Below are 228,838 nucleotides of genomic sequence, written 5' to 3' on the forward strand. Positions count from 1 at the left end.
GCCAGTTGATGGCGCAGGCGGCCGCCAGTTGATGGCGCAGGCGGCCTGGGCGCGCGAACTCGATCCGGATCGCCTGAGCTTCATGCACGCCGTGCGCGTGATCAAGCGCAAGATGCCGCAAGCTGCGGCCGTTTCCCCCTGAGCGTTTGCCTGCCTGGCGCGAGGCCCTGCTGGCCGAGATCGCGCGCGGGCGCTGCGTGAGCAGTCGTGGGCGCCTGAACCCGCGCGGCGTCAAGCGCAAGATGAGCAACTTCAATGTTCGGCATCGCGGCGCAGCGCTCCATTTGCGGCATCAGCCAGTGCCGGTGCTTCGTATCTGAACAGTATTTCCATTAAGCGTCAACCCCTTGCGCCAGCGCGTGAGCCGCCGTTCCACCACGGCCAGCACATAGTTGAGCGTCAGGCCCAGCAACGCCAGCAGCAGGATGCCCGCGTACATCGTCGGAATCTGGAAGACTTCCTGCGAGTTCAGCGTCAGGAAGCCCAGCCCCGAATGCGCGCCGATCATCTCGGCCGCCACCAGCGCCGTGATGCAATAGGTGCCCGCCAGCCGTACGCCAGTAAAGATCGACGGCGAAGCCGCCGGCAGCACTACCTTGCGGAACACGAACAGGCGGTTGGCGCCCATCGAGCGGGCCGAATCGATCAGCAGCCGGTCCACCTGCTTGACCCCGCTGATCGTGCTCAGCAGCACCGGCCAGAACGACGCCCAGAAGATGATGGCCACCTTGGACGTCTCGCCAATGCCCAGGAACAGGATGAACACCGGGAACAACGCAAAGGCCGAGGTCTGGCGGAACAATTGCAGAATGGGATCGACAATGGCCTCGAAGCGGCTGAACCACCCCATCAGCAGGCCCAGCACCACGCCCAGCCCGATGGCGGACAGCAGCCCGTACAGCGACCGCTGCAGGCTCGCGAACAGGTGCTTGAACAGCGCGCCGCTGCTGACCAGATCCCAGATCGTGACGATGATCTGGGATGGCGGGCTCAGGTAGGCATCGCTGACGATATGCAGGCGTGGCACCAGTTCCCAGATCAGCAGGAAGGCAACGATGCCCAGCAGGCCAAGCGCCCGGTCGCCCAGCCGGGAAAGCGAAGCGGCGCGGCTCATGATGCCGCCTTTGCCACGGGCGGCGCCACGGTCCCAACGGCCTTCTGCCCGGTCTCCACGGCCTGCCCGACAGGCGCGCGCTCGCCCTGCAGGCGTTCGCCGGGGTTGGCCGTGGCGCCCAGCGGGCGCGGCACGGCGGCCGGGTTGGCCATCTGCACTTCGTCCTTGAGGATGTCCCACGCCTGCTGGCGCAGCCGGACGAACGCCTCGGAATTGCGCACCTCGGCGGCGCGCGGGCGCGGCAATGGCACGTCGATGATCTGCTTGATGGTGCCCGGGCGCCGGGTCATCACGGCAATCCGGTCGGACAGGAAGATGGCCTCGTCCAGGCTGTGCGTGATGAACACGATGGTCTTGCGCCGCTGCTCCCAGATGCGCAGCAGTTCGCCCTGCAGGATTTCGCGGGTCTGCGCGTCGAGCGCGGCAAACGGTTCGTCCATCAGCAGCACTTCGGGCTGATAGGCCAGCGACCGGGCAATGGCCACCCGCTGCTTCATGCCCCCCGAGATCTCGTGCGGATAACGCTGGCCAAAGCCGGTCAGCCCCACCAGTTCCAGGTATTCCTCGGCAATCACGCGGCGCTTCGCCTTCGGCACGCCGCGAATCTCCAGGCCGACCTCGATGTTCTGCAGCACGGTGCGCCACGGGAACAGCGCATAGCCCTGGAACACCACGCCTTGCGCGGGGTGAATGCCGCGCAGCGGCTGGCCGTCGATGGCGATGTCGCCGCCCGTGCGTTCGGTCAGCCCGGCCAGGATGCTCAGAAAGGTGGACTTGCCGCACCCTGACGGCCCCAGGATGGAAATAAACTCGCCCTCGCGGATATCGAGGTCGAAGTCGCGCAGCACGGCCACGTTGTCGGCGCGGCCCGCTTCATTGCGCACGGCATAGTCCATCTTGACACCGCGCGCCACGATCTTGTGGCTCATGGGGTCGGTCCTATGCCTTGGCGAACGGGTTGAAATCGTTCGTGTAGATGTCGCGGGCGGCCACCTTGCCCCGGCTCAGCTTGCCCTCGGCCTCCAGCACGTCGATGTAGTACTGGATCGGCGGCTCGGTGACCACGAGGTTGTCCACGTAGGCGTAACGGTCAACGAATTCCAGCTGCAGGTTGATGCGCTTGGACACCAGCTTGCGCGCCTCTTCCGGGTTGGCGTTGACCCAGTTGGCGGCCTTGGCCAGCGCGGTCACCACGTCCCGCACGTTTTCCGGGTGCTCGCGCAGGAACTTGCCATGCACGCTGTACGGCTGCATGCCGCCCAGGCCGCCATCGAGGTCGAAATCGCTCCACAGCCGCGTGAGCTTGTCGGCATGGTCGGCGCGGCCCGAGAACGGCGCGTGGATGATGGCCAGGTCGGTATTGCCGGTGACCAGCGTCTGCTCGGCCTGGTCGTCCGGAATCACCACGAAGTTGATCCTGTTGACGTCCACACCCTTCTGGCGCAGGAAGGTCTTGGTCACGAACTCGGCGCAGGCGCCGAAGCTGTTGATCCCGATGGTCTTGCCTTCCAGGTCCTTCGGCGCGCGGATACCCGAGTCCTTGCGCACGAAGTACTTCATGTGCGGGGCGTCCTGCAGCGTCTTGTTGCCCGCCGCCACGATCTTGAGGTCGGCCCCGGCCGCCACGGCCGAGATCACCAGCGGCACCATGCGCGAGCCGAAATCGATCTCGCCGGTGCCGGTCAGCGGAATGATCTGCGGCGCGGCCACCTTGCCGATGTAGTTCGGCCGCGTATTGGTCCCCTCGAAGTAGCCCAGCTGGTCGGCCAGGTAGACCAGGTCGAAGGTGGGGTTGTCCGGATACTTGAAGCTGACCTTGTCGCCGGCCTTGCCGATGACGGCCGGTGCGGCCGGCGCGGCGGTGCTGGCCGCCGAATCGCCCTTCGAGCACGCGGCCAGCAGCGGACCCATGCTGCCGGCCAGTGCCAGCGATGCCAGTTGCTTGAGCGCGCCACGGCGGCCGGGCGCGCGAGAGAAAAGTTCGGAGGCCATATTGTTGTGTGATGAGTGCAGTTCCCTTCGCAGTATTGCGAAGCGGCGCGCTCACGCACAACGAAGACTTTTGTCTATCGATATCGGTTAAATCGGCTAGCCGATTGCTGGGTAGAACCGTCGGTGATGTGGCATGGTTATCGGCTGGCGAGCTGTTCGACCGCGCGCTTCATCGTGGCGCGATTCGTCCCCACGGTGTCGCGCAGCGTGTCGATGGCATGGCGGTCCTGTGCCAGCGTGGCGAGCTGGGCGTCGACCTGATCACGTACAAGGGTTGGCGCGGGGCCACCGGCGGCCATGCGCGCGGCCACGCCTTGCACGGGGTCCAGGCAGCGCGCCACGGATGCGGCATCCAGTGCCAGCGCACGGCCGGTGTGATGCGCGGCCGCCCGGTTGACCATGTCGCTGTCGATTTCGCAGGCCGGGATGTGCCGGTCCAGCGCCTCGCGTACCACCGCGCCCACCACGTGATGGGCTTCGCGGAACGACATGCCGGCGTCGCGCACCAGCATGTCGGCCAGGTCGGTGGCCGAAGAGAAGTCGCGCCGGGCGCGGGCCAGCATGCTGGCGCGCTGTGGCGTGGCGTTTTCCAGCACCAGCCGGAGCAGGCTGGCGCAGCGCAGCGCCTCGTCCGTGGCTTCCCAGAAGCCGCGCATGCTTTCGCGGTTGCCGTCGCCGCTGTGCGTGAAATGGCTGCCCTTCAGCGCGGCCAGCGACGCGGTCAGCAGGCCGATCATGTGCCCGCCCTTGCCCTTCAGGTATTCCAGCACGACCGGGTTCTTCTTCTGCGGCATGATGCTGGACGTGCCGGCCACGCTGTCCGGAAAGTCGATCAGGCCGAACTCCGGCGTCGCCCAGATGTACAGGTCCTGCGCCACGCGGCCCCAGGTGACGGTGGCAATCGTGATGGCGGAAAGGATCTCCCAGGCAAAGTCGCGCGAGGCTACCGCGTCGAGCGAATTGGGGACGTAAGTGGAAAAGCCCAGCCAACGCGCCGTGGCGGCCCGATCGATCGGGAATGCCGTGCCTGCCAGCGCGCCCGCGCCCAGCGGGCAGGCGTCCAGGCCTTCCAGCGCATGGCGCAACCGGCCGATGTCGCGACCCATCGCCTGTGCCACGCCGCACAGGTAGTAGCCATAGGTGATCGGCTGCGCGGCCTGCAGGTGCGTATAGCCCGGCATCACCGCATCGGCGTGGGCGGCGGCTTGCTGCAGCACCACGGCGCGCGTATCGGCCAGCGTGGTCAGAAGCGCCAGCATGGTATCGCGGGCGCGCAGCCTGTCGTGCGTGGCGAGGATGTCGTTGCGGCTGCGCGCCACATGCAGACGGCCGCCGGCATCGGCGCCAGCCACGGCCATCAGGCGAGTCTCGTAGTTGAAATAGGCGTCTTCGCGCTCGGGGTCCAGCGGCACGGCGGCCGGGCCTTCCGCCTCGATCTGGCGCAGCGCCCGCGCCAGCGTGCCGGCCACGTCGGCCGGAATCAGACCGGCGTCATGCAGCATCAGCAGGTGCGCCTGGTTGATGTCGGTGAGATAGCGGAAGCCAGGGCCGAATTCACGATGCAGCCGCGGCAGGTAGATGTGCTCGCAGACTTCGGGGGCGGTGGCTTGCGTCAGGCGGCGGCTGACCTTCGATTCCATGCAACTTTCTCCTCGTTGTTGGAGGCCAGTATGGGAATCGGCTCGTCATATCGTCAAATCAGACGTTTTATCATCGCCATGCGGATTTGATATACCATCGGCGCACCTTCGCAGCCTGTCGCACCCACGCCTGTCACATGAATTTCAAGCAGATCGAAGCCTTTCGTGCCGTGATGTTGTCCGGCTCGATGACCGCTGCGGCCACGCAGTTGCATACGTCGCAGCCCAATATCAGCCGGGTGATCGCCCAACTGGAAAAGGCTTGTGGCTTCCGGCTCTTCACGCGGATTGCCGGGCGCCTGACGCCCACCGTGGAGGCCGATGCGATGTTCCGCGACGTCGAGCGCGCCTTTGTCGGCCTGGACAGCCTGCAGGCGTCCGCGCGCTCGATCCGCGAGGCGGGCGTCGGCACGCTGCGCGTGGGCACGGTGCCGTCGATCGCCATGACGGTGATGCCCCCGGCGATCGCCCGCTTCCGCAGCCGGTATCCCGACGTGCCGATCGCCGTGCACACGAGCGATTCGCCGACCGTGGCCAAATGGACGGCGGCGCGCTTCTGCGACGTGGGCCTGGTGTCTTACCTGGTGGAAATGGCGGGTATCCAAAGCGATCCGCTGCACCGCGAGGCCGGCGTCTGCATCGTGCCGGCCGCGCACAGTCTGGCGAAAAAACGACGTGTGCGTGCCGACGATCTGGCAGGCGAGCCGTTCATCTCGCTGACGCGCGGCGACGGCACCCGCGCCATCGTCGATGCCGCGTTTATCCCGGATCGGCGCGTGCTCACGCTGGAAACACCGTACGCCGCCACCATCTGCACGATGGTGGAAATGGGCCTTGGGGTCAGCGTGGTCAACCCGCTGGTGGTGCGCACGCTGCGGTTCCCGGGCCTGAAGGCGCTGCCATTCGAACCGGCCATCGAGTTCGAGAGCTTCGTGCTGATCAACCCCCAGCACCCCGTGCCCGCGCTGGCACAGGCGCTCCTGGGGTGTGTACGCGAGGTGATGCGGGGGTAAGGCTCAAGGTCCGGGGGGACGCACCTCAACCGCGCTCCTTCTCCACCGCCCGGTCCAGCATCGCCTGCCCGATCACGGTATTGCCCTGGGTCATCAGCGCCTCGCCGGGGCCGCGGATATCGCGTGCGTCCTTGTGCTGACCCAGCTTCAGCTTGCCCTGCAGGCGGGTAATCTCGATTTCGATGCCGACGATGGACTTGAGCAGCGTGTCGATGAAATCGGCGGGCGCGTCGGACATCTTCCAGGGCCGCGGCTGGCTGGCCTCGTGGTGGCGCGTGAGCCGGGCCACCACGCCGCGCACGTATCGTTCGTCGTCATGCACGGTAATGCGCCCATGGGCGTGCACCACCTGGTAGTTCCAGGTTGGCACCTGCTTGTGGGCTTCGTGCTTGCTGGGGTACCAGTTCGGCGAGATATAGGCGTCGCCGGCGCGGAACACCACCAGCACTTCGTCGCCGTTGGCGACGTCCTGCCAGACCGGATTGGCGCGGGCCACGTGCGCCTTGAGCATGCCCGATTCGCCCTGGTCCGGGTCGATTTCGAACGGGATATGGTTGGCATCCATGCCGCTGCGCCCGTGGGTGAACAGCGTGCCGAACGGGTTGGCGCCGATCAGCGCGTGCATGGCCTGCTGGTCGGCCAGTTCGAAATGGGCGGGGACGTACATGACTGCTCCGGCGTGGTGTTTTGGGGGACGTTGAAGCCGTATTCTGGCCACAAACTGGAGTAGAGTGTAGGGCCAGTTTGTGCCGATTTCATCGGACCACTTTCCGCTCCCACTCCCTCGCCCTTCTGCCCGTCATGCCCAGAACCGCACAGGTGCCCGAGATTCCGTTCATTGGCGTGCTAGACCGCGCTGCGGGGCCGCTTGGCCGCCAGTTGGTGCAGGCGCTGCGCGACGCCGTCGCGCATGGCGACCTCAAGCCTGGCGAATCGCTGCCGTCCACGCGCGCGCTGGCCGAGGCGCTGAAGGTGTCGCGCGGCACCGTGGTCGAGGCGTTCGAGCAACTGGTTGCCGAGGGCGTGTTCACCGCACAGCACGGCGCCGGCACGCGTGTGGCCGCGCTGGCGCCTGCGCCGCTGACGCGGCGGCGGGCGCGCGAGGGCATCGTGCTGCCCCCTGCCGCACAGAAGTTTGCTGCCATCGCCAGGGAATTCACCGCCCTGCCGCAGGTGCCATTCGCGGTGTCGGTGCCGGCCGGCGCCGCCGCGCCGAATGAAGACTGGCGCCGGCTTGGCAACCGTTTGCGCGCCGGTGGTAGCGCCGCGCCGGCCGGCTATGGCGAACCCCAGGGCGCGCTGCCATTGCGCGAGGCGATTGCCGATTACCTGCGCCGCTCGCGCTCGGTGCATTGCGACGCCAGCCAGGTCGTGATCACCACCGGGACGCAGCAGGGGCTGTTCCTGTCTTGCCAGGTACTGCTCGATCCCGCCGATGCCGTATGGGCCGAGAATCCGGCTTATCGTGGTATCACCGCCATTCTGGAAAGCATCGGGCCGCGCGAGCGCATCGTGCGCGTGCCGGTGGACGCCGAAGGCATCGACGTCGAAGCCGGCATCGCACTGGCTCCGCAGGCGCGCGCCGCGTTTGTCACGCCGTCGCACCAGTATCCGCTGGGCATGCCGCTGGGCATGGCGCGCCGCAAGGCCCTGCTGGCCTGGGCCAACCGGCAGCAGGCGTGGGTCGTGGAGGACGATTACGACAGCGAACTGCGCTACGCCGGCCACCCGTTTCCGTCGCTGCAGGGTCTGGCGCCGGAGCGCGTGGTCTATCTGGGCACGTTCAGCAAGATCCTCTATCCGTCGCTGCGGCTGGGGTATGCGGTGGTGCCCGAGCCGCTGGTCGACGCCTATATCGGCGCACGGGTGTTGATGGACCGGCATCCGCCCACGGCAGACCAGCATGTGCTGGCTGCCTTTATCGCCGAAGGCCATCTCGACCGCCATATCCGCCGCGTACGCGGCGTGCATGCCGAGCGGCGAGCATTCGTGATCCGGACCTTCGAACGGGAGATTCCCGCCGATCTGGCATGGCTTCAGCCGTCTGACCAGGGCATGCACCTTGTGCTGTGGCTGGCGCCTGGCATCAATGACCGGGAGGTGGTCCGGCGCGCCGCCGAGGCCGGCGTAGCGGTACGCGCGGTGTCGCCTACGTACGCCGCCGACAAGCCCCCTGCGGGGCTGATACTGGGCTTTGGTGGATTCGGCGATCTGGAAATCGAGCAAGCGGCGCGGCGGCTGGCGGGGGTGATTGGCAGCGCGGCCATCCGTGCTGAACCACGCTAATCAAGTCGTTCCCCGCTCCACAATCCTGAACCCCAGATCGACCACCGGCTCTGCCACCGTTTCGCCCCGGCAGCGTGCCAGCAGCAGGCCGGCGGCCAGCGTGCCGATGCCGGCGCCATCGATCTGAACCGTGGTCAGCCGCGGGGCCATGTCCGCCGCGAAGTCGGCGTCGCCGAAGCCGCAGACCGCAAGATCGTCGGGGATGCGCAGGCCACGCGCCCGGGCCTCTTCGACGACGCCCTGGGCCAGTTGGTCAGAGCTGCAGAAGATCGCCTCGATGGCCGGGTCCTGTGCCAGCAGGCTGCGCAGGGCCTGGCGTCCCAGGCCCAGGCTGCTGGGCGCGGGCACGCGCGCGGTCGGCACATCGTGGCCCAACGTCGAAATAAAACCCTCGCGGCGCACGGCTGCGCGCTGGTCGTCGCCTGTAGCGATGCCGAAGCGTCGCCAACCCTTGGCCAGAAAGTAGCCGGCCACGGCGCTGCCGACCTTCAGGTGCGAGAACCCCACAGCCATGTCCACCGGCCGGTCGCTCAGATCCCAGGTTTCCACGACCGGAATGCCGGAGCGGCGCAGGCGGTCACGCGATGCCTGCGCGTGGACCAGCCCCGTCACCACGATGCCGTCGGGCCGGCGACTGATCATGGTGCCCAGCAGCGCTTCTTCGCGCCCATGGTCATAGCCGGTCTGCCCCAGGATCAACTGATAGCCGGCCGCATCCAGCGCGTCGGTCAGCGCCTTGACGGTGGGGAGGAACTGCGCGACCGCGATATTCGGCACCAGCGCCGCCACGGTCAGACTGCGACGAGATTTCAGGCCGCCAGCCAGCAGGTTCGGGATATAGCCGGTGTGCTCGACGGCCTGCTGCACACGGGCAATCGTCTTGGCGGAGACCAGCCCCGGATTGCTGAGCGCCCGCGATGCCGTGATCAGGGAAACCCCCGCCTCCCGCGCCACATCGTGCAGCGTGACGGACTTGCCGCCGGATAAATCGGACATGCCTGCTCGGATCAAGAGTTGGAAGTGCGGGTAAACGACGACGCCAGCTGCCGCCTCAATGGTTGACCGCCGCAAATGACAACGTTAGCATTCTTCTCACCCCGCTGTCTTGTGCAATATCCAGGTGAGGCGTGAAGACGAATTTTCGTCGCATATAGCAAGCAGTACCTTGTTGCGTAGATGGGCGTAATCTCATCGCGGGGCCAGCATTATAGCAACGCACATGGGCCGTATCCGGCCATTTTTTGACAACGATGTCATACGATGTCCGAAGACTCGGACGCTCGCTCAGGAAGCACCGCCTTATGACCGCCTCGCCCGCCTCTGACGTGATTACCGCCATCCGCCTGTCGTCCTGCTACCTGCCCCTGGCCACGCCGATCAGCGACGCCAAGGTGCTGACCGGCCGGCAGAAGCCGATGACTGAAGTCGCCATCCTGTTTGCCGAAATCCGCACCGCCAGCGGCCATGAAGGCCTGGGCTTCAGCTATGCCAAGCGCGCCGGCGGCCCCGGCCAGTTTGCGCATGCCCGGGAGATCGCCCCCACCTTGATTGGCGAGGATCCGAGCGACATCGCCAAGCTGTGGGACAAGCTCTGCTGGGCCGGCGCGTCGGTCGGCCGCAGTGGCCTGTCCACGCAGGCCATCGGCGCGTTCGACGTGGCGCTGTGGGATCTCAAGGCCAAACGTGCCGGGCTGTCGCTCGCCAAGCTGCTGGGCGCGCATCGCGATTCCGTCCGCTGCTACAACACGTCGGGCGGCTTCCTGCATACGCCGCTGGACCAACTGCTGGTCAACGCGGCCGCGTCGGTGGAGCGCGGCATCGGCGGCATCAAGCTCAAGGTCGGCCAGCCGGACGGCAAGATCGACATCCAGCGCGTGTCGGCCGTGCGCGAAGAACTGGGCGATGCCGTGCCCATCATGGTGGACGCCAACCAGCAATGGGACCGCCCCACCGCGCAGCGGATGTGCCGCACCTTCGAATCGTTCAATCTGGTGTGGATCGAGGAACCGCTCGACGCCTACGACCACGAAGGCCATGCCGCGCTGGCGCAGCAGTTCGACACGCCCATCGCCACCGGCGAGATGCTGACCAGCGCCGCCGAGCACTGGGACCTGATCCGTCACCGCGCCGCCGACTACCTGATGCCCGATGCCCCGCGTGTGGGCGGCATCACGCCGTTCCTGAAGGTCTGCGCGCTGGCCGAGCATGCCGGGCTGATGATCGCGCCCCACTTCGCGATGGAATTGCACGTGCATCTGGCCGCCGCGTATCCGCGCGAGCCGTGGGTCGAGCATTTCGACTGGCTCGAACCGCTGTTCAAAGAGCGGCTCGACATCGCGAACGGCCGCATCGTCGTCCCGACGCGCCCGGGCCTGGGGCTCACCGTCAGCGAACAGGCGCGGGCCTGGACGCGCGAGCACGCCGAATTCGGCGCCAGCTGATCCACGGTCCGCTGCCCGCGGTCGTCAGACACCATCACCACAAACATCCGTAAAACGGAAACACAAGGAGACAACGATGATGAAGAAAGCACTGGTAACGCTCCTGCTTGGGGTCACCATGGCGGCGGCCCACGCCGCCTGGCCAGAAAAGCCGGTGACGATGATCGTGCCGTTCCCGCCCGGCGGATCGACCGACAACATCGCGCGCATTCTGAGCGCCAAGTTCCAGCAGACGTTTGGCGGCAGCTTCGTGGTGGACAACCGCCCCGGCGCGGCCGGCATGATCGGCGCGGCGGCCGCCAGGCGCGCACCGGCCGACGGCTACACGCTGTTCGTGTCGTCGCTGGGCCCGTTCGTGATCGGACCGCATCTGACGAAGAACCCCGGCTATGACCCGACCAAGGACTTCGACTACATCAGCGTGGCCGTGCAGGCGCCCAACGTGCTGGCGGTGCCCGCCACTTCGCCGTACAAGTCGCTGCAGGACGTCATCCAATACGAAAAGGCCAACCCGAACAAGATGACCTTCGCGTCGGCGGGCAATGGCACCAGCGACCACCTGACCGCCGAACTGTTCTGGCAGCAGACCAACACCACGGGTCTGCACGTGCCGTACAAGGGCGGCGCGCCGGCGCTGAACGACCTGCTCGGCAGCCAGGTGGATGCCACGTTCATGAACATCAACACCGCCGTGCCGCACCTGAAGGCCGGCAAGCTGCGCGCGCTGGCCATCACCAGCAGCAAGCGGTCGCCGATCCTGCCCGACGTGCCGACCATGGAAGAGCTCGGCTACAAGGGTGTGACCGTGTATTCGTGGCAGGCCATTGCCGCGCCCAAGGGGCTGCCGGCCGATATCAAGGCCAAGCTCCACAGCGCGGTGGTCGCGGCGATGAACGATCCGGCCAACAAGCCAAAGCTGCTGGAACTGGGCTTCGAAGTCGTGGCCAATACGCCCGAGCAGTTCACGGCGTTCCAGGCGTCGGAATTCGCGCGCTGGAAGAAGGTGATCCAGGCCGGCAACATCACGGCCGACTAAGCCGCCCGCAGTGCCGCCGGGCCCGATTGCGGGCGATGTGCGGGCGCGGTAAATGGCATCGCCAGGGGGCGCCATCATGGCGCCCTTTATCATTTCCCGTGACAAGACGTTTCCCTACGGCGCGCCGGAGGCCCGCCCCAGCAGCCTGCGCAGCTGGGCGGCGGTGTCCTCGGCGGCCGACAACGGCAGCAGCGGCACGCCGATGGCCTTGTGCCAGTCCATCAGCGCGGCGCTGTGGCCATCGGCAAAGCTGCGCACGTTGCGCCGCAGCGCCTCATGGCCAAAACCCAGTTCCACCTGCAACTCGCCGTCGCTGACCACCAGTTGCCCCGACGCGGGCAGCTCCAGCAGGAACGGGTCGTAGACCAGCACGGACAGCACGTCGTTGCGCCCGCGCAGCGCCAGCATCAGGTGCCGCGTCTGGTCGTCGCCGCCATCGAAATCACTGATTACCAGGACGAGGTGGTCGTGGTGCGCCAGCCGCAGTGCCCGCTCCAGCGCGCCATTCAGCTGGGTGGCACCGCGCTGCGCCCGGGCATCGGCGCGCAGCCGCTGGTTGTGCCGGGCCAGGTCGCCCAGCAGATGCAGCACGCCGTGGCGGCTGCGCTGCGGCGCCATGCTGGTCTGGTCGGCGTCCCCGAATATCACGCCGCCCACGCGGTCGCCATCGGCCAGCACCCGCCACGCGGCCAGGGCCGCCGCCTCGGCCGCCGTCACCGATTTCATGGCTCGCCGGCTGCCAAAGAACATGTTCATGCGCTGATCCACCACCAGCAGCACCGGCCGCTCCTTTTCCTCGGCATACAGGCGCACGTGCGGCTTGCCGGTCCGCGCCGTGACGCGCCAGTCCATCGTCCGCACATCGTCGCCGGGCAGGTAAAGGCGCAGTTCCTCGAAGGCCAGGCCCCGGCCATGCACGCGCGACCCGTGCCGCCCCGACAGCAGGCTGTGCACGGGCTGCCGCGTGCGGAAATGGAAGTCCCGCACGCTGGCTTCCAGGGCGGCCAGCGCGGCAAGGTCCACGCTGACGCCGGGCACGGCCCGCGAGGCCGACGGCGTGGCGCGGGTGCTGGCCTGGGCGCGGGCGCGCGCGGCGATGTCGCGGGTCATGGCACGTGGCGCGGCGTGTGATGGCGCTGCGGCGTGGTCACGCCACCGCCACGCGTTCGAGCAGCCGGTCGATCACGGCGTCGGCGCCCACGGCCGCGGCGTGGGCTTCGTACGACAGGATCAGCCGATGGCGGAACACGTCGTGAACCACATCCTGCACGTCGTCGGGCGTCACGTGGTCACGGCCGCGCAGCCACGCGATGGCGCGGGCCACCTTGTCGAGCCCGATCGATCCTCTCGGGCTCACCCCGACCTGGATCCACCGTTTCAGGTCGTCGTCGAATCGCCCCGCATCCCGCGTGGCCTGTACCAGCGTCACGATGTAGCGTTCCACCGGCTCGCTGACCGTCACGCCGTGAATGGCCTGGCGGGCGGCAAAGATGGCCTCGGGGGACAGGCGCTGTTCGCCTGCCTGCCGCCCCTGCGGATTTGCCGTGCCGCCGTCGTCCTCTTCGGCGCGGGCCAGCCGGATGATCTCGGCCTCGGCATCGGCCTGCGGGTAGCCGACGCTCACGTGCATCAGAAAGCGGTCCATCTGCGCCTCGGGCAGCGGATACGTGCCTTCCTGCTCGATCGGGTTCTGGGTGGCCATGACAAGGAACAGCGGTTCGAGCCGGTGCGTCTTGCCGCCGACGGTCACCTGCCGTTCCTCCATGGCCTCCAGCAGGGCCGCCTGCACCTTGGCGGGCGAGCGGTTCACTTCATCGGCCAGCACCAGGTTGGCAAACAGCGGCCCCGGCTGAAAGCGGAACTCGCCCTTGCCGCCGTCGGTGACGTAGATGTCCGAGCCGGTGATATCGGCGGGTAGCAGGTCGGGTGTGAACTGCACGCGCGACAGCCGGGCGTCCAGATGCCGGGCCAGGCTCTTGATCGCCCGCGTCTTGGCCAGCCCCGGCAGCCCTTCCACAAGCAGGTGGCCATTGGCCAGCAGGCCCAGCAGCAGCCGCTCGATCATGCGTGCCTGGCCAACGATCGACTCGCCCATGCGTGCCTGAAGCTGCAGGATGTCGTCGCGCGCACTCATCGTGTCTCCTGATGATCCGGGCGTCCGCCGGTGAACCAGTTGTAGTAGGGGTTGTCGGGGTCCGCGCGCATCACCGTGCCGATATCGCGCATCCACTGCGCGCGGTCGCCGCGATAGGCATCGAGCCCGGCCGCGTAGAACGTATGCAGGGTGGCGCGCTCGCGGCGGATGTCCTGGTGCAGCGCGTCGCTGGCGCCCTGGAGCGGCGGATCGGCGCTCAGGTCGAGCAGTTCGCGCAGCACCGGCGGAAAGTCCTGCCGCCGCACCCACCCGGCGTATTCGATGCGCGGCCGGTCGTCGGTCACGGCTGGCGCATCGCCCGCAAACCAGTCCAGCCCCGCCCGATCGGTGACATAGGTGGCCAGAAGCGCCGCCGGCGATGCCACCCCCACCGCACGCAGCGCCGCCGACACCTGGGGCTGGCCAAAGCGTGATGCGATGGTGGCCGCATCCAGCGTCATCGGCTGCAGCGATCCCACCAGCAGCATTTCGTGCAGTTCGGTGGTCCACAGCGTGGCATGCGGAAAGACGTCGAGGAAGCTGCGCACCAGCGACCGGGTGTCGTCGCGATTCTGCGTCGGCAGCGGCAGCCACTGGGCCACGATGCCGCCTGTCTGCAGCCGCGCGGCGGCCAACTGGTAGAACTCGCGCGAATACAGGTTGACCACGCCGCTGGCCGACGGGGGCGGCGGCTCCAGCGTGATCAAGTCGTAGCGTTGCGTGCTCTGCAGCAGTTCGCGGCGGCCGTCGCGCAGGCGGATATCGACCTGCGGGCTGCGGCTGACGTCGAAGTTGCCCTGGAACCGGGGCACCGCGCGCACCACGGCGGGCAGCAGTTCCGCCACCACGCGCCGCTCAAGCCCTGGGTACTGCAGCGTGGCACCAGCCGTGATGCCGGTGCCCAGGCCGATCACCAGCGATGCCCGCGGCGTGCCGTTGTGGACGATCAGCGGCAGCAATGCCTGCAGGCGCATGTAGCGCAGCGACGTCATCGTGTCGCCCGAATTCGAGACGCCCTGGATGTAGAGCCGATGAAACCGCTGCGCGGCCCGGCCCTGCTCCACCACGGCCACGGTGGCGCCGCGGCTTTCTTCGTAAAACACCAGATCGCCCCCGCGCGTCCGGGCCAGCAGTGCGGCAAGCCGGTCGGCGGGCGTGGCCACGGCAACGATCAATGTGACGACGGCCAGCAGCGGGATGGCAAAGCGCGCGCGGCGTCCGGTGCCGTCGCCGAACGCCACCGCCAGAACGGCCACCAGCCCGCTGGCGCAGGCGAGCACGCCGAGCGTATGCATCACGCCCAGCGTGGGCACCAGCCACACGCCCGCCAGCACCGACCCCGCAATGCCGCCGAGTGTATTCAGCGCCAGTACGGCACCCACGCCCGACCCGGTGCGCGAAGGATCGACCGACAGGCGGACCACGTACGGGAAGGCGGCCCCCAGCAGCAGTGTCGGCACGAACACGATGCAAAGCGCCGCCACGGCAAAGCTGGCACACGTGGCCACCAGCAGGTTGCCAGTAGCGCCCAGCACGCGTTGCGACACCACCTGCTGTGCGGCGGGCAGCCATTCGCCCAGCCACGCGAATTCAACCAGCGCCACCAGCCCGGCGCCCACGACCAGCAGCGCGAACATGCCCCACGGGTCTTTCGCGCGGTCCACGCGGCGCGCCACGACAAGGCTGCCGATCATCAGGCCGGCCAGGTACGTTGCCAGCATCACGGCAAAGGCAAAGGCGCGCGTGCTCAGGAACTGGACGATGGCCTGCGACCAGACCACTTCGTAGCCCAGCGCAATCGCGCCGGCCAGCGCGTACAGCGTCAACGCCAGCACGCGCTGGCCCGATGCGCGTGGGGCGTTCGCCGGCGCGGCCGGTACATTGACAGGATCGGTCAAGGAACGGCCGAACCACCAGGCGCCCAGCGCGGCCAGCCCGTTGAGCGCGGCCGCCGCCAAGGCGCTGCCGGTGATGCCCAGCAGCGGAATCAGGACAAAGGCAGCCAGCAGCGTGCCGGCGATGGCGCCAGCGGTATTGGCCGCATAGAGCCGCCCGCCATTGGCACCCAGTGCCACACCGTCGCCGCGCAACGCGCGCATCAGCGCCGGCAATGTGCCACCCATGGCGATGGCGGGCAGCCCGACCAGTGCCAGCGGCAACACCCATGCGGCGGCCCCTGCCCGCACTTCGAGCCACGCGAATGGCGCGGCGGAACGGGCCAGCGCAAGCGTTGCCGCGACGCCGAGCACGGCGATGGCCAGTTCCAGCCACAGGTAGAGACGCCAGGCCGATGCCGTACGGTCCGCCAGCCGGCCCACGGCCCAGCCGCCCAGCGCCAGCCCGCCGAAGAATGCGCTCACGCCGATGGTGACCGCATGCACGTCCACGCCCACCACCAGCGACAGCTGCTTGATCCACAGCACCTGATAGACAAGACCGGCCACGCCGGACAGACTCAGCAACGCTGCGGCCTGCCGCAGTCCGGCACTGCCGCCGCGCGCCTGTGCTTGCGCCTGCGCTGCTGCGGAGCCGGAGGCCGACGGCCGGCGTGAGACGCGTTGACGCTTCACGCCGGGCTCCAGTTTGCGATGGGCTGCCGTCACTTCTTCTGCTGCGGTTGCTGGACCTTGGCCATCTGGTCGGCCACCTGGCGCTTGATCTTCTCGCTGGCCTGGTCGATCGTGAAGCTCGCCGGCAACTGGCTTGGCGGGTAATCGACGAAGGTCTGCAGGAAGTTGATCGCCCGGCGGTTACCCTCGATGAACAGGTATGGGTTCTGCGTTTCCAGGTCGAAGTACCGGTTGGTCGGCCCCGTGTCGGCGCGTTCGTACGGGTCCATGCGCAGGTTGAAGTACTTGGGCGCGCGCAGGCACGTGAACGGCTCCTTCCACACCATGAACGATCCGTTCTGCCGCTGCTCGCAGAACACGATCTTCCATGCGGTGGGCTGCGTCGCGCCCTGGGTCAGCACGTCATAGCGCATGGCCACCAGTTCGGCATCGTCATTGAAGTAGTAGAACTCGTTACGCGCGCTCTTGTCGGTCTGGCCCGTGAGCATCGGCAGCTGGTTGTAGCCGTCCAGGTGCACCTTGGCGCTCTTGCCGCCCAGGCTTGTGCCCTTCAGCAGGCGGTCCTTGACGTCGCCGTCGCCCGCCGCGGCCAGCAGCGTCGGGAACCAGTCGAGGCCGGACATCAGGCCGACCTGCCCGGCCATCGCACCATGGCCGGCACACGGAATGCGCCTTCCCAGTTCGAGTCCTTCTCGCTGCGGAACGGCGTATTGGCCGCATCGGGCCATGTGAAGAAGTTGGGACCGTTGTCGGTGGTAAAGACGACGAGCGTGTCGTTGGTGATGCCCGTGTCATCCAGCACCTTGAGCAGCTTGCCGACGTTCTGGTCCATTTCCCACATGCCGTCCGCGTACTCATGGCCGGCGCCGAGGCCGGCCTTGCCCTGGTATTCGGGTCGCACGTGCGTGAACAGGTGCATGCGCGTGAAGTTCATCCAGACGAAGAACGGCTGCTTGGCCTGCGCCTGCTTCTGGATGTAGTTGACGGCGGCCCCGGTGGTTTCGTCGTCGATCGTTTCCATGCGCTTGCGGTTCAGCGGGCCGGTGTCCTCGATCTTGCCGTCAGCCGTGCTGTGCAGCACGCCGCGCGGGTTGTAGAACTTGAGGAAGTCGGGATTGTCCTTCGGCCAGTAGGGGCGCTCGGGTTCTTCCTCGGCGTTCAGGTGGTACAGGTTGCCGAAGAATTCGTCGAAGCCATGCTTGGTGGGCAGGAAGCGGTCCTGGTCGCCCAGGTGGTTCTTGCCGAACTGCGCCGTGGCATAGCCCAGCGGCTTGAGCGCCTGCGCGATCGTGATGTCGCGGTCCTGCAGGCCCACTGGCGCGCCCGGCAGGCCCACTTTCGACAGGCCCGTGCGGAATACCGACTGCCCCGTGATGAACGTCGAGCGTCCTGCCGTGCAGCTGTTTTCGGCGTAGTAGTCGGTCATCATCATGCCCTCGCGGGCAATGCGGTCGATGTTCGGCGTCTTGTAGCCCACCACTCCATGGCTGAACGCGCTGACGTTGCCCAGCCCGACGTCATCGCCAAAGATCACCAGGATGTTTGGCTTGCCGCCGCGGCTGCCCTGCGCCACCGTGCCGCTGGCCGGCGCTGCCGCCACGGGTGACGCGCCGTTGGCGGCCGGGGCCGAGGCCACCGGCGCGGTTGGCGTGGTGGCCACGGGCGGTGGCGCGGCCGGTACCTGGGCGGCCGGGGCCGACGCAGCGCCAGGCGCCGCCTTGTTCTCGTCGGCCTTCTTGCAGCCGGCCACGGCCAGGATGGCGACAATCGCCGCGCTGGTGGCCAGCCTTGTCAGGCGCGTACCCGCTTCTGGTCTCATCGAAAGCTCCCACTAGTCTGGTATCAAGGCTGGGATGCCGGATAAATGCGTGCCCAGTCCTGCTTCATGCTGATCACCGTCCAGCCGCGCGTGACGGCTTCGTCCAGCGCCTTGTCGAGCTTGCCGATCCCCGACTTGCGGTCATAGGCGAACTCGCGCTCGGCGTCGTCGTGGTGCACCAGCACGGCCAGACGCTGGCCGCTGCCGGCCATCGTGTACTGCAGCATCTGCAGATCGCCGTCGGAATTGCCCACGGCCAGGATGGGCCGCCGGCCAATCTGCCGATAGATGCCCACGGGCTTGCCGGCGCCGTCATTGATGAATTCGAGCTTGGGGCCGCGTACCAGCGTGGGCTGGCCATTGCGCAGCTCGTACGTCACCGTCTGCGTGGACCCCACCACCTGCTCGGGCGGAATGCCGTACACGCGTTCGGACCACGGCCGCATGAACTCGATGGTCCCGCCCGACACGATGAACGTCTTGAAGCCATTGGCCCGCAGGTAGTTCAGCAGCTCGATCTGTGGCTGGAACACCAGGTCCGTATAGGGCCGGTTGAATTTCGGGTGGCGCGCGGTGTCGAGCCACGCGCGGATCGTGCGGTCGTACTCGTCCACCGTCATGCCGCTGTTGGCCTGGGCGATCAGCGGCAGCAGGCGCTTTTCTTCACGCATCAGCCCGGCCATGTCGTTGGCCATCAGCGCCTTGAAGGCAGGATTGCTATTCCATTCGGGATGCTGGGGCGCGGCGGCGCGAATCTGGTCGAGCAGGAAGAAGAACTGGAAGTACAGCGGCTGCTCGCTCCACAGCGTGCCATCGTTATCGAAGACGGCAATGCGTTCGGCAGGCGGTACGTACTGCGGCGTGCCCGGCCGGGTGACTGTCTCCACGAAACGGACGATGGTCTGGCGCGCCGCGCCATCCCGCCACGACGGCAATGCCGCCGCGCCTGCCGGGCCCGCCACATTGGCCGCGCCCGCCGGCTGCGCGCCAGCGGCGGTGTCGGTGGCGGGTGCCGACGCGCACCCCCCAAGGGCCGCCGCCAGCACGGCCAGGGCCGCGAACGTCGTCACGCCGGACGCCGCGCGGCGAACAAGCCGGTAGCTTCCTGCCAGGGCGAATGGCATCGTTGCGTTCCTCCTCGATTGTGCAGACGGGATGCGGCCTACGGCCGTGCCGCCAGTGCGGGCTGTCGGCGCGCTTCGGCCCAGGTGCGATCATCCATCACGAGCCGGAAGCCCAGGTGCGACATGCTCGTGTACGGATCTGTGCCCCGCCGTGCGCTGGGCCGGTAGCTCAGGCAGAAGTCCTCGTTGCACAGGAACGACCCGCCACGTGTGACGCGCTTGGGCGCGGACACCGGCACGCCGGGTTCGGTCGGGTCCCACGAATCGGAGGGCCCCGCCGGGTTCTGCAGCACGGCCGTCGTCAAGCGGGCTTCGCGCCGGAACTGGTCGGCCCGATACCAGTCGGCCACCCATTGCCAGGCGTTGCCGGTCATGTCGTAGAGGCCGTAGCCATTGGCCGGAAAGGTGCCCACCGGGCTCGTGCCTGCCGCGCCGCCCGCCTTGGCGCTGACCACCGGAAATGGCTGCACCTGCTGGCCTTGCCAGACGTTGGCCATCTGGCGGCCATCGGGGGCGAACTGGTCGCCCCACGCATACGTGGACTGTTCCAGACCGCCGCGCGCCGCAAACTCCCATTCGGCTTCGGTGGGCAGACGCTTGCCCACCCAGCGCGCGTAGGCCTGCACGTCCTCGTACGAGACCTGCACCACCGGGTGGTTGTCCTTGCCCTCGATATGGCTGCCGGGGCCGTTCGGGTGCTTCCAGTCGGCGCCGGGCACGAAACGCCACCAGCGCCAGTATTCGCGCAGCGGCACCGGGCTGTTGGTGCCGACGAAGACCATGGCGCCGGGAACCATCGCGCTGTCGGGCGGGCGCGGCGTGCCGGGCGGCAGCTGCACCTTCATCGTTTCCCAGTCCGGCGCGCGTTCGGCGGTGGTCACGTAGCCCGTCGCCTCGACAAATTTGCGGAACTCGGCATTGGTGACGTGGTGCTGGTCCATCCAGAAGCCGTTGACGTGGACCTTGTGCGCCGGCCGTTCATTGGCCTGCGCCATCTTGTGATCGCTGCCCATCTGGAAGTCGCCGCCGGGTACATGGACCATGCCGCGCGGACCGTTCACCCCATCGCCCGCGCGGATGACCGGCGCATCGGCGCGCCCATCCTTCGCGTGATACCACCACGTGCCGCCCGCACCGGCCACGACCATGCCCAGCGCAAGCGCCGCCAGCCACATGCGTTGGCGCCACACCGGGGTGGCGGTGGCAATGACCATGGCCTGCTGCTTCCGTCCCATCGACACTCCTTGCACGATACGACTCGATCACCTGATCCAGCCATCCCAGTATGGGCGGGGTCCCTGCCAGAGCGGAATGCAAACTTTTGGAATGTTGATGTGAATGATTTCTTGATTACGGGTTGAGCGGAGGTAGCGGCGGCGCCTTGCTGCGGTGCGTCTTGCCCGCGCGCGGGGCCGGTCCGCGGGGACGCCAGCCTCTGCGCCAGCGCCACGCCGCGTAGCCGGCCGTCAGCGCCACGCCGGCCAGCAGGGTCGCCATCCGCCAGTCGAGCCAGCCGGGCAGGCGCATCGGCGCACCACCCGTGGGCGCCAGGCCCAGCCCCGGCGCCGCACGGGCGACGTCGATGGTCACAGCCGGCGCGGACGATTGCGCGCGCTTGCCGGTGGCCGGGTCGTACCACGCCACGGAGACGGCCGGCAGCGTGTAATGGCCGCTGCCTTCGAACACATAGGTCACCGTTTCCACGCGCCGGCCGCCCGTGGTGCCTGCCGGCTCGTCCCCACCGGCCGCCACGCCGTCCTGCAATTGCGGATCGGCGCGGAACTGCCGCACGCCGCGTGGCGCTGCCAGTTGCGGCGGCTCGATCATCATCGCGGGCGTGCCGGGCGCGAAGATCGTAATGGTGCGGACCAATGCATCGCCAGCCCGCAAATGGGCGTCCTTGCCGCTGATGGCCTGGTCGAAGGTTTGACCGATATGGATGGGCGACGCCGGCAGCAGCGGCGCCGGGCCTGACGCCTGCACAGCGCTGGCCTGGCTTGCGTTCCGCTGCCCGCCGGCATGGATCGTGGTGGGGGGCAGGGTCACGGTGGCGTCTTGCGGCTTGCCATCGTCGCCGGACCATCTGAAATGAATCTCGGGCGTCGGCAGCGTGAAATCGCCGGCGGTCTGCGGCGTGAACACGTAGGTCTTGCGGATACCCGCATAGCTGGCGCCCTCGATGGTTTCGGTGGCGTTCACGCCGCGCTCGTCGGGCATCGTGACCACCGCACCGGGCACCTGCAGCGCCGGAAATGCCGGCGCCGACAGGAAGAAGTTCGGCGCCAGGATCGTGACCTCGATCTGGACCGACTGCCCGGCCACCACGGGCTGCTGGCCCAGCACCCGCACACGCACCGTCGGCCCGGCGGCGTGGGCCACGCCGGACAGTATCAGGAGCATGACGGCAAGCCAGCGCATCGTCATGGGCGCGCCTCTGGCGCCTGCGACTGCAGCGCGAACTTGCGCGCCAGGAGCATGGTGGGCGAGGTCTGGATCGCGCGCATCCACATGTCGGCGTTCTGTTGCACCAGCCCCTGCTGCATCTTGTCGCCACCCGGTGGCGGCGCGGGCTTGCTGGGGTCCAGCTCGATCTTGTCGGGCTTCAGGTCGGGCGGCTCCTCGTCGCCCTTGTCGTGCTTCTCGGCCTGCTTCTGGCGCTCGATGGCCTGCTGCATCAGCGCCAGGTTGCGCTGCGCGGGTGCCCAGCCGGGACGCTGCTGCAGTACCAGCCGGTAACGGGCGGCCGCCTCAGGGTACTTGTTCTGTCGCGCCAGCGCGTTGCCCAGGTTGTACTGGGCGTCCGTGGTGCCGATCTGCGCGAAGGCCCGTGCCGCTTCATCGAACTTCCCCGCGCGGTAGTACGCCACGCCGCGCCACATCGGGTCATCGAACAGCGTGGCCGCCACCGCGTAATCGCCACGTGCGAAGGCGCGCCGCGCTTGCTGGTCGTGCGTGAGCCAGAGATCGACAAAATGCCAGCCGCGTGCCGGCGGGCTGGGCTGGGCTCGCACGTCCGCCTGTGGTGCGGCCAGCAGCACGGCCAGCGCCAGCGAGGCCATCCAGCGGATGGTCCAGCCCTTGCGGAACCAGAGCAGCGCCAGCACGGCGATCGGTATCGTCAGCGGCCAGCCGGCATCGTGCCAGCGCAGCGTGTCCTGCGCACTGCCCTGCTCCACATGCGACTGGACGTGGCGCTGCACCCACGCCACGTCATCGTCACTGTCGGTGGTCAGCGTCGCCACCGGCACGCCGGTGTCGCGCAGCCGGTGCAGCGCCGCCGCGTCGAGCCCCGGGGCGGCGCCATCCCCGGCCTTCAGCGGACCGCCCGCCGCCGTGCCGATGGCCAGCACCACGATCTGCGTGCGCTTGTCGCGCGGCTGCAGGGCGGCCGTTGCCGCAGGCTCCACGCCATCGGTCAGCAGCAGGATCGTGCCGGGCACCGGCTCCTTCGACAATGCCGCGCCGATGGTCTGGACCGCCCGGGCCGTATCCTTGCCTGGCACGGGCATGATGGCCGTCTGCAGCGCATCGACAAAGGTCTGCAGCAGCGCCGCGTCGTCGGTCAGCGGCAGCACCAGATGGGTGGAGCCGGCGTAGGCATAGAGCGCCGTGCGCCCGCCGTCGCGATGGGCCAGCAGCGCCTTGATCTTGAGCTTGGCGCGTTCCAGACGCGTCGGCGTCACGTCGATAGCATCCATGCCGGGCGTCAGGTCCACGGCAATGGCCAGCGGCGCCTTGTCCGACAGGAACGGCGGCCGCTCGCGTTCCCACGCGGGGCCGGCCAGCGCAATCGCGCCCAGCGCCAGGGCCAGCGCGGTCATATGCACCGGGCGCACCGGTCGATGGTGGCCCTCGCGCACCACCAGCGCATCGAGCAGATGCGGCGCGATGGTGCCGCGCCAGCGGCGGCGCACATCGCCCTGCCGGCGCACGGCCCAGGGCAGCCACACCGCGGCAATCAGCACCAGCAGCCATGCGGGCCGCAGGAAATGGAACTGCGCCAGCGCGTGGAGCCCGTCGCTCATGCTGAGGGCTCCTTGCGTGCGGCGGGCAATGGCGCGCGTGCCAGGCCGTACGCGTAGACCGCCATGGCGACCTGATACGCCAGGACCAGCAGTACGGCGGCGCCCAGCGGCCACATGAACAGTTCGCGGCGCGGACGCCAGCTCAGCGTCTTTTCCTTGTGCGGCGTCACGCGGTCCAGCGTGGCATAGATCGACGCCAGCGCGGTCTGGTCCGCGCCGAAGAAATAGCGCCCGCCCGTGGTGCTGGCAATGCGCTGCAGCGTTTGCAGATCCACCTTCTGCTCGCCCGTGGCGGCAGGGTCGCCAATGCCGACGGTATGCACCACGACGCCGCGCGTGCGGGCGATATCGGCGGCTTGTGCCGGCGGCATGCGGCTGGCGGTGTCATTGCCGTCGGTCAGCAGGATCAGCACCTTTTCGGCGGCGTGGCTGTTGTCGAACATCTTGATGCCCAGCCCGATGGCATCGCCCAGCGACGTACTGGCGCCGGCCATGCCGGGGACCATGTTGTCGATCAGCGTGCGCACCAGCGCATGGTCGAGCGTGAACGGGGCCAGCGGATAAGGGGCATCGCCAAACACGATCAGCCCGATGCGGTCCCCGGGCCTGTGGGCCACGAAATTGCTGACCACCTGCCGCACGGCCTGCACGCGCGCTTCGACCACGCCGGCCGGGTCCTTGAAATCGGGGGTGTCCATCGACTGGGACAGGTCCAGCGCCAGCAGCAGGTCGCGCACGGGCTCGCTCTTGTGGACCGGCGGCTCCAGGAAGTGCGGCCGCGCAAGGGCCGTCACCACCAGGGTCCAGGCCAATGGCGCCAGCAGATGCTGCACCAGGTTGCGTCGTGGCACGTGGGCGCCAGCGGCGGGCTGCAATCCGGCCGCGCTGGCTACCTCGCCAAAGAACGGCAGCCGCACCGAGGCGCTGGTCTCGCGGTACGGCGGCACCCGCCACCACACCAGCAGCGGCAGCGGCAGCAGCGCGAACAGCCATGGATAGGCAAACGCGATCATGCGGGCGGCGCCCGGTGTTCCGCGATCCACCGGCGGCAGGCGGCGGCGGTGTCGCGGGTCTGTTGCGCCGGCCAGCGTCCGAGTGCGGCGCGGTCCAGGTATTCGGTCTCGATCAGCATGGCAAGCGGCGGTACGGCATCTGCGGCCTTGCCGGCGTGGGCCAGCAGGAAATCGCGCCAGGATGTGCCGGAAAGCGCCGCCACGGTCTCGCGCGGCCACACGGCCAGCGCGGTACGCTTGAGCAGTTCGGCCAGCGACAGCAGCGCCTGCGCGCGGTCCGGGCCATTAGCGTCGAGCCCGGCTTGCAGGCGTCCCAGCTCCTTGAGCGCGGCGCGCCGATAGCGGTTGGCGCGCCAGTGCCGCCAAGTCCGCCAGCCCAGCCACAGCAACGCGCACAGCACGCAGATGCCGACCAAGAGCCAGCCCACCGTCTGGGGCCACCAGGCTGGCGGGGGCGGCGTGACGATATCGGCCAGATCGTTCACCGTGTGAGTCCTCCCGTGACAGGTCGGAACATCCCGGGCCGGGCCGGACCGACTGCATGCGGGCAGGTTACGCCGCGACCGGCGGAAACCGAATTCAGAGTTTTTGGCGCCGATGTTTAGCGATTTCGGTAACCGGCCCCGCCGCGGCGCGCGCTACAGGCCTGCGCTACAGCCCGTCTGGCAGCAGGTCCCGCACCGCATCCCGCATCACACGCGCCAGCAGTTGCTGGCGTTCGCGCGGCATGCGGGCCAGCGTGGTGGCTACGCTGATGCCGGCCACCGGTTCGCCATCGCGATCCGCGACGGCCAGGCCCACCGCCAGCGCGCCGCGCGTGGCGTGGTTGCCGATCACCGAATAGCCGCGCTCGCGGGTAGCGCGGATCAGGATGCGCATGCGGTCCGGCGTCATGCCGCCGTACTGCACCAGGGCATGGGCATTGGTGGCGATCACGTCGTCCACGGCGCCGTCGGGCAACGCCGACAGCAGCGCCAGGCCGGCTGCGCCCACACCCAGCGGCTGTCGCGTGCCCACCTGGATCACCAGCACCTGCACCGGGTGCGTCCCGACATGGCGCGCGATACAGCGCGACAGCGCTCCGTCGCGCACGATGGCGAATGCTGCGTCGCCGCAGGCCTGGCTGACGCGGGCCAGCACTGGATTGAGGCGCTCGGCCAGGTCGGCCGACTCGCCGCGCTGTGGCAGCGCCTCCAGCCTCGGGCCTTTGACATACCGGAAGCGCCCGCGCTGCACCACATAGCCGCATTCGATCAGCGTGGCCAGCAGGCGATAGACCGTGGGCCGCTCCAGCCCGGCGGCGCGGCATAGATCCACCACGCGCAGCCCGTCCTTGCCCCCGGCAAGGATGGCATCGAGCAGCATCAGGCCGCGTCGCAACGCCCGTGCGCCCTCTTCGGCAGCCGGAGCGGGAACGTCCGTCTGGCGGACGTTTTGATTCGCAGTACGAGCACGCATGGGAAAGAATTCGCTGGCCGGGAAGCAGTCCGCAGTATGCCGCAGAAGCATCGGGACAGCGGGTGCCGGCCACGATATCCAGAAACAGGAGACAGCCATCATGACCATCCGCAGCCGGGCGCGCAGGCGCCTTCTTCGCCGAATCGCGCTTATTCCCGCTGTAATTCCCACTCTCGTTGCCGCGGCACTGGCGTGCGGTGCCACGCCGGCTCTGGCCGCCGACGCCGCCTTTCCGAGCCGCCCCGTCCGGCTGGTGGTCGGGTACGCCGCCGGTGGCGCCACCGACGTGCTGGCCAGGCTGGTGGCGCAGAAGATGGGCGAGGCACTGGGCCAGCCGATGGTGGTGGAAAACCGCGCCGGCGCCAACAGCAACGTGGGCGCCGAGGTGGTGGCCAAGGCCGTGCCGGACGGCTACACGCTGTACGTCTACACCATCGCCAACACCATCAACGCCACGCTCTACGACAAGCTCAATTACGACCCGGCCAAGGATTTCGAGATGGTCGGCATGATCGCCCGCATTCCCAACGTACTGGTGGTCAATCCGGGCGTGCCCGTCAAGACCGTGGCCGACTACGTGAAGCTGGCCAAGACATCGCCCAACGGGGTGACGTTTGCGTCATCGGGCAGCGGATCGTCGATCCACCTGTCCGGCGAGATCTTCCGCACGCGCAGCGGCGCCAACATGCTGCACGTGCCCTACAAGGGCAGCGCCCCGGCCGTGACCGACCTCATGGGCGGCCAGGTGCAGTCGATGTTCGACAACACCCCGTCGGCCCTGCCGCATGTGAAGTCCGGCAAGTTGCGCGCCATCGCGGTGACCAGCGCGCAACGCATGCCGCTCCTGCCCGACGTGCCGACGGTGGCCGAATCCGGCTATCCGGGCTTCGACGTGCAGTCGTGGTTCGCCATCTCCGCTCCGGCCGGCACGCCGCGCCCCGTTGTGGACCGCCTCAACGCCGCGCTGAACAAGGCGCTTGGCAATGCCGACGTGCGCGAGCGCATGCGCGACCTGGCGGCCACGCCCGAACCCGGCACGCCCGAACAATGCCGCACCTTCGCGATGTCCGAGATCAAGCGCTGGCACGACGTGGTGCGGCAATCGGGCGTGCGCCTCAACTAAGGAGTCCGACAGCACCATGTTTCCGATCGACCTGTTCTGGCGCGCCGCCGACCGCTGGCCCGACAATATCGCCATCGATGCCCCCGACGGCCCGCTGCGCTACCGCGAGCTGGCGGCGCAGGTGGCCGCGCTGGCCGCCCACTTCATCAAGCTCGACCCCGCCCCCCAGACTTGCGTAGGCATTTGCGCCGGCAACTCGGCCCGGCACATCGTGGCACTGCTGGCCGTGCTGGCCAGCGGCAAGATCTGGGTGCCGCTCAATCCCAAGAGCACGCAGCCGGAACTGCGGCGCATCATCGATGCCACCGAGCCGGGCATCATCGTGCTCGATGCCGCCTGCGAAGCCTTGCTCGACGGCGCGCCGGGCGTGCGGATCCATACCGACCACGCGCCGGACGGGGGCCGGACGCTGGCTTCGGCCATCGTGCAGCACGCCGACGCCGGGCGCCCGGTGCTGGATCTGGACCGTGATGCCACCCAGGCCATCAAGTTCACCGGGGGTACCACTGGCGCGCCCAAGGGGGTCATGCAGCCGTATCGCGCGTGGCTGGCCAATATCGTCAACCAGATCCACGCGTGGGGATTCACCGAGTCGGACCGCTACGTGATGGCCGCGCCGATCACCCATGGCACGTCCACCTACGTGATGCCGATCCTGGCCCAGGGCGGCTGCCACGTGATCATGGAAGGCAGCGGCGCCGAAGCGGTACGCGCCACCTTCCGCGACCGGCGCGGCACGGTCTGCTTCATGCCGCCCACCCTGATCTACATGCTGATGGCGCTGCCCGGCACCACCCGCGCCGACTATCCATGGCTGCGCCGGCTGATCTACGGCGGCGCGCCGATGCCCCCCGAAAAAATCCGCCAGGCGCGCGACTTCTTCGGCCCCGTGGTGGCCACCACCTACGGCCAGACCGAGGCACCGCAGTTGCTGACCGTGATCGGCCCCGACGATTTCAACGACGAGCGCAACCTGGCCTCCGTGGGCCGCGCCACCTGGTTCAGCGACGTGGCGATCATGTCGCCCGACGGCCGCCTGCTGCCCGCCGGCGAAGTGGGCGAAGTGGTGGCGCGTGGCGACCTGGTCATGACCGGCTACTGGAAGCGTCCGGACCTGACCGCCGCCACCATCATCGACGGCTGGCTGCATACCGGCGACCGCGGCCTGATCGATGCGCGCGGCTTCCTGTACCTGAAGGACCGCCTGCGCGACGTGGTCATCACCGGCGGCTTCAACGTCTATCCGATCGACGTGGAGAACGCCCTGGGGCAGCATCCCGCCGTGCATGAATGCGCCGTGTTCGGCGTGCCTGACGACAAATGGGGAGAGGCTGTCCACGCCGCCGTGCAATTGCGGGAGGGCTGCCAGGCCGCCGCTGCCGACCTGATCGCGTTCGTGCGCGAGCGGCTCGGCCCCGTGCAGACGCCCAAGCAGATTCATTTCCACGCCAGCCTGCCGCGCTCGACGGTGGGCAAGGTACTGAAGAACACCGTGCGCGACCACGCCGTGGCCGCGCTGCCATCCGGAGACCACGCATGAGCCAACAAGACAAGCCGGTGACCCGCCTCTGCAGCCACACGCTGACCAGCCTTCACTATGGCGACGCCAATCTCGTGGACGACCTGCTCGGCAAGACCACGTTCACCGAGGTCATGCTGATGCAGATCCTGGGCCGCACGCCCCGGCCGGTGGACATCCGCATTGCCGACATGGTGCTGGTCGTGCTGATGGAGCATGGCCTGACGCCCAGCGCAATTGCCACGCGCCTGATCTACATGAGCGCCCCCGAGAACCTGCAGGGCGCGGTGTCGGCCGGGCTCCTGGCGGTGGGCAGTTCGTTCGTCGGCACCATGGAAAACTGCTCGGTGTTGCTGGACCGCATCCTGGCCGCGCAGGACCCTGACGCCGAGGCGCTAGCCATTGCCCGCGACTGCAAGGCGCGCAAGGCGCCCGTGCCCGGCTTTGGCCACCATCTGCACAAGCCGGTAGACCCGCGTGCCTACAAGCTGCTGGACCTGGGAGAAGCCGAAGCCGATCTGGCAGGGACGCATATCGGCGCGCTGAAGCGACTGTCCGCCGCCGTGGACGAGGTCCATGGCCGCGCGATCACGATCAACGCCACTGGTGCCGTGGCCGCCCTGCTGGGCGAAATCGGCGTGCCAACGGCCGTGATGCGCGGCTTTGCGGTGATTTCGCGCGCGGCCGGTCTGGTGGCCCACATCGTCGAGGAACAGCAGAGCCCATCCGGCCGCTATATCTGGGATGTCGTCGAGGAGGCGATTCCCTACGTGGGCAACGCGCCGCACCGCGACCACGCATAGGCGCGCCACGCGTGTACGTGTGGCGCTCAGTGCAGGTCCGGGTCGGCATAGGCGGCGCTTGTACTGACCGACGCGTGACCCAGCTGGTGTTGCACGGCCTTGCGGCCAATGCCTCGCGCCAGCGCGTGGGCGCCAGCCGTATGCCGCAGCCAGTGCGCGCTGGCCTTGGCAAGGTGCGTGGCGGCCGTGGGGTCATCGTCCGCCAGCGCCTGGCCCGCACGCGTGAAACACCGCTTCCAGATCGCCGCTACCTGTGCCACGGATAGCGGCGTGTCATCGCCTTCGCGCAGCATGCGGCCGATCAGCGGCGTGTCGGCCGGCAACCGCTCGACGTCGCGCCCCAGCCCGCGTGCTTCCATGTGATCGCGCAAGGCATCGACCACCGTCTCGGGCAGGTCGTTCGTGCGAGGCCGATTACCTGGCACGTGCAGCCGCCAGCCGTCGGACTGCGACAGATGCGCCACTGTCAACTGCGCCTGCTCCGATACGCGCAGGCCCGTGGCATGGACCAGCCGCAGCATGAACTGCAGGCGTACCGTGCGCGGATCGTCGGCAGGCAGCCCGCCCACGTACCGCTTCAGGTGCTGCCATTGGGTGCGGCTGAGGCTGCGCCCGGCCTGGATGCGCGGCGCAGCGGCCGCGGCGGGCTGTGCCACCGACGCAAACGGGTTGTCGCGCAGGTGCCCCTGCCGGGTCAGACACGCGCAGAGCGTCTTCAGAATCCGGGTCGCATGGCGGATGCTCGACGGCGATAGCGGACCTTCGAACGGCCGCCAGTCGGGACCATTGCGCGGCGCGCCACGCCGGCCCACCCATTGCGCGGCCGGCTGGGGATCGGCCAGGAATGCCAGGTAGGCTTGGCAGTCGTCAGCGTCCAGTTTGGCCAGAGGCTTGCCCCGCACGAAAACGGCCCAGAGCAGCAGCCGCTCGGCCTGCGCGCGGTAAGCGCGCCAGGTGTGGCTGCCTTCCGGGCCGTAGTCTTCCAGCCAGGCCCGGATGGCCTGCACATCGGCTTGCGCTGGTACGTGGCGCAGCGCTTCCAGCGGGACCAGCGCCGGGGCTTCGGCATGTCGCGGGTCGGCGATACCCGCGCGGTGCGGCGCCATCGCATGCATCCGCAGCCATGCCTCGATCTCGTGCGCGGTGGCTTCGCCAATGCCGCGCACGTGCCGATACCAGCTGCGCGGATCGGCGGCGATGGCTGCCGCCAGCGTCGCCAGCGTGGTCCAACCCGTCTGCGCAAGCCGGCTGGCAATGGCCGGCGTGAACCACCCGGCCACGGCATCGCCCGCCAATGGGCGCACCAGCAACAGTGGCTGCAGCGCATCCAGCGCCCGCAGCAGCTTGCGCTGGCGCGTTTGCCGTGCCGCGGCGCTCTCGGCTGCCGGCGGCACGATCATCGCCAGCCAGGTCTTCTCGGTCAGGATGGTTGCCTCGCCGTCGGCGCGCTGACGCGTGGTCAGCCGCTTCACGCCGCGTGCCAGTTCCGTCTCGATCCAGCCCAGCGTGGTGCGGGCCTGGCGCAGGTCCAGGTCCGGCGTCAGATAGCGCGTGGCCAGCCGGCCCAGGTCGAGACCCTGCAGGTAGCCACGGTAGTAGGCAAAGTGTTGTGGGCCGAGCAGACGCGCCGGGGCGACCGGCGGGCGCTGGCGCCGGCGAATGGCCTGCCCGGCGCTGGGTACGGCGGAAGACAAGGGATGACAGCGGGGACACCGCAAACGGCAAAGGGCGCGATGATACCCGATGGGCGGACCGGCGCCCCGCTCCCCTTGCCGGAGCGGGGCGCAGACCGTCAGTCGGCCTTGACCCCCGCGGGCAGCCGCACGCGCACGCCCAGCCCGCCCAGCGGCGACCTGGCCAGTTCGAACCGGCCGCCGTACAGCGCGCAGACATCGCGCACGATGGCCAGCCCCAGCCCGCTGCCTTCTGCCGACTCGTCGAGCCGCGCGTACGGCTGCACGGCGCGCGTCATGGCGGAGGCCGGCATGCCGGGTCCATCGTCGTCGATGCGGATTTCCAGCTCGGCCGCCTGCGCCACCAGATCGACGCGGATTCTGGTCTGCGCCCACTGCCACGCGTTGTCCAGCAGGTTGCCGAGCATTTCGACCAGATCCTGGCGGTCGCCGGCAAAGCTGGCCTGGCCTTCGATATCGACGGCGATGAGCTTGCCGGCGTGCAGCCGGCTCAGCGCGCGCACCAGTTCGTCGACGGCGGGCCGCACCGCCACCGCCCCGCCGGCCGCCCCACCCGCCCCGGCCGCCCGGGCGCGTGCCAGATGACGGTCCACCTGCTGGCGCATGGCGTCCACCTGCTGCATCACGCGTTGCGATGCGGGCGCGGGCAACGTTGCCGCGTCGTTGGCCAGAATGGCCAGCGGCGTCTTGACCGCATGCGCCAGGTCTGCGGCCTGCCGGCGCGACCGTTCAACGGCTTCGTGATTGCGCCGCAGCAGCAGGTGGATCTCGTCGACCAGCGGCTGTACCTCGGCCGGCCAGGCGCCTTGCAGCGTCGGTTCCTGGCCCGCGTGCAGGCGCGCCACCGCTGCACGCAGCCGCGACAACGGCGCCAGCCCGAAACGGATCTGCGCCCACACCGCACCCAGGATGCCCAGCCCCAGCACGCCCAGCGACAACCACAGCAGATGGCGGAACGACCGCTTGGCCTGCCGCAGTTCGGTGCGGTCCAGTGCGACGGTGATGTCTACCGGGGCATCGGCGCCGGTCAGTTGCAGGCGGCGCGACTTCACCAGCAGCGACTGGCCGCGCGGGCCGCCGCGGATATCGGCATCTCCCTCGCCTACGCGGCGTTCCACGGCAGCGGGGATATCGACATCCCAGAGCGAACGCGAACGCAGCGTCTGGCTGCCCGACGACGCCTGCCAGTAGGCACCGGCATACGGCAGTTCGAAGCGCGGATCGGCGGGCTGGCGCGTCAGTTCCAGCTTGCCGTCGGTGCGCCATTCCAGCGCGGCGGCCAGGCTGGTCAGGTCGCGGTCAAGTTCGGCGATATAGGTGCGGTCGACGTGCCGGCCAAACAGCGTATCGAGCAGCCAGCCGGTGGTGCAGAGCGTGCCGGCGATCCACAGCGTGGCGATACCCAGCAGGCGCCGGGCGATCGAGGCGCGCTTCATGCGGCATCGGCCGGCGGCCGCATGCGGTAGCCCAGGCCCCGCACGGTCTCGATGACGTCAACACCGAGCTTGCGCCGCAGGCGTCCCACGAAGACCTCGATGGTATTGCTGTCGCGGTCGAAATCCTGGGCGTAGATATGCTCGGTCAGCGTGGTCTTGCTGACGATGGCGCCCTGGTGGTGCATCAGGTAGTCGAGCACCTTGAATTCGTGGGAGGTCAACGTGACCGGATTGCCGTTGACGCTGACCTGACCGCTGCCCGGCGCCAGCAGCACGGGGCCGCAGGCCAGCGTGGGCGATGTGCGGCCGGCCGAGCGGCGGATCAGCGCGCGGATGCGGGCCAGCAATTCCTCGGTGCGGAACGGCTTGGTCAGGTAGTCGTCGGCGCCGGCGTCGATGCCCTCCACCTTCTCTACCCAGCTGTCGCGCGCGGTCAGGATCAGCACCGGCACGTCGTTGCCGGCCTGGCGCCAGCGCTTGAGGACGGTCAGGCCGTCTAGCCGGGGCAGGCCCAGGTCGAGCACGACGGTGTCATAGGGATGTTCGGCGCCCAGGTGCTCGGCGTCGATGCCGTCGGCAGCGTGGTCCACGGCATAGCCGGCCTGGGCCAGCGCCTGCGCAAGCTGGGCGGCAAGTGTGCTTTCGTCTTCGACCAGGAGGATGCGCATGGCGGTCAGGGCTTGCGGGCGCGGTCGAGATCATGGCCCTTGGCCTTGAGCAGCCTGGCATCGCGGGCGTCGTACTCGAGCTTGGCCACGGAGCCGGTGGGCAGCAACAGCTTCACTTCGTATTGCCAGATGCCGTCGTCGCGGTCCAGCTTCACGTCGATCACGTCACCGGCGTACTGGCGCGAGACCGTGTCGAGGATGCGCGCAAGCGGCAGGATCTCGCCGGAGCGCAAGGCCGCACGGGCCCGGTCGGCGTCGGTATCGGCCAGCGCGAGGCTGGCACCGCCCGTCGCTGCCAGCACGGCCAGCAGGGTTAGCACGCGGCAGGCACCACGCAGGCGCGCGGCGGTACGGTCGGCGGGCAATCCCGTGACGGCGGTTGGGGGCGGGGGCGAGGCAGTCATTTGCGGCATTCTCGGCCGGGCAAGCTGAACGCCGCCTGAACGGCATGCTCAGGTGCCATTCAGGTGCCACGGCGCATGATGCCCGCCAGATTCCCACAACCCCGGCACCATGTCACGTTCCCGCACCCTCCTGTCCCCGCGTTACCCGACCCTGCGCAGCCTTGGCGCAGGCCTGGCCCAGCTGGCCCCGCTGGCGGTGGCCATGGCGGGCGCCGGCCTGCCCTTCTGGCTCCAGACGCTGGGGCACTAGGTCATCTTCGGGCGCGAAGATGACTTCGTCACCGAAGGAAGAATGTGATGTTTGGGTTATATTTTTGGGCCGAGCGCCCGGGATCAGAACACCAGCGTGGCTGTGCCCATGACGGTGGCCGTGCTGTCGAGCCGGTTCTTGCTGGTCACCGTGGGCACCCAGCGCAGGCTGAATGACAGCGGCGCCTTGCCGCCCAGCTTGGTGTCGTACGTGACGATCGGCCCGATCGTGAAATCATGGCCGCGGAACCCATTGAGGCGGTCGGCCGTGGGGCCGGTATCGCTGCCGAGCTGCTGGACCGTGCCCATGACCAGCCCCGCTCCCCAATTGCCAAATTTCTTCACCCCCATGACGTCCAGCGTGAACAGCGGCGCGTTCTGGTAGTCGGTGGCCGTATTGCGCGTGTAGAACTGGAAGGCCGCCACGGCGTTGAATTCGAGCCCGTATTGCGGCATCAGGTGCGTGAAGGCCACCTGCGGCACGAAGGTCCAGTTGTTCAGGCTGGGATTGGCCAGCGCGTTCTTGTCGTACTGACCCGTGGGCGCCCAGACGTTGAAGCTCAACGCCATGTGGGTGGTCTTGGAAAAGTGGTAGCCGGCGATCAGCGGGCTGAAATACATGTCATAGAGGTTCGACGCGCGATCGGAGGCGCCGCGCGAAAACGTGCCGCCGCCGGGCCCGGTGAATACGGCGCTGGTATGCACAGTCGTCCAGACATACGGCAGCGTAAAGCTCGACGCGAAATTCCAGGCGCCGGGCCCGGTGTCCCAGACCTTCATGATCGTCGCCAGCGTGAACGCGATCTTGGCGTCGATGCCCGCCGTGGTCCGCCCGCCAATCGGCACCTCGCGGCCGCTGCCGATCGAGCCATCCATATATAGCTGCTGCAGGTTGGCGATCCACACCGGCTGGTCAGGAATCACCGCCACGTTCGCCGACACGCTGGTGCCCGCCACCGGCCGGCCGAGCGCGCCTTCGGTGGCATGTCCGGCCAATGGCGCCAGCAGACCCCCCACGGAAAGACACCGACGACGGCCGAACGTGCGCGATTCATGGGGCCTCCTAGCGGGCGATGGGTGCTGCGGTAGCGGAAAAGGTACTGAATCGTCTCAGATTCCCGCCCATCTGGAATTCACTTTTCTAAATGAGTGAATTCAATGTTTTTTGAAACGTGGCATCGCCTTGAAATCCGGTACGCCGGGGTTTCCATTTTGACCGGAGACAACGGACTAACCGGCGGGTGCTGATGGAATCTGGCGCGGGATTTTATTCCCGCGCTTCTTTTTGCCTTCGTTTCCTTCCATCATCATCGAACTGGAGTCCACCATGCTGCAAATCCATGGAGGTTTTCTCGCACGCCGACGTTGGCGCCGGTGGTTTGCGACGGTCGCCTTGTTACTGATATCGAACGCATGGCTGCCGGGTGCGAATGCGCAATATGCATCCCGGCAGCTCAAGCCGTCGGATGTATTCGACACGACAAATAAAGTCATCTTCCGGGACGATTTTCGCGCCGATTTCCGGAAATGGACGCTTTCGATCGATGCCCTGTATGACCCGGCTGTCCGTCCATTGACGTCTGACCGCGTTACCAGGGAGCCGCTGGCTGGCTTGCCTGGCCGCCTGCCCGCGACATTCACGCTGCCCGGCACGCCGGGGGCATTTCGCTCGGAACTGGCGCTTCCCGCCGAGGAAGGGCTGCAGGAGCGCTGGTACGGCGCGCGCATCGCGGTTGACCAGATCGCGGATCAGGCCGGATATATCGTCCTGCAATGGCATGCGGTCATGGGCAAGGACAAGGTGAATAGGAATTTTCCGAACCTGGCCATTCATCAGAAAGGCGACAAATGGGTGGTGGCCCGCGCATGGGGCAGCCCCGCCAATATTCAGCGCTCCACCACCGAGCTGCCGGGCAATGTGGTGCCCGGTACATTGACCAACTGGGTCATACACGCGAAATGGGCAACCGACGCCAGCGGCATCGTCGAGATCTGGAAGGATGGCACGCTTGTGTACCAGCAAAAGGGGCAGAACGCGTACCACCTTTCCATCGCCCGCACGCCCTATCTGAAGACCGGTATCTACCGGCCGGCGCGCAAGGATTCGACCACCAGCGAGCCGCCGATCGTGGTGCGCGTCAGCGATATGCGCATCGGGCGGAGTGACGCGGGCTATGGCGAGGTGTCGCCCGTTGTCAGCGGAACGCTGGACAAATGGCATGGCAACCGGCGTACCGGCAGTCTGCTGTTCCCGATCGATTTTGGCCGGGACGTCGAAAAAAGCACGGTCGGATTTGTCGTTCCCCAACAGGCCGGGGTCACAGGCGGCCCGGCGTCGCTGGTATGGTCGGCGGGCGCTGCGGATCGAGCGATGTTCTCGGTCGCATTGACAAACCGGCTCGATGGCAGCACCCGGACCGTCAATATCCGTGGCTACCGGCACAACGGGTGCACCTATGCGGCGATGCATGTCGCAATGGATTGCCAGCATCGCAAGAACAGCCGGCTCGAACTGTTTTTCGATCGCGAAGATAATCGCGGCCTGCCCGAAGGCCTTTATGAGGGAAATCTGATGGTAGAAGCGATCGGCTGGAAAGATACCGCGTACCGGCGTTCCATCCATGCCAATATCAGGATATTCGTGCCTGGCGTATGGCGCGAACTCCGGCCGGGAACGCCGGTGGCGGTGCGAGGCATGGATCGCCATATCAAGCTTGGCACGATTGGTTTTCTGGTGCCGGCCCAGTCTGGCGCAGTGGGACCCCGAACGCCAATACTGGAAACGGCGCCGCAGGACACAAAATTTAAGCTGACCGTTGCCGATACGGCTACCGGGGCACGTTATCCCGTAGTGGTGCGCGCGCGACGCTTGACCGGCGAATGCGGCAAGGTCCGAATGAACAGCACCTTTGCTTGCGGAGGATATGGCAGGCAAAGCGATCTCGAACTCGAATATCGTCCGGCGGATAATCCGGACCTGCCTGCCGGACGTTACACGGGCAGCGTTTTCGTATTGGCGCAGGGCAGTTACGAAAGCTGGTTCCAGCGGCCCATCGCCATCGGGCTAAATGTGCGGAAGTAAATCCATCGCGGCCCGGCCCGTTGTGTCAACGGGACCGGGCGATTGGCGGATCGCTGGCGACAATCGCTCAGACCGCGCCGCGCGTCTCCACATACAGCGCGTAGACCGAATGGCTGCTGGCCATATACAGGCGATTGCGCTTCGGGCCACCGAAGCACAGGTTCGGGCAACGCTCCGGCAGGTGAATATGGCCGATGGCCTTGCCCTGGGCGTTGAACACACGTACGCCGTCGAGCTTCGACGGATCGGCACCCGGTGCGCCGCTGCTGCCCCAGCCGGCCCAGATATTGCCATCCACGTCCACCTTGAAACCATCGAGCGCGCCCGGGCCATTGGCGTCGATCAGCCTGGTCTTGTTGCCAAGCTGGCCGTCGGCACCCACGTCGTAGGCCCACATCACGCGATACGGCTGGGCGCGCGATTCGATCACGTAGAGCTTCTTCTCGTCTGGCGAAAATGCGAGCCCGTTCGGGCCGTTCAGGTCGGCAATGACTTGCGTCACGCTGTTGTCCTTCGGATCGATCCGATAGACGGCGTGCGGCAGTTCCGGGGCTGCCTTGTCGCCCTCCCAGTCGCCCGCGATGCCAAACGGCGGGTCGGTGAACCACAGCGAGCCGTCGGACTTGCACACGATGTCGTTCGGCGAATTGAAACGCTTGTCCTGGTAACGGTCGGCCAGCACCGTGATCGAGCCATCGTATTCGGTGCGGGTGACGCGCCGCGTCAGGTGTTCGCAGCTGACGAGGCGACCCTGCCTGTCGCGGCAATGGCCATTGGTGAAGTTGGCCGGCGAGCGGAACACGCTCCACTGGTTCGAGGTTTCGTCGAACCGGATGATGCGGTTGTTCGGGATATCTGAGAACAGCAGATAGCGGCCGTCGGCGAAGTAGACCGGGCCTTCCACCCAGCGGAATCCGGTGGCTATCTGCTCCACGGTGGAGCTGAACAGCCGGTACTTGCCGAAACTGGGATCAAGGATCTCGACGGCCGGGTCGGGGTAGCGCTGCGCGGCCTTGAAGTCGAAGGCCTGGGCCAGCGCCTGACCGCTGGCGGCGGCAGCGCCGAGCGCGGCGCCCGCCTTGAGCCAGTGACGACGCCGGGCATCCACGCCGGTCTTTTTCGTATCCATGCTGTCTCCTCATCGGATTGGGAATGGTCCGGACGGACCTTTATAGTTGTCCGACATCCTATGAGAAAAATCACACCACGGCAAGCACTTGTACGATGACATCCATGTCGGATGTGCCTTGCCCACATCGCCATCACGGGAAAGGTTCGGTGCTATGGTCTGGGTGTGCGCGTCCGGGACAGGACGCCTGACATGCCTTCTCAACTCTCCTGAAGCACGCCCGAATCATGGCAAGCGCAATCCTCCTCGAAAACATCCACGCCAGCGGGCAGCAACTACTGGGCCGCCACCATATCGACGTCGCCACCCAGAGCAAGGCGCTGGCTGGCCAGCCGCTGCTGGCCGCCGTACGTGACCACGACCTGCTGGGCATCCGATCGGCCACGCACCTGACCGCCGAGCACTTCGGCAGCAGCGGACGGCTGCTGAGCGTGGGCTGCTTCTGCATCGGTACGTCGCAGGTCGACCTGAACGCGGCTGCCCATGCCGGCATTCCGGTGTTCAACGCGCCGTTCTCGAATACGCGTTCGGTGGCGGAACTGGTGATCGGCCAGACCATCATGCTGATGCGCCGCGTGCCCGAGAAAAGCCGCGCCGCGCACCAGGGCGAGTGGCAGAAGTCGGCAAAGGGATCGTTCGAAATCCGCGGCAAGACCATGGCGGTGATCGGCTACGGTAATATCGGCGCGCAGGTGGGCATCCTGGCCGAAGCGATGGGCATGCGCGTGGTGTTCTACGATATCCGCCCTCGCCTGTCGATTGGCGGGGCGGTACCAATGCATTCGCTGGAAGACGCGCTCGGCGCCGCCGACGTGGTGACGCTGCACGTGCCTGCCACACCCCAGACGCGCAACCTGCTCAATGCCAAGGCGCTGGCTGCGATGCGGCCGGGCAGCATTTTGCTCAATGCTTCGCGCGGTACCGTCGTCGATATCGAGGCACTGGCGAAACTGCTAGACGATGGCCATATCGCCGGGGCCGCCATCGACGTGTTCCCGGAGGAGCCGCGCAGCAATGCCGACAGGTTCGTGACGCCGCTGCAGGGCAAGCCGAACGTGATCCTGACGCCGCACGTGGGTGGCAGCACGGAGGAAGCGCAGGAGAATATCGGCGTGGAAGTGGCCACCAAGCTGGCCAACTACCTGGAAACGGGTGCGACGATTGGCGCGGTGAATTTGCCGCAGATCCAGCCCAATCCGCTCGATTCGCCGGCGCGGGTCCTGAACATTCACTACAACCGTCCCGGCACGCTGTCGCACCTGAACCAGGCGCTGGCCGAAATCGGCGCCAACATCGAGGCCCAGCAATTGCAGACCGAAGGCGACATCGGCTACGTCATTACCGATATCAGCCTGGTGCCGCCGGCCGGCTGGGCCGAAACGCTGATGGCGCACGACGCGTTTATCCGCTCGCGCGTGATCGAAAACCGCTAGGCATCCGCTTTCCCGACCAGAACCCGCATGCAGCTGCCGCATGCGGGCGATGAAATCGGTGGATAAGCCTGGCACCCCCGCCGTTTCCCGATAGCCGCCGCCCGGCGGCATTGTCATACTGCGCGAACAACCTCGCAGACCGGACATGCCCGATCCGGCAGACAATCAGGAGACAACCTCATGCAACGACGTCGTTTCTTCCGCGTCGCGCTGGCCGCTTCCGGCCTGACGCTGGCGGCATTGCTCGGCACCCAGGCGCTGGCTGCCGATGACTTCCCCACCCGTCCGATCCGGCTCATCGTGCCGTACGGCGCCGGCGGCGTGACTGACCAGGTGACACGCGCGCTGGCCGACGCCGCCGGCCGCGAACTGGGACAGTCCATCGTCGTGGAAAACAAGCCCGGTGTCAGCGGCACGCTGGGCGCCACCCAGATGGTGACCACCGATCCCGACGGCTACACGCTCAGCATGGCACCCGTGGTGATCTTCCGCCTGCCGCACGTGCAGAAGATGCGCTACGACCCGCTCAAGGACCTGACCTACGTATCGATGATCGCGGACTACAACTTTGCTGTGGCCGTGAAGAAGGATGCGAAGTGGCAAACCATGCAGGAACTGATCGCCGACGCCAAGGCGAACAAGAAAGGCATCAGCTACGGCACCACCGGCATCTACGGCAGCCAGCACCTGACGATCTCCGAACTGGCGCGCGTGTCGCAATCGAACTGGACGCACGTGCCGTACAAAGGCGACGCGGAGGCCATCACCGCGTTGCTGAGCGGCTCGTCCGATGTGGCCGTGCTGTCGAACACGCTGCTGCCCTACGTGCAGAACGGACAGATGCGCGTGCTCGCCACGCTCTCCGAAAAGCGCGCGGCCGACTTTCCGAACGCCCCGACGCTGAAGGAAATCGGCTACCCGGTGTGGTCGAACTCGCCATTCGGCATCATCGGCCCGGCCAATATGAAACCAGCCGTGGTCAAGCGCCTCGACGACGCCTTCCGCAACGCGCTCAAGGACCCGAAATTCCTGAACGTGACGCGCCAGTACGGCATGGTCACGAACTACATGGGCCCTGAGCAGTACGCGGCCTACGCCCAGAAGGCCTTCAAGAGCGAAGGCGAAATCATCTCGCGCCTGGCCGAGGCGATGAAGAATCAATAGGCGTTTTCCGATGTTGGCTCCGGCGCCTCGCCAGTGATCTGACGACACACCGGAGCCGTGGAATTGCATTGGATGTTTCTTGTCTATCGCAACACCACGAATTCCTGCTTTACCCCCTCCTCTCTTGCGCTGAATTAGACAACAGCGATTCAGCGGTCTCAGAAGTGGGCAATCCATGTAGCGTGCGACGCACTACACCAGTGCATCGATACGCAAACCATGGTTGTCGAAGATCGATTGGTATCCGGCGCCGATCTCGCCGGGCTCGCAACCGGGCGGGCCGCCTACCGCCTCGAAGTCCCCGCCGCCCCCACCGCCATCGCGCTGTCGGTGGTCTCGTTCAAGGCCGTCGAGGCGCTCGGCAAGCCTTACGAGGTCACCGTCCAGCTGACCCATCCGCTGGAACTCGACCGTGCCGACTACCTGAATCGACCGGCCACCTTCGTCATCGACCCCGGCGATGGCAGCGAGCCGCGCCGCTTTGCGGGATGGATTCCGGCGTTCTCGAAGACCCGCCAGACGCGTGACTTCCATGGCTACGAGATGGTCGTGGAGCCGCTGGTGACGCGCCTGCGGCTGACCCCGCGCAGCCGTGTCTATCAGCACAAGACCGCACCGCAAATCATCGAGGCCATCCTGCGCAGCCACGACCTCGAAGGTCATCAGTTCGCTTTCCGGCTACGGCGCGAATATCCCGAGCACAAGTTCCGCCTGCAGTACCAGATGTCCGATTGGGACTACGTGCGCCTGCTGATGGAGCAGGAAGGCATGTACTGCTACTTCGCACCCGGGAAATTTGGCGAAATTGTGGTGTTCGGGGACGACATCGATCACTACATCTATCAGCCGGAACTGCGGGTGCCCTATCGGGAGACGGCCGGGCTGGAGTCGGGCACCGAAGCGGTTTTTGCCATTCGTACCAATACGAGAACCGTCGCCAGATCGGTCCTGGCATCGGACTACAACCCCGCGCACGCCTACGAGCGGCTCAAGGCCGACGCCAACATTGCATACAAGGATCGGACGACTTATGGCGAGCCATATATCCATGGCACCCATCATCTGGATATGGCCGGCGCGAAGTGGGAGGCGCTGCTGCGCCACGAGGCGGCCATCGCCGGGCAGGTTGTCTACCAGGGTGAAAGCAACGTGCTGGCGTTGCGCCCGGCACGCATCCTGCGCATGGACACGACGCTGCCGGATGCGCCCAACGGCCAGGTCATCACCGAAGTCATCCACACGGGCGCCCGCGATCAGGCTTATCGGAATACCTATCAGGCGATTCCGTCGGACCGGCGCTTCCGTCTGCCGGTCGACGACACGAAATGGCCACGCATCGCCGGCACGCTGAGCGGTCGCGTCACCTCACCGGGCCAATACAAATACGCCTACCTGACGCAGGACGGCCATTACACCGTCCGCTTCGACCCACGTCGCAGCTTGTCTACTGCGCTTCCAACAAGCATGAGTCGCCTCCGGGCAGGGTCGGACAGGGCGCGCTTGCACGCTGAACAATTCAGCATACGGCAGATTCTGTGTGACTGCGGCCAATAGTGTGCCGATCGCCGGCTGGCCAAGCCGTTCGCCGGCGCCGTGCAGACTGGCTTCCACTTCCCGCTGCTGGAAGGCACCGAGGTCGCCATCGGCTTCCACGACGGCAACCCGAACCGCCCCTATATCGCCCACGCGCTGCACAACAGCCACAAGCCCGACCTGATCATCGGGCGGGACGGCTGGCAATCGCGCAACGTGATCCGCACGCAGCGCAACAACAAGCTGCGCTTCGAGGATTGGGAAGGGCATGAGGGGATCAAGCTGTCGACCGAGTACGGCGGCAAGACGCAACTGAACCTCGGGTATCTGGTGGATCGCCAGATGAAGGAGCGGGGGCAGGGGTTCGAGTTGCGGACCGACCTCAAGGGTTGCGTCCGCGCGGGTGCGGGGCTTTGGCTGACGGCCGATGTTCAAAAGGCAGCCAACGGGCCTCAGGCCGATCTCTTGCCGGCCTCTAGCCAGATGGAGTTGGCCATTGCCCAGGCGGAAGGCCTGGCCGAGGCCGCACGTCTGGCCGTCGCCGAAGTCGCCGATCTGAAAGCCGAAAATCGCTGGCTCAAGGACAGCGTTGTCGAGTTGCAGCAAGCCGTCGTGGTGCTGTCGGCCCCAGCCGGTATTGCCGCCACCACGCCCGATCGGATTTCCATGGCCGCCGGCAAGGATATCGGCATCAAGACCGCTGCCCTCTTCCATCTTCACGCGCTGCGTAACGTCGTGATCGCGGCGGGCGAAACGATATCGCTGTTTGCGCACAGACTCGGTCTCAGGCTGATTGCGGCGCGAGGAAAGGTCCTGATCCAGGCTCAGGCCGATGCCATGGAACTGGTGGCCGACAAGGACGTTCAGCTCGCGAGCGCCAGCGGCACGCTGACAGCCAACGCGCGCAACGGCGTGGTGCTGAACGGCGGCGGCAGCGCCTACGTCAAGGTGCACGGCGACAACGTCGAGATCGGCGGCAGCGGGCGGCTCATTCTCAAACTTATTGAAATCGACAAGTCCGGGCCGGGGTCGCTGGAGCTTCCGTTGCCAGGCTTCGCCCGCACGGACGCGGCGCAGACAGAGCGGTTCGTGCTGACGGATGAATCCGACGGCGCGCCAATCATCAACAGCCTCTACCGCATTCGCCTGGCCAATGGCGACATCGTCGAAGGCCGTACGAATGCCGCTGGCGAGACCGACATCCTGACACGCGATATCGCCCAGGGCATGCAGCTACTCCATGTCAGTCGAGAACTTTGAAATGACCGAACAATCTTCCGATTCTCGTAAATCCGCCAATACGAAGCCCGACGTTGAAAAGCAGCCCGAGGTGCGGCCCGCCACCTCCACACGCGTTGTGCCGATGAAACGCGACGCATTCGGCAAGCCGTACTGGGAATCCTTTCTGACCCCTGCCAGCTACCAGGTGAGGGCCGAGGCCCGTGTGCCGCCGCATTTGCCGGGGATCATCATTTTTGTGCACGGGGTGAACTCGGAGGGGGAGTGGTATGACAAGGCCGAGCGGGCGTTGTGTGAGGGGTTAAATGAGAGGTTGGGGCTGGAAGAATCGGCGTACAAGTTTTTGCCGAACAAATATCGCGACGGTGAAACGTTTCCTTCCCCGAAGGGGCATATGCGTAGAGTGGACCCCGACAACCCCGGCTACTCCCCCGTCATCCGCTTCTACTGGGGCTACCGAGAACCCGACGAAAGCCCAGGCCGCTTCAAGATTCCACTACGCAATATTGCTGGCGCTGACTTCTGGAAGCGAGAGGAAACCGATCGCGGACCATGGTTCTGGGGCGGCGGTGCTTTTCAGAACGGCACCAACAGCCTCCAGCAAATGTGGAACGGTTTGGGTTTCAAACGCAACCTCATGCGCTTTGTCGACCTGGAGGCGATGAATACGGAGCCAGAGCGGCAGTTGCAGGACGCGCCGCCGCGCGACTACTACCCCCATGCCGCGCAGCGGCTGGCCAACCTGATCGACAAGATCCGTACAAAGCATCCGCACGACACGATTTCGGTGATGTCGCACAGTCAGGGCACGATGATTGCCCTGGCAGCCTTGGCGCTTTGCAAGACACGGGCGCCCGACGCGCTATTTCTGATGAACTCGCCCTACGCGCTCGACGACAAGCTCGCGGATGGCGCGACATGGAGCGATGCCCGCCCTTCCGAGGCTGCGCGCGTTCAGACGTTTCGTAATATCGCCAATCGGATCAAGGCGGAGAGGCGCCTGCTGGACGAGCGGCTGCTGGTACAGCAGCGGGTTGGCAGGGGCCGGAATGGCAAGCGTTGGCGCCCCTTCAGCGAGATCACGCCGGCAGTGAGCGAGCGCGACAACCACGGGCGGGTCTATGTCTATTTCAGCCCGCATGACCGCGTCATGGGCCTGACGACGCTGGAAAGCATCGGATGGCAGGGACTACCCGACGACCTGCTTGCCGAACTGGGCGATACGGTCAAGCAGCGCATGCTGGCTCGCCTGACGCCATGCGGCGACGCGCCCGGCATCAAGCGATTCGGCACCCTGCCGGACATGAAATACGGCAGCCACTGGGACCCCAAAAATACGAAGCCGTTCTGGGATGGAAATCACGGGCCGCTCTTCAACGCCATGAAACTGTGGACGGTGCCCCATCCCGACCAGATGGTCACCGTCAATGCCGAGGCCGTGGCAAATCCGTTGAAGCCTGAAGAAACCGCCGGATTCGACGAATCGGTCACGGACGATAACGTGCGAGCCATGGGGGAAATCGATCCCGACACGGGCCGGTATTTCAAGCCCGAGTTTCCGTATTTTGAGTCGATTTATGAGCCGAGTTACCAAAATCGCGGCCAGGACATTTACAGCGGAGACCGGCCGATTCGAACGCTGGAATCGGCTGAAGAGGCGCGGGACCGGTTCCGCCGGCACAAGCCCGAACCACCCGACCACAGCACGCTGCCCGAACACATGGAGTTCATGCGGCGGATCGTCGCTTACGACCTGCCCATTGGATTTTGTGAAGCCTTCGAAGACCGGGAGTTCTGGATCGGGCTCATGCATGACGCCGACTGGACGCACTTCACTGACCATTATTTCAATTCGGGCGTGTTGCTGAAACCGGAAATGCCCGCGGCCATCGACCGGGATACGGTCAAGGACGCGACGGCGCGTGCTGCAGCCGAGAATCAGACCAGGCAGCCGCGTTGGGATTTGGGAAACTGAAATCAGGAAGCATCATGAAACACGAAAAACGAAAATCCATGCATTTGTGTATCGGTGTGGCAGTCGCATTGCTGACCGGCTGCGCCCAGAAGAACTGGCGCCTGGCGACGCCTCCCCCCGACTACGACGTCCCGCCACAAGCCATCTACTGGTTCGACGACCACCGTTATATCTCGCTGGAAAACTACAAGGATTGCCACCACGGCACGACGTATTACAACGATCCAAGGCAGGGCATTCGCACCCGGCTTGGACGCTACGGCATTGAAAACTACCAAGGGCGCCTGATCAATGCGGACCCAACGGGACAGATTATCGTGATTCCTTCGTCGTACACGCCGGATGGCGTGTGTCCGGACAAAGGCTGCAATATCTCGTTTGTTTACTCTACGGATGGTGGTCGTTCATTCCGCGGCTGGTATTACATGCGAAATACCCGGACGCCTTATAAGGATTCCGCAGACTATATCGTCGCATCGACTTCCGATCGCCTCTATGTCGCCGAAAAATGGGGAGATCGGGACCACTATGTCATCCAATATCCCTTGCGGGCCAACAGCGATTCAACAGACGTACAGTCAACTAGCGTTCGTGAGGAAACTTTTGCTGCCTCGAAGCGCCCCGACTACCTAAAAGGCCTCCGCACACCTTCAGGCCAGGAATACATCTCCTGCGACGACTCGATCCGCCCCACCAACCTTCCGAAAGTCAAATCAAAATGAACCATCCGGTATTACTCGGTGATCCCACCTCGCACGGCGGCTGCGTGAAAACAGCGACCTCGACCTTCAATATTGACGGTCGCCGCGCCGCGTTGGTTGGAGATCTCGTTTCCTGTCCAAAGCACGGCGACAATCCCATCGTCGAGGGCGGGACAGGGTATCGGGAAAACGGCAGAAAGCTGGCGGTACATGGCTGCCGTTCGGAATGCGGCAGCGTGATGATGGCAGCGTCGTCCGGAGCAACGATCGAATGAATTTGCAATGGAACACCCGCAAAGTGGCTGAACGGCCCGAGCCAGACTTTCCACCCATCTGGCTGTTTGTCGTGTTCTTCTTTGCCGTTCAGGGTGTTGGCATCCTGATCGCCATCGCGCAATGGCCCGACGGCAAAGCCATCTCGTGGAGCCCGTTCCTGTTCCAGGCAACATTCCTGCCTTTTCTGTTTTTTGTAGCCGTCTGCGGGGCAGTGGTGTACGCCGGCTATGAAATGCCGTGGAAGGGCGCCGTGCTATGGAACTTGATGTGCCAGTGGCGAAATTACCATTGGCTCTGCTGGACGCGCGATCACGTCGTCCTGGTGGATAGCGTCGTGATGACGCCCGAAGACGAAATCGCGGAGCGGATGCTCGGTCTCGAAGGCCGTCCGCCAGACAACGTCGGCAAGGCCGTCACCTTCGATTTCGACCTAGCACCAGGGGAAGCGCGCATCGAGCATCTTTTAAGGAATCTGCTGGCCTCCCTATTGCCGGCGTTGCAGCGCATGGGGCGTACGGAATCGATACAGATTGTGTTGCAGTCGGAGGACCAGGATGACCTGACGGTATTGCGGCGTGTGTTGGCAGCGTGGAATCTGCCCGGCCACCCTACACTCGTGTGGCAATCGCCGGGGCAGCCCGACCCCATGGATTCGCTTTGGGTAGAACACAAGCCGATGTCCGGCGTCCGGCTGTTCATTGCGTGTCAGCTCGGACGCGCCGGTGCCGAGCCGCCGTATTCCGAAATGGCGGTCGCCATGCTGTTTGCCGACGCGAGCGCGTTGGCCCGCAACCGGCACGGGCTCAGGCCCCAGGCTTGCCTGTATCGGCCGGTCGTGGCGGAGTCCGATGAGGTCGATAGAGGTATCGCCATGCTGCTCGGCTCTGAACCGGTCGCCGCCGGCCGTATCCGGCAATTCTGGCTTACCGGCCTGAACAAGCCGTTGCGGCATGCCGTCACGGTGGCGGTCAAGGACGCGGCGCTACGTGCCGACACGCAGGATATCGACCAGGCGCTCGGCAAGCCAGGACATGCAAACGGGTGGGTGGCGCAATCGCTCGCCGCGAAAATGGTGCGGCATGGACAAGGTGCGCAGCTTGTTGCAATACCGTGCAAATCAGGCGTTGCAGTGAACATCGTGGCAAACCGGCCGGAGAGCCCGGACCGTCCCGGAGAGGACCGCGTAGTACCCTTTTCTCTGATGTGGGCAACCGCCATGATTGCGATGGCAGTGTTTGTCGGGAATCCGGGTGTGGCTGACGGCGATGCCGACCGCACCGCGCTTTTGCCGTGGTGGGCGGCCGCGCTGTTTGCGTTCGCCGGCATGGCGTTGCAAGTCGCGAGCGAGTTGCTTTACTACCGCCTGTTGTCAAGGGAGTTTGACGAAGCTTGCTATCCGGCGAATGGGCTGAGGGGCTGATCGGCTAATGCCTGCGTGCGGCGAGAAGGGGCCACGCAAGGATGTCCCCGGCATCCTGGACACCGGGGCCGGCTTCAGGCAAGCGGCATAGGCCCCCCACCCCTCAAGCCCCATCATAAAAAGCACTACGCGGACGATCGATCCGGGGCACGGTGTTGGCGGCGTGCATGGATGCCTGGACCTTCGGCATTACCACCGGGGCGGGCTGGATGCCCTGTTCGGCTGCGACCTTGGCCTCGGCGGCCTGGATGTCGACGGGGTAGTTGTCGTCATTGCGGCCGGGGTGGTAGCCCGCCTTTTCCACGGCGATCAGGTCGGCCAGGACCGAAGCCCGGGTGACCGGGGCCTGTGCGGCCGGGACGCTCTGGGCGAAAGACATGGCGGGAGCCGCGACGATGGCGGCGGCGATCAGCAGTTTCTTCATCGTGTTCATGATGTGCTCCTTGTCAGCAGGGGTTGTGAACAGGATTCATCATGGACGCCAGCGCCCAATGGGCTTTTTCAGATCGCACGAAGTTGTCGGGTTGTCACGATCGGGCGCGGGCGCGGTGACAATCAACGCCGCATCGCTTTTTGCCGATGTTGGCAACTGCCCTCCTCGATGTGGGCGCCTGGCCCCTGTTGCGCCATCATGTCCTGCGGGTTGCGCAACGGACACGCCTTGAGCGACAGGCAGCCGCAGCCGATGCAGCCGTCGAGCTGGTCGCGCAGCATGGTCAGTGTGCGGATGCGTGCATCGAGGTCCGCGCGCCAGGCGGCGGACAGCCGGCGCCAGTCGGCCACCGTCGGCGCCTTGTTGGCGGGCAGATGTGCGAAGGCGTCGGCGATCGTCGCCAGCGGCAGGCCCATGCGCTGGGCCACGCGGATGACGGCCAGCCGGCGCAGGATGCCGCGCGGATAGCGGCGCTGGTTGCCGGCGCTGCGCGTACTGGCGATCAATCCCTTCGACTCGTAGAAATGCAGCGCCGATACCGCGATGCCGCTGCGCTCGGCCACTTCGCCGACGGTGAGCGGATCGCGTGCGCGCAACCGACGTTCCGTACGAAGGGGAGCCGCGTCGGAGACAAGGTCGGGGGCGACGGTCTTTGGCATGGTGATCCCTATTTTTTTGAGGAATATTCGAAAGCCCTTGCAGGGCGAGATGGTATCGCAACGGCGCTTGACCTCAAGTGCGCTTGAGGTTCGATACTGGCGCGACTCTGACTCAGGACCCTGCCATGCTGCTTGAATCGCCCCGCGCGCCGTACCTGCAATTCGTCAATCCGCCAGACCTCTACGATCCCCGCCTGAACGGCTATTCCCATGTGGCGATCGCCAACCGCCCCGCCCGGATCATCTTCGCGGCCGGCCAGGGCGGCGAGGACATGTGTGGCGGGTTGCGCGCCGATTTCTCCGTGCAGGTCAATCAGGCCCTGGCCAACCTGCGCGTGGCCCTGCAGGCGGGCGGTGCCGATATCCCCGACGTAGCCAAGATCACCGTGCTGATCGTCGACCATTCAATGGAGCGGCTGGCCATCTTCAGCCGCGCCTGGCAGGCGCTGCTGGGCGACTGGCCCGCGCCCGCCTGCACGTTGATTCCTGTGCCGAGGCTGGCGCTGGACGGCATGCTGTTCGAAATCGAGGCGGTGGCCGTGCTGCCGGAATGAGCCGCGCGACGGCGGTCAGCGGTTGTCATACCGTCGTGTGACCGACCGGCATGCCCCTTGCAATGCCACGGGTAACCCCGGCCCATGGCCGGGCCGGATTCATTACTGCCCGGTCGGCATTGCAAAATCATGGAAATTCCACATCCGCTGACGATAATTTCCCCTCACCTTGACGATGCCGTCTTCAGTTGCGGCAGCCTGCTCGCTGCCAGCCGCCAGGCGCTGGTGATTACGGTGTTTGCAGGCCTGCCCCGGCCGGATCTGGCGGCGCCGGCCCGTGACAGTGCGGCCGGTTTTGCATCGGCCCGGCACGCCATGGAAGCCCGGCGCCATGAAGACGCCCGCGCCTTGTCCGCGCTGGGGGCAGACCCGGTCTGGCTCGACTTTCTGGAACAGCAATACGGCCAACGCTACGACGCCGTCAGTATCGCGCTGCGGCTCGGCCGCCTGCTGGCATTGCAACCGGGCGGCACGGTGGTGGCGCCGATGGGGCTACGGCATGCCGATCATATGCTGGTCAACGCCGCATGCATGCTGGTGCGCGAAGCAGCCTTTGTCGACTTGCCGGAGACCGTCCCGCATGCCGAGAACGAGCCGCATGTGCCTGCATTCCGATGGATGTTCTACGAAGAAGCCATTTACCGCCGCATGCCGGGCGCCGTGCAAAGCCGGATGGCCGGCTGGTGGCAGGAGGGCCTGCTCGCCTCTCCCGTCCACATGCCGATCAGTGTCTTCACGGCGCAGAAGGCGCGGGCCGTGCAGGCCTACGCCAGCCAGCTGGCCTTGTTCTCACCCGCCGAACTGGCCGATGTCTGCGCGCCGGAACGCTACTGGTCTCTGGATGCGGCCGACGTGCACCCGTAATGCGCGCCGGTCCGCTTGCCGCATATCGCTAGGGACGCTTGGCCGGCGCCGTCTTTGGCGCGGAAGCGGGATAGTCATAGGTCTGCGCCGAGGACGCCCCCTGATTGAGGGCTGGCCCACTACCGGGCTTGCGATGCCCCTCCTTGGTCAATCCCCACTCTCGTGCCCCGGGCGCCACATCGGACGCGGCGGTGCCGGGTGCGCGGTTGTCGACCTTCGGCGTCTGGGAGGGGTTCTGGGCCCACGCCACGCCGCCCAGTGACAGGCAGGCGGCCACGCACAAGGCGCGGCGGGCACGGGTCGGAATCAGGGGTATATGTCGCATGGTGGCGGCTCCTGTCATCCGTTGACGGGACTACGAGCGGTTATCGACCGGCGGCGCATCCGGCTCGCGGCTGCCGGGGTCCAGCAGATCCTGGCTTCCGATGCCGGCCGGCTGGTCTTCCTGCCGTGTGGTGGCCCGCTGTCCCTCGCGCGCGCCGGGGGTTTCCTCGCTCGATGCACCACGGGTCGCCAGCGGATCGCGCTCTTCCCGCGCATCCCGGGAATCCCGGGCATCGGGCGCGCCCTCGCGGTCCCGGGTTGCGGCGTTGTTCTCCGGCGATTCGTGAGCGCGACGTCTGTCGCGATTCCGGCGGCGGCGGGTTCCTGCATAGGCGAAAGGCATGGGGCATCTCCTTGTTCGAATGCTTGGTGTATGGATGCTTGCAGCTCAAGCCGCCAGCGCGCGGGGCCATCCCCACACGCTGGCGCAGTGCGTCGGCGGTCAGCTTCCCGACCTGCCCGACGTGGAGCCTGAAGTGGTGCCCAACGTCGAACCCGATGTGCTGCCTGATGCGCTGCCCGACGTCGTGCCGGAGCCGGATAACGACGCTGAACCGATGCCAGTGCCGAGGCTGCCCGAGCTGCCTGCCGCACTGGAGGGCGCGGTGCTGCCCTGGCTGCTGGGGCTGCTCATGCCTTGCGACATGCGCGACCCGCCGGACTGTCCTTCTCTGCCCCCGCTACCTTCCCTGCCCATGGCGGAATCGCGCGTGACACGAATCTGGTTGTGCACGTCCTTCACGCCGAACACTTCGTCGGCCATGTCCTCGATCCGGTATTTCTGCTGCCGGTCCTGTACCGTGCCGCTCAGCGTGACCACGCCGCCGCTGACGGAGACCTCGACCTCGCGGACATCCACCCGGCTGCTCATCGCTAGGCGTTCGCAAAGATCTTCGCGGATACGCTCGTCGGAACGCTGGTAGCCCTTCGGACCGGCGCGTTGCGCCCGCCGTGCCGCCGCAGAGCCACCGGCTCCGCCATAGCCACGGTTCAGATCGCTGCGTTCGTCGGCGCCGGTGAAATGTTCGTAGGCCCGTTCGTTCGGATCGTACCCGCCGGCGCCGGTGCTGCCGCCAAAGCCACGTCCGCCACGGTCGCGCATGGACCCCTGGCCCGACCCCTGCCGCTCGCGCTGCCAGTCGCCGCCAGCGCGCCGCTGCCAGGGCTGGAAGCCCTGGCCGGCAGACGGGTCCTGATCGCCATAGTCGGATACGCCATAGCCGCCGCGATAGTGCGTGCGCATGTCGGGTTCCGACCCGGTGGGGCCTTCCCAGCTGCTGCCCCAGGCGCCTCCGGCGTCACGGCCCGACTGGCGACCTTGCTGACGGCCTTCACGCCCTTGTTCCCATCCGCCCTGGCGCTGCGCCGATCCACCGCGTGCCGGCTGATCCCAGCGGCCGCGGCCCTGCCCCCACTCGTCGCCCTGGCTGCCCTGCTGGCTCGACCATTCGCTGCCGTGCCCGGCGCCGCCCTCCTGGTGCCAGTCGCCCCAGCGTTCTCGTTCATACCGCTGCGGGGCATTGCGCTCGCCGCCCTCCCGGCCGCCCTCCCGGCTGAACTCCCGGCCCGACTGCGGGCCTGGCTGTTGGCCGAACTGCTGGCGCCCGCCCTGCCGGCCTTCGCCGTACTCGCCATAGCGCCCTTCGCCATAGCCTTCCTCGAAGCGCCGGTTCTGGCCTTCATAGCCGCCGTAGCCGCTTGACGAGACCGACGTCGAACCTTGCGACGACGACGTCCCGCCGCTCCAGCGGCTACCGCCGGGCTGCTGGCCGCTGCCCTGCCAGTCGCTGCCCGCGCCTTGCTGGCCCGGTTGTGACTGGCTGCGTCCCTGGCCTTGCCAGTCGCTGCCGCCCTGTTGGCGATGGGTGAGCCAGTCTCCGCCGCTGTAGGCTTCCTGCTGGCGCTGCGTGCCGCCCTGCCGGCGGCGGTCGTCGCGTTCGTCCTGATCACTGCGATCGTCACGGTCAGCGCCATAGGCGCTGTAGCGGTCGTCCGAACCACTACCCCTGTTGTTTCCCTGGTTCATGAGCGTCTCCGGTGGGGTCAATACGGCCAATACGGTCAATACGGACCCTTCGACGCAAATTCCATACCGCTGGCACCGGCCCGCACAGTCAGCCGGCCAGCCATGGCGCGGCAGGCGCTTCCCCGACGCCGGGCGCCGGTTCGATTTACATGGCCATATAAATCCTGCAAACGGGCTTCACATGCTGTAGTCAACGGCCTACACCCGATTCAGTGGCCTCCCCCTGAGCGCACCGCAGGCGGAGTCGTATCGTGAAGTCACCGCCACCAATTTTTCGGGAGACGATCGATGAAACGCCTGCTCACGACCACTGCCCTGGCCATCAGCGCCATGCTCTGCATGCCGGCCATGGCCCAGCCCAAGAATGACCCGCCACTGTCGCCCAACGCAACGAACCCCAGCGCCCCGCCGGCACCCGAAGGCCCGACGACCCAACGCGGCAGTTCGGGCAGCGGCGCGATGATGAGCGGCGACTCGACCATGCAGCACGACAAGACCGCGCAAACCAAGTCGGCCCACAAGACCAAGAAGAACACGGGCCAGCACGCCAAGAAGCCGCGCGAACAGGACGCTTCGCCGGTAGCCACGCCGACAGCACCTTCCGGCCCCAAGGGCGACTCGCCCGATCCGGTCCAGAAGCCTTAACGGCAAGGTCAAGCCAGCGGGCCTGTCTTTCCACGGGCCTCCCCCGTAGACCCGCTTGCGGCGCGTCGCACGTTGTTCCCCAAACCGGAGCAATGTGCGGCGCGTTTTTTGCGTGTGTTTCGCAGGTTCGATCGGATAACCACGCGCCCGTATCGAATTCGGTGAATTCCGATCTGTAAAAGATTAACCACACCGGCCATGCAATTCGGCCGTCCGCCAGCGCGCTTCACCTACAGTTAAAGCATCAACCGGAGACGTACATGGATGCACTGAACACCACGCTGGCGCGGCTTAGTCGTCACGCCATGCAGTGTGCAGAGGCGTTGTCCGCCGTGGCGGCCGCGGCATCGGACCCGCAGATTCGGGCCGTATTTGCCCATCGTGCCAATATGCAACGCTGTGCGTCGGCCGAACTCGGCGCGCGTGCCGCGGCGGCCGGCGATGGCAAGGACGGGAGTGCCGAAGCCCGCGCGCGCGATCCGCAGCATGTCGCGCCGCCCGCAGAATCGGGCGAATTGCCCCTGCTCCGGCATGCCGCCCAGCAGGCTGGCCGTGCCGCGGCAGCCTATGGCGAACTGCTGCGAGAGCCGCTTCCCGATCCGGAATTGCGCCTGCTGCTGGCGCATTACTATCGCGGTGCCACGGAACTGCAGCGGCTGCTGGAACAACGGGCGATGGAGTTCGCCCCGGCGCGCTCTCCGGGCGGGGGCGCGCGCCGCATGGTCCGGCCGGTGCCGTAGCAGCCGGTCCGTTGGATGCCGGTGCGGTGACCGCCAGGGGCGTTCCCGGCCCATCCCGGTTCAGGTGGAGCGCGGTGGCCCCTTGATGGCCGCCTGGCGGTGCGCGGTCAGTTCCTGCTGCGGCTGATAGGGCCGGATCACCAGCGCCACATAGTCCTCGTCGTCGGGATTCACCACCAGATAGACCAGTCCGGACATCACCAGGGCCACTTCCCCGAGATGCCCCGCGATGCGGGCCGCCACGAAGTACTGCAGCAGATTGGGCTCCACGGTCGCGTCGATGGCCCGGGCGGCCGTGCAGATCGTCATCATGCACTGCTCGGCGGCCCGGCACACCACCACCACTTCGTCGATGGCATACCCGGTATGCGCGGCGCGCACCATGACCGATACGCCTTCGCTGGTGTTGGCGCGGTGCCACCCCGGTTTGGCCCGGAAATCGGGCAGCGTCAGCTTGGCGCCCGCGTCGTGGGCTACCAGGTTGAACTGTTGGGCAAAGTCGTGCGGGCTGATGGCAAGCAGCTGTTTCTCGACGGGCGTCGAAGACACGGCCACGGAGGACGCCACGCTAAGCGTAGCCAGGACGCCGGTCAGGTTCATCGTTATCTCCCTCGCACGATGCTTGCCTTGTTTCAGCAATTGCCGTTCCAGCCTCTTCACAGGCAGTGCGGCCAACTGGTTCTGCGGCGGTCCCCTGACTCAATATAGGCGCAGGGCCCGCCGCACGCGAATCCATTACCGCCGCAGGCTGCAGCGCCCACATTGGCATGCAACTTGCCGCAGGTCCTGCATACCCGACCTGCAATACGACGACAGGAGTGACGATGAGCAAGACCACCCGACACGGCCGAGCGGACGCCGACAGCAAGAGCCGCAACCTGGAGGCCGCAGACCCGGAAGGCATCCCCAGCACGCTTGACCCCCGCCTGGACAGCGAAGCGACCGAAGACATCGAAAGGGAGCTCGGAGACGTATCGCGCGAGCGGCATGAGCCGGACGACGACGAGCTGCCCGAGGACGAAATTTTCGACGAAGTACGACGCGCCGCGGAGGAACTGCCGGCCGACACGCCGGTGGATCGCGCCGACCAGACCGACAAGCGGATGGAGAATCCGCCCAGCGGCAGCGACCTGTAGCACGCACGCCCACCGCCGCGCCATGCAAAAAGCCCCGGCAGTGCCGGGGCTCGCAGGCGGGTGGTCCGGATAAGCGCCGCGAATGTTCTGAATCTGTCGAGGACTATTCCGATGCCAGCGCGCCATACGGGCGCACATGGATCTGGTTGACCACATCCGACACGCCATACGTATCGTCGACCAGATCTTCGATCTCATACTTCATGCGCCGGTTGTCCACGGTGCCGGTCAGGGTGACCACACTGCCCGCCACCGCCACCGTCACGTCGCTCACGTCCAGCGTGGGCGCGTGCGTCAGGCGCTCGCAGACTTCTTCGCGGATGCGCTCGTCGGAGCGTGTGTAGTTCTTGGGGCCGGCCGGGCGGCGGCCATAGACCTCGGGGCCCCGTCCACGCACCGCCTGGCCCATGCGCGGACGCTGCCGGAAATTGCGGCCCGATTCGACGCCGTAGTCCTCGTAGCCCGAGCCCCGCTCGCTGTCGCGGCCACGTTCGTAGCCGCCTTCATAGCCGCTGCGCGTGCCGCGCCACCGCTCGTCGCGGCCCGGCATCTGCGCGTTCGACGTCCGGGTACCGGCGTCGTAACCGTCCTCATAGCCGCTGCTGTAGGCGCTGACGTAGCCTGGGCTATGGGGCGAACTTTCGTCGCGCGACTCATCGTACGTGGGCCGGCCGGGATAGTAGACGGTGGCGCCGCGTGAACGCCATCCGCCGCTCAGTTGTGCCGTGCGGCCCTGGCGCCAGGCGTCGCGGTTGCGCGGATCTTCGTCCCGCGGGCGGGCGTCGCGATCCTCATAGGCGTCATACGGATTGCGTTCGCCGGCGTTGCCATAGCGGCCTGCCGACAGATCGCGGCGTCGCCAGTGGCGATCGTCGCCAGGCACGTTGCCATAGCCCTCTTCATAGCCTCCGTACTGCTGATCGGGCCTGCGGCGACGGCCGTAGTCGTCTGATCGGTTCATTGCCATGCCTCCGTGAAGCTGGGGCGACGAACGCCCCCGATGATGGAGACCGGCAAGTTTCGTACCGGAGCGGAGCACCATGAAAAATGGCGCCGGAAGCACCGGCGCCATGCAGTTTCTACAAGGCCTGCGCGCAGGTCTTGCTGCCTAGGACGATTTGCGGGCGCTCTGCATGGCCGCGCTATCGGCACTCTGTGGCGTAACCAGCCGTAGCCCGCTGGCGACGGCTGCCGCTGCCGCGAAAGCGGCACCCAGGCTGAGCGCCAGCGTGGGCCCGTGTTCTCCGGCGATGCCGAATGACAAGGCCACCAACGCCGCGCCGGTGGCCTGGCCCAGCAGTCGCGCGGTGGCCACCACGCCGCTGGCGCCCCCTGCGCGCTCGCGCGGCGCGCTGGCCATCAGCGCCTTCAGGTTGGGCGACTGGAAAAAGCCGAATCCGGCACCGCAGATCGCCATGCGGATGCCGATATTGAGCACGCTGGCGTCGGCCGGCATCATCGCCAGCGACGCCATGCCCACCGCCATGACGGCCAGGCCGATGCCACCGAGCAGGCCCGGCGGATAGCGGTCGGACAAGCGGCCCGCAATGGGCGCCATCACGGCCACCACGGCGGACCAGGGCGTCAGCAGGAAGCCGGTCTCCACCGGATTGCGCCCCAGCACATGTTCGAAGTAGAACGGCAGCGACACGAACGCCAGGCCCTGCGCCGCAAAAGAGCAGACGGCGGTGGCCGTCGACAACGCGAACATCGGCCGCTTGAGCAGATCCACCGGCAGCATGGGCGCCGGATGCCCGCGCTCGCGGCGCAGCAGCAGCGCAAAGGCCACCACGAAGATGGCTGCGGCAGCCAGCACGTATTCCAACGGCTCGCGCTGCACGCCCTCGCCCAGCGCGAAGATCAGCGCGGCGAACGTGATGGCGTTCAGCACGGCCGCCACCGGATCGAAACCATGCTGGCTGCGCCTGGTCTGCGGCAGCGACGGCCAGGCAATGACCAGCGCCAGCAGCCCGATCGGCAGGTTGACGGCAAACAGCCATGGCCAGGGGCCGATCGACAGGATGACCGAGGCCACCGTCGGTCCCACCGCAAACGACACCCCCACGACCAGCGCGTTGAGCCCCACGCCCCGCCCAAGCCGGTGAATCGGAAAGATCGCACTGATCAGCGCCGTGTTGACGCTCATGATGGCCGCGGCGCCCACGCCCTGCAGCAGCCGGGCCGCCGCCAGGGACGGCAGCGACCAGGCCATCGCACAGACCACCGACGACAAGATGAACACCACCACGCCGCCCAGATAGATGCGTCGGTGCCCCACCACGCCGCCCAGCGCGGCAAACGGCAGCAGCGTGGCCACCATCGCCAGCTGGTAGGCGTTGATGATCCACACCGACGCGGCGGGCGTGCTGTTCAGGTCGGCCGCGATGTTCGGCAAGGCCGTATTGGCGATGGCCGTGTCCAGCGTGGCCAGCGACACGGCAATCATGATGGCGGCCATCCCGCGCTTTTCGCGGGCGGTCATCGGGCTGTCTGCAGGAGGAACGGCAGCGGCGACGGCCGGGCCTGCGGGGGCTGCTGCGTCGCTTTCGGCGGGCGGGGTGGCGGGGTTCTGCACGATATCGGTCCGGAGGGCGAGCGGGAACGGATGGGAAGCCGCGGCACAAATGACGTGGCAATCATTGCACCGTCAAGTATCGCAAGACGAGACGATACGACAAAACGCGCGCGCGTGCTGGCGGCGCTTTCAACCCCCGGGGGGCGCTGATGCCGCTTTCGGGGCGAACAAAGCAGATTGGCCCGGGTTCGTCGCCGAACACGGGCCAACATCATGCAAATCGTCGGGAATACGCCGAGGTAACGGGACGACCGCTCAGTGCGGCCCGTACTTCATCTGGACATCGTCCACGCGCAACGTGCGCATGTTGTAGAGGCACGTGTAGCGGAACGCCATGGCCTCTTCGCTGGCGTCGGGTTCGAACGTGCCTTCGCCGCTGATCGACGTCTGGTTGGTCGTTTGCTGCGCGATGCGTTCGCGATCCGGCATCATCATCACGCTGCCCGGCTGCGGGTAGCGCGTCTTGACCGCATCGGCCACCCGTTTTTCGCAGGCATTGCCGGCGGCGTCGAGCTGGGCGCGGCTGACACCGGTCTGCGGCGTGGTGATGGTGGTCGTCGGCTGTTGCGTCGTGCGCGGCGGCGTGGGCGGCGGCATTGGCGAACTGGCGCAGCCCGCCAGGATCATGGCCAGAACGGCTGTCGAAAACGGGTACAAAGTCGTGAAACGTGGCATCGGGTCTGTCCGGAGTCGGCGAAAAAACCGTCGGAAAACGGGGTGCTGATCCCTTGGACTCTATGCCAGAAATGCTCTCGGAGCAACCTGACGCGGCAATGTCAGGCGGCGGGCGCCTTGACTTTGGCCGGTGCCGGCGCGGTCATGTATGACGCCGCCGACGACAGGCGCTCGCGTGTGCGATCGTCCGCCGCCGGCCCTGCCCGCACGACGTGTCGCTTGCCCATCTGCAGCGGCTCGCCGTTGGCGGCATCCACCAGCAGGGGCTCGACGACCTTGCCGGTGTCGCGGTCGACAATCTGCACGCTGGCCCCTTCTGGCGCGAAATTGCGGTTGCCCCAGGCCAGCAGCGCCAGCAACACGGGCCGGAAATCGCGCCCGCAGTCGGTCAGCACATATTCGTAGCGGGGCGGCCGTTCCGAATACTGGCGCTTTTCGAGCAGGCCCTCCTCGACCAGGCCATTGAGCCGGCGCGTGAGCATGTTTGGCGCGATATCGAGGTTGCGCTGGAATTCGTCGAAGCGTTTCGTGCCATAGAACGCGTCGCGCAGAATCAGAATGCTCCACCACTCGCCCACGCGTTCGAGGCTGCGGGCGATCGGGCATTGCATGTTGCGGAAAGTCTTGCGTTGCATGTCGTTCCCGTTTGTCGGTGTATCGGCCCGATGATACCCACCTTTCGGCACGCATCGGCCAAAGCCCCGTCGGCACGGCCGACATCCAGGGCGGCCCCTAGCGAAAAAAGGCGCCCCGGCCATTGGCCGTGGCGCCGCAATGCCTGCGCGTCGTGGAGTCCGCGCGGGCCCCTCGCTTGCCTGGTATGAGCTGGGAACGGCTCCGGATCAGAAAATGTGCCGAACGCCCAGCGACACACCCAGTTGGCCGCTGGCATCGGGCGTCTTGTAATAGACCTGCGACGTCGAAGGCAGGTAGCCTACCGACTGGCCGTTCGGCAGGTACGAAATGTTGTCCCAGTTCAGCGACGCGTTACGCGCGTAGTTCACGGCGAAGAACACGTCGGTCCGCTTGGACAGGCTGTAGTCGGCCAGCGCCAGGTACTGCTGCGGGTTCTTGGGGTTGGTCGTCACGCCGCCGATGCGTGCGGACTTGATGTCGTCGTAGTAATAGGCCAGCGACAGGCGCAGCGCAGCGGTGGCGTCCCAGTTCACGCCCACCCAGTACATGTCGTCGCGGTGCGGCAGCAGGGTTGGCGTGCCGGTGGCCGGAGCCACCGAGTTGCCCCAACGGTAGCCGGCCACCATCTTGACTTGCCCCAGCCGATAGCTGGCGCCTAGCATCGCGCGCATGTCGCGACCATAGTCGTTCGACCCCGAAGTGCCGGCGGCCTGCGCGGCGTTGAGCGTCTTGACCTCGTCATAGGCCGCCGCGATGCCGAACGGGCCATTCGCATAAGACAGCCCCAGGCCATAGGCCGAGCCCGCGGCAAACGTGCCGCTGCGTTCACCGAACGACCAGTGCGCCATGGCCGTGAGCGGGCCGAACGTGCCCTGGTACTGCACCACGTTGTTTTCGCGGAAGTTCGGGCCGGCGATGCCCACCACCGGTTCGAATTCCGGTGCATATGCCAGCGGCGTGAAGCTGCCCATCGTCAGGAACGCCGAGGTGTACTGGCGCCCGAAAGTCACCTTGCCCCACTGGTTCTGCAGGCCCACGAACGCCTGGCGGCCGAACAGCAGCCCGCCGTTGCCCATCTTGCCGTCATCGGTGTTGAACTGGTTTTCCAGCACGAACAGGCTCTTCAGCCCACCGCCAAGCTCTTCGACGCCACGCAGGCCGAAACGCGACTGCGCGATGCCCGACGAATTCATGAACACGGCCGAACCGCTGCCCGGAGCCAGCACCCCGTTGCTGGTGTTCTGCACGTGGTTGACGTACTGGATGCTGGACGTGACAACGCCATAGAGCGTCACGGACGATTGGGCCCAGGCGGCGGGCGCGAGCAGCGCGCCGGCAAGCGCAGCGAACAGCGTCTTCTTCATTGTTTTACGGTTCCGAGTGTGGTGGCTGGTGGCGCCAGTGGTCTCCTCCGTCCAGCGCCCGGGTGCGATCGTCGCCAATCGCGTCACGTCAAATTAATCTCTCGTATTAAATTGACATGGACCGCAGGCTAACGGCATACGCACGTTCAGTTAGTTAGGACTTTCCCGGAGAGGTACAAAAATGAAGAAAATGCGACGCCAAATGGATGTCGGACATCGGATTTTTCCGTATCCTTGCGAGGCTTTCATTTTGATAACGACAAGCCAGCCAGCGACGCCACCACGCCATGAAGCTCAAGCAAGCGCGCGCCATGATCGCGGATGAGCAGCGCCCGCCCGCGCACGCCCCCCGCCGTACGCCAGGTCGCAAGGCCGCTGCCGCCGATGCCGACCGCCCGGCAGGCGTGCCCGACGCCAACAGCGCCCAAAGCGCCCCGGGGACTGACGCCGCCGCTACCGCCTCTGGCGCCCCGGACGGGCTGACCGATACCGCGCGGCGCATTCTTGAAATTGCCGAGCGCCTGTTTGCCGAACAGGGCGTGGAACAGGTGCCGCTACGCCAGATCGTGGTGGAAAGCGGCCAGCGCAACCGATCCGCCCTGCACTACCACTTCGGATCGCGCGAAGCCCTGGTCAGCCACCTGCTGAACCGGCGCCTGCACCAGGTCAACGAAATCCGCCACCGGCATCTGGACGAACTGGAAGGCCGCGGCCGGCCCATCGACATCCACGGCGTGGTGGAAGCCACCATCCGTCCGCTGGTCGAGGTGGTGCTGGATACCGACTGGGGCACCAACTACCTGCAGGTGCTGGCCCAGACTACCTTCAGCCCGGCCCTGCTCAACAAGGGGCTGGTCGACAAGACCGCCATGAGCGCGCTGTACCGGGTGCGCGAACACCTCTATGCGCTGCTGCCTGACGTGCCGCGCGACGTCATGAAGCTTCGCCTGATCTGGTTCATGGATACGGTGGTTTATTCGCTGGCCCACTGGGTGCGGGAACGCAGCAAGCGGGCCCGCAGCGGGCCGCCCGTGGAGGAATTGATCGATTTCTGCGCGGCGGCCCTGGCAGGTCCAAGGCCGCCGCCGGCCGGCACGTCCGGGGCATCCGTGGCAGCCCCGGGGCTGGCGACCTCCCCGAAGCCGCCGAGAGCGCCCCGGGCGCGCTGATCAGCCCGTGGCGCGGGCCGCGTCGGGCGCGGTACGGGCCAGCACCGGCACCAGTGCCGCGCCCGTGTGGCTGGCCTTGATGCGCGACAGCGTTTCGGGGTCTGCGGCCCCGACGATGGTGCCGCCATGGGCGCCACCCTCCGGCCCCAGGTCGATAATCCAGTCGGCCTCGGCAATCACGTCCAGGTCGTGCTCGATCACCACCACGCTGTGGCCGCCGTCCGTGAGCCGGTGCAGCACGCGGATCAGCCGCGCCACGTCGGCCATGTGCAGGCCCACGGTCGGCTCGTCCAGCACATAGAGCGTGTGGGGGGCCTTCTGGCCGCGCCGCGTGATGTCATCGCGCACCTTCGACAGCTCCGTCACCAGCTTGATCCGCTGCGCCTCGCCGCCAGACAGCGTCGGCGACGGCTGGCCCAGCGTCAGATAGCCCAGCCCGACGTCCTTCATCAGCTGCAGCGGATGGCCGATCTGCGTGATGGCCGCGAAGAACTCCACGGCCTCGTCGATCTCCATCGTCAGCACGTCACCGATGTTCTTGCCGCGCCACGTCACCGCCAGGGTTTCGGGGTTGAAACGCTGGCCATGGCACACGTCGCACGGCACCTTTACATCGGGCAGGAAGCTCATGCCGATGGTGCGCACGCCCTGCCCCTCGCAGGCGGGGCAGCGCCCGTCGCTGGTGTTGAACGAGAAACGCGATGCGCTGTAGCCGCGCGCCTTGGCTTCCAGCGTCTCGGCAAACAGCTTGCGAATCGCGTCCCAGACGCCGATATAGGTCGCCGGACAGGATCGCGGCGTCTTGCCGATCGGCGTCTGGTCCACTTCCAGCACGCGGTCGATCGATTCCCAGCCGCTGATGCCCGCGCAGCCGTGCCAGGCGTGCTCCACACTGAGCGCCTTCGTGGCCGTGGGCTTGCCGGCTTTTTCGGCTGCGGCACGAGCCCGGCGCGTGGCCGGCGACGACATCACCGAGCGCCCCACCGCATCCAGCAGATTGGTCATCAGCACGTCACGCGCCAGCGTGGACTTGCCCGAGCCCGACACGCCCGTGATGGCCACCAGCCGCCCCAGCGGAATCCGCGCGGTCACGTCACGCAGGTTATGCAGGTGCGCGCCCTCGACGGTCAGCCACTGGGCCGGCTCGGCTTCCTTGCCGGCACGCGCCGGCTTGACCGGCCTGCGCGGTTGCAGCGGGTGGATCATCGGATGCGCCAGGAACCGGCCCGTGGTGGAATCGGCAGCGGCCGACAGCGCGGCCACGCCGCCCTGCGCCACCAGATTACCGCCACGCTTGCCGGCCCCCGGGCCGATGTCGATGATGTGGTCGGCCCGGCGGATGGTGTCCTCGTCGTGCTCTACCACGACCAGCGTGTTGCCCTTGTCGCCGAGCTTGCGCAAGGCATCGAGCAGGATCTGGTTGTCGCGCGGATGCAGGCCGATGGTCGGCTCGTCCAGCACGTAGCACACGCCCTGCAGGTTGCTGCCGAGCTGGGCCGCCAGCCGGATACGCTGCGCCTCGCCGCCCGACAGGCTCGGCGCGGCACGGTCCAGGCTCAGGTAGCCAAGCCCCACCTCTTCCAGGAACTGCAGGCGGCTGGCGATCTCGGTCACCACATCGCGGGCGATCTCGGCATCGCGCCCTTTCAGGCGCAGGCCATCGACCCAGCTGCGGGTGTCGGACACCGTCCATTGCGCCACGTCGGTAATGGCATTCGCGTCGAACGTGACCGCCCGGGCCACAGGGTTCAGGCGCGTGCCGCCGCAGTCCGGGCATGGCGTATCGGCCACGCCTTCGGGTTCCTGTTCCTCGGACGGCAGACTCTGCTCGCGGCCCCGGTCGTCGCCGCCCAGCACGGTGTCATCGAACGCCGCGCGCTGTTCGCCCGTCAGCGCCAGACCCGTGCCGACACAGGTGCCGCACCAGCCGTGCTTGCTGTTGTACGAGAACATGCGCGGGTCCAGCTCCGGATAGCTGGTGCCGCAGACCGGACAGGCGCGCTTGGTCGAAAACACCCTGGTTTCGCCGACCTTGCCTGACCCCTTGCCGTCGTGCATGGCGTCGTGCAGCCCGTCCAGCGGTGCCAGCAAGTGCATCACGCCCTTGCCCAGTTCCAGCGTCTGATCCAGCAAGGCGCGCAGTGCGGCCTCGTTGTCTGGAGAAACGACGATGTCACCGACCGGCAGTTCGATCGTGTGCTCGCGGAAACGGTCCAGACGCGGCCAGGGATCGACCGGCAGGAATTCGCCATCCACTCGCAGATGCGTATTGCCGCGCGCCTTGGCCCACTTGGCCAGGTCGGTATAGACGCCCTTGCGGTTCACCACCAGCGGGGCCAGCAGGCCCACGTGCTGGCCGCGATAGTCGCGCAGCAGCTGGGCTGCGATCGATGCCGGGCTTTGCGATGTCACCGGCGCCCCGTCATGCACGCAATGCTGGATGCCCAGCTTGACGTAGAGCAGCCGCAGGAAGTGCCAGACTTCGGACGTCGTCGCCACGGTACTCTTGCGGCCGCCACGCGACAGCCGCTGCTCGATGGCCACCGTCGGCGGGATGCCATAGACCGCATCCACTTCCGGCCGCCCCGCCGGCTGCACGATAGACCGCGCATAGGCGTTCAGCGATTCCAGATAGCGGCGCTGCCCTTCGTGGAACAGGATGTCGAATGCCAGCGTGGACTTGCCCGAGCCCGACACGCCGGTAATCACGTTGAACTTGCCGTGCGGAATGTCGACGTTGAGCGCCTTCAGGTTGTGCTCGTGGGCATTGACGATGCGCACCACGCCCTCGCCTTCCACGGCGCGGCGCGCCCGGGCGGCCTGCACCGCGGCCTGCAGCGGCAAACCGTGCCTGGCCTGTTCCTCGCGCTCGGCGGCCAGCGTGCCCGATTCGCCCAGGGCCTTGTCATAGGCCAGCAGCGCATGGCCGGTATGCGAACTGGCGCAGCCCTTGACCATGTCGGGCGTGCCCACGCAGAGCACCTCGCCACCGGCGTCCCCGCCTTCGGGGCCCAGGTCGACAATCCAGTCGGAAGCACGGATCACGTCGAGGTTGTGCTCGATCACGATCAGCGAGTGGCCGCCATCCAGCAGCTTGCCGAACGCGCGCATCAGCTTGGCGATATCGTCGAAATGCAGCCCGGTGGTCGGTTCGTCGAACATGAACAGGCGCCTGGGCAGCACCACCGCCTTGCGGTTCTTCACCGGCTGCGCGGCCGCCGTTTCGGCCAGGAAGCCGGCCAGTTTCAGGCGCTGCGCCTCACCACCCGACAGCGTCGGCACCGGCTGGCCCAGCTTCACATATTCCAGGCCCACGTCGGCAATCGGCGCCAGCACGCGCAGTACGGCCGCATCGCCCTCGAACAGCGCCGTCGCCTCGCTGACGGTCAGTTCCAGCACGTCGGCCACGCTCAGCGTTCGCGGTGCCTGGCCGCGCGCGGCACGCTCGATCTTCACTTCGAGCACTTCGGCGCGATAGCGCGTGCCATCGCAGTCCGGGCAGCGCAGGTAGACATCGGAGAGGAACTGCATTTCCACGTGCTCGAAGCCCGAGCCGCCGCAGGTGGGGCACCGGCCGTCGCCCGAGTTGAAGCTGAACGTGCCGGCCGTGTAGCCGCGCTGCAGCGCCAGCGGCGCCTTGGCGAACAGCTTGCGGATCTCGTCGAACGCGCCCACGTAGCTGGCCGGGTTGGAACGCGCCGTCTTGCCGATGGGCGACTGGTCGACAAAGACCACGTCATCGACCAGATCGGCACCCACGAGGTCGCGGAATGCCCCGGGCGATTCGGTGGCCTTGCCGAAGTGGCGCGCCATGGCCGGATACAGCACATCCTGCAGCAGGGTGGATTTGCCCGAACCGGACACGCCCGTGACGCAGACCAGCCGGTTCAGCGGAATCTCGACCGTCACGTCCTTGAGGTTGTGCTCCGTGGCCCCTTCCAGCTTCAGGCGCGGCGTGGTGTCGTCCACGGGCCGCAGACGCCAGTCCGTGGCATCGGTCACGCGCCGGCGGCCGCCCAGGTAGTCGCCCGTCAGCGTCGGTTCCTTGCGGATGGTGTCCGGCGTGCCGTCGAAGATGATCGAGCCGCCGCGCTCGCCCGGGCCCGGCCCCATGTCGATCAGGCGGTCGGCCGCCAGCATTACCGACGGATCGTGTTCCACCACCACCAGCGTGTTGCCGGCATCGCGCAGGCGGTGCATGGCCTCGACGATGCGGTTCAGGTCGCGCGGATGCAGGCCGATGCTGGGCTCGTCCAGCACGAACAGCGTATTCACCAGCGACGTGCCCAGCGCGGTGGTCAGGTTGATCCGCTGTACCTCGCCGCCCGACAGCGTGCGGCTCTGGCGATCCAGCGTCAGATAGCCCAGGCCCACGTCGCACAGGTACTTCAGGCGCGTGCGGACTTCGGCCAGCAGCAGCTTGAGCGCATCGTCGAGCAAGGCGCTCGACAGCGTCAGGTCGTCGAAAAAGCGGCGGATGCGCGCAATCGGCATCAGCATCAGATCGTGGACGGTCAGACCCGGCAGGCTTTCCAGCTGGGCGCGGTTCCAGTCCACGCCCTTCGGCAGGAAGCGGCTGGCCGGCGCCAGCACGGCGTCGGCGTTGTCCTTGCTGCCCAGGCGCCACAGCAGCGCTTCGGTTTTCAGGCGCGCGCCGCAGCAGGTTTCGCACGGCGTGTAGCTGCGGTACTTCGACAGCAGCACGCGGATGTGCATCTTGTAGGCCTTCGACTCCAGGTAGTTGAAGAACCGCATCACGCCGTACCACTGCTTGTTCCACTGGCCATTCCAGTCAGGCGACCCGTGAATCACCCAGTGCTGCTCGGCCTCGCTGAGCTGGTTCCACGCCAGGTCGCGCGGAATGCCGGCCTTGGCCGCATACCGCATCAGGTCGTCCTGGCATTCCTTCCAGGCCGGCGTCTGCATCGGCTTGATCGCCCCGTCGCGCAGCGACTTGCGCCCGTCCGGAATCACCAGGCCCAGGTCCACGCCGATCACCCGCCCAAACCCACGGCAGGTCTCGCAAGCCCCGTAGGCGGAGTTGAACGAGAACAGCGCCGGCTGCGGGTCCGCATAGCGGATATCGCTCTCGGGGCTGTGCAGCCCCGTGGAGAACTTCCACACCGGGCCCTCGCCCTCGTCGGTCACCACATTGACGCTGACCCGGCCGCCGCCGCGCTTCAGCGATGCCTCGATGGCCTCGATGGCGCGCGCCTTTTCCACATTGCCAAGGCGGAAGCGGTCCGCCACCACATCGAGCACCTTGCGGTTGCCAGTTGGCGATTCGACGATGCGCTGCCCATGCACCCGCGTATAGCCGCTGACCGACAGCCATTGCGTCACTTCGTCCTCGGTGGCCGATTCGGGCAGTTCGACCGGAAAGGTCACCACCAGCCGGGCATCGGCAAACGGCTGGCCGGCTGCCGTGCGGGCCTGCAGTTCGGCGTAGATCGTCTCGGGCGAGTCATGGCGTACCGGCAGCGCGGTCTGCTTGTCGAACAGCTCGGCCGCACGGGCGTACAGCAGCTTCAGGTGGTCGTTGAGCTCGGTCATCGTGCCCACGGTCGACCGCGAGCTGCGCACCGGGTTGGTCTGGTCGATGGCAATGGCGGGCGGCACGCCGTCCACCTTGTCCACCTGCGGCCGGTCCATGCGGTCGAGAAACTGGCGCGCATAGGCGCTGAAGGTCTCCACGTAGCGGCGCTGGCCTTCGGCGTACAGCGTGTCGAACACCAGGCTCGACTTGCCCGACCCCGACGGCCCCGTCACCACGGTCATTTGCCCGGTGTGCAGGTCGAGATCAACGTTTTTGAGATTGTGCTGACGGGCGCCGCGAATGCGGATCGTACCGGAATCTGACAATTTCTTGCCTCGAATCAGTGAGTTGGATGCAGAATTTAACGTTCTTTGGAAGCTTTTCACTACGCCGCGCGGGCGCGGAAGTGCCCTAACTATACTGTATAAACGTACAGGCTTCCTGACAGCCAGCAGACAATTCTGATTTCGGAAGCCATGCATCCCAGCAGGCGAATCTTGCGCCAGAATGCCTACCCACGTTCAAGTCGCCCCCGAATTGAGCAAACATGGTTTGCATAATATTAGCAATGCGCTAACATCGGGATGCAGCACGAGATCGAGTTCACCAGGGAGGCGACACAGCAGCTGCTGTCGATGCCACGAAACGTAGCCCGCAACATCCGGGCTAAGGTAGGTCTGCTGGCAGCGGACCCTTATGCGCCAAACCAGAACGTGCGCAAGCTGATGGGCCGGGACGCCTTTCGGCTGCGCGTTGGCGACTGGCGGGTCTTGTACCGGATCGAAGCCGGGCAGCTTGTCGTCGTCGTGCTGACCGTCAAATCACGTGGGAGTGCATATCAATGACCGCGATACAGTTCATCCAGCGCGAAGGCAACCGCGAATATGCGATCGTTCCGATCGACCTCTGGGAGCGCGTCCAGCACCTGTTTGAAGCCATGGAAGATGTCCGGATCCACGACGCCGCCGTGGCCGCCGATGACGGCTTCCGGATTCCGGCTGCCGTGCTCGATGCGCTGCTGGCCGGCGACCACCCGATCAAGGCGTGGCGCGACCATCGCCGGCTGACCCAGGACGCGCTGGCCAGCACGGCCGGCGTCAGCAAGCCCTATCTGAGCCAGATCGAAAACCGCAAGCGCGACGGCAGCGTCGATGTGCTGCGCGCGCTGGCCACCGCGCTGGCGGTGCCGCTGGACTTGCTGGTCGAAGACCGGCCCGCCTGAGCCCGCCTGGCCCGGTTACCCGCGCTGCGGCAGCTTCCAGCCCGGACGAATGAAGTGACAGGTATAGCCGTTCGGAATCCGCTCCAGGTAGTCCTGATGCTCGGGTTCGGCCTCCCAGAACGGCCCGGCCGGGGCGATTTCCGTCACAACCTTGCCCGGCCACAAGCCAGACGCGTCAACGTCGGCCGCGGTCTGTTCGGCCACCTTCTTCTGTTCGTCGTCGAGGTAGAAGATCGCCGAACGGTAGCTGGTGCCGATATCGTTACCCTGGCGGTTCTTCGTCGTCGGGTCGTGGATCTGGAAGAAGAACTCAAGAATCTGGCGATAGCTGATCTGCTTCGGATCGAACACGATCTCGATGCCTTCGGCGTGCGTACCGTGATTGCGGTAGGTGGCGTTGGGCACATCGCCCCCGGTGTAGCCAACGCGCGTGGTCAGCACGCCCGGGTAGCGGCGCAGCAGGTCCTGCATGCCCCAGAAGCAGCCGCCGGCCAGGATCGCGGTTTCGGTTTGTGTGGTCATCGTGATATTCCATCGCAATACATCGAGCCTCGTAATATACGCAACCCCCACGAAACGCGCTGACCAGCCATGAAGTCTCCACCACACGCACACGGTGTCATCCAGACGCTGCGGCGCGAGATCGCCGCCTGCACCCACTGCGCCGCCGCCCTGCCCGCCGGGCCGCGCCCCGTGGTGCAGTTCAGCGGCACGTCGCGGATCGTGGTGATCGGCCAGGCGCCGGGTTCGCGGGTGCATGCCAGCGGCGTGCCGTTCGATGACCCGAGCGGCGACCGGCTGCGGGCGTGGATGGGCGTGACAAAGGAAGAGTTCTACGACGCCGCGCGCGTCGCCATCATGCCGATGGGGTTTTGCTACCCCGGCAAGGGCAAGAGCGGTGACCTGCCGCCCCGGCGCGAATGCGCGCCGCTGTGGCATCAGCGCGTGCTGGCCTGCCTGCCCGACGACCGCCTGACCCTGCTGGTCGGCACCTATGCCCAGGCCGCCTATCTGCCGAAGCAGCCGGCGATGCCAAAGCGGTCGATGACCGAACTGGTAGCCGATTACCTAAATTTCGGTCCGAATGTGTTTCCGCTGCCCCATCCATCGTGGCGCGTGGTGGCCTGGATGCGCCAGCACCCGTGGTTCGAGTCGGCGCTATTGCCCGCGCTGCAGGCCGCCGTGCGGGCGCGGTTGTCGGGCTGAGGTATCAGTCGTCGCGCATCCGCAGGGCGGCGAGCGTAAACGGCTTGGCCAGTACCGTGGTGGCCAGCGCCATCAGCAGCAGGCCAGAGAACGCCGGCGTGCTGATCAACCGGTTTTCCAGCAGGATGGCCAGCACCACCACTTCCATCAGTCCCTTGGTCTGCGCCAGTGCGCCGGCGGCCCAGGCATCGCGCCGGCCCAGACCGGCCCATCGCGCCGGCAGCGCAGTGCCCACCATCTTGCCGGCCACGGCCACCACCGTCGTCACGGCAAAGACGATCAGCGCATCGGTCCCTGCCGTATTGAGGTCGGTCCGCAGTCCGGTCATCAGGAAAAAGAACGGCATCAACACCACCACGGTGGTGGGCTCCAGTTGCTTGCCGATATCGGCGGCCAATTGGCGCGGCAGCACCACGCCGGCCAGGAACCCGCCCAGGATGTAATGCAGGCCGATCTGTTCCGAGATACAGGCCGATGCAAAGATCAGCACCACCACCGCCGCCAGCCGCGCATCATGCCCGCGCATGGCGGGCAGCCATCGCGCCAGCAACGGCCGCACCAGCACGGACATCACGGCCAGATAGATGGCGCCGCCGATCGCCAGCTTCAGCGGCTGCGCGGCGGCCTGGCCGGTGCTGGCCAGGATGCATGACAGCACGATCCAGATCGCCGCATCGCTGAATGCCGAACAGGCCAGCGCGAGGCGTCCGGCCGTGGAATCGGTCAGCTTCATTTCGCGCAGGATGGCGCCGAGCACCGGCAACGCCGTGACCGCCATGGATACCCCCACGGCAATGGCGAATTGCCAGCGGGTGGCCGCCTCGCCCGCCAGCGTCGGGCGCCAGGCGCCGAGCACATAACCGGCGCCCACCCCCAGTACAAATGGCAGCGCGACGCAGCCCGGCGCGGCCCACAGGGCGATACGGCGCAGGCCCCGGGCCTCCGGGCCGCCGACGTGCAGACCGGACAGGAATGCAAACAGCACCACCGCCAGCCATTGCAGCCCCGACAGCGCAGTGAGCTTCTGCGCGCCGAACAGCGCGTGCCAGTTGTCCGGCCAGAGCGCACCCAGCACCGACGGCCCGAGCACGATGCCACCAGCAATCTGCATCACGACCAGGGGCACGATGCCGCCCATGCGCAGGCCGCGCCACAACACCAGCGGCACGCCGACGACCAGGCAAGCCTGGACGAAGAAAATGGAAGCGGGGTTCAGCGCGGACGGATTCATGGGGCGTCTTGGGGTATGGCTTGATGCGTGGGGGGCGGCTGCCCGCTGGCGAAGCCGCGATGATACGGCAGTGCCGAGAACCGCCCTCAACCGAGCGGCAGTGCGGTGCTGTAAAGCACCTGTTTCAGGGCAAAGCTCGACCGGATGCTGGCCACGCCCGGAATGCGCGTGATCTGGTCGATGATCAGCCGCTCCAGCGCCTCCACGTCGGGCACCACCACGCGCAGCAGGTAATCGGCATCGCCCGACATCAGGTAGCACTCCATCACCTGCGGCAGCGCGCCGATCTTGCGCTCGAACGTATCGAGTGTCTCGCGTCGCTGTTTGTCCAGTGACACGGAGATGAACACCACCACCTTCAGGCCCAGCCGCCGGGCGTCGAGCAGCGTCACGCGGCGCGAGATCACGCCGATCTTTTCCAGGCGCTTCACGCGTGCCAGGCATGGCGATGGCGACAGATTGATGCGGCTGGCCAGTTCCACATTGGTCAGGCTGCCGTCACGCTGCAATTCCCCCAGGATACGAATGTCAGTGGCGTCCAGATCGATGTCCAGCATGTTCGGCTTCCATAGTCATGTTTGCCGGCATTCTATGCTGTAACGGGCCGCGATGACAAAGTGATCCGGCCGATGCTGCGGTGCAATGAATCGTAGACTTTTGGAAATTCGGCGAGTCATTCCGGCGACTCCCCGGCCCGCTCCGACCCCCATACGATTTCATGTCCGCCATTGCCCCCGCCGGCAGCGCCCGCTCCGCCGCCTTCAAGTCATTTCTGCCGTTGATCGGCGCCGTCATCATTTGGGGCGGCAACTGGCCCGTGATGAAATTCGGGCTGTCGCACGTCAGCCCGTTGTGGTTTGCCGCGCTGCGCTTCGGCTCGGCGGCGCTGATCAGCTTCGTCGTACTGGGCGCGCTCAAACGGCTGCGCCTGCCGTCGCGCCAGGAATGGCCGCTGGTGTTCAGTGTCGGCCTGCTGCAGATGGCCGCCTTTACGGCGCTGGCCCTGTGGGCGCTGCAATATGTGGCGCCGGGACGCGCCTCGGTGGTGGCCTACGCCACGGCAATCTGGGTGATTCCGCTGTCGTCGCTGGTGCTGGGCGAACGGCCGTCGCGCTGGCAATGGCTGGCTACCGGCTTCAGCTACGCCGGCATCGCCGTGATCGTCGCCCCGGCGCTGGGCGGCTGGGAACTGCACACGGTCATGGGCCTGACGATGCTGCTCGGGGCGTCGCTGGCGTGGTCGGTCAGCATCATCCACCTGCGGGCCCACCGGCATGTGCGGCTCGGTGCCGAGATGATTCCGTGGGAATGCGCGGTGGCGACGGTGCCGCTGGTGCTGCTGGCCGTGTTGCGGGACGGTGCGCCCGACCTGGCCGCCATGGGTGAAATCTGGCCCGCCGTGCTGTACACCGGCCCGCTGGCCACGGCCCTGACGTTTATCGTGGTGCTCAACGTCACCCAGTCGCTGCCGCCGGCAGCCACGTCCATCGCCATGCTGGGCGTGCCGCTGCTCGGGCTGGTGCTGTCCGCCGTGGCCTGGCACGAGCGGATTTCGGCCGATCTGTCGATTGGCCTCGGACTGATCGCGCTGGGCGTGGTGACCACGGCGCTGGCACCCCGGCTGGGCCGCCTGGCGTCGCGCGGATCGCTCTGATCTCGCGGATCTCGCGGATCTCGCGGATCTCGCCGATCGCGCTGCTCAGGGCTCGACCGAAAGCTCGCGCTTCAGCGTACGCAGCACGAACGTGGAATGGCTGTGCCGCAGGCCCGGCAGCTTGTAGAGCTTGTGGCGCAGGAATTCCTCATAGCCCTCGGTTCCAGCCACGGCCACCTTGATCAGGTAGTCGTACTCGCCCGTCAGCAGATGGGCCTCCAGCACTTCTGGCAATTCGGCCAGCGCCTCGCCAAAGCGGTGCAGCATATCGTCGTCGTGACGGTCCAGCGTGACCTCGATCAGCACGGTATCGGGCAGCCCCAGCGCCTTCTGGTTCAGCAGCGCCGCGTACCCGCCGATCACCCCCGCGTCCTCCAGCGCCTTCACCCGGTTCCAGCAGGGCGTGGCGGACAACCCCACCCGCTCGGCCAGCTTGGCGTTGGAGATCCGCCCATCGCGGCGCAGTTCACGCAGGATGCGGCGGTCGATGTCGTCGAGTTTGGGAACGTTCGTCACGGCAATCCGAAGATATAGGATGAATCTGCCGTAATTTTACTTCATAGCGGCAGATTCTTCTTCATTCCTGGGAAGATCAAGGAAATTTCAGAAGCCAATTTTGCGGCATGACTGGTAAATTTACCGGACTCCTTGCGAATCACATCGCATCCTGCAATGCCCACCCGGAACCCGCCATGCCTGCCCTTGATCTTGCCCTGCGACTCGACCGCTCCGCGCTGAGCGACACCTTCGGCAGTCTGGAATGGGTGCTGGCCAATGCCCGTCGCACCGGGCTATCGCTTCAGCAGATGTCGTTCGATGCCGGCCGCGCCAACGTCGCGCGCCTGGTCTGCCAGGCCGATACGGTCGAATTGCTGGAGCTGTTCGTGCGGCGCGTGGCCCATGGCGTGGACATGGAAATCGTTGACGCCGCGTTCACGGGCGAACAGGAAACCCTGGACGAACCCGAGGCGCTGGCGGCCTGATTACGCTGGGCGCGGGATGTCTTCGAGCAGTTCGATGCCATCCAGTTCCGCCGCACAGGTCTCGCGCACGATCGATACGAAGTCGTCCACATACGGCCGATCGGCCATGGCCGACGGCAGCACCGCATAGAGTTCGCTCCACAGCCCCTTGGGCCCGATGCGCTTGGCCAGCACGTAGTCGTGGTCGACGTAATTCTTGACGCCCCAGTTGGGCAGCGCCGCCACGCCGCGCCGGCTGGCCACCAGCTGCAGCACCGCCACGGTCAGTTCGGCCGTGCGCCGTTCAAGCTGGATGCCGGCCGGCTCCAGCACTTCGCGGATCAGGTCGATCCGCTGCTCCGGCACCGGGTAGGTAATCAGCGTTTCGCCAGCCAGGTCTGCCGCCTCGATGCGCCGCTTGTTGCGCAGACGGTGTTCGTTGGCCATCACCGCCAGGATCTCGAAGCGGAACAGCGGGGCCACGGTCAGCCCGCGCCGGGCCGGCGGCTTCGATCCGATCACCATATCGGCCTTGCCTTGCGCCAGCAGCCCCAACGGATCGGCGTGGAAACCGGCCACGAGGTCGATTTCCACCTCCGGCCAACGGCGCCGGAATTCGTCCATGACGGGCATCAGCCAGTCAAAGCAGGTATGGCATTCCAGCACCACGCGCAATTCACCGCGGGTATCGCTCTTCAGGCGTAGCAGGTCGCGCTCGGCGGCGCTGATAGCCGCGAGCGCTTCGCGCGCCAGCGTCAGCAGCCGCTCCCCGGCCGGCGTAAAACGCAGGCCCTGGCGCGTGCGATCGAACAGCGCCATGCCGTAGTGCGCCTCGATGGCCTTGATCTGATGGGAGAGCGCCGACTGGCTCACGTGCACCCGCTCGGCCGCCGTTGCCAGCTTGCCCGAGTCCGCAATCGCCACCAGCGACCGGAAATGGCGGACTTCAATCATCGCGGCCCATTCCCGGCAGTCGAACCAGTGAGTTGAATGAAATTCATACTTTGTTTAAAACATCTCGCTTGATTCATTCTAGCCGGGAACTGACACTGTGCGCCAGATCAGACATCACTGGAGCACCGCATGGCACGTACACACGTTTTGGGATTTCCGCGCATTGGCGCCCGACGGGAACTGAAGTTTGCGCAAGAGGCCTTCTGGCGCGGCGAATCATCGGAAGCGGCGCTGCGCGAGGTGGGTGCCACGCTACGCGTCCGTCACTGGCAGTTGCAGGCCGATGCCGGGCTGGCCACGGTGGCGGCCGGCGACTTCGCCTGGTACGACCAGATGCTGGGCCTGACCACGCTGCTGGGCGCCCTGCCGAAACGCTTCGGGCTGGATCCGGCCGCGCTGACGCTGGCGCAGTACTACGAACTGGCGCGCGGCAATGCGGCCCAGCCGGCCATGGAGATGACCAAGTGGTTCGATACCAACTACCACTACATCGTGCCGGAGCTTGACGCCGACAGTACTTTCGACGGCGGTGCCAACTGGTATTTCGACGAAATTGATGAGGCGCTGGCGCTGGGCCTGCCCACGCGTCCGGTGCTGATCGGCCCGGTCACGTATCTGTGGCTGTCCAAGTCGCACGCCGCCGGCTTCGACCGGCTGAGTCTGCTGCCCAAGGTGGTGCAAGCCTACCGGCGCATCCTGTCCCAGTTGCAGGCACGCGGCATCGAGTGGGTACAGATCGACGAACCCGCACTGTGCCTGGACCTGCCGCCGCAATGGCTCGATGCCTATGACCAGGCCTACCCCGCGCTGGCCGATGCCGGCGTGAAGCTGCTGCTGGCCACGTACTTCGACACCGCCGCCGATCATGCTGCCCGCGTCGCCGCGCTGCCGGTACACGGTTTTCATATCGATCTGGTGCGGGCACCCCAGCAATTGGCCGCGTGGCAGGCCGTGCTGCCGAGCAGCGCCGTGCTGTCGGTGGGCGTGATCGACGGCCGCAATATCTGGCGCACCGACCTGCGCAAGGTGCTCGATGCCGTCGCGCCCCTGCATGCCCAACTGGGCGATCGCCTCTGGCTGGCGCCTTCCTGCTCGCTGCTGCATGTGCCGGTATCGCTCGATGCCGAAACCCGCCTCGACCCGGAACTGAAAGCTTGGCTGGCATTTGCCACCGAAAAGCTGGATGAACTGCATACCCTGGCCCTGGCGCTGAACCTTGGCGAATCGGCGGTGGCCGCGCAGCTTGCCGCATCCGATGCCGCGCAGGCAGCGCGCCGCACGTCGCGGCGCGTGGTCAACCAGCAGGTGCAGAAACGGCTGGCAGCCGTGACCGCCGACATGGCCGAACGCGACAGCCCATTCGATGTGCGCATCGTCCGTCAGCGCGACGCGCTGAAGCTGCCCGCGCTGCCTACCACGACGATCGGCTCGTTCCCGCAGACACCGGCCATTCGCCAGACCCGGGCGGCCTTCAAGCGCGGCGACATCGGCGCGCTGGACTACCTGGACCGCATGCGCGCCGAAATCGAACTCGCGGTGCGCAAGCAGGAGGCGCTGGGCCTGGACGTGCTGGTCCATGGCGAAGCCGAGCGCAACGATATGGTCGAATATTTCGGCGAACAGCTATGCGGCTATGCATTCACCGAGAACGGCTGGGTGCAGAGCTACGGCTCGCGCTGCGTGAAGCCGCCGGTGATCTTTGGCGATGTGTACCGTCCCGAGCCGATGACCGTGGATACGGCCCGCTTTGCCCAGTCGCTGACCGACAAGCCGATGAAGGGCATGCTGACCGGCCCCGTGACGATGCTGCAGTGGTCGTTCGTGCGCGACGACCAGCCGCGCGCCGTGACCACCCGCCAGCTGGCGCTGGCCATCCGCGACGAGGTCTGCGACCTGGAGGCCGCCGGCATCCGCGTGATCCAGATCGACGAACCCGCGCTGCGCGAAGGGCTGCCGCTGCGCCGCGGCGACTGGGCCGCCTATCTGGACTGGGCTGTCAGCGCCTTCCGCCTGTCGGCCTCGGGCGTGGGCGACGAAACGCAGATCCACACCCACATGTGCTATGCCGAGTTCAATGACATCCTGCCGGCCATCGCCGCCATGGATGCCGACGTGATCACAATCGAGACCTCGCGCTCGGCCATGGAACTGCTGGAAGGGTTTGGCGATTTCGACTATCCGAACGAGATCGGCCCGGGTGTCTACGACATCCACTCGCCGCGCGTGCCTTCCGTCGAAGCCATGACCCGCCTGCTGGAGCGGGCCTGCGAGGTGATCCCCCCGGAACGCCTGTGGGTCAATCCGGACTGCGGCCTGAAGACCCGTGGCTGGACCGAGACCGAGGCGGCCCTGGCAAATATGGTCAGTGCCACCCGGGCGCTGCGCCAGAAGCTGGCCGGCCACGCGCCGGCAAGCTGGAAGCGCGTGGTGCGGCCCGCCGCCACGGCCAAGCCCGCCCCGCATGGGCATGGCGCGGCATGTGGACCGTCGTGCGCGGGGCAAGCCAGTGCCTAAGGTCATGCGCTGAACGCCTGAGCTTATGCGCTGGAGCGCACGTTGCGTCGCTGTGTCGCATGGCGGCGCCGCGTGCGGCTCCGTATCCTTTCGGTCGAGCCAAACAAGAAAATTGCGATGTCGCGTCGGCATCCGGCGTGATCTTCGACCCAGAGGAATGAAACGAGCCACACCCTGGCGCCGCGTCGCGGTGCTTCCTGCAGCCGCACTCTCGAGCGCGGCCTTCGCCCAATCGGCAACCGTCGCCAGCCCGGATGCCGCCCCTGTCCCTACCCTGCCGACCGTCACCGCCTCGGCTCCCGCCGTCGGGTCGCTGACCGCGCCCGGCCTGGCCCAGCAGCGGCAGTCGCTGTTCCAGTCGGCGGGATCGGTCGGCTTTGTCGACGCGCAATCGTTCACCAATACCTATGCCTACGACCTGCGCGATGTCCTGAAGGATTCGCCCGGCGTGTACGTGCAGGAACGCTACGGCCAGGAACTGCGCCTGTCGATTCGCGGCTCGGGCGTGGCGCGTGGCTACCACACACGGGGCATCGAGATCCTGCAGGACGGCGTACCGACGAACTTTGCCGACGGCAGTGGGGATTTCTACCAGATCGATCCGCTGGCACTGTCGGCCGCCGAGGTCTACAAGGGCGGCAACGGCCTGGCGTATGGCAGCACCACGCTGGGCGGCGCGGTCAATTTCACCACGCCGACGGCGCTGACTGCCGAATCCCGGAACATGGTGCGCGTGGACGGTGGCAGCTTCGGCACGATACGCGGCAGCGGCCAGGTATCGCGCCAGATCGGCCAGTGGGACTTCCTGGCGAATGCCACGGTCAGCCATTCCGAAGGCTGGCGCAATCACGAGCGCGGCCAGTACGAGCAGATCAACGCCAACGTCGGCTATCGCTTCAGCCCGGCGGTGGAAACGCGGTTCTACTTCGGCGCCTATATCGTCGACCAGCTGCTGCCCGGCGCGCTGACGCTGAACCAGGCGCTGACCACGCCGCGCATGGCGTCGGCCAGTGCGCTGGCAGGCGACCAGGCGCGCAATACCCGCACCGAGCGGGTGGCCAACGTCACGAGCATCAAGCTCGATAACGGCCAGATCGACCTGACCGCCTGGGGCATCCACAAGAGCCTGTACCACCCGATCTTCCAGGTCGTGGATCAGGACAGCTGGACCTACGGCTTCGCGCCGCGCTACACGGGCAACTTCACGCTGGGCGGCCTGCGCAACCAGTTGATCGCCGGGGCGCGCTTCTTCGGCGGCAACAACGACGCGCGGCAGTACGTCAATGTCAACGGCAATCGCGGCGCCCAGACGCTGAACGCGAAGCAGGACGCGTACAACTACGAGGCGTACCTGGAAGACCGCCTGTACGTGCTGCCCACCGTGGCGCTGATGGCGGGCGCCAAGGCCTACCGCAACCGGCGCGAATACACCGACTACGGCGGCCTGCCGGCCAACCCGACCGCCAAGTCCGATGGCGCGACGTTCAGCGGCGTCAATCCGAAATTCGGCGTGCTGTGGGAACCGAAGCCAGACATCCAGGCGTTCATCGACATCACGCGCAGCGCCGACGTCCCGGACTTTACCGACCTGAGCCAGACCATCGGCGCCACACAGCAATTCGTGCCGCTGGCGGCCCAGCACGGCTGGACGCTGGAACTTGGCACGCGCGGCAAGTGGGACCGCTTTGCGTGGGATGTCACGGCGTACCGCTCGCTCCTGCGCGACCAGCTGCTGCAATACACGGTCAGCGCCGACATTCCGGCATCGACCTTCAACGCCAACAAGACGGTGCTGCAGGGCGTGGAACTGGGCGCCAGCGCCGAAGTGTTGCGCGATATCGTCGGCAAGGGCGACAAGTTCACCGTATCGCAGATCTGGAACTACAGCGATTTCCGCTTCGACAACGATCCCGTCTATGGCAACAACCGCATCGCCGGGGTGCCGAAGCACGTACTGCGCACCACGCTGGCCTATAGCCGCAACAGCCGCCTGCGCGTGGCGGGCACGATCGACTGGGTGCCGACCGGCGCCTACGTGGACTACGCCAATACGCTCAAGGTGCCGTCGTATGTGCTGTTCGGCATCGAGGCCAGCTACGAGTTCGAGCGCGGCGTGACGTTGTTCCTGGACGCCCGCAACCTGGCCGACAAGCGTTACATCAGTGATTTCAGTACCGTCACCGATGCACGCACGGCCAATACCGCCGTGTTCTATCCGGGCGTCGGCCGCGCGTTCTACGCCGGGGTGAAATACCGGTTCTAGTCGGACGCCTGCGGCCGGTGCCCCAAACGAAAAACCCTTCCAGACCGGAAGGGTTTTTTTGCATGCTGGCGCCGCAGGACGCGCTCAGTTCACGCGTTGCACGGGCGGCGGCATCCACTTGCCGTCGAGCAGGACCTGCTCCGGCCAGTACGCCCGCAGCATCAGGCTGAAGGCATCCGGCGGTGCGGGCAGCCAGTTCGTCACCTGGCTGGAAGCGGGGCGTTCGTACTGGATATAGATATCCAGCGAGCCATCGCGGTTGTAGCGCAGGCGGTCGCGGCTGCCAATGCTGTAACGCTGCAGAGGATTGCTGGCGAAGGCCTGCTTGTCGTTGTAGGCGCTCAGCGACCAGAAGGCCTTGGCCGGTGGGAGCTGGCCCTTGTCGAAATGCAGCACATAGCGGCTGCCGCCGTCGAACGGACGACCCGACGCGTCGGCGCGGGCAACCGGGTAGACCGCATCCTCTGCCAGGTTGGCGCCCAGCCCGTACATCGCCACCGCGGCACGGCGGTCGAAATCGGCACCGTACACGCCGGTGTCGCGCTGCAGTCGCCAGCCCGTGTTGCCCGCCGCGCTCTTGCGGCCGTTGGCGGCAATGGTGGCCAACGCGGCGGTGGCGCCCTCCTGCACGGCGCGCGCCGTGGACGGTTCCAGCACCGTTGTCTTGAACGGTTCGCCGGCCTTGACGCCCATGCGCTGCATCTTTTCGAGCATCGACACGTCATCGGGCCCGGGCGGGTTTTGCGGCAACAGCGCGGCCATGCGGCTGAAGAACGCCTGCGCGTCCATCGCCGCCACCTGTTCGGCGGGCGGAGTTTCGGTATCGATCATCCCTGCGCGCGGCGTGGCCGGCGGCGTCGTGCGGATGCCCTTGCGCCACGCCGACAGCGGCACCAGGCGGAACTGGTCCTGCAGACGGTGGACATTGGCGTAGTCCGCCTTGCCGTTGGTCTGGATCCGGCCGATCAGCCAGACCATGCTGGTCGGCGCACGGATTTCCGTCACGCCCTTGGGCAGCGTGCCTTCCCAGTCAGGGCCGACGATCGCAAACGCGCCGCGCCGCGTGCCCGTGGTGCGCTTGCCCGGCGACGCGAACACATTGGTCCAGGCATCGAGCATCTGCATGACGTAATAGCGGCCCGCCGTATCGGGCACGGCCAGCACAATCGGTTCCCTGGACACGTCCACCCAGGCGGTGGAGTACAGCGTATCCGCGTTCGGGCTCACCACGGTGGTGTAGGTGGCATCGGGGAACGCGCGGCTATGGTTGAACGTGTTGACCGGGGTCTTGGCCGTCATCACCTCGCGCGTGACATCCATCAGCACTAGCGGATAGCCATAAGTAAATACTTCGGCGGACAGCGCCTTCATCGCCCGATCCGACGGCGGCTGTTCCGCGGCCGGTATGTCCGGCGCGGGCGGCGGCGCGGATGCGCAGGCAGAAAGGAAGGCGGCAAGCGCGACCACGCTTGCCAGTTGGCGTATCGTTCGGTTCATGACCCCGTTTCCCAGTATGGTGGCGGCCTTCCGGGGAATGTGCACGACGGGTCCGGGGGGGACGCGTGTAGCTCCGGAGGCGCATCTGTTCCGGACGAATGATGTGCCCGCGACTCGGCCACTGTCAATGATCCCGGGGTGCGGCTCCGGGCGATACCGAACACTGACCCGACTGCATATGGAGGTGGGACCCGCATTGTGAGCGCGACGTCACGCCTGCTGGGGTGGGGCCGACTGGGGTGGGACCTACATACCGGCCCCAAATGACGAAGGGCCTCCATTGCTGGAGGCCCTTCCAATAGGTGGCGCGGCTGGCAGGATTCGAACCCACGACCCCTTGGTTCGTAGCCAAGTACTCTATCCAACTGAGCTACAGCCGCACGCGAGGGACGCATTGTATCGCAATTCACCTTCCGCGCAAGCCCTTTGTGAAAATTATTTCGCAGACTGCGTACGCGGCTGCCATCTCTGTTTACCACCGGTATCGGGCACCCACTGTCCCGCCCGCGTTGCGTCCGGCGCGTGCCTTCATCCAGAGCCGCAGGCCCGTGGTGGAACTGCTGTGCGCGCCGATGTTGAACGAGAACAGACCGCGCAGCAGATCGGTATCGATGCGTGTGCCATTGATGTTGATGGTTTTCGCCCGGTTGTCCTGCCACCAGTCGGCCTCGACGAACGGATAGACACCGCTCAGCCGCGTCGGCTTGGAGCCGTAGAGCCGCACGGCCAGCCCCGTGGCACTGACCTCGCCGGGCGGCGCATCCCAGTTACTGGGCACGGGCGCCATGCCTGGCCGATAAGCCATTTCCACCCGCGATTGCAGCGTCAGGCCCATGCCGCTGCGCGACAACGGCGCGTCGAGCGCCACGGCCATACTGCGCGCACGGCTGTCGACGAGGCCAGTGGCGGTCGTCGCATCTTCAACATGGACGAGCGGTGTCCGGGGCGTACTGTTGAATCGCTCCACGACACGATCGATGCTTGCCAGATTGATGGAGATGGGCTCCGCCTCGGGCGCGGATTCCGGAGACGTCCGCGATGCATGGACGGGAATCGGCAGGTCGGGGTCGTCGTTGCCGATCACCATGCGCGGCGGCACGACCGATAGCGCGGTGTCTTCCGGCATGGCTGGTGGTGCGGCCTGGTCGGGCGGCGGTGTATCCCGGGCGCGCGCGTCCTGCACGAACTGCAGTGCATCACGCCCTGACATGCCGTCCAGGGACTCCTCGGCATGAACCACGGCGCAGGCCAGCAGCGCAAGTACGAAACACAGGGGGAGACGGGGGTGCCCCGCATGCAGGCGGGCGACATGCGCCCTGCCAGACAACCGTCCGGCACGCTCCTCTCTCCCGCACATCAACTGTACGGACATGGCAACCACCTCGTCGGGCGTTGTATGGACCATGCCCGATCAGCTTGAGCATAGGTCAAAGGCCGCGCGATGGTTAGAGGCGAATGTGGGGTGTGCCGCCCGCTAAAAGGCGGAGAGCGCGGCTGAGAGAGATGATGTCGGACGAGCCGGGCAACTCGCCAAATTCAGGAGAGACTGGGGAAATGAAAAAGCAGGGACTGCCCTTTCTGGGCGTACAAATGAAAAGACCCCGCTCGTTGAGCGGGGTCTTGAATTGGTGCCCAGAAGAGGACTCGGTCACCCGTGCGCGACCCCGGCTCACGCCTGCAGGCGCAAGCTTTTCGAGTCCCCGCGGGCAGTCCGCAGGGACTGCCCTTTCTGGTCCAGAAATGAAAAAGCCCTGCTCGATGAGCAGGGCTTTCAAAATTGGTGCCCAGAAGAGGACTCGGTCACCCGTGCGCGACCCCGGCTCGCGCCTGCAGGCGCGAGCTTTTCGAGTCCCCTCGGGCAGTCCGCAGGGACTGCCCTTTCTGGGCGTACAAATGAAAAGACCCCGCTCGTTGAGCGGGGTCTTGAATTGGTGCCCAGAAGAGGACTCGAACCTCCACAGTGTTGCCACCGCTAGGACCTGAACCTAGTGCGTCTACCAATTCCGCCATCTGGGCTTCGTTTCACTGCATTGCTGCGGCGATGCGAAGAACGTGATTATGCTGAGTGACACGCATCCTGTCAACACCCCTCTCGCAGAAACTTCAAAAAACCTGGCCGCGATGTAGCCCGAAGTCGACTTCCGCTGGCCGGCCGGGAAGCGACAGCGTGGCGGTGGCCGGCGCGGTGCGCGCGACGACCTTGCCCGCCCGCATTACCAGCAGCCGCGTCGCCCGCAGCCGGATGGCTTCGACCGGATCGCGCGCCTGCAGCAGCACCAGGTCGGCGCGGCAGCCGGGGGCCACGCCGTAGCCGTCCAGCCCCAGGATGGCCGCGGGCGTTTCGGTCACGGCCCGGAAGCAGGCGCGCATCGCGTCCTGCCCCGTCATCTGCGCCACGTGCAGCCCCATGTGCGCCACCTCCAGCATGTCGCCGGAGCCCAGGCCGTACCAGGGGTCCATCACGCAATCGTGCCCGAACGCCACGGGGATGCCGGCCGCCAGCAGCTCGGGCACCCGGGTCATGCCGCGACGTTTCGGATAGGTGTCGTGCCGGCCCTGCAGCGTGATGTTGATTAGCGGATTGGCGATGGCGGCCACGCCCGCCTCGCGCATCAGCGGCAGCAGCTTCGACACGTAGTAGTTGTCCATCGAGTGCATCGACGTCAGGTGCGACCCCGTGACCCACCCTTGCAGCCCGAGCCGCACCGATTCGCTGGCCAGCGTCTCGATATGGCGTGACATCGGGTCGTCGCTTTCGTCGCAGTGCATGTCCACACGCAGCCCCCGCTGGGCAGCCTCTTCGCACAGCAGCTTCACCGACGCGGCGCCATCGGTCATGGTCCGCTCGAAATGCGGAATGCCGCCGACCACGTCCACGCCCATGTCCAGCGCGCGCCGCAGGTTGTCGAGCGCGCCGGGCGCGCGCAGCGCGCCGTCCTGCGGAAACGCCACCAGTTGCAGGTCGAGGTACGGCTTCACGCGGTCGCGCACGTGCAGCAGCGCCTCGGTAGCCAGCAGGCGCGGATCGCAGACGTCCACGTGAGACCGGATTGCCAGCAGCCCCTTGGCCACGGCCCAGTCGCAATAGGCCAGCGCGCGTTCGACAATGGCGTCCTGCGTCAGCAGCGGCTTGAGCTCACCCCACAGCGCGATGCCCTCCAGCAGCGTACCGGACTGGTTCACGCGCGGCAGGCCATACGACAGCGTGGAGTCCATATGGAAATGGGCATCGACGAACGGTGGCGACACCAGCTGGCCCGCCGCGTCGATCTCGTCGCCTGCCGTGGCCGCCAGCCGGGGCTCGACCGCCGTGATCCGGCCGGCGGAAATGCCGATGTCGACGTCGGTACGGCCATCGGGCAGGTTGCAGTGACGCAGGATGGTATCGAACATGGGATTCTTTTTCCGGATAGTTCAGCGTTCGCCCTTGCGGTACGGCTTCATCAGCGCCTGGGGATAGGCCGCGCGCCGCGCCACCAGCACCAGCGCAAGGATCGACAGAATATAAGGCAGCATCAGGTAGACCTGGTACGGCAGCGCCGGCAGGCCAGGCAGGCTGGCCCCACCCTGTTGCAGGCGCAGCTGCAGCGCATCGAATGCCGCGAACAGCAGTGCGCCCAGCAATGCCCGCCCCGGCCGCCACGATGCGAATACCACCAGCGCCACGCAGATCCAGCCCCGGCCATTGATCATGTTGAAGAAGAACGCATTGAAGGCCGACAGCGTGAGAAACGCGCCCCCCACAGCCATCAACGCCGCCCCGGCCATGATCGCTCCGATCCGCACCGCCCCCACGCGGATGCCTTGCCCCTCGGCGGCGGCGGGGTTCTCGCCGACCATGCGCAGCGCCAGCCCCAGCGGCGTGCGATAGAGCAGCCAGGCCAGCACCGGCGCCATCAGCAGCGCCAGCAGCGTCAGCGCCGTTTCGGCCGCCATCACCGTGCCGACCAGCGGCACGTCGGCCCACCACGTCATCGGCGCGAACGGCGTGATCGTCGGCGGGGTCGAGACCTGCGCAAAGCCCAGCCGGTAGGCGTAGTACGACACGCTGGTGGCAAGCATGGTCACGCCCAGCCCCGCCACATGCTGCGACAGCGCCAGCGATACCGTCAGCCAGCCATGCAGCAGCCCGAACACCAGCCCCACCCCGGCCGCCGCCGCCACGCCGCCCCACAGCGGCGCCCCGTGGTACACCGCCAGCCAGCCGGAAAAAGCCCCGGCCACCATGATGCCTTCGATGCCCAGGTTCAGCACGCCGGCGCGTTCGCACAGCAGCACGCCCAGCGTGCCGAAGATCAGCGGCGTGGCCACGCGGAGCACGGCAATCCAGAACGGGGCGCCGGCCACGATATCGAACAGTTCCATCAGGCCACCTTCCCGATCCGGTCGAAACGCAGGCGATAGCGTGCAAGCATGGTCGCCACCAGCATGGACAGCAGCGCCACCGCCACGATGACATCGGCAATCGTGTTGGGCACGCCAACGGCCCGGCTCATGCCGTCCGCGCCCACCAGGATGCCCGCCACGAAGATGGCCGATGCCACCACGCCCACCGGATGCAGGCCCGCCAGCATGGCGATCACCACGCCCGTATAGCCGTACCCCGGCGACATGTCGAGCGTGAGATAGCCTGTGCGCCCTGCCACCTCCACCACGCCGGCCAGCCCCGCCAGCGCGCCGGACAGCGCCGCTGCCACCAGCGTCACGCGTGTTACCGACATGCCCGCGAATGCCGCCGCGCGGGCGTTGGCGCCCACGGCGCGCATCTGCAGCCCAAAGACCGTGAACCGGTTGATCGCCCACACCAGCAGGGCTAGGCCCACGGCGGCCAGCAGGCCGCTATGCACGCGCGAGCGTTCCATCAGCCGGCCCAGTTCCAGTTCCGGCACCAGGGCGACGGACTGCGGCCAGCCCATCGCCAGCGGGTCCTTCATCGGCCCGTCGAGCATCAGCGAGACGCCCAGCAGCACGATGAAATTGAGCAGCAGCGTGGTGACCACTTCATCCACACCCAGCCTGAGCTTGAGCAGCGCCGGCAGCAGCAGCAACAAGGCGCCGGCCAGCATGCCGGCCGCGACCATCAGACCAAACAGCACGCCATTGGGCAACGACGCAGCCCACGGCGCTGCCGCGCCATCCACCTGCCCGCCCACGGCCACGGCCGCCAGCGCCCCCAGGTAAAGCTGGCCCTCGGCGCCGATATTGAACAGCCGCGTGCGGAACGCCACGGCCACGGCGAGGCCTGTCAGGATCAGGGGCGTGGCGCGGGTGAGCGTCTCGGACCACGCAAAGCGCGAACCAAAGCCGCCTTCCAGTAGCAGCAGGTAGGCCTTGCCGACAGGCGCGCCGGCCAGCGACACCAGCAGCGCACAGATCAGCAGCGTGACCACAATCGCGCCCACGGGCGCCATCACCAGGGCGGTACGCGACACCGCGGTCCGGGCTTCAAGCCGCATGGGCCACCTCCACCTGCGTGTGGGCATCGTCGGCCCCGGCCATGGCCAGGCCCAGCGTGCCGAGCGTCCATGCCGGCGTGGCGCGGGCCGCGCTCAGCCGGCCGGCGTGGATGACGGCGATGCGGTCCGACAGCGCCATCAGTTCATCGAGATCTTCCGAAATCAGCAGCACGGCCGCGCCCCGCGCCGCGGCATCGAGCAACTGGCCGCGCACGTACGCCACCGCGCCGATGTCGAGGCCCCAGGTTGGCTGGCTGGCCACCACCAGCGCCGGCGCCTGCGCGCCGCGCACCCAGAACGCCCGGCCGAGGATCAGTTTCTGCATGTTGCCGCCAGACAACGTGCGCGTCGGCACGTCGATGCCGCCGCCGCGCACATCGAACCGGCTCGCCAGTTCGCCGGCAAAGCGCCGCGACGCCGCGCCCCGGATCACGCCGCCCCGCACGAAGGCCCGATTGCCAAGCTGCTCGATGATGACGTTCTCCCACACGGCCAGATCACCCACCGCGCCTTCAGCGTGCCGGTCTTCCGGAATGCGCGCCACGCCGGCCCCGATCCACCGCCGGGGCGATGCCGGCAGCGCCACGCCACACACATGGACGCTGCCCGACGATGCCGCCACCACGCCGCTCATCAACTGGGCCAGCGCCACCTGTCCATTGCCCGAGACCCCGGCGATGCCGACGATTTCCCCGGCGTGCAGGTCGAGCGTCACGTCCCGCAGGCCCTGCCGGCCGGCCACGGGCGCCACGCTGACCCGATCCAGCGCAGCGACAATCTCGCCGCCAGCCAGGCCGGCCTTGCGCGTGGGCATCTCCACGCGGCGCCCGACCATCAGTTCGGCCAGTTCCGCCTTGCCGGTGGTGTCCGCACGGCGCTCCGCGACCAGCCGGCCGCCGCGCAGCACCGCCACGCGGTGCGAGACGCGCAGTACCTCGTCGAGCTTGTGACTGATGAAAATGACCGACAGCCCTTCGGCAATCAGCTGCCCCAGCGTGGCGAACAGGCTGTCGGCCTCCTGCGGCGTCAGCACGGCCGTGGGCTCATCGAGGATCAGCACCCGCGCGCCGCGATAGAGCGCCTTGATGATCTCCACGCGCTGGCGCTCGCCGACCGACAGCGACCCGACCCGCGCCTGCGGCTGCACCGCCAGCCCGAAGCGCCGCGCCAGATCGTCGATACGCGCCCGCGCGGCGCCACGCTGCTGGCGCCAGCGCCAGAGCGGCTCGGTGCCAATCAGGATGTTGTCGAGCACCGACAGGTTGTCGGCCAGCGTGAAATGCTGATGGACCATGCCCACGCCGGCCGCCAGCGCCGCGCGCGGATTGCCGGGCGGCAGCGCCACGCCGTCCACCTCCACGCTGCCTGCGTCGGCGATGTAGTGCCCGAACAGGATATTGACCAGCGTGCTCTTGCCGGCGCCGTTTTCGCCGAGCAGGGCCAGCACTTCGCCACGATGCAGGTCCAGCGAGATATCGTCGTTGGCCAGCAGCGGGCCAAACCGTTTGGTGATGTGCGAGAGCCGGAGCACCGGCGGTTCCTGGGGCATTGCGTTTCGGAATCAGACAGAAGGAAATAAAGCGGCCCCGTCCAGCCGGACGGGGCCCTGCGCGCCCTGCGCCAGCGGCGTTACGGCGTCGATTTCGGCTCGGTCTCCACGACCTTGACGGTGAACTTGCCGTCGAGGATCGCCTTCTCCTTTGCCTTGACCCTGGCCATCACATCGGCCGGCACCTTGCCCTCGAAAGTGCCCAGGGGCGCCAGTTCCGCGCCCTTGAACTTCATCAGCGAATACTGGCCGTAGTCCTCGTTCTTGAACTGGCCGGCCTTGACCTTGGCCAGCGCGGCCGCGATGGTCGGCTCCATGTTCCAGAGCGCCGATGCCACCACCGTGGCCGGGTACTGCGGCTGGGTGTTGATCACGTTGCCGATGGCCAGCTTGCCGCGCTCCTTGGCGGCGTCCGACACGCCGAAACGCTCGGCATAGAGCACGTCGGCGCCTTTGTCGATCATGGCGAATGCGGCTTCCTTGGCCTTGGGCGGGTCGAACCACGAGCCGATGAAGCTGACCGTGAACTTCACCTTCGGGTTCACCTCGCGGGCGCCCTCCATGAACGCGTGCATCAGCCGGTTGACTTCCGGGATCGCGTAGCCACCCACCATGCCGATGTGGTTGGTCTTGGTCATGCCGCCCGCAATCATGCCGGTCAGGTACGACGGTTCCTGGATGTAGTTGTCGAACACCGAGAAGTTCGGGGCCTGCGGCTTGCCCGACGAGCCCATCAGGAAGGCCGTCTTCGGATAATCCTTGGCCACCTTGCGGGCCGCGCCTTCCACGGCGAACGACTCGCCGACGATCAGGCCGCTACCCTGCTCGGCGTACTGGCGCATCACGCGCTCGTAGTCGGCGTTCGACACGCTCTCCGAGAACACGTAGTCGATCTCGCCGCGCGACTTGGCCTCGTTGAGCGCCTTGTGGATGCGCGACACCCACTGCTGCTCCACGGGCACCGTGTACACCGCAGCCACCTTGATCTTCGACTGCGCCTGCGCGCCAGCCGGCAGACCCATGGCGGCCAGCGCAGTGGCCACCGCTGCGGCTTTCAGCCAGGTGCGACGATCGCTTCCCTTGTGCATGACTTCACTCCCCTTTTTCTGCGTTGTGTGCGCCCATGGCGCGTGGTTGATGGTTGTGGTGGGACGGAAGGCGCCCGGCTCAGGCGCGCTCCGGGTCGGGGTCGGGTGCCTGCAGCCCGCAGCCCCGCAGCAGCAAGGCCACCAGATGCTCGGTGGCGTGCTCGAAGTCGTCGGCGTCAAGCTGGCTCACGCCCAGCACGGCGCACACCTGCGCCTCGAAGTCGGCATAGGTCTGGGTGGCGGCCCAGATCGTGAAGAACAGGTGGTAAGGGTCCACCGGCGCCATCTGGCCGCCCTCGATCCACGCCCGGATCACCATCGCCTTGCGCGCCACCAGTTCGCGCAGGGCCTGGCGCAGGACGTTGCCGATCTCTGGCGCGCCGTGCAGCAATTCGTTGGCGAACACGCGGGACGCATCGGGATGGCTCGCCGACAGGCGCATCTTGGCGCGGATGTACTGCTCCAGCGCCAGCCGTGGCGAGTGCTCGGCGCTGATGATGTCGGTCTCGGACAGCCACAGCGTCAGCGTGTGCGCCAGCACGGCGCGATACAGCACCTGCTTGGTCCGGAAGTAGTAGTGCAGGTTCGACTTGGGCACGCCCGCGCGGGCGGCAATATCGGCCATGGTGGCCCCGGCAAAGCCGGCCCGCGCGAAGACGTACTCGGCCGCGCGCACGATCAGCGCCTCGTTTTCCTGCCGGATGCGGCCGCCGGGCGGACCGGACCGGGGCTCGATGCCGCGCGCCGGCGACGGCGCGCGCGCCAGGGCGTCCATCACTTTGTGCCGTAGAGCCGGTCGCCGGCATCGCCAAGGCCCGGCACGATGTAGCCGTGCTCGTTCAGCTCGCTGTCGATGGCGGCGGTAACGATGGCCACGTCGGGGTGGGCGGACTGCAGCGCGCGCAGCCCCGGACGCGAGGCGATCAGGCAGACGTACTTCATGGTGGTCACCCCGGCCTCCTTGAGCCGGTTGATCGCCGCGATGGCCGAGTTGCCGGTCGCCAGCATCGGGTCCACCACGATCACGAAGCGCTCCTGGATATCCTCGGGCATCTTGAAGTAGTACTCGATCGGCTCCAGCGTCTCGGGGTCGCGATACAGGCCGATATGCCCCACGCGCGCCGCCGGCAGCAGGTCCAGCATGCCGTCCAGGAAGCCGTTGCCGGCCCGCAGGATCGACACCAGGCAGAGCTTCTTGCCCGACAGTACCGGCGACTGCATCGGCGCGATGGGCGTCTTGATGGCGATGGTCTCCATGGCCAGGTCGCGCGTGGCTTCGTAGGTCAGCAACTGGCTGATCTCGCGCACCAGGCGGCGGAAGTTGTCGGTGGTGGTCTCCTCGCTGCGCACCAGCGTGACCTTGTGCTGGACCAGCGGATGGTTGACCACCATCACGGCGGGCGCCGCGCTGGCTTCCGTTTCGGCAAAGGCCTGGACGGCCGTGGGTACGTCCGACATGTCGTTCATGGTGCGCTCCTTGGTCATCCGAAATTCGCCTGGCCGGGCGCGACGGGCCCCGGGGCCCGCCACGCTGTGGCTGCCTGTCTGTCAGGACTGCCGTGCAATGCGGTGTTGCCGCTAGAACACCGTGCCGTCGCTCTGGATCGCGAAGGGCGGCGGCCCGCCCGGCGGCCGGCGCTGTGCCGCGATGCGGCGGCCCGCCGCCCACGTGCCGCCTTCCAGCACGCGCGCCAGCGGAAAGTCCTCTTCCTTGAGACCCAGCGCCTGGCGCACCGCATCGGCCACGAGGTCGAGCCCCGTCACGGTCAGTGCGCGCCACTCGACGATCTCGGGTTCGTCCACGGTATGGGTCCGGCTGGCGAAATCGCCGTCGCGCGGCACGGTCAGCTCAAAGTCATAGAGCAGCCCGCCGTTCCGGTATTCGGGCAGCCCGGTCAGCGCGTCGAGCCCCACCACCACCAGGCCGCCATCCTCCAGCGGCTCCAGCAGCGAATAGGTCAGCCACTGCGTGAGCTTGTGGAATGGCACCAGCCCCCCGGGCGCTGCCGGATGCCGCCAGCAGTCACCGAGCGACACACCATCGATCTGCACACGTCCCGGCCAGACCGGGCCCAGCGCCACCAGCAGCGTGCGCAGCACGAAGCCGGCCTCGATGCGGTTGTCCTTCGCATGCGCAGCCAGGTAGTCGAACAGGTTGCCCAGCCGCGCCGGCGTGCCGAAGACTGCCGGGGTGGCCTGCATGACCTCGCCCAGCCGCCGCAGCAGGCCGGCACGCCCTTCCAGGCCCACCAGCGGGTTGTGCTGCGCCACCTGGAAAGCCGTGGCGATGGTCGAGGCATCGATACGGGCCAGCCGCTCGGCATCGGCACGCAGCGGGTCGCCCGATTCGGCCGAGAAGCCGCCCCGGGCAAACAGGTCGAAGCTGGCCACGCCGAGCCCTTCGGAGCGCGTCAGCATCATGTCGCTGGCCGGGTCGCGATAGCGCCAGTCGGGGCCTGCGCCCGCATCGAGCAGCACGCTCGGGATCACCAGGTCGATGCCGATGCGCGCCCGCTCGGCACAATGGTCGGCGCCCGACATGCCGGCGCGCTCGCACAGGATCTGCCAGCGGTTGATCGATTCCTGCCCCGGCCCGCCACTCTCGAAATGGCGCCAGCGGCTGTGGTAAGGCACCTGGAGATCCGGGTAGCGCCGGCGGATGGTGGCGGCCACGTAGTCCGCAATCGCGTGGATGCGGTCCGGGTGCCAGGTAAACAGTTCAGATTCGCCGGATGCGACGAATTCGGTCACGACCGCGCAATGCGTGCGCACCGCTTCGCCGCTCAGGAGCGCGGAAGCGGGATGACCGGGCGGCACCGGGCTGTGCCAGCCGCTGCCCGCGCCGGGTTCGTGTCCGGTCGTACCTCCTGCGGAATACTCGTTCATTCGTTCAACCCCCTGCCCTTTGCCAGGGCGAGTTCGTTGGCATCCGGCGGCGTGTAGCTGGTGAAGTAACCCGCCGCCACCTTCGCATCGATTTCCACGCGTGCATCGGCCGGGATCAGCGCCTCGGGGATGGGCACCTGCTCCACCACCTCGATCCCCTGCGCCGTCAGCGCGCCATGCTTCATGTTGCTCATCGAGGCCCAGCGGTCGATCCGCCGGATCCCGAGCCAGTGAAAGACATCGGGCATCAGTTCCTGGAAGCGCATGTCCTGCACGCCCGCCACGCACTCGGTGCGCGCGAAATACGTTTCGGCGCGGTCGCCGCCTACCTGGCGCTTGCGTGCGTTGTAGACCAGGAACTTGGTCACCTCGCCCAGCGCGCGGCCTTCCTTCCGGTTATAGACCACCAGCCCGACGCCGCCCTGCTGGGCCATCTCGATACAGACTTCGATGCCATGCGCCAGGTAGGGCCGGCACGTGCAGATGTCCGATCCGAATACGTCCGAGCCATTGCATTCGTCGTGGACGCGGCAGGCCACCCTGGTCTCTGGCTGGCCCAGCTTGCTGATATCGCCAAAGAAATAGAGCGTCATGCCGCCGATAGGCGGCAGGAAGACCTTCAGGTCCGGCCGCGTGACCAGTTCCGGGAACATGCCGCCAGTCTGCTCGAACAGGCTGCGGCGCAGGACGCTTTCCTTGATATCGAACCGGCGCGCGATGCCGGGCAGGTACCAGACCGGATCGATGGCAGCCTTGGTGACGCGCACATCGCCGTTGGGATACAGGATGTCGCCATCCGGGGCCAGGCGGCCCGCCGTGATGGCGGCCAGCAATTCCGGCATGTTGATATGGGCGCGCGTGATGGCGATGGTGGGCCGGATGTCGAACCCGGCGGCAATGCGGTCGGCAAAGACCGTCGATACCAGATGGCCCCACGGATCGAGCGATACGATCTTGTCGGGGTCGCCCCACTGCGCATGGGGACCGATCGGCTCGGCCGGCGCGGTGTCCGTCAGGTCGGGGCGATGCGCGCGCTGCAGGCTGCCCGAGGCCACGGCCAGCGCCCGGTAGATCGCATAGGCCCCGGCGTGCGTGCCAATCACGTTGCGCTGGGTCGGGTCGGTCAGGCTGGCGATCACGGGCCCCCGCTCGGCCGCCGTCGGCGCGCCCCAGTGGATCGGCTCGGCCGGCTTGTCGCGCCGCGCATGCGAGGTCAGGACGATATGGTCGGACATGGTCGCCTCCCCGGTATGAAACCGGAACACGAATCCTGACCAGATGGTCAGGTTTATGTGTTCATAGTAGGCAACGTTCATGCCAACGCCCAAGTGGGGTTGTTACCGTCGGTGGCATCCCGTACGCACCGGCGGCGTGCCTGAATCCGGCGCCTCGCAGGGCGCGTGCGGTACATCCCGGTGCAGCGCGCACCGGATTCCGGCGCCACCCCGAATCTTGCGCCGGCACCAACAAAAACGGCACGTTCGGTCGAACGTGCCGTTCTGGCGTTGGCATGGCGGGATGATCAGCCTTCCGCCCGATGACCGAGGCGCCCGCGTCCCCACTGGGGCAGATCGGCCGTCAGCCAGTTCACCAGCGCACGCACCGGGCTGGCGGCCTCCACATAACGGTGGAACAGCGCGCCGGCGACGTTACTGGCGACCCACGCCAGCCCCATGCCCAGCGCGTTGAGCACGGGCCGGCCCGGCACCAGGTGGGTGACCACCGCATTGACCACCAGGCAGACCGGAAAGTGCACCAGGAATACCGAATACGAAATGCGGCCGAAGTACGCGGTCAGGCGCCCGGCGGGCCAGCTTTCCAGCCAGCCGCCACGACGCGAGACGGCCAGCAGCAGCGCCGTGCCCAGCGCCACCGCGATCCGCAGGCGGAAGTCCACCACCAGCGCGGCCATTCCAATCGCGGCCAGCGCCAGCAGCGGCATGACCGAGCGGCCCGGATTCGACGCCCAGTAGGCCAGCGATCCCATGCCATAAGCGCCAAAGAAATAGAGGGCCCAGATGTCCCAAGCGGCATCGCGGTTGAACCAGAACAGCGAGGCCATCGCCAGCACGCCCACCATCGGCACGCCTAGCGGCAGCCCATTGCGGGCCACGGCGCGTGCCAGCCACAGCGCCAGCACCATCAGCGCGAACAGTTGCAAGTCGATGGCGATATACCAGACACCGGCGGACAACGCGTCCACATCGAGGATGTTGTGCAGCAGCAGCACATGCGCCACGAATTGCGCCACGTGCGGCGCGGCCGGAATGGAATCGTGCTGCATCCAGGTGCGCGCGATGGCGGCACCGGCAATCGCCACCAGGATGGCCGCGGCAAACGGCACCACCAGCTTCTGATAGCGGCGCCAGATGGTCTGCAGGGGGCTCGCCACGGTCAGACGGCCGCCTGGGGCCAGGCTGCGGGCGGCCAGGAAGCCGCTGATGACAAGGAAAACCTGCACGGCAATGCGCGCGTAGTCGGCCAGCCAGCCGATCAGGCCGGGCGCCAGGGTCTGGGCAGCATCGGACATCGGTCCATAGAACGCCAGGTGGTGCAATACGATCAGCTGCGAGCTGACCGCCTTCAGAGCGTCTACACACGCCAGACGGGAAGGACGGGGGCTCATTTGTTATTTGCGGGGGTACAAAGTGGGCCGAATTGTACCCGCATCGGTGCATTCGTCCGTCGATGGGCTGGTAACCCGCACCGTAACGCTTGTAAATCGGGTTACGGACGTGGCGAAAAGGCAACTTTCATTGCACTACTCTCGGGCATTAGCTAATAAGAAACAAATTCTTCGTGCCCGATCCCTGGGGGTATACCCTTGCGTCTTTCCGTGCCCCTGCCTCACCCTCGAACATGTTCCAGTCTGTCGCTTTTCCCGCCCTCCGCCGCCTGATCGCTGGGGTTGCCCTGGCCGCCGCCGTCGTGCCGGTCGTCCACGCACAGAGCCCTAGCCCCGTGCTAGACAAGATCCGCGATACCGGCACGATCACGCTCGGCTATCGTGAATCGGCCCTGCCGTTCTCGTTCGCCGACGACAAGGGCCAGCCCGCCGGCTATGCGGTGGACCTGTGCCTGCGCGTGGCCGAGGCGGCCAAACAGAAGCTGGGACTGAAAGACCTGAAGGTGCGCTGGCTGCCGCTGACGCCCCAGAATCGTGTTCCCGCCATGGTCAACGGCCTGGCAGACCTGGATTGCGCACCGAACACCAACACGCTGGAGCGCCAGAAGCAGGTGGCCTTCAGTGTGTCGCACTATGTTTCCACCGTGCGCATGCTGGTGCGCGCCGATTCCGGCATCAAGTCGTTCAATGACCTGCGCGGCAAGACGGTGGTAACCAGTGCCGGTTCCACGGGCGACCGCCACGTGCGCCGCCTGAAGAGCGAATACGGCTTCCGTGACGTCTACGCCAAGGATCACGGGGAATCGTTCCTGCTGCTGGAAACGGGACGCGCCCAGGCGTTTGTGATGGACGACGTATTGCTGGCCGGCCTGCGCGCCAAGTCGAAGGACCCGTCCCAGTACGTGATCGTCGGCCCGGCCCTGTCGGTGGAACAGAACGCGCTGATGATGTCGAAGGCCGATCCCGAGTGGAAGCAGCTGGTAGACCAGACACTGGCCAGGACGTTCGCCAGCCCCGACGCCGCCGCCTTGCAGAAACGCTGGTTCCAGCAACCGATCGGCACACGCGGCACCAACCTGGCGCTGGCGCCTTCGACCGAAGTACTGCAAGCCTGGAAACACCCTTCCGACGCTGTGACGGAATAAGCATTTTCCGTGCATCTCCCCGGAAAAGCCCTGAGTTGACGCCCTTTGCGGCCTTGTCCACACTGGCCTGAGCCTGGTTCTACCGTCCGGTAGGACCAGCCACAACGCGACCGCCATCGACAAGTACTGCCCCGGGCGGCAACTCAGAGGAGATTTCCATGAAGCAATTGATCGCCACCGCCGTCGCGCTGGGACTGGCCACTGCATCCGTGGCTGCCATCGCACAGGACAAGAAGTCGTTCGACCCGTATTCCCAGGGCGCCAAGTCGGGCGAGAAGTTCGACACCTACAGCCAGGGCGCCAAGTCGGGCGAGAAGTTCGACACCTACAGCCAGGGCGCCAAGTCCGGCGACAAGTTCGACCCGTATTCCCAGGGCGCGAACAAGAGCACCCGTGCGGACCTGACCGACCAGTCCACCGCCGCCCCGAAGCAGTCGAAATCGAAAAAGGCCCCGGCGAAGAAGCCAGCGCAAGGGAATTGAGCGCCAGGCATTCAGACACAAAAAAGGAGCCCTTGGGCTCCTTTCTGATTTTGTGCATCAGTATGCACCAGGGTGATTTTCTCGCATTCTTCCTTCCTACAATGTGCAGCTTCCTCTACCAGAAGCGCGGCACATCATGGTCGAAGATGCAGAGTGCCTGAAAGAAATCGATCCGCCTGACGACTGCCGCCACCGATTTGCGGGCGTACAGTTCCGCGGCACCCGATGGGATCTGGGTCATCTCGATTCCTTCGCCTTCAGGAGCCATATTGGTTTCGAAGTCACCGTGGTGGTCATCTTTTCCTGCCACTGTTTCACGCGGGGACTCCCGGGCGCCGCCGCCGAAGCTTGTCACATTCCCTCTGAGGACGTGTTCCGCGATGCGCGGGAACAACGATTGCTGGACCCCTCCCGCTATGCCCTGTCCCGGCAATGGCTACGTGGCCTCGTTCTGAGCTTGCCCAAGCAACACATCATCATCGCCCAGGCACGTCGCCGAAATTTCATGACATGGCGTGCGCTGCCCGACGGCCACGCAAACGCCATCTATGCGATGTTTTTCACCGTCGAGCGCGACGCACGTCGCAAAGGGCGAATGATCCTGCGCGCGCAATCGGCATATCTGCTCGACAGCGGCCTGACCCGGGCGCAGAAAGAAGGGAGAAAGGTCAGGCTACGGACGTTACTGAGGGCGGCCTATGAAGGCAGGCCCATTCGTCCTTGAAGAAGAAAGACCAACGGCTGCCAGTGGCAGCCGTTGTAGGCGGGGATCTCTATCTGCCTTGCGGCAAAATTCCCACTCCAGGTGGGACCTGGTTACCCAGGCGGCGCTACGGTTTCGCACCCGCTTGCACGTAGTTTGCGCGTGATTTTAGCCCCGCATGACAGCGCGGTCAACGCCGATGCCGATTTACTGCCCCTCCTCCGGCAACATTTCCAGCGCCGTCACGTCCACCCGCTGCACCTCGTTGTTCTGCCGGATTTCCGTGCGCAACACGAATGCCTCCATGGGGCAGTACCAGTCCGTCACGTGCAGCACGCTCGGTTCGAGCTGCAGCAGTTCGTCGCCCACCATCAGGGGGCCCAGCGAGGTGCGCTTCTCGTAGGTGATGGGCATGCACTCCTTGCGGCCCATGACCGTGTTGATCATCTGCTTGCGGCCCACGTGGCGCGAGCCGACGATGATCGACGCGTGCAGGGCCTGCATCGTGCCCACGACTTCATCCTTGCCCAGCGGATAGATCTTGAGCGACACGCTGGACTGGAAGGACTCTCCGTCCAGCGTGGCGCCTTCCTTGATCTCCAGGCCCGCATAGTTGAACACACCGCTGCCGTTGAACGACGCCTCGCCGAACATGCGCGCGTAGCGGGCACGGGCATTGATCACGGCATTGCGGCTGTCGATTCGCGTGCGTGCCGTGGCGGCGTTACGGTCGATATTGATCTCGTGGACCTGATCCATGACGACGGGCGGGCCCATCAAGGCCGACAGTGCCGACTTCGAGCGCACTTCCAGCTGGGCGCTGCAGCCGCGGGCGGTGCGCATGACGTCGCGCAAGGTCATCGTGATGGACATCGGCATGGAGCCGTCGCCCTCCAGCTGCACGCGGGAGCCCGAGCGGAACCAGGGCGCGTCGCAAAGCACCGCGCCGCCGGGCATCGGTGGCGACATGCCCGACACCGGCGCAGCATCGGGGGCCGACGCCTGCCCAAATGCCGCGTTCATCACTCCTGTCAGCAACCACACCAGCAACGCCGGTCTCATGGCGATCGTCCGTATCGAGGGCCGGCGGAGGCAGGGTCGGTTTCTGCCAGGCAAGTGCCGGAATGGCGCAAGTATTACGCGAAATCGGCGCGGCGGAAACGCCCCCAAGTTCAAGCCCGGCGCCCTTTGCGAGCCAAAACGGCGAGGCGGGAAATGCGCTCGTGCTACCATTGCGCGCCCGTAGCGGTCGCCTTGCCCGAAAACTGGCCTCCGGACCCCGCCTTTTGCGGGCCTTGGCGCGAGGCGCAGCCCGCCGCGTCGTTCGTGTCCACCGGGACGGGGCGTCCCGCGTTGTGGGGTGTTCGTCACAAGGCGAATGCAGGAACAGCCTCCGGGACCCCGGCCATTTCAGGAGAAATATGCGTAGTTCTTCGCCCACGCGCCAAGCCGGGCTGCCTGTCGGCATGGTTGTGTTCGTCGTGCTCGCCGTGCTGCTGGTCTGGTTTGGCACGCTCGATTACCGCCATTTGCTGCGACCGGACGAAGGCCGATACGCCGAGATCTCGCGCGAGATGTTCGTCACCGGGGATTGGGTGACGATCCGCTACAACGCCCTGAAATACTTCGAAAAGCCCCCATTCCATATGTGGGTGACGACCATTGCCTACGAACTGTTCGGCGTGGGCGACTGGCAGGCCCGGCTGTGCGTGGCGCTGTCGGGCATTGTTGGACTGGGCGTGACGATGCTGGCCACCGCGCGCTGGTTCGGCTGCCGCGCCGGGCTGCTGGCGGGCCTGGTCATGCTGGCCATGCCGATGTGGAGCGTGGCCGGCCATTTCAATTCGCTGGACATGACGCTGTCTGGCGCCCTGGCTTGCGTGCTGGGCTGCATGCTGCTGGCCCAGCACCCCGACACGCGGCCCGGCGCCCGCCGCGCCTGGATGCTAGCGTGCTGGGTCGCCATGGGGGTCGCCATCCTGACCAAGGGCCTGGTCGGCATCGCCCTGCCCGGCCTGGTGCTGGCGGTCTATACGCTGCTGACACGCGATCTCGGCCTGTGGCGACGCCTGCATCTGCCGACCGGCATCTTCGCCATGCTGGTGGTCACGGTGCCCTGGTTCTGGCTGATTTCGACGAAGAACCCCGAATTTCCTCACTTTTTCTTTATTCACGAGCACTGGGACCGCTATACGTCCACGGTGCACTCTCGCAAGGGTTCGGTCTGGTATTTCGTGCCGCTGCTACTGGCCGGCATGCTGCCCTGGCTCGGCCTGGTGCCGCGCATGTGGGAAGTGGTGCGCGACAGGGCCGGCGCCCAGCGCGGCGCGGGCGGCAAGCCGTTCCAGCCGGCGCTGATGTGCCTGGTGTGGTTCGCGGCCATCTTTGTCTTCTTCAGCATGTCGGGGTCGAAGCTGCCCGGCTATATCGTGCCGGTGTTCCCGGCGCTGGCCATACTGGCGGCCGTGGCGCTGGACCAGATCAGCGACCGCTCGTGGAATCGCCAGATCAATGCTCTGCTGCTCCTCGCCGTGGTGGGCCTGCTGGCCGCACCGGTAGTGGCCACGCTGGATCGCGAAACCAATCCGAATGAAGTGTTCCGCGCCTTCGCCGTCTATATTGGTGTGGCGTTTGCCGTACTGCTGGCCGGCATGCTGCTGGCACGCCGGCTGTTGCGCACGCGCGGCGTGTTTCCGAGCGTGGCCGCGTTTGCGCTGTCGATGTTCCTGACGTGCACGATCGGGCTGCTCGGCCATGAGGTGATGGGCCGCCGGGCGTCGGGCGTGGACATGCTGCCAGCCATCGAGGCCGTGCTGAAGGACAACATGCCGATCTACGGCGTGGGCATGCTGGATCACACCCTGCCTTTCTACCTGGGCCGCACGCTGACGATGGTCGCCGCGCCTGACGAACTGGAGTTCGGCACGCAGCAGGAGCCGGACAAGTGGATTCCGACCATGGACGCATTTGTCGCCAAATGGAAGGACGGCCAGCCGGCGATCGGTATCATGTCGCCGGACACCTATGACAGCCTGGTGGCACAGCATGTGCCGCTCTACGTCGTGGCACGCGATGTGCGACGTGTCGTCGCCAGCAATTTCCCGCTGCCGGCCCAGGAAGCCGGAAATACCCGATGAATCTTTCGACTTTTGCCTTTATCTTCACCGGGGTACTGCTCAACGCCTGTGCCCAACTGCTGCTCAAGGCCGGCACCAATGCCGTGGGCGCCATCACGATCGAGCGCGCCACCATCCTGACCACGGCCTTCCGGGTGCTGACGCAATGGCCGGTCATCGCCGGACTGACCTGCTATGTCATCAGCGTCGGCGTCTGGATCATCGGCCTGTCGCGCGTGGACGTGTCGATTGCCTATCCCATGCTGTCGCTGGGTTACGTGGTCAACGCGCTGGCTGCCTGGTGGCTGTTCGGCGAAATGATTGGCCCGCTGCGCGTGGCCGGCATCATGCTGATCCTTGCCGGCGTGTTTCTGATTGCCCGTTCCTGACCGACCATGACCGCTTCCGCTCCGCAGGATTTCCTCCCCTTCGTACGCCCCCAGATCGATGACGCCACCATTGCCGAGGTCGGCAAGGTGCTGGCGTCGGGCTGGATCACGTCCGGCCCCAAGGTGCAGGCGTTTGAAGCTGCGCTGTCCGAACTGTTTGGCGGCCGTCCGGTGCGCACGTTTTCCAATGGCTCGGCCACGATGGAAATCGCGCTGCGCATCGCCGATATCGGCCCCGGGGACGAAGTCATCACGACGCCTATCACCTGGGTCGCCACCGCCAACGTGGTGCTGACGGTCGGCGCACGGCCGGTGTTCGTCGACATCGACCCGGTGACGCGCAATATCGACCTCGACGCGGTCGAAGCCGCCATCACACCGCGCACGCGCGCGATCATGCCGGTCTACCTGTCCGGGCTGCCCGTGGACATGGATCGCCTCTATGCCATCGCGAAGCGCCATAACCTCCGCGTGATCGAAGACGCCGCGCAGGCCATCGACTCGCGCTGGCGCGGCCAGCGCATTGGCGCGTTCGGCGATCTCGTCAGCTTCAGCTTCCAGGCCAACAAGAACATCACCACCGTCGAAGGTGGCTGCCTGGTCATGAACACCCCCGAAGAAGCCCGGCGCGCCGAGCGGCTGCGTCTGCAGGGCGTGATTCGTACCGGCATGGACGGCATGGATGTCGAGGAACCGGGCGGCAAGTTCAACCTGACCGACGTCAACGCGGCCATCGGCCTGGCGCAGCTGAAGACCCTGGACGCCATCACCGCACGCCGCGCAGAGCTGGCCGAGACCTATTTCCGGTGCGCGGCCCAGGCCGGCCTGACGGACCTGGGTATCGAACTGCCGCTGCCGCTGGACCCCGCCGTGGCCACCACGAACTGGCACATGTTCCAGGTGGTGCTGCCCACGGAGCGCCTGCGCGGCGGCCCGGCCGACGCGCGCAAGCTCGTGATGGAAGCGATGCGCGAGCAAGGCGTGGGGACTGGCGTCCACTACCCGCCCGTTCATCTGTTTACCTATTTCCGCTCGCTCGGCTGGCGCGAAGGCATGCTCCCGCATGCCGAACGCATCGGCCGTGGCATCGTCACGCTGCCGCTGTTCCCCGCGATGCAGGCCGCCGACGTGGAGCGGGTCTGTGCAACTCTTAGCGAAACATGCAAACGTCTCTCTCACTAAGTCCTGTCGAGGTCTCGGTCGTCATCCCCGTCTACAACGAGGAAGACGGGCTGCAGGCGCTGTTCGACCGCGTGTACCCGGCACTGGACGGCATGGGCGAATCGTACGAGGTGATCTTCGTCAACGATGGCAGCGTGGACCGCTCGCCCGCAATGCTGGCCGCCCAGTACCACAAGCGCCCGGACGTCACGCGCGTCATCCTGTTCAACGGCAACTTTGGCCAGCACATGGCCATCCTGGCCGGCTTCGAGCACACGCGCGGCCGTATCGTGATCACGCTGGACGCCGACCTGCAGAACCCGCCCGAGGAAATCCCGCGCCTGGTGGCCGAGATGCGCAAGGGCCATGACTACGTGGGCACCATCCGCCGCCAGCGCAACGACACCGCCTGGCGCCGCTACGCGTCGCGCGCCATGAACCGCCTGCGCGAGCGGATCACCAAGATCAAGATGACGGACCAGGGCTGCATGCTGCGCGCCTACGACCGCAACATCATCGATACGATCAACGCGTGCCGCGAAGTCAACACGTTCATTCCGGCACTGGCCTATACGTTCGCGTCCAACCCGGTCGAAATCGAGGTGGGACACGAACAGCGCCACGCGGGGGAATCGAAATACTCGCTGTACCAGCTGATCCGGCTGAATTTCGACCTGGTGACCGGCTTCTCGATCGTGCCGCTGCAGTGGTTCTCGGCCATCGGCACCATGCTGTCGATCTCGTCGGCGGGCCTGTTCGTGATACTGCTCGTGCGCCGCTTCATCTTCGGGTCGGAAGTGCAGGGTGTGTTCACGCTGTTCGCCTTCACGTTCTTCCTGATCGGCATCATGCTGTTCGGCATCGGCCTGCTGGGCGAATACATCGGCCGGATCTACCAGGAAGTGCGCGACCGCCCCCGCTACCGCATCCAGGCGGTGCTGGAACGCGACCCCTTGCAAGGCAGCAAGCCGGAGGTATCGTGCGCGCCGTAGTCTTTGCCTATCACAATGTCGGCGACCGTTGCCTGCGCGTGCTGCACGCGCAGGGCGTGGACGTGGCCCTGGTGGTCACGCACCGCGACCGGCCCGACGAGAACATCTGGTTCCAGCGCGTGGCGGACACCGCGGCCGAGCTGAACCTGTCGTTCCTGTATGCCGAAGACCCCAATGACCCGGCCCTGGCCGATGCGGTGCGCGCGGCCAGACCCGATGTGATCTTCTCGTTCTACTACCGCGCCATGATTCCGGCCGACGTGCTGGCCATTGCGCCACACGGTGCCTTCAACATGCATGGCTCGCTGCTGCCCAAGTACCGCGGCCGCGTGCCGGTGAACTGGGCGGTGCTGCACGGCGAAACCGAAACCGGCGCCACGCTGCACGCGATGGAGGCCAAGCCCGACGCCGGGTATATCGTCGACCAGACGTCGGTGCCGATCCTGCCCGACGACACGGCCGGCCAGGTCTTCGAAAAGGTCACCGTAGCCGCAGAGCAGACGCTGTGGCGTGCGCTGCCCGCCATGAAGGCCGGCCAGACGCCCAAGCGGCCCAATCGCCTGGCCGACGGCAGCTATTTTTCGGGCCGCAAGCCCGAGGACGGCCGCATCGACTTCAGCCAGCCCGCTGCCGCCGTCTACAATCTGATCCGCGCCGTGGCGCCGCCCTACCCCGGCGCGTTCACGGACATCGCCGGACGCCGCTTTATCGTGGCCCAGGCCCGTCGTCTTGAAGGCGGCACGGCACCGGCGGGGCTGCGGCCCGGTCTGCACGTACTGGATGGCCGTATCGTCGCCATCTGTGGCGACGGGGGCGCGCTGCGCGTGATGCAACTGCTGGAAGGCAGCAGTGCCGACCACGCCAGCCCGGTCTCCGCAGCCGAATTCCAGAACATCATCCCTGCACAGTCTTGAAAGGAAACCGATGAAAAAGGTCCTGATTCTTGGCGTCAACGGCTTCATCGGCCACCACCTGACGCGCCGCATCCTGGAAACCACGCAGTGGGAGGTCTACGGCATGGACATGTCGTCGGACCGCCTGGGCGACCTGGTGAACCATCCGCGCATGCACTTYTCCGAGGGTGACATCACCATCAACAAGGAGTGGGTGGAGTACAACATCCGCAAGTGCGACGTGATCCTGCCGCTGGTGGCCATCGCCACGCCGGCCACGTACGTGCGCAACCCGCTGCGCGTGTTCGAGCTGGACTTCGAGGCCAACCTGCCGATCGTGCGCAGCGCCGTGAAGTACGGCAAGCACCTGGTGTTCCCGTCGACCTCGGAGGTCTACGGCATGTGCGCCGACGAGGAATTCGACCCCGAGGCCTCGCCGCTGATCTACGGGCCGATCAACAAGCCGCGCTGGATCTACGCCTGCTCCAAGCAGCTGATGGACCGCGTGATCCACGCCTACGGCATGGAGCAGGGCCTGAACTACACGCTGTTCCGCCCGTTCAACTGGATCGGCGCGGGGCTGGACTCGATCTTCGAATCGAAGGAAGGGTCGTCGCGCGTGGTGACGCAGTTCCTGGGCCATATCGTGCGCGGCGAGCCGATCAAGCTGGTCGATGGCGGCGCGCAGAAGCGGGCGTTTGCCGATATCTCGGACGGCATCTCGGCGCTGATGCGGATCATCGAGAACAAGGATGGCGTGGCAAGCGGCAAGATCTTCAACATCGGCAACCCGAAGAACATCCACTCGGTGCGCGAGCTGGCCGAGATGATGCTGAAGATGGCGGCCGATTACCCTGAGTACGCCGAGGAAGCGCGCAAGACGCAGATCGTGGAGACGTCGTCGGGCGAGTTCTACGGCAAGGGCTACCAGGACGTGCAGCATCGCGTGCCGAAGATCGACAACACGATCGACGAACTGGGCTGGAAGCCCGAGGTGACGATGGAACAGGCGCTGCGCCGCATCTTCGAGGCCTACCGTGACAAGGTGGTGGACGCCCGTACGCTGGTCGACAGCAGCAACTGATCTCCACATGGCCCGCATTGCCCTGAAAGTCGACGTCGATACGCTGCGCGGCACCCGTGAAGGGGTTCCCGCGCTGCTGTCGATGCTGTCTCCGCATCAGGCGGAAGCGACGTTCCTGTTCAGCCTTGGCCCGGACCACACGGGCTGGGCGCTGCGCCGCGTATTTCGTCCCGGCTTCCTGAAGAAGGTGTCGCGCACGTCGGTGGTGTCTAACTACGGCCTGCGTACGCTGATGTACGGCGTGCTGCTGCCGGGGCCCGACATCGGCCGCAAGGGCGCCGCCGAGATGCGTGCGGCCGCGGCAGCAGGCCATGAATGCGGTATCCACACATGGGACCACGTCTACTGGCAGGACAACGTGCGCGATCGCGATGCGGCCTGGACGCGCCGCCAGATGCAGCAGTCGTTCGAGCGATTCGTGGAGATCTTCGGCACGCCGCCCACCACGCACGGCGCGGCGGGCTGGCAGATGAATGAAGAGGCGTTTCGCCAGATCGACGATTGGGGCATGACCTACGCGTCGGATGGCCGGGGCACGGCGCCCTACATCCCGACCGTGGCGGGCAAACCATGCCGCCACGTGCAGATGCCGACCACGCTGCCGACGCTCGACGAGCTGATCGGCGTGGGCGACCTGACCGAGGACAACGTTCACCACGCCGTGCTGAAGCTGACCGAAGGCGACGCCGACCACATCTTCACGCTCCACACCGAACTGGAAGGCGGCAAGCTGGCACCGGTATTCCAGCGGCTGTTGGCTGGCTGGCGCGCCCAGGGGCACGATCTGGTATCGATGGCCACCTACTACCGGCACATCGACCGCACTGACCTCCCGCAATTGCCGGTCACCTGGGGCGAAATCCCCGGCCGCAGCGGCGAGCTGATCATCCAGCCGTAACCGCCCGGCCCCGGGGTTCGTCCGAATCGGGGGTCAGGCGGCGCCCTTGCGCGTCAGGCGCAGCCCATTGAACACCACCAGCAGACTCGCGCCCATATCGGCAAACACGGCCATCCACATGGTGCCCATGCCCATCACGGTCAGGGCCAGGAACACCACCTTGATGCCCAGCGCCAGCGTGATGTTCTGCTTGAGGATGGCCGACGTACGGCGCGACAGCTGCACAAAGGCGGGGATCTTGCGCAGGTCGTCGTCCATCAACGCCACGTCGGCGGTTTCAATGGCCGTGTCCGTGCCCGCCGCCCCCATTGCAAAACCGATATCGGCCCGCGCCAGCGCGGGCGCATCGTTGATGCCGTCGCCCACCATGCCGACCTTGTTCGCATGCGTATGCGCCTGCCCCGCCAGCGTGGCGATGGCGTTGGCCTTGTCCTGCGGCAACTGATTGCCGCGCACCTCGTCGATGCCCACCGCCTGGCCAATGGCCTGTGCCGTATGCGGGTTGTCGCCCGACAGCATCAGCGTCTTCACGCCCAGCGCGTGCAGCTGTTCGATGGCCTGCCGGCTGGTCTCGCGTACCGTGTCGGCCACGCCGAACAGGGCCAGCGCGCGGGCAGGCTGCCCGTCACCCGGCGTCGCCGCGAGCATCACGATGGTCTTGCCCTGTCGCTCGATGGCCTCCAGCCGTGCTTCCAGCGCCGGCGAACATGCGCCCAGATCGTGGATCAGCCGGTGGTTACCGAAGCTGTACGCCACGCCATCCACCGTGCCCCGTACCCCCTGCCCGGCCAGGGCCGCGAAATCGCTCGCTTCCAGCCGCGCCACGCCATCGGCGTCCGCGGCCGCGGCCACCGCGCGCGACACCGGGTGGTCCGATCGCGCCGCCAGGCTGGCGGCGATGGCGCGAGCCTGCGGCACGTCGTCCACCAAAAGCGCCATGTCGGTCTGCGCGGGCTTGCCGTGCGTCAGCGTGCCGGTCTTGTCCAGCGCCAGCCATGACAGATGCCGGCCCTGTTCCAGATAGACGCCGCCCTTGATCAGGATGCCGCGCCGGGCCGCCGCAGCCAGCCCGCTGACGATCGTCACCGGCGTGGAGATCACCAGTGCGCACGGACACGCGATCACCAGCAGCACCAGCGCCTTGTAAACCCAGTCCAGCCAGGCGCCGCCCAGGACCAGCGGCGGCATCACGGCCACGCCCAGCGCGATGGCAAAGACCACCGGCGTATAGATGCGCGCGAACTGGTCCACGAAACGCTGGGTCGGTGCGCGGCTGCCTTGCGCGGCTTCCACGGCATGGATGATGCGTGCCAGCGTGGAGTCATTGGCGGGCGCCGTCACGGCGTATTCGAGCTCCCCTGACTGATTGATCGAACCGGCATAGAGCGAATCGCCCTGCGACTTGTCCACCGGCACGCTCTCGCCGGTAATGGGTGCCTGGTCAAGCGCCGACTGGCCGCGCAGCACGCGCCCGTCCAGCGCCACCCGCTCGCCGGGGCGCAGCCGCACCGTCGCACCCACCGCCACCGCGCGCGCCTCCACGGCCTGCCAGGTGCCATCGGGCTGCAGCACGGTGGCCTGCTCCGGCGCCATCGCCATCAACCCCCGTACGGCATTGCGCGCGCGGTCCAGCGAGGCCGCCTCGATCCGCTCCGCCAGCGCGAACAGCACCATCACCATCGCCGCTTCGGGCCACTGGCCAATGACCATGGCACCGGTGACAGCAATGCTCATCAGCGCGTTGATATTCAGGTTGCCGTTGCGCACCGCGATCCAGCCCTTGCGATAGACGCCCAGGCCCGACATCAGCACCGTTGCCAACGCCAGCGCCGCCGGCAGATAAGGCGTGCCGATGTGGAACCACTCGGCCACTTCGGCGCCGATGGCCGCCGCACCGGCCGGCGCCAGCGGCCACCAGGGCTTGCCCGGTTCCGCCACGGCCGCCTTGGCGCTGTCGTCCGACAGCGGCTCGGCCTTCATGCCCAGCGACGCAATCGCCTTGACCACGGCATCGAGCGAATCGAGCGTGTGATGCACGGTCAGCACGCGCTGCATCAGGTTGAAGTCGAGCGCCGCCACGCCGGCCATGTTGCCGATCTTGTTCCGGATCAGCGTTTCCTCGGTCGGGCAGTCCATCGCCTCGATCCGATACGCGGCCGACCGTGTGCCAGCCGGCGCGGCCACTGCCGGTGCCACCGTCAGCGGGGCGCCGCAGGTCGTGCCACAGCCGCAAGTGGCAGGCGCCGGGGTGCGGGCATGGTCATGGCTGTGATCGTGCGAATGGTCGTGATCGTGATCATGCGCGTGGTCGTGGCCATGATCGTGGTCGTGATCGTGTGAATGGTCGTGCCCATGACCGCGGGCTGCCGAACCCGGCGTCAGCAGGTTTTCAGGGGTGGTACGAGCCATGGCGGTTATCCATTTTTGCGTTGTTGCGTGCTATTGAAGACCCTGTAGCCACTTCAAGGTCAAGCACCGGCCGGAAAGACCCCGACGATGACATCAACGTAATGTCCACTGCGGGTGCGGCAGCCTATAATCGCTGCCCATGCGCCGCCTGCTGCTCGTCTTCCTGTCGATCCTGCTGCCGCTCCAGTTTGCCTGGGCCGGCGCTGCGGCCTATTGCGCACATGAATCGACTGACCTGCCGGCCGCGATGACCGACCATTTCGGCCATCACACGCACGAACACGGCAACGACGCGCACAAGGCCGGCAACACTGCCGGCAAGACCACCGCAAAGGCCGCCAGCCTGCCCGACGGCGACTGCACCGCCTGCCACTTCCCCGGTTCGCACGGCGTCTTTGCCGAACTTCGCATGCCGGGTGACTATCGCTACGTCACCCTGCGCTACGCGCCGCGCCAGTACGCGTTCGGCTCCATTCCCGCCCCCGTTCCCGATCGGCCCCAGTGGCTGCGCCTCGCCTAGCCGGCGGGACGCACGACTGACCCTGTCATCCCGATACCGCGGTGCGGTATCGCTTCGCGTCTCGCCGATTTTCTCCTGCTGATCTGGTGAATTCGATGAGAAGCCTTTTATTGCCGCTGGGGCTGGCGGCCGCGTTGTGCAGCCCGATCTTCACGCCCGGGGCGTTCGCCCAGGACGCCTCATCCGGTGTCCAGGAGCCGCCCGGCGCCCTGACGCTCGACGCCGCGCTGGCGCTGGCGGCGTCGCAAAACCCCACGCTGTCGGCTGCCCGGATCGAAGTGGACGCCTCCGAAGGCGGCATTACCCAGGCCCGTGTGATCCCGAATCCCGAAGTGTCGGTCCAGATGGAAGACACGCGGCAGGCCACGCGTGCCACCACCGCCCAGATGAACCTGCCGGTGGAACTCGGCGGCAAGCGCGGCGCGCGTATCGGTGCCGCACAGCGCGCACGCGATGTGGCGCAGGCCCAGCTCGGGGCCTTGCAAGCGGACCTGCGCGCCACCGTGATCGGCGCCTTCTTCAACGTGCTGATCGCCCAGGAACGCATCAGGCTGGCCGCCGGGTCCGTCGATATCGCCCGGCGCGGCGCCGACGCCGCGGCGCGCCGTGTGGCGGCGGGCAAGATCTCGCCGGTCGAGGAAACCAAGGCCCAGGTCGAACTGGCCAATGCCGAACTGGAGCGCGCCGAGGCCGATGCCGGGCTGGTAGCGGCCCGCCAGACCCTGGCCACGCTGTGGGGCAATCCGTCTCCGCGCTTTTCGGAAGCCGACGGCAAGCTGGACAGCCTGCCGGCCCGACCGGCGTCCGCCCTGCTTCGCCAGTCGCTCGACAACGCGCCGGCGCTGCTGACCAGCGAACGCGAACTGGATCGGCGCCAGGCCGAAATCAACGTGCAGCGCAGCCGCCAGTACCCGGACGTGACCCTCAGCGTGGGCGCCAAGCGCGACAACGGCTCCCCCGAGCGCGGCACATTCCCCGTGTTGGGCATCGCCATTCCGCTGCCATTGTTCGATCGCAACCAGGGCAACCTGTACACCGCCATCCGCCAGGCAGACAAGGCCGCCGACGAACTGCGCGCCACGCGGCTGCGGCTGGATCACGACCTGCAGCAGGCGTCCAGCCAGCTGAACGTGTCGCGCACCTCGGCGCTGACCTTGCGCGAGACCGTCCTGCCCGCCGCGGAGCGCGCCTTGCAGGCGGCGACCCAGGGTTTCGAGGCCGGCAAATTCAACTATCTCGATGTGCTGGATGCGCAGCGCACGCTGTTCCAGGCCCGCATCCGCTATCTCGGTGTCGTCGCCAGCAGCTGGCAGGCCGCCACCACCATCGATCGCATTCTTGGCCGCTGACGCGCCAACGCAAGGAACACCGTGATGACTTTGACTCGCAAACAAGGCGTGGCGATTGCCGCCATCGTGATCGCCGGCCTGATGGCCGCGCTGGCGCTGCTGCTGGCGGGCCGCGGCGACGGCCACAGCCATGAAGGCGAAGGCGAGGCTGCCCATGCCGCGCCGGCCTCGGCCACGGAAGCAAGCCATGCCGGTCATGGCGACCACGCCGGCCACGCAGACGAAGATGCCGGCCGGATCGCCATGACGCCGGAGCAGATCCGCAACGCCAGCCTGTCGATATCCGTCGCAGGGCCCGGCAGGATTCGCAGCGCCGTGGAATTTCCCGGCGAAATCAAGTTCAACGAGGACCGCACCGCGCACGTCGTGCCGCGCGTGGCGGGCGTTGCCGAATCGGTGGTGGCCAATCTGGGCCAGCGCGTAAAGAAAGGCGACCTGCTGGCGGTATTCGCCAGCACCCAGCTGTCCGACCAGCGCAGCGAACTGCTGGCCGCCCAGCGCCGGCTGGAACTGGCCCGCACCACCTACGCACGGGAAAAGAAACTCTGGGAAGACAAGGTGTCGGCGGAGCAAGACTTCCTGGCCGCGCGCACCGCACTGCAGGAAGCCGAAATCTCCGCGCAGAATGCGCGGCAGAAGCTGACCGCCATCGGTGCCACTGCGTCGGCCCGCGCCATCAACCAGTTCGAGCTGCGCGCGCCGTTCGACGGCATCGTGGTGGAAAAGCATCTCGCACTGGGCGAAGCCGTGGCGGCCGAAACCGCGGTCTTCACGATTTCCGACCTCAACACGGTATGGGCGGAGTTCGTGATCGCGGCCAAGGACCTGGGCCATGTCAGGCTCGGTGAGGCGGTCCGGGTGACATCGGCCGCCTTCGACGGCACCGCCGAAGGCAGGATCTCGTACGTGGGTGCCCTGCTGGGCCAGCAGACCCGCACGGCCACGGCGCGGGTCACGTTGGCCAACCCGCAGATGGCATGGCGGCCGGGGTTGTTCGTCACCGTCAGCGTCGCCACCGGCGAAACCGACGCCGCCGTGGTCATCGACAGCGACGCGCTGCAGACCGACGGCGACCGCCAGCAGGTGTACGTCGAGGTGCCCGGCGGCTTTGCGGCGCGCATGGTCAAGACGGGCCGTACCGACGGCAAGCGCATTGAAATCGTCGATGGCCTGGCAGCCGGCACGCGCTATGTCTCCGCGAACAGCTTCGTGCTGAAGGCGGAACAGGGCAAGGCCAGCGCCGAGCACGCGCACTGACCGGAGGCCGCCATGTTCGAACGTATTCTCCGGTTTGCCATCGCACAGCGATGGCTGGTCATGCTGGGCGTGCTCGCCATGGCCGGCCTGGGTGTTTACAACTACAGCCGCCTGCCGATCGATGCCGTGCCCGACATCACCAACGTGCAGGTGCAGATCAACACCGAGGCGCCCGGTTATTCGCCGCTGGAAGCCGAGCAGCGCGTGACCTATCCGCTGGAGACGGCGATGTCCGGCCTGCCGGGTCTGGAGCAGACGCGGTCCTTGTCCCGCTACGGCCTGTCCCAGATCACCGTGATCTTCCGGGACGGCACGGACATCTACTTCGCGCGGCAACTGGTCAACCAGCGCATCCAGGAAGCCCGCGAGCACCTGCCGTCCGGCATTTCGCCACAGATGGGTCCGATTTCCACCGGCCTTGGCGAAATCTACCTGTGGACCGTGGAAGCCGACCCCGGCGCGCGCAAGCCCGACGGCACCGCGTACACGCCCACGGACCTGCGCGAAATCCAGGACTGGATCATCAAGCCGCAGTTGCGTACGGTGCCGGGTGTGACCGAGATCAATTCGATTGGCGGTTTCGCCAAGGAATACCTGGTGGCGCCGAGCCCGGAGAAGATGGCGTCCTACGGGCTGTCGCTGCAGGATGTGGTGCAGGCACTGGAGCGCAACAACGGCAACGTCGGCGCCGGCTATATCGAGCGGCGCGGCGAGCAATACCTGGTGCGCGCGCCCGGGCAGGTGAAGTCGATCGACGATATCCGCGAGGTGATCGTCGGCACGGCGCAGGGCCAGCCGATCCGCGTGCGCGACCTGGCCGATGTGGGGCTGGGCCGCGAACTGCGCACCGGGGCCGCGACGGACAATGGCCGGGAAGTGGTGCTGGGCACGGTGTTCATGCTGATCGGCGAGAACAGCCGGGCCGTGTCGCGGGCGGTGGACACGCGCATGGCCGCGATCAACAAGTCGCTGCCGGCCGGCGTGAAGGCCGTCACGGTCTATGACCGCACGACGCTGGTCGACAAGGCCATCGGCACGGTCAAGAAGAACCTGCTCGAAGGCGCCGTGCTGGTGATCGCGGTGCTGTTCCTGTTCCTGGGCAACCTGCGCGCGGCGCTGATCACGGCGATGGTGATTCCGTTGTCGATGCTGTTCACGTTCACGGGCATGGTCACGTACCGGATCAGCGCGAACCTGATGAGCCTGGGGGCGCTGGATTTTGGCATCATCGTCGACGGCGCGGTGGTGATCGTCGAGAACTGCGTGCGACGCCTGGCCCATGCCCGGGAACGGCTGGGCCGCCCCCTGACGCGCGCGGAACGCTTCGAGGAAGTGTTTGCCGCGGCCCGCGAGGCCCGGCGCCCGCTGGTATTCGGCCAGCTGATCATCATGATCGTCTACGTGCCGATCTTTGCGCTGACCGGCGTGGAAGGCAAGATGTTCCATCCGATGGCGATGACAGTCGTGGTGGCGCTGCTGGGCGCGCTGATCCTGTCCGTGACCTTTGTGCCGGCGGCGGTCGCGCTGTTTATCGGTGACCGTGTGGCCGAAAAAGAGAACCGCATCATGGGCTGGGCCAGGCGCTGGTACGAGCCCGCCCTCAAGCATGCGCTGGCCAATACGCCGGTGGTGCTGACGGCAGCCGTGGTGGCCATCCTGCTCAGCGGCCTGCTGGCCACGCGCCTTGGCAGCGAGTTCATCCCGAACCTGAACGAAGGCGACTTCTCGGTGCAGGCACTGCGCATTCCGGGCACCAGCCTGACGCAGTCGGTGGCGATGCAGCAGCAGATCGAGGCCCGTCTCAAGGCGAAATTTCCCGAAATCGAACGCGTGTTTTCGCGCACCGGTACGGCCGAGATTGCCTCCGACCCGATGCCGCCCAATGCGTCGGATGCCTACATCATGCTGAAGCCGCACGACCAGTGGCCGGACCCGGGCCGCTCGCGTGACGCGCTGCGCGCGGCGATGGAGGCCGAACTGGAGACCATTCCGGGCAATCGCTACGAGTTTTCACAGCCGATCCAGCTCCGCTTCAACGAGCTGATTTCCGGCGTGCGCAGCGACGTGGCGGTCAAGCTATTTGGCGACGATAACGCGGTGCTGGACGCCACGGCGCAGAAGATCGCCCAGGTGCTCCAGTCGGTGCCCGGCGCCACGGAAGTCAAGGTCGAGCAGACCACCGGCCTGCCCGTGCTGACCGTCGATGTGGACCGCGCCCGCGCCGCGCGCTACGGGCTGAACATGATCGACGTGCAGGACACCGTAGCCATCGCCATCGGCGGGCGCGACGCGGGGGTGTTCTACCAGGGCGACCGCCGCTTCAATATCGGCGTGCGGCTGCCCGAAGGCATCCGTGCCGACGTGGATGCCCTGCGGCGCCTGCCGATTCCGCTGCCCCGAAGCGCGAATGGCAGCACCAGCTATATCCCGCTTGGCGAAATTGCTACGCTCGACGTATCGCCCGGGCCCAACCAGGTGTCGCGCGAAAACGGCAAGCGACGCATCGTGATCAGCGCCAACGTGCGCGGCCGCGATGTGGGCGGTTTCGTGCCCGAGGCCATGTCGGCCATCGAATCACGTGTGCAGATTCCGGCGGGCTACTGGATTGCCTGGGGCGGTACGTTCGAACAACTGCAGTCCGCCACCGAGCGGTTGCGGATCGTGGTGCCGCTGGCGCTGCTGCTGGTCTTCGTGCTGCTGTTCGTGATGTTCGGCAATGCGCGCGACGGCCTGCTGGTGTTCACCGGCATTCCGTTCGCCCTGACCGGCGGCGTGCTGGCACTGTGGCTGCGCGGGATTCCGCTGTCGATTTCGGCGGCGGTGGGCTTTATCGCGCTGTCCGGGGTCGCCGTGCTCAACGGGCTGGTGATGCTGTCGTTCATCCGCGGCCTGCGCGAGCAGGGCGAGTCGCTCGATGACGCGGTGTTCCACGGGGCGCTGACGCGCCTGCGGCCGGTGCTGATGACGGCGCTGGTGGCGTCGCTGGGATTCGTGCCGATGGCCATTGCCACCGGCACCGGCGCCGAGGTGCAACGGCCGCTGGCCACCGTGGTCATCGGCGGGATATTGTCATCGACGGCGCTGACGCTGCTGGTGCTGCCGGTGCTGTACAGGTGGGCGCATGGGCGCCGGACGGAAACAGCGGTCGAACCAGCCGGCTCCGTCCGGCACTGACCCGGGCCGGCCGCGCCTGCTTGCGGGAGGGGCCGGGCAAAAAGGCGGGGGAAAGAGGCCGGGGAAAGAGGCCGGCCAAACCTCAATGCTCGCAGTTCACCATCCAGGTCATCTTGAACTTGTCGACCACCATGCCGAAGCCTTCGGCCCAGAAGGTCTTCTGGTACGGCATGATGACCTGTCCGCCTTCGGACAGCGCATCGAAAATGCGCTTGCCTTCGGCGTTCGGCACGTAGCCTACCGATAGCATGAAGCCCGAAAACGCCGGGGTCTGTCCTTCCCGGCCGTCCGACGCCATGATCTGGCTATCGCCGATCTGGACGTTGGCGTGCATGACCTTCTCGGCCCATGCCGCCGACGGCGGCTCGCCGCCGCCCGGCGGAGTGTCCTTGTAGCGCATCAGGAATGTCACCTTTGCGCCCATTACCTGGCCATAGAAGGCCATGGCCTCGTCAAAGCGTCCGCCAAAGTCTAGATACGGTTGCACCTGCATGTCGGTCTCCTGTAGGGTCCGCGGACGGATAGCCCGCGCGGCGCCATTATGCGCCTGCCCTGCTGACAGAATTGTCAGGAAACTCGAGTTCGAAGCGGGTCTGTTCGTCGACACTGGTCACCGACACGCTGCCGCCGTGCAGCCGCATGATCGTGTCGACAATCGCCAGACCGAGCCCCGTGGAGCCCGACGAATTCCGGCGCGACGGATCGGCGCGGTAGAAGCGCCCGAACAGGTGCGGCAAGGCATCGGCCTGGATCGCCGGGCCGCCGTTGGTGACAGTGATCGCGGTCACGTCGGTGCCATTGCGGGCCACCGCCATGCGCACCGCACTGCCCACCGGCGCATGACGCAGCGCGTTGTCCAGCAGGTTGATGATGGCGCGGCGCAGCAAGGTCTGGTCCGCCACGACCGTGGCGTGGCCCGAGACCATCACCGTCAGGTTCCTGTCGGCCGCCACAGCCTCGAAATACTCGGCCACCTTGTCGAGTTCCGCCCGGGCATCAAGCGGGCGGGCGCCCAGCGCCACCTGTGCGTTGTCCGCGCGCGCCAGAAACAGCATGTTCTCGATCATGCGCGACAGGCGCTCGTACTCTTCCAGGTTCGATTCAAGCACCGCCTCATACTCAGCCGGCGTACGGCGCTGGGCCAGCGTCACCTGCGTCTGCCCCACCAGGTTGCTGATGGGCGTCCGGAAATCGTGCGCCAGATCGGCCGAGAATTGCGACAGGCGCGTGAAGCTGTCCTGCAGCCGGGCCAGCATGCCGTTCAGCGCGCCGGCCAGGTCACGCAGTTCTTCGGGCGCGCCGCCGACATCGAGCCGCGTCGCCAGGCGGCTGGTGGTCACTGCCGCCGCATCGCTGGCCATGCGCCGCAACATGCGCAGCCCGCGCCGCGCCAGCACGAAGCCGAGCGCCGCCGCCACGATGGCCCCGCACAACACCGCGCCCAGCAGTTCGCCCCGATACTCGCGCATCAGCGCCACCCGGTAGCCAGCGTCGCTGAGCACGATGATTTCGACGGTCCGGCCCGTGTCGCCAATCTGGCCCAGCGCGGCCATGCCGCGCGACGGCACGCCATTGCGCGGATGCCAGGTCTGCAACTGCGACTTGTCCGGGGCCGTGGACAGCGGCAGCACACGCAGCGGCGGCAGGGTTTCGTTATGGGGATTCAGCGAGATCAGAGGATCGCCCGACGCGTTGCGGACGACCAGGATCAGCCCCTCGTGCCCCATCGCAATATCTGCAAAACGATGCGTATCGGTGCGGATTTCGGTTTCGTCGGCCACTTCGCGCAACAGATGGCGTACCAGCAGCACTTCGCCGACGAGTTCGGATTCGTCACGCGACTGCAACTGGCTGCCAAGGGCGCTGGACAGATAGGTGGCCACCCCGACCAGGATCGCGGCCGTGGTCAGGCCATAGGCCAGCGCAAGCCGGGTGGTCAGCGACGCCGGCATCCACGCCTTCAGCGCGCGCCGCATGCGCACGAGGCGCCTCATGCTGCGGCGCTCACGCTTCTTCCGACTCATCGAGCACGTAGCCCATGCCACGGCGCGTATGAATCAGCTTCTTCGGGAAAGGGTCGTCCACCTTGGCGCGCAGCCGCCGAATCGACACATCTACCACATTGGTATTGCTGTCGAAGTTCATATCCCACACCTGCGAGGCGATCAGCGAGCGCGACAGCACCTCGCCACGACGCCGCGCCAGCAGTTGCAGCAGCGCGAATTCCTTCGACGTCAGGTCGATTTTCTGGCCGGCACGCGTGACGCGGCGCCGGATCGTGTCGATCTGCAGGTCTGCCACTTCCATGAATTCGCTCTCGCGCAGCGGCCCCCGGCGCAGGATGGTGCGGATGCGCGCCACCAGTTCGGCGAACGCGAACGGCTTGACCATATAGTCGTCGGCGCCCAGTTCCAGACCCTTGAGGCGATCCGAGAGTTCGTCGCGCGCGGTCAGGCACAGCACCGGCGTGTCCTTGTCGCGCCGCAGTTCGCGCAGAACCTGCCAGCCGTCGATGCCGGGCAGCATCACGTCCAGGACGATCAGATCGTAGTGCTGTTCGCGGGCATGGGACAGGCCGTCCACGCCGTCGCGCGCCAGGTCGGCCACGAAGCCGGACTCCGTCAGGCCCTTGAGCAGGTAATCGCCGGCCTTTGGTTCGTCTTCGACAATCAGGATACGCATGGGGATTCACTTCCGGGCGCCGGCTCGTCGCCGGTGCCTCCTGTTCGGTTTATTGCAGAACCTAGACACTATCCGAGGTTAGACGCATTTTGTGGAACATTGCAGGAATGTCATCGTCAATCGGCGAAATCCTGCCTTCAAACACAGTACAATGCCCGCTGCCCCGATTGTGGCAGCCTGCCGCGGCCTTGACCGGGCAGGTCTAGTCAAATTCTGATGAAACGTCTGATCGCCAGCTTCCTGTTGTGTCTTGCCATGTTCGCGTTGCCCATCCAGGGCGCCGCGGCAGCAGTCATGATGATCTGCAGCGTCACGCAAGCCGCGGGCTTGTCGATGCCGGAACGCCATGCCGCCATCAAGGCGGAGGCGGAAGCCGAGGCGGTGCTGGTAATGGACCAGTCGGGCGAGATGGATCACGCGCACTGCCACCAGGCCGGCGCGAGCGACAACGCCGATATGCCAGTGTGGCACGACGTGCAGCCTGCCGGTGCCACGCCTGACCAGCCGACCGAACATGCGCACCATGCCGCAGGACACTGCAGCGCGTGCGGTGCCTGCGCAGCCAGCGCCATGCTGCTGCCGGAAATCCCCCTCGTGGCGTTGCAACACCGCCGCCATGCCCTGCCGCCGGCCACCCCGGCCAGCTTTGCCAGCCAGCTTCCCCTGCCTGCCGACCGGCCGCCTGCCCGTCGCTGCTGACACCCGAGGTGCGTCCTTCGCACGCTCGTCCCCGCGCCTGAACCGGCGCCGAGGGCGCGGCCGACTGAATCGTCCGCGCCGATCCACCCCTGTATTTGCCTGCCGCACCGCCTGAACCGCCACGTGCGGCGGATCAAGATTCAAGAGGTTGTCATGCCCGCCGTGCGTACCGTCGCCGTGGCCTGGCTGCTGACGCTTGCCCCGGCCCTTGCCGTGGCCCAGGCGTCGGCGCCTGCCGTGGCCCACCCGCCCGATCTGCCCGATCCCCTGAACGCTGCCGCCCCCGTGCCGGCCTTGCCCGACATCGCGCCGATGGCCGGTTACGTCCCCTACCAGAGCCCCAAGGTCTCGCCCTGGCGCCAGTCGAATGCCGATGTCACACCAGGCGCCACGCCGGCGGCCGATCCGCATGCCGGCCACCACATGCCGCAGGGCACCACTGCCGCGCCGGCATCCGCACCGGCCGCAGGCCAGACCGACCCTAGTGGCCATGCCGGCCATCACGCGCACTGACGGAGCCCAGCCATGATGAACGCTATGTTTCGTCGCGCAGCAGTGCCGCTGGCCGCCGCGATCCTGCTGACCGGGTGTGCGGGCTTTGCGCCCGACGGCGGCTTCGGCCCGGTTGCCGACACCGCGCGCGACAGGCTGGCCAAGGACGCCGTCTGGGCGCGCAGCGATGCCGACCGCAGTGCATTGCGCGAGCGCACGCGCGAGCTGCTTGCGAAACCACTAGATGCCGATGCCGCGATCCAGGTCGCCCTGCTCAACAATGCCGGGCTGCAGGCCCAGTACGCCGACCTGGGCATTGCCGAGGCCGATTACGTGCAGGCCACGCGCCTGCCGAACCCCGGTTTCTCGTTCAGCCGCAAGACGTCGGGCGACGAACTCAAGATCGACCGGGCCGTCACCATCGGCCTCATGAACCTGCTGGCGCTGCCCTTTGCCGCCCGCATCGAGGAAGGCCGCTTTGCGCAGACGCGCCTGGCCGTGGCCGATGCCACACTGCGCCGCGCCGAAGCCACCCGTCGCGCCTGGGTGCAGGCCGTTGCCGCCGAGCAGGCCGCCCGCTATGCCGACCAGGTACGCCGGGCCGCCGAAACCGGCGCGCTGTTCGCGCGCGATCTGGCCCGCGCAGGCAATGTCAGCGCACTCGATCATGCCCGCGAGCAAGCCTTCTACGCCGATGCCGCAGCGCAGCTGGCGCGCGCCCGCGAGCGGGCGCTGTCGGCACGCGAACAGCTGACGCGCGAACTGGGGCTGTGGGGTGCCGACATCGCCTACACGCTGCCGGACCGCCTGCCCGACCTGCCCAGGGCGCGTCCGGCCATGCAGGACCTGGAAGGCTATGCGGTGTCGCAGCGTCTTGACCTGCAGGCCGGCCGCCTGCAACTGGACAGCCTGTCGCGCTCGCTCGGCCTGACCCGCGCCACGCGCTTCATCAGCGTGCTGGACGTCAGCTATATCCATAACTCGGAGACCAGCCGGCCGCGCGAAACCGGCTACGGCATCGACATCGAGGTGCCGCTGTTCGACTGGGGCGGGGCCCGGGTGGCCCGCGCCGAAGCCGTCTACATGCAGGCGGCGGCGCGGCTGGCCGAACAGGCGATCAACGCCCGGTCGATGGTGCGCGAGACCTACGCCGGCTACCAGGCGCGCTACGACATCGCCCTGCACTATCGCGACGAAGTGGTACCGCTGCGCAAGCGCATCGTCGATGAAAGCCTGCTGCGCTACAACGGCATGCTGGTCAGCGTGTTTGAACTGCTGACCGACGCGCGCGAGCAGGTCAACGCCGTAAACGGCTATCTCGACGCGCAGCGCGACTTCTGGCTGGCCGATGCCGACCTGCGCGGCGCGCTGGGCGGCCGCCTGCCCGACGCCGCAGCGGCCCCCACAGCGGCCACCCCTGCCACCCCTGCCGCCACGACCCCACAAGGACAATGACAATGGTTTCCCGACGCAACTTCCTGGGCCAATCGGCGGCGGCCATGCTCGGCACGGCAATGGTGTCGCGCGCAGGCGCCGCCGCCCTGCCCGAGGCACCGCTGCAGCACAGCGCCACCACCCAGCCGCCGCTTGCGCCCGCCAGCGGCCGGCCCTATCAGCCCGTGGTCACGCTCAACGGCTGGACGCTGCCCTGGCGCATGCGCGACGGCTGGAAGGAATTCCATCTGGTGGCCGAGCCGGTCGAACGCGAGATGGCGCCCGGCATGACTGCCCACTTGTGGGGCTACAACGGCCAGAGTCCGGGACCGACCATCGAGTGCGTGGAAGGCGACCGTGTGCGCATCTTCGTCACCAACAAGCTGCCGGAACACACCACCGTGCACTGGCACGGCGTGCTGCTGCCGGCGGGCATGGACGGCGTGGGTGGGCTGTCGCAGCCGCATATCCCGCCCGGCAAGACGTTCGTCTACGAGTTCGAGATGCGCCATGCGGGCACCTTCATGTACCACCCGCATTCCGACGAGATGGTGCAGATGGCCATGGGCATGATGGGCTTTATCGTCGTGCACCCGCGCGACGCCGCCGCCCGGCGCGTGGACCGCGATTTCGTGTTCCTGATCGCCGCCTACGACATCGACCCCGGCTCGTACACGCCGCGCGTGGCCGAGATGACCAATTTCAACATGTGGACGTGGAACAGCCGGGTGTTTCCCGGCATCGACGTGCTGCCCGTGCGTCTGGGCGACCGCGTGCGCATCCGCATGGGCAACCTGACCATGACCAACCACCCGATCCACCTGCACGGCCACCGCTTCGAGGTAACGGGCACCGACGGCGGATGGGTGCCGCCGTCGGCGCGCTGGCCGGAAGTGACCACCGATGTCGCGGTGGGCCAGATGCGCGCCATCGAGTTCGTGGCCGACAACCCGGGCGACTGGGCGTTCCACTGCCACAAGTCGCACCACACGATGAACGCGATGGGCCACAACCTGCCCACCATGATCGGCGTGAAGCAGAAGGACCTGGCCAGCCGCATGAATGCGCTGGTGCCCGACTACATGCCGATGGGGCAGGCGGGCATGGCCGACATGGGCAGCATGGAAATGCCGCTGCCGGAGAACACGCTGCCGATGATGAGCGGCCAGGGCCCCTTCGGCCCCATCGAGATGGGTGGCATGTTCACCACGCTCAAGGTGCGTGCGGGCATGGCAGCCAATGACTACCGCGATCCAGGCTGGTATCGGCATCCCAGGGGCACCGTGGCATTTGAATACACCGAACCCGTGGCGCAGGCGCCGCGCCGTACGCGATAGACGCTCTACCGCATCGACCGAAGGACAGAAATGAAACACACGATGGCAACCGCAACGCTGCTGGCCCTGCTGGCCGGGGCATCCTCCGTTGCAATGGCGTTGACGGCCGACGCGCCCGACGCACCGGTGGCAGCCGCCACGGCGCAGGCGCCGTTACCCGAAGTGGACGGCGAAATCCGCAAGGTCGATGCCGAGGCCGGCAAGCTGACGATACGTCACGGGCCGATCGGCAACCCCGACATGGGCGCGATGACGATGATTTTTCGGGTGAAGGACCCGGCGATGCTGACGCGGGTGCAGGCGGGCGACAAGGTGCGGTTCACCGTCGACCGTGTCGACGGGCTGCTGACGGTGACCTCGCTGGCCGTCGTGCAGTAACGGGCAGCCAATATCGGGCGGGCGCGCCTCAGTCGACGCGGTAGAAGTCGATCGATTGTCCGGCGTTGACGGCGCGCTGCAGCCAGTCCGGATACTCGCCGACACCGTCCCAGGTCTGACCCATCGCATTGCGATACATCGCGCGCGGCGCGGCGGCGCCCGCCACCGGCGCGTCGGCGTCGGGGGCGGATGGCGCCACATCGGCGCCATCATCGGTGTCGGCATCGGTAAAGCAGCCTGCTTCGACGAGATGGTCGAACGTCAGGCCATGGTGATCCATCTGCTCGCGGATCCATGCCACCGCGGCTTGTTTGGCTGCATCAGACTCGGACATGACTTATCGTGCGCGCCCGCCACCTTGCGGGCGGGCTGGAGAATTCGAAGGGGGGAGCGGTCCGGGCAGGAAATCCGGCGGACCAGCACGGATTCTACAGCTTGTTGGCGCGGCTCCCGCGGAATCCGCCGATTACCGCCGGAATGTTGCATTCGCCGCGCAGTGTTCGGCAGTGCCCATGGCGCCGCGCGGCGCGCGAACGAATGACGAATCTGTCATGCGTTGGTCATGTTGGCGTGGCTACCCGGCTTATAGACTGCAAGCCAAGGTCGCATGACGACCGGTACAAACCACCGACACACCGAACTGCCTCCATCCTCGAATCCAAGGAGTCCACATGCTCAAGAAAGCCCTGCTCTATACCGCCCTCGCCACTACGCTGGCGGGTGCCGCCACGATGGTCAACGCCGCCCCGCGCAGTGCCGACCCTTACACCGATGGCGCACGTGTCACCAACCGTGATGGCATCGTCGAACGCGTGGGTGCCCGCGACGTGTACACCGATGGCGCCCGCGACGTGCGCGATGCGCGCAACCCGTTTGTCGATGGCGCGCATGATGTGCGCGACGCACGCAGCCCGTACACGGACGGTGCCTGATCCATGCTATGGCCCGCTCGGGCCAGATCCGGGCTGATACAGCCCGAACCGCCAGGCGGCGGCGCTTACCGCGTCGCCGCCTGGCTCATGAATTGCGCGGCCGGCACCGGCCGGCCCAGCAGGTAACCCTGCAGCGCATCGCACCCCAGCCCCGCCAGGAACGTCTGCTGCGCGGCGGTCTCCACCCCTTCCGCCACCACCTGCAGGTTCAGCGTACGGCCCAGCGCAACGATGGCCGACACGATGGCCGCATCCTCTGAATCCTCCGCCAGGTCGCGCACAAAGCCGCGATCGATCTTCAGTTCGCTGGCCGGAATGCGCTTCAGGTGCAGCAGGCTCGAATAGCCGGTACCGAAGTCGTCGATGGCAATGCGCACGCCCATTTCGTCGAGCTGCGTCATGATCGCGAGCGTTTCTTCCACATCGCGCATGGCCGTGCTTTCGGTGATTTCCAGCGTCAGGCTTGCGGCCGGGATGCCGTGGTGCTTCAGCGCATCGGACACGGTCTCGATCATCCCCGCGTGACAGAACTGCAGCGCCGACAGGTTCACCGCCATCGACCAGTCCACATGGCCGCTGGCACGCCAGGCGGCCAGCTGGCGGCAGGCCTCGTCCAGCACCCATTTGCCGATCGGCACGATGGCGCCGGTTTTTTCGGCCAGCCCGATGAACTGGTCAGGCATCAGCAGGCCGTGCACCGGGTGCTGCCAGCGCAATAGCGCCTCGGCCCCCACCAGGCGGCTGTCCGTTGCCGCGAACTTGGGCTGGTAGTGCAGTTCGAGCTGGCCCGTGCGCACCACGCCGCGCAGGTCCTGGATCAGCGACTGCTGGACGCGTGCCTGGTGGTTCATCGACCGTTCGAAGAAGCAGTACGCGTTGCGGCCCGACGCCTTGGCGTGGTACATCGCGGCATCGGCGTTGGTCATCAGCGTGTCCTGGTCGGCGCCGTCGGCCGGATAGAGTGCGATGCCGATGCTGCCCGACACATGCAGCGCATGGCCGGCCACGTGCGCGGGCTCGCGCAGCGCCTCGATCAGCTGCTCGGCCATCACACCGGCGTCGGCCGGTTCGTCCACCCTGGCCAGCACGACGAATTCGTCGCCGCCCACGCGCGAGATGGTGTCCTCGGAACGGGCGGACGCGCGCAGGCGGCCGGCAATTTCCACCAGCAGGCTGTCGCCCATCTGATGGCCGTAGGTGTCGTTGACGCCCTTGAATCCGTCCAGGTCCACGAACAGCACCGCGAATGTGCCTGGCTGCCGGGTGGCTGCCTGGATGGCCTGCTGGAAACGGTCTTCCAGCAGCACGCGGTTGGGCAGGTGCGTCAGCTTGTCGTGCAGGGCCAGGAACTCAAGCTCCTTGTTGGCCACGCCCAGCGCGTCCGCCAGCACGGCCGTCCGCATTTCCAGGCGCATGTCGAGCACCGAAGTAATCAGCGCCACGGCCAGCACGCATACGGTGACGACCAGGATCGGCAGGGCCAGCGCCCCGCTGTCAACGCCCGAGCCCGCCGCGCCGCAGATGCTGCCCAGCGGAAACCGCGCCGCCGCCATGCCCGTGTAGTGCATGGCGGCGATCGCCCCGCCCATGACCAGCGCGGCGCCGAACCGCAATTGATGCACGCGCGGCATGCTGCGCCGCAGGCGGAAGGCAATCCACAGGGCCGCGCCCGAAGCCGCCACGGCAATCACGATCGACAGCAGGAACAGCCAGGGGTCGTAATCGATACCGGGCTGCATGCGCAGGGCCGCCATGCCCGTGTAGTGCATGCTCGAGACGGCCGCGCCCAGCGCCAGCGCCCCCAGCGCCAGGCGCCTGCGCGGCAGGTACTCCTGGCTGACCAGGCGCAGCGCGAATGCCGACGCCAGCACGGCAATCAGCAATGACGCCCCGGTGATGGACACGTCGTATCCCAGCGGAATCGGCAGGCTGAAGGCCAGCATGCCGATGAAATGCATCGACCAGATGCCCAGCCCCATGGCCACGGCACCGCCGGCCAGCCACATCCGCGCGTAACGGCCACGGGCGGCGGTGGAAATGCGGCCCGCCATGTCGAGCGCCGTATACGACGCCAGCACGGCAACCAGCACGGAAATGAGGACGAGGGAGGCGTCGAAACGGGGCGACATCATGGCAGCGGGTGACGGGGCAGTGGCTTGCGGCAGGCCGCCATTCTGAAGGGTCAGGCGTGCCCGGCGTGAAATTTCCGGCACCGCCAACGGTAATCGGTCGTTTCAGCCCAGACTGAAGCGGGGGATTGTGCATCAGCGCGCTTGCGGCCGCTACACGCACACCCCGGTTTCGTACGTTTGCACGGTTGACACGCTGTCCCGGCCCGATGTTGCGACCGTCCGACAAATTCCTACAGTGCAATCAGCGCCCGCCGGAAAGGCCCGGCGGCGGCCCGGACCTATGCTTGAGGCGTGATGAACGACAGACGCCGCCGCGCACCAACAGCAGGAACCGCGTGGCGCCTACGTAGGGGAACATCATGTGGAAGCGAATCACAGGCGTTATCGCCATCGGCGCGTGCTGCTGGGCCCTGTCGGGCTGCACGGCAACCGGCGCGGTGGCAGGCGGTGTGGTGGGCCATGAGGCCACCCACGGCAGCACGGCCGGAACGGTCGGTGGCGCCGTGGTGGGTGGCGTGATTGGACACGAGCTTGGCAAGTAATTGACGATTTCCGCAGTCTGGATGGCGGGCAGGGTCATCCAGATTTGCGCGGCATGGGCTCTTAGATGGGAAGAACATGCCGCCGCGCGCCGCGCCATGAGCATCGGCCCAGATGTTTTTCAACGATGATTGGACGTTTTCATCGCTGAAAGGCAGCGTGGCACTCAACGGTGTCAGATCCTCACGGATCGTCATGGCGCGGCAGCGGGAAACCTGCACTGAAAATGGCCCCGGATCTTCACAGGTCCGGGGCTTTTTCCTTTTTCCTTTTCTGTTTGCTTCAGTACGACTTCGGCAGCCCCAGCACGCGCTCCGCGATATGGCACATGATCAGCTGGGCGCTGACCGGCGCGATGCGCGGGATATAGGACTCCCGCAGGTAGCGTTCCACGTGGTACTCCCGCGCATAACCCATCCCGCCCAGCGTCAGCACGGCAGTCTGGCACGCCTGGTGCGCGGCTTCCGCCGCCAGATACTTGGCCGCGTTGGCTTCTGCACCGCAGGGCTTACCCTGATCGTAGAGCCAGGCCGCCTTCCACACCATCATGTCGGCCGCCTCCAGCGCCATCCAGGCTTGCGCCAGCGGATGCTGGATGCCCTGGTTCTGGCCGATCGGCCGCCCGAACACGGTGCGCTCCCGGGCATAACGCGTGGCGGCTTCCAGCGCGGCACGCCCGAGCCCCACAGCCTCGGCCGCGATCAGGATGCGTTCCGGGTTCAGCCCGTGCAGGATGTACTCGAAGCCTCTGCCCTCCTCGCCGATGCGGTCTTCGGCCGGCACCATCAGGCCGTCGATGAACAGCATGTTCGAATCGACCGCGCCCCGACCCATCTTGTCGATCTCGCGCACTTCGATGTGGTTGCGGTCCAGCGTCGTATAGAACAGGCTCAGGCCGTGCGTGGGCTTGCTCACGGCGTCCAGCGGCGTGGTGCGCGCCAGCAGCAGCATGCGCGTGGCCACCTGCGCCGTGGAAATCCAGATCTTGCGGCCATCCACGCGGTAGGCGCTGCCGTCGGCGGTGCGCACGGCCTGCGTCTTCAGGTGCGTGGTGTCCAGCCCCGCATCGGGCTCGGTCACCGCAAAGCAGGCCTTGTCGCGGCCTTCGATCAGCGGCGGCAGCGCGGCCGCCTGCTGGGCCTCGTTGCCGAATACCACCACCGGGTTCAGGCCAAACACATTCATGTGGATGGCCGAAGCGCCGGAGAATCCCGCCCCCGACGCCGACACCGTCTGCATGATCAGTGCCGCCTCGGTGATGCCCAGCCCCGCCCCGCCGAATCGCTCGGGCATGGCGATGCCCAGCCAGCCCGCCCCGGCCATGGCCTGGTGGAACGCTTCGGGGAACCGGTGTTTCTGGTCCAGTTCGGCCCAGTACTCCGGGCCGAAGTCGCTGCACAACTGCGTCACGGCATCGACGATGGCGTTCTGCTCGGGTGTCCTTTCGAAATTCATCCGGTGCTCCTTATTCCGGCTGGATGCCCGCGTCCTTGACGAGCCTGTTCCACTTCACCAGTTCGCTGCCGACAAAGGCCGTGAACTGCTGCGGGGTCTGGCCAAAGGCCTCGAAGCCCAGCGCCTCGAACTTCGGTGCCACCTCCTTGCTGACGGCAATCTTCGACAATTCGCGGTTCAACCGCTCGACAACCGGCTGCGGCGTCCTTGCCGGCGCGAATACGCCATTCCATGACGTGATGTCGAAACCCTTCAGCTCCGGCGTGTCGGCAATCGGCGGCAGGTCGGGCAGCAGCCGGCTGCGCTGCGCGGTGGTCACGGCCAGCGCGCGCATCTTGCCGGCCTTGACATTGGCGATGCCGGCCGCCACATCGACGAACATCATCGGGACCTGGCCGGCAATGACGTCGGTCATGGCCGGCGGCGTGCTCTTGTAGGGCACGTGCAACAGGTCGATGTTGGCCATGCGGCCCAGCGTGGCCCCCGACACGATGCCGGTGCTGTTGCCGCTGGCGTATGACATGCCCGGATGGGCCTTGGCGTAGGCAATCAGTTCGCCCACCGTCTTGACCGGCAGCTTCGGATTGATGACCAGCATGAACGGCAGGTTGCCCATGCGTGCCACCGGCGTGAAATCCTTGATCGGGTCGTAGGGCAGCTTCTTCATCAACGACGGATTGGCCGAATGGGTGGTGTTCGTCGTCATGAAGAGTGTGTAGCCATCGGGCGCGGCCTGCGCCACCAGTTCGGCGGCAATCGCGCCGTTGGCGCCGGGCCGGTTATCGACCACCACGTTCTGGCCCAGCGCGTCGCCCAGTTCCTTGGCCGTGATGCGCGCCACGGCGTCGGTGCCGCTGCCCGCGGCAAAAGGCACAACCAGCCGGATCGGCCGGCTCGGATAGGTGTCGGCTGCCCGCGCGGCCAGCGGCAGCGCCGTCGCAGATAGCGCCAGCATGGCGGCGACAAGCGTGCGCCGCACGCGGAATTTCGGCATGGTGATCTCCTCCAGGGTGTTGGGCGGCTGCAAGGCCTTGATGGTCCAGCTGACTGCGATGTTCAGGCCGGACGAATCACGCGATCCGGCGACTCCTCGTAGGGTGGCGCATAGATCACCAGCAGCTTCACGGGCTCGTCGCTGATCACCGTGAACACATGCATGGCATCGGCCGGAAAGAAGCAGCAGTCACCCGGCCCCAGTTCGCGCGCCTGGCCATTGACCTCGGCCCGCGCACGCCCTTCCAGCACGTAGCAGACCTGCTCGATGCCCGGGTGCGCGTGTGGGAGCGCGCCCTTGCCCCGCTCGATGGTGCCGTGGATGACTTCGAGTTGCGTGGCGCCCACATTTTCGCGGCCGATGATGCGACGGTTCAGGGTGCCGACATGGTTGGCCGGGTGATAGCCGTCAACCTCTTCGGTGCGAACGAAATAGCAAGGAGCCGCCTGGCTGGCGGCGGACGATGCGGTCATGGGTGGGCTGTCTCCAGATGACGGTGCCATGGCGGCGCCGAACCGGGAGGCTGGCGCTCTGCTTTCATGTTTGTGAAACAGATTTTATGCTCATGAAAAACGGCGTCAACTAGGGATTGGTACTGATGGCCCGCGCAGGCGTCGCCTCGGAACATGGCCGGGGATGCACCCAGCCGCGCCATCCAGCACCTCTGCGTCGATCAATCCAGCGTGATGTTCTCCTTCTGGATCACCGCATCCCAGCTCACTTCTTCTTTCTCGACCCGCCTGGCGAAGTTCTCCGGGTCCACCATCACCACGTCGCCCTGTTGGCTCAGCGCCGCCTTGGCCTTTTCGTCTTCCAGCACGCCGCGCGTGGCCGCGTGCAGTTTCTGGACAATCGGCTGCGGGGTGCCGGCTGGTGCCAGCAGGCCGATCCAGAACGTGGAATTGAACGGCTTGAGGCCGGCCTCTTCGACGGTCGGCACGTCAGGCAGTTGCGTCATGCGCCGCGTGGAGCTGACGGCGATGGGCTTGAGCTTGCCGGCCTTGATCTGCGGCAGCGCGGTCCAGGTATCGAAAGCCGTATCGAGCTCGCCGCTGATCACCGCCATTTCCGCCTGGGCGGCGGACTTGTACGGCACATGGGTGGTGTTGATCCGGGCCCGGTTGTTCAGCATCGCAAAGCTCAGGTGGGCGATGTTGCCGGGGCCCGCCGAGCCGTAGCTGATCTTTCCCGGATGTTGCGACGCGTAGCGGACCAGGTCGGGCACCGTGGCCACGGCATGCTTCTGCGACCATTCGGGGTTGGTCACCAGGATGAACGGCGCCTCCAGCACCAGCGTGACCGGCGCCAGGTCGCGGGCCTTGTAGCTGGCCTTCTTGTAGATATGCGGATTGATGGTGACGCTGCTGGAATTGGTTACCACCAGCGTGTAGCCGTCGGGCGCCGCGCGCGCCGCCTCGCCCACGCCGATCAGGCCGTTGGCACCGGCCTTGTTCTCCACCACCACTGGCTGGCCCAGCGACCTGGTCAGCCGTTCCGACAGCACGCGTGCCACGGTGTCGGTGAACGATCCGGCCGGGAACGGCACGATCATGCGGATCGGCTTGTTCGGCCAGTTGCCGGCCTGGCTGCCCTGTGCGGCAGCGGTGCCGGGGAACCCCACGGCCAGCAGGCATCCCATTGCCATGGCGGCGGTCAGTGCGCGTCGGTTCATGTTGTCTCCTTGTCGTATTGGTCTTGGAATCCGGTGTTTCATGCCCGGGACATCGGGCTAGGCCGATGTCCCGGCGCCCTTGGGCCGGGCGGTCTGCCCGGTGATGCCCCGACGCGCCAGCGCCTCGCGCTGTTCGGCGCCGAGCCCCAGCACGCTGGCCAGCACCTGGTCGGTGTGCTGCCCCAGCGTGGGCGACACCTGGCGAATCGGCGCGGGACCGTCGATGCCACGGAACCAGCTGGTGCTGGCGGCATAGCGCCCGACGTAGGGCCGCTCCACCTCGCACCAGAAGCCGCGCGCGTGCAGATGGCGATCCTGCAGCACCTGCCACATGGGCTTGACCGCGCCGGCGGCGACGCCGGCCTGCTGAAGCTGCTGCATGGCGTCGTCGGGCTCGCGCGTCGCACACCAGGCGGCAATGGCCGCGTCGATGCGGTCATGCTGCGCGCGCCGGCCGGCCGCATCGGCCAGCGCCATGTCTTGGGCCAGGTCAACGCGGCCGATCACCTGGCATAGCGCAGGCCACTGGGCATCGGTCACGCTCACGACAATCCAGCCGTCGTCGCCGGCGCAGCGGTAGCAGCCGTGCGGCGCGGCCATCGGATGGCGATTGCCCTGGCGCGGTGCCACCCGGCCCGATACCGACTGCTCGATCATGTACGGCGCGGTCAGCGCCAGCATGGCCTCCACCTGGGACAGGTTCAGATGCCGCCCCTTGCCCGTGGCCCGCTGGGCGAACAGCGCCACCAGCAGCGCCGCGCCGGCGTTCAGCCCGCCAATCGGATCGCCGTAGGCGTACGACGTCATGGCCGGCGGACCATCGGGGTGGCCCGTGTAGCACGGCAGGCCGCTGGCCTGTTCCAGCGTGCCGCCATAAGCGCGCGTGTTGCTCCACGCGTTGCCCAGGCCAAAGGCAGGCATCGACACCATCACCAGCCGGTCATTGCGGGCACGCAGCGTGTCGTAGGTCAGGCCGAGCTTGGGCAGCACCTCGGCCGAGTAGTTTTCGATCACCGCGTCGGCGTGCGCCACCAGATCCAGCAACAGCGCCTTGCCTTCCGGCTGCGTCAGGTCCAGCGTGATGCCGAGCTTGTTGCGGTTCATCATGTTGAAGTTCGAGTTCTTCTCGTACAGCCTGTCCCGGTAGAACTCGTCGGTGAAATTCGCGCCGCGCCACCAGTCCGGATAGCCCGTGCTTTCCACCTTGATGACCTCCGCGCCCAGATCGGCCAGCGTCCGCGTGGCCAGCGGCCCCGCCCAGCCCATGGTCAGGTCGATGACGCGGATGCCCTCCAGCGGCAGGCGCCCGGCGGGCGCTGCGGCCAGAGCCTGCCGCGGATGATGATCGAGACCCGCATGCCGATAGAACACGGTGTCCGCACCCAGCGCGGGGGCCTTGCCGCCGGACAGCGGCCCGGCATCGTCGAGCCGCAGCGGCACAACGGGGCCCTCGAACGTCACGCCGTCCAGTTCCACCGGGACGAACGCGCCACGCTCGCGATGCACGGCCTGCCCCAGCAGCGTCGCCATGCTGGGCACCACCACGGCCGGGTGTTTCTTGTCGCCCAGCAGCGCGAACCATTCTTCGGCCGTCCGCCCGCGCAGCGCCGGCTGCAGGAATGCGTCGATCTCGTCGGCCACCAGCATCCGCTCTGGCCCGCTGGCAAAGCGCGGATCGCTGCCAAGTTCGGGACGCCCGATCGCCTCGCACAGCGCCTTCCACTGCGGCAAGGTATGCGTGAAGATGCCGATCCACCCATCGGCAGTCTCGTAGATGCCACCCGGATGCGTGCCGCAGAAGCGGTTCACGCCCATGCGGCGCAGCGGGTGGCGCTTGTCCTGCACCATCCCCGCTTCCATCTCCACCACGCTGAAGATGCACTCGTGCAGGCTCAGCACATAGCGCCGGCTGCCCTGGCTGCTGCCGAGCAACGCCCCGACTGCCGCCGAAAACGCGCTCAGGCCCACCACGATGCCGGTCTGCACGTCGTGCGGCATATGCGGTGGGCCTTCCACCGGCCCGCTGCCATGCACGGCCCCCGCCAGCCCCCGGCAGACCGCCTCGGTCCCCGCGAACCCGCTGTATGGGCCGCTTTCGCCGAACCACGTCAGCGCGATGTCGATGGGCACATGGCCGTGGGCGTCGCCCGCCACCCGCCACACCGGCCGCTCAAGCACGGCGATGCCTGCATCAAGCGCCCGCGCATCGAGCACGACATCGCACGTGCGGGCCAGCCGCGCCAGCCAGGCGTCGTCCTCGGGGCCGCCCGTGGCGACGACGCTGCGCTTGTTCGTATTGAGCCACGCGAACAGTGCGCTCTCGGGCTGCCCGCCGCCGGGCGGGTCGATCAAGGGCGGCATGCGCCGCCAGGCATCGCCGGCCGCATCTTCCACCTTGATGACCTCGGCGCCAAAATCGGCAAACAGCTTGCCCGCGTAGGCCAGCGCCGGCCCGGTACCGATTTCCAGCACGCGCAATCCCCCCAGCGCCAGTTGCGCCGGATCTGGACCATTCCTGGTCATGAATGTCTCCTGATTCCTGGGTTCCGAACGTCCACGGGGGCGCTCACCAGGCGTCCACAAAGCCGCGGCGCGCGCGGCGGCCGCGCAGTTCCGCCGACGCAATGCCCTGCGCGATCCATCTGCGCGTGTCGGCCGGATCAATCACCGCGTCGATTTCCACCGCCGCCGCCGTGTTGATCGCGTGGCCGCGCTCGTACGATTGCGCCACCAGCCGGTCGAACAGCGCCTTGCGCTCCGGGCCATCGGGCACCGCTTCCAGCTCCTTCTTGAAGCCCAGCCGTACCGCGCCCTCCAGCCCCATCGGCCCGAACTCGCCGGTCGGCCACGAGATCGTGAAGTTCGCCGAGCGGAAACCGCCGCCCGCCATGGCCATCGCGCCCAGGCCATAGCCCTTGCGCAGGGTCACGGCCAGCAGCGCCACGCGCAGCTTGGCCGCCGTCAGGAACATGCGCGATACGTGCCGTACCTGCGCACGGGCCTCGACATCGGGGCCCACCATGAACCCCGGGGTGTCGATCAGCGAGACGATCGGCAGGCCATGCGCGTCGCACAGCTGCATGAAGCGCGACGCCTTGTCGGCCGCATCGGCGTCGATGGCCCCACCCAGGTGATATGGGTTGTTGGCCATGATGCCCACCGGCTGGCCTTCCACGCGCGCCAGCGCCGTATGGATGCCCGCGCCAAAGCCGCCGCGCAGCATCAGCACGCTGCCCACATCGGCAATGCCCTCGATGGCCTTGCGCGTGTCATAGACCCGCAGGCGGTTCTCCGGTACCACGTGGCGCAGCGCCGCCGGATCGGGCGCGTTCCAGTGCGCGATGCGGCCCTGGAACATCGACAGGTAGTGCTTGGCCGCCTGCGTGGCTTCGGCCTCGTTTTCCACCAGGATGTCGATCACGCCATTGGCGAACTGCACCGGCGCCGGCCCCACATCCTCAGGCCGGAAGATGCCCAGGCCGCCGCCTTCGATCATGGCCGGCCCCGCCATGCCGATATTGGCCGACTTGTCGGCAATGATCACATCGCAGCAGCCCAGGAACGCCGCGTTGCCCGCGAAGCAGCGGCCCGACACGATGCCCACCACCGGCACCTGGCCGCTCAGTTCGGCAAAGGCGGCGAACGACGGCTGGTACAGGCCCGACACCGATGGAAAGTCCACATCGCCGGGCCGCCCGCCGCCGCCTTCGCCAAACAGCACCAGCGGCAGTTCGTCGCGCAGCGCCACCTCCACGATGCGGTCTGTCTTGATATGGTTGCGCTTGCCCTGCGTGCCCGCCATCACCGTGGCGTCATAGGCCATTACCGCGCTGCGGGCGCGCTCCTTGCCGACCAGATCGGCATTGACGTTGCCGATACCGGTAATCAGGCCATCGGCCGGCGTGTTGGCGATCAGATCTTCCCGGGTCCGGCGGCTTGCCTGGGCGGCCAGCGCCAGCGCGCCATATTCGACAAAGCTGTCGGCGTCGCAGAGGTCGGCGATGTTTTCACGGGCGGTGCGCTGGCCGCGCGAGCGGCGCCGCGCCACCGCATCGGGACGCGCGGCGTCATGCAGAAAGGCGTGCCGGTCCAGCACGCGCTGCAGATCGGCGCGGATGGCGTTGGCATCGTGCGCCTGCGCGGTGTCGGCCGCCACGCCCTCGGCATCGGCGGCTTCCAGCACGATCAGGATCTGGTTCTCGGCCGCCAGCGCGTTCTTCTCGAGCCGCAGGTCCACCACACGGCCGGCGCACTCGGCCACGATCGCGTGCTCCATCTTCATGGCGTCGAGCACGGCCACGGTCTGGCCGGGCTTGACCAGCGCGCTCAGTTCGACGGCGATATCCACCACGCGGCCCGTCAGCGGCGCGCGGATCGCAACCAGCCCTTCGTCGACCTGTTCCTCGGGCCCCGCCGCATGCGCCAGCCCGTGGACCGGCGGACGTGTCGTGCCGCCCAGCAGCGCGTCCTGCGCGCGGCCCGCGTCGGCAATCGCTTCCGCGGCTGCGGCCAGTTCGGGCAGGATGGCCTCGAAATGGCGCGTGTGGACGGCCTGGGTACGGAATTCGTCCCGCTGCACCAGCGCGCGCAGCAGGTTCAGGTTGGTCGGCACGCCGCCGATACGGAATTCGGCCAGCGCGCGCTGCAGGCGGCGCAACACCGCGCCGAAATCCGGCGTGCCACTGCTGACGATCAGCTTGGCCAGCAGCGTGTCGAAATTCGGCGACGGCTCGTAGCCGGTGTAGGCATGGGTATCGACGCGGACATCGGGCCCGGTCGGCGGGTCGAATCGCTCCAGGCGGCCGTGCGCCGGGCGCGCCAGGCCGTTGGCATCGGTCATCTCGGCGTTGACGCGCACCTGGATCGCAAAGCCGCGCGGTTGCGGCGGCGCGGCCGGGTCCAGCCCCAGGTCGCCCAGCGTGCGCCCGGCTGCCAGCCCGATCTGCAGCGCCACCAGATCCACGCCGGTAACCTGCTCGGTGATCGTATGCTCCACCTGCAGGCGCGGATTGGCCTCGATAAAGACGAAGTCCTTCTGATCGCCCGCGTCGTTTTCCTCGACCAGAAACTCGAGCGTCCCCAGGCTGGCATAGCGCACCCGGCGTGCCAGCCGCAGCGCGACCTTGATAATGGCCTCGCGCAGTTGAGGCTTGAGCACCGGGCTTGGCGCAATCTCGACCAGCTTCTGGAAGCGGCGCTGCAGCGTGCAGTCGCGCTCGCCCAGCGCCACCACGTCGACGCCATCGCCGGCAATCTGCACTTCGATATGGCGCGCCCGCGCCACCAGCCGCTCCGCGTACAGCGCGTCGATGCCGAACGCCGACGCCGCCTCCGAGCGGCAGCGCGCATAGGCTTCGGCCACGTCTTCGCGCCGGCGCACCACCCGCATGCCGCGCCCGCCGCCGCCGCCCACCGACTTGATGACCACGCCGGCCGCGCCCTGCGCATCGAAGAAGGCCGTGATCTCTTCCAGCGTTGCACCGCCATGCGTGGCCGGCATCACCGGCACATCGCTCTGCACGGCCAGTTCCAGCGCCCGGCCCTTGTCGCCGAAGATCGCGAGATGCTCGACGTCGGGGCCGATAAACCGGATGCCGGCCGCCGCGCACGCCTGCGCAAAGTCTGCGCGCTCGCTCAGGAAGCCGTAGCCCGGGTGCACCGCATCGCAGCCGGTGGCCTTGGCCGCGGCGACGATGCCCGCGATGTCGATGTAGGCGGCTGGGCCCGCGCCATCGAGCGCCACGGCCTCGTCGGCCAGCACGCGATGCAGCGCGCTGACGTCGTCCTGCGCATAGACCGCCACGGTGCCGATATCCAGATCCCGCGCGGCGCGCAAGATACGCAGGGCAATCTCGCCCCGGTTTGCAATCAGCAGCTTCTTCAAGTCTCTCTCCTGTGTTGTTCTGGTGTTCTGGTGTTCTGGTGTGCCAGTGTCTTGTGTCGGATGGTCCCGGCTCAGGGCCGCACGCCAAAGCGGCTGACACCGGGCTCGCGCAGCGGCGCGGCAACGGTGGCGAATTCGCACAGCAGCGCGCGGGTATCGCGCGGATCGATGATGTCTTCGATGACGAACGCCTCGGCGCTACGGAACGGTGAAGTCAGGCTGCGCACGCGCTGTTCGATCTCGGCGCGCTTCTGCACGGGGTCGTCCGCGCCCTCGATCTCGGCCTTGTAAGCCACTTCGAGGCCACCCTCTATCGGCAAGGCCCCCCAGTTGGCCGACGGCCACGCGTAGCGGAAATTGAACCGGCCCATGTGCTGATGCCCGGCCGCCGCCACGCCATAGGCGCGCCGAACGATGACCGAACACCAGGGCACCGTGGCCTGATAGACGGCGGCCAGCGCCCGCACGCCGTAGCGCATGATCCCGGACTGCTCGGCCTCCGGCCCGACCTGGAAGCCCGCCGTATCCACCAGATGCACGACCGGCAGATGGAAGGTCTGCGCCAGATCGACAAAGCGGGTGAATTTCTCGGCGGTGTCGCTATCCCAGTTGCCGCCGTACCAGCCCGGGTCGCTGGCGATCACGGCCACCGGCCAGCCATCGAGCCGGGCCAGCCCCGTGACGATGGCCCTTCCCCACTGCGTGCCGGTCTCGAAAAACGATCCGGCATCGACCAGCGTCTCCAGGATCGGCCGGATCTGGTACGAGGCACGCGTGTCTCGCGGAATGGCCGCCAGCAGCCAGTCGTCGCGCCGCGACGGGCTATCCCGGGTGTCGGTCCGGGGCGGCAGGTCATACACCGAGGCCGGCAGGTACGACAGGAACTGCCGGGCACGCGCAAAGGCCTGCTGCTCGGTGGCCACCTCGTCGTCCACCACGCCATTGCGGGTGTGGATCTGGCTGCCGCCCAGCTCGTTCTTGCCGATGTCCTGACCGGCTTGCGCCACCAGCGGCGGCCCTTCGCTGAACAGTTGCGAGGTCTCCTTGACCATCACCGAATAGTGGCTGGCCGCCACGCGCGCCGCGCCCATGCCGGCCACCGAGCCCAGCGCCAGCGACACCACGGGCACAGTGGCCATGTTTTCCACCACGTACTGCCAGACCTTCATGGTTGGAATCAGCGTGTGGCCCTTGATCTCGATATTGCGCACCGAGCCGCCGCCGCCCGTGCCGTCCACCAGCCGGATCATCGGCAGCCGCAGGTCGTGGGCCATTTTTTCGGCATGGATCAGCTTGTCGCCGGGCGCGCCGTCGTTGGCCCCGCCGCGCACCGTGAAATCATCGCCCACCAGCACCACGGGACGGCCGTCCACCTGCGCGCGGCCCATGACGAGGTTCGACGGAATCAGGTCGATCAGCCGACCGTTGCTGTCATAGCGGCCGCTGCCACTCAGGCCGCCCACCTCGCGAAACGACCCCGGATCGGCAATCGCATCGACCCGCTCGCGCACCGTCAGCTTGCCCGCCGCCTTGTGGCGCTCCACCTTGCTGTCACCGCCCATGCGGGCGGCCAGCCGCCGCCGCCAGGCAAGTTCGTCCACTTCAGGCTGCCAACTCACGTGTCTGTCTCCGACTGTCTTTCTGGTGTTGATGCGAAGACACTCCGCACAAGTCGTGCCAGATTACCGGTAGTTGTCCCAGCCTTGATTACATTGAGAATTCCGTATGACGTCATTAAGATGTCCGTGACAAATACATCAAAGTGTCCGCAGCAAGGACACAACAGGAGACAAGCGTGTCCACGGAGACAACACAGGCGACGGTCGCCAAGCGCGATCCGCTTCCGGATGGTGCGTTCCTTGGCGCGCTGGTATGCCAGGGCGATGGCGACCCCGTGGCGGCCTTCGGCGTCTGTGCCGATCCCGCCGTGGCGCACGCGGCGCGCGTTGCCCGGGCAAACGCCGATCCGGGAAGCGGCCGGCGGCTGTTTCCGGTGGAAGCCGGACAGGCGCGCTACATCGGCTTGTCGCTCGAAGACGCCGATTGGCACCTGATCCTGTTGCATCGCGCCGACCCCCAGGCCACGCTGTTCGATTTCCTGGGCACCGTACCGTTTGCCGATGCCATACTCGACCACTTCCTGAACGATCCCTATCAGGCCATCACTGTGGTCGACCACGCGGGGCTGGTGCGCTATATCAGCCCGGTCCACGAGAAGTTTCTGAGCCTGGCCCCGGGGGCGGGCATCGGGCGTGCGGCGGCCGAGGTGATTCCGAACTCGCGGCTGCCGCAGGTGGTCAGCAGCGGCAAGGCCGAGATCGGCCAGCTGCAGCAGCTGAATCACACCACCCGGGTGGTCAACCGCATTCCGATCCGCCAGCACGGCGAAGTGGTGGGCGCCATCGGCCAGGTGATGTTCAAGGGGCCGGACGAACTGCTGCGGCTGCACAAGGAACTGGTGACGCTGCGTTCGGAGGTGGCACGCTACCAGCGCGAAGTGGAGGGCCTGCGCGAACGCCAGTCGAATATGGGCCTGATCGGCGAAAGCGCGCCGATGCAGCGTCTGCGCCGGGAAATCCAGACCGTGGCCCGCCTGGACGTGCCCGTGCTGATCCTGGGCGAAAGCGGCACCGGCAAGGAACTGGTGGCACGCGCCATCCACGGCACCGGCCACGACGACCCCGCCGCCGAGCGCCCGCTGGTCAGCCTGAACCTGGCCGCCCTGCCCGCCACGCTGATCGAGTCCGAACTGTTCGGCCACGCCCCCGGCGCCTTCACCGGCAGCAAGCGTCAGGGCCAGGCCGGCAAGCTCGAACAGGCGGCCGGCGGTACGGTATTCCTCGATGAAGTGGCCGATATTCCGATGGAAATGCAGGTAAAACTGCTGCGCGTGCTGGAAGACCACATGGTCGAACGGCTAGGCAGCGGACGCGCCCGCAAGGTGGATTTCCGCCTGGTATCGGCCACCAATCGCGATATCCCCGAACTGATCGACGCCGGAAGATTCCGCCTGGACCTGTATTACCGGCTCAGCGGCGTGGTGCTGCGCATTCCCGCACTCCGGCAACGGCGCGAGGATATTCCGGCACTGCTGCAGCATTTCGTCGAAGCCTTCTGCACGCGCAATGGCATGCCGGCGCCGCGGATCGAACATGATGTGGCGCGGTATCTGGCCGGGCAGCCATGGCCGGGCAATGTCCGACAGCTACGGCAACGCGTGGAAGAGGCGCTGGTGTTTTGCGATGGCCGCGCGCTGAAGGTGGCCGACTTTGCGCGGGGGGACGCGGCGCGGGGTACGGTTGTGGCGCAGGATATGCCGGAGGCACCTGCATTCGGCACACCGTTGTCCGGCGCCCCCGTCAGCGATGGCGCGGCGTTCGGCATGCCGCCGACGGACGCCGGCGGCGGCATGAGCGGGCTGGCCTATGCGGCGGTGCTCGATGCCATCGCCCGCCACGGCGGCAACAAGAAACGCGCGGCAGCGCAATTGCAGATATCGCGGTCGCATCTGTACAAGATTCTCGAGCGCGGCGGGCGGTAGAGCCAGCGACGCCACGCACGCCAGAAGCGCCACAGGTCAACGTCTGCATTCTCCGACTCTGATCAACACTGGCGCAAATCTGTGGCAATAGACTGAAAGCGGCGCGCCCGTTCGCCCCCCCCCCGGCCGCCCCTTCCGCCGAAGTCTTCAGGAGCTTAACCATGCCCACCATGCGTGCTGCCGTCTTTCAAGGTCCCGGCAAGATCACTCTTCAGGAAAAGCCCATTCCCAGCGTCGGTCCCGGCGACGCCTTGATCCGAATCACCACCACCACGATCTGCGGCACCGACGTCCACATTCTCAAAGGCGAATACCCGGTGCAGCCGGGCCTGACCATTGGACACGAGCCGGTCGGCGTGATCGAGAAGCTGGGCAGCAATGTCACCGGCTATCAGGAAGGCCAGCGCGTGATTGCGGGTGCGATTTGTCCGAGCTTTTATTCGTACGCCTGCCAGGACGGCTGCGCGTCGCAGGACGGCCAGTCGCACGGCCATGGCTACAAGCCGATGGGTGGCTGGCGCTTTGGCAACACCATCGACGGCACGCAGGCCGAATACGTGCTGGTGCCCGATGCCCAGGCCAACCTGGCACCGATTCCCGACGGGCTGACCGACGAGCAGGTGCTGATGTGCCCGGACATCATGTCCACCGGCTTTGCAGGTGCCGAACAGGCCAATATCAAGATTGGCGATATCGTGGCGGTCTTCGCGCAAGGGCCGATCGGCCTGTGCGCCACGGCCGGCGCACGGCTGCGTGGGGCATCGAAAATCATCGTCGTCGATGGCATTGACGAGCGCCTGGCGATCTCCCGCCATATGGGCGCCGACGAAGTCGTCAATTTCCGCAAGACCGATGTCGTCGATGAAATCCTGCGGCTGACTGGCGGCCGGGGCGTCGATGCCGCCATCGAGGCCCTGGGCACGCAGGCCACCTTCGAGGCGGCGCTGCGGGTGCTGAAGCCCGGCGGCACGCTGTCCAGCCTGGGCGTCTATTCCACCGACCTGCGCATCCCGCTGGGCCCGTTCGCCGCCGGCCTGGGCGACCACAAGATCATCACGTCGCTGTGCCCGGGCGGCAAGGAACGCATGCGCCGCCTGATGAACGTGATCGAGACCCAGCGGGTGAACCTGGCGCCGCTGGTCACCCACCACTACAAGCTGGCCGATATCGAATCGGCCTATGACCTCTTTGCCAACCAGCGCGACGGGGTGCTCAAGGTGGCCATCACGCCGTGATGCTGTCCGGGGCGCTGCGGAGAAGCGTCGGCCCTGCCCGGAGTAGAATGCCGGCCCCGCCTGGGCCAGCAACGGGCCAGGCCGACCCAACCGGAATTCCTCATGCAAGACACGGACATCGACGCCATCCGCCAGGCTTTTGCGCTGGTGGGTGAATTCGGCGAAGGCAAGACGCCGCGCTACCAGGTCACCAGCGAGGCCGACGCGCTGAAGCTGGCCACGCACCGGCACTACAAGGGCGGCCTGTACCGGCGCATCTTTGAAGCCAGGCACTCGGAAAACGACGAAATCCTGACCGTCTACGTGCATATCTGGCCGCACAACACGTCGCCGTGGGTGCGGCCGGCGGAGATGTTCCACGGGCGGCTGGACGATGAGCGCTTGCGTTTTGCCCCGCTGACCGACGCCTGAGCGGGGCGCAGGGGCCCAGCGACTCACACGACGGCCGGCACCTGGAACGACGACACCGACGCCTTCAGCACATCGGCCTGCTCTTCCAGCGCCTTGGCCGCCGCGGCGGCCTCTTCCACCAGCGCGGCGTTCTGCTGCGTCATCTGGTCCATCTGCGTGACGGCCTTGCCCACCTGGTCGATGCCGGCGCTCTGCTCGCGCGACGCCGTGCTGATCTCGCCCATGATCGACGTCACGCGGCCCACCGCCTGCACCAGGTCGTGCATCGTGGTGCCGGCCTTGTCCACTTGCTGCGTGCCGGCTTCCACCTGGCTCACGGTGTCGTTGATCAACTGGACGATTTCCTTGGCGGCCGTTGCCGACCGTTGCGCCAGTTCGCGCACCTCGCCGGCCACCACGGCAAAGCCACGGCCCTGCTCGCCCGCGCGGGCCGCTTCCACGGCGGCGTTCAGGGCCAGGATGTTGGTCTGGAACGCGATGCCTTCGATCACCGCCGTAATTTCGCCAATCTTGCGCGACGCATGCTGGATGCCGCTCATCGTGGCCACCACGTTGCGCATGTCTTCGCCGCCGCGCGACGCGGTTTCCGAAGCGGCCGCTGCCAGCTGGTTGGCCTGTTGGGCGTTCTCGGCGTTCTGCCGCACGATGGCCGTCAGCTGTTCCATGCTGGCGGCAGTTTCTTCCAGCGCGCTGGCCTGCTGCTCGGTGCGCTGCGACAGATCCAGGTTGCCCGCCGCGATCTGGCGCGTGGCCGTGGCAATCGCATCGCTGCCGCCACGCATGGTCTGGATGGCATCGATCAGCCCCGACTGCATCTGGCGCAGGCCCTGGGTCAGGTCGCCCATCTCGTCCTGGCTGGTCACGCGAATGCGTTCGGTCAGGTCGCCGTGGGAAATCCGGCCAAAGCTTTCCAGCATGCGTACCAGCGGCTCCGAAATGGCACGGCGCAGGCCAATGGCGCAAAGCAGCGCCCCGACGATGCCGATCGCGATCGCGCCGGTGACCATCCACAGGAATCGCTGCGAGCGCGCCGTGGCCTTGTCGTACAGGGCCTGCGCCTGGTCGCTCTGGTTGCGTTCGAGCGCATTCACGGCGGCGGTCAGTTCCACGAACATCGGCGGGATCTTCGCCATGACCTGTTGATCGATGGCGGCAGCGTCGTGGGCGCGCAAGGCTGAGATCAGCGGCTCCACGCCTTCCTTGAAGAATTTGCCGCGCAGGGCTTCAACCTTGTCGGACAGCGCCTTCTCGTCGGCGGACTTGGCCAGCGCCTGGTAGGCGCTCCACGCCTTCTCGGATTTCTCGCGGTAGCCCACCGCCTTGTCGATGGTGGTCGGCACATCGGCGGCGTCGGGATGGAACACCGCGCGATCGAGCGTGGTCCGCACCACGGCGGCATTTAGCTGCGATGCCGCCACAAGGCGCGTCGACGCCAACTGGTTGGTGTAGATCTCGTGGATATCGGCGATGGACGCGCGCATCCCGAAGACGCCGATGGTGCCGATCAGGGTCAGCAGGGCAGCCAGCACGGCCAGCGCCGCGTTCAGGCGGAATCGAATCGAAAGTTGACTTGGCATGGCAATACAGAAGCGCGAGTCGATGCTGCAGCGCACTAACGGCTCGGAATCCCGGGATTGAAGGCACGCCTTCTCATGTAGACAAATGTAGACATGGCGACACCCAAAAAGCGGCGCAGGCGACGCATCGGTTTGCAAACAATCCGGCCGGATGGTATCTTCCGGCGCCATGAGTGAAGCTCACCGCCGCCCCAAGCAACCCCAACTGATTCGCGATCGACTGATCGCCGCCACCATCGACCTGCTGGTCGAGGAAGGCATCGGCGCGGTGACGCTCAGTGCCGTGGCGGCCCGCGCCGGTGTCTCCAAGGGCGGGCTGCAGCATCACTTCTCCAGCAAGCAGGAACTGCTGCAGGCGCTGTCCAGCGAGGTGCTTGACCATTTCAAGCGCCAGGTGACCACGGTGGCAGAATCCGACGCCGAGCCGCATGGCCGCAACACGCGCGCCTACCTGCGGGCGTCGGCCGACGGCTTTGTCGAAGCGGGCGAACGCGAACTCTGGAAGGCCGCCATGATGCTCGTCATGGCCCGCCCGGAATTCCGCATGCCCTACCAGGAATGGGAAGCCGCGTCGCTGCAGCGTGACGCGGCCCAGTGCGAAGACGCCACGCGTCTGCTGCTGTGCCGGCTGGCCGCCGATGGCCTCTGGCTGGCCGACCTGCTCGGCCATCGCACCATCGATCCCGCCCAACGCGCGGCGCTGGTCGGCCATCTCGAACAGCTGACCCAGCCCTGCACGGAACCAGAACAAGCATGACTTCACAAGATATTCCGGCATCCGATATCGATGCCGTCCTGGCACGCGCGCGCGACGCGCTGCTGGACAAGCAGCACCCCGACGGCCACTGGTGTTTCGAACTCGAATCCGACGCCACGATCACGGCCGAATACATCCTGATGATGCATTTTGTCGACGAGATCGACACGGCGTTGCAAGCCCGCATGGCGAAGTATCTGCGCGCGCTGCAGCGACTGGACCGGCACGGCGCCTGGGACCTGTACTACGGCGGCGATCTCGATGTGTCGTGCAGCGTCAAGGCGTACTTCGCGCTGAAGGCCGCAGGCGATTCGCCCGACGCCCCGCACATGGTGCGTGCCCGCGACGCCATCCTGGCGCGCGGTGGCGCGGCCCGGTCGAACGTGTTCACGCGCATCCTGCTGGCCACGTTTGGCGAAGTGCCCTGGCGCGCCACGCCGTTCATGCCGGTGGAGTTCGTGCTGTTCCCCCGCTGGGCCCCGATCCATATGGACAAGGTGGCCTACTGGGCCCGCACGACCATGGTGCCGCTGCTGGTGCTGTGCTCGATGCGCGCGCAGGCGAAGAACCCGCTCGGCATCCGCGTGCAGGAACTGTTCGTGACGCCGCCCGAGCAGGAGACCGAGTACTTTCCGCGCAAGCCCGGCCTGCAGGGCCTGTTCCTGAAGCTCGACCGCGTGGTACGCCACGTGGAGCCGCTGATCCCGCGCGCGCTGCGCCGCAAGGCCATCCAGCGCGCCGTGCAGTGGAGCGAGGAACGGATGAACGGCGAGGACGGCTTCGGCGGCATCTTCCCGCCGATGGTCTACGCCTACGAAATGATGGTGCTGATGGGCTACGCCAAGGACCATCCGATGCGCCGCGACTGCATGGACGCGCTGAAGAAGCTGATCGTCCACCGTGACGACGGCGTCTCGTACTGCCAGCCTTGCCTGTCGCCGGTGTGGGATACCGCCTGGAGCCTGATGGCGCTGGAGCAGGCACCGGCCACCGAGCAATCGAAGGCCGCCATCGCGCGCGGGTACGACTGGCTGACCGAACGGCAGGTGCTGGATCTGGTGGGCGACTGGCAGCACAACGCCGCGCCGGCCACGCCGCCGGGCGGCTGGGCGTTCCAGTACGAGAACCCTTACTACCCGGACATCGACGATACCGCCGTGGTGCTGGCCATGCTGCACGCCCACGGCAAGCGCACCGGCCAGGCCGAACGCTTCCGGCCGCACGTGGAGCGCGCGCTGGACTGGTCGATCGGGCTGCAGTCGAAGAACGGCGGCTTTGGCGCGTTCGACGCCAACTGCGACCGCGACTACCTGAATGCGATTCCGTTCGCCGATCATGGCGCCCTGCTCGACCCGCCTACCGAAGACGTGTCCGGCCGCATGCTGCTGGCCATGGGCGTGACCAACCGCCCGCAGGACGCCAGCGCGCGTGAACGCTGCATAGGATATCTGCGCCAGACGCAGCAGGCCGACGGCAGCTGGTGGGGCCGCTGGGGCACCAACTATATCTATGGCACGTGGAGCGTGCTGGCCGGCCTGGCGCTGGCGGGCGTGGACCGCAAGCTGCCGATGATGCGCCGTGCGGTGGACTGGCTGCGCGGCAAGCAGAACGCCGACGGCGGCTGGGGCGAGACCAACGACAGCTACCTGCACCCGGAACTGGCAGGCACGCACGACGCGGGCAGCACCGCCGAGCATACGGCGTGGGCGCTGCTGGGCCAGCTGGCGCTGGGCGAGCACGAATCGGATTCGGTCAGGCGGGGCGTGGCCTGGCTGGTGGAGGCGCAGGGCCAGGACGGCTTCTGGACCCACCCTTATCACAATGCCCCCGGTTTCCCGCGCATCTTCCACCTGAAGTACCACGGCTATACCGCGTACTTTCCGCTGTGGGCGCTGGGACGCTACCGGCGGCTGACCGCGAGCCGGCAGCCCGCGGCCAGACAGGTTGCGGCGGTGCCGGAGCAGGAACTGGCTTGAGGTTCATGAAGAAGGGGCGCCAAGGCGCCCCTTCTTCGTCTGGCCGGCCGCGACCGGCATCGCTACGGCAATGGCTTAGCGCTGCCCGGTCGTCAGCATCCTGACCTTCACCTTGCGGCCCTTGACCTTGCCCTCGTTGAGCCGCTTCACTGCCTCGCGGCCGATGGCGCGGTCCACGGCGATGTAGGTGGACATCTCCATCACACTGATCTTGCCGACCTGCTCCTTTGTGAAGCCGGCCTCGCCGGTCAGCGCGCCAAGGATATCGCCGGCCCGGATCTTCTCCTTGCGGCCGCCCAGCATCTGCAGCGTGACCATCGGCGGCAGCAACCGTCCGCCGCCTGCGGGCGTCAGTTCGGACAGCGGGTGCCACTCGAACTCGCCGCCCTGATGCTGTTCGATATTGCCCACGCGGCCCATTTCGTCCAGGCTGACCAGGCTGAATGCCATGCCTGCCTCGCCGGCACGCCCGGTGCGGCCCACGCGGTGCACGTGCACCTCGGGGTCCGGTGTGACGTCCACGTTGATCACGGCTTCCAGTTGCGCGATGTCGAGCCCGCGTGCGGCCACGTCAGTGGCCACCAGCACCGAGCAGCTCCGGTTGGCAAACTGCACCAGCACCTGATCGCGCTCGCGCTGGTCCAGGTCGCCATGCAGCTCGAGCGCGGCGTAACCCTGCGCGTGTAGCAAATCGGCCAGATCGCGGCAACGCGCCTTCGTATTGCAGAACGCAAGCGTGGTTGCCGGGCGGAAATGGTCGAGCAACAGGCCAACGGCATTGAGCCGCTCGCTGTTTTCCACTTCGTAGAACCGCTGCGTGATGGTGCCGGCGTCGTGCGACTCCGCTACCTTCACGGTCTTCGGCTGGCGCAGAAAGCGATGGGCGAGCTTGTCGATGGCGTCCGGATACGTGGCCGAGAACAGCAGCGTCTGCCGGTTCTTCGGCGCGTGGCTGGCAATGAACGCGATGTCGTCATGAAAGCCCATGTCGAGCATGCGGTCGGCTTCATCGAGCACCAGCGTGTTGATCGTGTCGAGATTCAGGCTGCCGCGATCCAGGTGGTCGATGATCCGGCCCGGCGTGCCGACAATCACGTGGGCGCCGTGCACCAGGCTTTCCACCTGCGGCCGGATCGGCGATCCCCCGCAGAGCGTCAGCACCTTGACGTTGTCCTCGGCGCGGGCCAGGCGACGGATTTCCTGGGTGACCTGGTCGGCCAGTTCGCGCGTGGGGCAAAGCACCAGCGCCTGTACGTCGAAGGACCGCGGGTCCAGCCGGTGCAGCAGGGCAAGCCCGAAAGCGGCGGTCTTGCCGCTTCCGGTACGCGCCTGGGCGATCAGGTCGTGGCCAGCCAGCGCGAGCGGCAGGCTGGCAGCCTGGATCGGCGTCATGGCGTCGTAGCCAAGCTGGACAAGCGTAGCCTGCATGGCCGCGGACAGCGGCAGCGTGGCAAATGGGGTAGGGGCTGAAGAAGTCATGCCGGATTATAGATGCATGGCGGGGCAATGCCGCCCTGCTCCGTCCTGTCCCGCCCTCCTGTCCCGCCCTGCCCCGGGCCCCGCCGTGCCATCGGGAAGACGCGAGCCGCGGCGCCTTCCCGGCCTGAACGTTACGTCAGGCTGGCACCTGCGTCCCGCCCCGCTCGCCGGCAAAGGCCCGTTTCGATGCGGCCACATGGTTCGCGAACACCGGCCTCAGCACCGTGAACGCCAGGAACGCGGCCAGCAGATCCATGGTGGCCACGGTATAGAGCACCGTCGACCATGTGCCGGTGGCCTCCATCATCAGATTGCCGATCGGCACGAACAGCGCGCCAATCCCCTTGGCCGTGTAGAGCACGCCGTAGATCTTGCCGATGTGCTTGGTGCCGAACGCATCGCCGGCCAGCGCGGAGAACAGCGAGTAGACCTCGCCCCACGCCAGGAACACCACGCCCGACAGGATCAGGAACGCGTACGGATTGCTGCCGAAGTAGCCCAGCGCGATGATCCCGATCCCTTCCAGCGAGAACGCGATGACCATCGTCTTCTCCCGGCCGATGTTGTCCGAGATCCAGCCGAACAGCGGCCGCGAAATGCCGTTCATCACGCGGTCGAGCATCAGCGCCAGCGGCAGCGCGGCCATCGTGAAGAAGTAAAGGTCAACCTTGAACTCCTTGACGCCCAGATCCTTGGCGATCACGCCCAGTTGCGCCACGGCCATCATGCCGCCGGTGACCACCAGCACGAACATGACCAGCATCAGCCAGAACAGCCTGGTGGCCAGCGCCTCGCGCAGCGTGTAGTCGCGCGTGGACTGGTAGATCTTGCTCGATGCCTTCACCTCGCTGGCCTGCGGCGCACGCAGGAACCAGGCGGCCATGAACGCCAGCGCGCCCTGCAGGATGCCGAAAAACAGGAACGTGTGCTGGAAGCCCTGCGATTCGATCATCGCGGCGATCGGCAGGATGGTGGCCGCCGAACCGGCTCCGTAGCCGCCGGCCGTCAGGCCCACGGCCAGCCCGCGACGGTCCGGGAACCACTTGATCGCGTTGTTGATGCAGGTGGCGTAGATCGAACCCACACCCAGCCCGCCCACGGCGGCGCCCACGTAGAAGCCCATCAGCGTGGTGGCCTGCGAATTGATCACCCAGGCAAACCCGATGAACAGCGCGCCAAACGCCACCATCAGGCGCGGCCCGAATTTATCGATGAAATACCCCTCGATCGGTGCCAGCCAGGTCTGTACCAGCACGAAAATCGTAAAGGCAATCTGGATATTGGCGCGAGACCAGCCAAAGGTGTCCTGAATCTCGGGCACGAATAGCGTCCAGGCGTACTGGATATTCGCCGTAGCGATCATGCAGACTACGCCTACCAGCAACTGGAACCAGCGTTTGCTTTCGGAAACCTGTGGATTGGGGCGCAGGGCCCCGGTCGGTGCGTGAGTCATTGCGCGCTCCCTGTTGTCGTGGTGTGGTCTGCAATGTATGGGGATGCGGTTCGATACACGGGCACCGTGCGCCCGAACCGTAATATGGTCGCCTGCATTTGCGTGTCTCCTGTTTCATCGTTCTTGTTGTTTTGGTCTTCCGGTTTCGCGTGTGAAACCCATTTGCGCAGGACCGCCATTGCTCGAACCACGAGTTGGTACCGAATGCGCGCCAGAACCCTTGTCCAGCCTTGGTTTCCGGGTAATTCACCGACTGGCTATTCGCTTTTCATCTGAAATCTCCTCGATATCGAAAATACCCGAATGAATGACAGGTTTGTAATGTTCACCGACATTTGTGGATGACAAAAATGTAATGTTCGCCGTAATGTTCAACGTAATGTTCGCGTAATCCGCAACGCGACAGATACAAGGTATGTGATATACCAACATAGTCAAGCGAAAGCGGGGAGAGGGTTTTCACCACCCCGGAATCCTTATTCATTACCAGGGCCAATGAAAAATCGGCCATTAATCATTGCGATGCATTCATGGCCGGAAAATGGACAAAAAAAAGCCCGCAGGCTAGCACAGGCGGGCGGAGGCGTGATGCGTGACACCAGTTCGCAACACGTAGGCTCTATTTATAGGTGATCTTTTAACGTCTATTTGTCATTCGAGGGTTTTCTCTTAATCGCGGAGCATTACAATTTTGTCAGAATAACCGGGGCGCCTTGAAAATGGCGGTCGTCCGCGGGATTCCGCGCCGTCTATTGGGATAATCCAGCGGCCGCCCCCCCGCCTGGCATGCACAAGACCGTTTCCCTTGCCGCGGCTCACGCGCCAGATCAGACCCCGTATCAGTTCTGCGCCTTCACCGTCTGCACGGCATCCAGGATGACTTTCGCCACATCGGCAGGCCGGGATTGCTGCGGCACATGGCTGGTCGGAAGCGTGGTCACCTTGGCGCCAATGCGCCTGGCCATCGCACGTTCCAGATCGGGCGGGATCATGCGGTCGTTGGCGCTGACGATGTACCACGACGGCCGGCTGGACCACGCCGCGACACTCGTTTTTTCTCCAAATGCCTTTGCCTGGATCGGGCCCTGGGTCGCGGCCATCACGCGGGCCTGGGCGGTGGGCACGTCCTGCGCGAAATCGCTGGCCACCGCTTGCGGCGGCAGCGACAGGTATCCGTCCTTGTCGGCCACCAGCCTGGCGATACCCGGCGCGGGCGGGAATGCCTTGCCGGCTTCCTCGGTCGACTGGCCCGCTTCCGGCGCGAAGGCGGCGACGTAGACCAGCGCCGACACCTTGTCGTTGGCGCCCGCCTCGGTAATCACCGTGCCGCCCCACGAATGCCCCACCAGCACCACCTTGCCCGGCTGATTGTCGATGGCGCGGCGCGTGGCCGCCACGTCGCCAGCCAGCGATTCCAGACCGTTCTGCACGGCCTGCACCTTCACGCCCCTGGCCTGCAGCAGCGGAATGACGCGGGCCCAGTCCGAGCCATCGGCAAAGGCACCGTGCACGATGACCACCGACGGTTGCTTGTCAGCGGCCCCGGCTGGGGCCGGTGCGGCATGCGCCGCCGTGGCAGCGGTCAGGCCGATGGTGGCCATGGCCAGCGATTCGATGGTTCGGTTGTGCGTCAGCTTGCGATTCCACATTGCGATTTCTCCGATTATTCCGGCAAGACTAGTTCTGGAAGTCCGGTACAGGCCGCGCCGGCAGCGCAATCACCAGCGCCACGCAGGCCGTGGCGGTGGCAATGACTGCGGCCGCCAGCGTCAACCCCTGGAGCGCACCCGGTGGCAATGACGAGAACACTGTCCTCGCCAGCTGCAACGCGATGTTGATTTTCGACATGGGAGGCTCCAGCCGGACCGATGGTTGGCGGCGCACCATGCGCAATCGCCATGGAGCCTATTGGAAAGGTTGGACGTATCGCGTCCGTGTGGCGCAAGCGGCCGTTGCGTGTGTCGACGTATCGGCCCGCCGTCGTGATACACAACGGTACAAATCGCCGCCCCGGAAGCAGCCGATGCTCAGAGGCGCCGCGCCTGCGCCCGTAGCCCCTCGAACACGCGCTCGGCCACGTCGGTCGGAAACGTCGCCGGCAATTCGGCCGCCGTGGCGTCGATGGCCGGCTCGACGGCCGCCTTGAGTTCCATCAGGATGGCCTCGACCACATCGGCAGGCATGCCCACCAGCCGCCCCTGCTCCAGCCAGTGCCGGCGCATGATCTGCGCAATGCGATAGTGGTTCTGCGTGCCGCGCACGGCCATGGCAAGGCGGGCCTTCTGCGGCGCCAGCTGGTTTGCGCCGCCGCCCATGATCGGGAACGCCGACAGCACGTCGTACAGCGGCGTCGACCAGTAGCGGCCGCCCGGCCCGATCGACAGGCTGAAGTTCTTGGCATGCCCCTCCGTCGCTGCCAGCAGCCAGAAGAGGATCTGCGTCTTGAAGAAATTACGACGATCATGGGCCGGGGTTTCGGACGCCGCCAGCACGCTCATGATGTCCGCGATGCCCGGGCCGCCGTCGGCCTGGTACTTCGACAGCGGCGACAGGCCCAGCGCCTGGCAAAAGTCCTCCTGTGGCAGGCGGATGATCCAGCTGCCGTCGGGCGCCAGCCGCCGGTCGAAGCGTTCCACCACCAGCACCTTCTGGTCCTCGAATGTCTCGATGGCGCAATCGGCGATGGGCAGGCCAAAGTGGCTCACCATCCGGGCGCACAGCCATTCGTTTTCCACCGAGGTGCGCATGTCCGCGCGCATGTTGCCCACCAGTCCCAGCGGCAGCTTGAGGATGTGGGTGGTGGGGGTGCTGCCGTGCGGCAGCAGCCATTGCCCGCCGTGATGCAGCAGCGCGGTCTTTTCCTGCGCGCCGGCAATCGACAGTCGCAAGTCGCCTTCGTCGTCGTGCTGGCCGAGCGGTGCGCTCCGCGTGGCATCGCGCAGCAGCCGCGCGATGCCCGACGCATCCAGCGGCGTGCCCTCGATGGTACGGAGCCCTTCGGGCTCGGCGCCTTCCGGCAGCAGTTGCAGCGCGCCGACGCAGTCGCGCCCCAGCGTGGCCAGCAGGTCGAACGGCCCGGTGCCCTGGGTGCGATGGCGCTGCGCCAGGCGGCGGCGGATGGCATCGCTGTCGGGCAGCAGGTTGTCGAAGTAGTCGGTGACCACGCTACCGCGATACGGGGCGGCATCGGACCGGAATGGCAGCGAGAGAGAAAGGGGACGCCCCTGGGGACTCTCCATCCAGTCGGCATCGTAGGCAAACGACTCACCGTCGGTACCCCGTTCCCACGTACCCGTCAGCCAGCCATTCATCCAGACGCCAAGCCGGCGCCGGAGCGCACGCCTGCCCATTACCAGTCCTCTCCCGGGCCCTGGTCGGGCTTGACCTGGCGGCGGGCGACCGTGCCGGCCGGCTGCGACCTTGCCTGGGCGGTGCCGGGCTTTCGAGGCTTGGTGGCCTTGTCAGCCTTGCCGCGCCGGGCACCCCCGGCGGTGGCCGCATCCGTGGAATCCGCGGCCACCGCGGTGCCGCGCGGCGCCAGTACCAGATCGACCTCCAGCGCCTGCAACACCGCCAGGACGCGCGCCATGCTGGCGCGCCCGGGATTGGCCTCCAGCCGTGCATAGCTTTGCTGGCTGACACCGAGGCGCGCCGCCACATCGGCCTGGGTCAGGCCGCGCGACCGGCGAAACCCCTGCAATACCGGATTCAGCTGGGTCAGGATTCGGATGGGATATTGGTTGGCCATGGGGGCTGCGCGAACGCGTCGGGATTGAGGCTGACAACATAAGGGTTGTAAAGCCGTTTTACTACGTAAAGGTTGTATTTTCAAGTTACAACGGATAGGTTGTAAAGGCGATTTACAACGTAAAGGTTGTATTTGGTGCGTATTCGGGTGCGTCCTCAGGTGCGTCTTGGGGTGCGCCTGCGGTCGCCTCGTGCGCCGGTGCCGTGCTACAGTCCGCCCCGAAGGGCCCAGCCAGGGCCCAACACGATCCGCGCACGTCCGATCCTGCCCAGCCCCCATGCCAGAGCGCCCAGAGTCCGCAAAACCCCCGGCAATGAACGTCAAGACCGCCCTGCGGGTCATCGAGATCATCGAGACCTTTGCGCGTGAACGGCGGGCGCTGTCGCTGTCGGAACTGGCGCGCCTGCTGGCGGTGCCGGCATCCAGCTGCCTGGCGCTGATCCGCACCCTGACGTCGCTCGGCTATCTCTACGAAACCGCCCGCCGGCAGGGCTACTACCCCACGGGGCGGCTACTGGCGATGGCCCAGCAGATTGCCCGGCACGATCCGGTGCTCGACCGCGTACACGGCACGATGAGCGAATTGCGCGATGCCACCGGCGAAACCATCGTCATCGGCAAGCTGCATGAAGGCACGGCCGTGGTCTATCTCGACGTGCTGGAATCCCCGCACGCGATTCGCTATATCGCCACGGCTGGCGAACGGCGGGACCTGCACGCCAACTCCATCGGCAAGGCCCTGCTGGCGGCCATGGACGATGGCGAACGCGCGGCGCTGCTGTCCCGGCTGGCGTTCCAGGGCTTTACACCCCGCACGCTGACCACGCCCGCTACGCTGGAGGCCGACCTGCGCCAGTCGCGCGAGCGCGGCGCCTATGTCAATCTCAGTGAATCGATGCCTGATGTGGGCGCGCTGGCCTGGCCCGTGCGGCTGTCGGGGGAATGCTATGCGATTTCAATTGCGGGGCCGGTGTACCGGATAGAACCGCACCTGGAGCAATACGCTGCGATCCTGCGCGCGGCGTGCGCCTCGCTGGAACAGACCTGAGCGTCCGGAGCCAGCCTAATCGACGGTTTCCTGCGCGTGCAGCCGCCAGCCGGTGGCCTGCGGCAGGCCGAGGTCATCCTCCAGCCCCGAAGCGGCGGCCAGCGCCAGCACGGCATTCTTGCGGCGCCAGGTCAGCCCGTTGGCCTGCGCCAGCGGCGATGGCCTGGCCTCCACCACCTGCCCCATCATGGTCTGGAACAGGTTGCCACCGTGGCACTTGATCCACGCCTCCTTGAGCGTCCAGAGCTGGAAGAACGCCAGCATGCGGGCATCCTCGTCGCCGGCAGCCAGCAGGTCTGGCAGCGCCGCGCGTTCGGCCTCCGTGGTGGTGGCCTCGATCAGCGTATCCAGGTGACGGCGCGGCTGCAGTTCCTCGATATCGACACCGACCGGCATGTCGGAGACCGCACAGGCAAGGTGGTCGCCCGAGTGGGCAATCGAGACGAAGACCGGCGTACCTACCGCGCCGGCCACATGGGTCGCCAGGGGCGGCGCGTCCTCGGCTGCCGACAACGCCCATTCCGATGCATCGCCGCCGAAGGTCACGGCCAGCAGCCGCCGCGCCAGCCAGCGGCCCGCCGCAAACTGCTCGGCGCGTTGCTGCGCCCGCATGGCCGCCAGCCGCGCCAGTTCCTCGGCGGACATCCAGCGGCTGACAGGTGGCGCCATGGCGGCAAAGGCCATGACCGATCCGGTACGCAGGGCAATCGGCATGGGGACAGGTTCCTTCGGCAGCTTACAGCGCAGCGTGTCAGGGTAATGGATCAGTTCGCCACGTTGGCGTACGTGCCCTTGAGTGTCACGCCCGCCACCACGGCACCGGCGTGGCATTCGTATTCCGACGCGCTGGCGTTGGTATCCTTTCTGTAATAGCTCACCATGTCGACCACGGCGTTGGCGCCCACCGACTTGGCCTTCTCCTGGAAGGCGATCAGCGCGGACAGCGCGGCCCAGCGGCAGGCTTCCTCGTCGCTCTTTCCCACACCGTTGGTCTTCTTGTTCGAGACGTCGCTGTCCTTCCTTTCCAGCACCTTGGGCGTCCTGGCACCCGACAGGTAGAACTTCACCGAGCCGTCGAGCTTTTCCTGGGCTTCGGGCATGTTCAGCACGTCGGCGAACGGCAGCATGTACCGGGTATCGCGCGCGGCGGCGGGCGCGGACAGCAGCATGGCGGCACAGGCAACGGCAGCCAGCGGGAGGGCGGCGAGTTTCATTGACCTTCCTTTCTTTTTCGTTTTGGAACAGGTTAGACGAATTACCGCACGGCGGCACGGCAGGACACCGGCTTCATGTGGGCCAGCGGCGGAATATCAGCGCGGTATTGATGCCACCGAACGCGAAATTGTTGCTCATCACATAGTCGGTGTCGATGCGGCGACCCTCGCCCATGATGTGGTCCAGCGGCGCGCAGCGCGGGTCCGGCCGGGTCAGGTTCGCGGTGGGCGCGAACCAGCCGTCGCGCATCATCTCGATCGTCATCCACGCCTCCAGCGCGCCGCATGCGCCCAGCGTATGACCCATGAAGCTCTTGAGAGAACTGATGGGAATGTCGGGACCGAACACCGCATGCGTGGCATGCGATTCGGCGATATCGCCATGATCGGTGGCCGTGCCGTGCGCGTTGACGTAGCCGACCGCCCCGGGGGCAATACCGGCTTCCTCCAGCGCCAGGCGCATCGCCACGGCCATGGTGTCGGCCTGTGGCTGCGTCACGTGCGCGCCGTCGCTGTTGGTGCCGTAGCCGACGATCTCGGCCAGGATACGCGCGCCGCGCGCCTGCGCGTGTTCGAGTTCCTCCAGCACCAGCGTCCCCGCCCCCTCCCCCAGCACCAGGCCGTCGCGGTCGGCATCGAACGGGCGCGGCGTGGTGTGCGGGGCATCGTTGCGGGTGCTGGTGGCGAACAGCGTGTCGAACACCGCCGCCTCGGTGGCGTCCAGCTCTTCCCCGCCGCCCGCCAGCATGGCCACCTGCTTGCCCATACGGATGGTCTCGTACGCATAGCCAATGCCCTGGCTGCCAGACGTACAGGCGCTGGACGTGGTCAGGATGCGCCCCGTGATGCCGAAGAACACGCCGATATTGACCGCCGCGGTGTGCGGCATCATGCGGATGTACGTGGTCGCGCTGATGTCCTCGGTCGACCGCTCGGTCATCATGCGGCCGAAATCCTGCACGGCCGACGGCGTGCCCGTGGAGGACCCGTACGCAATGCCCATGCGTCCGCTGGTGACCAGCGGATCGCCTGCCAGGCCGGCGTCCGCCAGCGCGGCCTCGCTGGCCAGCACCGCCATCAGCGACACCCGGCCCATCGACCTCGTCAGCTTGCGCGTGTAGTGCGACGGCAGCGCGAACGCCGGTACCGGCGCGCCCAGCCGGGTGTTAAGCCCCCGGATATCGTCCCACTCGGACATTCGCACCACGGCGTTGCGCCCGCTGGCCAGGCGCTCGCGCACCGTCGGCCAGTGGTTGCCCAGGGCGCTCACGGCGCCCGCGCCGGTAACTACGACCCGCTTCATCCAAACATCCCCCCGTTCACCGAAATCACCTGGCGTGTAATGTAACCGGCATCTGGCGACAGCAGGAAGGCCACCGTGGCAGCCACTTCGTCCGGCGTTCCCATGCGCCGCGCCGGGATCATCTTCAGTGCCTCTTCGCGCACGTGTTCGTCAATCATTTCTGTATCGATCAGTCCCGGCGCCACGCAGTTGACCGTGATCTGCCGCTTGGCCAGTTCGATGGCCAGCGCCTTGGTGGCGCCTATGATGCCGGCCTTGGCGGCGCTGTAGTTGGTCTGCCCCCGGTTGCCCACCAGCCCCGACACCGACGACAGCGTGACGATGCGGCCAGCCCGGCGGCGCTGCACCATCGGCATGACCAGCGGGTTCAGCACGTTGTAGAACGCATCCAGGTTGGTATGCACGACCTCGTCCCATTCGTCGCCCGTCATGGCGGGAAACGCCGCATCGCGCGCCAGGCCCGCGTTGCAGACCACCCCGTAGTAGCAGCCGTGTTCCTCGATGTCGGCCAGAAGCGTGCTCGCCGTGGCTTCCCGGTGGGCGATGTCGAAGGCCAGCACGCGCGCATTGCGGCCGAAAGCGCGCACGGCGTCGGCCACGGCCTCGGCTTCGTCGCGCCGCGCGCGGCAATGCACCACCACGTCGTAGCCATCGTGCGCAAGCCGCAACGCGATGGCGCGGCCAATGCCGCGCGAGGAACCCGTGACGAGCACGGTCTTGTTGGTCATGCTTGCTGCCCCTGGAGAAACGCCTGCGCATCGGCAGGCCGGAATACCGAAACATTGGCGCGCGCCACCTCGCGGCCATCGAGCGACAGCGTGCAGGCGAACATTCCCAGGCCATTGTCGCCGGCCAGTTCCATGCGCGCGGCAACCGTCAGCACGCTGCCCACGGGGAATGCGGGCACGTCGCAGGCGTAGCGCCGGGAGCCCAGCAGGAAGCCGATGCCGGGCGGCCGCCCGGCCATGCGGTCCTGCGCGCCAGCCCATGCGGCAATGGTCTGGGCCATGTATTCGATGCCCACCCAGGCCGGCATGCCGTCGTCGTCCACGAACAACTGCGTGGCACGTACCGTGGCGCGCGCCACGCAGCCGTCGGTATCCACATGCACCAGTTCGTCGATCAGGCGCATCGCGCCCGCGTGAGGCACCACCTCGGCCATCGGAGGCAGTTCCAGTTGATTCGATATCGGTTCGGTTGTGTTCATCTTTAGCCCCGTCCCATCACCAGCACGCTGTTGCTGCCGCCGAACGCGAACGAATTGCTCATCACATGGCGCACCGGCCGGCCCAGCGATTCGTCGGGCCCCACCACGTGCAATGCCGGCAAGGCGGCGTCGGCCACGCCGTCCCACCAGTGCGCGGGCAGCCTGCCGTGCGGATTGCCCTCCAGCGTCAGGTACATCAGGGCTGCCTCCACCGCGCCGGCTGCGGCCAGCGTATGGCCGGTCTGCGGTTTGGTGGAGCTGACCGGCACACCAGGGCCCAGCAGATCCGACACCGCACGCGACTCCATCGCGTCGTTCTGTTCCGTGGCGGTGCCGTGCAGGTTCAGGTAGTCGATGTCCGCCGGACCCAGGCCGGCGCGCGCCAGCGCCTGTTGCATCGCGGCACGCGCCCCCGCGCCAGCCGGGTCCGGCGCCGACATGTGGTGCGCGTCCGACGTCTCACCCCAGCCGGCCAGCCGCACCGGGCCGGCCTCGCGCGACATCAGGAACAGCGCCGCACCTTCGCCCAGATTGATGCCCTGGCGGTTCGCGGACAGCGGATTGCAGCGTTCGACGCTGACGCTTTCCAGCGAGCGGAATCCCGCGATCGTGAACGCGCACAGCGTATCCACCCCGCCCGCGATGACTACGTCGGCAATGCCCTGTTCCAGCAGGCGCGCCGCGGCTACCAGGGACTTGGCGCTCGATGAGCAAGCGGTGGAAATCGTGTACGACGGCCCAGCCACGCCCAGCGCCAGTGCCAGGTATTGCGCGGGCGAGCCAAGCTCCTGCTGCCCGTAATGGAATCCGGCTGGCCACGCGCCCGTGCGGGCACGTTCGCTCACGGCGACCTCCCCGCCGCTGATGCCCGACGTACTGGTGCCGAGCACAATCGCCACGCGCTGCGGTCCTACGCGTGCGAGGGCGGCCTCCACTTCCGGACGGATCGCCGCCAGCGTACGGTCCAGCAGCGCATTGTTGCGGCTGAACAGCTCCGGCGCGATGCCGGCAGGCAGATCGGTGGCGGCCACTGGCTCGCGCACGGTGCCTAGGTGCAATGGCATGCCCGGCGTATAGCGATCCGTCAGCTCGCCGCCACTGGGACCATCGGTCCGGAACAGCGCCGCGCGGACGGCATCGGCGCCGCTGCCGAGCGCGCAGATCACGTTCATCGCATTCATGTAGACCGTCATTGCGCCCTCCCCTGCCCTGTGTCCTGCCGCCCGCCGAGATCCTGCAGCGTACGGATCGTCAGCCGATAGCCGTCGCGCCGCTGCACGAACAGCGTGGTCCGGGCGTCGGGATAGCGGATTTCCACCACGACTTCGTCGCCCGCCCGCAACTGGCGAACGCCGGGCGCCACTTCGACGCGCCAGCCCGCCGGCAGTGCCGCCTGGATGGCCGCCACGGGCCAGAGCGACAACTGCAGATCACTGAGGATACGCTCGGGCAGCAGCTCCGGTGGCGCCCACGGTGCCTTGCTCACGCGCAGCTCATGACCGTCCCAGTCCAGGCGCGCCAGCACCTGGCCGCCCGCCACGGCGGCCAGCCGGGTATGTGCGGCATCGGCTTCCAGCAGCGCCAGCATGTCGCGCGTCTGCTCGCCCTGCGGCGACGGGTATTGCACCGTGATCTGCTGCTGCAGGTTCAGGGTGCGGCCCAGTGACCCAGGGGGCATGCGCAGCAGCGGCACCGCGCCCTCGGCGTGCATGCCGGCCGCTGCGCCAGCGGCCATGCCGTCTCGTGGCGGCTGCGTCGCGCAACCGGCCAGGGCCAGCACGCCAGCGCATGCCGCAGCGGCGGCGCTACGGCTCAAGCCGAACAAAGCTGCTCCAGCACGCCAAGCCGCCGCCGCGACTCGGCCACATAAGGGTTGTGGGTGTCCCACGCATATCCGGCCAGGATCGACGAAATCATCCGGCGGATCTCGGGCGTGCCCTTGGGATGGAAGATCACCTTCTGGAAGCTGCCTTCGTACCATGCCTCGACGTATGTGCGGAAGCAGTCCACGCCGGCCTTCAGCGGCCTGGCGTAATCGGCGTCCCAGTCCACCGTTTCGCCTGCAATCTGCCGCGCCACGCAGGCTGCGGCCAGGCTGGCCGACTTGAAAGCGATCGTCACCCCCGACGAGAACACCGGATCAAGGAACTCGCCGGCGTTGCCCAGCAGCGCGTAGCCGTTGCCCCACAGCGAACTGACGTTGGCCGAATAGCCGACGATCTGGCGTGCCGGCGTATCCCAGTTGGCGTCCTTGAGCAGTGCGGCCAGGCCCGGCTCTTCCCCGACCAGCGTCCTGAGCTTCGCCATGTCGTCGCCCGCATAGCGGTCGAGGAACGACTTTTCCGCCACCACGCCCTGCGAGCACCGGCCGTTCGAGAACGGGATGGTCCAGTACCACACGTCCACGTGTTCGGGATGTACGCTGATCAGAATCTTGTTGCGGTCGAATGCGCCCACGGGCACGCGGTCTTCCACGTGCGTGAAGATGGCCGCGCGCACGGGGAAGTTCGACGGCGACTCCAGCTTCAGCAGACGTGGCAGGATGCGCCCGAAGCCGGAGGCATCGAGCAGGAATTTCGGCGCCACCGTGTAGACGTCGCCGTCCGGATCGCGCACCGTCACCAGAGGCCGGGCGCCGCTCACGTCCACCGCTTCCACCACGTGCCGGAAGCGCACCTCGGCGCCTTGCTTCGCGGCTTCGCGGATCAGCACGTTGTCGAAGTCGGCACGCTGCACCTGGTACGTGGTGCCCCAGCCCGGCGAGAACTTGTCGCGGAAGTCGAACGCCGTGTGCTGCCCCTTATGCGAGAAGGCAGCGCCGTTCTTGTACTGGAAGCCGGCTTCCACCACGGCCTGCAGCATGCCGGCCTCCTCGATGTACGCCATGCTCTGTGGCAGCAGGCTCTCGCCGATGGAGAAACGCGGGAAGGTCTCCTTTTCGATCACCAGCACGTCGATGCCGCGCCGGCGCAACAGGCCGGCCGCCACCGAACCCGCGGGGCCGGCGCCGACGATCAGAACTTCTACCTGTTCCTTCTTCATGTGAATCAACCCTGTTCAATGTTGTTGGATGGGCGGCGCGGCCGGACGAAACCATGGCGACAGCACCCAGACCGCGCCCACGCCCGAAAGCATGGTCATGCCGAACGCATGCAGCGCCGGCGTGGAAGACAAGGCCAGCAGGCCAAACGCCAGCAGCGTGCTGGCCGCGCCCAGGACGATGGCCGTCCATGACACCCCATCGCCGGGATGTTCGAGCAGGAAGATGCCGTAATCCACGCCCACTCCCAGCAGCAGCGCCAGTGCCAGCACCGAGAACAGCTGCAGCGGCACCTGCAGCCAGCCCAGCACCGCCACGCTGAACGCCGCCGCCAGCAGCGTGGGCACCAGCGCGCGCCAGCCGTCGGCGCCATAGCGCCAGCCCAGCAGCAGCGCCACACCAGCGGCGCCCGCCAGCAGCAGCCAGGTCATGAGTACGCGATAGTGATGCAACAGGCCCGACAGATCGGCGATGCGGTCCACCCACTCGGCCCCGCTCACCGCATTCACCTCGTGCGCGATGCCCGCCATGGCGGCCGGTCGTTCCAGCCCGCGCAACAGCATCACGCTGGCATAGCCGCTGCCTTCCCGCCCGAGCCACAGGTGGCGCAGCGTACCCGACACCGGATGGGCCAGCCAGGCAGTCAGCGTCAGCACCTCATCCCCCTCGGATGCCGGCGGCGGCGCAATCGTGCCACCTAGCGCATGCGCTACACGTTGACGCACCGCAAGCTCCTGGCGTTTGGCCAGCGCCGCATCGGCACGCTGGCGCGCCGCAGAGGGCACCCAGTCCGAAATCGACACGAAGCCGGCGAAGTCGCCACGGCCGATGGTATCGGCCAGCCGGGCCTTGACGGCTTCCTCGCGGGACAACACTTCGTCTGGCGTGGCGCCGCGCACCAGCACGAACTGCGCCGGGCTCGGCGTGCCGAGCAGCCGGCCCGCCGTACGCTGGGCCTCCACCAGCGCCGATGGCGAACTCTGCAACTGGCGCACGTCGTCCACGACACGTACCTGCCAGACGCCTGGCACGATGAAAACGGCCAGCCCGGCCAGCGCCAACCACGTGCGGGCATCGTTGCGCACGCGCGGCCAGCGCGCCAGGCTATCGGCCAGCCACGTGGAAAGCCGCGTCTGCCGCAAGTTGCCACGGTCCAGCAGCGGGAACCAGACCACCACGGTAAGGAAGGCCGCCACCAGCCCCACTGCGGAAAACAGCGCCATTTGGCGCAGTCCGGGGAACGGCGCGATGCCCAGCGCCAGGTAGGCCACCACGCTGGTCAACAACGCCAGCGCCATGCCAGGCAGCAGGAACCGCATGACCTTGGGCGGCGATGCCCCGGGCATGGCCTGGCGGGTCACGAAATAGTGGATGCCGAAATCCTCGGCCACGCCCACCAGGCTGGCGCCAAACACCAGCGTAACCAGATGCACGCGATCGAACACGATGGCCGTGGCCGAGATCGCCGCCGCCGTGCCGATCAGCAGGGACAGCCCCACCAGCACGATCGGGCGCAAGGACCGGAACGCGAGCCAGACCAGCAGCAGCACCGCCGCCAGCGAACCCCAGCCGATGACATTCATCTCCAGATTGGCCTGCGCGGCGGCAGCTTCTGCGTGCAGCGGAATACCAGCCGCTATCAGACGCACGCCGTCGTCCCCCTGACGCGCCGCAGCTTCAGCGGCCTTGATCAGGTCGCCGTACTCCGTATTGCCGCTGACGGAGAACGCCGGCTTGGTGATCCGGTACGACAGCAGCGCCCATTCCCGGCCGTCTCCCGACAGCGCTGCCATCCCGTCGCGCTCATGCACGCGCGTGACAGCCGCCCGCGACAGCCACCAGTCCTGCCACAGCCCCAGCGGATCGGCTGCCCAGTCGGTCAGGCGCGGGCCTGTGGAAAGCTGGTAGAGCCGCGTGAGCGCCTGGCGGGCCAGCGCGTCGGGATCGGCGCCCTGCAGCTGCCGGCGCTGCGCATCGGTCAGCAGCCGGTCGCGCCAGGGCCGGTAGAACGCCAGGGCCGCATCGAAATCGAAGGCCGCGATCGTGTCAACCGGCCTGAGCAGATCCGCCTGCCGCCCGGTGGCCGCACGGAATCGCTGCGCAGCGGCGCGGGTGCGCGTCCAGTCCGGACTGCCTACCAGTACTACCACTTCCTGCGCCACACCGTCAGCCAGCCGCCGCAGCACGCGGTCGGCCGTGGCCGTGCGCTCGCTGGTCGGCAACAGCGCCATGACGTCAGTATCCAGCCGCGACGCGCGCCAGAACTGGAACTGGTGCGCGGCCAGCGCCACCACCAGCAACAGCCAGCCGATGGCCAGCCAGCGCCCCGTGCGGGTCAGTCCGCCACGCATCGCCACGCCGCCTGCCATGTCACTCAAAACGCTGCTCCTCGGCGCTGGTCAGCCCGGTTGCCGCCGAAGGGTCGATCATGCGGACCACGGTACTGTCGCCGCTGCCCTCTTCCAGCCGCACATTGCGCACGAAGCGGTCACCGGCCAGTTCTATCCGCGTAAACACGCGCCGCATGCCGGCATCGGCCGGGGTCAGCGTCAGCGCCCAACCCGACTTGCCCACGAGCTTGCCGGTCACTTCGAAACGCGTCTGCAGGCTGCGCAGGTCGCCGCGCAGCACGGCGATCATCGATTCGCCCACCACCCGCATGGCCGGCTGGCTATCGGCCTGCATCTGCTGCTGCACCTTGCCGTCGGCGCCGCGCATCACCAGCCGGTCCGGCGTGACCAGCAGGCTTGACGGAAACGGCTCGCGCGTACTCCACACCACGCCCCGGCCGCGCGCCAGCACGAAATCGCCGCGCGACACCAGCGGATTGCTGAAACCGGCCAGCCGGCGCGTCTGCTCGAACTGTCCGCGGATGACCGGCGCATCGGCCAGCCGCGCGGCCACGTCACCGAGAAGGTCCCCGGCATGGGCGGGCACGGCGCTGGCCAGCACCCCCGCGGCCAGCCCGCCGCCCAGCAGGTGCAAGACGTGCCGGCGCTTCATGAGGCCACCCCCAGCTTCTGGAACAGCACGGGCGGGCACACGTAGAGCATCTCCTGTGTCTGCATGTCCACGGCTACCTGGATCGAGTAACCCTTGGTCAGGCGCTGGCCGGACGCGGCGTCGCGAAGCTCGTACTCGATCTTGAGCCGGTTCTCCCATTCGACGATCGTCGCGTGCACCTCCACGGCCTGGCCATAGACCAGCGGACGGATGTACTTGACGCGCAGGTCCACCACGGGCCAGGCATACCCCGAATCGCGCATCTGCGGATAGTCGTAGTCGATCTCGCGCAGCAGCGCGCAACGCGCCAGCTCGAAATAGCGGATGTAGTTGCCGTGCCAGACCACGTTCATCGGATCGAGGTCGTGGAACGCGGGCGTCAGCGTAATGAAGTGATGGATGACCTTGGACATGGCGATGCCAGTTGGCCGGAACGCACGGGCCTCAGGCCCGCGGCATACCTTGACGCCCCGTCTGCACGGGATCGTCGGCCCAGAAATCGTAGAAATTGAACCAGTCGTACGGCGACTGTGCCACCAGCGCCTGAAGCCACGCCGCATAGGACGTGGCCAGCGCGGTCAGTGCTGCGTCGCGGTTGGCCCGGGGCAGCACCACGGCGTGCGACAGTTCGGTGAAGCGCAACAGGTGGCCGTCTCCGTGCCGCACGCACCCCATCGCGTACAACGGACAGCGCATCAGCGCCGCCAGCACGTAGGGGCCGACCGGAAAGCGCGCGGGGGCCCCCATGAACGGCACACGCACGGCCCGGCCACCGTGCGCCGGCGCGCGGTCGCCGGCAATGGCCACAAATTCCCCGGCCTGCACCTTGGCGGTCAGATCGAGCGCCGTGGCCGGCGAGATATCGTCCACCTGATACAACTGAACGCCAGATTTCGGATCGATGCGCGACAGGATGCGGTTGAAGCGTTCGGCGTGGCGGGTATGCACCAGCACGGTCAGGCGCATGCCGTCGCGCTGGTTGGCCAGCACCCGGCACAGCTCCAGGCAGCCCATATGGGCAGTCATGATGATGCCGCCCTGTCCGCGTGCGATCTGTTCGACCAGCACCTCGTTGCCTTCCCGGGTGACGTTGCCAAAGCGATAGCGGCCGCCGATAGCCAGCAGCTTGTCGAGCAGCGTATCCGCGAAAGAGAACAGGTGCCGCAGCGTGTGACGCCAGCCGGGTACGGTTCCGACGGTGCCGGCCGTCTGCTGCACGCGCGTCAGGAAATCGAGCGACGAACGCCGGGCCAGCGGATGCGTGGCCCAGTAGTAGGTCACCACAGGATAGGCAGCAAGGCGGAACAGCGTCCGGCCGAAGATCCGGTACAGGAAGTACAGGCACCAGACGCCCCACATGCATGTGACTTCGCCGATGGTGCTCCAGTGCCTGGAGCGGCCCGCCTGCAGCGCGGCGCCGGAGTTCGGGGCCGGGGGCATCATGCCGCCACCTTGCGCCACAGAAGGCGCGGCATGCGCCATACCATCCCGAAGAACAGGCGCGTATGCATGCGCGAGATCAGGACGTTGTCGCGCCACGCCTGGAAGTGCGAAACGCCGTCGGACGGATAGGTCACGCGCGTGGGCACGTTCAACATCCGCACGCCCCGCCACACCAGGTGCACCAGCACCTCGGTGTCGAACTCCATCCGCCGGCCCAGCCGCACGTCGCGCATCAGATCGATGACCGGCGCCAGCGGATAGACCCGCAGCCCGCACATCGAATCGCGGATGTCGAACGACAGGGTGTTGATCCAGACCCAGATGTGGGTCAGGTAGCGCGCATACAGCCGGTGCCGTGGCACAGACTCGTCGTACACCGGATGCCCGCAGACCATCGCCTCCGGGTTGGCCCTGGCCAGCGCCACGAACTGCGGAATGCAGTCGGCATCGTGCTGGCCGTCGGCATCGATCTGCAGCGCATGCGTATAGCCAAGCTCGGCCGCCACCGAGAATCCGGCCATGATCGCCCCGCCCTTGCCCTGGTTCTGCGGCAATCGCACCAGACGGACACGCTCGGAGTGGGCCGCGGCCAGTGCGCGCAAGACCTGCTCGCAAGGCGGACTGCTGCCATCGTCAACCAGCAGGCACGGCAGCGGATGCTTCAGGATGGCATCCACCATGGCGCCTATCGCACCTTCATGGTCGTAGACGGGCACCAGCACGACGGGGCGGAATTCGGCGGTCATCTGGCCTCGGGGTGAAAAACGATCTTGCCGCTGGCGTGCGGGCCGGCTGCGGAGCTGAAACGGAAGCCAAGCGCATGGGCCTCGGGCTGCCAGGTCAGCGCAAGCTGCACCACGCTATTGGGCTGGATCACGGACTGGAACTTGAGCGTATCGAGCCGCGCAAAACGCTGGCGGGACGGCACGGCCAGCTTCAGCGGCGCCAGCGCCATCACCCAGTCCACCTGTGCGACGCCGGGCACGATGGGAGCGCCCGGAAAATGTCCGTCAAACACCGCCAGATCCTCCGCCACGTCGAGTTCAGCCGTAGCTGACGCCTCGTCCGCCGTCAGCCAGCGGACCGCCGGCAATGTGCGGCGGAACAGGTCACGCAGCATCACCTCGGTGGTCTTGCCTTGCGCATTGCAGGGCAGTGCCGGCGGGAACGCCCAGCGGCGCGGCAGCGCAACGGGGTCGACGGCCTCGGCCAGATGGCGGCGCAACGCCGCGCCCATGGCGCCTCGCCCTGCCGCGGCCAGCCGCGCTGCGCCTCCGTCGTTCAGCACCACGGCGGCAGCCACGCGCATGCCGACGTCGAGTTCGATCGGCACCACGCGCGCCTCGCGCACCCACGGCGATGCAGCCAGGCATTGCTCGATCTGCGTGAGCGAGATGCGCTTCTCCTCGATCTTGACGATACGGTCGGCCCGGCCAGCCAGAACGAAGCTGTCGTCCCCCGCGGCAAGCGCGCGGTCGGCGCAGACATGCCAGCCATCGTCGGCAAGGTGGGGCGAGCGCACGGCCAGATAACCGTCCTGCAACTGCCAGGCGATGCCCGGCAGCGCAGTCCAGCGGTCGGCATGTACGGCGCGCTGGCGCCAGGCGATGCCCCCGGTCTCGGAACTGCCGAAGACCTCCACCGGCGACTGCCCCATATGGCGCAGTGCGCCCACAGCGGCTTCTGGCGGCAAGGGCCCGCCCGACGAGAACACAGCGCGCAGCGCAGCGCGCACGACCGGCCAGTCGAGCCCAGCCGGCATGCGCTTGAGGTGCGCCGGGCTGCTGACCAGGATGGCCGCGCTGGCATCGGCCCGACAGGCCGCAACCAGTTCCTCGTGAAATTGCAGACGGCCCGCAGGCATCGGACGGGCCGCGGCCAGCGGCCACAGCACCGTAAACAACAACCCGTAAATGTGTTGGTGCGATACCGTGCAGAGGACGCGCACATCAGCGCCGAAGCGGCCGGCGAAGGCTTGCTGCAGCGTGTGGACCTCGGCGTCGAGTTGCGCCAGCCGCTTGTGAATGGCGCTGGGCACGCCGGTGGAACCGGACGTGAACAACGTCACGAACGTGTCGTACGTGGCCAGCACCGGCCACCCAGCGCCATCCACCCCGCCCTCCTCGTCGGCAGGCGCAGTGCCGGCATCCGGCAGGATGGCGCCGGGCAGCTGCCCGGCCCAGCCGTCGGTCTGCCCACGCAGGGCCGCCAGGGTTTCGGGCCGGGCGTCTCCCGGCAGCACCACGTGCTTGCCCGCATGCCAGGCGCCGAACAATGCCGCCGCGAATTCCGCCGTGTCGTGCTCGAAGTAGATTGCCCAGCGCCGGCCCGGGGCATTGGCCAGGGTGCGGCGCCACATGGCGGCGCGCGCCACGAAATGCCGCGCGTCCACACACGTGCCGTCGCCGCACGCCACCAACGGCGGGCTGCTCCGCGACGCCTTCGCCGCCAGCGCCGCCATGACCCCGCCCACGCCGGTCCATGCCGGCAATGCTTCACCCATGACGATTCTCCGCGCTGCGCGCCATGACGCGCTGGCGCAACAGCCATTCCCCGGCAAACATCGCACCGATCAGGCCGTAGGCAATGGCGCCGTTGTAGAGTGCCCAGATGCGGTCGCTGGCCGCGAAGGCCGTGATCGCCGCGATCGTGCCGTTGCACACAAAGAACAGGCACCAGGCCTGCGTAACGCGGCGCGTATAGGCCACGCCGCTCGGGGGCAGTTCGGGCTCACGCAGACGGGCCAGACGCTCCACCAGTGACGGCGGATGCCTGAGCGTCCAGCCGAACACACCAAGCATCGCCACGTTGACCAGCACCGGATAGAGCTTCAGCGGCAACGCATGCCCGGACACCATGACGACAAGTGCCAGCCCGGCCGCCAGCAGCGCCATGGCACGCCATCCGGCACGCCGGCTCGTGCCGGCACGCAGCACCGCGAGCGCCACCAGCGCCAGCGCCATCACGCGCGGCGAGAAATGCTGCAGCCCCAGGTAGATGACCACCGGATAGGACAGCGTGAGAAGCCCCAGCCCCCACTTTCGCCAGGCCATGGGCGGATCAGGCGGTGGCCGGGGAATCGATCAGCAATGCCAGCGCCTGTACCACGTCCTGCACGGTGCGCACGGACTTGAACTGCTCGGGCTTGAGCGGCTTGTTCAGCATCGGCTTGAGCTTCACCAGCAGGTCCACGGCGTCGATGCTGTCGATGTCCAGATCGTCGTGCAGCCGCGCCTCGGGCGTGATGCGGGCCGGATCGATCTCGAAGGTTTCCTCGAGCACCGCGGCCACGCGCGCAAAGATTTCGTCGTGAGTCATGTCGGGTTCCGTGTGATGCAATCTCTTGCCATATCTCTAACGGCGCGGGTCAGGCCGGAGCCCGGTTGCCCTGCGACGCCACGTACGCGGCCAGCGCCGAGACACTGGCGAAGCGCGAGCGGATCTCTTCCTTGTCGCCGTTCATGGTGATGCCATAGCGCTTCTGCAGCGCCAGTCCCAATTCCAGCGCGTCGATCGAGTCGAGGCCCAGGCCGTCGACGAACAACGGTGCGGTGGTGTCGATATCATCCGCGGCCACGTCCTCGAGGGACAGCGACGAGATGATCAGTTCCTTGATTTCTTGCTCAAGCGCCGTCACGGCGGATCTCCCTGGAGAAAAAGTTGCAAAGTGCCTGCGTCAGATGCCGTACGGCCAAGGCGTCCTCGGTGCCCTCGGGCACCCATTCGGACACCGGCACGTCCGGACGTACATCGATGACGAAGCGCGGGCGGCGCACCGGCACGTGATACCACTTCTCGCCCTTGGTCAGCGTGGGCGGCACGCAATGAATGACCACGGGGGTCAGCGCGAAACCACCACGCACCGCCACATTGGCCGCGCCGCGCTGCAATTGCAGAGGCTGGCCCGGGCGCGTGCGGGTGCCTTCGGGAAAGATGATGAGGTTGTTGCCGGCCCGCAGCGAATCGATACAGTCGTCCACCATGGCGGCGCCGCCGTCGTTGCGCACCCAGCCGGTGGCCAGCACCGGGCCCCGCGTGAACGGGTTGCGCGTCAATGCGGACTTGACCACGCAGTCGGCCCGGCGGGTCAGCGCCATCAGGAACACCACGTCGATCAGCGACGGGTGGTTGGCCACGATCAGCAGGCCGCCGCGTTGGAGGCGCTCGGCGTGGCGGACCTCGTAGCGGATCACGCCCACGACGTGCATGATCCAGACGAAGAGCCGGAACGCATGATGAATGAGGGCGCGGCAAACACGCTGACGCCTGGCATCCGTCCAGGGCAGCAGCATCAAAAGCGGAAACACCAGCACGCGCAGCAGCAGCCCGCCGATGCCGAAGCTCGAAAAGCAGAAACCGGTGGCGCACACACGCCACGCGCGATCGAGCCGCTCAACCATGGCGACGCCATCTCCAGATCGCGCGCTCGCCACGATGTACCAGTTCGGTATCGCCGGCCAGCATGAAGCGCAGCACGTCGAGCGCATGCGGCAATAGCGGATGCGCGGTGGCCGGATCGGTTCCGGTACGTGGGGCCACGATCTCCAGCGCCAGGACCGGTTCCCCGGCACGCGGGCGCCCGATGCGCCAGGCCCAGCCGAAGAGGCAGCCCGGTTCGTCGGCGAATTCGGCATACGCTTCGGGCAGCGGCGCGTCATAGCACACCAGCAGCACTTCGTCCGCACCATCGCCGAGCAACGCACAGGCCTCCACCACTGCCGTCTCGACGGTATCCCGCCCGGCAGCCACGGCCTGCAGGTTCGAGGCATCGCCGCGGTCGATCGTGAACATCGCGCCAATGGCATTGTGGACGGACAGGCCGAAAGCCGTGGGCGAAAGCGGCTGCGCCGCCGCCAGTTCGCTGAGCATGTCGAACGCACGCGGGGTGTCGCCGTGGCGTGATGCGAACACGGCGGGACCATGGAAAGCGGAACCGGGTGCTACGTCGCCAGCCGTCACACCGTACGCTGGATGCAGCGCCGCCTTGCCGAGCGCATTGACGCGCCGGCGCAACATGGGGGCCATGGCCGCAAGCGCGGGGAGGTCGCCGCCTTCGGGCAACCACGGGGCCCGGCTCCATGCCCGCCAGGCATCTGCCGTCTGCAATGCCGGCGCCGAGGCCGCCCATGCGCGAATTCCGAATTCCATTGCCATGCCGTGCGCATTGGGTGGATGGTGAGCCCGGAGCCTGCAGCGAGGCATTGGCCATGGCGTTCGCAACGCGCGCGCCGCCCGCACGACCCCGGGGACATTTCCTTTTTTCCCTGAAATTAGCGTCGAAATCCGCAGATTTCGGCGTCTTTGTGTTAATTGCAGTGCTCTCGCCGTCACCTTTTGGGAGGCTGGGCGGCCGGCCTTGCGACCGTTCTCGCGCCAGGCGGGACAGGCCGGTAGCCGTGCAACTGCCTTGATAGGTGTCGGATAGTTCCAGGCCGCGAAGTACCCCTCCAAAGATGGGCATCGTGGCAGCACTGCGAACTTCGACCCTGCATTTTTATCAGGGGCGAATTCTCGCACAAAGGCGCCCGCTATGGCGCAAACTGTAACGGTCTCGGACAAATGTTACAGGGCGGGAGCAACCTGCCGGCCACCCCCGCCCTGTTGGACTCCGTTACCCCGTCGGGCGGATTTCAGCGCGCCGGCAGGATGGTGCCCGTGACTTCACCAAAACCGACGCGATAGCCGTCGCCCTGGCACCAGCCGGTCATGGTCACCGTATCGCCGTCTTCCAGGAAGCCGCGCGTCACGCCATCGGCCAGCGTCACGCGCTCCGCGCCGTTGCGCGTGGTTTCCAGCAGGCTGCCGAACGAATCGGGGGTAGTGCCGCTGATCGTGCCCGAACCCATCAGGTCCCCTACGCGCACGTTGCAGCCCGACACCGTGTGGTGCGCCAACTGTTGCGCCATGGTCCAGTACATCGCCTTGAAGTTGGTGCGGCAGACCGTGGTCGCCGTGGCCGCACCCTGCGGCAGCAGTGCGACTTCGAGAGCGATATCGTAGGCGTTGCGCGCCGTCTGCTGCAGGTATGCCAGCGGCTCGGGCGATTGGACCGGGTTCTCGCTGCGGAACGGGTCGAGCGCATCCATCGTGACGACCCACGGCGAGATCGACGTGCCGAACCCCTTGCTGTTGAACGGCCCAAGCGGCACGTATTCCCATTGCTGGATGTCGCGCGCGCTCCAGTCGTTCAGGATCACCATGCCGAACATGTGCGCGGGCGCATCGGCCGTGCTGACCGGCTCGCCCAGGTTCGACGGCTTGCCGACGATAAACGCCATTTCCAGCTCGTAGTCGAGCTTGCGGCACGGGCTGAACACCGGGCGCGCCTGGTCGGGCAGCTTGATCTGGCCATTGGGCCGATGCAGCGGCGTGCCGCTCACCACCACGGAACTGGCCCGGCCGTTGTAGCCGATCGGGATTTCGAGCCAGTTCGGCAGCAAGGCATTGGCCGGATCGCGAAACATGCGGCCGACGTTGGTGGCGTGCTCGCGCGACGAATAGAAATCCGTGTAGCCCGGAATGTCCACCGGCAGATGCAGCTTCGCCGCCGACATCGGCACCAGGGCCTTGTCGCGCAGCGCGCCGTTGCCGGCAAGCGTCTGGTTGTCGGCGGACAGCAAGGCCGTCAGCGCCGCCCGCGTATCGGTCCACACCGGTTTGCCCAGTGCGATGAAGCGGTTCAGGTTCGGCGCGGCAAAGGCGCCCTTCGCGGCGGCGGGCAGCAGGCCGGCATCGTCGAGCACGGACAGGTCCAGCACCTGGTCACCGATGGCCACGCCCACGCGCGGTGCGCCGTCGCCAATCGAAAAGATGCCATACGGCAGGTTCTGCAGCGGAAAATGGGTCTGGCCGTCGTTGGCCGAGGCAACCCAGCTGGTCTTGGGGGCAGTCATTGTTCTGGAACTCCGGAAATCAGCGCACGTTCGGATTGAAATGCTTCTTCAGGCCCTGCCAGCACGTGTAGTAGTCATGCTGCAGCAGCGCCGATTCGGCGGCATGGCGGGTGGGACGAATCACGCCCGGCGTTTCGAACATGAACGCCATCGTGTCGGTGATGTGGTGCGGCGTGCTGGTGTCCGACACCGACGCCCGTTCGAACGTTTCGGCATCGGGGCCATGGCCGCTCATGCAGTTGTGCAGACTGGCGCCGCCAGGGGCAAAGCCCTCGGCCTTGGCATCGTAGACGCCTGCGATCAGGCCCATGAACTCGCTGGCGATATTGCGATGGAACCAGGGCGGGCGGAACGTATCCTGCGCGGCCAGCCAGCGCGGACCGAAGATCACGAAGTCGATGGTGTCCACGCCCGGCGTGTCCGACGGCGATTGCAGCACCAGGAAGATCGACGGGTCGGGATGATCGAAGCTGATCGAACCAATCGTGTTGAAGTGCCGCAAATCGTATTTGTACGGCGCGTAGTTGCCGTGCCACGCCACCACGTCCAGCGGCGAGTGGTCGATCTCGGCACGCCACAGGTTGCCCTGGAAGCGGGCCACCAGTTCGAACGTGCCCTCGCGGTCTTCATAGCTGGCCACCGGCGTCAGGAAATCGCGCGGGTTGGCCAGGCCGTTGGAGCCGATCACCCCCAGGTCGGGCAGCTTGAACAGCGCACCGTAGTTCTCGCAGATATAGCCCCGCGCCTCGCCATCGGGCAGCGCCACGCGGAAGCGCACGCCGCGCGGAATCACCACGATCTCCTGCGGCTCGACGGCCAGGCGCCCCATCTCGGTGGCGATCAGCAGGCGGCCCTGCTGCGGCACGATCAGCATCTCGCCGTCGGCGTTGTAGAAGTAGCGGTCCTCCATCGACTGGTTGGCCAGATACAGATGGATGCCGCAGCCAGTCTGGGCCTCGGGGCCGCCATTGCCGGCCATCGTGACAATGCCGTCGACAAAGTCCGTCGGCACCGACGGCATTGCCGGCGGGCTCCAGCGCATCTGGTTCGGCGACGGCGGCACCTCGTCGAAGCGGCTCAGCCAGCGATCCTGTTCGATCAGCGCGAACGGCTTGTGCATGGCCGCCGGACGAATCCGGTACAGCCAGGCGCGTCGGTTGTGGGCGCGCGGCGCGGTGAAGGCCGTGCCCGAAATCTGCTCGGCATACAGGCCGTACGGGGCGCGTTGGGGCGAATTGCGGCCCACCGGCAAGGCGCCTGGCAGCGCCTCTGTGGCGAATTCATTGGCGAAGCCGGACATGTACCCGGCGATTTGCGTCTCGGCCACGTGCAGTTGTGTTTGCGTCATGGAGTCTTCCTCTCACACTCCGCCGGCTTGAACGCCGGCGTTTGTCATCGGTATGGCGTCGGCGCCATATCCATCAAATTACGAATAGTAAAATTGATTTACCAAATCGTAATCATGCGCGCGAGCGATGTCAAACCACAAATACGATAGGTCAGCGGCGGACGATCGAAGACATCCGGCGTGGCACGCCGGACCAGCGCAGAGAGGCCGACTCGGCACAGGAATGGAGGAACGCGAACGGGAAAGTCGAAGACAGCGGCGCGCGACGGCGCGCTGCGAGAGGCAGCGGATCGGCCCACCATTGGACATGACGACCGCAGGACGGGACTGCGCCGGGGCGAAAGAACGTGGCGCGCAAACGGAATTTGGAATTCGTGACAGGACGGGGTGTCACCTGTCCTGTCACGAATCTGTGGGGTCAGACGGGCTTGTGGCCCTCCCCCGATGTGGGGCCCGAACCGAAGCCACCGGACGACGGCGTCGATGTCGCCGGTGCTGCCGCCGTGGCAGGCTGGCCAGCCATCGAAGCAGCGGTCACGCCGCCATTGCGGCTGGCGATGAACGCGTTGACATCGGCGGCAAGATGCTGCGGCGCCAGCACCACTTCAAGCCCCAGCGCCTCGCAGGCCGCCAGGAACGTGGACATACGCGGATCGGCCTGACCCGATTCGGCACGAAGATATGCCTCACGGGAAATCCCGGCCTTACGGGCGACGTCCTCCTGCTTGAGCTTGCGCGCTCGACGCAACGCCCGCAGTTGCCGGAACGGTTCGCTAGCGCCTCTTGGCACGGCTGTACTGTTCATGTCGGTCTCCAGTCACCAGTGAAAAAAAAGTGCGCGGACGTGCATTCGAGTATAGAGCACGCAAAGCGTTCCGTAAGGTCTGTTGTGGAACACTTTTACAGATTTCTTATGATGGCTTGATCTCTGCCGCCAGACTCTCATCCAAACGGCGGATAAAGCACAGCTTCCTCCTCCCGCCCCCACATAACGGTAGTGCGCGCTTTGCGTTGACGTCACATCAGTATCGTCCACGTGTGGCATAAGGCAAGTTGACAAACCGTCCGGTCGTGCTATTCTCGAACGCATGCAAAAGGGACAGCTCACGCGCACCGCGATCATCGAACAGGCTCTGCAGTCGGCCACGCAGGTCGGCTTCGAGCAGTTGTCGCTCGCCACGCTGGCCGCCGACACCAATATGTCGAAGAGCGGCCTCTACGCCCACTTCAGGTCGAAGGAGGCGCTGCAGGAGGCCGTGCTGGCCCGTGCCATGGAGCGATTTTCCGAGATCGTGGTGCAGCCCGCGATGCGCCAGGACCGTGGCGTCGCCCGGCTGCAGACGCTGTTCGATGGCTATCTTTCATGGATTGCGGGCGCGGTGATCGAAGGTGGCTGTGTGTTCATGGCGCTGTCGCAGGAATACCGCAATCGACCCGGCGTGATCCGCGACAGGCTCGTGCAGGCATTCAAGGACTGGCACAGCACCATCGTCCGCGTGGTGACCGATGCCGTGGAGGAAGGCGACCTGCGCACCGACACCGACGCCCGGCAGTTTGCCTTCGAGATGGCAGGCATCGGCATGTCATTCCAGTCGTCGTCCAGGCTGATGGCCCGGGCCGACGCGGAAGTGATGGCGCGCCGCGCGTTCGGGCGCCTGGTCAATGACTTCAGAGAGAATCGCAGCACGGAGACCGCCGGCACACACTGATCCCCAGGGATACTGTGCAAGGCGACGGTAGTTCGGGATTTTCACCCGCCACAGCGCAAGCGGCGTGGCGATGCAGAGGGTGGTTCAGGCGGCATTTTTGCCGCATTTTCTTGCCCTGAAAATAGCACGACTGGTCGGTCGCGAAGCATAAAAAAGATAAGGCAAATAGCGTCTTGTCACTGACCAAGTCGGTAAATGATCAGTCGGAGGTGTTCGTCGTGCCGCAAGTGCTGTCATCCGCATCCCAACGCGCCGCCGTCCAGCACACTGGCGGCGCCCTTTCCTATCCGCCGCGTACGGTAGCCGGCGCCCTGGAAGCCAGTGCGATGGCGTGGCGCCGTCTGCGCTGGCAGGCGGGCAGTCTGCTCTTCCCCGCTGCGACGGCGACGGCGCTTGAGCGCCTGTGGTTCAGTCCGCCCCGGGGCAAACATAGCCCGGAAGGTCGCCGCATGCTGGATGCGGCGCGCGCGGAATGGGCACTGGTCACTGGCCAGGGCGCCAGCCGGCGCGTGCGCGTGTATCGTTGGGGTAACAAGGGGCCCGTTGTGCTGCTGGCGCACGGCTGGGGCGGCAATGCGGGCCAGTGGCACGCCGTGGCAGCCGGCCTGTTGTCGGCGGGCATGCGCGTGGTGGCCTTCGACGCCCTGTCGCACGGCGCGTCCGATGCGGGCGCACGAGGACAGCAGCAAACATCGATCCTGGAAATGGCGCGATCGCTATTGGCCGTGGCCTGGCATGTCGGACCTGTGCACGCCGTGGTGGCGCATTCGCTGGGCGGCGCGGCGGCCGCGCAGGCGATTCGCGAGGGCCTGCCCGCCCGCGGGGTGGCAATGATCGGGGCGCCAGCCGACATGTACGACGCATGCGCCGCCATGGCCTGGCAGCTTGGCGTCGCGCCGCATGTGCTGGATCGCATGCAACGCCGCAGCGAACAATGGCTCGGCGCGAGCTGGTCCACGTTCAATGTGCCCGATATCGGTCGTACCCGGCCGGTCCCACCATTGCTGGTGATTCATGACCGCGACGACAAGGAAGTCCGCTGGGAAGATGGCGCGGCCATTGCCGGCGCGTGGCCGGACTCGCGCCTGATTACCACCGAGGGCCTGGGCCATCGGCGCATCCTGCGCGACGCCGATGTCGTCGCGCATCTCGCGCGCTTCGTGTGCGGCCTGGCAGCCGCGCCGGCCCTGCCCCCGATGTCGTACAGGGCTTCCGCGTCGCAGTGATCAGAACCCTTGCAGTACCAGCTTGCCGATGGTCTGTCCGCCTTCCAGCAGGGCATGGGCACGCCGCAGATTGTCGGCACGGATGGCGCCGAGGTTGTCCCCCACGGTCGTCTGCAGCTTGCCGGCATCCACCAGGCGCGCCACTTCATTGAGCAGGCGATGCTGCGCGATCATGTCTGGCGTCTCGTACATCGCGCGCGTGAACATGAATTCCCAGACGAACGTGGCGCTCTTGCTCTTCAGTTCGCCCACGCTCAGCGGGCCGGCATTCTCGACGATCGAGCAGATCTTGCCCTGCGGGGCAATGGCCGCGGCCATCGCATGGAAATGGCGATCCGTATCGTTGAAGCAAAGGATATAGTCGACGTGCGCAAACCCTAGCGCGCGCAGTTGCTTCGGGATGTCCTGACGATGGTCGATCGTGTGATCGGCGCCCAGGCGGCGGCACCATGCCTCGGACTCCGGACGGGAGGCCGTGGCCACCACGGTCAGGCCCGCCAGCACCTTGGCCAGCTGGATGCCTATCGATCCCACGCCGCCCGCCCCGCCAATGATCAGTACCGACTTGCCCGCATCGTCGCCTTTTGGCGAAACGCCCAGGCGGTCGAACAGGGCTTCCCAGGCCGTGATCGCCGTGAGCGGCAACGCGGCCGCCTGCGCGAAGTCCAGGGATGCGGGCTTGTGGCCGGCAATGCGTTCATCCACCAGATGGAACTCGCTGTTCGCGCCCGGCCGCGTGATGCTGCCCGCGTAGAACACCGGGTCCCCCACCTTGAACAGCGTCACCTCGGCCCCCACCGCCACCACGGTGCCGGCAGCGTCCCAGCCCAGCACGCGCGGGGCATCCTCGACCTTGTCCTTGGGCGCCCGCACCTTGGTGTCCACCGGATTCACGGCGATGGCTTCCACCTTGACCAGCAGGTCGCGGCCGGTGGCTTCGGGCTTGGGAATTTCCACATCGACCAGCGATTGCGGATCGGAAATGGGCAGGTAACGGGTCAGGCCAATGGCTTTCATGTCAGGGTCCTCTCGAAGATTGACGGGATGCCTGCATCGTAGCCAATCCCCACACGATTGATTAGCCGGATAGTGTCGCAATCACTTTCCCTTTTTTCAGGAAAATGCGACCGGACAAAAAGCCCGCGCGAGGCGGGCTTTTCAACGCTGCCATGGCGCCGAGGCGCAGGGATCAGGTCAGGTCATCCGGCACCGGACGATAGCCCATCGGGGTCGTCGAGGTGTCCTGAACGTACTTTTTTGCGTGGGCCTCGCGCATCGGCTTGAGTACGAAGATCGCCATCAGCGCCGAGAGCGCTGCCATGCCCGATGCCAGCATGAACACTGCATGCCAGTCGCCGGTGGCCGCCGTGATCACACTGGAGAACGGCACCAGCAGCGCGGCCGTACCCTTGGCCGTGTAGAGCATGCCCGCGTTGGTCGCCGCGAATTTCGGCCCGAACGTATCGCCACAGGTGGCCGGGAACAGGCTGTAGATTTCACCCCAGGCGAAGAACACGATGCCGGTCAGGACCACGAATGCCACTGGATTGTGGCCGTAATTGGCCAGCAGCAGAATGCCCACTGCTTCCACGGCGAACGCGAGGAACATCGTATTTTCCCGACCGATGTTGTCCGACACCCAGCCGAAGAACGGGCGTGTCAGGCCATTCAGCACACGGTCGATGGTCAGGGCGAAGGTAAGCGCCGGCAAGGTAAGCCCCCAGATCGACACGGGCGAATCGTGCAGGCCGAAGTCCTTGGCGATGGGGCCCAGCTGCGCGGTAGCCATCAGCCCGCCCGCCGCCATCATCACGAACATCGCGTACATGACCCAGAAGATCGGCGACGACATCACCTGGCGCGGCGACGCGTTGTAGGTGGTCGCGGCCTTGAGCGTCGACTTGACGTCCGCCAGGATCTTGGCCGACGGCGGCAGCAGCAACATGCCCAGGACCATGACGATCAGGCCCTGCCCCAGACCGAAGTACAGGAACGTGGCCTCATAGCCGCTGCTCTTGATCATGTTGGCGATCGGCACCACGGTGGCCGCCGACCCGGCGCCAAAGCCCGCGGCCGTCAGACCCGCCGCCAGCCCCCGCCGATTCGGGAACCACTTCAGCGCGTTACCGACGCAGGTGCCATACACCGCGCCCGCGCCCACGCCGCCAATGGCGGCCGCCACGTAGAGCATCGGCAGCGACGACGCCATCGAGTTCATCACCCAGGCCACCGCGCACAGCAGGCCGCCGCCAACCACCACCGGGCGCGGACCGTACTTGTCCACCAGGTAGCCTTCGATCGGCACCAGCCAGGTCTCGGTCACCACAAAGATGGTGAAAGCCACCTGGATCGCCGTGCGGCCCCAGTGGTACTTGTCGTCGATCGGGTTGACGAACAGCGTCCAGCCGTACTGCATGTTGGCGATCATCGCCATACAGATCACGCCGAATACAAGCTGCGTCCACGGCGATGAATACCAGGACGCTTGCGCGGGTGCGCTTTGCTGACTTTCCATGGTGTCTCCTTCTGGCGGGTGGGCCCGCTGTTGTGGATCGGCATCTGCATTGGTGCCTGTGGTGTGTATTGCTGCTGCTTTGTGTTTTTGTGTCGAACGGCTGGCCGCTCTAGTGCTATACAGTATGTGGTATATCACGCAAGTCAAGGCGATTCGGCGGCCTACCTGACCTGTCAGGCAGACATTCGAAAGCACCCAGTCGCGTGGCCCCGCCAACTGGTGCATCGTGGGCATGAAAGCCCGCCGGCCAAGCGAGCCGATCTTCTTGCCGATCAGATACTTAGGCATGCATCCGGCATCAATGGAAATTGCTGCGGCGCATGTGGCGGATAACCCGATCTAGGGAAAGTCCCGACCCTTCCGGCGACGTCGAATCATCAGCGGGCAAGCTGAATTCGGCGCGGTTCAGGACCACGGCACATGAGTCGAAAAGGAAAAAGCCGGGGAAATCCGGGGCGGGATGTGGGGGGAGGGAAAGCGGGATATGCCGTGCTGCGTCGCGACCTGAGATCACTGGCGCAGGGGCATGGGGATACGGCTGGCGAAACTCTGAAAAGACGGCCGCTGAGGACTGCGGGGACTGCGCACTGCGGGGAGTTGCCGGCCGCTACAACTTCCCTGCTACTACCAACTGCACACTACAGGTACTGCAAAATTCGTCGAACAGCGATCAGGCGTGCAGGAAGCGGGGCTGGAGCACCATATCCGAGGCGGAGCTGCCGATGCCGGTGGACGACTCTTCCGACGAACCCAGACCCGCAAAGCGGCCATGTTCCTGGGCGGTGGTCAGCAGGCCCATCGGCAGGACGGTGGCGAGCACGTAAGTCACGGTGACACCCAGCGAAACAACACCGAGGGCGAGAAGGGTAAGCAGCGTGGTGTTCATGAAAACTCCTAAGTCGTAAGGATCAAGGTGGATTCATTATATGCTGCACTGCGAGGTCTGTAAATATTTGGTATGTGATATATCTGTAGTGGAATCGCTCTAAAAACAACAACGCACCCCGTGGGGTGCGTTGTTGATCTCATAATCGGGTCCGGAAGACGGCTGGCGATCAGATCATGAAGAGAAAGTGCTAGAAATGGCGCAGCAATATTTGCCGCAGTGCGGCAGGTGAATCGCGCTCATCACCCTACCCCACTTTCTTCAAGAGCTCCTGGTCGTACTCCTGCGCCCGCAGGTTGTCCCAGACGGCCGCCGCGTTGGGCTTCAGCGAGCGCGCCTTGCGCCGTACCAGCATGACGTTGGAAGTCACCTGGGGCCGCAATGGTCGCAGCACAGCAGCGGGCGCCAAGCCACTGGCCTGCGCCCGCGACGGCACCACGCCGATGCCCAGCCCCATCGCCACCATGCCGAAGATGGCCGCGAAATGTCCGAGCAACTGCAGCGAACCCGGCCTGACGTGATACGTGGACAATGCGCGCTCGACCGCAGGCTGGACCCCGGAATGCTGGTCCAGCGACAGCACCGACGCATCGGCCAGTTCGCCCCACCCCAACGAATCGCGCGACGCCAGCGGATGGTCCGCCGGCAGCACCGCTTGCAGCGGGTCGACGCACAGCGGTTCGCAGTACAGGTCATCGCAGGGTGCCGGATTGCTGGCGATACCGAAATCCACCTCGCCACTGCGCACGCTCTGCAGCACCGATTCATGCGAGCGGTCGCGCAGCGTGATGCCGATGCCGGGCCACGCCTTGCGGCAGCCCGCCAGCCACATCGGCACCGACATCGACGACAGCACGGGGTCGGTGGCGATCTGCACGGTGCCCTGGCTCGGCTTGCCGGTGCCGTGGCTGTCGCGCAGCGTCTGCTCGACTTCCTCGATCAGATGGCAGATGCGTTGCGACAGCATTTCGCCGGCGTCGGTCAGCTCTACCTGGCGCGTGGTCCGGTCGAACAGCCGCTGGTCGATTTCTTCTTCCAGTTCGCGCACGCTACGGCTGATCGCCGATTGCGTAAGACCCAGTTCCGCCGCGGCGCGCGTAAAGCTTTTCTGGCGCGCCACCGCGGCAAAGGCCTTCAACTGAGGAAGCGAAACATTCATGGTGCCGCTCCTTCCTTGCTGGGTACTGCCGGGGTTGTGGCGCGGGCTATTCACCTTTGCCCGTGGAGAAACCTGCCATATAGGTGCCGTTGTCGCTGACCGGGACAGGCTGTGCCTCGGCATGCCCCGTGATGAAACGCCGGCGCATCGGCTGCAGCACGAACTTGGCCGCCAGCCCCGCCGCCACCGTCATCACGGCCGCCACGGCGAACACGAGGTTCCAGCCGCCCGTATGCGACAGCACCGATGCCACCGGCACCAGCAGCGCGGCCGTGCCCTTGGCCGTATAGAGCGTGCCGGCGTTGGCCGCGGCGAACTTGCTGCCGAACGTATCGGCGCACAGCGCGGGAAAGATCGAGAAGATCTCGCCCCAGAACAGGAACGTCAGCGCCGCGAACAGCATGAACATGTACGGGTCGTGGCCGAACTCCAGCAGGCCGATCAGCGACAGGCCTTCGCCGATGAAGATCAGGAACATCGTATTTTCCCGACCGATGCGGTCCGAGACGAAGCCGCACAGCGGACGCGTCAGCCCGTTGCACAGGTTGTCGATCGACAGCGTCATCGTCAGCAGCGGCAGCGTCATGCCCAGCATCGTCACCGGCATCGACGCAAAGCCGAAGTCCTTGGCGATGGGGCCCAGTTGCGCGGTGGCCATGATGCCGCCGGCCGCCACGGCCACGAACGAGATGTAGATCACCCAGAACACCGGCGTGCGCACCATCTGGCCAGGCGTGAACTCCACCGGGTTGGTCAGGATCTTCTTGTTGGCCACCAGCCCCTTGGGCGGCTGCGGCTTCACCAGCAGCAAGGCCATGGCGAAGATCAGCACGCCCTGGATGATGCCGAACGTAAAGAACGCATGTTCATAGCCGGACTTCTGGATCATGTTGGCGATGGGGATCACCGTCAGCGCCGACCCCGCGCCAAAGCCGGCGGCGGTCAGGCCGGCGGCCAGGCCACGCTTGTCCGGGAACCACTTCAGCGCGTTACCCACGCAGGTGCCATACACGCCGCCCGCGCCGATACCGGCGATCACCGCTGCCGTATAAAGCATCGGCAGCGACGTGGCATACGAATTCATCACCCAGGCCAGGCCGGCGCAGATGGCGCCGCCGGCCACCACCGGACGCGGGCCGAACTTGTCCACGAGCCAGCCTTCCAGCGGCACGAGCCAGGTTTCCGTGACGATAAAAATGGAAAAGGCGACCTGGATTGCGGAGTCGCCCCAATGGTGCTTGGCGTTCATCGGCGTAACGAACAGCGTCCAGCCATACTGGAGGTTCGCCACCAAGCCCATACAAAGTACACCGATGAATAGCTGGAACCAGCGATTGCGGAGGAAGCCTCCGTTTGCATTGCCCATGGCGGGGCCTGCCGCATTGATGTGCGCCATGTCGTGTCTCCTTGCATTAGTGTCATGCGCGCTCTGCGGCGCGCGTGGTGGGCTTGGCCTTGGGGGACGCCCGCTTTCACTACTGAATGAGCGCGCCTGACATTGCGGCACGTGTATTCGTGGATTGATGCTACTTCAAACTTAGATCAGCACAGCATAAAGTTTTTTATTATGATCATTGACGATCCTTTATAGATTGCGGGAAATCGTGCAATGAAGAATGCGACGCTGCGCCAGCTGAAAGTCTTCGAAACGGTGGCCCGCCACCTCAGCTTTTCCCGCGCGGCCGAAGAGCTGCATCTCACGCAACCTGCTGTTTCTACACAGGTTCGACAGTTGGAGCTGCACGTCGGCCTGCCCCTGTTCGAGCAGCTTGGCAAGCGCATTTACCTGACGCCGGCCGGCACCGAGATGCTTCACTACAGCCGCAGCATCATTCAGCAATTCCGGGAAGCCGAAGACGCGATGGCGCAGCTTAAGGGTATATCCGGGGGCCGCCTGAACGTCGCCGTGATCAGTGCGGGCGACTATTTCTTCCCTCGCCTGCTTGCGGAATTCATGAACCGGCATGAATCGGTGACATTGAATCTTGCAGTGCACAACCGCGAGGAACTGCTGCACCAGTTGAGCGGCAACCTGACCGACCTGGCGGTCATGGTACGCCCGCCCGAGGGCATGGACACGATCGCGGAACCGTTCGCCCCGCACCCCTATGTCATCGTGGCCGCACCCAACCATCCGCTGGTGGGCCAGCGACGTATCCCGCTGGCGGGTCTGGCGGAGGAGGCCTTCGTGGCGCGCGAAAAAGGCTCGGACACGTGGAATTCGATGCAGGAAGGTTTTGCCGGCCGGCTCTCGAACCTGCGCATCGCGATGGAGATCAAGAGCACCGAGACCATCAAGCAGGCCGTGATCGCCAATATGGGCATTGCCTTCCTGTCGGCACATACCGTCGGCCTGGAACTGCAGACCGGCAAGCTGGCCGTGCTCGATATCGAAGGCTTTCCCGTGATGCTGAACTGGTATGTGGTCCATCGCAAGAACAAGCGCCTGCCCCCGGTGGCGCTGGCGTTCAAGCAGTTCCTGATGGAGGAAGGCCACACGCTGATCCAGCAGATCACGGGCGTCGAAGGCCTGATCCGGCCCCATCATGGCTAGTCGTCTCTTGTATAAGCGATGACTTATGGTTTTTCGATGAAACTTTAATTATCGTAAATCGTTCCTGCTGTCTAAGCTTCGGACATCACACACTGCAGTACAGACGTGTGCAACCACAGGAGACGATCATGAACCACCTCCAATCCGACGCGCCCGCCACCGTTGCAATGCCGACGGCCGTCAGCGAGATGCGCCACCTTGATCGTGAGATCCAGCTGGCCGCCTACAACGCCGCGTTCACCGAACTGGGCCTGCGCTTCCGCTGGGACGCTCCGATGTTCGAATGGCTGTGCGGCATCGACTGCGAAAAGACGCGCGTCACGCGCTATATCGAGCAGTACCATGCCCACCTGCTGAACGCGTACGACGCGCCGTTCCTGAGCCAGCTGATCTTCGACAAGAAGAACGAATACCTGCGCGGCATGGCCGGCGCCGGCGCGAACTAAGTTCCGCGGCACCGCCAGCGCAGCAAGGGCCCCGTCACGGGGCCCTTGGCTTTTCTACGACGTCAGACTGCCCCGGCCGCCTTGAGCGCGGCAATCTGCGCCGGCGTGCGGCCCAGCCATTCAAGTACCTCGTCGGTGTGCTCGCCCAGCAGCGGCGAGCGTTCGACTTCCACCGGCGAATCGGACAGCGTGATCGGGCAGCCCAGTTGCACATATTTGCCGCGCTGCGGGTGATCCAGTTCCACCAGGTAGCCACGGTCGTACAGCGAGCCATCCTCGATCAAGTCCTTCATCGACAGGATGGGGCCGCACGGCACGTCCACTTCGTTCAGGGCCGCCATGACTTCAAACTTGGTCCGGGTCCTGGTCCATTTCTCGATGACGCCGAAGCATTCGCCCAGGATCTTCAGTCGCGCCTCGGGGGTGGCGAAGTTCGGATGCGTGATCAGGTCCTCCCGGCCGCACAGGCGCATCAGCGGCTCCCAGCCCTGCGGCTGGATGATCACGTACACGTAGTCGTTGGCCCCGCCCGGCGAACAGCGCAGCGCGGCACCGGGCTGGCCGCCGCCCGACGCATTGCCGGCACGCGGCACGAAATCGCCAAATGCCTGGTTCGGATATTCCTTGAGCGGGCCGGCCGCCAGGCGCTGCTGGTCGCGCAGCTTCACGCGGCACAGGTTCAACACCGCATCCTGCATGGCCACTTCAACGCGCTGGCCCCGCCCCGACTTCTCGCGCTGCAGCAGCGCGGCCAGGATGCCCACCACGCAATGCACGCCGGTGCCGGAATCGCCGATCTGGGCGCCGGTCACGGTGGGAACGCCGTCCTCTTCGCCGGTGGTGCTGGCCGCCCCGCCCATGCACTGGGCCACGTTCTCATACGCCTTGCAGTCCACGTACGGGCCCGGACCGAAGCCCTTGATCGACGCGTAGATCAGGCGCGGATTCAGCGCCCTCAGGCGGTCCCAGTCGAAGCCGGCGCGATCCAGCACGCCCGGCCCGAAATTCTCGACCAGTACGTCGCAGCGTTGCACCAGGTCTTCCAGCAAGGCCTTGCCCTCGGGCGTCTTCATATTGAGGGTCAGGCTGCGCTTGTTCGAGTTCAGCATCGTGAAGTAGAGGCTGTCCGCGTTCGGCACATCCCGCAGTTGGCTGCGCGTGATGTCGCCACGGCCGGGCAGCTCCACCTTGATCACATCGGCACCCAGCCAGGCCATCAGCTGAGTGGCCGAGGGGCCGGCCTGCACATGAGTCATGTCGAGGATGCGGACCCCTTCCAGTGCCTTGTTGTTCATGGCGTTGTCTCCTTGAGGATTCTCGTGAAGGCAATGTCTGCGCGACCGGCCGGCGCGCCGTGCGGCGTCGATCTTGCTAAACACCGTATGTGATATATCAGAGCAGAACAAGAGGAAAAGGCACAATGCGACCAACTTTCGGTTCTGCGTCGCAGCAAACCCGCATCGAACCCAAGCGTAGTCCTTGGGTACAGAACATCGCGGCGCACGTCGTTGCGCCGCGCGGTGTCAGCAGGCATTTCCTCACTGTTCGCTCGATTATGTTGATATATTACATACCATGTTTTCGGCTGCAAGAAGAAGGAGCGGACACCGCCCTGCGCCATCGTGCGCATCCAGATGAGGAGACACGTTGAACATCCACGAACATCAGGCCAAGGAGTTGCTCCGGCGCTATGACGTGCCCGTGCCGCAGGGCTGTGTAGCCTTTACGCCAGACGAGGCCACCCATGCCGCCCGCAAGCTGGGCGGGCCGGTGTGGGTGGTGAAATCGCAGATCCACGCAGGCGGCCGGGGTGCCGGGCATTTCATCGAACAAGCCGCTGGCGATGGCTCCGGCAAGGGCGGCGTGCGCGTCGTGACGTCGATCGACGACGTGCACGCGAGCGCGTCGCAGATGCTGGGAAAGACGCTGGTCACCAGCCAGACCGGCCCGGCTGGCCGGGTGGTGCGGCGCCTCTACATCGAAAAAGGCTGCGACATCGCGCGTGAGCAATACCTGGGCATGGTGATCGACCGCGCCACGTCACGCATCACCATCGTGGCGTCCCCCGAAGGTGGATTGGACATCGAGGCGGTTGCCGCCCGTACGCCCGAGAACATCCTGAAGGTAGCGATCGATCCGGCCAGCGGCATCCAGCCATTTCACGCACGCCGGGTGGCCAGCGGCCTGGGACTGCTGGGCAAGCAGGCGGATGCGGCCGCGCGGCTCATCCTCGCTGTCTACCGCGCCTTCACCGAACTCGACGCGTCGATGGTCGAGATTCATCCGCTGGCGATCACTGATAGCGGCGACGTGCTGGCGCTCGACGTCAATTTCGAGTTCGACGACAACGCCCTCTTCCGCCATCCCGAGATCGAGGCCATGCGCGACGAGAGCGAGGAAGATCCGGCCGCAGCCGAGGCCGCGCGCCACGGGCTGCACTACGTGCGGATGGGCGGCAATATCGGCTGCATGGTGAACGGCGCCGGCCTGGCCATGGCCACCATGGACCTCATCCAGCGCCATGGCGCCGAGCCGGCCAACCTCCTGGACCTGGGCAGCGCCGCCACGGCCGAACGGGTGACCGCCGCATTCCGGCTGATCCTGGCCGATCCCAGGGTGGAAGGCATCCTGGTGAACATCTTCGGCGGCATCTTGCGCTGCGACGTGATCGCAGAAGGCGTGGTCGCCGCAGCGCGCGAGTCGGACCTGACCGTGCCGCTGGTGGTGCGGCTGGAAGGCACCCATGTCGAACTGGGCAGGCAGATCCTGCGCGATTCGGGCCTGCCGATCATCGCTGCCAGCCAGCTTGCCGACGCGGCCGGGAAAGTGGTGGCCGCGGTGCGCGCCACCCGGACACAAGGAGAACGGTGACATGGCGGTCCTGATCGACCAGAACACGCGCGTGATCTGCCAGGGCTTTACCGGCGCGCAGGGCACGTTCCATTCGGAACAGGCGCTGGCGTACGGCACGAAGGTGGTCGGAGGCGTCACGCCCGGCAAGGGCGGTGCGTCGCACCTGGGGCTGCCGGTCTTCGACACCGTGGCTGCGGCGGCCGATGCCACGGGCGCCGATGCGTCGGTCATCTACGTGCCGCCGCCCTGTGCCGCCGATGCCATCCTGGAGGCGGTCGATGCCGGCATTGCGCTGATCGTCTGCATTACCGAAGGCATTCCCGTGATCGATATGGTGCGCGTCAAGCGGGCCTTGTCGGGTTCAGGCAGCCGCCTGATCGGGCCGAACAGCCCGGGCGTGATCACGCCCGGCCAGTGCAAGATCGGCATCATGCCGGGACACATCCATACCCCGGGCAGGATCGGCGTGGTGTCACGCTCGGGCACGTTGATGTACGAGGCCGTGGCGCAGACCACGGCGGCCGGGCTCGGCCAATCGACCTGCATCGGCATTGGCGGCGATCCGGTGAACGGTACCGGCTTCATCGACTGCCTGGAGATGTTCCTGGCCGATCCGCAGACCGAAGGCATCATCATGATCGGCGAGATTGGCGAGATTGGCGGTTCGGCGGAAGAAGACGCCGCCCGCTTCCTGCGCGATGCGCGTACGCGCAAGCCCGTGGTGGGCTGGATCGCCGGCGCCACGGCGCCACCGGGACGCCACATGGGGCATGCCGGCGCCATCATCCCGGGCGGCATGGGCACGGCGGCGGCAAAGATCGACGCCATGCGCGAGGCCGGCATCCACGTGGCCGCATCGCCCGCGGAGCTGGGCGCGACCATGGCGGCAGCCATGCGACAAGGAACCGGGGCGCAGCCAGGATGAAGGTCGGCGCCCCTGGACCGGCCTGTCAGCCGGCTGCGGCCGCCGCAGCCGCCTTGGCTTCCAGTTCCGCAATGCGCTTGCGCAACGCCCGCTCTTCCTGAAAGCGCACGGTCTCGTCGCGGATGACCGCCACGATGCCGGTGACTTCGCCGCCGTCGCCATGCAGCAGCGCCACGGTAAAGGCGATCGACATCGTATCGCCCTTCTTGTTGATCGCCGGCACCTTGAGCAGGTCATGGCCGTAGCGGGTCTGGCCCGTTGCCATGGTCTTGTCGTAGCCTTCCCAATGCCGCGCACGGAGGCGCTCGGGAATGATCAGGTCCAGCGACTTGCCCAGGGCTTCCTCCTGGGTGTAGCCGAACATGTACTCCGCAGCCGGGTTCCACAGGGTGATGGCGCCGTCGGCGCCGGAAATGATGACGGCGTCGCCGATGGCCGACACCAGCTGTTCGTAGTCGATTGCAGTCTGCATGGTCATTCCTGAGGAATGGTGGGTGGCCCTTCGCCTTGCCAAGCCTTGCCAAGCCGTACCGGCCTCATTGTGGCACTGCTGGCGCGCGTCCAGATGAAAACGCGCCGGGGTACGGGGTCGTTCGACCCACGCACCCCGGCGCGCCTGTTCCGGCCCGCTGTCACCATCGGGGCACTGGCAATGCTGGTGTCCTGCTCAGATCACCTGCGCTTCGCGCAGACGGGCGATCTCCTCGGCGTTGTAGCCCAGGCCGGACAGCACTTCCTCGCTGTGCTCGCCCAGCAGCGGCGAACCCGTGATTTCCGGCTTCAGGTCCGAGAACTTGATCGGGCTGCCCACGGTCAGGTACGTACCCCGCTGCTTGTGCGGGACTTCAACGATCGACCCGCTCTTGCGCAGCGATTCGTCGGCCGCGATTTCCTTCATCGACAGCACCGGCGCGCACGGAATGTCGAACTTGCGCAGGATGTCCACCGCCTCGTACTTGGTCTTGTCGGCAAGCCATTCCTCGATGGTGTTGAAGATCTCGAAGATGTGCGGCTGGCGGGCCTTGGCCGTGTTGTAGTTCGGATCGTCGATCCACTCTTCCCGTCCCAGCGCCTTGCAGATCGGCTCCCAGGCGTGGCCCTGGACGGTGAAGTAGATATAGGCGTTGGGATCGGTTTCCCAGCCCTTGCACTTCAGCACCCAGCCCGGCTGGCCGCCACCGCCGGCGTTGCCGCCACGCGGCACCACGTCGCTGAACGTGCCATGCGGGTACTGGGGATACTCTTCCAGATAACCCAGGGCGTCCAGGCGCTGCTGGTCGCGCAGCTTCACACGGCACAGGTTCAGCACGGCGTCCTGCATCGACACGGCCACCTTCTGGCCCTTGCCGGTCTGCTGGCGGCCGATGATCGCGGTCAGGATGCCGATGGCCAGGTGCATGCCGGTGTTCGAATCGCCCAGGGCGGCGGCCGACACGGTCGGCGGGCCATCCCAGAAGCCGGTCGTTGACGCGGCACCGCCGGCGCACTGCGCCACGTTCTCGTAGACCTTCAGGTCTTCATAGTGGTGGCCGTCGCTGAAGCCCTTCACCGATGCCACGATCATCATCGGGTTCAGTTCCCTGATGCGGTCCCACGAGAAGCCCATGCGGTCCAGCGCGCCCGGACCGAAGTTCTCGACCAGCACGTCCGATTCGCGGATCAGCTGCTCCAGGATCTTCTTGCCTTCCGGCTTCTTGGTGTCCAGCGTCAGCGAACGCTTGTTGCTGTTGAGCATCGTGAAGTACAGCGCGTCTGCGTCGGGCTGGTCGCGCAGCTGCGTGCGGGTCACGTCGCCCGAGCCCGGGCGCTCCACCTTGATGACGTCCGCGCCGAACCATGCGAGAAGTTGGGTGCAGGCGGGGCCGGCCTGGACATGCGTGAAGTCGATGATCTTGATGCCGTTCAGTGGAAGATTCACGTTCGCTCTCCTATTGGAATAGAGGGTGAAATTCTTGGGTCGGGTGGGTTACTTGCTCGCCGAGCTCTGGGGATTCAGGTTGGTCAGGCGGCCGCTCTCGGTGCCGGCTGCCGGGTCGATGACGGCGTTGATCAGCGTGGGCTTGCCCGAACGCAGCGCCTCGTTCACCGCGGCTTCGAGCGCCGCCGGTGTGGTGACGTTGTGACCGACGCCGCCGAACGCTTCCATCATCTTGTCGTAGCGCGCGCCCGGCACGAACATCGTGACGGCCGGGTCTGCGCCGCCGGTCGGGTTCTTGTCGATGCCCTTGTAGACGCCGTTGTTGTTGAACACCACGACGCAGACCGGCAGGTTGTAGCGGCAGATCGTCTCGACTTCCATGCCCGAGAAGCCAAAGGCGCTATCGCCGCAGACCGCCAGAACCGGCTTGCCGGTTTCCACGGCCGCCGCCACCGCGTAGCCCATGCCCACGCCCATCACGCCCCAGGTGCCCACGTCCAGGCGCTTGCGCGGCTCGTACATGTCGATCACGGCGCGGGCGTAGTCCAGCGTGTTGGCGCCTTCGTTGACGAAAGAGATACCCGGGTTGGCCTTGACGACGTCCTTCAGCACGCGCAGCGCGCCGTGGAAGTTCATCGGCGTGGTCTCCTTGGCCAGCGTCTCGGCCATCTTCGCCAGGTTCTTTTCCTTGCGTTCGTCCACCGCGCCAATCCACTCCGCGCCCGGCTTGGCAAAGTCGTTGCCGATCTTGCCCAGCAGTGCCGACACGCAGGAACCAATGTCGCCAACGACCGGCGCGGCGATGGCCACGTTGCTGTCCATTTCGGTCGGCGAGATGTCGATCTGGATGAACTGCTTCGGCTTGCCCCAGGTCTTGCCCTTGCCGTGCGACAGCAGCCAGTTCAGGCGGGCGCCGACCAGCAGCACCACGTCGGCTTCCGCCAGCACATACGAACGCGCGGCCGACGCCGACTGCGGGTGCGTATCGGGGATCAGCCCCTTGGCCATCGACATGGGCAGGTACGGAATGCCGGTCTTCTCGACCAGCGCGCGGATGTCGGCATCGGCGCGGGCATAGGCGGCGCCCTTGCCCAGCAGGATCAGCGGACGCTTGGCGCCCTTGAGCAGTTCGACGGCGCGGTCGATCGAATCCGGTGCCGGCAGCTGGCGCGGGGCCGGGTCCACGACCTTGATCAGCGACTTGCGGCCCTTCTCGGCTTCCATCGACTGGGCCAGCAGCTTGGCCGGCAGGTCCAGGTACACACCACCCGGGCGCCCCGACACGGCGGCGCGGATGGCGCGGGCCACACCGACGCCGATGTCTTCGGCGTGCAGCACGCGGAAGGCCGCCTTGGCGTGCGGGCGGGCAATCGCCAGCTGGTCCATTTCTTCGTAGTCACCCTGCTGCAGATCGACGATCTCGCGCTCGCTCGACCCACTGATCAGGATCATCGGGAAGCAATTGGTGGTGGCGTTCGCCAGGGCGGTGAGCCCGTTCAGGAAGCCCGGCGCCGACACGGTCAGGCAAACGCCCGGCTTTTGCGTCAGGAAACCGGCAATCGCCGCGGCGTTGCCCGCGTTCTGCTCATGGCGGAAGCTGATGACGCGCATGCCGTTGGCCTGCGCCAGGCGGGCCAGATCGGTGACCGGAATGCCAGGCAGGCCGTAGATGTTCTCGATGCCGTTCAGCTTCAGCGCGTCGATGACCAGATGGAAGCCATCGGTCTGTGCCTGCTGTTCTTCTGCAGCGTGACGCTGCAGTTCGTTTCCGACTTCTGCCATGGTTGCTTCCTTCTATGCAAATTGACGGGATTGGACTTTCTTCTTCAGGGGGTCTTCAGCGCGCGCTCGCGTTCCGCCTGGCTACTTCGGACAAAACGGAGCGGTGTCTCCTTCCTCGCGCTTCCCTGTTCTCGATGACGCTGAAATACGGTATGTGATATATCAAAGATCGGCAAGTAAATTCCCACTGTTTCGACGAACTTTCGTCGGTGCACCGCAGCATTTCGTGAAAATTAGACGCAAATAAAGGGAAATTACCGATCCCTGCCGACCTGCCCGACACGCCGCGCGGGCATGCCCGCCCTACCCTGTCCGACTGACTTTGAGCCTGGGGTCAGCCGCGCATATGGTTGACGAGCGAGCCGATCCCGCGGATCGACACCTCCACCACCGAACCGTCCTTCATCGACCCCACCCCGATCGACGTGCCGACGGCGATCACGTCGCCCGGCATCAGCGTCATATCCTGCGACAGCCGGCTGACCTGCTCCTCTGGCGAAAAAACGATGTCGGACAGCGGGTAGTTCTGGCGTTCGGCGCCGTCCAGCCGCGTCACCACGCTGGCGCTACGCCAGTCAAAGCCGGTGACGATGGCCGGACCGATGCAGCCGAAGGTGTCGGACCCCTTGGCGCGCGTCCACTGCGGGAAGTTCGGATCGGCATTGAGCAACTCGCCCGCCGTGACATCATTGACGATGGTGTAGCCAAAGATGTGCGAGGCGGCTTCGCCCAGCGGCACATTGCGGCATTCGCGGCCGATGACGATGCCGAGTTCGCCTTCGTAGGCGATCTTGCCGGTGTAGCCGGCCGGGCGACGGATGGCGTCGCCGGGGCCAGCCAGCGAACTGGCCGGCTTCAGCAGGAACAGCGGATGCACCGGCACCGACTTCTCCAGCCGGGCGGCCAGCGCATGAAAGTTGTTCCACAGCGCCACGATCTTGCCTGGCTCGCACGGGGCCAGCAGGTCCAGCGAGGCGTAGCTGTAGGTGTTGCCAGTGGGACGGGGATCGGTATAGCCAGGGCCATCAAATTCGATGACGCGGTCGGCATCGCCATCATCCAGGCGGCCGTAAGCGGTGTCGCCGTCGGGACGGCGGAAGCGAATCCAGGTTTGCACGGCAGCGTTCCTCCGGCAGGCGGGTCAATGCCGCGCCTGCGCTCTGTTCGGACTTCGGAGCCCCGCTCGGGGGGCCGTCGAGACAGACGCCCTGTGGTGGCGGGCGCCCCGGGTCAGACCGCTCCGGCCACGCGCAGCGCGGCAATCTGGGCCGGCGAACGCCCCAGCCATTCCAGGATCTCGTCGGTGTGCTCGCCCAGCAGCGGCGAACGCTCGACACGCACCGGCGAATCGGACAGCGTGATCGGCGAGCCAAGCTGCACGTACTTGCCGCGCGTCGGATGTTCCAGTTCCACCAGGTAACCGCGCTCGTACAACGACTTGTCCTCGATCAGGTCCTTCATCGACAGGATCGGGCCACACGGCACATCCACCTCGTTGAGCGCGTTCATCACCTCGAACTTGGTGCGGCCCATCGTCCATTGCTCGATGATGCCGAAGCAGGCGGTGAGCTTTTTCAGTCGCACTTCAGGCGTGGCGAATTCCGGATCGGTGATCAGGTCTTCGCGGCGGCACAGACGCATCAGCGGTTCCCAGCCCTGCGGCTGGATGATGACGTAGACATAGTCGTTCGGACCGCCCGGGGCGCAGCGCAGCGCAGCACCGGGCTGGCCGCCGCCCGACGCGTTGCCGGCACGCGGCACGTGGTCGTCGAACTGTTCGTTGGGATACTCGCGCAGCGGACCGGCATCCAGGCGCTGCTGGTCGCGCAGCTTCACGCGGCACAGGTTCAGCACGGCGTCCTGCATGGCAACCTCCACACGCTGGCCGCGTCCCGAATGCTCGCGCTGCAGCAGCGCGGCCAGGATGCCGACCACGCAGTGCACGCCCGTGCCGGAATCGCCAATCTGCGCGCCAGTCACCGTCGGCATGCCGGCGGCCTCGCCAGTCGTCGACGCGGAACCGCCCATGCACTGGGCCACGTTCTCATACGCCTTGCAATCCTGGTACGGGCCGGGACCGAAGCCCTTGATCGACGCGTAGATCATGCGCGGATTCAGGTCCTGGATATGGTCCCAGTCGAATCCGGCGCGAGCCAGCACACCCGGACCGAAATTCTCGATCAGCACGTCGCTCTGCTGGATCAGGTCTTCGAGCAGCGCCTTGCCTTCGGGCGTCTTCATGTTGAGCGTCAGGCTGCGCTTGTTGCTGTTCAGCATGGTGAAGTACAGGCTGTCGGCGTTCGGCACGTCGCGCAGCTGGCTGCGCGTGATGTCGCCGCGGCCCGGCATTTCGACCTTGATCACGTCGGCACCCATCCAGGCCATCAACTGCGTGGCCGAGGGACCGGCCTGCACGTGTGTCATGTCCAGAATGCGAATACCGTCGAGGGCTTTGCGTTCGTTGTGGGTGTCGGCCATGGTGCGTCTCCTGATTGGTGTTTTGCTCTGTTGACATACAGTATGTGGTATATCACGAAGACGCAAGGGGGTTTAAACCCGAATTCAGCAGGTTTCGATGCTGCATCGCAACAGGCGCAATCACGCCACCGATTGCGACGGGCCGACATAACAAAAAACCCCAACACGCCGTGAGGCGGTTGGGGTTCGGATGATGCGGTCAGGTCACGCGATCTTGACGCGGCGGGAGCCCAAGCGGCCCAGCCCTGCCGACAGCCGTCGGGCGTTCCGACGAGGGGCGGCTCAGGCTGTCCGGCCCGGCCGACGGAAGATCAGCCCAAGTCAGGTCAGTCGAGGAAATCGCAGTGTTTTTCCACGTAGTCGGCCAGGTCGAGCGAATGCTGGCGCACGAGCCGTTCGGCTAGTTCCGTGTCCCGCTTTTCCAGCGCCTCGATGATCCGCAGGTGATCGACGATGGAGCGCGCCGCGCGGTCGCTTTGCGAGATCGTCATTTTCCGAATCGCGCGCACATGGACAAAGATGTTCTTGATCTGGTCCATGATGACCTGCGACTTCGACAACTGCACGATCGCCTGGTGGAACACGATATTGGCGTCGGAATATTCCTCGATATGCTCGGCCGGCGTGGAGTCGCGGAAGCTGTCGAACATATGGCGCAGCTTGCCGATCTCCTCGTCGGTGGCATTCTGCGTCGCCAGGCGGGCGGCCATGCTTTCCAGCGCGGCCCAGACCTGGATCATCTCGACGATCTCCCGCTTGGTCTTGCGGGTGATATAGATGCCCCGGCGCGGCACCGTGCGCAGGAAGCCTTCCTGCTCCAGCAGTGTCATGGCCTCGCGGATGGGCGTTCGGCTGACGCCCAGGGCTTCGGACAGCACGCGCTCGTCGAGCCGGACTTCCTCGCGTGACTGGTAGATATCGGCGTCGGCAATGGCCTGGCGCAGCATCGCGTACGCCTGGTCGCGCAGGCTGGCGCCGGCATTGATCGGTTGCAACGACAGGGACAGCCCTTGCGGCTGGATTTCGGGTTGGCTTTGGGCAGACATGAATGCACTCGTCAGTGGCCGGTGCCCCGGACGCCAGTCTGGCGTCCGGTGGCACCCGTTCCGTGAACTCATGGCGCCAGTTTGGCATGGCGCCATGCGTTTTGCTCATCAATCTGGCGCGCTTGGCACCACATTGTGACGCAAGGGACGGTCCGGCCTTTCGTATATGGTATATCACATCGACGGCACTGCCGAAGGTCATTGCCCTCGCTCAACCGCCCGGATTCAAGCCGCCTTGGCTACCCTGACCGGCTCGGCGCTGCCTGCCACCGCCGCCTGGGCCATCCGGTCACGCTGCTTGATGAGACCCAGCACCGCGTCGATCATCGGCGTGGGCTGGCCGATCATCCGGCCCATCTCCTGCACGACGGTCAGCAGCGGGTCGATCTCCATGGCCCTGCCCGCCTCCAGATCCTGCAGCATCGACGTCTTGTGCGCGCCGACCGCCCCCGCGCCGTCGATCCGCCGCTCCACGTCCACCCGGAAGTGAACGCCGAACCGCTCGGCGATGTCCTTGGCTTCGAGCATCATCTGTTTGGACAAGGCGCGCGTGGCAGGGTCGGACGTGATGATATCCAGCGTGCCATGCGTCAGCGCGCTGATCGGGTTGAAGCACAGGTTGCCCCAGAGCTTCAGCCAGATCTCGTCACGGATGTTGTCGCGCACGGGGGCATCGAGATCCGCCTTGGCCATCATCTCGGACAGTCGCGTGACACGGTCCGAACGGGTGCCATCGGGCTCGCCAATCGGAAACTTCTTGCCATAGACATGTTTGATGACGCCCGGCGCCACGATTTCGGCGGCCGGGTACAGCACGCAGCCGATGGCGCGCTCGGGCCCCAGGCCTTGCCACTGCTTGGCGCCCGGGTCCACGCTTTCCAGCGTCCGCCCGGCGAATTCGCCGCCGTGCTCGTGGAAATACCAGTAGGGAATGCCGTTGACGCCGGTCACCACCGCCGTCTCCGGCCCCAGCAGTGGCTGCATCAAATCCACCACGCCCGGCACCTGGTGCGCCTTCAAAGTGATGAAAACGTAATCCTGCGGGCCCAGTTCTCGCGGGTCGCTGGTGCAGCGGACCTTGGCCACCCGCTCCTCGCCTTCGATCTGCAAGCGCACGCCATGGGTCTGCATGGCCGCCAGATGCGGCCCCCGGGCGATAAAGCTGACGTCGGCGCCCGCCAGCGCCAGTTGCGCGCCCATGTAGCCGCCAATGGCTCCTGCCCCGTAGATACAGATCTTCATCGGTTGTCTCCTGATTGTGGTGATTGTGATGGGATGATGCGAATGCTTTGGTATATCACATACTATATTTCACAACCGCCGTTCGACAACCTCGTTCTTTCACTCAGTGGCACCACGCACGCTGTACCGGTATCGCCGCGTGCGGGGTGTGTACTACCATGTCCCTCGTTGTCCGCTTGCGGGCCGCCATCCGCTTCCCGGCCCTCTTCCACTGTCACGAAGATCTGGAGTCCGCATGGAAACACTGCTCGAACTGGCACGCGACCCGTCCGCCTGGGCTGCCCTGGCCACACTGGTCGCCATGGAAATCGTGCTGGGCATCGACAACCTGATCTTTATTTCCATCCTCACCAACAAGCTGCCCGAGCACAACCGGGAAAAGGCGCGCCGGATCGGTATCGGCCTGGCGCTGATCCTGCGCCTGGGGCTGCTGGCCACCATTGCCGTGATCGTGGCGCTGACCGAGCCGGTCTTCACCATCCTGGGCAAGGGAATTTCCTGGCGGGACATCATCCTGATTGCCGGGGGCGCCTTCCTGGTCTGGAAAGCCACGCGCGAGATCCACGAGCATGTGGCGCCCGAGTCCGAAGACGCGGACGAATCGGCCGTCGCCCGCGCCGTGCCAAGCTTTGCGGCGGCCATCGGCCAGATTCTGGTGCTGGACCTGGTGTTCTCGATCGACAGCATCATCACCGCCGTAGGCATGACAGATCACATTCCAATCATGTTCGTGGCCGTGATTGCCGCCGTGACCGTGATGTTGTTCGCCGCCACGCCGCTGGCGAACTTCATCCATCGCAATCCCACCATCGTGATGCTGGCGCTGGCGTTCCTGATCATGATCGGCATGACCCTGATTGCGGACGGGCTGGGCCATCATGTGCCCAAGGGCTATATCTATACGGCGATGGCGTTCTCGACCGCCGTGGAAGGGCTCAACATGCTGGCGCGACGCCGGCGTGCGAAGGCCGGCGGCAAGGTGACCGCGCACGACTGACGGCTGGCGTGCCTATTCGTGAAATCGCGACGTAAAGCGTTCGCGCAGCACCCGCATCGGCGACCGGAACGCGCCGGCCCCGGTTTCCATATGCGCCCGCAAATGCGCCTCGCTGGCCGGCAATAGTGCCGCATACAGCGCACCCGTGCCGGCCCGCGCCTCGCGCCCGGGCCAGTCGGTGGGCAGCAGTTCATCGGGCAGGCCGGGGTCACGCAACAGCACCCGGCGATACTCGTGGATCAGCAGGATGCGCACGAAAAACGCGTCGGCCGCTGACAGCGACGGGGCTTCCCTGACCCACGACGCAAAGCGCCTGACATAGGCCTGCCAGGCCTGCGCCACCTCTTTCAGCCGGTAGGTCTGGTGGATCAGTTGTTCAAGCGGCTGCCGCGAGAACGACGCCACCGACTCGGCCCGCATCACGGCCGCGTGCTCCGTGGCACCCGCCGCCAGCAGGATTTCCGCCAGCGAGTCCTGGTCCGCATTCGGGTGCGCAAACACGCCCGGCGCCACGGGCCCGAAGCCTTCCCAGAGCAGTTCGCGGCGCAGTGGCTGGCGCATCGATGCCTTGGTGTCGTTGCGCAACAGCACCAGCGTCCACTTGCCGTCCCAGGCCGGCGACGTCCCGGCATAGATACGCTTGCCGGCGTGCTGCACACGCAGCAGCCCGGCATCGGACAACCCGTAGAAACTCTTGCGCCCCAGGCGCGTGGCCTCCAGCCAGTCGTCGGCAGTGAGCCGGAAGATCGCCGTGCGCACCAGTCGGTTGCTCAGGCCAAACGGCGCCGACAGCGCGATCAGGCTGCCCAGCCACGGCGCTTGCGGCCGCGGCGCGATCACATCGCCATACATCGTGACCAGCAGCGAGCCCGCGCTCAGCTTCAGCCCCTTGGAAAGCCGCGCCACAGCGGGCGACACACCCTCCGGCTTCGACAGGTCGGCCATGGGCCTCCTTTGCAAAGTGATACACACGAACTCGTTGAATGTGTCAAATCGTATCACTATGATCCTGATCAATGTCAGGTCTAGCCAATCGGCTACGAACCTGAAGCCAATCACGGAGACATGCATGTACGCGCAACTGGTCGACACGGGTGTCACGAAAGTCCGCACGGCGCAGGACATGAGCGATGACGAACGCAGCTTCCAGCAGCGCATCGACGCAGGCATCCGCATCGAATCGAAGGACTGGATGCCCGACGCGTATCGACGCACGCTGGTGCGGCAGATCTCGCAGCACGCGCATTCGGAAATCGTCGGGCAGCTACCCGAAGGCAACTGGGTCACGCGTGCGCCGACGCTGGAGCGCAAGGCCGTGCTGCTGGCCAAGATCCAGGACGAAGCGGGCCACGGGCTGTATCTATATAGCGCGGCAGAAACGCTGGGCGTGTCGCGCGACCAGATGCTGGCCGACCTGCATAGCGGAAAAGCCAAATATTCGAGCATCTTCAACTACCCGACGCTGAACTGGGCCGACATCGGCGCCATTGGCTGGCTGGTGGACGGATCGGCCATCATCAACCAGGTGCCGTTGTGCCGCTGCTCGTACGGCCCCTATGCCCGGGCGATGGTGCGCGTGTGCAAGGAAGAATCGTTTCACCAGCGGCAGGGTTACGACATCCTGCTCAAGCTCTGCAACGGCACGGCCGAGCAGAAGCAGATGGCACAGGACGCGCTGAACCGCTGGTGGTGGCCGGCGCTGATGATGTTCGGGCCGTCCGATGCCGATTCGCTGCACAGCGCGCAGTCCGCGCAATGGCGCATCAAGCTGTTCTCGAACGATGCGCTGCGCCAGAAGATGGTGGACCAGACCGTACCGCAGGCCGAGTTCCTGGGCCTCTCGATTCCGGACCCCGACCTCAAGTGGAACGATGAACGCGGCCACTACGACTTCGGCGCCATCGACTGGGACGAGTTCTACAACGTGATCCAGGGCAATGGTCCCTGCAACCGCGAACGCCTTGGCACCCGCGTCAAGGCCTGGGAAGACGGCGCCTGGTTCCGCGACGCGCTGGTGGCCCACGCCGGCAAGCGGTCCGCCAGCCAGCCGACCGAACGCCAGGTGGCCTGACGACTGCCCTTTTTCGTATTTCAGCATCCCGCATTCAACGAGCAGGAGACCGCCATGAGCGAATGGCCGCTTTGGGAAATCTTTATCCGCAGCCAGCACGGCCTGGCGCACAAGCATGTCGGCAGCCTGCACGCCGCCGACGCCGCGATGGCCATCAACAACGCCCGCGACGTCTACACCCGCCGCAACGAGGGCGTCAGCATCTGGGCCGTGCCGGCCACGCATATCGCCGCCAGCAGCCCGACCGACAAGGGCCCGCTGTTCGAGCCGGCCAACAGCAAGGTCTATCGCCATCCGACCTTCTTTCCGATGCCGGAAGCGGTCAAGCACATCTGAGGCACGCCATGCAAGTCAGCAAGCCAGCCACCTTCGAATTCCTGCTGCGCCTGGGCGATACCGCGCTGGTGCTCGGCCAGCGCCTGTCCGAATGGTGCGGCAAGGGCCCCGCGCTGGAGGAAGACATCGCGCTGACCAACGTCGCGCTGGACCTGATCGGCCAGGCGCGGATGTGGCTGTCCCATGCCGCTGAAGTGGAAGGCGCGGGCCGTACCGAAGACCAGCTTGCCTATCTGCGCGATGCGCACCAGTTCCGCAATGCGCTGCTGGTCGAGCAGCCCAACGGCAGCTACGCCGACACGCTCGCCCGCCAGTTCCTGTTCGACACTTGGCACTACTACCTGCTCGATGCGCTGCGGCAGTCCAGTGACGCAGGGATTGCCGCCATCGCCGACAAGGCCGTCAAGGAAGTGGCCTATCACGCCCGCCGCAGCGCCGACCTGGTCGTGCGCCTGGGCGACGGCACGACCGAAAGCCATCGTCGCATGCAGGACGCCATCGACCGTCTGTGGATGTACACCGGCGAGCTGTTCGACGCCGACAGCGTGGACGCCGGCCTGATCGCGGCCGGCGTGGCATGCAACCCGGCCGCGCTGCGCGAGCCGTGCCACCAGCAGGTGGCCGAAGTCCTCGAAGAGGCCACGCTCGCCATGCCGGGCGATGGCTGGATGCAGCGCGGCGGCCACGCTGGCCGGCACACGGAACACCTGGGCTTTCTGCTGGCCGAGATGCAGTTCCTGCAGCGCGCCTACCCCGGCGCCACGTGGTGAGCACCATGCACGCCCTTGCCCATCCGGCAACCGTCACGGACGCCAACACGGACGCCATCTGGTCGTGGCTCGATACCATCCCCGACCCCGAGATCCCGGTGATCTCGGTGATCGACCTCGGCATCGTGCGCGGCGTGCACTGGGAAGCCGACACTTGCGTGGTGACCATCACCCCGACGTACTCGGGTTGCCCCGCTGTCACGCTGATCCGCGCGCAGATCGTCCAGGCGCTGGGCGAGCATGGCATCGGGCAGGTCGAGGTGCGGTTGCAACTGGCCCCGGCCTGGACCACCGACTGGATGACGGCCCGTGGCCGGCAGCAACTGGCCGGCTACGGCATTGCGCCGCCCGCGCAGACCGTCATCGACATCAGCGGCATCACCCGCCGGCGCCAGCCTGCGCCGGCGGTGGCCTGCCCGCATTGCGGATCGACCCATACGCACGTGGTCAGCCAGTTCGGGTCCACGGCCTGCAAGGCGCTGTACCGCTGCGGCGACTGCCGCGAGCCGTTCGATTACTTCAAGGCGCATTGAGCCGCCGCGACCGGAAGACACAGACATGAGCACCTTCCATGCCCTGCGCGTGACCGATGTCACCCGCGAAACGCGCGACGCCATCGCCGTGACCTTCGACGTGCCGCCGGCCCTGTCCGAGACCTACCGCTACGCGGCCGGCCAGCACCTGACCGTGCGCACCCGGATCGCCGGCAACGAGGTACGCCGCTCGTATTCGATCTGCGCCGCCGCGCAGGACCAACGCCTGCGCATCGCCATCAAGCGCGTGGAGGGCGGCCTGTTCTCGAACTGGGCCAGCGACACGCTGCGCCCCGGCCATACGCTCGACGTGATGCCGCCGTCCGGGCACTTCAGCGTGCCGCTCGATGCCGGCCATCGCAAGCACTACGTGGGTTTTGCGGCCGGCAGCGGCATCACCCCCCTGCTGTCGATCATCGAAACCACGCTGCGCGCAGAGCCCGACAGCCGCTTCACGCTGTTCTACGGCAATCGCGCGTCGTCCACGGTGATCTTCAAGGAGGCGCTTGAAGACCTGAAGGACACCTACCTGCACCGGCTGAATCTGGTCTTCATCCTGAGCCGCGAAACGCTCGACATCGACCTGTTCAACGGCCGCCTGGACGGTGCCAAGGCCGACGCGCTGCTCAAGCAGTGGATCGACCCGGCCAGCATCGACGTGGCTTTTATCTGCGGCCCGCAGTCAATGATGGAGGGCGTCGCGGACGCGCTGAAGCAGAACGGCGTCGAGCCGGCCCGCATCAAGCGCGAGCTGTTCGGCACCAGCACGCCCACGGCCCGCGCGCCGCAGCCGCAACACGCCGCTGGCAAGCAGGATTGCGAGGTCACGGTGATCCAGGACGGCCGCTCGCGCAGCTTCACGGTCGCCCGGAACACCCAGACCGTGCTCGACGCCGCGCTGGAACAGGGCATCGAACTGCCCTACGCCTGCAAGGGCGGGGTCTGCTCCACGTGCCGCTGCAAGCGCGTCGCGGGCGAGGTGGACATGGACGTGAACTTCGCGCTGGAAGACTACGAAGTGGCGCGCGGCTTCATCCTGAGCTGCCAGAGCTACGCCGTCAGCGACAAGCTCGTACTCGATTTCGACCAGGAAACCTGACCGGCCCCGGCAGCCACCCGCCCCCCTTACCGCATCACAACGCCCCTCGCGCTTCGGCGCAAAGATCTGCAAGATATGGAGACACCCGTGCCCCACGCATTGTTCACCCGCCATCAGGCCATGCTCGACCAGGCGCTCGCCGCCATCGACCAGCGCGGCTACTGGAGCCCGTTTTCCGAAATGCCGAGCCCGAAGGTCTATGGCGAAACAGCCGCCGACGCCGGCAAGGCCGCCTTCGACGCACGCCTTGGGCAACCGTTTCCGATCACGCAGCCCGGCACCATCGGGCAAGCCGGCCACGAAGTCTCGCCCTACGGCCCCAAGCTGGGCGTGACCTATCCGCGCCCGGACCTCGACGCGCTGTTCGCCGCCATCGAAGCCGCCGCCCCGGCTTGGCGCGAGGCCGGCCCCACCGCATGGGTGGGCGTGGCGCTAGAAATCCTGACCCGCCTGAACCGCCGCAGCTTCGAGATGGCCCATGCGGTCATGCATACCACCGGCCAGCCTTTCATGATGGCATTCCAGGCCGGCGGCCCGCACGCGCAGGATCGCGGCCTGGAAGCCGTGGCCTATGCCTGGCAGGCGATGCGCGGCGTCCCGGCCCGTGCCACCTGGGAAAAGCCCCAGGGCAAGAACCCGCCGCTGCGTATGGAAAAGACCTTTACGGTCGTGCCGCGTGGCATCGGCCTGGTGATCGGATGCTGCACCTTTCCCACTTGGAACAGCTATCCGGGTCTGTTCGCCAGCCTGGCCACGGGGAATCCGGTCGTGGTCAAGCCGCACCCGGGCGCCATCCTGCCGCTGGCCATCACGGTGCAGATCGCCCGCGAGGTACTGGCCGAGGCCGGCTTCAGCCCCGACATCGTCACGCTGGTCGCCAACAACCCGGACGAGCGCATGGCGTCCACACTGGCGCTGCGCCCCGAAGTGCGGCTGATCGATTTCACCGGCAGCACGGCCAACGGCGAATGGCTCGAACGCAACGCCCACCAGGCGCTGGTCTACACCGAGAAGGCCGGGGTCAACCAGGTGGTCATCGATTCCACCGACGACCTGAAAGGCATGGTCCGCAACCTGGCCCTGTCGCTGGCGCTGTACTCGGGCCAGATGTGTACCGCGCCGCAGAATATCTACATCCCGCGCGACGGCATCGACACGCCGGACGGCCATGTCACGTTCGACGGCGTGGTCGCCGCGCTGGGCGAGGCCCTGCAGACGCTGACCGCCGACCCGGCCAAGGCCGTCGAGATCCTCGGCGCGATCCAGAACGACGGCGTCGCGCAGCGTATCGACGCATCCCGTGCGCTGGGCAAGGTCGTGCTGGACAGCCAGGCCATCGTCCATCCCCAGTTCCCCGAAGCGCGCGTGCGCACGCCGCTGCTGCTCAAGGTGGATGTGCGCGACGAGGACAAGTTCACGCAGGAACTGTTCGGCCCGATTGCCTTCGTGATCGCCGTCGACAGCACCAGCCAGGCGGTTGCCACTGCCCGGCGCATCGCGAAGCAGCACGGCGCGCTGACGCTGTCGGGCTACACCACGCAGCGCAGCGTGGAAACGCAGCTCGAAGACGCCGCGCTGGACGCAGGCGTGGCGCTGTCGCTGAACCTGACCGGCCCCGTGCTCGTCAACCAGTCGGCCGCCTTCAGCGACTTCCACGGCACCGGCGCCAATCCGGCCGCCAACGCCGCGCTGGCCGATACGGCCTTCGTCGCCAACCGCTTCCGGGTGATTCAGGCTCGCCGTCATCTGAAAGACTGAACCCCACGGCTCACGCCATCCCCACGAATCGCCCGACATACCCTGGAGGAGACACCCATGGTCCAGCGCGCCCCCCAAGCCGATCAACTCGATCCGATCGAGCATGCCAGCCGAGACGAACTCCAGGCGCTGCAGCTGCGGCGCCTGAAATGGACGCTGCAACACGCCTACGACAACGTGCCGCACTATCGCCAGGCGTTCGATGCGGCCGGCGTGCACCCCGGCGATCTGCGCCAGCTGTCCGATCTGTCGAAGTTCCCGTTCACCACCAAGAAGGAACTGCGCGACAACTATCCGTTCGGCATGTTTGCCGTGCCACGCGAGGAAGTCGTTCGCGTCCACGCGTCGAGCGGCACGACCGGCCAGCCGACGGTGGTGGGCTATACCGCCCGTGACATCGACACCTGGGCCACGCTGGTGGCCCGTTCGATTCGCGCCGCCGGCGGCCGTCGCGGCGACCTGGTACAGGTCTGCTACGGCTACGGCCTGTTCACGGGCGGCCTTGGCGCCCACTATGGCGCCGAGAAGCTCGGCTGCACCGTGATCCCGATGTCGGGCGGCCAGACCGAGAAGCAGGTGCAGCTGATCCGCGACTTCAAGCCGCGCATCGTCATGGTCACGCCGTCGTACATGCTGAACCTGATCGACGAAATGGCCCGCCAGGGCATGTCGCCGGCCGACAGCTCGCTGGAGATCGGCATCTTCGGCGCCGAGCCGTGGACCGACGCGATGCGCCAGGAGATCGAAACGCGCGCCGGCATCGACGCCGTGGACATCTACGGCCTGTCCGAGGTCATGGGCCCCGGCGTGGCGTGCGAGTGCATCGAGAGCAAGGACGGCCCGGTCATCTGGGAAGACCACTTTTATGCCGAGATCATCGACCCCGTCACCGGCGAAGTGCTGCCCGATGGCGCGGAGGGCGAACTGGTCTTCACGTCGCTAACCAAGGAGGCCCTGCCCGTGATCCGCTACCGTACGCGGGACCTGACACGCCTGCTGCCGCCCACTTCGCGCGCCATGCGCCGCATCGGCAAGATCACCGGGCGCTCGGACGACATGCTGATCATTCGGGGCGTGAACGTGTTCCCGTCGCAGATCGAGGAACTGATCCTCAAGCAGCCTGAGCTGGCACCCCACTACCAGCTGACCGTCACGCGCGACGGCCATCTCGACCGCCTGGCCGTGGCGGTCGAAGTGCGGCCCGAGGTCACGCACCGGCTGTCCGATGCCGACCGCGAGGCGCTGGGCGCGAAGCTGCGCGACGCGATCAAGACCCACGTTGGCATCACCACCCGCGTGGAAGCCGTGCCAGCCGACCGCCTGGCGCGCACCTCCACCGGCAAGGCCCGGCGCGTGCTGGACCTGCGCACTGCGGCGCCACTGGTTCCGGAGGCCGAACGCGCAGCCGCCTGACAGGCGGGCTGGCGTGTAGCCTGCTCCCCCGATGACGCCCTGACTACTCCTCGCCGTCGCCGCCCGCCATGCTCGCGGACGGCCGGCCGCAACGCCTCGACAGAAGGCGTGCCGGCCACGCTTCGCCACTGGAGACAACCATGACCGAACGGCAATTCGCCTCTATCACCCAACACCCCGACTTCCAGTTGCTGACCCGGCGCCGCGCGCGCCTGGGCGGGTCGCTGACCGCGCTGATGCTGGCCGTCTATTTCGGCTTCATCGGCCTGCTGGCCTTCTACCCGGCTGTGCTGGTCGCACCCCTGCGCGGCGGCACCCTGACCACGGGCATCGTCGCCGGCGCCGCCGTGATCGTGGTGGCATTCGCGCTGACCGCCATCTACGTGCGCAAGGCCAACCGCGAATTCGACGGCCTGACCGCCCGCATCCTGAAGGAGTGCGCAGCATGAAGCGAATCGCAACCCTTGCGCCGACCCTCGCCACCCTCATGGCGCTCGGCGCCGCCAGTGCCTACGCAGGCCCGGCCGTGGACGGCAACGTGGCCGTCCAGCCGTTGAACTGGCATGCCATCGGCATGTTCGTGGTCTTCGTGCTGTTCACGCTGGTCATCACGCGCTGGGCCGCCCGCCGGACGCGCACGGCTTCTGACTTCTACGCCGCCGGAGGCGGGCTGACCGGCTTCCAGAACGGCCTGGCCATTGCCGGCGACATGGTGTCCGCCGCGTCTTTCCTGGGCATCTCGGCCATGATGTTCGACAAGGGCTTCGACGGCCTGATTTACGCGCTGGGCGTGGTGGCCGGCTGGCCCATCATCCTGTTCGTGGTGGCCGAGCGGCTGCGCAACCTGGGCCGCTACACGTTTGCCGATGTGGTCGCCTACCGCCTGTCGCAAAAGCCGGTGCGCATCACCGCCGCGTTTGGCACGCTGACGGTGTCGATCATGTACCTGGTGGCCCAGATGGTGGGCGCCGGCAAGCTGATCCAGCTGCTGTTCGGCACCAGCTACCTGTCGGCCGTGCTCGTGGTCGGGGTACTGATGGTGCTCTACGTGATGTTTGGCGGCATGCTGGCCACCACGTGGGTCCAGATCATCAAGGCCATCCTGCTGCTGGGCGGCACCACCTTCATGGCCTACGAGGTGCTCGCGCATTTCGGGTTCAGCCTCGATGCGCTGTTCGCCGCGGCCGTCGATGCCCATCCGAAGGGTCAGTCCATCATGGCGCCGGGCGGGCTGGTGGCAAACCCGGTCGAGGCCATATCGCTGGGCGTCGGGATGATCTTCGGCACGGCGGGCCTGCCCCATATCCTGATGCGCTTCTTCACCGTGGCCGATGCGCGCGAGGCCCGCAAGTCGGTCTGCTATGCCACCGGCTTTATCGGCTACTTCTACCTGCTGATCCTGGTGGTCGGATTCGGGGCCATCGTGCTGGTAGGCAACAACCCGGCCTTCCGCGACGGCGCCGGGCAGTTGATCGGCGGCAGCAACATGGTGGCCGTACACCTGGCGCAGGCGGTGGGCGGCAACATGTTCCTGGGCTTTATCTCGGCCGTGGCCTTCGCCACCATCCTGGCCGTCGTGGCAGGCCTTGCGCTGTCGGGGGCATCGGCCGTGTCGCATGACCTCTATGCCACGGTCATCCGCAAGGGCCGCGCCACCGAGGCCGAGGAAATCCGCGTGTCGCGCTTTGCCACACTAGGCATCGGCGTGGTGGCCATCCTGCTCGGCCTGCTGTTCGAGAAGCAGAACATCGCCTTCCTGTCCGGCCTGGTACTGGCCATCGCCGCCTCGGTCAACTTCCCGGTGCTGTTCCTGTCGATGTTCTGGAAGGGCCTGACCACGCGTGGCGCCGTGGGCGGCAGCGTGGTGGGCCTGGTGTCGGCCATTGCGCTGCTGGTGCTGGGGCCGACCGTCTGGGTGGGCATTCTCAAGCATGGCCAGCCGATCTTCCCGTACGCCAACCCGGCACTGTTCTCGATGACGCTGGCCTTCGGCGCGGCCTGGCTGCTGTCCGTGCTCGACCGTTCGGAAGCGGCTGCCGGCGAACGCCAGGCCTACCTGCCCCAGTACGTGCGGTCCATGACGGGCCTGGGCGCGGCCTCCGCCAGCCGGCATTGATGCCGGCCCCGGGCGGCATCGCCATCGGCATGACCGCGCCAAGTTAGAATGGCCGCCAGCGTGGCAGCCGGACCGGACCCTACCGGACCGCCGGCCTGCCACCCCGCCCCATTCCCTTGTCGCACGGACACTTGCCAGCATGTCGACCTTGCAGATCAGCTTTGAAGACGCCATCCGGACCGCCGGTGTCGGTAAATTCCAGTACCGGCTCTTCGTGATATTCGGGCTGGTGTGGATGGCCGATGCGATGCAGGTGCTGTCCATCGGCTTCAGCGCCCCGTCCATCGCCAGCACTTTCGGCGTGCCGGTGCCGCAGGCGCTGCAGACCGGCACCACGTTCTTCATCGGCATGCTGATCGGGGCGTTCTGCTTTGGCCGCATTGCCGACCGCGTCGGCCGGCGCCCGGCGCTGATGCTGGCCGTGGTCATCGACGCGGCCTGCGGCGTGGCTTCCGCGTTTGCCCCAAGCCTGGGCTGGCTGATGGTGCTGCGCCTGCTGACCGGCATCGGCGTGGGCGGCACGCTGCCGGTGGACTACACGATGCTGGCCGAATTCCTGCCACGCGACCGTCGCGGCCGCTGGCTGGTGCTGCTGGAATCGTTCTGGGCGCTGGGCACGATCTGCCTGGCCCTGCTGGCGCTGGCCGCCGCGGCCCATGGCAACGACGCCTGGCGCATCATCTTCTTCGTGACCGGCATCCCCGCGCTGGTAGGCCTGATCCCGCGCATGTATGTGCCGGAATCGCCGCTGTTCCTGAACCGCAACGGCAAGTCCGAGCAGGCCCGCCAGGTGCTGGAACGGGTGGCCCAGACCAATGGCCGCAAGGTGACCATCCCCACGCTGCAATCCGAACGCACCGAGCGGCAGTCCGTGTTCGCGCTGTTCACGGCCGCCTTCCGGCGCCGAACCGTGGCGCTGTTCGCCGCCTGGCTTCTGATCTCGGTGGCCTACTACGCGGTGTTCGTCTACCTGCCCATCCGTCTCAGCGGCGCCGGCTTTGCCTTCATGCGCGGCCAGGCCTTCCTGGTGATCCTGGCGCTCGTGCAGTTGCCGGGCTACGCACTGGCGGCCTATGGCGTGGAGCGATGGGGCCGCAAGCCGACGCTGATCGGCTTCCTGCTCCTCAGCGCCGTCGGTTGCATGCTGTACAGCCTGGGCACGGCGTCCGCGGTGGTGGTCGGGTCCACGCTGCTGATGAGCTTCGCGCTGCTGGGCACCTGGGGCGCGCTGTACGCGTTCACGCCCGAGGTCTACCCCACCAACCTGCGCGCCACGGGCATGGGCACGGCGGGCGCCGTAGCACGCTTTGGCGGCCTGTTCGCCCCGGCGCTCATCGCGCCGGTCATGTCGACACATTTCACGCTGGCCCTGGCGATGATCTCCGCCATGCTCGCCACGGCCGCGCTGGCGGTCGGCGCCGTCAACGTCGAATCGCGGAACCGCGCGCTCGACTAGGCCGGCGGCGTCCATCCGCCGTGCCCGCTATTCCTTGTAGATGTGGGTGGCGAAGTAGTCGATCAGCAGCCGCACGTTCGGCATCAACCCCCGGCGCGACGGGAACACGGCGTGGATGATGCCGCCTCTCGGCGCCCAGCCGGGCAGCACATCGATCAGCGTGCCGTTGCGCAGGTCATCCTCCACCACCATGCAAGGCAACTGCACGATGCCGACGCCGGTCTGCGCAGCCTTGCGCAGCGCGCTCATGTCGTCGGTGACGTAACGGGGCTGGTGCCGGACTTCGGCCGATTGTCCTTCCGGGCCGATCAGCTGCCAGACGTGGCTGCGCGGCGGGCCCCAATCGAGGCTGGGCATGCCCGCAAGCTCGGCGGGATTCCGTAGCGGTGCGCGGCCTTCCATCAGTGCGGGGCACGCCACCAGACGCTGGTGGCTCTCCGACAGCACGCGCATGACCAGGTCGCTGTTTTCCAACGGCGGAAAGCGCACGCGCAGCGCCAGGTCCAGGCGTTCGCCGATCACGTCCACGCGGCGGTTGGTCGCCTCCAGATGTACCTGCACCTTCGGATAGGCCAGCATGAACTGCGCCACCAGTCCGGCCACGCGGTATTCGAGCAACGTCGTCGGGCAGGTCATGCGCACGATGCCCTGCGGCTCGGAACGCTCGCGCTCCATGACCTCGCGCGCCGCTTCGGCCTCGACCAGCACGCCGAGACAGCGTTCATAGAATTCGCGCCCGGTCTCCGTGACCGAGAAGTGCCGCGTCGATCGCTGCAGCAGCCTGACGCCATACCGGGCCTCCAGCGCCGCGATGCGCCGGCTGAGCTTCGACTTGGGCGCCCCCAGCGCCAGACCCGCCTGGGTGAACCCGCCATGGTCGACCACCTTGACGAAGTAGTAGAGGTCGTTGAGGTCGTCCATGACTGTTCCTCCCATAGAACACAGACGGCATCTTACGGCACTACTGCGCCGGTTTCCGCGAACCTATGATGGCTCCACGCTCCGGTGCCGTCATCGCGACGACGCCGCAGCGGCCGACGCTTCCAACAACGCGTCTGCGAGACGCGTGACCCCATCCGTGCAAGGAGATAGCCATGACAACGTCCTACAAGCGCCTGGACAAGAATGACGCAGCCGTACTGCTGGTGGACCACCAGGCCGGTCTGCTTTCGCTGGTGCGCGACATCGACCCCGACAAGTTCAAGAACAATGTCCTGGCACTGGCCGACCTGGCCAAGTACTTCAAGCTGCCGACCATCCTGACCACCAGCTTCGAGACCGGCCCCAACGGCCCGCTGGTGCCCGAGCTGAAGGCCCAGTTTCCGGAAGCGCCGTATATTCCGCGTCCCGGTCAGATCAACGCCTGGGACAACGAAGACTTCGTGAAGGCGGTCAAGGCCACCGGCAAGAAGCAATTGATCATCGCCGGCGTGGTCACCGAGGTCTGCGTCGCCTTTCCGGCGCTGTCGGCCCTGGCCGAAGGCTTCGACGTGTTCGTCGTAGGCGATGCATCGGGCACGTTCGATCCGATCACGCGCGACGCGGCGTGGCATCGCATGGCCCATGCGGGCGCCCAGATGATGACGTGGTTCGGCGTGGCCTGCGAGCTGCACCGCGACTGGCGCAACGACATCGAAGGGCTCGGCACGCTGTTCGCCAACCACATCCCCGACTACCGCAACCTGATGACAAGCTTCAAGGTCATGTCGGCGAAGTAAGCGGGGGGGCAACAGGGGGTAGTGGCCAAGCGCGCGGGCAGTCTCTACGTGGCCGGTCCATCCGTGGATCGGCTCAAGGTCAAACGGCCCCGCGCCACCCTGCCCGACTTCAAACGTGACCTATGAAAAAGCGGCGCCGAAGCGCCCCTACGGGTCAATAGTGCTGACGGCACTGCATCACGTAGGTTGTGCCATCCTGGACGATGTAGACCAGGCGGTCGTTCTTGGTGATGCGACGTGACCAGAAGCCCGTCAAATCGCCTTTCAGTGGTTCCGGTTTGCCGGTGCCCTTGAAAGGGTCACGGGCAATCTCCTCGAGGAGCCCGTTAATCTCCTCCACGATGCGCATGTCATGCTGCTGCCAGTACAGATAGTCGGCCCATGCGTGTGTGGAGAAACCTACCTTGCAGCTATCTTCAGCGGCTGCCTTGTTCTTCGCCTTTTGCTTTTGAGACATTTAGTGGCAATTCCTTGACGGAGGCCTTGCCAGCTCGAAACTCCGCGATGGATTCGCGCAGACGCGCGGCGTTCTTTTCAGACCCAAGCAGATGCAGGGTTTCCTGCATGCTGTTGTAGTCCTCGAGAGACAGCAGCACGACATGCTCGCCCCGCTGTCGGGTAATGACAGTGGGCTCGTGGTCCTTGCAGACCGAATCCAACGCCTGCTTGAAGCCGGCTCGCGCCTCGCTAAAAGTCATGACGTTCATACACTCACCTCTCTGCACCCCAAGCCGCGTCGTTTTGCGCCAGCTCAAGCAGTTGTGCTTGCCTTGATCCCGTAACAAGGTATGGGGGGGGCGGGACTCCTTAACTTTCGTAGATCCGACCATCGGGTCTACGTCCTGCTCAAGCAACATTGTACGAAACTTTGTACGACATTGCAAACCAAGGCGGCCACCGCCACCTACGTGGCCCTGGCCTGGCGCCAGGGCGCGACGCTGGGCCCGGGCCACGCCGGCTATGTGGACCTTCTGGCCTTCGCCGTGCTGGCGGGCGGTTCCTGGGCAGGCATCCGGCTGGCGGCGCGCTGGATCGGACGCATCCCCGACCGCGTCCACGCCGTGACCTATCTCGCGCTGCTGACCATGGTGCTCGCTGTCATGCTGGCGGTCTAGCCGCACGGCTATCCCCGGTCAGGCGCCACGTCACTCCAGCGGATCAGATTATTAATAATGTAGGTGATAATACCGACGACAGTCGGCCACGGCTCGACTATCCTTAGGCCCCACATCATCGAGGGGCGTCGCGCCCCGGCACACCGCATCCGACCATGTCCCACGACGGCCAGAACCCCAAAGGCGCCGCCCCGCGCCACGACATTGCACCGGCCGACGCCGCCGCCGGTATCTCCCAGGGCCTGACTCACTACGGAGACCGGGGCTTCTCGCTGTTCCTGCGCAAGGCGTTCATCAAGGGTGCGGGCTACACCGACGACGCGCTCGACCGCCCTGTCGTGGGCATCGTCAACACGGGCAGTGCGTACAACCCGTGCCACGGCAACGCGCCGCAGCTGATCGAGGCCGTCAAGCGCGGCATCATGCTGGCCGGCGGCCTGCCGATGGATTTTCCGACGATCTCGATCCACGAGAGCTTTTCGGCGCCCACCAGCATGTACCTGCGCAACCTCATGTCGATGGACACCGAGGAAATGATCCGCGCGCAGCCGATGGATGCCGTGGTGCTGATCGGCGGCTGCGACAAGACCGTGCCCGCGCAGCTGATGGGCGCGGCGTCGGCCGGCATCCCGGCCATCCAGCTCATTACGGGTTCGATGCTGACCGGATCGCATCGCAGCGAGCGCGTGGGCGCCTGTACCGACTGCCGCCGCTACTGGGGCAAGTTCCGCGCCGAAGAGATCGACGCCGAGGAGATTTCCGACGTCAACAATCAGCTCGTGGCCAGCGTGGGCACCTGCTCCGTGATGGGCACGGCCAGCACCATGGCCTGCATTGCGGAGGCACTGGGCATGACCGTGCCCGGTGGTGCCTCACCGCCGGCCGTGACCGCCGACCGCATCCGCGTGGCCGAGCAGACCGGCACGGAGGCCGTGCGCATTGCGCGCGAGCGCCTGACGATCGACAAGATCCTGACGCCGGCTGCCTTCGAGAACGCCATGCGCGTGCTGCTGGCGATTGGCGGTTCGACGAACGGCATCGTCCACTTGGCCGCCATCGCGGGCCGCATGGGCTATGACATCGATCTGGCCGAACTGGACCGCATGGGACGCGACACGCCGGTGCTGCTGGACCTGAAGCCGTCCGGCGACCACTACATGGAAGACTTCCACCACGCGGGCGGCATGGCCACGCTGCTGCGCGAACTGAAGCCGCTGCTGCGCCTGGACGCGCTGACCGTCACGGGCCGCACACTTGGCGAGGAAATCGAGCGCGCCGGCCCCGGCTTCAGGCAGGAGGTGGTACGCACGCGCGACAACCCGATCTACCCGCAGGGGGGCATTGCCGTGCTGCGCGGCAACCTGGCCCCGGGCGGCGCCATCATCAAGCAGTCGGCTGCACACCCGAAGCTGATGGAGCACGAGGGACGCGCCGTGGTGTTCGAGAACGCCGCCGACCTGGCCAACCGCATCGACAGCGACGACCTGGACGTGACGGCCGACGACATCCTGGTGCTGAAGAACATCGGCCCCAAAGGCGCGCCCGGCATGCCCGAGGCAGGCTATATCCCGATTCCGCGCAAGCTGGCCCGCGCTGGCGTGAAGGACATCGTGCGTATTTCGGATGGCCGCATGAGCGGCACGGCATTCGGCACCATCGTGCTGCACGTGACGCCCGAATCGGCGATTGGCGGGCCGCTGGCCTACGTGCGCAACGGCGACCGCATCAGCCTGTCGGTGGCGCGACGCGACCTGACACTGCATGTCGGCGACGACGAACTGGCGCGCCGCGCGCAGGAAACGCCGGTGGTCGAGCCCACTGCCGACCGTGGCTATCGCAAGCTGTTTCTCACCACGGTGAACCAGGCGGACCAGGGGGTGGACTTCGACTTCCTCCGCGCTGCCGAAACCCGCGGCAAGGTGCCGGGCAACGGCGCCTGACCTGCGGCGGGACAGGCGCCATGGACAGGAAAATCGGTCAGAATGCCGGCTTTGTTCCAACTCGCCACCAAGCGCCGGGGCTCAGCCCTGGTGCGATGCCCCTGATGCCCGGTTCCAGCACGCCTAGCCCCGCCGCCGCCTCCATCGCCCAGGACCCGCTGGAGGCGATGGTTGCCACGCTCGAAGAAGACATCGTCTTTGGCCGGCTGCATCCCCGCGAGCGCCTGGTCGAGGACGATCTGATGGGGCGCTTCGCGGTCAAGCGGCACGTGGTCAGGGATGCACTGGCCGCGCTGGACCGACTAGGGCTGGTGGAACGCCGCAAGAACGTCGGCGCGGTGGTGCGCTCTTTCTCCGTGCAGGAAGTGACCGAACTGTACGAAGTGCGCGGCATGCTGGAGACCGAAGCCGCCCGGCGCATCGACATGCAGCGCGTGCCGGCGCACCTGGACACGCTGATCGCCATCCAGCAGCAGCACGACACCGCCGTGGCAGCCGGCGACGCGCGCACGGTGTTTCGCGTCAACGTGGCCTTCCACCGCGAACTGTTCAGCCTGTGCAGCAACCAGACGCTGCAGAAGGCCATTGCCGAATTCGCGCGGCAGACCCATCCCATCCGCTTTGCCTCGCTGGTCTCGCCCGAATACCGCGAACGCGCCCGCCTGGAACACTGGCGGATGATCGAGGCCCTCAAGGCCGGCGATATCGATGGGCTGGTGGCGCTGTGCGCCAGCCACCTGCTGCCGTCGCGCGATGCCTATCTGCACGCGCAGCAGTACCGAAGCTGATCCACTGGGCTATTCCGGCTGGATTCCCGCCTGTTTCACCAGTTGGCCCCAGCGGTCCACCTCGCCGCGCAGCCGGTCGCCCAGCTGCGCCGGCGTGGATGCCTTGAGGTCGATGCCCTGGCTATCCAGGCGCGCCTTGGTCTGCGGATTGGCCAGGGCCGCCCGCACTGCGTCGTTCAGCCGCACCACCACCGCCGTCGGCGTGCGCGCCGGCGCTACCAACGCCCACCACTGACCCACCTGCATGCCCGGCAGTTTCGCCTCGGTCGATGTCGGCACATTCGGCAGCGCGGCGAGCCGCGACGGCCCTGTCACCATCAGCGCCGTGATCTTGCCGCCGCCAAGCAGACTGCTGCCGCTGGCCAGCGTCGCAAAATGGCCAGAAACCAGTTGGGCCGAGACATCGGTCAGCGCCGGGGCCGATCCGCGATACGGCACGGCATCGACGGGAATGGCCGCCTGTGCCTCCAGCATCTTGGCCGCCAGATGGCTGATCGTGCCGCTGCCGCTGGTGGCCAGTTGGATCGGTTTGCCGGACTGGCGGGCATCGGACAGGAATCGCTGGATATCGCCGGGCCGGTAGCGCGCACTGTCCGCGAACAGCACCAGCGGCGATTCGCCCAGCAGCGAGACCGGCGCGAAATCGCGCAGCACGTCGTAGGACATCTGGCGAAACACCGATGGCGCCACGGTATGGGCCAGCTCGATCACCCCAAGCGTGTAGCCGTCGGGCGCGGCCTTGGCCACCGCCTCGGCGCCGATGCGGCCCGAGGCGCCCGCGCGGTTTTCGACCACCACCGGCTGGCCCATCGATTCGCTCATCCGTTGCGCCACGGCGCGCGCCAGCGCATCGGTGCTGCCGCCGGCCGCCCAGGGCACGATCAGGCGGACCGGCTTGTCGGGATAGCCGGCGGCATGCGCCACGGGCACTTGGGCCGCCGCCAGGCCGACGGAAAAGATGGCGGTCAGGTAACGCAATGTCATGGGTTCCTCCGAGGCGCTAGTTTGTGATTTGTGCCGGGTCGCGATCGCCGCGCGCGGTCAGCATGAGCAGAACGGTTTCCGATGGCGCAATGCGGCCATCGGCGCGCAGCATCCGGGCGGCAGCCAGCCCCGCCCCGGCGCAAAGCTCGACCCAGAATCCGGCTGCGGCCAGCTGGCCGGTGCCCGCGCGTGCGGCGTCGTCGCCCACCACCACCGCGCCGCCGCCCGATCGCGTCACCGCATGCACCTGCTGGGCGGTGACGGTGGACCCGGCCGTGGAAAACTGCCGCGTTGCGCCCGCAAAATCGGCCTGCTGTGACGCCCCGGCCAGCACACGGGCCAGGCGCGGAAACGGCTCCACAGCCCACAGCTTCGGCACGCGGCCCAGGTGCCCCATCCTCACGAGGTCACGCAGCGCGCTATAGAGTCCCCACAGCAGGTCGCCGCGGGCGGTGGGCACCATTACGTGGTCGGGCAAGCAACCCTGCTGAACCCATTCGAGCGCGACGGCCCGGTAGCCTTCCACGCCAAACACGGGACTGCCGACGGCCGGCAGGCTGTAGTTCGTCAGCGCGAAGGCCCCGTCGTCACGAACGCGGCGCCGCACGTGTTCCCAGCGCGCATGCCCAGTCTCGCAAATCACGCGGCGCGCGCCGTAGTGGCGCAGGGCCACATCGAACACCGCCGGCAGGTTGCGATAAGTGGCCACCTCGCACGCCAGCCCGGCGGCGGCGCAATAGGCCGCGGCGGACACGGCCGCGTTGCCGCTGGACGCCAGCACCACATCGCGCGCCCCGGACGCCAGCGCCCGGCTTACCGCCTGGGCCGACATGCGGTCCTTGTGCGAACCAGTCGGATTGGCGCCCTCGTTCTTGATCCACATCGCCGCCACGCCGGCCAGCGCGGCCAGCGACGGAACGGGCAGGCAGGGTGTGGCGCCCTCGCCCAGCGTCACGCCGTCCAGATACGGCATCCAGTGACCCCAGCGATAACCCTGGCTTTTTGGTGCAAAATCGAGCGCCGGGGTACTGTCGCCACCTGCGTAGACCGCTTCGAGACTGCTTGGCCGGCCCTGGCCGGCGCAGGCCGGGCAGCCTTCCGGCAGGTCGGAGACCGGGTAGACTGCTGCGCAAGTCACGCATCGCAAGGCGCGCAGTGCGGGATTGACGGTCGGCACAACGCCGGGCGTATGGATGTGGGACATGGCGACGGACTGGAATGGCATGACGGCGAGTCTACGGGCAGACGCGCCCCCGCAACGCAAGCCATCCGGTGTTTTTGATAAGCCAAACTTATAGGATGAGGATGGAGAAGATAGCCGGGGACGCCGGGCAGAGCGTCAGCGCGCGGCAGATCGAGGTGTTCCGCATGGTCATGCGACTGGGCTCGGCACGCCGGGCCGCCGAGGCCCTGCATATCAGCCAGCCAGCGGTGACCCAGATCGTGCTGCAGCTTGAAAAATCGGCGCGGCTCAGGCTGTTCGACCGCAGCAAGGGGCGCATGGTCCCGACCGCCGAGGCGGCCGCGCTGATGGATGAAGTCGAGCGCGTCTACGTGGGCCTGGACGCCGTGCAGCGCAAGATCGACCTGCTGCGCACGCACGAGGACACGGTGTTGCGCGTGGGCGCCCTGCACGCGATGGCCGCCAGCGTGATGCCGCTGGCGGTGGCCAACTTCACCCACAGCTATCCGCGCAGCCATTGCCGGCTGGAGGTGGACAGTTCGCGCGGCCTGCGCGAACGGCTGCTGCAGCGCGAGCTCGACCTGGCCTTCATGGGCGACGAAGTGGACACCAGCGGACTGACCGCGTCGGAGTTCTACGCCATTCCGGCGGTCTGCATCGTGCCGGCGACGCATCCGTTTGCCGGGCGCGGCCGTATCGGGGTGGCAGACCTGGCCGATGCCCCGCTGATCGGGCTGGATGCGGCCGACCCGGCTCAGCGGCAGCTGCAATCCGCCTTTGCCGAGCACGGCCACATGGCACGGTTCGTCGCCACCACGCCATACAGCCACACGCAATGCGCGCTGGTGCTGGCCGGCGTGGGGCTGGCCATTACCAACCCGCTGGTGGCGCGCACCTACACGGCGCTGGGGCTGCGCAGCGTGCCGTTTGCGGGCGCGGTGCGCTTCCGGGCCGTCCTGGCGTTCCACCCCGGCCAGGGGCAATCCACGGCGGCCCAGCAGTTTGTCCGGCTGTGCCGCCAGCGCGTGGAAGACCTGCTGCGCTGACGCGCGCCGCTCAGCCGTTGCGGAACAGGAAGCTGTACGCGCTCAATGCCGGCGCGCCGCCCAGATGGGCGTAGAGCACGCGCGAACCGGCCGGGAATTCGCCACGCCGCACCATGTCGATCATGCCGTGCATCGACTTGCCTTCGTAGACGGGGTCGGTCATCACGCCTTCATACCGCGCGCAGGTGCGGATGGCCTCGAGCGTGCCTTCCGACGGCAGGCCGTATTCCGGTCCGCCGTAGCGCGTGTCGAGCACCACATCGGCATCGGCAATGTCGCGATCGAGTTCCACCAGCCCCGCCGTATGTCTGGCGATGCGCAGGATCTGCGCGCGGGTCTGCGCCGGCTTGGCCGATGCGTCGATGCCGATCACGCGGTCTGCCCGGCCATCGGCCGCAAAACCCACCACCATGCCGGCCTGCGTACTGCCTGTGACCGAGCACACCACGATGTAGTCGAACCTGAAGCCCAGTTCGGCCTCCTGCGCGCGCACTTCCTCGGCAAACCCGACAAACCCGAGACCGCCGAGCGGATGCTCCGAACAGCCGGCGGGAATCGGATATGGCTTGCCGCCGGCCTGGCGCACGCTTTCCATCGCCTCTTCCCAGCTCTTGCGGATGCCGATGTCGAAGCCGTCGGCCACCAGCCGTACGTCGGCACCCATCATGCGCGACATCTGGATATTGCCCACGCGGTCGTAGACGGCATCGGCATAGTTGACCCAGTTTTCCTGCACCAGCACGCACTTCAGCCCCAGGTGGGCAGCCACTGCGGCCACCTGGCGGGTCTGGTTGGACTGGATGCCGCCGATCGACACGAGCGTGTCACAGCCTTGCGCAAGTGCGTCAGGAATCAGGTATTCGAGCTTGCGGGTCTTGTTGCCGCCGAAGGCAAGACCGCTGTTGCAGTCTTCGCGCTTGGCGTAGAGCGCCACCTTGCCGCCCAGATGCTCGGACAGGCGTTGCATGGGCTGGATCGGGGTGGGACCGAACGTCAGGGTATGGCGAGGGAAACACTTCAGGTTCATGGCGACTGCTCCGGGGTGGATGGCGATGGACTCCATCCTAGAAAAAAAGCCGCGAAACGTGCTTGCAAAGAACGGCGCCTGAGAACACTATTCATTGATATCCCGCCGAATATCTTTCCGTTTATTCCGGATAATCACCCGTGAAAGAAACAAAATTTCGCGCCCGATCCGTGCCACCGGCCGCGCCTGCCGCGCCCGCCACGGCGCACGTTGGCAGCCTGGACCGCGCCGACAAGGCCATACTCCGGGCGCTACAGCAGGATGCGTCGATCTCCAACGTGGCGTTGGCGGCCAAGGTGAACCTCAGCCCGCCGGCCTGCCTGCGCCGCGTGGAGCGGCTCAAGGAGATGGGCCTGATCCGGGGCATCGTGGCGCTGCTGGCCCCCAAGGCGCTCGACGCGGGCATGCTGGTGATGATCGGCGTGGTACTGGATCGATCCACCCCCGAATCGTTCGCCCAGTTCGAGTCGGCCGCACAGAAGGTGTCGGGCTGCATGGAATGCCATGTGGTTACCGGCGAATTCGACTACTTCATGCTGGTCCGCACCCGGGACAGCGAAAGCTTCAACCGGCTGCACGCCGAGCAGTTGCTCTACCTGCCCGGCGTCAGGCAAATCCGGTCGTTCATGGTGCTCAAACAGGTGCTGTCGACGACGCAGTTCCCCTTTTGACAAAAGTGCCGGCGGCGATCTCGGGTAGACTCTCATGTCTTGTTTACCCACATCACGTTTTCATGCTTCCTACGGACCTGGCTGGCGCCGACGGCGACCAGAGTGCTTCGTTGCCGCGTTCCGAGCGGGCCTATCAACAACTGCGTGCCGCCATCCAGGCTGGCCAACTGCTACCGGGAACCCGTCTGCGTGAAGTCGAGCTGGCCGAAACGCTCGGCCTGTCGCGCACGCCGGTGCGCGAGGCGCTGTCCCGTCTGGAATCCGAAGGGCTGGTCGTCAACGAGCCGAACCGCGGCATGATGGTCACCCGGCTCGATGCCAGCATGGTCAGCGAGCTGTATGTGATGCGCGAGGTACTGGAATCGACCGCAGCCGCCCTGGCGGCGCGCCATGCCACCGACGTGGAAATTTCGCTGCTGCGCGATATCGTCGAACGCGACCTGTCGTTTGCGGCGGACCCCGACAAGCTGGCGATGAACAACCGCCTGTTCCACGAAACCCTGCACCGCTGCGCGCACAACCGCTACCTGCTCAAGACGCTGCGGTCCCTGCACGAGTCGATGGCGCTGCTGGGCCGGTCCACGCTGGCCGTGCCGGGCCGCGCGCGCGGCTCGTACGAGGAACACATGGCGCTGGTCGAGGCGCTGGAAGCCCGCAACCCCGAGCAGGCCGAAATGATTACCCGCCGCCATATCCAGCAGGCCTACAAGGTCCGGCTGTCGCTCTGGATCGAGGAACAATCGGGCAGCTGAACGGGGATCTCGCCCGACCTCGCCGCCCCACCATCATGGCCCCGCTCAGACGGGGCCATTGTTTTAAAAACCCGAAAAGTGTGTTCCGCCGTTGCGCTTTTTTGCAACGATGGGTCGCGCTATCGTGTGCCTCAAGGCTGCAGGCTCTCTCTCCCTTCCAGCCTTACGTCACCTCCGTGGCGGTTTTTTCATGATTGGCGCGGGCCCGTACGACTCTCAGGCGTACGGCACGCCGGCGCAGGCGCGGCATCGTTGCCGCGCCTCATCTTTTTCCGCCGTCGCCCTCACGGCAAGGAGTCGTCATGACTGACAAGCCTGTCAAGATCCCCGGCCCGGACCACCCCATCACCATCACGCCACAGCGCGCCCGCGTGGTCGTCACGGCTGGCGGCCGCGTGATCGCAGATACCACGCGCGCCCTGAACCTGCAGGAAGCGTCGTACCCCGCCGTGCAGTACATCCCGCGCGACAATGTCGACATGTCGCAGCTGAGCCGGACCACGCACGCCAGCCATTGCCCGTACAAGGGCGACGCCGCCTACTTCAGCATCGGCGCAGCCGGAACCCGCGGCAACAACGCGGTCTGGACATACGAACATCCGCACGACGCCGTGGCCCAGATCGCCGGCTACGTCGCGTTCTATCCCGATCGCGTCGACAGCATCGACATCCGGCGCTGATCGGCAGCCCGGCCAACAGCGTCTTCCGCATCGGCGCATTCGGGGACGGCCCACCATCGGCTGGATAGGCCAAACGGAAGGTCGCGTGGCTGCGTCTTCAAGCACAAATGAAAAACCGGCCCGCCGTGCACCTGGATGGGTGTACGGCGGGCCGGTTTTTCAATGCATGCGGCGCCGGATGCGCCGCCCTTCTCTATCTGCTGGCTTCGATCAGCCGTTCGCGTAGACCACCTTGGCCTTGCGCGCTTCCGCCTGCAGGCGGGTAAAGATGTTCTGGATAGCGGCAACTGCGCGCTTGGCATCGTTGACGAAGCCCAGGCGTTGCGTGCCCAGTTCACGGTCGATCAGTTCACGTTCCAGTTGATCGGTCAGCTTGATGTCGGATTGGGTGTTCATGGCGTCCTTCCTTTCGGGGATAACCCTTTTGGGGTTTTCCCTAATTGTAGCAGAAGGATTGTCGCATTGCAGCATTAGGTAATTCTGCGTAGTGCCAAGCCGTACATCACTGTATGAGCGGGACGATCCCGATCCGCTCTGCAAGCATTCGTTCGTACACGCCAAAATGAAGGTCGACTTCAGCCTGACTGACGACTGTGACCTCCAGCCTGATCTGATCCGCCTTGAGGCCGAAAATAGTGGCGAGCGCCAACTCGAGGTCGGGCACCATATCCTTGTCCTTGGGGAACGTCGTGCCAATGCTGATCGAATACGCATTGGAGCGATCCGCAACGACTTCAAGCAACCGCGCCGCGGCGCTCATATTGTGTTCGATCGCAATGCGAGCCAGCTCTGCAATGCTGCGCATCTTCTCGGTGGGAAACCCACGGACGCAGCGTAGCCGTACGCGATGAGGGCCCATTGTGAGCCAGTCGGTATCGAATTCCATGACAAAAAGGGTGGGCTTGTAGTCGTTAAGCCATCGATCCAGCGTTCGTAAAGCCGGTGAAGGGTCCTGCGAAAATGGGGCGCCCGGAGGCGCCCCGAACGTCGAATGCTCTTCCTATGATGGCAAACGCCTAATCCAGGTTGATGGCAATGCGCCGCGGCCTCGCTTCCTCACGTCGAGGGATCGTCAGTTTCAGCACACCGTCCTGCAACTGGGCGCCGATCTGACCGGCATCCAGATCCGGACTCAGCGAGAACGACCTCGCAAAATGCGGCTGGCGAATTTCCGCGTGTTGCACGCGAAGCGTCGGCGGCGTCGGCACGATCGCTTGTCCTTCGATATGCAGCGTACCGTCGTTGACACTGACCTGCAGGTTCTCGCGGCTCACGCCTGGCAGGTCAGCCCACAGCGTCACGCCGTTGACGTCTTCCACAATGTCCACCGCTGGGACCAGCGTGACTTGCCGCGCGCCCTTATCTTCCGGGCGTTGGGCCACAGTGCCATCGTTACGTTGCGCAAGTTGGGTGTTGGCGTTCATGGCGGCCTCCTCAAGTTACTGAACGGTGATAGCGCGCGGCCTGGACGCCTGGCGCTTGCCCACGCTCACTGAAAGACAACCATTGGCATAGCGTGCCTGGACCTTTCCAGGATCTGCGCCCTCGGGCAGTTCAATCACCCTTCTGAAGGCGCCGACGAAGCGTTCCTGCGCGTAATGCCGTGACTCCGGCATGTCGTCCTGCCAGAGCGGTCGCCGTTCGCCGCTGATCGTCAACAGACCACGGTCGATGGTGACTTCGATGTCGTCCTGCTTGAGTCCAGGAGCGAAAGCCACGATCTCTATCGAGTCGTCGGTTGCCCCTATGTTGATGGCAGGAAAGGCGCCGGAGCGCCCGGCGCGGATGCTGGAAGGAAACCCGCTGAGCAGGCTCGCCATCTGCCTTTGCAGACGATCGAAGTCACTGAACAGGTCGGTTCCAAAGAATGCGTCAGTCATGGTCGTGTCCTCCTGTAGAGCGCAGCGAGGAATGAGGGGCATCACGCGCTCCCATTCACTCGCCGACACCCCGGCAAACAAACAGAAACACGCAGCGCGACATCGCGACTGCCTGAGCGGAAATAAAAATAGCAACGGGTAATGCCAATTTCAAGAGCCGCATACATCACATATTTGATTTCTTTCAGGGCACGACATCGCCTCCGGCGCGTGGCCACGCAGGGGCCTTTTATTGGCGCGTGCCCGTGGCATTGCTACGATGAAATAGCAGCCTTTCCCTGCGTTCGTCTTCCGCCGCCATGGACATCGTTCTGCTACGCCGCGGTCATCGCGCATTGATCCTGCCGCGCGACAAGGACCTGATCGACTGCCCTCTGCTGGTGCGCCACTGGTTGGGCGCGCCCTATACGCACAGCACCACCGAACTCACGATCGATACGCCGCTTCCTGGGATTCCCACGCATGTGGTACTGGCGGAGATCCTCCAGAAAGGCTTCTGTGCGCTGGACCTGCATGGCGTGGTGGATGCGTTCGAGGCGCCCCCTTCGGAGGACTTCACGCAGCGGATCGCCCGGGACGCCGACAACAGTGCTACGGATTTGCTACGCGCGAACGACGAACTACACAGAAAACATCGTAGTTAGGCCAATGGCAGCCAACTTCGTATGTGATTCAGGCATCCAGGCGCGGCCAGAAATGCGCCGACCCTGCACGCCCGGTCGGCTATCATGCCAGTCCTCTCCGAAGTAGCTCGCTATGATTTCCGTCCGTAATGTCACGCTGCGCCGTGGCGTCAATGTCGTACTTGACCGCGCATCGGTCACCTTCAACCCCGGCGAAAAGATCGGCCTTGTGGGCCGCAATGGCGCCGGCAAGTCATCGTTCTTCGGCCTTCTCAGCGGCACGCTGCACGAAGACAGCGGCGAGTTCTCGATTCCCGCGGCATGGAAGATGGGGCAGGTCGCGCAGGAAATGCCGGAGACCGAGCAAAGCGCCACGGACTTCGTTGTCGAGGGTGACACCGTGCTGCTGGCGGCGCAGACCGAAGTGGCCGCCGCCGAGGCCAGCGACGACGGCATGCGGATGGCGCACGCGTACATGGCCCTGCACGACGCGGGGGCGCACGATGCCCCGGCCCGTGCCCAGGCGCTGATCCTGGGCCTTGGCTTCAGTGCCGCCCAGCTTAGCCAGCCGGTCAACAGTTTCTCCGGCGGCTGGCGCATGCGACTGCAACTGGCGCGCGCGCTGATGTGCCCGTCCGACCTGCTGCTGCTCGACGAACCGACGAATCACCTCGACCTCGACGCGCTGGTCTGGCTGGAAGCCTGGCTCAAGCGCTATCAGGGAACCCTGGTGGTGATCAGCCACGACCGCGAGTTTCTCGACGCGGTGACGCAAGTGACGGTGCACGTCGACAACGCCCAGCTTGTGCGCTACGGCGGCAACTACAGCAAGTTTGAAGACATGCGAGCCGAACAGCTCGTATTGCAGCAGGCCGCGATGGCCAGGCAGGCGGACAAGATCGCGCACCTGCAGAAATTCATCGACCGTTTCAAGGCCAAGGCCTCGAAGGCGAAGCAGGCGCAGAGCCGTGTCAAGGCGCTCGAACGCATGGAGAAGATCGCCCCGGTGCTTGCCGACGCCGAGTTCAGCTTCGAATTCAAGGAGCCGCTCAACGTTCCGAATCCGCTGCTGTCGATGCTGGACACGAGCTTCGGCTATCCGGCGCCGACTGGCGCACTGCCGGGCACCCCGCCCACGGTCATCGTCCGAGGCATCAACCGTTCCGTGCTGGCCGGACAGCGCATCGGCATTCTCGGTGCCAACGGCCAGGGCAAATCGACGCTGGTGAAGACGGTGGCGCATGCGCTGGCGCCGATTGCCGGTGAGATCAGCGAAGGCAAGGGCTTGAATATCGGCTACTTCGCACAGCAGGAACTTGACGTGCTGCGCCCGCTGGACACGCCGATGGAACATATGATCCGCCTGGCCAAGGACACGCCGCCTCACATGCGCGCCCCCGGCCAAAGCGGAACCGAACAGTCCCTTCGTACTTTCCTTGGCACCTTCAACTTCAGCGGCGACATGGTCCATCAGGCGGTCAGCACGATGAGCGGCGGCGAAAAGGCGCGGCTCGTGTTGTGCATGATCGTGTGGCAGCGCCCGAACCTGCTGCTGCTCGACGAGCCGACCAACCATCTCGACTTGTCCACACGCGAAGCCCTCGGCATGGCCCTCAACGAATTCGAAGGCACCGTGATGCTGGTCAGCCACGACCGCGCTCTGCTGCGCGCCGTTTGTGACGAGTTCTGGCTGGTCACCAAGGGCGGCGTCGAACCGTTCGACGGCGATCTGGACGATTACCAGCAGTTTTTGCGCGACGAAGCCCGTCGCATGCGCGAGGAAGCTGCGGCAGCGTAGCGGCACATCGCCCGAAGCAGGCCAAAGCGCCCGCCCCTCAAAGGCGGACCCTTGTATGCGGCTTTGGCCTTCGCGAATTTTTCTGACGCGCAAACGAAAACCGGCCCGCCGCGCACCTCGATCAGGTGTGCGGCGGGCCGGTTTTTATATTCTTGCGGCGCCTGGCGCGCCGCCCTTCACGATCGGCCGCTACGGCCGATACCGATCAGCCGTTCGCGTAGACGACCTTGGCCTTGCGCGCTTCCGCCTGCAGGCGGGTGAACACGTTCTGCACGGCGGCAATCACGCGCTTCACATCGTTGGCAAAGCCCAGGCTCTGGGTACCCAGTTCGCGTTCGATCAGGTCGCGTTCCAGTTGATCGGTCAGCTTGATGTCGGATTGGATGTTCATGGCGTTCTTCCTGCTAGGGATTACCCTTATGGGGTTTTCCCGCATTGTAGCAGACCGATTGTCGCAATGCAGCATTAGGTAATCGTACGTAGTGCCTGCGCGCAACAGGTGCGCCAAAGTCCGCAATTCCGTCGATCATGTGCTCATTTGCCGCGAAAATGCCGGTTTAGCCGCTTTATCTAGAAAAAGCGGCGGGATAGCCTCAGAACGTGACGCTCGACTTCAACCCGATCAGGAAAGCGTTGCCGTGATGGGACGTCCCGCCCGGGTGCAGGACGTACTGCACGTTGGGACGCAACAGCACCGATGACACCGGGGACCATGCGTAATAGAGCTCGGTCACATACTCATATCCGCTGCCTGCCACGGTGTTGCTCCCGGTCCGCGCATTGTTCTGCGCCACATAGCTGGCAAACCGATCGTTGTTGTGCGTGGCACCGAAGGCCAGGCCCACGGAATCCCGCAGCCGGCTCTCGAATGGCCCTGCGTACTGGATGCCGAGCGCGATCTGGTGGTCCAGCTGGGCAGTGTTGCGATCTGCCTGGGAGACATTCAGGAACACCGTCGCGCCACGGCCGCCCTGGGTTCCCGTGAGCTGTTGCTGGAAATTGATATAGACCCCGAACTGCCCGCTGCGCTGGAGCGGATCGAGGCCGGTCACGCCACGCGGGTTATGGTTGATGTCGTAGTACAGGTCATTGCCATCGGATGTGTTGTACCAGGCCCCGAGCTTGTAAGAGCCGGGGCGTCCCGCAAAGGCCGGCAGCCAGCCCACTTCCAGCGGCAGCAGCGCCCCGGTGGTGCCACTGGGATTGTTCGGTTTCCATCCGTTGTGACGCGCGTAGCTGTCGTCGACATACTTGGGATTGACCTGATAGATGCCCATCTGGGCGTAGGTCTCCTGCGAAGTCCGGTACTTGATGCGGCTGGCCCACTGGCTGGTCGGCCAGTTGACCCAGTAGCTGCCAACCAGATTGCCAGGCTGTGCGCCACAGAAGGTAAGGTTCTGGAAGTCACAGGAAAAGCTGGCAAAGTCCTCGCCAACGGTCAATCGTCCCAGCTTGATTTCGAGGCGGTCGTCCAGCAGCTTCTGATTCACCCATAGCTGCGTCAGATGCCAGGTCTGGCCGCGCCCGTAGACTTCCTGCACAAGCATGTTGTTGCCGATACCTGCGTCCGCCCCCAGATTTCGGCCATTGCGATCGGTCATCGTGAACTGAAAGATCGCACCGCGCCACCCCGCCACCTTCTGCATATCCAGCGTCGTGCTGAACGCCCATTGATCGGCATACCGGGTCAGGTCTTCGGTGCCACCGCTCAGGTTGCGCGCCAGTTCGCTGACGTAATTCACGCCGAACGTCACGCCCTGCTCGGCCAAACGCGTGCGCTGCCCGTTCCAATCCCCGAGCAGATAGGGACTATTGCTTACGTCGTACGCCTGCGCGCCGCACGGAGCCAGACCGAGTCCGGCCCATGAAAGCAGCGCCAGGCGCGTGACGAGCCGGCTGCATGGATTGCCGTTCTTCCGCATGGGTTCGGTGCCCCCGTTGTCAGCGCTGCGGCGCTACTGTGGTAGCGCATAGGCAATGACGTAGTCGCCCAGCTTTGTGCCGAATGAACCGTGGCCGCCGGCGGCAATCACCACGTACTGCTTGCCGTTGACCGCATAGGTCATCGGTGTTGCCTGACCGCCGGCGGGCAGCCGCGCTTGCCAGAGCTGCCCGCCAGTATTGACATCGAAAGCGCGCAGGTAGTTGTCCGCAGTGGCCCCGATAAACACCACGCCACCCGCCGTGACAATCGGGCCGCCCAGCATCGGCATGCCCATCTTGAAAGGCAGCGGGACTGGCGCGCTGTCACGCACCGTACCGATACGGTGCTTCCACACGATGGCATTGGTCTTCAGATCGATTGCCGCGATATAGCCCCACGCCGGCTGTTTGCACGGCAGCCCGAACGGAGACAGGAACGGATTCAGCGTCACGCCGTAAGGGACACCGTATTGCGACTGAATGCCTACCTCCGTGCCGCTGCCCCTTGCGCCTTGCACCGGCTCGACCGGATTACCCGGGCCGCGCGGGATCAGACGCGAGACGAACGGCAGCGCGATGGGGTTGGCGATAGCAATCTGACGATCAGTGTCCACCGCGATGCCGCCCCATTCGAACATGCCAAGGTTGCCGGGGAAGACCAGCGTGCCCTGCAGCGAAGGCGGCGTAAAGGTGCCTTCGTAGCGTAGCTGGTGGAACATCACCCGGCACACGAGCTGGTCGTACATCGTGGCGCCCCACATATCCGCGTCGGTCAGCAGCTTCTGCGGCCGAAACGTCAGCGCGGAGAACGGTTGCGTCGGCGAGACGCGATCCCCTGGCGCGGCGCCCTGCGGCACGGGCCTTTCGGGTGCGGGCACCACCAGCGCCCCGGTGCGGCGATCCAGCACGAACAGGTTCCCCGTCTTCGCGGGCGCATACACGACAGGCACCGTCTTGCCGTCCTTGTCCGTGATGTCGGCAAGCGTGGGCTGCGAAGGCAGGTCCATGTCCCAGAGGTCGTGGTGAACCGTCTGGTAGAACCAGGCCAGCTTGCCGGTAGACGCATGCAGCGCGAGCAGGCCCGATGCATAACGCTCCATGTCCGGAGAACGGTCGCCGCCCCAGATATCCGGCGTCTTGACGCCCATCGGCAGATACACGATGTCGAGCTTCGCGTCATAGGCGGCGGGGGCCCAGGAATTCGGCGAATTCCAGGTGTAGTGCGCGCCGGGCCCCGGAATCTTGTTCGGGTCCGGCGCGCCGGGGTCGAACGCCCACAGCAGTTCGCCCGTCCGCACGTCGTACCCACGGATGACGCCCGACGGCTCGCGCGTCGAGAAGTTGTCCTCCACTGCGCCCGCCACGACAATCACCTTGCTCGTGACGACGGGTGGCGAAGTGGGCTCGTACATGCCCGGTGTGGTGACCGGCATCGCATGCTGGAGATCGAGATCGCCATGATCCGCAAAGCCGGCGCAACGTTCACCCGTCAGCGCATCGAGCGCATAGAGGTGGCCATTGTTGACGGGCAAGTAGATCCGCCGGGTGCAGGCGCCGGCCGACGGCGTTGCGGCTGCGGCTGTCGCGGGAGCCGTGGCGTCGCTGGCAGACGCAACCGGCCCGGACACCGGAGGGCTCGCCGAAAGATCGACATACGACACGCCCCGGCAGGTCACGTGCTGGAATGACGGGTCGGGCTGCAGCTTGGGATCGAACTTCCACTTGAGCGTGCCAGTCGCGGGGTCCAGCGCAAAAAGTTGCTGGTGGGGCGAGCAGAGATAGAGCAGGTTGCCGATCTTGATCGGCGTCACTTCATTGGTGATTTCCACCGGATCTTTCGGCCCTTTCATATCACCCGTACGGAATGTCCAGGCCACCTTCAGGTCTTTGGCATTCTGCGGCGTGATCTGTTGGAGCGGCGAATACCGCGTGCCTTCCTGCGTACGGCCATAGGCCGGCCAGTCGGTGCCGGCAATCCCCTGGCGATCGCTGGCCGGCGTCGCCGCTGCCGTCCCGAAGGCCCCGTGGACCGTCTGTGGATCGTTGAAAGTCGCGTAGACCAGCAAGCCGGCCCATATCACCAGCGCGGCGGCGAGCAGCCCCACGCCAAGCCTTGGCCTGCCCGGCAGGCGCCAGCCGACAAGCAGAAGCAGCCATACGCCGAACACGACCAGCACGCCGGCGCGCGGCGCGAGCGCCCAGAAATCGGTTCCCGATTCCCAGACGGACCAGATCGCGGTACCGAGCAGCAACAACGCATAGAGCACCAGCGCCACCGGGCTGCGCAGGTAGAGGGCCAAGGCCACCCCAAGCAGGACGACGCCGGCCACGACGTAGTAGGCCGAACCGCCGAGCGAGACCAGCCATGCGCCGCCTCCCAGCAGATATAACCCTGTGAGCGCCGTGAACAGCAAGCTGACAACGCCGACAAGGCCAAGCGATCCAGGACGTGCCATTCCCTCCTCCAAGCGGTTGGTCTGTGTAATCTAAGCAATCCTTCAGGATAGTTCGGCCTCTTGGTCTGTTCCAACATAGCGCATTGTCGACATGGAACAGCGTGCCGCTGACGCCGGGGCACCCCGGCATGTTCGTTGCTGCTTCGACGGCAGGCAGATGCGGCCCTTGCCACTTCATTCCCCTGCCTGCCAGGAGCAACCATGGAGGAAAGTCTCTTCTATCGCGGCCACCATATCGTGGTCAAAGCCGAAGAACACGTTTTTGGCAAATGGTGCTGGACGTACACCATCGACCACAAGGCAGCCTATAGCGATCATGGCCCCTTTCACGGCAGCAAGCGAACGGCGATGGATGCGGCGATCAAAAGCGCGAAAGCGCGCGTTGACAGGACGTTCGATGGTGGCGCGCCTGCAAAAAAGGAGTAGTGTGCCGCCCTTCATCGGCCGCGGGACCCGGATCGGCACCCGTTCCGGGATGACGCTGTACGAAACCCGTCGATTCCTGACGCAATGGCGCAAGCGGCCACGTACTACATTGATGTCGTCCGGCACCCGCCGGCAACTCGCTCTGGCCGCGCCGTAACTTGGCGCGGTTCTTTTTTGCCGGCGGCGCGCCTGCCTCAGTAACTTGCGTAGTTCGATTTTTCAATGCCGACGAAACTTCTGCCGTGCAAGCCGCGCGCTGGTCAGCGTGTAGCGAAACGCTGAGGGCGGACCGTGGCTGAAATCGGATGGTGTTAACGCAGGCAGTCGCAGGCAGCCGCAAACAGGCCGCCGCAGTCGGGCGGGTCGTGCGCCGCAAGGTGGCGGTACAACGTCTACAGGGCCCGAACCAGGAGAGACACCGCAGCGTAGACCGCGCCCACCGCCAACACGCACGCGGCGAAGACCACATAGTATTTCATGCCGTGGCGGGGCGGATTTGAATGGAAGTGATGGATAACAGGCCTCATCGATCAACCGCCGAAGCCCCGGCTTTCTCACGGCGCAACTGAGCCGCGCGCCATTCCAATGCATCGAGGGCGCCTCTCATATTCGTCAGCACCTGGGCCTCGATCGTGGCATCCCGTCCGTCCCGGGTCAGCCAGCGGACCAACCTTGTCTGGCTTGCCACATCCTTGCTGAGGTCCTTCAGATATCGCTCGACCGCCGCCAGGTCGCCCAAGTCTTCGCGTCCCATATCGTTGCCCTTTCCCCGGAATCGTAATTTCTACATTAATCGACGGCCGGCGGGATGGAAATCAACGGCGGATTGTCCGGATATCCTCCTATCCGGACATCGATATCAAAATTGTGCATGCACGCGCACACCGTAAAAGCGTGCGGGCCCACGATCGCGGTTGTAGCCCGGGTGCCTGATGTACTGGAAGTCCGGGCTGACGAAGAGATGCCGCTGCACGGCCAGGCTGTAGAACACCTCGCAAATCTGCTCGGGGCCATAGCGCAGCGCGCCGTCGCCAAGGAAGCCGCCCAGGCCGCCCTTCGCCAGGTATTCCTGATGCTGCTTCGACAGTCCGTTGACAGCCACCGCGACCCCCAGGCTGTCCATGCCCCGATGCCAACTACCGCCCTTCAGGATCGCCCCGACCGAAGCGCTACGCCCCACTTCGGTAAATGCATAGCTTTCGGTCTTGTCATCGGCCCAATCGGCCCTGGCATATAGCCCCAGCGATTCGCCAACCTTCTGCTCCAGGCTCACGCCTGCCCCCACTTTCGCGTGCTCGCGCCGGACCTGCGCCACATCGGGCGGGCCGCCGCTGCGCGATGCCAGATCGATTGCGTCCGAAAACGCTCCCATATGCGCGTGATTGCGCCACAGCAGCAGGCGTGCTTTCCCAGCGTTGCCGAGCAAGGTATAGGCGCGCTCCAGTTCCAGCATGTCGCCGTAGTGTTCGAAGATCCGGGTGTCCAGTTGCAGCCCGTTTGGCTCCACAGGTTGCAGGAACCGGCCGATGCGCACGGCCCAGTCGCCATCGATGTACTCGACCGCCGCGCCCCAGGTATAGCCCCGCGCATCGGCGGGATAGTCGAACGAGGCGTGCGAGGCAAAGGCCGTATTGAGGTACTCGCTGCGCGGATCGTGGGCGTACTCGAGGCTGTTGAAGACATCCAGCACCGACAGATTGCCAG

The 228,838-nt window shown here is 66.3% G+C and carries 208 protein-coding genes, 2 tRNA genes and 1 pseudogene (1 of these 211 cut by a window edge); 85 read left to right on the forward strand and 126 right to left on the reverse strand.

Features of this window, described 5'->3' with window-relative positions:
- Positions 1–292 precede the first annotated feature (292 nt).
- The 4 genes from D9X30_RS08990 to argH form a co-directional block, all read right to left on the reverse strand.
- A complete protein-coding gene (locus D9X30_RS08990) occupies positions 293–1,114 on the reverse strand; it encodes an ABC transporter permease (protein WP_153949457.1) in 822 nt (273 codons plus the stop codon).
- Positions 1,111–2,043 carry an ABC transporter ATP-binding protein gene (locus D9X30_RS08995; RefSeq protein WP_153949458.1) on the reverse strand — a complete coding sequence of 311 codons (933 nt, stop codon included), beginning with the start codon at positions 2,041–2,043 and terminating at the stop codon, positions 1,111–1,113. Before D9X30_RS08995 ends, D9X30_RS08990 begins: the two co-directional genes overlap by 4 nt.
- A 10-nt stretch (positions 2,044–2,053) precedes the next feature.
- Complete coding sequence (locus D9X30_RS09000) at positions 2,054–3,106, reverse strand: ABC transporter substrate-binding protein (RefSeq protein WP_153949459.1); 1,053 nt, start codon at positions 3,104–3,106, stop codon at positions 2,054–2,056.
- Positions 3,107–3,243: 137 nt separating this feature from the next.
- A complete protein-coding gene (gene argH / locus D9X30_RS09005) occupies positions 3,244–4,746 on the reverse strand; it encodes an argininosuccinate lyase (RefSeq protein WP_153949460.1) in 1,503 nt (500 codons plus the stop codon).
- Between the two features lie 137 nt (positions 4,747–4,883).
- On the opposite strand from argH, the gene D9X30_RS09010 reads away from it, so the two are divergent.
- Entirely contained in the window at positions 4,884–5,759 is an 876-nt protein-coding gene (locus tag D9X30_RS09010; RefSeq protein ID WP_153949461.1) for a LysR family transcriptional regulator, read from the forward strand.
- Positions 5,760–5,784: 25 nt separating this feature from the next.
- Here D9X30_RS09010 and D9X30_RS09015 read toward each other — a convergent pair whose 3' ends face one another.
- On the reverse strand, positions 5,785–6,426 hold the full coding sequence (locus tag D9X30_RS09015; protein WP_153949462.1) for an FMN-binding negative transcriptional regulator: 642 nt from the start codon (positions 6,424–6,426) through the stop codon (positions 5,785–5,787).
- 134 nt (positions 6,427–6,560) lie between these two features.
- Between D9X30_RS09015 and pdxR the strand changes: the two genes are divergently transcribed.
- On the forward strand, positions 6,561–8,045 hold the full coding sequence (gene pdxR / locus D9X30_RS09020) for a MocR-like pyridoxine biosynthesis transcription factor PdxR (RefSeq protein ID WP_153949463.1): 1,485 nt from the start codon (positions 6,561–6,563) through the stop codon (positions 8,043–8,045).
- On the opposite strand, the gene D9X30_RS09025 is transcribed toward pdxR, so the two are convergent.
- Positions 8,046–9,041, reverse strand: a complete 996-nt coding sequence (locus tag D9X30_RS09025; protein WP_153949464.1) for a LacI family DNA-binding transcriptional regulator — start codon at positions 9,039–9,041, stop codon at positions 8,046–8,048.
- Between the two features lie 305 nt (positions 9,042–9,346).
- On the opposite strand from D9X30_RS09025, the gene D9X30_RS09030 reads away from it, so the two are divergent.
- Both D9X30_RS09030 and D9X30_RS09035 read left to right on the forward strand, forming a co-directional pair.
- Positions 9,347–10,486, forward strand: a complete 1,140-nt coding sequence (locus D9X30_RS09030; RefSeq protein WP_153949465.1) for an L-talarate/galactarate dehydratase — start codon at positions 9,347–9,349, stop codon at positions 10,484–10,486.
- Between the two features lie 79 nt (positions 10,487–10,565).
- A complete protein-coding gene (locus tag D9X30_RS09035; RefSeq protein ID WP_194946581.1) occupies positions 10,566–11,522 on the forward strand; it encodes a Bug family tripartite tricarboxylate transporter substrate binding protein in 957 nt (318 codons plus the stop codon).
- A 114-nt stretch (positions 11,523–11,636) separates the two neighbouring features.
- Here D9X30_RS09035 and D9X30_RS09040 read toward each other — a convergent pair whose 3' ends face one another.
- The 11 genes and pseudogenes from D9X30_RS09040 to D9X30_RS09090 form a co-directional block, all read right to left on the reverse strand.
- Positions 11,637–12,632: a DUF58 domain-containing protein gene (locus D9X30_RS09040; protein ID WP_153949467.1), complete on the reverse strand. Its 996-nt coding sequence runs from the start codon at positions 12,630–12,632 to the stop codon at positions 11,637–11,639.
- A 37-nt stretch (positions 12,633–12,669) separates the two neighbouring features.
- Positions 12,670–13,656, reverse strand: coding sequence for an AAA family ATPase (locus tag D9X30_RS09045; protein ID WP_153949468.1), 987 nt, complete (start codon positions 13,654–13,656; stop codon positions 12,670–12,672).
- The gene (locus D9X30_RS09050; RefSeq protein WP_502799620.1) at positions 13,653–16,226 is read right to left on the reverse strand and encodes a spermidine synthase; all 2,574 of its coding nucleotides are present in this window, start codon (positions 16,224–16,226) and stop codon (positions 13,653–13,655) included. Before D9X30_RS09050 ends, D9X30_RS09045 begins: the two co-directional genes overlap by 4 nt.
- A 29-nt stretch (positions 16,227–16,255) precedes the next feature.
- Positions 16,256–18,045 (reverse strand): annotated as a pseudogene (locus D9X30_RS09055) (arylsulfatase).
- Between the two features lie 23 nt (positions 18,046–18,068).
- Positions 18,069–19,169 carry an HAD family hydrolase gene (locus tag D9X30_RS09060; RefSeq protein ID WP_194946579.1) on the reverse strand — a complete coding sequence of 367 codons (1,101 nt, stop codon included), beginning with the start codon at positions 19,167–19,169 and terminating at the stop codon, positions 18,069–18,071.
- A 38-nt stretch (positions 19,170–19,207) separates the two neighbouring features.
- On the reverse strand, positions 19,208–20,344 hold the full coding sequence (locus D9X30_RS09065; protein ID WP_153949536.1) for a formylglycine-generating enzyme family protein: 1,137 nt from the start codon (positions 20,342–20,344) through the stop codon (positions 19,208–19,210).
- Between the two features lie 175 nt (positions 20,345–20,519).
- Positions 20,520–21,593, reverse strand: coding sequence for a BatD family protein (locus tag D9X30_RS09070; RefSeq protein ID WP_153949469.1), 1,074 nt, complete (start codon positions 21,591–21,593; stop codon positions 20,520–20,522).
- Positions 21,590–23,194: a VWA domain-containing protein gene (locus tag D9X30_RS09075; RefSeq protein WP_153949470.1), complete on the reverse strand. Its 1,605-nt coding sequence runs from the start codon at positions 23,192–23,194 to the stop codon at positions 21,590–21,592. Before D9X30_RS09075 ends, D9X30_RS09070 begins: the two co-directional genes overlap by 4 nt.
- A complete protein-coding gene (locus D9X30_RS09080; protein ID WP_153949471.1) occupies positions 23,191–24,207 on the reverse strand; it encodes a vWA domain-containing protein in 1,017 nt (338 codons plus the stop codon). Before D9X30_RS09080 ends, D9X30_RS09075 begins: the two co-directional genes overlap by 4 nt.
- A complete protein-coding gene (locus D9X30_RS09085; protein ID WP_249640922.1) occupies positions 24,204–24,692 on the reverse strand; it encodes a DUF4381 domain-containing protein in 489 nt (162 codons plus the stop codon). Before D9X30_RS09085 ends, D9X30_RS09080 begins: the two co-directional genes overlap by 4 nt.
- Before the next feature lie 166 nt (positions 24,693–24,858).
- A complete protein-coding gene (locus tag D9X30_RS09090) occupies positions 24,859–25,665 on the reverse strand; it encodes an IclR family transcriptional regulator (RefSeq protein WP_153949473.1) in 807 nt (268 codons plus the stop codon).
- Between the two features lie 100 nt (positions 25,666–25,765).
- Between D9X30_RS09090 and D9X30_RS09095 the strand changes: the two genes are divergently transcribed.
- Genes D9X30_RS09095 through D9X30_RS09105 form a run of 3 tightly spaced genes read left to right on the forward strand, consistent with a single transcriptional unit; the run spans position 25,766 to position 29,110 of the window.
- Positions 25,766–26,788 carry a Bug family tripartite tricarboxylate transporter substrate binding protein gene (locus tag D9X30_RS09095; RefSeq protein WP_153949474.1) on the forward strand — a complete coding sequence of 341 codons (1,023 nt, stop codon included), beginning with the start codon at positions 25,766–25,768 and terminating at the stop codon, positions 26,786–26,788.
- Positions 26,789–26,804: 16 nt separating this feature from the next.
- Positions 26,805–28,328, forward strand: a complete 1,524-nt coding sequence (locus tag D9X30_RS09100) for a class I adenylate-forming enzyme family protein (protein WP_153949475.1) — start codon at positions 26,805–26,807, stop codon at positions 28,326–28,328.
- Entirely contained in the window at positions 28,325–29,110 is a 786-nt protein-coding gene (locus D9X30_RS09105; protein WP_153949476.1) for a citryl-CoA lyase, read from the forward strand. Before D9X30_RS09100 ends, D9X30_RS09105 begins: the two co-directional genes overlap by 4 nt.
- Before the next feature lie 26 nt (positions 29,111–29,136).
- Here the strand turns inward: D9X30_RS09105 and D9X30_RS09110 are convergent, their stop codons facing one another.
- The 4 genes from D9X30_RS09110 to D9X30_RS09125 form a co-directional block, all read right to left on the reverse strand.
- Positions 29,137–30,804 (reverse strand): site-specific integrase, encoded by a 1,668-nt coding sequence (locus tag D9X30_RS09110; RefSeq protein ID WP_153949477.1) that lies wholly within the window; start codon positions 30,802–30,804, stop codon positions 29,137–29,139.
- 98 nt (positions 30,805–30,902) lie between these two features.
- Positions 30,903–32,240 (reverse strand): sensor histidine kinase, encoded by a 1,338-nt coding sequence (locus D9X30_RS09115; protein WP_153949478.1) that lies wholly within the window; start codon positions 32,238–32,240, stop codon positions 30,903–30,905.
- On the reverse strand, positions 32,237–32,908 hold the full coding sequence (locus D9X30_RS09120) for a response regulator transcription factor (RefSeq protein WP_153949479.1): 672 nt from the start codon (positions 32,906–32,908) through the stop codon (positions 32,237–32,239). Before D9X30_RS09120 ends, D9X30_RS09115 begins: the two co-directional genes overlap by 4 nt.
- A gap of 5 nt (positions 32,909–32,913) precedes the next feature.
- Positions 32,914–33,312 carry a PepSY domain-containing protein gene (locus D9X30_RS09125; protein ID WP_228771048.1) on the reverse strand — a complete coding sequence of 133 codons (399 nt, stop codon included), beginning with the start codon at positions 33,310–33,312 and terminating at the stop codon, positions 32,914–32,916.
- A 109-nt stretch (positions 33,313–33,421) separates the two neighbouring features.
- Between D9X30_RS09125 and D9X30_RS09130 the strand changes: the two genes are divergently transcribed.
- Positions 33,422–33,562 (forward strand): hypothetical protein, encoded by a 141-nt coding sequence (locus tag D9X30_RS09130; protein WP_153949480.1) that lies wholly within the window; start codon positions 33,422–33,424, stop codon positions 33,560–33,562.
- Positions 33,563–33,645: 83 nt separating this feature from the next.
- Here D9X30_RS09130 and D9X30_RS09135 read toward each other — a convergent pair whose 3' ends face one another.
- A complete protein-coding gene (locus D9X30_RS09135) occupies positions 33,646–34,578 on the reverse strand; it encodes a SphA family protein (RefSeq protein WP_249640923.1) in 933 nt (310 codons plus the stop codon).
- Positions 34,579–34,888: 310 nt separating this feature from the next.
- Between D9X30_RS09135 and D9X30_RS09140 the strand changes: the two genes are divergently transcribed.
- Positions 34,889–36,643 carry a heparin lyase I family protein gene (locus D9X30_RS09140; RefSeq protein ID WP_153949481.1) on the forward strand — a complete coding sequence of 585 codons (1,755 nt, stop codon included), beginning with the start codon at positions 34,889–34,891 and terminating at the stop codon, positions 36,641–36,643.
- 67 nt (positions 36,644–36,710) lie between these two features.
- On the opposite strand, the gene D9X30_RS09145 is transcribed toward D9X30_RS09140, so the two are convergent.
- Positions 36,711–37,772, reverse strand: coding sequence for an SMP-30/gluconolactonase/LRE family protein (locus D9X30_RS09145; protein ID WP_153949482.1), 1,062 nt, complete (start codon positions 37,770–37,772; stop codon positions 36,711–36,713).
- A gap of 227 nt (positions 37,773–37,999) precedes the next feature.
- Here D9X30_RS09145 and serA point away from each other — a divergent pair, with 227 nt between their 5' ends.
- From serA to D9X30_RS09185, 8 genes are all read left to right on the forward strand, one after another.
- Positions 38,000–39,205: a phosphoglycerate dehydrogenase gene (gene serA / locus D9X30_RS09150; RefSeq protein WP_153949483.1), complete on the forward strand. Its 1,206-nt coding sequence runs from the start codon at positions 38,000–38,002 to the stop codon at positions 39,203–39,205.
- A gap of 180 nt (positions 39,206–39,385) precedes the next feature.
- The gene (locus D9X30_RS09155; RefSeq protein WP_153949484.1) at positions 39,386–40,369 is read left to right on the forward strand and encodes a tripartite tricarboxylate transporter substrate binding protein; all 984 of its coding nucleotides are present in this window, start codon (positions 39,386–39,388) and stop codon (positions 40,367–40,369) included.
- 219 nt (positions 40,370–40,588) lie between these two features.
- Positions 40,589–41,923, forward strand: coding sequence for a type VI secretion system Vgr family protein (locus D9X30_RS09160; RefSeq protein ID WP_153949485.1), 1,335 nt, complete (start codon positions 40,589–40,591; stop codon positions 41,921–41,923).
- Between the two features lie 39 nt (positions 41,924–41,962).
- Positions 41,963–43,162: a DUF2345 domain-containing protein gene (locus D9X30_RS09165; protein WP_153949486.1), complete on the forward strand. Its 1,200-nt coding sequence runs from the start codon at positions 41,963–41,965 to the stop codon at positions 43,160–43,162.
- Positions 43,143–45,116 carry a T6SS effector phospholipase Tle3 domain-containing protein gene (locus D9X30_RS09170; protein ID WP_228771049.1) on the forward strand — a complete coding sequence of 658 codons (1,974 nt, stop codon included), beginning with the start codon at positions 43,143–43,145 and terminating at the stop codon, positions 45,114–45,116. The genes D9X30_RS09165 and D9X30_RS09170 overlap by 20 nt, the downstream gene beginning before the upstream one ends.
- A 14-nt stretch (positions 45,117–45,130) precedes the next feature.
- Positions 45,131–45,838 (forward strand): T6SS immunity protein Tli3 family protein, encoded by a 708-nt coding sequence (locus tag D9X30_RS09175; protein ID WP_153949487.1) that lies wholly within the window; start codon positions 45,131–45,133, stop codon positions 45,836–45,838.
- Positions 45,835–46,092, forward strand: coding sequence for a PAAR domain-containing protein (locus D9X30_RS09180; protein WP_153949488.1), 258 nt, complete (start codon positions 45,835–45,837; stop codon positions 46,090–46,092). The genes D9X30_RS09175 and D9X30_RS09180 overlap by 4 nt, the downstream gene beginning before the upstream one ends.
- On the forward strand, positions 46,089–47,513 hold the full coding sequence (locus D9X30_RS09185; protein ID WP_153949489.1) for a KPHS_23130 family T6SS system protein: 1,425 nt from the start codon (positions 46,089–46,091) through the stop codon (positions 47,511–47,513). The genes D9X30_RS09180 and D9X30_RS09185 overlap by 4 nt, the downstream gene beginning before the upstream one ends.
- 103 nt (positions 47,514–47,616) lie before the next feature.
- On the opposite strand, the gene D9X30_RS09190 is transcribed toward D9X30_RS09185, so the two are convergent.
- Entirely contained in the window at positions 47,617–47,937 is a 321-nt protein-coding gene (locus D9X30_RS09190) for a DUF4148 domain-containing protein (protein WP_153949540.1), read from the reverse strand.
- 131 nt (positions 47,938–48,068) lie between these two features.
- The gene (gene soxR / locus D9X30_RS09195) at positions 48,069–48,605 is read right to left on the reverse strand and encodes a redox-sensitive transcriptional activator SoxR (protein WP_153949490.1); all 537 of its coding nucleotides are present in this window, start codon (positions 48,603–48,605) and stop codon (positions 48,069–48,071) included.
- A gap of 125 nt (positions 48,606–48,730) precedes the next feature.
- Between soxR and D9X30_RS09200 the strand changes: the two genes are divergently transcribed.
- A complete protein-coding gene (locus D9X30_RS09200; RefSeq protein ID WP_153949491.1) occupies positions 48,731–49,159 on the forward strand; it encodes a RidA family protein in 429 nt (142 codons plus the stop codon).
- Positions 49,160–49,288: 129 nt separating this feature from the next.
- The gene (locus tag D9X30_RS09205; protein ID WP_153949492.1) at positions 49,289–50,023 is read left to right on the forward strand and encodes a PIG-L family deacetylase; all 735 of its coding nucleotides are present in this window, start codon (positions 49,289–49,291) and stop codon (positions 50,021–50,023) included.
- A 28-nt stretch (positions 50,024–50,051) separates the two neighbouring features.
- On the opposite strand, the gene D9X30_RS09210 is transcribed toward D9X30_RS09205, so the two are convergent.
- The 3 genes from D9X30_RS09210 to D9X30_RS09220 form a co-directional block, all read right to left on the reverse strand.
- Positions 50,052–50,348 carry a hypothetical protein gene (locus tag D9X30_RS09210; protein WP_153949493.1) on the reverse strand — a complete coding sequence of 99 codons (297 nt, stop codon included), beginning with the start codon at positions 50,346–50,348 and terminating at the stop codon, positions 50,052–50,054.
- A 30-nt stretch (positions 50,349–50,378) separates the two neighbouring features.
- Positions 50,379–50,690, reverse strand: a complete 312-nt coding sequence (locus D9X30_RS09215; RefSeq protein WP_153949494.1) for a hypothetical protein — start codon at positions 50,688–50,690, stop codon at positions 50,379–50,381.
- Between the two features lie 99 nt (positions 50,691–50,789).
- Complete coding sequence (locus tag D9X30_RS09220) at positions 50,790–52,373, reverse strand: BON domain-containing protein (RefSeq protein WP_153949495.1); 1,584 nt, start codon at positions 52,371–52,373, stop codon at positions 50,790–50,792.
- A gap of 288 nt (positions 52,374–52,661) precedes the next feature.
- On the opposite strand from D9X30_RS09220, the gene D9X30_RS09225 reads away from it, so the two are divergent.
- Both D9X30_RS09225 and D9X30_RS09230 read left to right on the forward strand, forming a co-directional pair.
- Entirely contained in the window at positions 52,662–53,018 is a 357-nt protein-coding gene (locus D9X30_RS09225) for a hypothetical protein (protein WP_153949496.1), read from the forward strand.
- A gap of 260 nt (positions 53,019–53,278) precedes the next feature.
- Positions 53,279–53,758, forward strand: coding sequence for a hypothetical protein (locus tag D9X30_RS09230; RefSeq protein WP_153949497.1), 480 nt, complete (start codon positions 53,279–53,281; stop codon positions 53,756–53,758).
- A 60-nt stretch (positions 53,759–53,818) separates the two neighbouring features.
- Here D9X30_RS09230 and D9X30_RS09235 read toward each other — a convergent pair whose 3' ends face one another.
- Positions 53,819–54,358 carry a malto-oligosyltrehalose synthase gene (locus tag D9X30_RS09235; RefSeq protein WP_153949498.1) on the reverse strand — a complete coding sequence of 180 codons (540 nt, stop codon included), beginning with the start codon at positions 54,356–54,358 and terminating at the stop codon, positions 53,819–53,821.
- Positions 54,359–54,582: 224 nt separating this feature from the next.
- Between D9X30_RS09235 and D9X30_RS09240 the strand changes: the two genes are divergently transcribed.
- The gene (locus tag D9X30_RS09240; RefSeq protein ID WP_153949499.1) at positions 54,583–54,894 is read left to right on the forward strand and encodes a hypothetical protein; all 312 of its coding nucleotides are present in this window, start codon (positions 54,583–54,585) and stop codon (positions 54,892–54,894) included.
- A 103-nt stretch (positions 54,895–54,997) separates the two neighbouring features.
- Here the strand turns inward: D9X30_RS09240 and D9X30_RS09245 are convergent, their stop codons facing one another.
- The 5 genes from D9X30_RS09245 to D9X30_RS09265 form a co-directional block, all read right to left on the reverse strand.
- Positions 54,998–55,855: a BON domain-containing protein gene (locus D9X30_RS09245; RefSeq protein WP_153949500.1), complete on the reverse strand. Its 858-nt coding sequence runs from the start codon at positions 55,853–55,855 to the stop codon at positions 54,998–55,000.
- Between the two features lie 147 nt (positions 55,856–56,002).
- Positions 56,003–57,376, reverse strand: a complete 1,374-nt coding sequence (locus tag D9X30_RS09250; RefSeq protein WP_153949501.1) for an MFS transporter — start codon at positions 57,374–57,376, stop codon at positions 56,003–56,005.
- A gap of 348 nt (positions 57,377–57,724) precedes the next feature.
- On the reverse strand, positions 57,725–58,144 hold the full coding sequence (locus D9X30_RS09255) for a short-chain fatty acid transporter (RefSeq protein ID WP_153949502.1): 420 nt from the start codon (positions 58,142–58,144) through the stop codon (positions 57,725–57,727).
- Positions 58,145–58,245: 101 nt separating this feature from the next.
- Positions 58,246–58,779 carry a winged helix-turn-helix transcriptional regulator gene (locus D9X30_RS09260; protein ID WP_153949503.1) on the reverse strand — a complete coding sequence of 178 codons (534 nt, stop codon included), beginning with the start codon at positions 58,777–58,779 and terminating at the stop codon, positions 58,246–58,248.
- A 207-nt stretch (positions 58,780–58,986) separates the two neighbouring features.
- Positions 58,987–60,144 carry a porin gene (locus tag D9X30_RS09265; protein ID WP_153949504.1) on the reverse strand — a complete coding sequence of 386 codons (1,158 nt, stop codon included), beginning with the start codon at positions 60,142–60,144 and terminating at the stop codon, positions 58,987–58,989.
- A 287-nt stretch (positions 60,145–60,431) separates the two neighbouring features.
- On the opposite strand from D9X30_RS09265, the gene D9X30_RS09270 reads away from it, so the two are divergent.
- Complete coding sequence (locus D9X30_RS09270; RefSeq protein WP_153949505.1) at positions 60,432–61,313, forward strand: TetR/AcrR family transcriptional regulator; 882 nt, start codon at positions 60,432–60,434, stop codon at positions 61,311–61,313.
- Here the strand turns inward: D9X30_RS09270 and uvrA are convergent, their stop codons facing one another.
- Positions 61,314–67,193 carry an excinuclease ABC subunit UvrA gene (uvrA, locus tag D9X30_RS09275; protein ID WP_194946583.1) on the reverse strand — a complete coding sequence of 1,960 codons (5,880 nt, stop codon included), beginning with the start codon at positions 67,191–67,193 and terminating at the stop codon, positions 61,314–61,316.
- Between the two features lie 240 nt (positions 67,194–67,433).
- Here uvrA and D9X30_RS09280 point away from each other — a divergent pair, with 240 nt between their 5' ends.
- Both D9X30_RS09280 and D9X30_RS09285 read left to right on the forward strand, forming a co-directional pair.
- The gene (locus tag D9X30_RS09280) at positions 67,434–67,694 is read left to right on the forward strand and encodes a type II toxin-antitoxin system RelE family toxin (protein ID WP_153949507.1); all 261 of its coding nucleotides are present in this window, start codon (positions 67,434–67,436) and stop codon (positions 67,692–67,694) included.
- A complete protein-coding gene (locus tag D9X30_RS09285; protein ID WP_153949508.1) occupies positions 67,691–68,071 on the forward strand; it encodes a helix-turn-helix domain-containing protein in 381 nt (126 codons plus the stop codon). Before D9X30_RS09280 ends, D9X30_RS09285 begins: the two co-directional genes overlap by 4 nt.
- A gap of 15 nt (positions 68,072–68,086) precedes the next feature.
- On the opposite strand, the gene msrA is transcribed toward D9X30_RS09285, so the two are convergent.
- A complete protein-coding gene (gene msrA, locus D9X30_RS09290; protein WP_092600811.1) occupies positions 68,087–68,593 on the reverse strand; it encodes a peptide-methionine (S)-S-oxide reductase MsrA in 507 nt (168 codons plus the stop codon).
- Positions 68,594–68,662: 69 nt separating this feature from the next.
- On the opposite strand from msrA, the gene D9X30_RS09295 reads away from it, so the two are divergent.
- The gene (locus tag D9X30_RS09295) at positions 68,663–69,277 is read left to right on the forward strand and encodes a uracil-DNA glycosylase family protein (RefSeq protein ID WP_153949509.1); all 615 of its coding nucleotides are present in this window, start codon (positions 68,663–68,665) and stop codon (positions 69,275–69,277) included.
- 4 nt (positions 69,278–69,281) lie between these two features.
- On the opposite strand, the gene D9X30_RS09300 is transcribed toward D9X30_RS09295, so the two are convergent.
- Both D9X30_RS09300 and D9X30_RS09305 read right to left on the reverse strand, forming a co-directional pair.
- Positions 69,282–70,508, reverse strand: coding sequence for a cation:proton antiporter (locus tag D9X30_RS09300; RefSeq protein WP_228771050.1), 1,227 nt, complete (start codon positions 70,506–70,508; stop codon positions 69,282–69,284).
- Positions 70,509–70,594: 86 nt separating this feature from the next.
- Positions 70,595–71,065 (reverse strand): Lrp/AsnC family transcriptional regulator, encoded by a 471-nt coding sequence (locus D9X30_RS09305; protein ID WP_066739987.1) that lies wholly within the window; start codon positions 71,063–71,065, stop codon positions 70,595–70,597.
- 161 nt (positions 71,066–71,226) lie between these two features.
- Here D9X30_RS09305 and D9X30_RS09310 point away from each other — a divergent pair, with 161 nt between their 5' ends.
- A complete protein-coding gene (locus D9X30_RS09310; RefSeq protein WP_153949510.1) occupies positions 71,227–72,162 on the forward strand; it encodes a DMT family transporter in 936 nt (311 codons plus the stop codon).
- A 45-nt stretch (positions 72,163–72,207) separates the two neighbouring features.
- On the opposite strand, the gene D9X30_RS09315 is transcribed toward D9X30_RS09310, so the two are convergent.
- Positions 72,208–72,678, reverse strand: a complete 471-nt coding sequence (locus D9X30_RS09315) for an Lrp/AsnC family transcriptional regulator (RefSeq protein ID WP_066740198.1) — start codon at positions 72,676–72,678, stop codon at positions 72,208–72,210.
- Between the two features lie 176 nt (positions 72,679–72,854).
- Between D9X30_RS09315 and D9X30_RS09320 the strand changes: the two genes are divergently transcribed.
- Positions 72,855–73,145: an AsnC family transcriptional regulator gene (locus tag D9X30_RS09320; protein WP_153949511.1), complete on the forward strand. Its 291-nt coding sequence runs from the start codon at positions 72,855–72,857 to the stop codon at positions 73,143–73,145.
- On the opposite strand, the gene D9X30_RS09325 is transcribed toward D9X30_RS09320, so the two are convergent.
- Complete coding sequence (locus tag D9X30_RS09325; protein WP_153949512.1) at positions 73,146–74,078, reverse strand: LysR family transcriptional regulator; 933 nt, start codon at positions 74,076–74,078, stop codon at positions 73,146–73,148.
- A gap of 129 nt (positions 74,079–74,207) precedes the next feature.
- On the opposite strand from D9X30_RS09325, the gene metE reads away from it, so the two are divergent.
- Positions 74,208–76,592: a 5-methyltetrahydropteroyltriglutamate--homocysteine S-methyltransferase gene (gene metE / locus D9X30_RS09330; RefSeq protein WP_153949513.1), complete on the forward strand. Its 2,385-nt coding sequence runs from the start codon at positions 74,208–74,210 to the stop codon at positions 76,590–76,592.
- A 157-nt stretch (positions 76,593–76,749) separates the two neighbouring features.
- Positions 76,750–78,855, forward strand: a complete 2,106-nt coding sequence (locus tag D9X30_RS09335) for a TonB-dependent receptor family protein (protein WP_153949514.1) — start codon at positions 76,750–76,752, stop codon at positions 78,853–78,855.
- Between the two features lie 84 nt (positions 78,856–78,939).
- Here D9X30_RS09335 and D9X30_RS09340 read toward each other — a convergent pair whose 3' ends face one another.
- The 14 genes from D9X30_RS09340 to D9X30_RS09405 all read right to left on the reverse strand — a co-directional run bounded on the left by D9X30_RS09340 (position 78,940) and on the right by D9X30_RS09405 (position 93,957).
- Positions 78,940–80,352, reverse strand: a complete 1,413-nt coding sequence (locus tag D9X30_RS09340) for a DUF1254 domain-containing protein (protein WP_153949515.1) — start codon at positions 80,350–80,352, stop codon at positions 78,940–78,942.
- Between the two features lie 303 nt (positions 80,353–80,655).
- Positions 80,656–80,732, reverse strand: a tRNA-Arg gene (locus D9X30_RS09345).
- Between the two features lie 92 nt (positions 80,733–80,824).
- Positions 80,825–81,724: a hypothetical protein gene (locus D9X30_RS09350; RefSeq protein WP_153949516.1), complete on the reverse strand. Its 900-nt coding sequence runs from the start codon at positions 81,722–81,724 to the stop codon at positions 80,825–80,827.
- 557 nt (positions 81,725–82,281) lie between these two features.
- Positions 82,282–82,368, reverse strand: a tRNA-Leu gene (locus D9X30_RS09355).
- 87 nt (positions 82,369–82,455) lie between these two features.
- The gene (locus D9X30_RS09360; RefSeq protein ID WP_153949517.1) at positions 82,456–83,745 is read right to left on the reverse strand and encodes an amidohydrolase family protein; all 1,290 of its coding nucleotides are present in this window, start codon (positions 83,743–83,745) and stop codon (positions 82,456–82,458) included.
- Positions 83,746–83,766: 21 nt separating this feature from the next.
- Positions 83,767–84,720, reverse strand: a complete 954-nt coding sequence (locus tag D9X30_RS09365) for an ABC transporter permease (RefSeq protein WP_153949543.1) — start codon at positions 84,718–84,720, stop codon at positions 83,767–83,769.
- The gene (locus D9X30_RS09370) at positions 84,717–85,808 is read right to left on the reverse strand and encodes an ABC transporter permease (protein ID WP_153949518.1); all 1,092 of its coding nucleotides are present in this window, start codon (positions 85,806–85,808) and stop codon (positions 84,717–84,719) included. The genes D9X30_RS09365 and D9X30_RS09370 overlap by 4 nt, the downstream gene beginning before the upstream one ends.
- Positions 85,798–87,357, reverse strand: a complete 1,560-nt coding sequence (locus D9X30_RS09375) for an ABC transporter ATP-binding protein (RefSeq protein WP_153949519.1) — start codon at positions 87,355–87,357, stop codon at positions 85,798–85,800. The genes D9X30_RS09370 and D9X30_RS09375 overlap by 11 nt, the downstream gene beginning before the upstream one ends.
- Before the next feature lie 80 nt (positions 87,358–87,437).
- Entirely contained in the window at positions 87,438–88,379 is a 942-nt protein-coding gene (locus D9X30_RS09380; RefSeq protein ID WP_228771054.1) for a BMP family protein, read from the reverse strand.
- 145 nt (positions 88,380–88,524) lie between these two features.
- On the reverse strand, positions 88,525–89,220 hold the full coding sequence (locus D9X30_RS09385; protein WP_153949521.1) for a TetR/AcrR family transcriptional regulator: 696 nt from the start codon (positions 89,218–89,220) through the stop codon (positions 88,525–88,527).
- Positions 89,220–89,912, reverse strand: coding sequence for a uracil phosphoribosyltransferase (upp, locus tag D9X30_RS09390; RefSeq protein ID WP_153949522.1), 693 nt, complete (start codon positions 89,910–89,912; stop codon positions 89,220–89,222). Before upp ends, D9X30_RS09385 begins: the two co-directional genes overlap by 1 nt.
- A 111-nt stretch (positions 89,913–90,023) precedes the next feature.
- Positions 90,024–91,331 carry a URC4/urg3 family protein gene (locus D9X30_RS09395; RefSeq protein WP_153949523.1) on the reverse strand — a complete coding sequence of 436 codons (1,308 nt, stop codon included), beginning with the start codon at positions 91,329–91,331 and terminating at the stop codon, positions 90,024–90,026.
- Positions 91,328–92,566, reverse strand: a complete 1,239-nt coding sequence (locus tag D9X30_RS09400; RefSeq protein WP_153949524.1) for a GTP cyclohydrolase II — start codon at positions 92,564–92,566, stop codon at positions 91,328–91,330. Before D9X30_RS09400 ends, D9X30_RS09395 begins: the two co-directional genes overlap by 4 nt.
- Positions 92,567–92,853: 287 nt before the next feature.
- Positions 92,854–93,957: an acyltransferase family protein gene (locus D9X30_RS09405; RefSeq protein ID WP_153949525.1), complete on the reverse strand. Its 1,104-nt coding sequence runs from the start codon at positions 93,955–93,957 to the stop codon at positions 92,854–92,856.
- A 233-nt stretch (positions 93,958–94,190) separates the two neighbouring features.
- Here D9X30_RS09405 and D9X30_RS09410 point away from each other — a divergent pair, with 233 nt between their 5' ends.
- From D9X30_RS09410 to D9X30_RS09420, 3 genes are all read left to right on the forward strand, one after another.
- On the forward strand, positions 94,191–95,102 hold the full coding sequence (locus tag D9X30_RS09410) for an amino acid ABC transporter substrate-binding protein (RefSeq protein WP_153949526.1): 912 nt from the start codon (positions 94,191–94,193) through the stop codon (positions 95,100–95,102).
- A 158-nt stretch (positions 95,103–95,260) separates the two neighbouring features.
- On the forward strand, positions 95,261–95,584 hold the full coding sequence (locus D9X30_RS09415; protein ID WP_153949527.1) for an amino acid ABC transporter permease: 324 nt from the start codon (positions 95,261–95,263) through the stop codon (positions 95,582–95,584).
- Between the two features lie 136 nt (positions 95,585–95,720).
- The gene (locus D9X30_RS09420) at positions 95,721–96,308 is read left to right on the forward strand and encodes a YjaZ family protein (RefSeq protein ID WP_153949528.1); all 588 of its coding nucleotides are present in this window, start codon (positions 95,721–95,723) and stop codon (positions 96,306–96,308) included.
- Between the two features lie 186 nt (positions 96,309–96,494).
- Here the strand turns inward: D9X30_RS09420 and D9X30_RS09425 are convergent, their stop codons facing one another.
- Positions 96,495–97,310: a hypothetical protein gene (locus D9X30_RS09425; RefSeq protein WP_228771051.1), complete on the reverse strand. Its 816-nt coding sequence runs from the start codon at positions 97,308–97,310 to the stop codon at positions 96,495–96,497.
- A 398-nt stretch (positions 97,311–97,708) separates the two neighbouring features.
- On the opposite strand from D9X30_RS09425, the gene D9X30_RS09430 reads away from it, so the two are divergent.
- From D9X30_RS09430 to D9X30_RS09460, 7 genes are read left to right on the forward strand one after another with little or no spacing between them, the layout of a single operon-like run.
- Positions 97,709–99,424, forward strand: coding sequence for a glycosyltransferase family 39 protein (locus D9X30_RS09430; RefSeq protein ID WP_153949530.1), 1,716 nt, complete (start codon positions 97,709–97,711; stop codon positions 99,422–99,424).
- The gene (locus D9X30_RS09435; RefSeq protein ID WP_066739936.1) at positions 99,421–99,792 is read left to right on the forward strand and encodes a DMT family transporter; all 372 of its coding nucleotides are present in this window, start codon (positions 99,421–99,423) and stop codon (positions 99,790–99,792) included. The genes D9X30_RS09430 and D9X30_RS09435 overlap by 4 nt, the downstream gene beginning before the upstream one ends.
- A gap of 6 nt (positions 99,793–99,798) precedes the next feature.
- The gene (locus tag D9X30_RS09440) at positions 99,799–100,974 is read left to right on the forward strand and encodes a DegT/DnrJ/EryC1/StrS family aminotransferase (RefSeq protein ID WP_153949531.1); all 1,176 of its coding nucleotides are present in this window, start codon (positions 99,799–99,801) and stop codon (positions 100,972–100,974) included.
- Positions 100,953–101,945: a glycosyltransferase gene (locus D9X30_RS09445; protein ID WP_153949532.1), complete on the forward strand. Its 993-nt coding sequence runs from the start codon at positions 100,953–100,955 to the stop codon at positions 101,943–101,945. The genes D9X30_RS09440 and D9X30_RS09445 overlap by 22 nt, the downstream gene beginning before the upstream one ends.
- Positions 101,933–102,859 carry a formyltransferase gene (locus D9X30_RS09450; protein ID WP_249640924.1) on the forward strand — a complete coding sequence of 309 codons (927 nt, stop codon included), beginning with the start codon at positions 101,933–101,935 and terminating at the stop codon, positions 102,857–102,859. Before D9X30_RS09445 ends, D9X30_RS09450 begins: the two co-directional genes overlap by 13 nt.
- 10 nt (positions 102,860–102,869) lie before the next feature.
- Positions 102,870–103,922 (forward strand): bifunctional UDP-4-keto-pentose/UDP-xylose synthase, encoded by a 1,053-nt coding sequence (locus D9X30_RS09455; RefSeq protein WP_249640925.1) that lies wholly within the window; start codon positions 102,870–102,872, stop codon positions 103,920–103,922.
- 7 nt (positions 103,923–103,929) lie between these two features.
- Positions 103,930–104,820, forward strand: a complete 891-nt coding sequence (locus D9X30_RS09460) for a polysaccharide deacetylase family protein (RefSeq protein ID WP_153948468.1) — start codon at positions 103,930–103,932, stop codon at positions 104,818–104,820.
- A 33-nt stretch (positions 104,821–104,853) separates the two neighbouring features.
- Here D9X30_RS09460 and D9X30_RS09465 read toward each other — a convergent pair whose 3' ends face one another.
- Positions 104,854–107,229, reverse strand: coding sequence for a heavy metal translocating P-type ATPase (locus D9X30_RS09465; protein ID WP_153948469.1), 2,376 nt, complete (start codon positions 107,227–107,229; stop codon positions 104,854–104,856).
- Positions 107,230–107,368: 139 nt separating this feature from the next.
- Here D9X30_RS09465 and czcI point away from each other — a divergent pair, with 139 nt between their 5' ends.
- The 4 genes from czcI (at position 107,369) to D9X30_RS09485 (ending at position 113,529) form a co-directional block, all read left to right on the forward strand.
- Positions 107,369–107,749 (forward strand): cation efflux protein, CzcI family, encoded by a 381-nt coding sequence (gene czcI / locus D9X30_RS09470; RefSeq protein WP_153948470.1) that lies wholly within the window; start codon positions 107,369–107,371, stop codon positions 107,747–107,749.
- Between the two features lie 95 nt (positions 107,750–107,844).
- On the forward strand, positions 107,845–109,098 hold the full coding sequence (locus D9X30_RS09475; protein WP_153948471.1) for a TolC family protein: 1,254 nt from the start codon (positions 107,845–107,847) through the stop codon (positions 109,096–109,098).
- Between the two features lie 24 nt (positions 109,099–109,122).
- Positions 109,123–110,355, forward strand: coding sequence for an efflux RND transporter periplasmic adaptor subunit (locus D9X30_RS09480; protein WP_153948472.1), 1,233 nt, complete (start codon positions 109,123–109,125; stop codon positions 110,353–110,355).
- Positions 110,356–110,367: 12 nt separating this feature from the next.
- Positions 110,368–113,529, forward strand: a complete 3,162-nt coding sequence (locus tag D9X30_RS09485; protein WP_153948473.1) for a CusA/CzcA family heavy metal efflux RND transporter — start codon at positions 110,368–110,370, stop codon at positions 113,527–113,529.
- A gap of 82 nt (positions 113,530–113,611) precedes the next feature.
- Here the strand turns inward: D9X30_RS09485 and D9X30_RS09490 are convergent, their stop codons facing one another.
- From D9X30_RS09490 to D9X30_RS09500, 3 genes are read right to left on the reverse strand one after another with little or no spacing between them, the layout of a single operon-like run.
- Complete coding sequence (locus D9X30_RS09490; protein WP_092598035.1) at positions 113,612–114,022, reverse strand: VOC family protein; 411 nt, start codon at positions 114,020–114,022, stop codon at positions 113,612–113,614.
- Between the two features lie 46 nt (positions 114,023–114,068).
- On the reverse strand, positions 114,069–115,523 hold the full coding sequence (locus D9X30_RS09495; protein ID WP_153948474.1) for a heavy metal sensor histidine kinase: 1,455 nt from the start codon (positions 115,521–115,523) through the stop codon (positions 114,069–114,071).
- 10 nt (positions 115,524–115,533) lie between these two features.
- Positions 115,534–116,211 (reverse strand): heavy metal response regulator transcription factor, encoded by a 678-nt coding sequence (locus D9X30_RS09500; RefSeq protein WP_092598032.1) that lies wholly within the window; start codon positions 116,209–116,211, stop codon positions 115,534–115,536.
- Between the two features lie 216 nt (positions 116,212–116,427).
- Between D9X30_RS09500 and D9X30_RS09505 the strand changes: the two genes are divergently transcribed.
- The 5 genes from D9X30_RS09505 to D9X30_RS09525 all read left to right on the forward strand — a co-directional run bounded on the left by D9X30_RS09505 (position 116,428) and on the right by D9X30_RS09525 (position 120,551).
- The gene (locus D9X30_RS09505) at positions 116,428–116,910 is read left to right on the forward strand and encodes a hypothetical protein (protein WP_153948475.1); all 483 of its coding nucleotides are present in this window, start codon (positions 116,428–116,430) and stop codon (positions 116,908–116,910) included.
- Between the two features lie 153 nt (positions 116,911–117,063).
- Positions 117,064–117,423, forward strand: coding sequence for a hypothetical protein (locus D9X30_RS09510; protein ID WP_153948476.1), 360 nt, complete (start codon positions 117,064–117,066; stop codon positions 117,421–117,423).
- A gap of 12 nt (positions 117,424–117,435) precedes the next feature.
- Positions 117,436–118,857, forward strand: coding sequence for a TolC family protein (locus D9X30_RS09515; RefSeq protein ID WP_153948477.1), 1,422 nt, complete (start codon positions 117,436–117,438; stop codon positions 118,855–118,857).
- 2 nt (positions 118,858–118,859) lie between these two features.
- Positions 118,860–120,173 carry a multicopper oxidase family protein gene (locus D9X30_RS09520; protein ID WP_153948478.1) on the forward strand — a complete coding sequence of 438 codons (1,314 nt, stop codon included), beginning with the start codon at positions 118,860–118,862 and terminating at the stop codon, positions 120,171–120,173.
- Positions 120,174–120,215: 42 nt separating this feature from the next.
- On the forward strand, positions 120,216–120,551 hold the full coding sequence (locus tag D9X30_RS09525; protein WP_502799621.1) for a copper-binding protein: 336 nt from the start codon (positions 120,216–120,218) through the stop codon (positions 120,549–120,551).
- A gap of 28 nt (positions 120,552–120,579) precedes the next feature.
- On the opposite strand, the gene D9X30_RS09530 is transcribed toward D9X30_RS09525, so the two are convergent.
- Complete coding sequence (locus D9X30_RS09530; RefSeq protein ID WP_153948480.1) at positions 120,580–120,885, reverse strand: H-NS family nucleoid-associated regulatory protein; 306 nt, start codon at positions 120,883–120,885, stop codon at positions 120,580–120,582.
- 337 nt (positions 120,886–121,222) lie between these two features.
- On the opposite strand from D9X30_RS09530, the gene D9X30_RS09535 reads away from it, so the two are divergent.
- A complete protein-coding gene (locus tag D9X30_RS09535) occupies positions 121,223–121,483 on the forward strand; it encodes a copper resistance protein CopQ (protein WP_153948481.1) in 261 nt (86 codons plus the stop codon).
- A 65-nt stretch (positions 121,484–121,548) separates the two neighbouring features.
- Here D9X30_RS09535 and D9X30_RS09540 read toward each other — a convergent pair whose 3' ends face one another.
- Complete coding sequence (locus tag D9X30_RS09540; RefSeq protein ID WP_153948482.1) at positions 121,549–123,615, reverse strand: putative bifunctional diguanylate cyclase/phosphodiesterase; 2,067 nt, start codon at positions 123,613–123,615, stop codon at positions 121,549–121,551.
- Between the two features lie 359 nt (positions 123,616–123,974).
- Between D9X30_RS09540 and D9X30_RS09545 the strand changes: the two genes are divergently transcribed.
- On the forward strand, positions 123,975–124,157 hold the full coding sequence (locus D9X30_RS09545) for a glycine zipper 2TM domain-containing protein (protein WP_153948483.1): 183 nt from the start codon (positions 123,975–123,977) through the stop codon (positions 124,155–124,157).
- Between the two features lie 280 nt (positions 124,158–124,437).
- Here D9X30_RS09545 and D9X30_RS09550 read toward each other — a convergent pair whose 3' ends face one another.
- From D9X30_RS09550 to D9X30_RS09580, 7 genes are all read right to left on the reverse strand, one after another.
- The gene (locus D9X30_RS09550; RefSeq protein ID WP_153948484.1) at positions 124,438–125,610 is read right to left on the reverse strand and encodes an acyl-CoA dehydrogenase family protein; all 1,173 of its coding nucleotides are present in this window, start codon (positions 125,608–125,610) and stop codon (positions 124,438–124,440) included.
- Positions 125,611–125,620: 10 nt separating this feature from the next.
- Positions 125,621–126,565: a Bug family tripartite tricarboxylate transporter substrate binding protein gene (locus D9X30_RS09555; protein ID WP_228770970.1), complete on the reverse strand. Its 945-nt coding sequence runs from the start codon at positions 126,563–126,565 to the stop codon at positions 125,621–125,623.
- A 101-nt stretch (positions 126,566–126,666) separates the two neighbouring features.
- Entirely contained in the window at positions 126,667–127,077 is a 411-nt protein-coding gene (locus D9X30_RS09560) for a cupin domain-containing protein (protein WP_153948486.1), read from the reverse strand.
- A gap of 200 nt (positions 127,078–127,277) precedes the next feature.
- Positions 127,278–128,276, reverse strand: a complete 999-nt coding sequence (locus D9X30_RS09565; RefSeq protein ID WP_153948487.1) for a Bug family tripartite tricarboxylate transporter substrate binding protein — start codon at positions 128,274–128,276, stop codon at positions 127,278–127,280.
- 57 nt (positions 128,277–128,333) lie between these two features.
- Positions 128,334–130,799 carry a CaiB/BaiF CoA-transferase family protein gene (locus tag D9X30_RS09570; protein WP_153948488.1) on the reverse strand — a complete coding sequence of 822 codons (2,466 nt, stop codon included), beginning with the start codon at positions 130,797–130,799 and terminating at the stop codon, positions 128,334–128,336.
- Positions 130,800–130,842: 43 nt separating this feature from the next.
- Entirely contained in the window at positions 130,843–134,160 is a 3,318-nt protein-coding gene (locus D9X30_RS09575) for an acetyl-CoA carboxylase family protein (protein ID WP_153948489.1), read from the reverse strand.
- Positions 134,161–134,231: 71 nt separating this feature from the next.
- Positions 134,232–135,779 (reverse strand): acyl-CoA carboxylase subunit beta, encoded by a 1,548-nt coding sequence (locus tag D9X30_RS09580; protein ID WP_249640926.1) that lies wholly within the window; start codon positions 135,777–135,779, stop codon positions 134,232–134,234.
- 176 nt (positions 135,780–135,955) lie between these two features.
- Here D9X30_RS09580 and D9X30_RS09585 point away from each other — a divergent pair, with 176 nt between their 5' ends.
- The 3 genes from D9X30_RS09585 (at position 135,956) to D9X30_RS09595 (ending at position 139,347) form a co-directional block, all read left to right on the forward strand.
- Positions 135,956–137,701, forward strand: a complete 1,746-nt coding sequence (locus D9X30_RS09585; protein WP_502799622.1) for a sigma-54 interaction domain-containing protein — start codon at positions 135,956–135,958, stop codon at positions 137,699–137,701.
- A 161-nt stretch (positions 137,702–137,862) separates the two neighbouring features.
- Complete coding sequence (locus tag D9X30_RS09590) at positions 137,863–138,936, forward strand: NAD(P)-dependent alcohol dehydrogenase (RefSeq protein ID WP_153948490.1); 1,074 nt, start codon at positions 137,863–137,865, stop codon at positions 138,934–138,936.
- Between the two features lie 147 nt (positions 138,937–139,083).
- Entirely contained in the window at positions 139,084–139,347 is a 264-nt protein-coding gene (locus D9X30_RS09595; RefSeq protein WP_249640932.1) for a DUF1653 domain-containing protein, read from the forward strand.
- Between the two features lie 23 nt (positions 139,348–139,370).
- Here D9X30_RS09595 and D9X30_RS09600 read toward each other — a convergent pair whose 3' ends face one another.
- Entirely contained in the window at positions 139,371–140,924 is a 1,554-nt protein-coding gene (locus D9X30_RS09600) for a methyl-accepting chemotaxis protein (protein WP_153948492.1), read from the reverse strand.
- Positions 140,925–141,093: 169 nt separating this feature from the next.
- Between D9X30_RS09600 and D9X30_RS09605 the strand changes: the two genes are divergently transcribed.
- The gene (locus D9X30_RS09605; RefSeq protein WP_153948493.1) at positions 141,094–141,681 is read left to right on the forward strand and encodes a TetR/AcrR family transcriptional regulator; all 588 of its coding nucleotides are present in this window, start codon (positions 141,094–141,096) and stop codon (positions 141,679–141,681) included.
- Entirely contained in the window at positions 141,678–143,657 is a 1,980-nt protein-coding gene (gene shc, locus D9X30_RS09610; protein WP_153948494.1) for a squalene--hopene cyclase, read from the forward strand. The genes D9X30_RS09605 and shc overlap by 4 nt, the downstream gene beginning before the upstream one ends.
- Positions 143,658–143,732: 75 nt before the next feature.
- On the opposite strand, the gene dbpA is transcribed toward shc, so the two are convergent.
- The 6 genes from dbpA to D9X30_RS09640 all read right to left on the reverse strand — a co-directional run bounded on the left by dbpA (position 143,733) and on the right by D9X30_RS09640 (position 150,337).
- Positions 143,733–145,136: an ATP-dependent RNA helicase DbpA gene (gene dbpA, locus D9X30_RS09615; protein ID WP_153948495.1), complete on the reverse strand. Its 1,404-nt coding sequence runs from the start codon at positions 145,134–145,136 to the stop codon at positions 143,733–143,735.
- A 136-nt stretch (positions 145,137–145,272) separates the two neighbouring features.
- Positions 145,273–146,589, reverse strand: a complete 1,317-nt coding sequence (gene oxlT / locus D9X30_RS09620) for an oxalate/formate MFS antiporter (protein WP_153948496.1) — start codon at positions 146,587–146,589, stop codon at positions 145,273–145,275.
- A gap of 839 nt (positions 146,590–147,428) precedes the next feature.
- On the reverse strand, positions 147,429–148,238 hold the full coding sequence (locus tag D9X30_RS09625; protein WP_502799623.1) for an alpha/beta fold hydrolase: 810 nt from the start codon (positions 148,236–148,238) through the stop codon (positions 147,429–147,431).
- Between the two features lie 28 nt (positions 148,239–148,266).
- Positions 148,267–148,437 (reverse strand): hypothetical protein, encoded by a 171-nt coding sequence (locus D9X30_RS09630; RefSeq protein WP_153948497.1) that lies wholly within the window; start codon positions 148,435–148,437, stop codon positions 148,267–148,269.
- Between the two features lie 179 nt (positions 148,438–148,616).
- Positions 148,617–149,939 (reverse strand): type II toxin-antitoxin system HipA family toxin, encoded by a 1,323-nt coding sequence (locus tag D9X30_RS09635; RefSeq protein WP_194946538.1) that lies wholly within the window; start codon positions 149,937–149,939, stop codon positions 148,617–148,619.
- Positions 149,939–150,337 carry a helix-turn-helix domain-containing protein gene (locus D9X30_RS09640; protein ID WP_153948499.1) on the reverse strand — a complete coding sequence of 133 codons (399 nt, stop codon included), beginning with the start codon at positions 150,335–150,337 and terminating at the stop codon, positions 149,939–149,941. The genes D9X30_RS09635 and D9X30_RS09640 overlap by 1 nt, the downstream gene beginning before the upstream one ends.
- 313 nt (positions 150,338–150,650) lie before the next feature.
- Between D9X30_RS09640 and D9X30_RS09645 the strand changes: the two genes are divergently transcribed.
- Entirely contained in the window at positions 150,651–151,385 is a 735-nt protein-coding gene (locus D9X30_RS09645; RefSeq protein ID WP_153948500.1) for an IclR family transcriptional regulator, read from the forward strand.
- Positions 151,386–151,400: 15 nt separating this feature from the next.
- Here D9X30_RS09645 and D9X30_RS09650 read toward each other — a convergent pair whose 3' ends face one another.
- The 22 genes from D9X30_RS09650 to D9X30_RS09755 form a co-directional block, all read right to left on the reverse strand.
- Positions 151,401–152,099, reverse strand: coding sequence for a 4'-phosphopantetheinyl transferase family protein (locus D9X30_RS09650; RefSeq protein WP_153948501.1), 699 nt, complete (start codon positions 152,097–152,099; stop codon positions 151,401–151,403).
- A 50-nt stretch (positions 152,100–152,149) separates the two neighbouring features.
- Positions 152,150–152,599 (reverse strand): excinuclease ATPase subunit, encoded by a 450-nt coding sequence (locus tag D9X30_RS09655; RefSeq protein WP_153948502.1) that lies wholly within the window; start codon positions 152,597–152,599, stop codon positions 152,150–152,152.
- Between the two features lie 73 nt (positions 152,600–152,672).
- Positions 152,673–153,902: a beta-ketoacyl-ACP synthase gene (locus D9X30_RS09660; protein WP_153948503.1), complete on the reverse strand. Its 1,230-nt coding sequence runs from the start codon at positions 153,900–153,902 to the stop codon at positions 152,673–152,675.
- On the reverse strand, positions 153,899–154,630 hold the full coding sequence (fabG, locus tag D9X30_RS09665) for a 3-oxoacyl-ACP reductase FabG (protein WP_153948504.1): 732 nt from the start codon (positions 154,628–154,630) through the stop codon (positions 153,899–153,901). The genes D9X30_RS09660 and fabG overlap by 4 nt, the downstream gene beginning before the upstream one ends.
- Positions 154,627–155,109, reverse strand: coding sequence for a hotdog family protein (locus D9X30_RS09670; protein ID WP_153948505.1), 483 nt, complete (start codon positions 155,107–155,109; stop codon positions 154,627–154,629). Before D9X30_RS09670 ends, fabG begins: the two co-directional genes overlap by 4 nt.
- Positions 155,110–155,111: 2 nt before the next feature.
- On the reverse strand, positions 155,112–156,302 hold the full coding sequence (locus D9X30_RS09675; RefSeq protein WP_153948506.1) for a beta-ketoacyl-ACP synthase: 1,191 nt from the start codon (positions 156,300–156,302) through the stop codon (positions 155,112–155,114).
- Positions 156,299–156,844 (reverse strand): DUF3261 domain-containing protein, encoded by a 546-nt coding sequence (locus D9X30_RS09680; protein ID WP_194946539.1) that lies wholly within the window; start codon positions 156,842–156,844, stop codon positions 156,299–156,301. Before D9X30_RS09680 ends, D9X30_RS09675 begins: the two co-directional genes overlap by 4 nt.
- A 77-nt stretch (positions 156,845–156,921) precedes the next feature.
- The gene (locus D9X30_RS09685; RefSeq protein ID WP_153948508.1) at positions 156,922–158,151 is read right to left on the reverse strand and encodes an NAD(P)/FAD-dependent oxidoreductase; all 1,230 of its coding nucleotides are present in this window, start codon (positions 158,149–158,151) and stop codon (positions 156,922–156,924) included.
- Between the two features lie 15 nt (positions 158,152–158,166).
- Entirely contained in the window at positions 158,167–160,518 is a 2,352-nt protein-coding gene (locus D9X30_RS09690) for an MMPL family transporter (protein WP_228770972.1), read from the reverse strand.
- A 1-nt stretch (position 160,519) separates the two neighbouring features.
- Entirely contained in the window at positions 160,520–161,152 is a 633-nt protein-coding gene (locus D9X30_RS09695; RefSeq protein WP_153948509.1) for a LolA family protein, read from the reverse strand.
- Positions 161,149–161,565 carry an acyl-CoA thioesterase gene (locus tag D9X30_RS09700; RefSeq protein WP_153948510.1) on the reverse strand — a complete coding sequence of 139 codons (417 nt, stop codon included), beginning with the start codon at positions 161,563–161,565 and terminating at the stop codon, positions 161,149–161,151. Before D9X30_RS09700 ends, D9X30_RS09695 begins: the two co-directional genes overlap by 4 nt.
- A gap of 31 nt (positions 161,566–161,596) precedes the next feature.
- Positions 161,597–162,595 carry a lysophospholipid acyltransferase family protein gene (locus tag D9X30_RS09705; RefSeq protein ID WP_228770964.1) on the reverse strand — a complete coding sequence of 333 codons (999 nt, stop codon included), beginning with the start codon at positions 162,593–162,595 and terminating at the stop codon, positions 161,597–161,599.
- A complete protein-coding gene (locus tag D9X30_RS09710; RefSeq protein ID WP_153948511.1) occupies positions 162,592–163,341 on the reverse strand; it encodes a glycosyltransferase family 2 protein in 750 nt (249 codons plus the stop codon). The genes D9X30_RS09705 and D9X30_RS09710 overlap by 4 nt, the downstream gene beginning before the upstream one ends.
- On the reverse strand, positions 163,338–165,098 hold the full coding sequence (locus D9X30_RS09715; RefSeq protein WP_228770965.1) for an ApeI family dehydratase: 1,761 nt from the start codon (positions 165,096–165,098) through the stop codon (positions 163,338–163,340). The genes D9X30_RS09710 and D9X30_RS09715 overlap by 4 nt, the downstream gene beginning before the upstream one ends.
- The gene (locus D9X30_RS09720) at positions 165,091–165,648 is read right to left on the reverse strand and encodes a COG4648 family protein (protein WP_153948512.1); all 558 of its coding nucleotides are present in this window, start codon (positions 165,646–165,648) and stop codon (positions 165,091–165,093) included. The genes D9X30_RS09715 and D9X30_RS09720 overlap by 8 nt, the downstream gene beginning before the upstream one ends.
- A gap of 7 nt (positions 165,649–165,655) precedes the next feature.
- Complete coding sequence (locus D9X30_RS09725) at positions 165,656–165,913, reverse strand: acyl carrier protein (protein ID WP_153948513.1); 258 nt, start codon at positions 165,911–165,913, stop codon at positions 165,656–165,658.
- A 49-nt stretch (positions 165,914–165,962) separates the two neighbouring features.
- Positions 165,963–166,232: a phosphopantetheine-binding protein gene (locus D9X30_RS09730; RefSeq protein ID WP_249640927.1), complete on the reverse strand. Its 270-nt coding sequence runs from the start codon at positions 166,230–166,232 to the stop codon at positions 165,963–165,965.
- Entirely contained in the window at positions 166,219–166,995 is a 777-nt protein-coding gene (locus tag D9X30_RS09735) for a lysophospholipid acyltransferase family protein (RefSeq protein WP_153948514.1), read from the reverse strand. The genes D9X30_RS09730 and D9X30_RS09735 overlap by 14 nt, the downstream gene beginning before the upstream one ends.
- Positions 166,988–167,797, reverse strand: a complete 810-nt coding sequence (locus D9X30_RS09740; protein ID WP_349632230.1) for a beta-ketoacyl synthase chain length factor — start codon at positions 167,795–167,797, stop codon at positions 166,988–166,990. Before D9X30_RS09740 ends, D9X30_RS09735 begins: the two co-directional genes overlap by 8 nt.
- 428 nt (positions 167,798–168,225) lie before the next feature.
- Complete coding sequence (gene fahA / locus D9X30_RS09745; protein ID WP_153948516.1) at positions 168,226–169,488, reverse strand: fumarylacetoacetase; 1,263 nt, start codon at positions 169,486–169,488, stop codon at positions 168,226–168,228.
- Between the two features lie 19 nt (positions 169,489–169,507).
- Positions 169,508–170,836, reverse strand: a complete 1,329-nt coding sequence (gene hmgA / locus D9X30_RS09750) for a homogentisate 1,2-dioxygenase (protein WP_153948517.1) — start codon at positions 170,834–170,836, stop codon at positions 169,508–169,510.
- A gap of 418 nt (positions 170,837–171,254) precedes the next feature.
- Positions 171,255–171,641 (reverse strand): helix-turn-helix domain-containing protein, encoded by a 387-nt coding sequence (locus D9X30_RS09755; RefSeq protein ID WP_153948518.1) that lies wholly within the window; start codon positions 171,639–171,641, stop codon positions 171,255–171,257.
- A 283-nt stretch (positions 171,642–171,924) separates the two neighbouring features.
- Between D9X30_RS09755 and D9X30_RS09760 the strand changes: the two genes are divergently transcribed.
- Positions 171,925–172,545 carry a TetR/AcrR family transcriptional regulator gene (locus D9X30_RS09760; protein WP_153948519.1) on the forward strand — a complete coding sequence of 207 codons (621 nt, stop codon included), beginning with the start codon at positions 171,925–171,927 and terminating at the stop codon, positions 172,543–172,545.
- 326 nt (positions 172,546–172,871) lie between these two features.
- Positions 172,872–173,771 carry an alpha/beta fold hydrolase gene (locus D9X30_RS09765; RefSeq protein ID WP_153948608.1) on the forward strand — a complete coding sequence of 300 codons (900 nt, stop codon included), beginning with the start codon at positions 172,872–172,874 and terminating at the stop codon, positions 173,769–173,771.
- Here the strand turns inward: D9X30_RS09765 and D9X30_RS09770 are convergent, their stop codons facing one another.
- From D9X30_RS09770 to oxlT (D9X30_RS09790), 5 genes are all read right to left on the reverse strand, one after another.
- Positions 173,772–174,788, reverse strand: a complete 1,017-nt coding sequence (locus D9X30_RS09770; RefSeq protein ID WP_153948520.1) for a zinc-binding alcohol dehydrogenase family protein — start codon at positions 174,786–174,788, stop codon at positions 173,772–173,774.
- Between the two features lie 172 nt (positions 174,789–174,960).
- Positions 174,961–176,286 carry an oxalate/formate MFS antiporter gene (gene oxlT / locus D9X30_RS09775; RefSeq protein ID WP_153948521.1) on the reverse strand — a complete coding sequence of 442 codons (1,326 nt, stop codon included), beginning with the start codon at positions 176,284–176,286 and terminating at the stop codon, positions 174,961–174,963.
- A 670-nt stretch (positions 176,287–176,956) separates the two neighbouring features.
- The gene (locus tag D9X30_RS09780; RefSeq protein ID WP_153948522.1) at positions 176,957–177,172 is read right to left on the reverse strand and encodes a hypothetical protein; all 216 of its coding nucleotides are present in this window, start codon (positions 177,170–177,172) and stop codon (positions 176,957–176,959) included.
- Positions 177,173–177,419: 247 nt separating this feature from the next.
- Complete coding sequence (locus D9X30_RS09785) at positions 177,420–178,331, reverse strand: LysR family transcriptional regulator (protein WP_153948523.1); 912 nt, start codon at positions 178,329–178,331, stop codon at positions 177,420–177,422.
- Between the two features lie 46 nt (positions 178,332–178,377).
- Complete coding sequence (oxlT, locus tag D9X30_RS09790) at positions 178,378–179,727, reverse strand: oxalate/formate MFS antiporter (protein ID WP_153948524.1); 1,350 nt, start codon at positions 179,725–179,727, stop codon at positions 178,378–178,380.
- 213 nt (positions 179,728–179,940) lie between these two features.
- On the opposite strand from oxlT (D9X30_RS09790), the gene D9X30_RS09795 reads away from it, so the two are divergent.
- Both D9X30_RS09795 and D9X30_RS09800 read left to right on the forward strand, forming a co-directional pair.
- On the forward strand, positions 179,941–180,885 hold the full coding sequence (locus D9X30_RS09795; protein WP_153948525.1) for a LysR family transcriptional regulator: 945 nt from the start codon (positions 179,941–179,943) through the stop codon (positions 180,883–180,885).
- Positions 180,886–181,013: 128 nt separating this feature from the next.
- Positions 181,014–181,331, forward strand: a complete 318-nt coding sequence (locus D9X30_RS09800; RefSeq protein ID WP_153948526.1) for a LysR family transcriptional regulator — start codon at positions 181,014–181,016, stop codon at positions 181,329–181,331.
- Positions 181,332–181,393: 62 nt separating this feature from the next.
- On the opposite strand, the gene frc (D9X30_RS09805) is transcribed toward D9X30_RS09800, so the two are convergent.
- Positions 181,394–182,626, reverse strand: a complete 1,233-nt coding sequence (frc, locus tag D9X30_RS09805) for a formyl-CoA transferase (RefSeq protein WP_153948527.1) — start codon at positions 182,624–182,626, stop codon at positions 181,394–181,396.
- A gap of 352 nt (positions 182,627–182,978) precedes the next feature.
- Here frc (D9X30_RS09805) and sucC point away from each other — a divergent pair, with 352 nt between their 5' ends.
- The gene (gene sucC, locus D9X30_RS09810) at positions 182,979–184,202 is read left to right on the forward strand and encodes an ADP-forming succinate--CoA ligase subunit beta (RefSeq protein WP_153948528.1); all 1,224 of its coding nucleotides are present in this window, start codon (positions 182,979–182,981) and stop codon (positions 184,200–184,202) included.
- A gap of 1 nt (position 184,203) precedes the next feature.
- On the forward strand, positions 184,204–185,109 hold the full coding sequence (gene sucD, locus D9X30_RS09815; RefSeq protein ID WP_153948529.1) for a succinate--CoA ligase subunit alpha: 906 nt from the start codon (positions 184,204–184,206) through the stop codon (positions 185,107–185,109).
- A 25-nt stretch (positions 185,110–185,134) separates the two neighbouring features.
- On the opposite strand, the gene D9X30_RS09820 is transcribed toward sucD, so the two are convergent.
- From D9X30_RS09820 to D9X30_RS09850, 7 genes are all read right to left on the reverse strand, one after another.
- Entirely contained in the window at positions 185,135–185,581 is a 447-nt protein-coding gene (locus D9X30_RS09820; protein ID WP_153948530.1) for a PAS domain-containing protein, read from the reverse strand.
- Between the two features lie 195 nt (positions 185,582–185,776).
- On the reverse strand, positions 185,777–187,027 hold the full coding sequence (gene frc, locus D9X30_RS09825) for a formyl-CoA transferase (RefSeq protein ID WP_249640928.1): 1,251 nt from the start codon (positions 187,025–187,027) through the stop codon (positions 185,777–185,779).
- A 48-nt stretch (positions 187,028–187,075) separates the two neighbouring features.
- Positions 187,076–188,809 (reverse strand): oxalyl-CoA decarboxylase, encoded by a 1,734-nt coding sequence (gene oxc / locus D9X30_RS09830; protein WP_153948531.1) that lies wholly within the window; start codon positions 188,807–188,809, stop codon positions 187,076–187,078.
- A 334-nt stretch (positions 188,810–189,143) separates the two neighbouring features.
- Positions 189,144–189,926, reverse strand: coding sequence for a fumarylacetoacetate hydrolase family protein (locus D9X30_RS09835; protein WP_249640929.1), 783 nt, complete (start codon positions 189,924–189,926; stop codon positions 189,144–189,146).
- Between the two features lie 113 nt (positions 189,927–190,039).
- A complete protein-coding gene (gene frc, locus D9X30_RS09840) occupies positions 190,040–191,287 on the reverse strand; it encodes a formyl-CoA transferase (protein WP_153948532.1) in 1,248 nt (415 codons plus the stop codon).
- 326 nt (positions 191,288–191,613) lie between these two features.
- Positions 191,614–192,333 carry a GntR family transcriptional regulator gene (locus D9X30_RS09845; protein ID WP_153948533.1) on the reverse strand — a complete coding sequence of 240 codons (720 nt, stop codon included), beginning with the start codon at positions 192,331–192,333 and terminating at the stop codon, positions 191,614–191,616.
- A 225-nt stretch (positions 192,334–192,558) separates the two neighbouring features.
- Complete coding sequence (locus D9X30_RS09850; protein ID WP_153948534.1) at positions 192,559–193,575, reverse strand: 2-dehydropantoate 2-reductase; 1,017 nt, start codon at positions 193,573–193,575, stop codon at positions 192,559–192,561.
- Between the two features lie 235 nt (positions 193,576–193,810).
- Here D9X30_RS09850 and D9X30_RS09855 point away from each other — a divergent pair, with 235 nt between their 5' ends.
- Positions 193,811–194,572, forward strand: a complete 762-nt coding sequence (locus tag D9X30_RS09855; protein WP_153948535.1) for a TerC family protein — start codon at positions 193,811–193,813, stop codon at positions 194,570–194,572.
- A gap of 12 nt (positions 194,573–194,584) precedes the next feature.
- Here the strand turns inward: D9X30_RS09855 and paaX are convergent, their stop codons facing one another.
- Positions 194,585–195,517 carry a phenylacetic acid degradation operon negative regulatory protein PaaX gene (paaX, locus tag D9X30_RS09860; protein ID WP_153948536.1) on the reverse strand — a complete coding sequence of 311 codons (933 nt, stop codon included), beginning with the start codon at positions 195,515–195,517 and terminating at the stop codon, positions 194,585–194,587.
- Between the two features lie 124 nt (positions 195,518–195,641).
- Here paaX and paaA point away from each other — a divergent pair, with 124 nt between their 5' ends.
- From paaA to D9X30_RS09910, 10 genes are all read left to right on the forward strand, one after another.
- On the forward strand, positions 195,642–196,643 hold the full coding sequence (gene paaA, locus D9X30_RS09865; RefSeq protein ID WP_153948537.1) for a 1,2-phenylacetyl-CoA epoxidase subunit PaaA: 1,002 nt from the start codon (positions 195,642–195,644) through the stop codon (positions 196,641–196,643).
- Between the two features lie 54 nt (positions 196,644–196,697).
- Entirely contained in the window at positions 196,698–196,979 is a 282-nt protein-coding gene (gene paaB, locus D9X30_RS09870; protein ID WP_066737396.1) for a 1,2-phenylacetyl-CoA epoxidase subunit PaaB, read from the forward strand.
- Positions 196,980–196,987: 8 nt separating this feature from the next.
- Positions 196,988–197,749 (forward strand): 1,2-phenylacetyl-CoA epoxidase subunit PaaC, encoded by a 762-nt coding sequence (gene paaC / locus D9X30_RS09875; protein WP_153948538.1) that lies wholly within the window; start codon positions 196,988–196,990, stop codon positions 197,747–197,749.
- A gap of 5 nt (positions 197,750–197,754) precedes the next feature.
- The gene (gene paaD / locus D9X30_RS09880) at positions 197,755–198,282 is read left to right on the forward strand and encodes a 1,2-phenylacetyl-CoA epoxidase subunit PaaD (protein WP_153948539.1); all 528 of its coding nucleotides are present in this window, start codon (positions 197,755–197,757) and stop codon (positions 198,280–198,282) included.
- Positions 198,283–198,307: 25 nt separating this feature from the next.
- Positions 198,308–199,381, forward strand: a complete 1,074-nt coding sequence (paaE, locus tag D9X30_RS09885; RefSeq protein WP_153948540.1) for a 1,2-phenylacetyl-CoA epoxidase subunit PaaE — start codon at positions 198,308–198,310, stop codon at positions 199,379–199,381.
- A gap of 87 nt (positions 199,382–199,468) precedes the next feature.
- Positions 199,469–201,139, forward strand: a complete 1,671-nt coding sequence (gene paaN, locus D9X30_RS09890) for a phenylacetic acid degradation protein PaaN (RefSeq protein WP_249640930.1) — start codon at positions 199,469–199,471, stop codon at positions 201,137–201,139.
- Positions 201,140–201,196: 57 nt separating this feature from the next.
- Complete coding sequence (paaK, locus tag D9X30_RS09895; RefSeq protein ID WP_153948542.1) at positions 201,197–202,552, forward strand: phenylacetate--CoA ligase PaaK; 1,356 nt, start codon at positions 201,197–201,199, stop codon at positions 202,550–202,552.
- A gap of 140 nt (positions 202,553–202,692) precedes the next feature.
- Entirely contained in the window at positions 202,693–203,001 is a 309-nt protein-coding gene (locus D9X30_RS09900; RefSeq protein ID WP_153948543.1) for a DUF485 domain-containing protein, read from the forward strand.
- 38 nt (positions 203,002–203,039) lie between these two features.
- On the forward strand, positions 203,040–204,668 hold the full coding sequence (locus tag D9X30_RS09905) for a cation acetate symporter (protein ID WP_502799624.1): 1,629 nt from the start codon (positions 203,040–203,042) through the stop codon (positions 204,666–204,668).
- A gap of 139 nt (positions 204,669–204,807) precedes the next feature.
- Complete coding sequence (locus D9X30_RS09910) at positions 204,808–206,124, forward strand: MFS transporter (protein WP_153948545.1); 1,317 nt, start codon at positions 204,808–204,810, stop codon at positions 206,122–206,124.
- Positions 206,125–206,151: 27 nt separating this feature from the next.
- Here the strand turns inward: D9X30_RS09910 and D9X30_RS09915 are convergent, their stop codons facing one another.
- The gene (locus D9X30_RS09915) at positions 206,152–207,045 is read right to left on the reverse strand and encodes a LysR substrate-binding domain-containing protein (RefSeq protein WP_153948546.1); all 894 of its coding nucleotides are present in this window, start codon (positions 207,043–207,045) and stop codon (positions 206,152–206,154) included.
- A 173-nt stretch (positions 207,046–207,218) separates the two neighbouring features.
- On the opposite strand from D9X30_RS09915, the gene ycaC reads away from it, so the two are divergent.
- Positions 207,219–207,842, forward strand: a complete 624-nt coding sequence (ycaC, locus tag D9X30_RS09920) for an isochorismate family cysteine hydrolase YcaC (RefSeq protein ID WP_066741837.1) — start codon at positions 207,219–207,221, stop codon at positions 207,840–207,842.
- A 154-nt stretch (positions 207,843–207,996) separates the two neighbouring features.
- Here the strand turns inward: ycaC and D9X30_RS09925 are convergent, their stop codons facing one another.
- Positions 207,997–208,299: a Txe/YoeB family addiction module toxin gene (locus D9X30_RS09925; protein ID WP_153948547.1), complete on the reverse strand. Its 303-nt coding sequence runs from the start codon at positions 208,297–208,299 to the stop codon at positions 207,997–207,999.
- Positions 208,259–208,549 (reverse strand): type II toxin-antitoxin system Phd/YefM family antitoxin, encoded by a 291-nt coding sequence (locus tag D9X30_RS09930; RefSeq protein ID WP_153948548.1) that lies wholly within the window; start codon positions 208,547–208,549, stop codon positions 208,259–208,261. The genes D9X30_RS09925 and D9X30_RS09930 overlap by 41 nt, the downstream gene beginning before the upstream one ends.
- Positions 208,550–208,720: 171 nt before the next feature.
- Between D9X30_RS09930 and D9X30_RS09935 the strand changes: the two genes are divergently transcribed.
- From D9X30_RS09935 to D9X30_RS09945, 3 genes are all read left to right on the forward strand, one after another.
- Positions 208,721–208,957 carry a hypothetical protein gene (locus D9X30_RS09935; RefSeq protein WP_153948549.1) on the forward strand — a complete coding sequence of 79 codons (237 nt, stop codon included), beginning with the start codon at positions 208,721–208,723 and terminating at the stop codon, positions 208,955–208,957.
- Between the two features lie 155 nt (positions 208,958–209,112).
- A complete protein-coding gene (locus D9X30_RS09940) occupies positions 209,113–210,897 on the forward strand; it encodes an IlvD/Edd family dehydratase (RefSeq protein ID WP_153948550.1) in 1,785 nt (594 codons plus the stop codon).
- Positions 210,898–210,992: 95 nt separating this feature from the next.
- Positions 210,993–211,685: a GntR family transcriptional regulator gene (locus D9X30_RS09945; RefSeq protein ID WP_153948551.1), complete on the forward strand. Its 693-nt coding sequence runs from the start codon at positions 210,993–210,995 to the stop codon at positions 211,683–211,685.
- A gap of 9 nt (positions 211,686–211,694) precedes the next feature.
- Here D9X30_RS09945 and D9X30_RS09950 read toward each other — a convergent pair whose 3' ends face one another.
- Together D9X30_RS09950 and D9X30_RS09955 are read right to left on the reverse strand one after the other, a co-directional pair.
- Positions 211,695–212,669 (reverse strand): tripartite tricarboxylate transporter substrate binding protein, encoded by a 975-nt coding sequence (locus D9X30_RS09950; protein WP_153948552.1) that lies wholly within the window; start codon positions 212,667–212,669, stop codon positions 211,695–211,697.
- A gap of 16 nt (positions 212,670–212,685) precedes the next feature.
- Positions 212,686–213,873, reverse strand: a complete 1,188-nt coding sequence (locus D9X30_RS09955) for a pyridoxal-phosphate dependent enzyme (RefSeq protein ID WP_153948553.1) — start codon at positions 213,871–213,873, stop codon at positions 212,686–212,688.
- 101 nt (positions 213,874–213,974) lie between these two features.
- Between D9X30_RS09955 and D9X30_RS09960 the strand changes: the two genes are divergently transcribed.
- Positions 213,975–214,898, forward strand: a complete 924-nt coding sequence (locus D9X30_RS09960) for a LysR family transcriptional regulator (RefSeq protein WP_153948554.1) — start codon at positions 213,975–213,977, stop codon at positions 214,896–214,898.
- Positions 214,899–214,908: 10 nt separating this feature from the next.
- Here D9X30_RS09960 and D9X30_RS09965 read toward each other — a convergent pair whose 3' ends face one another.
- Complete coding sequence (locus D9X30_RS09965; RefSeq protein ID WP_153948555.1) at positions 214,909–215,925, reverse strand: 1-aminocyclopropane-1-carboxylate deaminase; 1,017 nt, start codon at positions 215,923–215,925, stop codon at positions 214,909–214,911.
- A gap of 170 nt (positions 215,926–216,095) precedes the next feature.
- On the opposite strand from D9X30_RS09965, the gene D9X30_RS09970 reads away from it, so the two are divergent.
- From D9X30_RS09970 to D9X30_RS09980, 3 genes are all read left to right on the forward strand, one after another.
- Positions 216,096–216,596 (forward strand): Lrp/AsnC family transcriptional regulator, encoded by a 501-nt coding sequence (locus tag D9X30_RS09970; RefSeq protein WP_249640933.1) that lies wholly within the window; start codon positions 216,096–216,098, stop codon positions 216,594–216,596.
- A 62-nt stretch (positions 216,597–216,658) separates the two neighbouring features.
- Positions 216,659–217,348: a GntR family transcriptional regulator gene (locus D9X30_RS09975; RefSeq protein WP_029051113.1), complete on the forward strand. Its 690-nt coding sequence runs from the start codon at positions 216,659–216,661 to the stop codon at positions 217,346–217,348.
- Positions 217,349–217,650: 302 nt separating this feature from the next.
- Positions 217,651–218,028 (forward strand): DUF427 domain-containing protein, encoded by a 378-nt coding sequence (locus D9X30_RS09980; RefSeq protein ID WP_153948556.1) that lies wholly within the window; start codon positions 217,651–217,653, stop codon positions 218,026–218,028.
- Positions 218,029–218,238: 210 nt separating this feature from the next.
- On the opposite strand, the gene D9X30_RS09985 is transcribed toward D9X30_RS09980, so the two are convergent.
- The 4 genes from D9X30_RS09985 to D9X30_RS10000 all read right to left on the reverse strand — a co-directional run bounded on the left by D9X30_RS09985 (position 218,239) and on the right by D9X30_RS10000 (position 219,908).
- Positions 218,239–218,424, reverse strand: coding sequence for a hypothetical protein (locus D9X30_RS09985; protein WP_153948557.1), 186 nt, complete (start codon positions 218,422–218,424; stop codon positions 218,239–218,241).
- Between the two features lie 106 nt (positions 218,425–218,530).
- A complete protein-coding gene (locus tag D9X30_RS09990; protein WP_153948558.1) occupies positions 218,531–218,914 on the reverse strand; it encodes a hypothetical protein in 384 nt (127 codons plus the stop codon).
- A gap of 130 nt (positions 218,915–219,044) precedes the next feature.
- On the reverse strand, positions 219,045–219,452 hold the full coding sequence (locus D9X30_RS09995) for an Hsp20/alpha crystallin family protein (RefSeq protein ID WP_153948559.1): 408 nt from the start codon (positions 219,450–219,452) through the stop codon (positions 219,045–219,047).
- Between the two features lie 15 nt (positions 219,453–219,467).
- On the reverse strand, positions 219,468–219,908 hold the full coding sequence (locus D9X30_RS10000; protein WP_153948560.1) for an Hsp20/alpha crystallin family protein: 441 nt from the start codon (positions 219,906–219,908) through the stop codon (positions 219,468–219,470).
- Positions 219,909–220,207: 299 nt separating this feature from the next.
- Here D9X30_RS10000 and D9X30_RS10005 point away from each other — a divergent pair, with 299 nt between their 5' ends.
- Together D9X30_RS10005 and D9X30_RS10010 are read left to right on the forward strand one after the other, a co-directional pair.
- A complete protein-coding gene (locus D9X30_RS10005) occupies positions 220,208–220,552 on the forward strand; it encodes a hypothetical protein (RefSeq protein ID WP_153948561.1) in 345 nt (114 codons plus the stop codon).
- Positions 220,553–220,664: 112 nt separating this feature from the next.
- The gene (locus D9X30_RS10010) at positions 220,665–222,329 is read left to right on the forward strand and encodes an ABC-F family ATP-binding cassette domain-containing protein (protein ID WP_153948562.1); all 1,665 of its coding nucleotides are present in this window, start codon (positions 220,665–220,667) and stop codon (positions 222,327–222,329) included.
- 205 nt (positions 222,330–222,534) lie between these two features.
- Here D9X30_RS10010 and D9X30_RS10015 read toward each other — a convergent pair whose 3' ends face one another.
- The 3 genes from D9X30_RS10015 to D9X30_RS10025 form a co-directional block, all read right to left on the reverse strand.
- Positions 222,535–222,720 (reverse strand): hypothetical protein, encoded by a 186-nt coding sequence (locus tag D9X30_RS10015; RefSeq protein WP_153948563.1) that lies wholly within the window; start codon positions 222,718–222,720, stop codon positions 222,535–222,537.
- Between the two features lie 202 nt (positions 222,721–222,922).
- Positions 222,923–224,251: a carbohydrate porin gene (locus tag D9X30_RS10020; protein WP_153948564.1), complete on the reverse strand. Its 1,329-nt coding sequence runs from the start codon at positions 224,249–224,251 to the stop codon at positions 222,923–222,925.
- Positions 224,252–224,284: 33 nt separating this feature from the next.
- A complete protein-coding gene (locus tag D9X30_RS10025) occupies positions 224,285–226,708 on the reverse strand; it encodes a glucose/quinate/shikimate family membrane-bound PQQ-dependent dehydrogenase (RefSeq protein ID WP_153948565.1) in 2,424 nt (807 codons plus the stop codon).
- A gap of 201 nt (positions 226,709–226,909) precedes the next feature.
- Here D9X30_RS10025 and D9X30_RS10030 point away from each other — a divergent pair, with 201 nt between their 5' ends.
- Entirely contained in the window at positions 226,910–227,134 is a 225-nt protein-coding gene (locus D9X30_RS10030; protein WP_153948566.1) for a hypothetical protein, read from the forward strand.
- A 523-nt stretch (positions 227,135–227,657) separates the two neighbouring features.
- Here D9X30_RS10030 and D9X30_RS10035 read toward each other — a convergent pair.
- Both D9X30_RS10035 and D9X30_RS10040 read right to left on the reverse strand, forming a co-directional pair.
- On the reverse strand, positions 227,658–227,888 hold the full coding sequence (locus tag D9X30_RS10035) for a hypothetical protein (protein ID WP_153948567.1): 231 nt from the start codon (positions 227,886–227,888) through the stop codon (positions 227,658–227,660).
- 105 nt (positions 227,889–227,993) lie between these two features.
- Positions 227,994–228,838, reverse strand: the 3' portion of a protein-coding gene (locus D9X30_RS10040; RefSeq protein WP_153948568.1) for a carbohydrate porin. Its footprint extends 541 nt past the window's final position; 845 of the gene's 1,386 nt are visible here — the last part of the coding sequence; its start codon lies beyond the right edge, outside the window — the gene reads right to left on this strand; its stop codon occupies positions 227,994–227,996.

This window comes from Cupriavidus sp. U2, assembly GCF_009663685.2.
GTDB lineage: Bacteria > Pseudomonadota > Gammaproteobacteria > Burkholderiales > Burkholderiaceae > Cupriavidus > Cupriavidus necator_C.

Coding starts and splice junctions, on each gene's coding strand:
- D9X30_RS09430 (WP_153949530.1), top strand. CDS start 97,709: ATGCGTAGTTCTTCGCCCACGCGCCAAGCCGGGCTGCCTGTCGGCATG.
- D9X30_RS09490 (WP_092598035.1), bottom strand. CDS start 114,022: ATGCAGGTGCAACCGTATCTAGACTTTGGCGGACGCTTTGACGAGGCC.
- D9X30_RS09095 (WP_153949474.1), top strand. CDS start 25,766: ATGACCATCCGCAGCCGGGCGCGCAGGCGCCTTCTTCGCCGAATCGCG.
- D9X30_RS09215 (WP_153949494.1), bottom strand. CDS start 50,690: ATGCCTTTCGCCTATGCAGGAACCCGCCGCCGCCGGAATCGCGACAGA.
- D9X30_RS09925 (WP_153948547.1), bottom strand. CDS start 208,299: ATGTCTCAAAAGCAAAAGGCGAAGAACAAGGCAGCCGCTGAAGATAGC.
- D9X30_RS09125 (WP_228771048.1), bottom strand. CDS start 33,312: ATGACTGCCTCGCCCCCGCCCCCAACCGCCGTCACGGGATTGCCCGCC.
- D9X30_RS09625 (WP_502799623.1), bottom strand. CDS start 148,238: ATGTGGAATCGCAAGCTGACGCACAACCGAACCATCGAATCGCTGGCC.
- D9X30_RS09555 (WP_228770970.1), bottom strand. CDS start 126,565: ATGCTGGCGCTATCTGCGACGGCGCTGCCGCTGGCCGCGCGGGCAGCC.
- D9X30_RS09380 (WP_228771054.1), bottom strand. CDS start 88,379: ATGGGTCTGCCGGCTGGCGCGCAGGCGCAGTCGAAGATCAAGGTGGCT.
- D9X30_RS10035 (WP_153948567.1), bottom strand. CDS start 227,888: ATGGGACGCGAAGACTTGGGCGACCTGGCGGCGGTCGAGCGATATCTG.
- pdxR (WP_153949463.1), top strand. CDS start 6,561: ATGCCCAGAACCGCACAGGTGCCCGAGATTCCGTTCATTGGCGTGCTA.
- oxlT (WP_153948496.1), bottom strand. CDS start 146,589: ATGACTCACGCACCGACCGGGGCCCTGCGCCCCAATCCACAGGTTTCC.
- D9X30_RS09375 (WP_153949519.1), bottom strand. CDS start 87,357: ATGCCCCAGGAACCGCCGGTGCTCCGGCTCTCGCACATCACCAAACGG.
- D9X30_RS09280 (WP_153949507.1), top strand. CDS start 67,434: ATGCAGCACGAGATCGAGTTCACCAGGGAGGCGACACAGCAGCTGCTG.
- D9X30_RS09015 (WP_153949462.1), bottom strand. CDS start 6,426: ATGTACGTCCCCGCCCATTTCGAACTGGCCGACCAGCAGGCCATGCAC.
- D9X30_RS09855 (WP_153948535.1), top strand. CDS start 193,811: ATGGAAACACTGCTCGAACTGGCACGCGACCCGTCCGCCTGGGCTGCC.
- D9X30_RS09270 (WP_153949505.1), top strand. CDS start 60,432: ATGAAGCTCAAGCAAGCGCGCGCCATGATCGCGGATGAGCAGCGCCCG.
- soxR (WP_153949490.1), bottom strand. CDS start 48,605: ATGCCAAAGACCGTCGCCCCCGACCTTGTCTCCGACGCGGCTCCCCTT.
- D9X30_RS09690 (WP_228770972.1), bottom strand. CDS start 160,518: ATGGCAGGCGGCGTGGCGATGCGTGGCGGACTGACCCGCACGGGGCGC.
- D9X30_RS09505 (WP_153948475.1), top strand. CDS start 116,428: ATGAAACGTCTGATCGCCAGCTTCCTGTTGTGTCTTGCCATGTTCGCG.
- D9X30_RS09320 (WP_153949511.1), top strand. CDS start 72,855: ATGCCTGCCCTTGATCTTGCCCTGCGACTCGACCGCTCCGCGCTGAGC.
- argH (WP_153949460.1), bottom strand. CDS start 4,746: ATGGAATCGAAGGTCAGCCGCCGCCTGACGCAAGCCACCGCCCCCGAA.
- paaD (WP_153948539.1), top strand. CDS start 197,755: ATGCACGCCCTTGCCCATCCGGCAACCGTCACGGACGCCAACACGGAC.
- D9X30_RS09060 (WP_194946579.1), bottom strand. CDS start 19,169: ATGCCATTCGCCCTGGCAGGAAGCTACCGGCTTGTTCGCCGCGCGGCG.
- D9X30_RS09960 (WP_153948554.1), top strand. CDS start 213,975: ATGGAGAAGATAGCCGGGGACGCCGGGCAGAGCGTCAGCGCGCGGCAG.
- D9X30_RS09560 (WP_153948486.1), bottom strand. CDS start 127,077: ATGACCGCATCGTCCGCCGCCAGCCAGGCGGCTCCTTGCTATTTCGTT.
- frc (WP_153948532.1), bottom strand. CDS start 191,287: ATGGCCGACACCCACAACGAACGCAAAGCCCTCGACGGTATTCGCATT.
- paaE (WP_153948540.1), top strand. CDS start 198,308: ATGAGCACCTTCCATGCCCTGCGCGTGACCGATGTCACCCGCGAAACG.
- D9X30_RS09190 (WP_153949540.1), bottom strand. CDS start 47,937: ATGAAGAAACTGCTGATCGCCGCCGCCATCGTCGCGGCTCCCGCCATG.
- D9X30_RS09445 (WP_153949532.1), top strand. CDS start 100,953: ATGCAAACGTCTCTCTCACTAAGTCCTGTCGAGGTCTCGGTCGTCATC.
- D9X30_RS10015 (WP_153948563.1), bottom strand. CDS start 222,720: ATGAACATCCAATCCGACATCAAGCTGACCGATCAACTGGAACGCGAC.
- D9X30_RS09605 (WP_153948493.1), top strand. CDS start 141,094: ATGAGTGAAGCTCACCGCCGCCCCAAGCAACCCCAACTGATTCGCGAT.
- D9X30_RS09075 (WP_153949470.1), bottom strand. CDS start 23,194: ATGAGCGACGGGCTCCACGCGCTGGCGCAGTTCCATTTCCTGCGGCCC.
- D9X30_RS09680 (WP_194946539.1), bottom strand. CDS start 156,844: ATGGCCGCTGGCGCAGCGGCCGGCATGCACGCCGAGGGCGCGGTGCCG.
- D9X30_RS09065 (WP_153949536.1), bottom strand. CDS start 20,344: ATGTGGCTGGCGGCGCTTGCGCTGGGCATGGTCGTGGCCGGTGCGGGC.
- D9X30_RS09955 (WP_153948553.1), bottom strand. CDS start 213,873: ATGTCCCACATCCATACGCCCGGCGTTGTGCCGACCGTCAATCCCGCA.
- D9X30_RS09410 (WP_153949526.1), top strand. CDS start 94,191: ATGTTCCAGTCTGTCGCTTTTCCCGCCCTCCGCCGCCTGATCGCTGGG.
- D9X30_RS09535 (WP_153948481.1), top strand. CDS start 121,223: ATGCTCAAGAAAGCCCTGCTCTATACCGCCCTCGCCACTACGCTGGCG.
- D9X30_RS09770 (WP_153948520.1), bottom strand. CDS start 174,788: ATGAAAGCCATTGGCCTGACCCGTTACCTGCCCATTTCCGATCCGCAA.
- D9X30_RS09675 (WP_153948506.1), bottom strand. CDS start 156,302: ATGACGGTCTACATGAATGCGATGAACGTGATCTGCGCGCTCGGCAGC.
- D9X30_RS09965 (WP_153948555.1), bottom strand. CDS start 215,925: ATGAACCTGAAGTGTTTCCCTCGCCATACCCTGACGTTCGGTCCCACC.
- sucD (WP_153948529.1), top strand. CDS start 184,204: ATGGCGGTCCTGATCGACCAGAACACGCGCGTGATCTGCCAGGGCTTT.
- oxlT (WP_153948524.1), bottom strand. CDS start 179,727: ATGGCGCACATCAATGCGGCAGGCCCCGCCATGGGCAATGCAAACGGA.
- D9X30_RS09395 (WP_153949523.1), bottom strand. CDS start 91,331: ATGAACGAGTATTCCGCAGGAGGTACGACCGGACACGAACCCGGCGCG.
- shc (WP_153948494.1), top strand. CDS start 141,678: ATGACTTCACAAGATATTCCGGCATCCGATATCGATGCCGTCCTGGCA.
- D9X30_RS09995 (WP_153948559.1), bottom strand. CDS start 219,452: ATGAACGCCAACACCCAACTTGCGCAACGTAACGATGGCACTGTGGCC.
- D9X30_RS09310 (WP_153949510.1), top strand. CDS start 71,227: ATGTCCGCCATTGCCCCCGCCGGCAGCGCCCGCTCCGCCGCCTTCAAG.
- D9X30_RS09940 (WP_153948550.1), top strand. CDS start 209,113: ATGTCCCACGACGGCCAGAACCCCAAAGGCGCCGCCCCGCGCCACGAC.
- D9X30_RS09985 (WP_153948557.1), bottom strand. CDS start 218,424: ATGAACACCCAATCCGACATCAAGCTGACCGATCAACTGGAACGTGAA.
- D9X30_RS09155 (WP_153949484.1), top strand. CDS start 39,386: ATGCAACGACGTCGTTTCTTCCGCGTCGCGCTGGCCGCTTCCGGCCTG.
- D9X30_RS10010 (WP_153948562.1), top strand. CDS start 220,665: ATGATTTCCGTCCGTAATGTCACGCTGCGCCGTGGCGTCAATGTCGTA.
- D9X30_RS09635 (WP_194946538.1), bottom strand. CDS start 149,939: ATGGGCAGGCGTGCGCTCCGGCGCCGGCTTGGCGTCTGGATGAATGGC.
- D9X30_RS09710 (WP_153948511.1), bottom strand. CDS start 163,341: ATGACCGCCGAATTCCGCCCCGTCGTGCTGGTGCCCGTCTACGACCAT.
- D9X30_RS08990 (WP_153949457.1), bottom strand. CDS start 1,114: ATGAGCCGCGCCGCTTCGCTTTCCCGGCTGGGCGACCGGGCGCTTGGC.
- D9X30_RS09120 (WP_153949479.1), bottom strand. CDS start 32,908: ATGCGCATCCTCCTGGTCGAAGACGAAAGCACACTTGCCGCCCAGCTT.
- D9X30_RS09795 (WP_153948525.1), top strand. CDS start 179,941: ATGAAGAATGCGACGCTGCGCCAGCTGAAAGTCTTCGAAACGGTGGCC.
- D9X30_RS10020 (WP_153948564.1), bottom strand. CDS start 224,251: ATGCGGAAGAACGGCAATCCATGCAGCCGGCTCGTCACGCGCCTGGCG.
- oxlT (WP_153948521.1), bottom strand. CDS start 176,286: ATGGAAAGTCAGCAAAGCGCACCCGCGCAAGCGTCCTGGTATTCATCG.
- D9X30_RS09250 (WP_153949501.1), bottom strand. CDS start 57,376: ATGACCGCCCGCGAAAAGCGCGGGATGGCCGCCATCATGATTGCCGTG.
- D9X30_RS09695 (WP_153948509.1), bottom strand. CDS start 161,152: ATGAAGCGCCGGCACGTCTTGCACCTGCTGGGCGGCGGGCTGGCCGCG.
- D9X30_RS09655 (WP_153948502.1), bottom strand. CDS start 152,599: ATGAAACTCGCCGCCCTCCCGCTGGCTGCCGTTGCCTGTGCCGCCATG.
- paaX (WP_153948536.1), bottom strand. CDS start 195,517: ATGGCCGACCTGTCGAAGCCGGAGGGTGTGTCGCCCGCTGTGGCGCGG.
- D9X30_RS09510 (WP_153948476.1), top strand. CDS start 117,064: ATGCCCGCCGTGCGTACCGTCGCCGTGGCCTGGCTGCTGACGCTTGCC.
- D9X30_RS09850 (WP_153948534.1), bottom strand. CDS start 193,575: ATGAAGATCTGTATCTACGGGGCAGGAGCCATTGGCGGCTACATGGGC.
- ycaC (WP_066741837.1), top strand. CDS start 207,219: ATGACAACGTCCTACAAGCGCCTGGACAAGAATGACGCAGCCGTACTG.
- D9X30_RS09780 (WP_153948522.1), bottom strand. CDS start 177,172: ATGAACACCACGCTGCTTACCCTTCTCGCCCTCGGTGTTGTTTCGCTG.
- D9X30_RS09325 (WP_153949512.1), bottom strand. CDS start 74,078: ATGATTGAAGTCCGCCATTTCCGGTCGCTGGTGGCGATTGCGGACTCG.
- fahA (WP_153948516.1), bottom strand. CDS start 169,488: ATGACTGCCCCCAAGACCAGCTGGGTTGCCTCGGCCAACGACGGCCAG.
- D9X30_RS09335 (WP_153949514.1), top strand. CDS start 76,750: ATGAAACGAGCCACACCCTGGCGCCGCGTCGCGGTGCTTCCTGCAGCC.
- D9X30_RS09570 (WP_153948488.1), bottom strand. CDS start 130,799: ATGACCAGGAATGGTCCAGATCCGGCGCAACTGGCGCTGGGGGGATTG.
- D9X30_RS09550 (WP_153948484.1), bottom strand. CDS start 125,610: ATGAATTTCGAAAGGACACCCGAGCAGAACGCCATCGTCGATGCCGTG.
- D9X30_RS09590 (WP_153948490.1), top strand. CDS start 137,863: ATGCCCACCATGCGTGCTGCCGTCTTTCAAGGTCCCGGCAAGATCACT.
- D9X30_RS09415 (WP_153949527.1), top strand. CDS start 95,261: ATGAAGCAATTGATCGCCACCGCCGTCGCGCTGGGACTGGCCACTGCA.
- upp (WP_153949522.1), bottom strand. CDS start 89,912: ATGAACGACATGTCGGACGTACCCACGGCCGTCCAGGCCTTTGCCGAA.
- D9X30_RS09725 (WP_153948513.1), bottom strand. CDS start 165,913: ATGACTCACGACGAAATCTTTGCGCGCGTGGCCGCGGTGCTCGAGGAA.
- D9X30_RS09540 (WP_153948482.1), bottom strand. CDS start 123,615: ATGATGTCGCCCCGTTTCGACGCCTCCCTCGTCCTCATTTCCGTGCTG.
- D9X30_RS09975 (WP_029051113.1), top strand. CDS start 216,659: ATGCTTCCTACGGACCTGGCTGGCGCCGACGGCGACCAGAGTGCTTCG.
- D9X30_RS09260 (WP_153949503.1), bottom strand. CDS start 58,779: ATGCAACGCAAGACTTTCCGCAACATGCAATGCCCGATCGCCCGCAGC.
- fabG (WP_153948504.1), bottom strand. CDS start 154,630: ATGACCAACAAGACCGTGCTCGTCACGGGTTCCTCGCGCGGCATTGGC.
- D9X30_RS09140 (WP_153949481.1), top strand. CDS start 34,889: ATGCTGCAAATCCATGGAGGTTTTCTCGCACGCCGACGTTGGCGCCGG.
- D9X30_RS09230 (WP_153949497.1), top strand. CDS start 53,279: ATGGATGCACTGAACACCACGCTGGCGCGGCTTAGTCGTCACGCCATG.
- D9X30_RS09600 (WP_153948492.1), bottom strand. CDS start 140,924: ATGCCAAGTCAACTTTCGATTCGATTCCGCCTGAACGCGGCGCTGGCC.
- D9X30_RS09370 (WP_153949518.1), bottom strand. CDS start 85,808: ATGCGGCTTGAAGCCCGGACCGCGGTGTCGCGTACCGCCCTGGTGATG.
- D9X30_RS09305 (WP_066739987.1), bottom strand. CDS start 71,065: ATGCTGGACATCGATCTGGACGCCACTGACATTCGTATCCTGGGGGAA.
- msrA (WP_092600811.1), bottom strand. CDS start 68,593: ATGACCACACAAACCGAAACCGCGATCCTGGCCGGCGGCTGCTTCTGG.
- D9X30_RS09525 (WP_502799621.1), top strand. CDS start 120,216: ATGGCAACCGCAACGCTGCTGGCCCTGCTGGCCGGGGCATCCTCCGTT.
- D9X30_RS09515 (WP_153948477.1), top strand. CDS start 117,436: ATGATGAACGCTATGTTTCGTCGCGCAGCAGTGCCGCTGGCCGCCGCG.
- D9X30_RS09200 (WP_153949491.1), top strand. CDS start 48,731: ATGCTGCTTGAATCGCCCCGCGCGCCGTACCTGCAATTCGTCAATCCG.
- D9X30_RS09160 (WP_153949485.1), top strand. CDS start 40,589: ATGGTTGTCGAAGATCGATTGGTATCCGGCGCCGATCTCGCCGGGCTC.
- D9X30_RS09720 (WP_153948512.1), bottom strand. CDS start 165,648: ATGGCCTGGCGAAAGTGGGGGCTGGGGCTTCTCACGCTGTCCTATCCG.
- D9X30_RS09440 (WP_153949531.1), top strand. CDS start 99,799: ATGACCGCTTCCGCTCCGCAGGATTTCCTCCCCTTCGTACGCCCCCAG.
- D9X30_RS09170 (WP_228771049.1), top strand. CDS start 43,143: ATGTCAGTCGAGAACTTTGAAATGACCGAACAATCTTCCGATTCTCGT.
- paaK (WP_153948542.1), top strand. CDS start 201,197: ATGGTCCAGCGCGCCCCCCAAGCCGATCAACTCGATCCGATCGAGCAT.
- D9X30_RS09660 (WP_153948503.1), bottom strand. CDS start 153,902: ATGAAGCGGGTCGTAGTTACCGGCGCGGGCGCCGTGAGCGCCCTGGGC.
- D9X30_RS09420 (WP_153949528.1), top strand. CDS start 95,721: ATGGTCGAAGATGCAGAGTGCCTGAAAGAAATCGATCCGCCTGACGAC.
- D9X30_RS09130 (WP_153949480.1), top strand. CDS start 33,422: ATGTCACGTTCCCGCACCCTCCTGTCCCCGCGTTACCCGACCCTGCGC.
- D9X30_RS09040 (WP_153949467.1), bottom strand. CDS start 12,632: ATGACCCGCGACATCGCCGCGCGCGCCCGCGCCCAGGCCAGCACCCGC.
- paaA (WP_153948537.1), top strand. CDS start 195,642: ATGTACGCGCAACTGGTCGACACGGGTGTCACGAAAGTCCGCACGGCG.
- D9X30_RS09530 (WP_153948480.1), bottom strand. CDS start 120,885: ATGTCCGAGTCTGATGCAGCCAAACAAGCCGCGGTGGCATGGATCCGC.
- D9X30_RS09735 (WP_153948514.1), bottom strand. CDS start 166,995: ATGGTTGAGCGGCTCGATCGCGCGTGGCGTGTGTGCGCCACCGGTTTC.
- D9X30_RS09765 (WP_153948608.1), top strand. CDS start 172,872: ATGGCGTGGCGCCGTCTGCGCTGGCAGGCGGGCAGTCTGCTCTTCCCC.
- D9X30_RS09465 (WP_153948469.1), bottom strand. CDS start 107,229: ATGGCTCGTACCACCCCTGAAAACCTGCTGACGCCGGGTTCGGCAGCC.
- D9X30_RS09295 (WP_153949509.1), top strand. CDS start 68,663: ATGAAGTCTCCACCACACGCACACGGTGTCATCCAGACGCTGCGGCGC.
- D9X30_RS09105 (WP_153949476.1), top strand. CDS start 28,325: ATGAGCCAACAAGACAAGCCGGTGACCCGCCTCTGCAGCCACACGCTG.
- D9X30_RS09910 (WP_153948545.1), top strand. CDS start 204,808: ATGTCGACCTTGCAGATCAGCTTTGAAGACGCCATCCGGACCGCCGGT.
- D9X30_RS10005 (WP_153948561.1), top strand. CDS start 220,208: ATGGACATCGTTCTGCTACGCCGCGGTCATCGCGCATTGATCCTGCCG.
- D9X30_RS09400 (WP_153949524.1), bottom strand. CDS start 92,566: ATGTCCGACCATATCGTCCTGACCTCGCATGCGCGGCGCGACAAGCCG.
- hmgA (WP_153948517.1), bottom strand. CDS start 170,836: ATGACGCAAACACAACTGCACGTGGCCGAGACGCAAATCGCCGGGTAC.
- D9X30_RS09035 (WP_194946581.1), top strand. CDS start 10,566: ATGAAGAAAGCACTGGTAACGCTCCTGCTTGGGGTCACCATGGCGGCG.
- D9X30_RS09495 (WP_153948474.1), bottom strand. CDS start 115,523: ATGAGGCGCCTCGTGCGCATGCGGCGCGCGCTGAAGGCGTGGATGCCG.
- D9X30_RS09485 (WP_153948473.1), top strand. CDS start 110,368: ATGTTCGAACGTATTCTCCGGTTTGCCATCGCACAGCGATGGCTGGTC.
- D9X30_RS09990 (WP_153948558.1), bottom strand. CDS start 218,914: ATGGAATTCGATACCGACTGGCTCACAATGGGCCCTCATCGCGTACGG.
- D9X30_RS09265 (WP_153949504.1), bottom strand. CDS start 60,144: ATGAAGAAGACGCTGTTCGCTGCGCTTGCCGGCGCGCTGCTCGCGCCC.
- D9X30_RS09950 (WP_153948552.1), bottom strand. CDS start 212,669: ATGACATTGCGTTACCTGACCGCCATCTTTTCCGTCGGCCTGGCGGCG.
- D9X30_RS09650 (WP_153948501.1), bottom strand. CDS start 152,099: ATGCCGATTGCCCTGCGTACCGGATCGGTCATGGCCTTTGCCGCCATG.
- D9X30_RS09630 (WP_153948497.1), bottom strand. CDS start 148,437: ATGTCGAAAATCAACATCGCGTTGCAGCTGGCGAGGACAGTGTTCTCG.
- D9X30_RS09210 (WP_153949493.1), bottom strand. CDS start 50,348: ATGCGACATATACCCCTGATTCCGACCCGTGCCCGCCGCGCCTTGTGC.
- oxc (WP_153948531.1), bottom strand. CDS start 188,809: ATGGCAGAAGTCGGAAACGAACTGCAGCGTCACGCTGCAGAAGAACAG.
- D9X30_RS09740 (WP_349632230.1), bottom strand. CDS start 167,797: ATGCCTCGCTGCAGGCTCCGGGCTCACCATCCACCCAATGCGCACGGC.
- D9X30_RS09080 (WP_153949471.1), bottom strand. CDS start 24,207: ATGATCGCGTTTGCCTATCCATGGCTGTTCGCGCTGCTGCCGCTGCCG.
- D9X30_RS09705 (WP_228770964.1), bottom strand. CDS start 162,595: ATGATGCCCCCGGCCCCGAACTCCGGCGCCGCGCTGCAGGCGGGCCGC.
- D9X30_RS09000 (WP_153949459.1), bottom strand. CDS start 3,106: ATGGCCTCCGAACTTTTCTCTCGCGCGCCCGGCCGCCGTGGCGCGCTC.
- paaB (WP_066737396.1), top strand. CDS start 196,698: ATGAGCGAATGGCCGCTTTGGGAAATCTTTATCCGCAGCCAGCACGGC.
- D9X30_RS09915 (WP_153948546.1), bottom strand. CDS start 207,045: ATGGACGACCTCAACGACCTCTACTACTTCGTCAAGGTGGTCGACCAT.
- D9X30_RS09900 (WP_153948543.1), top strand. CDS start 202,693: ATGACCGAACGGCAATTCGCCTCTATCACCCAACACCCCGACTTCCAG.
- D9X30_RS09715 (WP_228770965.1), bottom strand. CDS start 165,098: ATGGGTGAAGCATTGCCGGCATGGACCGGCGTGGGCGGGGTCATGGCG.
- D9X30_RS10030 (WP_153948566.1), top strand. CDS start 226,910: ATGGAGGAAAGTCTCTTCTATCGCGGCCACCATATCGTGGTCAAAGCC.
- D9X30_RS09180 (WP_153949488.1), top strand. CDS start 45,835: ATGAACCATCCGGTATTACTCGGTGATCCCACCTCGCACGGCGGCTGC.
- frc (WP_153948527.1), bottom strand. CDS start 182,626: ATGAACAACAAGGCACTGGAAGGGGTCCGCATCCTCGACATGACTCAT.
- D9X30_RS09685 (WP_153948508.1), bottom strand. CDS start 158,151: ATGAAGAAGGAACAGGTAGAAGTTCTGATCGTCGGCGCCGGCCCCGCG.
- D9X30_RS09760 (WP_153948519.1), top strand. CDS start 171,925: ATGCAAAAGGGACAGCTCACGCGCACCGCGATCATCGAACAGGCTCTG.
- D9X30_RS09385 (WP_153949521.1), bottom strand. CDS start 89,220: ATGGACGCCCTGGCGCGCGCGCCGTCGCCGGCGCGCGGCATCGAGCCC.
- D9X30_RS09845 (WP_153948533.1), bottom strand. CDS start 192,333: ATGTCTGCCCAAAGCCAACCCGAAATCCAGCCGCAAGGGCTGTCCCTG.
- D9X30_RS09930 (WP_153948548.1), bottom strand. CDS start 208,549: ATGAACGTCATGACTTTTAGCGAGGCGCGAGCCGGCTTCAAGCAGGCG.
- D9X30_RS09115 (WP_153949478.1), bottom strand. CDS start 32,240: ATGAAGCGCGCCTCGATCGCCCGGCGCCTGCTGGGTATCGCCACGCTG.
- D9X30_RS09565 (WP_153948487.1), bottom strand. CDS start 128,276: ATGAACCGACGCGCACTGACCGCCGCCATGGCAATGGGATGCCTGCTG.
- D9X30_RS09225 (WP_153949496.1), top strand. CDS start 52,662: ATGAAACGCCTGCTCACGACCACTGCCCTGGCCATCAGCGCCATGCTC.
- D9X30_RS09285 (WP_153949508.1), top strand. CDS start 67,691: ATGACCGCGATACAGTTCATCCAGCGCGAAGGCAACCGCGAATATGCG.
- D9X30_RS09425 (WP_228771051.1), bottom strand. CDS start 97,310: ATGAACGCGGCATTTGGGCAGGCGTCGGCCCCCGATGCTGCGCCGGTG.
- metE (WP_153949513.1), top strand. CDS start 74,208: ATGGCACGTACACACGTTTTGGGATTTCCGCGCATTGGCGCCCGACGG.
- D9X30_RS09520 (WP_153948478.1), top strand. CDS start 118,860: ATGGTTTCCCGACGCAACTTCCTGGGCCAATCGGCGGCGGCCATGCTC.
- D9X30_RS09545 (WP_153948483.1), top strand. CDS start 123,975: ATGTGGAAGCGAATCACAGGCGTTATCGCCATCGGCGCGTGCTGCTGG.
- D9X30_RS09090 (WP_153949473.1), bottom strand. CDS start 25,665: ATGCGTGCTCGTACTGCGAATCAAAACGTCCGCCAGACGGACGTTCCC.
- D9X30_RS09205 (WP_153949492.1), top strand. CDS start 49,289: ATGGAAATTCCACATCCGCTGACGATAATTTCCCCTCACCTTGACGAT.
- D9X30_RS09785 (WP_153948523.1), bottom strand. CDS start 178,331: ATGAATGTTTCGCTTCCTCAGTTGAAGGCCTTTGCCGCGGTGGCGCGC.
- D9X30_RS09820 (WP_153948530.1), bottom strand. CDS start 185,581: ATGCAGACTGCAATCGACTACGAACAGCTGGTGTCGGCCATCGGCGAC.
- D9X30_RS09640 (WP_153948499.1), bottom strand. CDS start 150,337: ATGGCCAACCAATATCCCATCCGAATCCTGACCCAGCTGAATCCGGTA.
- D9X30_RS09480 (WP_153948472.1), top strand. CDS start 109,123: ATGACTTTGACTCGCAAACAAGGCGTGGCGATTGCCGCCATCGTGATC.
- D9X30_RS09010 (WP_153949461.1), top strand. CDS start 4,884: ATGAATTTCAAGCAGATCGAAGCCTTTCGTGCCGTGATGTTGTCCGGC.
- D9X30_RS10000 (WP_153948560.1), bottom strand. CDS start 219,908: ATGACTGACGCATTCTTTGGAACCGACCTGTTCAGTGACTTCGATCGT.
- D9X30_RS09030 (WP_153949465.1), top strand. CDS start 9,347: ATGACCGCCTCGCCCGCCTCTGACGTGATTACCGCCATCCGCCTGTCG.
- D9X30_RS09185 (WP_153949489.1), top strand. CDS start 46,089: ATGAATTTGCAATGGAACACCCGCAAAGTGGCTGAACGGCCCGAGCCA.
- D9X30_RS09645 (WP_153948500.1), top strand. CDS start 150,651: ATGAACGTCAAGACCGCCCTGCGGGTCATCGAGATCATCGAGACCTTT.
- D9X30_RS09340 (WP_153949515.1), bottom strand. CDS start 80,352: ATGAACCGAACGATACGCCAACTGGCAAGCGTGGTCGCGCTTGCCGCC.
- D9X30_RS09500 (WP_092598032.1), bottom strand. CDS start 116,211: ATGCGTATCCTGATTGTCGAAGACGAACCAAAGGCCGGCGATTACCTG.
- D9X30_RS09145 (WP_153949482.1), bottom strand. CDS start 37,772: ATGGATACGAAAAAGACCGGCGTGGATGCCCGGCGTCGTCACTGGCTC.
- D9X30_RS09175 (WP_153949487.1), top strand. CDS start 45,131: ATGAAACACGAAAAACGAAAATCCATGCATTTGTGTATCGGTGTGGCA.
- D9X30_RS09100 (WP_153949475.1), top strand. CDS start 26,805: ATGTTTCCGATCGACCTGTTCTGGCGCGCCGCCGACCGCTGGCCCGAC.
- D9X30_RS09435 (WP_066739936.1), top strand. CDS start 99,421: ATGAATCTTTCGACTTTTGCCTTTATCTTCACCGGGGTACTGCTCAAC.
- D9X30_RS09670 (WP_153948505.1), bottom strand. CDS start 155,109: ATGAACACAACCGAACCGATATCGAATCAACTGGAACTGCCTCCGATG.
- D9X30_RS09460 (WP_153948468.1), top strand. CDS start 103,930: ATGGCCCGCATTGCCCTGAAAGTCGACGTCGATACGCTGCGCGGCACC.
- D9X30_RS09905 (WP_502799624.1), top strand. CDS start 203,040: ATGGCGCTCGGCGCCGCCAGTGCCTACGCAGGCCCGGCCGTGGACGGC.
- D9X30_RS09360 (WP_153949517.1), bottom strand. CDS start 83,745: ATGTTCGATACCATCCTGCGTCACTGCAACCTGCCCGATGGCCGTACC.
- D9X30_RS09245 (WP_153949500.1), bottom strand. CDS start 55,855: ATGAACCGATCAGACGACTACGGCCGTCGCCGCAGGCCCGATCAGCAG.
- D9X30_RS09700 (WP_153948510.1), bottom strand. CDS start 161,565: ATGTCCAAGGTCATCCATCACTTCATTACGCTGACGCCCGCGTTCCAC.
- D9X30_RS09070 (WP_153949469.1), bottom strand. CDS start 21,593: ATGACGATGCGCTGGCTTGCCGTCATGCTCCTGATACTGTCCGGCGTG.
- D9X30_RS09945 (WP_153948551.1), top strand. CDS start 210,993: ATGCCCCTGATGCCCGGTTCCAGCACGCCTAGCCCCGCCGCCGCCTCC.
- D9X30_RS09300 (WP_228771050.1), bottom strand. CDS start 70,508: ATGAATCCGTCCGCGCTGAACCCCGCTTCCATTTTCTTCGTCCAGGCT.
- D9X30_RS10025 (WP_153948565.1), bottom strand. CDS start 226,708: ATGGCACGTCCTGGATCGCTTGGCCTTGTCGGCGTTGTCAGCTTGCTG.
- D9X30_RS09255 (WP_153949502.1), bottom strand. CDS start 58,144: ATGCCACGTTTCACGACTTTGTACCCGTTTTCGACAGCCGTTCTGGCC.
- D9X30_RS09025 (WP_153949464.1), bottom strand. CDS start 9,041: ATGTCCGATTTATCCGGCGGCAAGTCCGTCACGCTGCACGATGTGGCG.
- serA (WP_153949483.1), top strand. CDS start 38,000: ATGGCAAGCGCAATCCTCCTCGAAAACATCCACGCCAGCGGGCAGCAA.
- D9X30_RS09350 (WP_153949516.1), bottom strand. CDS start 81,724: ATGTCCGTACAGTTGATGTGCGGGAGAGAGGAGCGTGCCGGACGGTTG.
- D9X30_RS08995 (WP_153949458.1), bottom strand. CDS start 2,043: ATGAGCCACAAGATCGTGGCGCGCGGTGTCAAGATGGACTATGCCGTG.
- D9X30_RS09755 (WP_153948518.1), bottom strand. CDS start 171,641: ATGAACAGTACAGCCGTGCCAAGAGGCGCTAGCGAACCGTTCCGGCAA.
- D9X30_RS09800 (WP_153948526.1), top strand. CDS start 181,014: ATGAACCACCTCCAATCCGACGCGCCCGCCACCGTTGCAATGCCGACG.
- D9X30_RS09045 (WP_153949468.1), bottom strand. CDS start 13,656: ATGAGTGCGCGCGACGACATCCTGCAGCTTCAGGCACGCATGGGCGAG.
- paaC (WP_153948538.1), top strand. CDS start 196,988: ATGCAAGTCAGCAAGCCAGCCACCTTCGAATTCCTGCTGCGCCTGGGC.
- D9X30_RS09475 (WP_153948471.1), top strand. CDS start 107,845: ATGAGAAGCCTTTTATTGCCGCTGGGGCTGGCGGCCGCGTTGTGCAGC.
- czcI (WP_153948470.1), top strand. CDS start 107,369: ATGCGCCGCCTGCTGCTCGTCTTCCTGTCGATCCTGCTGCCGCTCCAG.
- D9X30_RS09240 (WP_153949499.1), top strand. CDS start 54,583: ATGAGCAAGACCACCCGACACGGCCGAGCGGACGCCGACAGCAAGAGC.
- D9X30_RS09235 (WP_153949498.1), bottom strand. CDS start 54,358: ATGAACCTGACCGGCGTCCTGGCTACGCTTAGCGTGGCGTCCTCCGTG.
- D9X30_RS09980 (WP_153948556.1), top strand. CDS start 217,651: ATGACTGACAAGCCTGTCAAGATCCCCGGCCCGGACCACCCCATCACC.
- dbpA (WP_153948495.1), bottom strand. CDS start 145,136: ATGACTTCTTCAGCCCCTACCCCATTTGCCACGCTGCCGCTGTCCGCG.
- D9X30_RS09405 (WP_153949525.1), bottom strand. CDS start 93,957: ATGAGCCCCCGTCCTTCCCGTCTGGCGTGTGTAGACGCTCTGAAGGCG.
- D9X30_RS09220 (WP_153949495.1), bottom strand. CDS start 52,373: ATGAACCAGGGAAACAACAGGGGTAGTGGTTCGGACGACCGCTACAGC.